180 protein-coding genes, 2 tRNA genes, 1 other RNA gene and 1 pseudogene (1 of these 184 cut by a window edge) are annotated in these 187,587 nt (G+C 64.1%); 72 read left to right on the top strand and 112 right to left on the bottom strand.

The features are described from left to right. Positions 1-176 precede the first annotated feature (176 nt). Positions 177-416, top strand: a complete 240-nt coding sequence (locus OEW28_RS18360) for a hypothetical protein (protein WP_263736252.1) — start codon at positions 177-179, stop codon at positions 414-416. A 96-nt stretch (positions 417-512) separates the two neighbouring features. After that, entirely contained in the window at positions 513-866 is a 354-nt protein-coding gene (locus OEW28_RS18355; RefSeq protein ID WP_263736251.1) for a RidA family protein, read from the top strand. 20 nt (positions 867-886) lie between these two features. Here the strand turns inward: OEW28_RS18355 and OEW28_RS18350 are convergent, their stop codons facing one another. The 4 genes from OEW28_RS18350 to OEW28_RS18335 all read right to left on the bottom strand — a co-directional run bounded on the left by OEW28_RS18350 (position 887) and on the right by OEW28_RS18335 (position 4,332). After that, positions 887-1,843 (bottom strand): agmatinase, encoded by a 957-nt coding sequence (locus OEW28_RS18350; protein WP_263736250.1) that lies wholly within the window; start codon positions 1,841-1,843, stop codon positions 887-889. 151 nt (positions 1,844-1,994) lie between these two features. Then, the gene (locus tag OEW28_RS18345; RefSeq protein ID WP_263736249.1) at positions 1,995-3,284 is read right to left on the bottom strand and encodes an NAD(P)H-dependent oxidoreductase; all 1,290 of its coding nucleotides are present in this window, start codon (positions 3,282-3,284) and stop codon (positions 1,995-1,997) included. Between the two features lie 90 nt (positions 3,285-3,374). Beyond that, a complete protein-coding gene (locus OEW28_RS18340; protein ID WP_318527582.1) occupies positions 3,375-3,698 on the bottom strand; it encodes a hypothetical protein in 324 nt (107 codons plus the stop codon). Between the two features lie 34 nt (positions 3,699-3,732). Further along, positions 3,733-4,332, bottom strand: a complete 600-nt coding sequence (locus OEW28_RS18335; protein ID WP_263736248.1) for an HNH endonuclease — start codon at positions 4,330-4,332, stop codon at positions 3,733-3,735. Positions 4,333-4,489: 157 nt separating this feature from the next. Here OEW28_RS18335 and OEW28_RS18330 point away from each other — a divergent pair, with 157 nt between their 5' ends. Further along, positions 4,490-4,906 carry a VOC family protein gene (locus OEW28_RS18330; protein ID WP_263736247.1) on the top strand — a complete coding sequence of 139 codons (417 nt, stop codon included), beginning with the start codon at positions 4,490-4,492 and terminating at the stop codon, positions 4,904-4,906. Positions 4,907-5,069: 163 nt separating this feature from the next. Here OEW28_RS18330 and OEW28_RS18325 read toward each other — a convergent pair whose 3' ends face one another. Further along, positions 5,070-5,735, bottom strand: coding sequence for an alpha/beta hydrolase (locus OEW28_RS18325; RefSeq protein ID WP_263736246.1), 666 nt, complete (start codon positions 5,733-5,735; stop codon positions 5,070-5,072). Further along, positions 5,732-6,361, bottom strand: coding sequence for a DNA-3-methyladenine glycosylase family protein (locus tag OEW28_RS18320; protein WP_263736245.1), 630 nt, complete (start codon positions 6,359-6,361; stop codon positions 5,732-5,734). Before OEW28_RS18320 ends, OEW28_RS18325 begins: the two co-directional genes overlap by 4 nt. Before the next feature lie 73 nt (positions 6,362-6,434). Between OEW28_RS18320 and OEW28_RS18315 the strand changes: the two genes are divergently transcribed. Further along, positions 6,435-7,664, top strand: coding sequence for an MFS transporter (locus tag OEW28_RS18315; protein WP_263736244.1), 1,230 nt, complete (start codon positions 6,435-6,437; stop codon positions 7,662-7,664). A gap of 11 nt (positions 7,665-7,675) precedes the next feature. Here OEW28_RS18315 and OEW28_RS18310 read toward each other — a convergent pair whose 3' ends face one another. From OEW28_RS18310 to cysS, 4 genes are read right to left on the bottom strand one after another with little or no spacing between them, the layout of a single operon-like run. Then, on the bottom strand, positions 7,676-8,446 hold the full coding sequence (locus tag OEW28_RS18310; protein WP_263736243.1) for a squalene/phytoene synthase family protein: 771 nt from the start codon (positions 8,444-8,446) through the stop codon (positions 7,676-7,678). Further along, positions 8,443-9,153 carry a class I SAM-dependent methyltransferase gene (locus tag OEW28_RS18305; RefSeq protein ID WP_263736242.1) on the bottom strand — a complete coding sequence of 237 codons (711 nt, stop codon included), beginning with the start codon at positions 9,151-9,153 and terminating at the stop codon, positions 8,443-8,445. Before OEW28_RS18305 ends, OEW28_RS18310 begins: the two co-directional genes overlap by 4 nt. Further along, positions 9,150-10,772 carry a citramalate synthase gene (gene cimA / locus OEW28_RS18300; protein WP_263736241.1) on the bottom strand — a complete coding sequence of 541 codons (1,623 nt, stop codon included), beginning with the start codon at positions 10,770-10,772 and terminating at the stop codon, positions 9,150-9,152. The genes OEW28_RS18305 and cimA overlap by 4 nt, the downstream gene beginning before the upstream one ends. After that, the gene (gene cysS / locus OEW28_RS18295; protein ID WP_263736240.1) at positions 10,772-12,226 is read right to left on the bottom strand and encodes a cysteine--tRNA ligase; all 1,455 of its coding nucleotides are present in this window, start codon (positions 12,224-12,226) and stop codon (positions 10,772-10,774) included. Before cysS ends, cimA begins: the two co-directional genes overlap by 1 nt. Before the next feature lie 241 nt (positions 12,227-12,467). On the opposite strand from cysS, the gene OEW28_RS18290 reads away from it, so the two are divergent. Next, positions 12,468-13,646 (top strand): pyridoxal phosphate-dependent aminotransferase, encoded by a 1,179-nt coding sequence (locus OEW28_RS18290; protein ID WP_263736239.1) that lies wholly within the window; start codon positions 12,468-12,470, stop codon positions 13,644-13,646. A gap of 71 nt (positions 13,647-13,717) precedes the next feature. On the opposite strand, the gene OEW28_RS18285 is transcribed toward OEW28_RS18290, so the two are convergent. Next, positions 13,718-14,338 carry a DUF6778 family protein gene (locus OEW28_RS18285; protein WP_263736238.1) on the bottom strand — a complete coding sequence of 207 codons (621 nt, stop codon included), beginning with the start codon at positions 14,336-14,338 and terminating at the stop codon, positions 13,718-13,720. Positions 14,339-14,529: 191 nt separating this feature from the next. On the opposite strand from OEW28_RS18285, the gene OEW28_RS18280 reads away from it, so the two are divergent. Further along, entirely contained in the window at positions 14,530-15,375 is an 846-nt protein-coding gene (locus tag OEW28_RS18280; RefSeq protein WP_263736237.1) for a TPM domain-containing protein, read from the top strand. Positions 15,376-15,417: 42 nt separating this feature from the next. On the opposite strand, the gene OEW28_RS18275 is transcribed toward OEW28_RS18280, so the two are convergent. Beyond that, positions 15,418-16,005 (bottom strand): outer membrane protein, encoded by a 588-nt coding sequence (locus tag OEW28_RS18275; protein WP_263736236.1) that lies wholly within the window; start codon positions 16,003-16,005, stop codon positions 15,418-15,420. Positions 16,006-16,269: 264 nt separating this feature from the next. Between OEW28_RS18275 and OEW28_RS18270 the strand changes: the two genes are divergently transcribed. From OEW28_RS18270 to OEW28_RS18255, 4 genes are read left to right on the top strand one after another with little or no spacing between them, the layout of a single operon-like run. Then, a complete protein-coding gene (locus OEW28_RS18270) occupies positions 16,270-17,019 on the top strand; it encodes an SDR family NAD(P)-dependent oxidoreductase (RefSeq protein WP_263736235.1) in 750 nt (249 codons plus the stop codon). After that, on the top strand, positions 17,019-17,651 hold the full coding sequence (locus OEW28_RS18265; protein WP_263736234.1) for a hypothetical protein: 633 nt from the start codon (positions 17,019-17,021) through the stop codon (positions 17,649-17,651). Before OEW28_RS18270 ends, OEW28_RS18265 begins: the two co-directional genes overlap by 1 nt. Before the next feature lie 46 nt (positions 17,652-17,697). Next, positions 17,698-18,639, top strand: coding sequence for an alpha/beta hydrolase (locus tag OEW28_RS18260; protein ID WP_263736233.1), 942 nt, complete (start codon positions 17,698-17,700; stop codon positions 18,637-18,639). Further along, positions 18,636-19,592 carry a DMT family transporter gene (locus OEW28_RS18255; RefSeq protein WP_263736232.1) on the top strand — a complete coding sequence of 319 codons (957 nt, stop codon included), beginning with the start codon at positions 18,636-18,638 and terminating at the stop codon, positions 19,590-19,592. The genes OEW28_RS18260 and OEW28_RS18255 overlap by 4 nt, the downstream gene beginning before the upstream one ends. A gap of 5 nt (positions 19,593-19,597) precedes the next feature. Here the strand turns inward: OEW28_RS18255 and OEW28_RS18250 are convergent, their stop codons facing one another. The 8 genes from OEW28_RS18250 to OEW28_RS18215 form a co-directional block, all read right to left on the bottom strand. Further along, positions 19,598-20,434 carry an alkaline phosphatase family protein gene (locus OEW28_RS18250; RefSeq protein WP_263736231.1) on the bottom strand — a complete coding sequence of 279 codons (837 nt, stop codon included), beginning with the start codon at positions 20,432-20,434 and terminating at the stop codon, positions 19,598-19,600. Continuing rightward, complete coding sequence (locus tag OEW28_RS18245; RefSeq protein WP_263736230.1) at positions 20,431-22,068, bottom strand: ABC transporter ATP-binding protein; 1,638 nt, start codon at positions 22,066-22,068, stop codon at positions 20,431-20,433. The genes OEW28_RS18250 and OEW28_RS18245 overlap by 4 nt, the downstream gene beginning before the upstream one ends. Further along, the gene (locus tag OEW28_RS18240) at positions 22,061-22,894 is read right to left on the bottom strand and encodes an ABC transporter permease (protein WP_263736229.1); all 834 of its coding nucleotides are present in this window, start codon (positions 22,892-22,894) and stop codon (positions 22,061-22,063) included. Before OEW28_RS18240 ends, OEW28_RS18245 begins: the two co-directional genes overlap by 8 nt. Next, positions 22,891-23,847 (bottom strand): ABC transporter permease, encoded by a 957-nt coding sequence (locus OEW28_RS18235; RefSeq protein ID WP_263736228.1) that lies wholly within the window; start codon positions 23,845-23,847, stop codon positions 22,891-22,893. Before OEW28_RS18235 ends, OEW28_RS18240 begins: the two co-directional genes overlap by 4 nt. Before the next feature lie 10 nt (positions 23,848-23,857). Continuing rightward, positions 23,858-25,444: an ABC transporter substrate-binding protein gene (locus tag OEW28_RS18230; RefSeq protein ID WP_263736227.1), complete on the bottom strand. Its 1,587-nt coding sequence runs from the start codon at positions 25,442-25,444 to the stop codon at positions 23,858-23,860. Positions 25,445-25,599: 155 nt separating this feature from the next. Next, complete coding sequence (locus OEW28_RS18225) at positions 25,600-27,186, bottom strand: ABC transporter substrate-binding protein (protein ID WP_263736226.1); 1,587 nt, start codon at positions 27,184-27,186, stop codon at positions 25,600-25,602. 99 nt (positions 27,187-27,285) lie between these two features. After that, positions 27,286-29,292, bottom strand: a complete 2,007-nt coding sequence (locus tag OEW28_RS18220) for a CocE/NonD family hydrolase (protein ID WP_263736225.1) — start codon at positions 29,290-29,292, stop codon at positions 27,286-27,288. Next, positions 29,289-30,203, bottom strand: coding sequence for a LysR substrate-binding domain-containing protein (locus tag OEW28_RS18215; protein ID WP_263736224.1), 915 nt, complete (start codon positions 30,201-30,203; stop codon positions 29,289-29,291). The genes OEW28_RS18220 and OEW28_RS18215 overlap by 4 nt, the downstream gene beginning before the upstream one ends. Positions 30,204-30,301: 98 nt before the next feature. On the opposite strand from OEW28_RS18215, the gene betC reads away from it, so the two are divergent. Further along, positions 30,302-31,810, top strand: a complete 1,509-nt coding sequence (gene betC, locus OEW28_RS18210; RefSeq protein ID WP_263736223.1) for a choline-sulfatase — start codon at positions 30,302-30,304, stop codon at positions 31,808-31,810. A gap of 44 nt (positions 31,811-31,854) precedes the next feature. Here betC and OEW28_RS18205 read toward each other — a convergent pair whose 3' ends face one another. The 3 genes from OEW28_RS18205 to OEW28_RS18195 all read right to left on the bottom strand — a co-directional run bounded on the left by OEW28_RS18205 (position 31,855) and on the right by OEW28_RS18195 (position 35,143). Then, entirely contained in the window at positions 31,855-32,565 is a 711-nt protein-coding gene (locus OEW28_RS18205) for an SDR family oxidoreductase (RefSeq protein ID WP_412174815.1), read from the bottom strand. Between the two features lie 47 nt (positions 32,566-32,612). Then, positions 32,613-34,073 (bottom strand): carnitine 3-dehydrogenase, encoded by a 1,461-nt coding sequence (locus OEW28_RS18200; RefSeq protein WP_263736221.1) that lies wholly within the window; start codon positions 34,071-34,073, stop codon positions 32,613-32,615. Positions 34,074-34,228: 155 nt separating this feature from the next. Next, positions 34,229-35,143: a beta-keto acid cleavage family enzyme gene (locus OEW28_RS18195; protein WP_263736220.1), complete on the bottom strand. Its 915-nt coding sequence runs from the start codon at positions 35,141-35,143 to the stop codon at positions 34,229-34,231. A 105-nt stretch (positions 35,144-35,248) separates the two neighbouring features. Between OEW28_RS18195 and ssrA the strand changes: the two genes are divergently transcribed. The 4 genes from ssrA (at position 35,249) to typA (ending at position 38,699) form a co-directional block, all read left to right on the top strand. Next, positions 35,249-35,604, top strand: a transfer-messenger RNA (tmRNA) gene (ssrA, locus tag OEW28_RS18190). Positions 35,605-35,668: 64 nt separating this feature from the next. Then, positions 35,669-36,094 carry an ester cyclase gene (locus tag OEW28_RS18185; RefSeq protein ID WP_263736219.1) on the top strand — a complete coding sequence of 142 codons (426 nt, stop codon included), beginning with the start codon at positions 35,669-35,671 and terminating at the stop codon, positions 36,092-36,094. Positions 36,095-36,135: 41 nt separating this feature from the next. Continuing rightward, entirely contained in the window at positions 36,136-36,792 is a 657-nt protein-coding gene (locus tag OEW28_RS18180; protein ID WP_263736218.1) for a DUF1194 domain-containing protein, read from the top strand. Between the two features lie 89 nt (positions 36,793-36,881). Then, complete coding sequence (typA, locus tag OEW28_RS18175; protein ID WP_263736217.1) at positions 36,882-38,699, top strand: translational GTPase TypA; 1,818 nt, start codon at positions 36,882-36,884, stop codon at positions 38,697-38,699. A 94-nt stretch (positions 38,700-38,793) separates the two neighbouring features. Here the strand turns inward: typA and OEW28_RS18170 are convergent, their stop codons facing one another. From OEW28_RS18170 to recA, 6 genes are all read right to left on the bottom strand, one after another. Continuing rightward, entirely contained in the window at positions 38,794-39,573 is a 780-nt protein-coding gene (locus tag OEW28_RS18170) for a class II glutamine amidotransferase (protein ID WP_263736216.1), read from the bottom strand. A gap of 53 nt (positions 39,574-39,626) precedes the next feature. Then, positions 39,627-39,923 (bottom strand): DUF1330 domain-containing protein, encoded by a 297-nt coding sequence (locus OEW28_RS18165; RefSeq protein WP_263736215.1) that lies wholly within the window; start codon positions 39,921-39,923, stop codon positions 39,627-39,629. Beyond that, positions 39,920-42,583 (bottom strand): alanine--tRNA ligase, encoded by a 2,664-nt coding sequence (alaS, locus tag OEW28_RS18160; RefSeq protein WP_263736214.1) that lies wholly within the window; start codon positions 42,581-42,583, stop codon positions 39,920-39,922. Before alaS ends, OEW28_RS18165 begins: the two co-directional genes overlap by 4 nt. A gap of 171 nt (positions 42,584-42,754) precedes the next feature. Continuing rightward, a complete protein-coding gene (locus tag OEW28_RS18155; protein WP_263736213.1) occupies positions 42,755-42,973 on the bottom strand; it encodes a nuclear transport factor 2 family protein in 219 nt (72 codons plus the stop codon). A gap of 5 nt (positions 42,974-42,978) precedes the next feature. Continuing rightward, a complete protein-coding gene (locus tag OEW28_RS18150; RefSeq protein ID WP_263736212.1) occupies positions 42,979-43,116 on the bottom strand; it encodes a nuclear transport factor 2 family protein in 138 nt (45 codons plus the stop codon). Between the two features lie 83 nt (positions 43,117-43,199). Further along, positions 43,200-44,270 (bottom strand): recombinase RecA, encoded by a 1,071-nt coding sequence (recA, locus tag OEW28_RS18145; protein WP_263736211.1) that lies wholly within the window; start codon positions 44,268-44,270, stop codon positions 43,200-43,202. A 195-nt stretch (positions 44,271-44,465) separates the two neighbouring features. Between recA and OEW28_RS18140 the strand changes: the two genes are divergently transcribed. Then, complete coding sequence (locus OEW28_RS18140) at positions 44,466-45,059, top strand: hypothetical protein (RefSeq protein ID WP_263736210.1); 594 nt, start codon at positions 44,466-44,468, stop codon at positions 45,057-45,059. Here the strand turns inward: OEW28_RS18140 and OEW28_RS18135 are convergent. From OEW28_RS18135 to guaB, 3 genes are all read right to left on the bottom strand, one after another. After that, positions 45,041-47,392, bottom strand: a complete 2,352-nt coding sequence (locus OEW28_RS18135; protein WP_263736209.1) for a hybrid sensor histidine kinase/response regulator — start codon at positions 47,390-47,392, stop codon at positions 45,041-45,043. The genes OEW28_RS18140 and OEW28_RS18135 overlap by 19 nt on opposite strands. 128 nt (positions 47,393-47,520) lie before the next feature. Further along, positions 47,521-48,726 carry an RsmB/NOP family class I SAM-dependent RNA methyltransferase gene (locus tag OEW28_RS18130; RefSeq protein WP_263736208.1) on the bottom strand — a complete coding sequence of 402 codons (1,206 nt, stop codon included), beginning with the start codon at positions 48,724-48,726 and terminating at the stop codon, positions 47,521-47,523. Between the two features lie 73 nt (positions 48,727-48,799). Then, entirely contained in the window at positions 48,800-50,248 is a 1,449-nt protein-coding gene (guaB, locus tag OEW28_RS18125) for an IMP dehydrogenase (RefSeq protein ID WP_263736207.1), read from the bottom strand. 58 nt (positions 50,249-50,306) lie between these two features. Between guaB and OEW28_RS18120 the strand changes: the two genes are divergently transcribed. Next, positions 50,307-51,077 carry a type 1 glutamine amidotransferase gene (locus OEW28_RS18120; protein WP_263736206.1) on the top strand — a complete coding sequence of 257 codons (771 nt, stop codon included), beginning with the start codon at positions 50,307-50,309 and terminating at the stop codon, positions 51,075-51,077. 9 nt (positions 51,078-51,086) lie between these two features. Here the strand turns inward: OEW28_RS18120 and OEW28_RS18115 are convergent, their stop codons facing one another. Next, a complete protein-coding gene (locus OEW28_RS18115) occupies positions 51,087-52,052 on the bottom strand; it encodes a TDT family transporter (protein ID WP_263736205.1) in 966 nt (321 codons plus the stop codon). 175 nt (positions 52,053-52,227) lie between these two features. Between OEW28_RS18115 and speB (OEW28_RS18110) the strand changes: the two genes are divergently transcribed. From speB (OEW28_RS18110) to OEW28_RS18085, 6 genes are all read left to right on the top strand, one after another. Beyond that, positions 52,228-53,217 carry an agmatinase gene (gene speB / locus OEW28_RS18110; protein WP_263736204.1) on the top strand — a complete coding sequence of 330 codons (990 nt, stop codon included), beginning with the start codon at positions 52,228-52,230 and terminating at the stop codon, positions 53,215-53,217. A gap of 37 nt (positions 53,218-53,254) precedes the next feature. Further along, the gene (locus OEW28_RS18105) at positions 53,255-54,145 is read left to right on the top strand and encodes a DMT family transporter (protein WP_263736203.1); all 891 of its coding nucleotides are present in this window, start codon (positions 53,255-53,257) and stop codon (positions 54,143-54,145) included. A 159-nt stretch (positions 54,146-54,304) separates the two neighbouring features. Then, positions 54,305-55,168: an ATPase gene (locus OEW28_RS18100; RefSeq protein WP_263736202.1), complete on the top strand. Its 864-nt coding sequence runs from the start codon at positions 54,305-54,307 to the stop codon at positions 55,166-55,168. Positions 55,169-55,204: 36 nt separating this feature from the next. Further along, on the top strand, positions 55,205-56,143 hold the full coding sequence (metA, locus tag OEW28_RS18095) for a homoserine O-acetyltransferase MetA (protein ID WP_263736201.1): 939 nt from the start codon (positions 55,205-55,207) through the stop codon (positions 56,141-56,143). Between the two features lie 59 nt (positions 56,144-56,202). Continuing rightward, a complete protein-coding gene (gene ppk2 / locus OEW28_RS18090) occupies positions 56,203-57,099 on the top strand; it encodes a polyphosphate kinase 2 (protein WP_263736200.1) in 897 nt (298 codons plus the stop codon). Continuing rightward, positions 57,092-57,709 (top strand): TetR/AcrR family transcriptional regulator, encoded by a 618-nt coding sequence (locus OEW28_RS18085; RefSeq protein WP_263736199.1) that lies wholly within the window; start codon positions 57,092-57,094, stop codon positions 57,707-57,709. The genes ppk2 and OEW28_RS18085 overlap by 8 nt, the downstream gene beginning before the upstream one ends. Positions 57,710-57,712: 3 nt before the next feature. On the opposite strand, the gene OEW28_RS18080 is transcribed toward OEW28_RS18085, so the two are convergent. Next, complete coding sequence (locus OEW28_RS18080; RefSeq protein WP_263736198.1) at positions 57,713-59,116, bottom strand: aminotransferase-like domain-containing protein; 1,404 nt, start codon at positions 59,114-59,116, stop codon at positions 57,713-57,715. A 108-nt stretch (positions 59,117-59,224) separates the two neighbouring features. On the opposite strand from OEW28_RS18080, the gene OEW28_RS18075 reads away from it, so the two are divergent. Next, on the top strand, positions 59,225-59,440 hold the full coding sequence (locus tag OEW28_RS18075) for a DUF1127 domain-containing protein (RefSeq protein ID WP_263736197.1): 216 nt from the start codon (positions 59,225-59,227) through the stop codon (positions 59,438-59,440). Positions 59,441-59,502: 62 nt separating this feature from the next. Here OEW28_RS18075 and OEW28_RS18070 read toward each other — a convergent pair whose 3' ends face one another. Beyond that, positions 59,503-59,760: a hypothetical protein gene (locus OEW28_RS18070; RefSeq protein WP_263736196.1), complete on the bottom strand. Its 258-nt coding sequence runs from the start codon at positions 59,758-59,760 to the stop codon at positions 59,503-59,505. A 167-nt stretch (positions 59,761-59,927) separates the two neighbouring features. Between OEW28_RS18070 and OEW28_RS18065 the strand changes: the two genes are divergently transcribed. The 3 genes from OEW28_RS18065 (at position 59,928) to OEW28_RS18055 (ending at position 61,310) form a co-directional block, all read left to right on the top strand. Next, positions 59,928-60,491, top strand: coding sequence for a DUF4202 domain-containing protein (locus OEW28_RS18065; RefSeq protein ID WP_263736195.1), 564 nt, complete (start codon positions 59,928-59,930; stop codon positions 60,489-60,491). Positions 60,492-60,604: 113 nt separating this feature from the next. Beyond that, complete coding sequence (locus OEW28_RS18060; protein ID WP_263736194.1) at positions 60,605-60,886, top strand: hypothetical protein; 282 nt, start codon at positions 60,605-60,607, stop codon at positions 60,884-60,886. A 79-nt stretch (positions 60,887-60,965) separates the two neighbouring features. After that, on the top strand, positions 60,966-61,310 hold the full coding sequence (locus OEW28_RS18055) for a TfoX/Sxy family protein (protein WP_263736193.1): 345 nt from the start codon (positions 60,966-60,968) through the stop codon (positions 61,308-61,310). A gap of 106 nt (positions 61,311-61,416) precedes the next feature. Here OEW28_RS18055 and ndk read toward each other — a convergent pair whose 3' ends face one another. Next, positions 61,417-61,839: a nucleoside-diphosphate kinase gene (ndk, locus tag OEW28_RS18050; RefSeq protein WP_263736192.1), complete on the bottom strand. Its 423-nt coding sequence runs from the start codon at positions 61,837-61,839 to the stop codon at positions 61,417-61,419. 184 nt (positions 61,840-62,023) lie between these two features. Here ndk and OEW28_RS18045 point away from each other — a divergent pair, with 184 nt between their 5' ends. Genes OEW28_RS18045 through OEW28_RS18035 form a run of 3 tightly spaced genes read left to right on the top strand, consistent with a single transcriptional unit; the run spans position 62,024 to position 65,074 of the window. Continuing rightward, the gene (locus OEW28_RS18045; protein ID WP_263736191.1) at positions 62,024-63,868 is read left to right on the top strand and encodes an ABC-F family ATP-binding cassette domain-containing protein; all 1,845 of its coding nucleotides are present in this window, start codon (positions 62,024-62,026) and stop codon (positions 63,866-63,868) included. A 3-nt stretch (positions 63,869-63,871) separates the two neighbouring features. Further along, the gene (locus OEW28_RS18040) at positions 63,872-64,489 is read left to right on the top strand and encodes a MarC family protein (protein WP_263736190.1); all 618 of its coding nucleotides are present in this window, start codon (positions 63,872-63,874) and stop codon (positions 64,487-64,489) included. 9 nt (positions 64,490-64,498) lie between these two features. Then, on the top strand, positions 64,499-65,074 hold the full coding sequence (locus OEW28_RS18035; RefSeq protein ID WP_263736189.1) for a retropepsin-like aspartic protease family protein: 576 nt from the start codon (positions 64,499-64,501) through the stop codon (positions 65,072-65,074). Here OEW28_RS18035 and OEW28_RS18030 read toward each other — a convergent pair. Further along, entirely contained in the window at positions 65,071-65,544 is a 474-nt protein-coding gene (locus OEW28_RS18030) for a DNA polymerase III subunit chi (RefSeq protein ID WP_263736188.1), read from the bottom strand. The two genes, OEW28_RS18035 and OEW28_RS18030, sit on opposite strands and share 4 nt — an antisense overlap. Then, positions 65,544-67,013 carry a leucyl aminopeptidase gene (locus OEW28_RS18025; protein ID WP_263736187.1) on the bottom strand — a complete coding sequence of 490 codons (1,470 nt, stop codon included), beginning with the start codon at positions 67,011-67,013 and terminating at the stop codon, positions 65,544-65,546. The genes OEW28_RS18030 and OEW28_RS18025 overlap by 1 nt, the downstream gene beginning before the upstream one ends. Before the next feature lie 125 nt (positions 67,014-67,138). Here OEW28_RS18025 and lptF point away from each other — a divergent pair, with 125 nt between their 5' ends. Genes lptF through rsmA form a run of 6 tightly spaced genes read left to right on the top strand, consistent with a single transcriptional unit; the run spans position 67,139 to position 74,669 of the window. After that, on the top strand, positions 67,139-68,284 hold the full coding sequence (lptF, locus tag OEW28_RS18020; RefSeq protein WP_263736186.1) for an LPS export ABC transporter permease LptF: 1,146 nt from the start codon (positions 67,139-67,141) through the stop codon (positions 68,282-68,284). Then, on the top strand, positions 68,281-69,369 hold the full coding sequence (lptG, locus tag OEW28_RS18015; protein WP_263736185.1) for an LPS export ABC transporter permease LptG: 1,089 nt from the start codon (positions 68,281-68,283) through the stop codon (positions 69,367-69,369). Before lptF ends, lptG begins: the two co-directional genes overlap by 4 nt. Next, entirely contained in the window at positions 69,366-71,507 is a 2,142-nt protein-coding gene (locus OEW28_RS18010) for an LPS-assembly protein LptD (protein WP_263736184.1), read from the top strand. Before lptG ends, OEW28_RS18010 begins: the two co-directional genes overlap by 4 nt. A 53-nt stretch (positions 71,508-71,560) precedes the next feature. Continuing rightward, positions 71,561-72,847 (top strand): peptidylprolyl isomerase, encoded by a 1,287-nt coding sequence (locus OEW28_RS18005; protein WP_263736183.1) that lies wholly within the window; start codon positions 71,561-71,563, stop codon positions 72,845-72,847. Further along, positions 72,844-73,827 carry a 4-hydroxythreonine-4-phosphate dehydrogenase PdxA gene (pdxA, locus tag OEW28_RS18000; RefSeq protein ID WP_263736182.1) on the top strand — a complete coding sequence of 328 codons (984 nt, stop codon included), beginning with the start codon at positions 72,844-72,846 and terminating at the stop codon, positions 73,825-73,827. The genes OEW28_RS18005 and pdxA overlap by 4 nt, the downstream gene beginning before the upstream one ends. Further along, positions 73,827-74,669 carry a 16S rRNA (adenine(1518)-N(6)/adenine(1519)-N(6))-dimethyltransferase RsmA gene (rsmA, locus tag OEW28_RS17995; protein ID WP_263736181.1) on the top strand — a complete coding sequence of 281 codons (843 nt, stop codon included), beginning with the start codon at positions 73,827-73,829 and terminating at the stop codon, positions 74,667-74,669. Before pdxA ends, rsmA begins: the two co-directional genes overlap by 1 nt. 48 nt (positions 74,670-74,717) lie before the next feature. Here rsmA and OEW28_RS17990 read toward each other — a convergent pair whose 3' ends face one another. From OEW28_RS17990 to speB (OEW28_RS17970), 5 genes are all read right to left on the bottom strand, one after another. Next, positions 74,718-75,377 (bottom strand): DUF4167 domain-containing protein, encoded by a 660-nt coding sequence (locus tag OEW28_RS17990; protein ID WP_263736180.1) that lies wholly within the window; start codon positions 75,375-75,377, stop codon positions 74,718-74,720. A gap of 270 nt (positions 75,378-75,647) precedes the next feature. Continuing rightward, complete coding sequence (gene prmC, locus OEW28_RS17985; RefSeq protein ID WP_263736179.1) at positions 75,648-76,478, bottom strand: peptide chain release factor N(5)-glutamine methyltransferase; 831 nt, start codon at positions 76,476-76,478, stop codon at positions 75,648-75,650. Beyond that, positions 76,475-77,530 carry a peptide chain release factor 1 gene (gene prfA, locus OEW28_RS17980; RefSeq protein ID WP_263736178.1) on the bottom strand — a complete coding sequence of 352 codons (1,056 nt, stop codon included), beginning with the start codon at positions 77,528-77,530 and terminating at the stop codon, positions 76,475-76,477. The genes prmC and prfA overlap by 4 nt, the downstream gene beginning before the upstream one ends. Before the next feature lie 97 nt (positions 77,531-77,627). Beyond that, a complete protein-coding gene (locus OEW28_RS17975) occupies positions 77,628-78,089 on the bottom strand; it encodes a DUF1499 domain-containing protein (RefSeq protein WP_263736177.1) in 462 nt (153 codons plus the stop codon). Continuing rightward, positions 78,086-79,051 (bottom strand): agmatinase, encoded by a 966-nt coding sequence (gene speB / locus OEW28_RS17970; protein WP_263736176.1) that lies wholly within the window; start codon positions 79,049-79,051, stop codon positions 78,086-78,088. The genes OEW28_RS17975 and speB (OEW28_RS17970) overlap by 4 nt, the downstream gene beginning before the upstream one ends. Positions 79,052-79,234: 183 nt before the next feature. Here speB (OEW28_RS17970) and OEW28_RS17965 point away from each other — a divergent pair, with 183 nt between their 5' ends. Beyond that, on the top strand, positions 79,235-80,581 hold the full coding sequence (locus OEW28_RS17965; RefSeq protein WP_263736175.1) for an NAD(P)/FAD-dependent oxidoreductase: 1,347 nt from the start codon (positions 79,235-79,237) through the stop codon (positions 80,579-80,581). Here the strand turns inward: OEW28_RS17965 and OEW28_RS17960 are convergent. The 3 genes from OEW28_RS17960 to OEW28_RS17950 all read right to left on the bottom strand — a co-directional run bounded on the left by OEW28_RS17960 (position 80,578) and on the right by OEW28_RS17950 (position 84,624). Continuing rightward, complete coding sequence (locus OEW28_RS17960) at positions 80,578-81,978, bottom strand: aminotransferase (protein WP_263736174.1); 1,401 nt, start codon at positions 81,976-81,978, stop codon at positions 80,578-80,580. The genes OEW28_RS17965 and OEW28_RS17960 overlap by 4 nt on opposite strands. Positions 81,979-82,219: 241 nt before the next feature. Further along, on the bottom strand, positions 82,220-83,380 hold the full coding sequence (locus OEW28_RS17955; protein WP_263736173.1) for a M20 aminoacylase family protein: 1,161 nt from the start codon (positions 83,378-83,380) through the stop codon (positions 82,220-82,222). 80 nt (positions 83,381-83,460) lie between these two features. Further along, the gene (locus tag OEW28_RS17950) at positions 83,461-84,624 is read right to left on the bottom strand and encodes a M20 aminoacylase family protein (RefSeq protein ID WP_263736172.1); all 1,164 of its coding nucleotides are present in this window, start codon (positions 84,622-84,624) and stop codon (positions 83,461-83,463) included. 59 nt (positions 84,625-84,683) lie between these two features. Between OEW28_RS17950 and mazG the strand changes: the two genes are divergently transcribed. Continuing rightward, positions 84,684-85,517: a nucleoside triphosphate pyrophosphohydrolase gene (gene mazG, locus OEW28_RS17945; RefSeq protein ID WP_263736171.1), complete on the top strand. Its 834-nt coding sequence runs from the start codon at positions 84,684-84,686 to the stop codon at positions 85,515-85,517. Here the strand turns inward: mazG and OEW28_RS17940 are convergent. From OEW28_RS17940 to OEW28_RS17900, 9 genes are all read right to left on the bottom strand, one after another. Next, positions 85,514-86,095 (bottom strand): hypothetical protein, encoded by a 582-nt coding sequence (locus OEW28_RS17940; protein WP_263736170.1) that lies wholly within the window; start codon positions 86,093-86,095, stop codon positions 85,514-85,516. The genes mazG and OEW28_RS17940 overlap by 4 nt on opposite strands. A 42-nt stretch (positions 86,096-86,137) precedes the next feature. Beyond that, entirely contained in the window at positions 86,138-86,641 is a 504-nt protein-coding gene (locus OEW28_RS17935) for a holin family protein (RefSeq protein WP_263736169.1), read from the bottom strand. Continuing rightward, positions 86,632-87,243: a holin-associated N-acetylmuramidase gene (locus tag OEW28_RS17930; protein WP_263736168.1), complete on the bottom strand. Its 612-nt coding sequence runs from the start codon at positions 87,241-87,243 to the stop codon at positions 86,632-86,634. The genes OEW28_RS17935 and OEW28_RS17930 overlap by 10 nt, the downstream gene beginning before the upstream one ends. A 47-nt stretch (positions 87,244-87,290) precedes the next feature. Then, on the bottom strand, positions 87,291-87,749 hold the full coding sequence (gene ccmE, locus OEW28_RS17925; RefSeq protein ID WP_263736167.1) for a cytochrome c maturation protein CcmE: 459 nt from the start codon (positions 87,747-87,749) through the stop codon (positions 87,291-87,293). A gap of 67 nt (positions 87,750-87,816) precedes the next feature. Next, on the bottom strand, positions 87,817-88,386 hold the full coding sequence (gene thpR / locus OEW28_RS17920) for an RNA 2',3'-cyclic phosphodiesterase (protein ID WP_263736166.1): 570 nt from the start codon (positions 88,384-88,386) through the stop codon (positions 87,817-87,819). A gap of 41 nt (positions 88,387-88,427) precedes the next feature. After that, complete coding sequence (locus OEW28_RS17915; protein ID WP_263736165.1) at positions 88,428-89,306, bottom strand: DMT family transporter; 879 nt, start codon at positions 89,304-89,306, stop codon at positions 88,428-88,430. A 126-nt stretch (positions 89,307-89,432) separates the two neighbouring features. Next, a complete protein-coding gene (locus tag OEW28_RS17910; protein WP_263736164.1) occupies positions 89,433-90,245 on the bottom strand; it encodes a glutamate racemase in 813 nt (270 codons plus the stop codon). A gap of 29 nt (positions 90,246-90,274) precedes the next feature. Continuing rightward, positions 90,275-91,147 carry a lysophospholipid acyltransferase family protein gene (locus tag OEW28_RS17905; protein ID WP_263736163.1) on the bottom strand — a complete coding sequence of 291 codons (873 nt, stop codon included), beginning with the start codon at positions 91,145-91,147 and terminating at the stop codon, positions 90,275-90,277. Between the two features lie 75 nt (positions 91,148-91,222). Continuing rightward, on the bottom strand, positions 91,223-94,636 hold the full coding sequence (locus OEW28_RS17900; protein WP_263736162.1) for an indolepyruvate ferredoxin oxidoreductase family protein: 3,414 nt from the start codon (positions 94,634-94,636) through the stop codon (positions 91,223-91,225). Between the two features lie 146 nt (positions 94,637-94,782). Between OEW28_RS17900 and OEW28_RS17895 the strand changes: the two genes are divergently transcribed. From OEW28_RS17895 to grxD, 4 genes are all read left to right on the top strand, one after another. Then, positions 94,783-95,703 (top strand): LysR family transcriptional regulator, encoded by a 921-nt coding sequence (locus OEW28_RS17895; RefSeq protein ID WP_263736161.1) that lies wholly within the window; start codon positions 94,783-94,785, stop codon positions 95,701-95,703. Between the two features lie 468 nt (positions 95,704-96,171). Beyond that, complete coding sequence (gene purL, locus OEW28_RS17890) at positions 96,172-98,331, top strand: phosphoribosylformylglycinamidine synthase subunit PurL (protein WP_263736160.1); 2,160 nt, start codon at positions 96,172-96,174, stop codon at positions 98,329-98,331. Positions 98,332-98,458: 127 nt separating this feature from the next. Continuing rightward, positions 98,459-98,701, top strand: coding sequence for a BolA family transcriptional regulator (locus OEW28_RS17885; RefSeq protein ID WP_263736159.1), 243 nt, complete (start codon positions 98,459-98,461; stop codon positions 98,699-98,701). 6 nt (positions 98,702-98,707) lie between these two features. After that, entirely contained in the window at positions 98,708-99,076 is a 369-nt protein-coding gene (gene grxD, locus OEW28_RS17880; RefSeq protein WP_263736158.1) for a Grx4 family monothiol glutaredoxin, read from the top strand. A 3-nt stretch (positions 99,077-99,079) separates the two neighbouring features. On the opposite strand, the pseudogene OEW28_RS18920 reads toward grxD, so the two are convergent. The 3 genes and pseudogenes from OEW28_RS18920 to OEW28_RS17870 form a co-directional block, all read right to left on the bottom strand. Next, positions 99,080-99,277, bottom strand: a pseudogene (locus tag OEW28_RS18920) (MliC family protein); the annotation flags it as partial. Between the two features lie 131 nt (positions 99,278-99,408). Continuing rightward, on the bottom strand, positions 99,409-99,789 hold the full coding sequence (locus OEW28_RS17875; RefSeq protein ID WP_263736157.1) for a cell division protein ZapA: 381 nt from the start codon (positions 99,787-99,789) through the stop codon (positions 99,409-99,411). Next, positions 99,789-100,250 carry a hypothetical protein gene (locus OEW28_RS17870; RefSeq protein WP_263736156.1) on the bottom strand — a complete coding sequence of 154 codons (462 nt, stop codon included), beginning with the start codon at positions 100,248-100,250 and terminating at the stop codon, positions 99,789-99,791. The genes OEW28_RS17875 and OEW28_RS17870 overlap by 1 nt, the downstream gene beginning before the upstream one ends. Positions 100,251-100,470: 220 nt before the next feature. Between OEW28_RS17870 and tkt the strand changes: the two genes are divergently transcribed. Continuing rightward, on the top strand, positions 100,471-102,489 hold the full coding sequence (gene tkt, locus OEW28_RS17865; RefSeq protein ID WP_263736155.1) for a transketolase: 2,019 nt from the start codon (positions 100,471-100,473) through the stop codon (positions 102,487-102,489). A gap of 76 nt (positions 102,490-102,565) precedes the next feature. On the opposite strand, the gene OEW28_RS17860 is transcribed toward tkt, so the two are convergent. Beyond that, positions 102,566-103,540, bottom strand: a complete 975-nt coding sequence (locus tag OEW28_RS17860; RefSeq protein ID WP_263736154.1) for a DUF808 domain-containing protein — start codon at positions 103,538-103,540, stop codon at positions 102,566-102,568. A 223-nt stretch (positions 103,541-103,763) separates the two neighbouring features. On the opposite strand from OEW28_RS17860, the gene gap (OEW28_RS17855) reads away from it, so the two are divergent. The 3 genes from gap (OEW28_RS17855) to gap (OEW28_RS17845) all read left to right on the top strand — a co-directional run bounded on the left by gap (OEW28_RS17855) (position 103,764) and on the right by gap (OEW28_RS17845) (position 106,039). After that, complete coding sequence (gene gap / locus OEW28_RS17855) at positions 103,764-104,768, top strand: type I glyceraldehyde-3-phosphate dehydrogenase (protein ID WP_263736153.1); 1,005 nt, start codon at positions 103,764-103,766, stop codon at positions 104,766-104,768. A gap of 30 nt (positions 104,769-104,798) precedes the next feature. Next, entirely contained in the window at positions 104,799-104,942 is a 144-nt protein-coding gene (locus tag OEW28_RS17850; protein WP_263736152.1) for a hypothetical protein, read from the top strand. Positions 104,943-105,037: 95 nt separating this feature from the next. Beyond that, positions 105,038-106,039: a type I glyceraldehyde-3-phosphate dehydrogenase gene (gene gap, locus OEW28_RS17845; RefSeq protein ID WP_263736151.1), complete on the top strand. Its 1,002-nt coding sequence runs from the start codon at positions 105,038-105,040 to the stop codon at positions 106,037-106,039. Between the two features lie 18 nt (positions 106,040-106,057). Here the strand turns inward: gap (OEW28_RS17845) and coaD are convergent, their stop codons facing one another. The 3 genes from coaD to OEW28_RS17830 all read right to left on the bottom strand — a co-directional run bounded on the left by coaD (position 106,058) and on the right by OEW28_RS17830 (position 108,017). Continuing rightward, positions 106,058-106,555: a pantetheine-phosphate adenylyltransferase gene (coaD, locus tag OEW28_RS17840; protein ID WP_263736150.1), complete on the bottom strand. Its 498-nt coding sequence runs from the start codon at positions 106,553-106,555 to the stop codon at positions 106,058-106,060. Between the two features lie 77 nt (positions 106,556-106,632). Further along, complete coding sequence (locus OEW28_RS17835; RefSeq protein ID WP_263736149.1) at positions 106,633-107,067, bottom strand: CBS domain-containing protein; 435 nt, start codon at positions 107,065-107,067, stop codon at positions 106,633-106,635. A 56-nt stretch (positions 107,068-107,123) separates the two neighbouring features. After that, positions 107,124-108,017, bottom strand: coding sequence for a LysR family transcriptional regulator (locus OEW28_RS17830; RefSeq protein WP_263736148.1), 894 nt, complete (start codon positions 108,015-108,017; stop codon positions 107,124-107,126). Positions 108,018-108,119: 102 nt separating this feature from the next. On the opposite strand from OEW28_RS17830, the gene OEW28_RS17825 reads away from it, so the two are divergent. From OEW28_RS17825 to OEW28_RS17800, 6 genes are all read left to right on the top strand, one after another. Beyond that, positions 108,120-109,619, top strand: coding sequence for a CoA-acylating methylmalonate-semialdehyde dehydrogenase (locus OEW28_RS17825; RefSeq protein WP_263736147.1), 1,500 nt, complete (start codon positions 108,120-108,122; stop codon positions 109,617-109,619). A 162-nt stretch (positions 109,620-109,781) separates the two neighbouring features. Then, positions 109,782-110,927, top strand: a complete 1,146-nt coding sequence (locus OEW28_RS17820; protein ID WP_263736146.1) for an acyl-CoA dehydrogenase family protein — start codon at positions 109,782-109,784, stop codon at positions 110,925-110,927. Then, on the top strand, positions 110,927-111,967 hold the full coding sequence (locus OEW28_RS17815) for an enoyl-CoA hydratase/isomerase family protein (RefSeq protein ID WP_263736145.1): 1,041 nt from the start codon (positions 110,927-110,929) through the stop codon (positions 111,965-111,967). Before OEW28_RS17820 ends, OEW28_RS17815 begins: the two co-directional genes overlap by 1 nt. A gap of 3 nt (positions 111,968-111,970) precedes the next feature. After that, a complete protein-coding gene (mmsB, locus tag OEW28_RS17810) occupies positions 111,971-112,843 on the top strand; it encodes a 3-hydroxyisobutyrate dehydrogenase (protein ID WP_263736144.1) in 873 nt (290 codons plus the stop codon). 77 nt (positions 112,844-112,920) lie between these two features. Continuing rightward, the gene (locus tag OEW28_RS17805) at positions 112,921-113,244 is read left to right on the top strand and encodes an excinuclease ABC subunit A (protein WP_263736143.1); all 324 of its coding nucleotides are present in this window, start codon (positions 112,921-112,923) and stop codon (positions 113,242-113,244) included. 84 nt (positions 113,245-113,328) lie between these two features. Further along, positions 113,329-113,538 (top strand): YgaP family membrane protein, encoded by a 210-nt coding sequence (locus tag OEW28_RS17800; RefSeq protein ID WP_263736142.1) that lies wholly within the window; start codon positions 113,329-113,331, stop codon positions 113,536-113,538. Between the two features lie 128 nt (positions 113,539-113,666). Here OEW28_RS17800 and uvrA read toward each other — a convergent pair whose 3' ends face one another. Continuing rightward, positions 113,667-116,528, bottom strand: coding sequence for an excinuclease ABC subunit UvrA (gene uvrA, locus OEW28_RS17795; RefSeq protein WP_263736141.1), 2,862 nt, complete (start codon positions 116,526-116,528; stop codon positions 113,667-113,669). 197 nt (positions 116,529-116,725) lie between these two features. Here uvrA and OEW28_RS17790 point away from each other — a divergent pair, with 197 nt between their 5' ends. Next, positions 116,726-117,088: a rhodanese-like domain-containing protein gene (locus OEW28_RS17790; protein WP_263736140.1), complete on the top strand. Its 363-nt coding sequence runs from the start codon at positions 116,726-116,728 to the stop codon at positions 117,086-117,088. A gap of 27 nt (positions 117,089-117,115) precedes the next feature. Here OEW28_RS17790 and lpdA read toward each other — a convergent pair whose 3' ends face one another. The 5 genes from lpdA to OEW28_RS17765 form a co-directional block, all read right to left on the bottom strand. After that, positions 117,116-118,492, bottom strand: coding sequence for a dihydrolipoyl dehydrogenase (gene lpdA, locus OEW28_RS17785; RefSeq protein ID WP_263736257.1), 1,377 nt, complete (start codon positions 118,490-118,492; stop codon positions 117,116-117,118). Positions 118,493-118,607: 115 nt separating this feature from the next. Continuing rightward, positions 118,608-119,180, bottom strand: coding sequence for a DUF924 family protein (locus tag OEW28_RS17780; RefSeq protein WP_263736139.1), 573 nt, complete (start codon positions 119,178-119,180; stop codon positions 118,608-118,610). Positions 119,181-119,236: 56 nt separating this feature from the next. After that, entirely contained in the window at positions 119,237-120,490 is a 1,254-nt protein-coding gene (locus OEW28_RS17775) for an MFS transporter (RefSeq protein WP_263736138.1), read from the bottom strand. Positions 120,491-120,774: 284 nt separating this feature from the next. After that, positions 120,775-121,821, bottom strand: coding sequence for a tRNA preQ1(34) S-adenosylmethionine ribosyltransferase-isomerase QueA (queA, locus tag OEW28_RS17770; RefSeq protein WP_263736137.1), 1,047 nt, complete (start codon positions 121,819-121,821; stop codon positions 120,775-120,777). Beyond that, complete coding sequence (locus tag OEW28_RS17765) at positions 121,818-125,108, bottom strand: YhdP family protein (protein ID WP_263736136.1); 3,291 nt, start codon at positions 125,106-125,108, stop codon at positions 121,818-121,820. Before OEW28_RS17765 ends, queA begins: the two co-directional genes overlap by 4 nt. 92 nt (positions 125,109-125,200) lie before the next feature. Here OEW28_RS17765 and OEW28_RS17760 point away from each other — a divergent pair, with 92 nt between their 5' ends. The 4 genes from OEW28_RS17760 (at position 125,201) to OEW28_RS17745 (ending at position 128,522) form a co-directional block, all read left to right on the top strand. Further along, the gene (locus OEW28_RS17760; protein ID WP_263736135.1) at positions 125,201-125,662 is read left to right on the top strand and encodes a peroxiredoxin; all 462 of its coding nucleotides are present in this window, start codon (positions 125,201-125,203) and stop codon (positions 125,660-125,662) included. A 67-nt stretch (positions 125,663-125,729) separates the two neighbouring features. Further along, positions 125,730-126,569, top strand: coding sequence for a ferritin-like domain-containing protein (locus OEW28_RS17755; protein ID WP_263736134.1), 840 nt, complete (start codon positions 125,730-125,732; stop codon positions 126,567-126,569). A 143-nt stretch (positions 126,570-126,712) separates the two neighbouring features. Further along, complete coding sequence (locus tag OEW28_RS17750) at positions 126,713-128,038, top strand: M23 family metallopeptidase (protein ID WP_263736133.1); 1,326 nt, start codon at positions 126,713-126,715, stop codon at positions 128,036-128,038. Continuing rightward, entirely contained in the window at positions 128,028-128,522 is a 495-nt protein-coding gene (locus tag OEW28_RS17745) for a bactofilin family protein (protein WP_263736132.1), read from the top strand. Before OEW28_RS17750 ends, OEW28_RS17745 begins: the two co-directional genes overlap by 11 nt. A gap of 52 nt (positions 128,523-128,574) precedes the next feature. On the opposite strand, the gene OEW28_RS17740 is transcribed toward OEW28_RS17745, so the two are convergent. The 5 genes from OEW28_RS17740 to OEW28_RS17720 all read right to left on the bottom strand — a co-directional run bounded on the left by OEW28_RS17740 (position 128,575) and on the right by OEW28_RS17720 (position 135,707). Further along, positions 128,575-129,354 (bottom strand): DUF2189 domain-containing protein, encoded by a 780-nt coding sequence (locus tag OEW28_RS17740; RefSeq protein ID WP_263736131.1) that lies wholly within the window; start codon positions 129,352-129,354, stop codon positions 128,575-128,577. A gap of 77 nt (positions 129,355-129,431) precedes the next feature. Then, a complete protein-coding gene (gene prfB / locus OEW28_RS17735; protein WP_263736130.1) occupies positions 129,432-130,559 on the bottom strand; it encodes a peptide chain release factor 2 in 1,128 nt (375 codons plus the stop codon). A 92-nt stretch (positions 130,560-130,651) separates the two neighbouring features. After that, a complete protein-coding gene (locus tag OEW28_RS17730; RefSeq protein WP_263736129.1) occupies positions 130,652-133,204 on the bottom strand; it encodes a penicillin-binding protein 1A in 2,553 nt (850 codons plus the stop codon). A gap of 88 nt (positions 133,205-133,292) precedes the next feature. Next, entirely contained in the window at positions 133,293-134,513 is a 1,221-nt protein-coding gene (locus tag OEW28_RS17725) for an N-acetylmuramoyl-L-alanine amidase (RefSeq protein ID WP_263736128.1), read from the bottom strand. Positions 134,514-134,564: 51 nt separating this feature from the next. Continuing rightward, entirely contained in the window at positions 134,565-135,707 is a 1,143-nt protein-coding gene (locus OEW28_RS17720) for a pyridoxal phosphate-dependent aminotransferase (protein WP_263736127.1), read from the bottom strand. A gap of 173 nt (positions 135,708-135,880) precedes the next feature. On the opposite strand from OEW28_RS17720, the gene OEW28_RS17715 reads away from it, so the two are divergent. The 3 genes from OEW28_RS17715 (at position 135,881) to OEW28_RS17705 (ending at position 140,016) form a co-directional block, all read left to right on the top strand. Then, entirely contained in the window at positions 135,881-136,621 is a 741-nt protein-coding gene (locus OEW28_RS17715) for a DsbA family protein (protein ID WP_263736126.1), read from the top strand. Positions 136,622-136,712: 91 nt separating this feature from the next. Continuing rightward, on the top strand, positions 136,713-137,888 hold the full coding sequence (locus tag OEW28_RS17710; protein ID WP_263736125.1) for a CaiB/BaiF CoA transferase family protein: 1,176 nt from the start codon (positions 136,713-136,715) through the stop codon (positions 137,886-137,888). 85 nt (positions 137,889-137,973) lie between these two features. Further along, the gene (locus tag OEW28_RS17705) at positions 137,974-140,016 is read left to right on the top strand and encodes an ASKHA domain-containing protein (protein WP_263736124.1); all 2,043 of its coding nucleotides are present in this window, start codon (positions 137,974-137,976) and stop codon (positions 140,014-140,016) included. Between the two features lie 10 nt (positions 140,017-140,026). Here OEW28_RS17705 and OEW28_RS17700 read toward each other — a convergent pair whose 3' ends face one another. The 7 genes from OEW28_RS17700 to hemA all read right to left on the bottom strand — a co-directional run bounded on the left by OEW28_RS17700 (position 140,027) and on the right by hemA (position 148,902). Continuing rightward, positions 140,027-141,112: a CaiB/BaiF CoA transferase family protein gene (locus tag OEW28_RS17700; RefSeq protein WP_263736123.1), complete on the bottom strand. Its 1,086-nt coding sequence runs from the start codon at positions 141,110-141,112 to the stop codon at positions 140,027-140,029. 86 nt (positions 141,113-141,198) lie between these two features. Further along, a complete protein-coding gene (locus OEW28_RS17695) occupies positions 141,199-142,242 on the bottom strand; it encodes a rhamnan synthesis F family protein (protein WP_263736122.1) in 1,044 nt (347 codons plus the stop codon). Next, positions 142,239-143,189 carry a polysaccharide deacetylase family protein gene (locus tag OEW28_RS17690; protein ID WP_263736121.1) on the bottom strand — a complete coding sequence of 317 codons (951 nt, stop codon included), beginning with the start codon at positions 143,187-143,189 and terminating at the stop codon, positions 142,239-142,241. Before OEW28_RS17690 ends, OEW28_RS17695 begins: the two co-directional genes overlap by 4 nt. A 61-nt stretch (positions 143,190-143,250) precedes the next feature. Next, on the bottom strand, positions 143,251-145,065 hold the full coding sequence (locus OEW28_RS17685; RefSeq protein WP_263736120.1) for an ABC-F family ATP-binding cassette domain-containing protein: 1,815 nt from the start codon (positions 145,063-145,065) through the stop codon (positions 143,251-143,253). Positions 145,066-145,144: 79 nt separating this feature from the next. Beyond that, positions 145,145-146,275, bottom strand: coding sequence for a flavodoxin-dependent (E)-4-hydroxy-3-methylbut-2-enyl-diphosphate synthase (ispG, locus tag OEW28_RS17680; protein WP_263736119.1), 1,131 nt, complete (start codon positions 146,273-146,275; stop codon positions 145,145-145,147). 67 nt (positions 146,276-146,342) lie between these two features. Next, positions 146,343-147,566: a helix-turn-helix domain-containing protein gene (locus OEW28_RS17675; RefSeq protein ID WP_263736118.1), complete on the bottom strand. Its 1,224-nt coding sequence runs from the start codon at positions 147,564-147,566 to the stop codon at positions 146,343-146,345. Between the two features lie 112 nt (positions 147,567-147,678). Next, positions 147,679-148,902, bottom strand: coding sequence for a 5-aminolevulinate synthase (gene hemA / locus OEW28_RS17670; protein ID WP_263736117.1), 1,224 nt, complete (start codon positions 148,900-148,902; stop codon positions 147,679-147,681). A gap of 206 nt (positions 148,903-149,108) precedes the next feature. Between hemA and OEW28_RS17665 the strand changes: the two genes are divergently transcribed. Further along, a complete protein-coding gene (locus tag OEW28_RS17665; RefSeq protein ID WP_263736116.1) occupies positions 149,109-150,482 on the top strand; it encodes a M20/M25/M40 family metallo-hydrolase in 1,374 nt (457 codons plus the stop codon). Continuing rightward, positions 150,479-150,946, top strand: coding sequence for a GNAT family N-acetyltransferase (locus OEW28_RS17660; RefSeq protein ID WP_263736115.1), 468 nt, complete (start codon positions 150,479-150,481; stop codon positions 150,944-150,946). The genes OEW28_RS17665 and OEW28_RS17660 overlap by 4 nt, the downstream gene beginning before the upstream one ends. Here the strand turns inward: OEW28_RS17660 and OEW28_RS17655 are convergent. From OEW28_RS17655 to OEW28_RS17645, 3 genes are all read right to left on the bottom strand, one after another. Beyond that, a complete protein-coding gene (locus OEW28_RS17655) occupies positions 150,943-151,164 on the bottom strand; it encodes an RND transporter (RefSeq protein WP_263736114.1) in 222 nt (73 codons plus the stop codon). The genes OEW28_RS17660 and OEW28_RS17655 overlap by 4 nt on opposite strands. A 104-nt stretch (positions 151,165-151,268) precedes the next feature. Then, a tRNA-Asp gene (locus OEW28_RS17650) sits at positions 151,269-151,345 on the bottom strand. Positions 151,346-151,374: 29 nt separating this feature from the next. After that, positions 151,375-151,451, bottom strand: a tRNA-Asp gene (locus tag OEW28_RS17645). A gap of 196 nt (positions 151,452-151,647) precedes the next feature. Between OEW28_RS17645 and OEW28_RS17640 the strand changes: the two genes are divergently transcribed. Then, the gene (locus OEW28_RS17640; RefSeq protein WP_263736113.1) at positions 151,648-152,898 is read left to right on the top strand and encodes an aminotransferase class V-fold PLP-dependent enzyme; all 1,251 of its coding nucleotides are present in this window, start codon (positions 151,648-151,650) and stop codon (positions 152,896-152,898) included. 66 nt (positions 152,899-152,964) lie between these two features. On the opposite strand, the gene rpsI is transcribed toward OEW28_RS17640, so the two are convergent. The 3 genes from rpsI to OEW28_RS17625 all read right to left on the bottom strand — a co-directional run bounded on the left by rpsI (position 152,965) and on the right by OEW28_RS17625 (position 154,521). Beyond that, on the bottom strand, positions 152,965-153,459 hold the full coding sequence (gene rpsI, locus OEW28_RS17635; protein ID WP_263736112.1) for a 30S ribosomal protein S9: 495 nt from the start codon (positions 153,457-153,459) through the stop codon (positions 152,965-152,967). 1 nt (position 153,460) lies between these two features. Beyond that, positions 153,461-153,925: a 50S ribosomal protein L13 gene (gene rplM, locus OEW28_RS17630; RefSeq protein ID WP_263736111.1), complete on the bottom strand. Its 465-nt coding sequence runs from the start codon at positions 153,923-153,925 to the stop codon at positions 153,461-153,463. 173 nt (positions 153,926-154,098) lie between these two features. After that, the gene (locus OEW28_RS17625) at positions 154,099-154,521 is read right to left on the bottom strand and encodes a PaaI family thioesterase (protein ID WP_263736110.1); all 423 of its coding nucleotides are present in this window, start codon (positions 154,519-154,521) and stop codon (positions 154,099-154,101) included. Between the two features lie 55 nt (positions 154,522-154,576). Between OEW28_RS17625 and OEW28_RS17620 the strand changes: the two genes are divergently transcribed. Then, positions 154,577-155,365: an enoyl-CoA hydratase gene (locus OEW28_RS17620; protein WP_263736109.1), complete on the top strand. Its 789-nt coding sequence runs from the start codon at positions 154,577-154,579 to the stop codon at positions 155,363-155,365. A 3-nt stretch (positions 155,366-155,368) separates the two neighbouring features. Here OEW28_RS17620 and OEW28_RS17615 read toward each other — a convergent pair whose 3' ends face one another. The 4 genes from OEW28_RS17615 to OEW28_RS17600 form a co-directional block, all read right to left on the bottom strand. Then, entirely contained in the window at positions 155,369-156,547 is a 1,179-nt protein-coding gene (locus OEW28_RS17615; RefSeq protein ID WP_263736108.1) for an MFS transporter, read from the bottom strand. 3 nt (positions 156,548-156,550) lie between these two features. Beyond that, positions 156,551-158,035: a carboxypeptidase M32 gene (locus OEW28_RS17610; protein ID WP_263736107.1), complete on the bottom strand. Its 1,485-nt coding sequence runs from the start codon at positions 158,033-158,035 to the stop codon at positions 156,551-156,553. Then, positions 158,032-159,186, bottom strand: coding sequence for a heme A synthase (gene ctaA / locus OEW28_RS17605; protein ID WP_263736106.1), 1,155 nt, complete (start codon positions 159,184-159,186; stop codon positions 158,032-158,034). The genes OEW28_RS17610 and ctaA overlap by 4 nt, the downstream gene beginning before the upstream one ends. 65 nt (positions 159,187-159,251) lie before the next feature. Next, entirely contained in the window at positions 159,252-159,989 is a 738-nt protein-coding gene (locus OEW28_RS17600) for an RNA methyltransferase (protein ID WP_263736105.1), read from the bottom strand. Positions 159,990-160,123: 134 nt separating this feature from the next. Between OEW28_RS17600 and OEW28_RS17595 the strand changes: the two genes are divergently transcribed. Further along, complete coding sequence (locus OEW28_RS17595) at positions 160,124-160,744, top strand: thiamine phosphate synthase (protein ID WP_263736104.1); 621 nt, start codon at positions 160,124-160,126, stop codon at positions 160,742-160,744. Here OEW28_RS17595 and olsA read toward each other — a convergent pair. The 3 genes from olsA to OEW28_RS17580 all read right to left on the bottom strand — a co-directional run bounded on the left by olsA (position 160,741) and on the right by OEW28_RS17580 (position 162,698). Beyond that, positions 160,741-161,592, bottom strand: a complete 852-nt coding sequence (gene olsA / locus OEW28_RS17590) for a lyso-ornithine lipid O-acyltransferase (RefSeq protein WP_263736103.1) — start codon at positions 161,590-161,592, stop codon at positions 160,741-160,743. The two genes, OEW28_RS17595 and olsA, sit on opposite strands and share 4 nt — an antisense overlap. Then, complete coding sequence (olsB, locus tag OEW28_RS17585) at positions 161,589-162,374, bottom strand: L-ornithine N(alpha)-acyltransferase (protein ID WP_263736102.1); 786 nt, start codon at positions 162,372-162,374, stop codon at positions 161,589-161,591. The genes olsA and olsB overlap by 4 nt, the downstream gene beginning before the upstream one ends. A 135-nt stretch (positions 162,375-162,509) precedes the next feature. Next, on the bottom strand, positions 162,510-162,698 hold the full coding sequence (locus tag OEW28_RS17580; protein ID WP_263736101.1) for a DUF3553 domain-containing protein: 189 nt from the start codon (positions 162,696-162,698) through the stop codon (positions 162,510-162,512). 20 nt (positions 162,699-162,718) lie between these two features. Here OEW28_RS17580 and OEW28_RS17575 point away from each other — a divergent pair, with 20 nt between their 5' ends. Continuing rightward, on the top strand, positions 162,719-163,309 hold the full coding sequence (locus OEW28_RS17575) for a histidine phosphotransferase family protein (RefSeq protein WP_263736100.1): 591 nt from the start codon (positions 162,719-162,721) through the stop codon (positions 163,307-163,309). 14 nt (positions 163,310-163,323) lie between these two features. On the opposite strand, the gene OEW28_RS17570 is transcribed toward OEW28_RS17575, so the two are convergent. The 16 genes from OEW28_RS17570 to purC all read right to left on the bottom strand — a co-directional run bounded on the left by OEW28_RS17570 (position 163,324) and on the right by purC (position 180,766). Next, positions 163,324-164,547, bottom strand: a complete 1,224-nt coding sequence (locus OEW28_RS17570; protein WP_263736256.1) for a glutamate-5-semialdehyde dehydrogenase — start codon at positions 164,545-164,547, stop codon at positions 163,324-163,326. 89 nt (positions 164,548-164,636) lie between these two features. Further along, the gene (gene proB / locus OEW28_RS17565; protein ID WP_263736099.1) at positions 164,637-165,752 is read right to left on the bottom strand and encodes a glutamate 5-kinase; all 1,116 of its coding nucleotides are present in this window, start codon (positions 165,750-165,752) and stop codon (positions 164,637-164,639) included. Continuing rightward, positions 165,740-166,765, bottom strand: coding sequence for a GTPase ObgE (gene obgE / locus OEW28_RS17560; RefSeq protein ID WP_263736098.1), 1,026 nt, complete (start codon positions 166,763-166,765; stop codon positions 165,740-165,742). Before obgE ends, proB begins: the two co-directional genes overlap by 13 nt. Positions 166,766-166,859: 94 nt before the next feature. Beyond that, the gene (locus tag OEW28_RS17555; RefSeq protein WP_263736097.1) at positions 166,860-167,654 is read right to left on the bottom strand and encodes a class I SAM-dependent methyltransferase; all 795 of its coding nucleotides are present in this window, start codon (positions 167,652-167,654) and stop codon (positions 166,860-166,862) included. Continuing rightward, the gene (locus OEW28_RS17550; protein ID WP_263736096.1) at positions 167,651-168,721 is read right to left on the bottom strand and encodes an ATP-grasp domain-containing protein; all 1,071 of its coding nucleotides are present in this window, start codon (positions 168,719-168,721) and stop codon (positions 167,651-167,653) included. The genes OEW28_RS17555 and OEW28_RS17550 overlap by 4 nt, the downstream gene beginning before the upstream one ends. A gap of 188 nt (positions 168,722-168,909) precedes the next feature. Next, entirely contained in the window at positions 168,910-169,449 is a 540-nt protein-coding gene (locus OEW28_RS17545) for a GNAT family N-acetyltransferase (protein WP_263736095.1), read from the bottom strand. Between the two features lie 287 nt (positions 169,450-169,736). Continuing rightward, entirely contained in the window at positions 169,737-170,006 is a 270-nt protein-coding gene (gene rpmA / locus OEW28_RS17540) for a 50S ribosomal protein L27 (RefSeq protein WP_263736094.1), read from the bottom strand. A 13-nt stretch (positions 170,007-170,019) separates the two neighbouring features. Further along, positions 170,020-170,460, bottom strand: coding sequence for a 50S ribosomal protein L21 (rplU, locus tag OEW28_RS17535; protein WP_263736093.1), 441 nt, complete (start codon positions 170,458-170,460; stop codon positions 170,020-170,022). A gap of 192 nt (positions 170,461-170,652) precedes the next feature. Beyond that, positions 170,653-171,405: a cytochrome c biogenesis CcdA family protein gene (locus tag OEW28_RS17530; RefSeq protein WP_263736255.1), complete on the bottom strand. Its 753-nt coding sequence runs from the start codon at positions 171,403-171,405 to the stop codon at positions 170,653-170,655. A 118-nt stretch (positions 171,406-171,523) separates the two neighbouring features. Continuing rightward, positions 171,524-174,292 carry an Rne/Rng family ribonuclease gene (locus OEW28_RS17525; RefSeq protein WP_263736092.1) on the bottom strand — a complete coding sequence of 923 codons (2,769 nt, stop codon included), beginning with the start codon at positions 174,290-174,292 and terminating at the stop codon, positions 171,524-171,526. Positions 174,293-174,760: 468 nt separating this feature from the next. Then, a complete protein-coding gene (locus OEW28_RS17520; protein ID WP_263736091.1) occupies positions 174,761-176,092 on the bottom strand; it encodes a sigma-54-dependent transcriptional regulator in 1,332 nt (443 codons plus the stop codon). A gap of 7 nt (positions 176,093-176,099) precedes the next feature. Then, the gene (locus OEW28_RS17515) at positions 176,100-177,827 is read right to left on the bottom strand and encodes a sensor histidine kinase (protein WP_263736090.1); all 1,728 of its coding nucleotides are present in this window, start codon (positions 177,825-177,827) and stop codon (positions 176,100-176,102) included. A gap of 94 nt (positions 177,828-177,921) precedes the next feature. Beyond that, on the bottom strand, positions 177,922-178,590 hold the full coding sequence (purQ, locus tag OEW28_RS17510) for a phosphoribosylformylglycinamidine synthase subunit PurQ (protein WP_263736089.1): 669 nt from the start codon (positions 178,588-178,590) through the stop codon (positions 177,922-177,924). Between the two features lie 117 nt (positions 178,591-178,707). Beyond that, entirely contained in the window at positions 178,708-179,751 is a 1,044-nt protein-coding gene (locus OEW28_RS17505; protein ID WP_263736088.1) for a zinc-dependent alcohol dehydrogenase family protein, read from the bottom strand. Then, positions 179,751-179,990: a phosphoribosylformylglycinamidine synthase subunit PurS gene (gene purS, locus OEW28_RS17500; RefSeq protein WP_263736087.1), complete on the bottom strand. Its 240-nt coding sequence runs from the start codon at positions 179,988-179,990 to the stop codon at positions 179,751-179,753. Before purS ends, OEW28_RS17505 begins: the two co-directional genes overlap by 1 nt. Positions 179,991-180,004: 14 nt before the next feature. Then, complete coding sequence (gene purC / locus OEW28_RS17495; protein WP_263736086.1) at positions 180,005-180,766, bottom strand: phosphoribosylaminoimidazolesuccinocarboxamide synthase; 762 nt, start codon at positions 180,764-180,766, stop codon at positions 180,005-180,007. A gap of 159 nt (positions 180,767-180,925) precedes the next feature. Between purC and OEW28_RS17490 the strand changes: the two genes are divergently transcribed. Both OEW28_RS17490 and bmt read left to right on the top strand, forming a co-directional pair. After that, positions 180,926-181,240, top strand: a complete 315-nt coding sequence (locus tag OEW28_RS17490) for a DUF1476 domain-containing protein (RefSeq protein ID WP_263736085.1) — start codon at positions 180,926-180,928, stop codon at positions 181,238-181,240. Positions 181,241-181,474: 234 nt separating this feature from the next. Beyond that, positions 181,475-182,488, top strand: coding sequence for a betaine--homocysteine S-methyltransferase (gene bmt / locus OEW28_RS17485; protein WP_263736254.1), 1,014 nt, complete (start codon positions 181,475-181,477; stop codon positions 182,486-182,488). A gap of 51 nt (positions 182,489-182,539) precedes the next feature. On the opposite strand, the gene OEW28_RS17480 is transcribed toward bmt, so the two are convergent. Beyond that, entirely contained in the window at positions 182,540-183,622 is a 1,083-nt protein-coding gene (locus tag OEW28_RS17480; RefSeq protein ID WP_263736084.1) for a PA0069 family radical SAM protein, read from the bottom strand. A 162-nt stretch (positions 183,623-183,784) separates the two neighbouring features. Here OEW28_RS17480 and OEW28_RS17475 point away from each other — a divergent pair, with 162 nt between their 5' ends. The 3 genes from OEW28_RS17475 (at position 183,785) to OEW28_RS17465 (ending at position 185,375) form a co-directional block, all read left to right on the top strand. Then, on the top strand, positions 183,785-184,477 hold the full coding sequence (locus OEW28_RS17475; protein ID WP_263736083.1) for a corrinoid protein: 693 nt from the start codon (positions 183,785-183,787) through the stop codon (positions 184,475-184,477). A 110-nt stretch (positions 184,478-184,587) separates the two neighbouring features. Beyond that, entirely contained in the window at positions 184,588-184,752 is a 165-nt protein-coding gene (locus tag OEW28_RS17470; protein WP_263736082.1) for a hypothetical protein, read from the top strand. After that, entirely contained in the window at positions 184,749-185,375 is a 627-nt protein-coding gene (locus OEW28_RS17465) for a DUF1638 domain-containing protein (protein ID WP_263736081.1), read from the top strand. The genes OEW28_RS17470 and OEW28_RS17465 overlap by 4 nt, the downstream gene beginning before the upstream one ends. Positions 185,376-185,387: 12 nt before the next feature. On the opposite strand, the gene OEW28_RS17460 is transcribed toward OEW28_RS17465, so the two are convergent. Beyond that, positions 185,388-185,813 (bottom strand): SufE family protein, encoded by a 426-nt coding sequence (locus tag OEW28_RS17460; protein WP_263736080.1) that lies wholly within the window; start codon positions 185,811-185,813, stop codon positions 185,388-185,390. A 122-nt stretch (positions 185,814-185,935) separates the two neighbouring features. Here OEW28_RS17460 and OEW28_RS17455 point away from each other — a divergent pair, with 122 nt between their 5' ends. After that, positions 185,936-186,412 carry a hypothetical protein gene (locus OEW28_RS17455; RefSeq protein WP_263736079.1) on the top strand — a complete coding sequence of 159 codons (477 nt, stop codon included), beginning with the start codon at positions 185,936-185,938 and terminating at the stop codon, positions 186,410-186,412. Between the two features lie 210 nt (positions 186,413-186,622). Here the strand turns inward: OEW28_RS17455 and rnd are convergent, their stop codons facing one another. Continuing rightward, positions 186,623-187,587, bottom strand: partial view of a ribonuclease D gene (gene rnd / locus OEW28_RS17450; protein ID WP_263736078.1) — the 3' portion only. 190 nt of this gene lie beyond the right edge of the window; only the last 965 of its 1,155 coding nucleotides appear in the window; its start codon lies off the right edge, out of view; the stop codon is at positions 186,623-186,625.

Raw genomic sequence — 187,587 nt, 5'->3', positions numbered from 1 at the left:
CACGCACCCGAGTCCCGGAGAAAGTCCCGGACCTCTGGTAAGTAACGAGTGAAATCAAGTAGTTAAGATGGCGGGTTTGGAGCTTCCCAAGCTTACGACGAGGGTTCGATTCCCTTCACCCGCTCCACACCTGTGAAGACCAGCACGGCTGCAACAACCACGGGGAGATTGTTACCATGAAAAAGACCCTTCTGACTGCCGCGTTCCTGACTGCGATGGCGGCGCCTGCCTTTGCGACCCAATGCCCTTCGCTTATGGCCGAAATCGACGAGGCGATGCAGACCACCACCGTCGATGACGCGACCAAGGCGCAGGTCATGGAACTTTACGAGAAAGGCAAGGCAGAGCATGAAAGCGGCGACCACGCCGCGTCCGAAGCGACGCTTGCCGAAGCGAAGGCTCTACTGGGGATCTGAACGCACGGGATCCGGATGCTTGCCCACCTGCGAGCGCTTTCCTTCCGTGAGGAGAAACCGTAGTCATGCCTGGAATCCCACGCAAAGGAGCAAGGCATGGCCGGGACCATCGAACGGATTGAAACCGAAACGCGGATGTCGAGCGCTGTCATCCATGGCGGCGTGATCTATCTTGCCGGCGTTGTCGGCGAGAATGGAGGTGACGTGGCGCAGCAGACCAAGGACGCCCTCGCCGAAGTGGATCGGCTTCTTGCGCTTGCCGGATCGGACAAGACCCGCATTCTGCGCGCCCAGATCTGGCTGGCCGAGATGGCCGACTTCCCGGCCATGAACGCGGTCTGGGATGCCTGGGTCGCACCCGGTCATGCGCCTGCACGCGCCACCGGTGAATCCAAGCTGGCCGCACCGGAATACGGTGTGGAGATCATCATCACCGCCGCGCAGAGCTGAACCCTGCGCGGCGGCAGGGTTTAAAGCGCCTCTGCCATCAGGCACAGGATCTCGAACATGAGAGAGGCGCCAAGCCATGCCGTGTTGCCCGAAGGATCGAAGGGCGGCGAGACCTCGACAAGGTCCGCCCCCACGATCCTGAGGCCGCGCGCCCCGCGCAGGACCTCGATCGCCTGAAAGGCGCTTGGCCCGCCCCACTCTGGCGTGCCGGTTCCCGGCGCGATCGAGGGATCGACGAAGTCGATGTCATAGGACAGATAGGCCGGCTGCGTCCCTACGATTTCCCGAGCCTCGGCCATGACATCGGCCACGCCGCGGGCATGAAACTCTTCGATACGGACGATGCGGATGCCATTTGCCTTTGCGAAATCGGTGTCGACGTTGTCATAGGTCGTGCCGCGAATGCCGATCTGGATCATCCGCTTGGGGTCCAGAAGACCCTCTTCCACCCCATTTCGGAACGGGTTCCCGTGCGTCAGCGTCTTGCCGCCGAAATAGGCAGGGTAAAGGTCCGTATGGCTGTCGAAGTGCAAAAGACCCAAGGGCGTGTCGCGGGCGATACCCCTCAGCACCGGCAGCGTGCAAAGATGGTCTCCCCCACCGGACAGCGGCCGAATGTTGCGCGCCTTCAGCCCTGCAAAGAAGTTTTCGAACCGCTGAAGCGTATCGGGACCGTCCACCGGGTTCGGGCCAACGTCCCCCAGGTCGGCGCAGCGCGCAAGTTCGAAGGGACGCACCCCTGTCGCCCCGTTCTGTGCCCGGATCATGGTCGAGGCATCGCGCAGCGCACGCGGTCCATGGCGTGCGCCCGGTCGGTTCGACACACTGCCATCCCAAGGCAAACCGACAAGACCGATCTGCACCTCGTCCGCGCGCGGGTGATCAAGCGGAACATGCGGCAGGCGCATGAATGTGGGAATACCGGCAAACCGCGGCAGTTCCATGCCGGAAACGGGTCTGAAGAACGTGTCGGACATCTGATACTCCTTATTTCGCCCGCGAGACTAGCGGCTTGTTGCCATAAATACAGAGGCGATGTTCATGCGCGACGCCGCGCGAGCGGCCTCGTCCAAGGGCCGACACAATCGATTGAGCACGATGACCCCATCTGGCGGCGCAACCAGGCCGTCACGCTTTTACACAAGAACGATAGAGGTCCAGCACCGCGTCGGTTTCGAGTGCCACGTCGCTCATCCTCACAACCTCTCCCCGAGGGACGTCACGTTTCAACGCGACCCTGTGGGCTAGACCTATCGGCAGGACGTCGGCGGCTTTTTCGATCGGCAGGGCCTTGCCCCAGACCGTGTAACCGCCCTCGCCGTCCAGGACCTCCCCCGCCTTCAGATCGCGCTTTGCGACGGCGGCCACGGTGCCGCGCATCTCGCGCGATGCGCCGGTCGCCTCGTGGCGCAGGGCGGCGCTGAGGACCGAGATCGACAGTTCCAGGCCGATCAGGTGAAACGGCTTGTACATCGCGGCAAAGCGCCCGGTCGCGTCCGTGGGCAGGCCATACTGGCGGAAACAGGCGGCCGCGTAGTCGTTCGGCGCTTCCAGCACCACGTAGACTCCCCATCGCAGGTCCCGGTAGACCGGCCGCCCGTCGCGTTCCAGGGACGAGACCGTCTCGACCATACCGCGGCCCTCAAGCTGTCCACCAAGCGCCCGAGGGCGCATCACATGGGCAAGATCGTCCACTCCGCAGGGCGGAAAGCCAAGCCCGCCCGACGGCACCGTCAGGCCGCAGGCGTTGGCGATGGCGACCATCTCGATCGCGCTCTTGGTGCCATCGAGGAAGGAGTTGAACATCTGCGGGTTCATCCCCGCCTTCGCCGCCTCCTCGGGGCTTAAGCCGTAGTGGGCCCAGACCTCCCTGGGCGTAACCTCGTGATACGACGGAAGATACTTCGTGCCCTTGCCCGCCGCCGCGACGTGAAAGCCCGCGGCGCGCGCCCAATCGACCATCTCGGCGACAAGCGCGGGCTGATCGCCATAGGCCATGGAATAGACGACCTCTGCCCGCGCGGCCTCTCGGGCCAGCGCCGGGCCGACAAGGACATCGGCCTCGACATTGACCATGACGACGTGCTTGCCCGCCGCGATCGCGGCACGGGCATGGGCGATGCCCGCCCGGGGGTTGCCCGTGGCCTCGATGACCACATCGACATCGTCGCGGCCCGCGAGCGCCGCACCATCCTCAAGGAACGCGGTCCCCGCGATGCGATCGCCATCCCAGCCAACAGCCCTGCAGGCAGTCCGCGCCCGTTCCAGGTCCAGATCGGCGATTGCCGTGACGGCGAGGCCCCGGATCGTCGGCACCTGGCTGAGAAACATCGAACCGAATTTCCCCGCGCCGATCAGTCCGGCCCGCACGGGCCTTCCACGATCAACCGCCTCGCTTGCCAGCCTCGCAAGGTTCATCCCATCCCCCCTCTTGCGTCCCACTCAATTTGAAGGCGATCTTTGTGCATTGTGGCTGATCACGCCAGTAAATCGTGCCTATGCATCCTTTCAGCGCCCTGCATGGGACTGCCGCATCCAGGATGCCGTGAGGACCACCCACATTGAGCCGGCGATGACGAGGCCCATCATCGTGACCGCCAGAAGCCCGCTTTCGCTAAGCGCGTGATCAGAAAGCGCGAAGGCCGCAAGAAGAACCGCAACCAGCACTGGCACCTTCATGTAGTCCGGAACGTGACCGCGTCGAAACAACCTGGCGACACCGCCCCCGCACCCCTGCCGGGCGAGGACGACATGGAACGCAGCGACTGCCGCCACGGCGCCGATCGGGACGTTGATGATGGCTTCCCATTGCAGCGGGGCGATTGAACCCAATGGCTGTCTCGGCAGGCGAAAGGTAAAGCCACGCTCAAGCGTCCAGCTCTGCATCCCAGTAAAGGAAGTCCATCCAGCTCTGATGCAGGTAGTTTGGCGGAAAGCGCCGACCGACCTGCTGCATCTCTTCCGCTGTCGGCTGAAGCGGGGGACGACGCAGCGAAAGCCCGGATTGGCGCAGAAGCTTGTTGGCCTTCTTCAGGTTGCACGGCGAACAGGCCGCCACCACGTTTTCCCAACTGGTGATGCCGCCGCGCGACCTCGGCAGGACGTGATCGAAGGTCAGTTCCCCTTTCGAGCCACAGTACTGGCAGCAGAACTCATCCCGCAGAAAAAGATTGAAGCGCGTGAAGGCCACGCGCTTCTGAGGTTTCACGTATTCCTTCAACACCACGACCGACGGTATTCGAAAGGCGGCCCGCTGTGACCGAACCACCTCTTCGTACTCCGCGAGGATCGTCACACGGTCCAGGAACACCGCCTTGATCGCTTCTTGCCAGGGCCAGAGGGACAAGGGGTAGTAGGATAGTGGCCTGTAGTCGGCATTCAGAACCAGCGCGGGATAATGTTTCAGCGCAGCTGGTTCGCGGACGAAGCTCGTCCTGAATTCTTCCTGATGCAGCTTGTCGAGCATTCCGGACTCCGTTTCCGCCCTGCCTGCCGTTCGGCCAACCGGGGCGGGAGCGCCCGCCCCTGCTTATCCACAACTATATATGGCGTTCAACGCCTTGCAAGCCCCGTCATATACGCCGCTTGCGACCAGAGGCTTATCGGGCAAGAATGACACCATCATGACACCGCCAGAAATCCTCGGAACACTTGAATCCGCGCTATATGCCGGCGATCTGGCCGCGGCAGAGTCATTTTACGCCGATATTCTGGGCTTGCCCGTCATCGCGCGCCAAAAGGGACGGCACATCTTCTTTGCGGCGGGTGAGTCGCTGTTGCTGGTGTTCGACCCCGCTGCAACCGCGGACGGTGCGCCAGCGGGCGCGCGGCTTCCCGTGCCGGGCCACGGGGCCAAGGGGCCGGGACATTACTGCTTCAAGGTATCCGCACAGGCGCTGGACGCTTGGCGGACATATCTTGAAGAAAGCGGGGTGGAGATCGAGGCAGATTTCGCGTGGCCAAATGGCGCACGGTCGATCTACGTCCGCGATCCTGCCGGGAACTCGGTTGAATTCGCGCCCGCCGCTCTCTGGTTCTGACCGATCAGCGCCGCGCGCGCACCTTCACACGCACAGGTTCAGGTCTGACGGCAGGGATCGCCAGCGCGGCAAGAAGAACGGCGGCGGCGATCAGTGCGGCAAAGGCCATCAAGGCAACTCCCAAAGATTCGTTAAGCACAACGTAAGCCTTGCCACGGCAGCTTCAAGCCCCGGCAAGACGGTCCTTGAGAAAGGCAAGTGCGACCGACAAACCGTCGGGTGCGATGCCGTGGCCCGTCCCCTTCATCACATGGCCGTAGGTGTCGAACCCGGCTTCGCCAAGCGCACGGCCCGCCAGGCCCATCTCCTCGAACGGGACCATCGGGTCCTGGTCGCCGTGCACCAGAAGGACCGGCGGCTTCGACACCGCTTCCGGGCCGAGCCTCTCGGGCTCCAGCAACCGGCCCGAAAAGGCGACGATCCCCGCGACGGGATCCGCGCGGCGCGGCAGCACGTGCAGCGCCATCATCGAGCCCTGCGAGAATCCCACGATCGCCATCTGATCGGGGCGCATACCTTCGTCGTCGAGACGCGCATCCAGAAAGGCGTTCAGATCGTCGACCGAACGGGTCATGCCGGTCCTTGCCTCGGCCTCGGAAGAGCCATCAAGCCACGGAATCGGAAACCACTGGCGTCCGAAGGGGTTGTTGCGGCATGCCTCGGGCGCATCCGGCGCAACGAAGACTGTGTTCGGCATGTGCGGCGCAAGCGGGTCGGCCAGCCCCAGAAGATCCGCGCCGTCGGCCCCGTAGCCGTGCAGAAAGATCACGAGCGCCCCCGGCTGTCCCGACTCGGCGGCCTTGCGGCCGAATTTCATTTCGCGCGTCACCTCGTGCCCTCCCGGCTTTTGACATGACGGTAGTAGGCCCAGAGTGCGCGCGCTGCAACCGCCCGCCACGGCGACCACGCCTGGGCCATGGCGCGAAGCACCTTTTCGTCCGGCCGTTCGGGCAGGTTGTACAAATGCCGGGCGGCCTCTTGCAGCGCAAGGTCGCCGGATGCGAAGACATCCGCGCGTCCCAACGAAAACATGACATAGATCTCGGCCGTCCAGCGGCCAATGCCCGGCAAGGCGATCAGCCTGGCGATCACCTCATCCGAGGGAAGGTGGCGCAGGGCGGCATAATCGACGCGCGCACGGGCCAGGCTGCCCGCGTAGCGCGCCTTTGGCCGCGACAGTCCGCAGGCGCGCAAATCATCGTCGGCGGCAAGCGCGACCGCGGTTTCCTCGGTCAGGCCTGCGCGTTCAAGTCGTCCCCAGATCGCGTTTGCGGACGCGACGGAAACCTGCTGGGACACGATGGCGTCGAGTAGCGCCGCAAAGCCGTCGGGTTTCAGACGCAGGGGCAGCGCGCCGGCGACCCGCAGCGCATCAGCCAGGACCGGATCGCGCCTGGCGAGCCAGGCTGCGCCTTCGTCCAGGCAGGCAGGCCCGATGATGATGCGTTCGTCCATGCACACGACCTTTCGCCCTTGCAGGGAAATGATTCCGCTTGCGGGATGCAAGGCCCCACACTACGCATTCAGCATGACCGATGTGACCGATATGACCGTTCCAGCGGTGTCCGATCTCCGCGTCCGGCGGAATCTTGTGGTTCTGATCCTGGCCCAGGCACTTTTGGGCGCGCAGATGCCGATGATCTTTACCATCGCGGGTCTGGCCGGTCAGGCGCTTAGTCCCAATCCCTGCTGGGCGACATTGCCGATCACGATGATCGTCCTTGGCTCCATGCTAAGCTCGACGCCGGTGTCGGCATTGATGCAGCGGCACGGACGTCGCGCAGGGTTCTGGCTGGGTACCGCCGGCGGCGCGACCGGCGCGATCGTCTCGGCGGCGGGGCTTTACACCTCGTCCTTCCTGCTTTTCCTGGCCGGATCGCTTCTGACCGGGCTCTACATGTCCGCGCAGGGTTTTTATCGCTTTGCCGCGGCCGACACCGCCAGTGCAGACTTTCGGCCCAAGGCGATTTCGTGGGTCATGGCGGGCGGGCTTGCCTCCGCGCTGATCGGCCCCCAGCTGGTCAAGTACACCGCCGACGCGCTGGTGGTCGGCTACCTTGGCACATATGTCGCCGTGGTTGCGCTGAACCTGCTTGGCGCCTTCCTTTTCCTGGGGCTGGATATCCCCAAGCCCCCCAAGCCCATCGAGGGCGTCGCCAACGGTCGGTCGCGCAGGGAAATGCTGCGTGACCCGGTCATCGTCGTGGCGATCATCTGCGCCATGGTCAGTTACGCGCTGATGAACCTTGTGATGACGTCCACGCCGCTGGCTGTTGTCGGCTGTGGTTACGGGACCGACAGAGCGGCCGACGTGGTCAGCGCCCATGTGCTTGCGATGTTCGTCCCCTCGTTCTTCACTGGCCATCTGATCGCCCGCTTCGGCGTGAAGCCGATCATCGGGACGGGGCTGTTCATCCTTGCCGCCGCCGGGGCCATCGCGCTGTCCGGGGTCGAGATCTCGCAGTTCTTCCTGGCGCTCATTCTTCTGGGCATCGGCTGGAACTTCGGCTTCATCGGGGCGACCACGCTTTTGACGACGGCGCACTCGGTCGAGGAAAAGGGCCGCCTTCAGGGATTGAACGACCTTCTGGTCTTTGGCGGTGTCACGGTCGCTTCGCTGTCGTCGGGCGCCCTGATGAACTGTTCCGGCGCGGGCGTGATCGCGGGCTGGCAGGCGGTCAACATCGCCATGGTGCCCTTCCTGGTCCTTGCAGGCGGTTCACTGATCTGGCTTGCGATGCGCCCGCGACTGATCTGATACGCGACCCTTTACCAACGCCCCGAAATCGCCCGAAGCGCAAGGGTCGCGCGCCGGAGCGCCTCAGACGTGGCAAGACGCCCTTCGGCAACACGGGCCGGTTCACGAATGGCCAGCGAGAGCAACGCGTCCGCCTGCCATCCGGGCAAAAGCGCGGGGGCGACGGCTGCGGGAACAAGCCGGCGGGCGGCGCGTGCCCGGCCTATGCGCGCCCTGCCCTCGCGCGCCAACGCAACCACTGCCGAGGCTCGGCCGTCCGGTAGCGGCTGGCGTCCAGCGGCCTCAAGCGCGGGAATGGCCCGGAACCAGCTTGCAAGCCCGGCACCCCACGCAAAATCGCGCACGACCCGCTCTGCCCGGTCATCGGCGCCGAGGATCCGTGCGGCTGCCCACATAATGTTGCCCGACGTGGCATCCAGGTAGGCTGCGAGGTCTTCACCGTCTTCGAACGGGTCCGGCCAAGCGTCCCGTCGTCGCGCCTCCGCCGCACCCAACATTAGCATCCTGAGATCGGGCACATCCGACAGAAGCGGAGAGAGTTCAGACAGCGCCAGCGAAGCGCCACGTTCGGACCAGGCGCCTTCGATCGCATCGACCCACCACTGCAGGCGCATCTCGGACACCATCGGTTCAGCCGATGCCCAGGGCGCGCGGGCAATTTCGAGGTTCAGCGCATAAAGCGGCCACAGCCGCGCACGCACTGCGGGCGGTGCGGCCATCGTGGCGGCAAAACGGTCCGGGTCCCCCCGTTCCACAGTCGCCGCAAGGGTCGACACGCTCATTCCGGCGACACCACGCAAAGCAGATAGGCGATCTGGTCTGGGGCGACACGCCAGCGGGCGAACTCTGCCTCGGCCTCGTCCAGAACCTCGGCGAGATCGGGACCCGCGCCGGTCCGAAGCCTCGCCGCGCGCCCCATCAAGGGCATGTAGTAGTCCAACCATGCCCTGCCGGTTACCTGGCGCGTCCCCAGAACCCGGTAGCCGGTCGCCTCGATCCGCTTGACCAGCGCCGCCTCGGTTCCGACACCGGGGTAGTCGCGCCAGAACGCCTTTGCGGCGGGCGACGGCGGGTCGGACAGGAACACGGGTTCGGAAAAGGCGATCGCGCCCCCGGCGGACAGCGCGCCGCGCCAGCCATTCAGCGCAGCCTCGACCCCCAGGAAATAGATCGCGCCCGCGCACCAGATCAGGTCGACAGGTCCCGGCAAGGACCGCATATCCCCGACCCGCACGGTGACGCGCGGTCCAAAGCAGGCAAGCCGTTCGCGCGCCTCATCAACCAGATGCGGCGTCACGTCGATCGCATCGATCCGGGAATTCGGCAGGCTTTCGGCAAGGGTTTCGCTGTCGGCACCGGGACCGCAACCTGCGTCCACGATACGCGCGGGTTGCTGGATCAGGGACAGCGCCCAGGCCACATCCTCTGCCGTTCCCGGCCCCTGTCTGGGGATATCGCGGTGAAGCTCGAAGAACGCGTCCTCGGTCATGCCGCCTCCGCGCCGTCGCGCACGAGTTTCCAAGTGATCGCATCCAAGAGCGCCTCGAAGCTCGCATCCACGATGTTTGGGCTGACACCCACGGTGGACCAGCGGCGGCCGGCGCTGTCTTCGCTGTCGATGATCACACGGGTAACCGCCTCGGTTCCCCCTTGCGTGATGCGCACCTTGAAGTCGACAAGCCGCATGTCGTCGATGCAGGCCTGATAGGGGCCCAGGTCCTTGGCAAGCGCCTTGGCCAGGGCGTTGACGGGGCCGCGGTCGCTTCCGGTTTCGTCCATGCTTTCACTCACCGAAAGCATCTTCGCACCGCCGATCTTCACGACAACCACCGCCTCGGACAGGGTGATCATGCGGTCGTACTTGTTCTTGCGACGCTCGACCGTGACACGATATCGCTTCACCTCGAAATACCGGGGCAGGATGTCCAGTTCACGACGGGCAAGCAGTTCGAACGAAGCCTGCGCCCCGTCGTAGGAATACCCCTGATCCTCGCGCGTCTTCACGACGTCCAGAATACGGGCCAGCGCAGGGTCCTTGGGCGCGACCTCGATCCCGGCCGCGGACAGTCGCGCGCGCAGATTCGATTGGCCAGCCTGGTTGGACATCGGAATGACGCGGCTGTTTCCCACGGCCGCGGGATCAATATGTTCGTAGGTCGAGGGGTCCTTCAGGATGGCGCTTGCGTGCAGGCCCGCCTTGTGGGCAAAGGCCGAGGCGCCGACATAAGGGGCCGACCGCAGCGGCACGCGGTTGAGGATGTCGTCCAGAAGGCGTGAGGCCTTGGTCAGCCCCAGCAGCGCGTTCTCGCTCACCCCGGTGTCAAAGCGGCTGCGATACGGCTCCTTCAGGATCAGCGTCGGGATCAGCGACGTCAGGTTGGCGTTTCCGCAGCGTTCGCCCAGACCGTTCAGCGTTCCCTGAATCTGCCGCGCGCCGGCGTCCACGGCTGCCAGGCTGGCAGCGACCGCATTGCCGGTGTCGTCGTGGCAGTGAATGCCAAGGCGGTCGCCGGGAATGCCCGCTGCAATCACCTCGGCCGTGATGCGCCCGACCTCGGCGGGCAAGGTGCCGCCGTTCGTGTCGCAAAGAACAATCCAGCGCGCGCCGGCATCCGCCGCGGCTTTCAGGCAGGCGATGGCGTATCCGGGGTTGGACTTGTAGCCGTCAAAGAAGTGTTCGGCGTCGAAAAGAGACTCTCGACCCTTGGCCGCGCAATGCGCGACCGAGGCACCGATGCTTTCCAGGTTTTCCTCAAGCGTGATGCCAAGCGCGGTCGTGACGTGGAAGTCGTGGGTCTTGCCGACAAGGCAGACAGCCGAGGTGCCTGCGTTCAGGACCGCCGCCAGCACGTCGTCGTTTTCAGCCGAGCGGCCCGCGCGCTTGGTCATGCCGAAGGCGGTGAAGGCCGCGCGGGTCTGCGGGCGGCTTTCGAAGAAATCGCTGTCGGTGGGGTTCGCGCCGGGCCAGCCGCCCTCAATGTAATCGACCCCCATGGCGTCGAGCGCCTGCGCGATCTGCCGCTTCTCTGCGACCGAGAACTGCACGCCCTGCGTCTGCTGCCCATCGCGCAGCGTGGTGTCGTAGAGGTAAAGGCGCTCGCGGGTCATTACAAACCCCACAGACGCGCTTCATCAAAGTCAGGCATCAACTCCCAAGTCGCCCCATCCGGAGTGTCCTTCACGATAACCCCCACCGCCAAAAGATCGTCTCTTATCGAGTCTGCCTTCCTGAAATCCTTGTCCTTGCGCGCGTCAGCACGAACCTGAAGAAGAGTGGAAATTCGCTCTTCCACTGTCTCGACATGTCCTTGGGCTCGCATGACGTATCCGCGTGCCAGTTCTGCGTTCATCCGGCCTGTAACGGCCCGCCAAGCCCAGTCTTCCAGTTGCGGTGTCAGCAAGCCAAGCAATTCCGCCGAAGCCTTCAACCCTGCCAGATCTCCCTCACCGGCCAACTTGTGCATTTCCGCGATTCCACCGGCAGTATTCAGATCATCGGCAAGCGCGGCAAGAACCGACGGCGCGGGAGTCGTCGCGGGCTCGACGTCCTCGACCAGACCGCGCCATTTGCGCAGAGTCGCTTCTGCCTGCTTGGCCTTCTCCTCCGTCCAATCCATCGGCTTCGAATAATGGGTGGAAAGGAACACGAAGCGGATCACCTCTCCGGGGATGCCCTTGTCCAGCAGATCCCGCACGGTGAAGAAGTTGCCCAGGGACTTGGACATCTTCTTGCCCTCGACCTGCAGCATCTCGTTGTGCATCCAGACGCGGGCGAAGCTGCCCTCGGGGTGGGCGCAGGCCGACTGGGCGATCTCGTTTTCATGGTGGGGGAATTGCAGGTCGATCCCGCCGCCGTGGATGTCGAAACTGTCGCCCAGCAGTTCGTGGCTCATGGCCGAGCATTCGATGTGCCAGCCCGGCCGCCCGCGGCCCCAGGGACTGTCCCAGCCCGGCAGGTCGTCGGTCGACGGCTTCCACAGGACGAAGTCCATCGGGTCTTCCTTGAACGGCGCGACCTCGACCCGCGCGCCCGCGATCATGTCGTCAACCGACCGGCCCGACAGCTTGCCGTATCCTTCGTAGGACCGGACGCGGAACAGCACATGGCCGTCCTTGGCATAGGCGTGGCCCTTGGCGATCAGGTCCTCGATCATCGCGATCATGGCGCCGATCCACTCGGTCGCGCGCGGCTCCCTGGTTGGGCGCAGCGCACCGAGCGCGTCCATGTCGTCGTGATACCAGCGGATCGTTTCCTCGGTCCGCTCGCGGATCAGGTCTTCAAGGCTGCGCGGATCGCCCAGCGACTTGCGGCGCTGCGCCTCGGCGTTGATCTTGTCGTCGACGTCGGTGAAGTTGCGCACATAGGTGACATGATCCGCGCCGTAGACCTGCCGAAGAAGTCGGAACAGCACGTCGAAGACGATGACAGGCCGCGCATTGCCCAGGTGCGCGCGGTCATAGACCGTGGGTCCGCAGACATACATGCGCACGTTCTGCGGGTCGATTGGGTCGAAGACCTCTTTCGCGCGGGTTTTCGTGTTCGTAAGCCTGATGGTCGTCATGCCAGTTCCTTCGCGCGCAGGCGTCCCGCGGCGGGCATAACGTGTTCTCTTTGAGTTGAAAACAGGGAACCGCCCGCCTGACGATGTCAGCCGGTAATGCAGGTGGTGCAGTGAATTGGGGGGCGTTCCATGCCGACTGAGTAACGCATTTCACAAAGCCTGCCAAGCGCGCATCTTTGCGCCGGGACTTGCGCTTTGCCGGGTTCCGTGATCGGCTGCGCCCGGTTTCAAGGAGGCGCCCATGAAGCTTGCACAACGCGTGACACACATGGCCGGGCACGGGTCCGACGGCTGGGAGATCTATTACGCCGCGCGCGACCTCAGAGCCGCCGGCGTTCAGGTGATCAACCTGACCATCGGCGAGCACGATGTCAGCACCGATCCCGCCATCCTTGGCGCCATGTACGAAAGCGCGCGGGCGGGCAACACCGGTTACACGATCGGCGCGGGCAAACCCGTGCTTCGCCGCGCCATCGCCGAAAGGGTCGAGGCGCGGACGGGCGTGCGGACCCGGCCCGAAAATGTGATCGTTACGCCTGGCGGTCAGGCCGCCCTGTTCGCGGCGCATATGGTCACGCTGGATGCCGGATGCCGCGGGCTTTACTGCGACCCCTACTACGCCACCTACCCCGCGACGATCCGCGCGACCGGCGCGACGGATGTCGCCGTGCCCACCTTGCCGGAAAACGGCTTTCAGCCGGAACCGGATGCGATTGCATCCCTTGCGGACAATGCGCGCACCCTTTTGATCAACACGCCGAACAATCCGACGGGCGTGGTCTATTCCCGCGCGACGCTGGAGGGCATCGCCCGGGTTGTACTGGATCGTGACCTTTGGCTGATATCGGACGAGGTCTACGACACCCAGATCTGGTCGGGCGAGCATCTGAGTCCTCGTACCCTGCCTGGCATGGCCGACCGGACGATCGTCATCGGGTCGCTGTCGAAAAGCCATGCAATGACGGGGTCGCGCATCGGCTGGCTTGTCGCCCCGGAAGAGATCGTGTCGGCCGTCGCAGACCTGGCGACGAACACGACCTACGGTATTCCGGGCTTCATCATGGACGCCGGCCTGTTCGCCCTGGGCCTCGGCTCCGACTTCGAAGTAAGGATCGGCGCGCCGTTCCGCCGCCGCCGCCAGATCGCACTGGACGCGTTTGCGGGTTCGAACAAGTTTCGCCTGGTTCCTTCGGGTGGGGCGATGTTCGTCATGCTCGATGTGCGTGCGACCGGGCTTTCGGGCTTTGACTTCGCCTCACGCCTGCTTGAGGCCGAACGGATCGCCGTCATGCCCGGCGAAAGCTTCGGGTCGGCCGCGGCGGGACATGTCCGGATTGCAATGACGGTTTCCGACGACGCCTTCAGGGACGCGCTGACGCGCCTGCTGGCATTTGCCGAAACGCTGACTGTGACCGCGTGAGCGCTGACCATCAGTTCCAAAAGAAAAAGCCCGGTGGTTGAACCGGGCTTTTCATCACCACTTGGGCCGTTTCATCCGCCCAGACGCTGGAATTCGCTCCGGGGATCCGAGCCGATGTTCAGCCAGCCGCGGAAGGTCTCGACCAGGTGCGCGGTGATCTGGGATCTCTGCGTCTCCCCCCGGGCACGAGCATCCTTCATCTGCTGCCCAGCCAGCGCGGGAAGCGCGGCTTCGATAAACTTGGGGCCGAACAGAACGGCGCCAGTCCGGGCGTCGACCACCTGGGCCGTGAATTCGATGTTGTGAACCCCGGCGTTTGAAAGCCGGGTCTCAGCCTCGAACGTCAGCGCGTGGAAGCGGGCAAGCGAAATGTCGATGATGACGGGTTGGCCGCCCTTCAGACCGCGACCTGCGATGGTGGCCGCGTTCTTGACGATTGCCGCCACCTGGGCCTTGCGATCACCCTCGGGATCTTCGCGCCACACGATATCAGCATGGGGGAAAAGCGATTTCGCCTCGGATACGACAAGTTCGTCCGGCACGGTCACGCGCACATCGGCCAGGCGCCAGTTCCTGGACACCTCTGCCGCGACAGGGGCATCGTAGCGCGTGTAAAATGAGGCTGCACACCCGGCGAGAAGGAAGGCTGCGGCGACCATCGCGCCACGCATGAAAGTACTCTTGAGGCTCACTGTACGCTCCAAAGCAAGTCGAAAATCAGTTTCGTTATACGGCCAAACCCGGCAAAAGTTCGACCAACCGAGCAAAAACTTGGACACTTGATCAAAATGCAACATTTTGCGCGACCCGCCACCGATGTGCGCAGACCTTTGAATTCCTTTCATTCGGTGTGAAGGTAAGGGCCCCTCCCCGGAGTTTCCCGATGTCGCGCCTGTTTCTCATCTTCTCTTTCGTCTTCGCTGCCACCATCGGACCTTTGCGGTCCGAGGTTTATCCCGCATATTCCGACCTTTTCGTTAACGACCTTGCCGAAGTCATCAATCCCGTTGTCGAACAACGGATCCGCGACGAACTTGCGCGCCTGAAGGCCGAAACCAGCGTGGAGGCAACGGTTCTGACGCTGGCGTCCCGTGGCCCATATGCACCAGACATGCCGCTAGAGACCTTCGCGACCGGCCTGTTCAACAGCTGGGGAATAGGATCGGCCGAGCGCAATGACGGCATCTTGATCCTTGTTGTGATCGATGACAGGGAAATGAGGGTGGAGCTGGGATCAGCCTACAGCCAGGATTTCGACACCATCGCGCAGGACATCGTCACCCGCTCGTTCCTGCCCTCGTTTCGCGCCGGAGACTACGGCGCGGGCATGGAACGCGGCGTGGCAGAGATCGACAAACGGATCGCGCGCCGACGGGCCGCCAATCTTGGCCCGCTTCCGGAAACGCCGTTTCCAACGCCGAAGCTGGTGCCTTTGGTCGCAGTGTTCCTTGTTGCGCTTTACCTGCTGCGCCGTCGCCTCTTCGATTTCGGCCAGAGGCTGCGCGCCTGCCCCAACTGCGGACGGCGAGGACTGCTCCGGCACCGTCATACGTTGCGACACGCCACGGAACAGCAAGGCGGGATCGAAAGGATAAGAACCACTTGCCCGTCCTGTGACTGGAGCGACGAAACCGAAAGATCGATTTCCCGCATCACACGCAAGAAAGAGTCGGCCGCAAAATTTGGCGGCGGCCGGTCCTCGGGCGGCGGCTCAAGTGGAAAATGGTGACAGGGGGCCTGAGCCCCCCGCCGATTTACGGACTTGCCGGCCCTAGAACCTGAAGCCCAGGTTCACGGCTGCCGTGGTGGCCCGCAGGTCCGATCCCGTACCGTCGAAATCATTGAAGCGGTTGGTCAGGATTTCGCCGCCAACCGTCATGCGGTCGGTCAGCGCGTAGTCCATGCCGATGCCGGCGTACCAGCCGTTGTCGCTCAGATCGGCGCCACCGATGGTCGCGTCGGCCCGGGCTGCACCCGCGGTCGCATAAACCAGGGTGTTGCCAAAGTCACGGCCCGCACGAACGCCAAGCCGGGCGATGGAATCCACCGAATCCCCGGTGGCATCAAGGTCGATGTCGGTAGCGTCGTAGTTCCCGGCAACACCAACGACCCAGTCGCCAAGGTCCCAATCGTAGCCACCGCCGATACCGTAGGTCATGCCGTTTCCGTCAGACGGATCGCTGACATCGCCATATCCGAGCCGGCCGGTGACGTAGGCACCCGTCCAGTCAGCGCCGGTCGCCATGGGAACGACAGGCTGAATTACGGGCTCGGAAACAGGCTCTGAAAGTCCGCCGGCAAAGGCGGGTGCCGCAGCCGCAACAGAGGCGGCAAGGGCAACGTAAGCGAGCTTTCTCATTTCGTTCTCCTGTCTGCTCATTGTGTCGCAACGCCAGAAACTCACGTCCTGCCGCTGCGATACACTCTCACCTAGATCACTTGGCGCGATTGCCAACGGCCGTCCGAAGACGCGCCGGATCGCAAGCCAGAGACCGCCCCCGGCAGGCCAGTTCGTGCCGATCACGATCACGTGTCGGCCGAAAGCCGCCGCTATGGACAGACAGCGCCGGCGGTATTAGTCTCATTTTTTGAACGCCTGTTCATTTAAGGAGCGAAAGCGCGGATGCAGCTTGAAGGGAAATCGGCAATCGTAACGGGTGCGGCATCGGGGCTGGGCGCGGCGACCGCACGCGCATTCGCGGTCGCGGGCGCGCGGGTCACGCTTTTCGACCGCGACGAAGAACGCGGTTCCCAGCTAGCCCGCGAAATCGGAGGCTGCTTTGCCCAGGTCGACGTTACAGACGAAAGCTCGGTCGCAGGCGGCATCGCGGCGGCAAGGAACTTTGGCGCGGGCGCTCTTCATGTGCTGGTGAATTGCGCCGGCATCGCGACGGGTGAACGCATCGCCGGACGCGATGGTCCGCACGCGCTAGAGACCTTCCGCCGCACCATCGACATAAACCTGACGGGAAGCTTCAACACGATGCGACTGGCATCGGCAGAAATGGCGCAGAACCCTGGAGAGGAACGGGGGGTAATCGTCAACACCGCCTCGATCGCCGCGTTCGACGGACAAAAGGGACAGGCCGCCTACGCCGCGTCCAAGGGCGGGATCGTCGGATTGACCCTGCCAGCCGCCCGTGACCTGGCATCGCTTGGCATTCGCGTCTGCGCCATCGCGCCCGGTATCTTCGCAACGCCCATGATGAAAGGGTTGCCGGAGGACGTGCAGGACAGCCTTGCCGCCGAGGTGACCTTTCCCAAGCGGTTGGGCGATCCGGCCGAGTACGCGGCGCTTGCCCGCTTCATCGTCGAGTGCGGATACCTGAACGGCGAGGTCATCCGCCTGGATGGTGCGCTGCGGATGCGCTGATGGCCCGACAGAACCGCGTCACGCCCGAGGGTCAGATCATCGCCGTCCCCACGCGCGGGATGTTCATGGGCAACAGGGGCATCCTGCACGACGCGGAGGGCCGGATCGTCACGCCATTCCGGCTGCGCGCCTGGATCTGCTGCCTGACCTCTTTCAAGGGACGTCAGCGCAAGGTCATGAGCCCCGGCCACTACACCGAGCTTTTCTTTCTGGACGAGGCGACGGCGCTTGCCGCAGGGCACCGACCTTGCGCCGAATGCCGCCGGGCCGATTACAACAGGTTTCGGGCGGCCTGGGCCCGTGCCAGACTTGGCGATGACCCGCGCGCACCAGAGATCGACCGGATGCTGCACACCGCGCGGATCCGACCGCGCACTCACGAGAAACTCGTGCATCGTGCACCGTGGCAGGGCCTGCCCGACGGCGCCATGGTGCGCCTGACCAACGGGCCTGCGCTTGTGCTTGGCCCGCATCTGCTGCCCTGGACCGCCGGAGGGTATGCCGCCGCCCTGCCCCGCCCAGGCACAGGCGACGCCGCCGTTCTTACGCCTGCCCCCATCGTCGCGACACTTTCCGCGGGATACGCGCCGGAACTGCATTCTTCCGCCGGTGCGATGTCGCAATCGCGCTAGAAACCAGCGCGAACGCTACCGAAACTCACCTGTATATGGGGTGCCGATGACCGACTACGCGAAGCTGATATCCGACGAGATCTGGGCCTTCATCCGCAAGACCCAGGCCAGCTATCCCGACGACACCGCCAGCTTCTCGATCGAGGATCAGCGCAGAGTCTACGATGCCATGTGCGCGAGCTTCCGCGTGCCCCACCCGCCGGGCGTCACGACGACCGACCGCAGCCATGCGGGCGTACCCTGCCGGGAATACCTTTGCGGTGATGCCGATGTCACGGTCGTCTACTTTCACGGCGGCGGATATGTCGTCGGCGGGCTGGAAAGCCACGACGATGTCTGCGCCGAGATATGCGCCAGGACCGGCTACCGCGTCGTCTCCGTCGATTACCGTCTTGCACCCGAACACCGCCATCCCGCCGCTTTCGAGGATTGCCGCAACGCCACCCGCGCGATCCACCAGGCGCATGGCGGCTCGATCATCCTTGCCGGCGACAGCGCAGGTGCAAACCTTGCCGCCGCGACAGCCCACGCACTGCGCGGAAGCGGGGTCCCCCTGATCGGGAAGGTTCTGATCTACGGCGCGTTTGCAGATACGATCGGCACTACCGGAAGCTACGCGACCCATGCGCAGGCCCCCTTGCTGACCCGCGATGACATGGTCTTCTACCGCGATATCCGCATGCCAGAGGGGCAGTCCACGAAGGGCGACCCGACCGCGGCGCCCTTGGCGGATACCGACTTCGCCGGCCTTCCGCCTGCATTCCTGCTGGCGGCCGAGTGTGATCCGCTTTGCGATGACAGCCCAGACTACGCATCCCGCATCGCAGCGGCGGGCGGGCGCGCTCACTGCGAAATCGCACCTGGCCTTGTCCATGGCTTCCTGCGCGCGCGGCACATGTCGCCGCAAGCCGCAGCCGCCTTCGACCGGATCACCGGCGCAATTGCCGCATTCGGCCGCGGCGAGTTCCCCTTGCCCGAAATCCGATGAGCGAAGCGCCCGCTCCTCGGATCGGCTGGACCGACATTCCGATGGTGGGCATCGTCGCCGTAGGCATCTCCACGATCTTTTTCGGCTGCGTGCCATTCTTTGCCCGCAGCCTGACCGAAGCGGGAATAGCGCCACCCGCCATCGCGTTCTTCCGCTACATGTTTCCCGCCATAGCGTTTCTGCCTTTTCTCAAGCTGAAAGGCGAGCAGGGCAAGGCGAGCCTTTGGGGCTATTTTTCGGGACTGGCCGTGGGGCTTGGATGGGTCGGCTATGTCAAGGCGCTGACGCTGATGCCGGTGTCGGCGGCGGGTGTCCTTTACATGACCTATCCGCTGTTCACGCTGGTCGTGGGCTGGCTTCTGTTTTCCGACCGGCCCAGCCTGAGGGCCGCGGCCGGCGGCGCCCTGATCCTTCTGGCTGCCGGGCTTGCGGCCCGCTCTACCGGCTCCGCCGCGCCGGTGGCGCTGCTCGCGATCGTATTCGCGCTGGCGGCGCCCTTGGCATTCGGCATTTCGATCAACGTTCTGGCGCGCAAGCTTCATGTGTTGCCACCCGTGTCGCGCATCGGCATCTTTGCCATCGGCTCGGCCTCAGGTCTGGTGCCGCTGATCCTGACCTATCCGACCGAGGCGGTGCTGCCCTCAACCTCTGACCAGTGGATGCTGGCGCTGTCGCTGGGCCTGTTTTCGGCGCTGATCCCCCAGATTCTGTACACCGTCTTCGTGCCGAAGATCGGCGGCGCGAAGGCCGCCGCGCTCGGCAGCATCGAACTTCCCACGATGTTTGCGGTGGGTTGGCTGGCCTTCGGCGAAGCGGTCGGCCTGCGTGAGGTGCTGGCCGGCGCGCTTGTGCTGACCGCGATACTGATCACGCCCTCACGCAGGCCGCTGCCATCGCTCACCGCGACCATGGCGGCCCCCCGGCGGCGGCGCTGGTTCGGTCCCAGGTTCTAGCCCCCTCAGGCCAGGAAGGGCGCGGCCCTCATCGTCTCGGGGATCGGCACGCCCAGCCGGTTGAGCACCGTCGGCGCAAGCGCAAGCTGGTCCAGCACGACGTCCGGTGACGGCCCCTCGGCCGAACCGAAGTAGTACAAGGCAAAATCGCGCTGATCAGGCCCCGTTCCACCGTGATGGCCACGCGCGTCCTGCCCGTGGTCGGCGGTCACGATCACCTCGTACCCGGCGCTGCGCCAGCGGTCGACAAAGGGCGCGAGCGTCCCGTCCATCTTGGCGCAGGCGTTGTCCATCTCTTCGCAGTCGTGGTAGAAACGGTGCCCCATGCTATCCAGCGTGCATGTATGCAGGAGGCCGTAGTCGATGCCTTTGAACTCGCACAGCCGCGTCAGCGTGCCGAACAGGTCATAGTCGGCGGGTGTCATCTGGTTGATGTTGCCGTAGCCATGCATCGTGTGAAAGCGGCCGTGCGTGATCGGTCCGTCGGGCTCGTCGTACTCGATGTCGCGGACCACATCGAAGGGGGCACGGTTGAAGAACTCCGACCAGTAGCTGTGGGTCACGGCCCCGGTTTTCAGGCCGGCCTTGGTCGCCTCTGAAAAGATGTCGGGAAACTCAAGCCGCCGTATGTCGGCGTTGTCCCAGATCCGGTGGACCTGGGGCACAAGCCCGGTGTGGATCGAGGCATAGCAGCAGGCCGAGGTCGACGGCAGAACCGACCGCATCCGCCAGACGCGCGCCTCCCCTGCCTCCACCCAGCCCTCAAGGTTGCCGAAAAGCCTGCGCCAGTTGGCGTAGGGAACCCCATCAAGGATGATGAGCAGCAGTTTGTTGTGGCTCAATTTCCCGCACTCTCCATTCGGCGGTGGGCCAACACATGCTCCAGCCAGCCGAGCTTCATCTCTGGAACCGACGACAGCAACAGGTCGGTATAGTCGTCGAAGGGCGGCGTCAGCACGTCGGTCTTGCCGCCGTAGCGCTGGACCGCGCCCTGGTACATGACCGCAATGGAATCCGCGATGGACTTTACCGTCGCAAGATCGTGGGTGATGAACAGGTAGGCGACGCCCTCGATCCTTTGCAGTTCCAGCAAGAGCCGCAGGATCCCCGCGGCAACCAGCGGGTCAAGGGCCGATGTCACCTCGTCGCAGATGATCAACTTGGGCTTGGCCGCCAGCGCGCGCGCGATGCAGACGCGCTGCTTCTGCCCGCCCGAAAGCTCTGCCGGATAACGATCGATGAAACCCTTGCCCATCTCGATCTCGTCCAGCAACTCCTGGACGCGCTTGCGCTTTGCCTCGCCTTTCAGGCCAAAGTAGAACTCAAGCGGGCGGCCAATGATCGTTCCGACGGTGTGGCGCGGGTTCATCGCAACGTCGGCCATCTGGTAGATCATCTGCAACTCGCGCAGATCCTCACGCTTGCGGTCCTTGAGTTCCGCCGACAGTTCCCGACCGGCAAAGCTGATGCGCCCCTTGGAAGGCGGAAGCAGGCCGGTGATCGCGCGCGCAAGCGTCGATTTTCCCGATCCGCTTTCGCCCACCACGGCCAGAGTCTGACCGGGGTAAAGCTCGACGCTGACATTCTTGAGAACGTCGAACTTGGTGCCCTTGTAGCGCGCGGTGACGTTTTCGACCTTCAGCAGAGGTTCGCCCGCAGGTTTCTTTTCCTCGTGCAATATGGCGTGAACCGAAACAAGCGCTTGTGTATACTCTTCCTTCGGGGTCTCGATGATCTGGCTCACCGTCCCGTATTCAACGGTCTTTCCGTGGCGCAGAACCATGATGTCGTCCGACACCTGCGCAACGACAGCCAGATCGTGCGTGATGTACAGCGCGGCGACTCCGGTCGCGTGAATCGCCTCCTTGATCGCAGCAAGGACGTCAATCTGGGTGGTCACGTCCAGCGCCGTGGTCGGCTCGTCGAAGACGACCAGATCAGGCTCGGGACATAGCGCCATCGCGGTCATCGCCCGTTGCAGCTGCCCGCCGGAAACCTGGTGCGGATAGCGGTTGCCGAAGGTTTCGGGGTTCGGCAGTCCAAGCTTCTTGAACAGTGTCACCGCGCGCTTTTCGGCCTCCGCCCGGCTGGCCAGGCCGTGCATCAGCGTGGTCTCGATCACCTGGTCCATGATCTTCTTGGCCGGGTTGAAGGCGGCCGCCGCGGACTGGGCGACGTAGGTGACTTCATGCCCGCGCAGCGCGCGCAGTCCAGCTGCGCGCATCCTCAGAATATCGCGGCCATTCACGAATACCTCGCCACCGGTGATGCGCACCCCGCCGCGGCCATAGGCCATCGAGGAAAGCCCAATGGTCGACTTGCCGGCGCCGGACTCCCCGATCAGGCCAAGGACCTTGCCCTTTTCCAGCGTGAAGGACACGCCATGCACGATCTCGATATCCTGCGGTGCTTCGCCGGGCGGATAGACCGTCGCCCCGATCTTCAGGTTGCGGACGTCCAGGAGAATGTCAGGCACCGCGGCCTCCTTTCAGCGAGGTGGTGCGGTTCAGGATCCAGTCCGCCACCAGGTTGACCGAGATCGCCAGCGCCGCGATGGCTATCGCCGGGACCAGCGCAGCAGAGATGCCGTAGACCAGTCCTTCCTTGTTTTCCTTGACCATCCCGCCCCAGTCGGCCAGCGGCGGCTGCACACCAAGCCCCAGGAACGACAGGGTCGAGATGAACAGCACCGCGAAGATGAAGCGAAGCCCCAGTTCCGCGACAAGCGGCGACAGCGCATTGGGCAGGATTTCCCGCAGCACGATCCAGCGCGTGCCTTCGCCCCGAAGGCGCGCGGCCTCGACATAGTCCATGACCACGATGTCGACCGCGACGGCGCGCGACAGACGGTAGACACGGGTAGAATCCAGAAGCCCGATCACGATCACCAGAACCGGAAGCGTGACCTGCATCACCGACAGGATGACCAGCGCCAGGATCAGCGAAGGCAGGGACATGAACAGATCGACGATGCGCGACATCACCTGATCGACCCATCCGCCAAGCACCGCGGCCGTGAAGCCGAGGATCGATCCCGTGGCGAAGCTGACGATGGTTGCGGCGGTGGCCAGAAAGATCGTGATCTGGCAGCCGTAGATCATGCGGCTTAGCAGATCGCGGCCGATGTTGTCGGTGCCCAGCAGGTACTGCGAGGGCTCAGCTGACCAGAAGGGGGTTTCCCAAACGTCGCCCACGGTCTGGTTCAGGCCGTAGGGGGCGATGACATTGGCGAAGATCGCCGTGAGGAAGAAGGCCGCGGTCAGGATAAGACCGATCATGGCCGAAACGGGAATGCGGCTCATTTCGGGTGCCTCAGTCGCGGGTTGGCAAGGATGGAGATCACATCGGCCATGATGTTAAGGCCGATGTAGACCGCCGCGAAGATAAGCCCGCAGGCCTGCACAACCGGCAGGTCGCGCTTGGTCACGTGATCGACCAGGTACTGCCCCATGCCGGGATAGACGAAGACGACCTCGACCACGACGACGCCCACGACCAGATAGGCAAGGTTCAGCATGACCACGTTCACCACCGGCGCGACCGCATTGGGGAATGCATGGCGCGCGATGATCACGAAGGGGCGCAGCCCCTTGAGTTCTGCCGTCTCGATATAGGCGGACTGCATGACGTTAAGGATCGCAGCGCGCGTCATGCGCATCATGTGGGCAAGAACCACCAACACCAGCACCATCACCGGCAGCGCGATCGCAGACAGCTTTTCACCCAGGCTCATGCCGGCATAGATCGTCGAGATCGGCGAAAAGACCCGAAACTGAACGGTCAACAGATACATCAGCAGATAGCCCGCCACGAACTCTGGAAGAGAGATCGTGGAAAGCGTGATCCCCGAGATCAGCTTGTCCGGCCAGCGATTGCGGTAGCGTACGGCGATCAGGCCAAGAATGATGGCCAAAGGCACCGAGATGATCGCCGCCCAGAATGCCAGGAACAGCGTGTTGCCCAGCCGTTCGCCAACCGCCTTCGAAATGCTCTGTCCGTTCGTCAGCGCGGTGCCAAGATCCCCCTGGAGGGCAGCGAACAGCCAGTTGAAGTAGCGTGTCAGTGCCGGTTCGTTCAACCCCAGCTCTTCGCGCAGGTTGCGAAGCGAGGTTTCGGTGGCGGACTGGCCCAGGATGGATTGCGCCACGTCGCCAGGCAGAAGCTCCACCCCGATGAAGATCAAGGCCGACGCGGCAAGGAGCAGAACCAGGCCCAGCGATACTCGCTGAGCCACCAGTTTCAAGATGGGATGCATTCCATACGCCTCAGGCCAGCCAGCACTTGACGTGCGCGCGACCGTTCATCAGTTCGCCATTGGGGTCGGAACGCCACCCCGCGATCGTTTCGCTGACACCCTCGACGAAGTCGTTGAACATCGGGCAGATCAGCCCGCCCTCGTCGCGAAGGATGTGGGCCATCTCAGAGTACATGGCCTTGCGCTTGGCGTTGTCCAGTTCCGCCCGCGCCGCGATCAGAAGGCTGTCGAACTTCTCGTTGCTGAACTTGGTGTCGTTCCATTCGGCGGTCGACAGGTAGGCCGTCGAATACATCTGATCCTGGACCGGACGCCCACCCCAATAAGAGGCGCAGAACGGCTGAACGTTCCAGACATCGGACCAGTAGCCGTCATCCGGCTCGCGCTTGATTTCCAGCGGGATCCCTGCCGCAGAGGCCGTCTGCTGATATAGTTGCGCGGCCTCGACCGCTCCGGGGAAGGCCCCGGAGGCCGTGCGCAGAATGATCGGGCTGCCGTCATGTCCCGACTTCTTGTAATAGAACGCCGCCTGCTCGGGATCGTATTCCCGCTGCGGGATCGTGTCGTCGAACAGCGGATAGGCCGAGTTGATCGGGAAGTCGTTTCCGACCGAACCGAGACCACCCAGAACCTTGTCCACCAGCTCTTGACGGTTGATCGCCAGCTTCAGCGCCATCCGCAGGTCATTGTTATCAAACGGCGCCGCGGTGCAGTGCATGATGAAGACATAGTGTCCCCTGCCTGGTGTCGCGTGCACGAGGATGCCTGGCGCCTTTTTCAGCAGGCCATAGACCTTGGGGTCCACACGGTTGATCATGTGCACCTGACCGGCCTGAAGGGCGGCCACGCGCGCGGTCGTATCGTTGATGACCAGGATCTCGGTCTGGTCCGCGTGACCAATCCTGTCGTCCCAATAGTTGGCGTGCTTTTCGAAGCCGTGGCGAACGCCCGGCTCGTTGACCACCACCTTGTAGGGGCCCGCACCGATGCCGGCGGCCGGATCGTCTTTGCCGCCGTTCGGCTGGATGATCAGGTGATAGTCGCCCATCAGGTAGGGAAGGTCGGCGTTCGGCGACTCGAGCGTGACAGTGAACATGTCACCCTCGGCCTTCATCGATTCGATGCCCTGCACGATGCCGAGCGCGCCGGACTGCGAGTTTTCGTCCGAATGGCGCTGCATGGTGGCCAGCACATCTTCGGCCGTGACGGTCTTGCCGTTGTGGAATTCGACACCCTTGCGGATCTTGAACATCCACGTCTTGGCATCCGGGCTGGAAGAGACCTCTTCCGCGATGCGCAAGTCCAAATTGCCGTCGGCATCGACGTCCGTCAGCATCTCGCCCCAGGTCATGTTCACGGCAAAGGGAACCTCTGAAGCCGCGAGCGCCGGGTCAAGCGTGTTCGTGCTTTCGCCGCCCTGCATGCCCATGCGGATCATGCCACCCTTTTTGGGCTCCTGCGCCTGGGCGGCACCGGCCAGCAGCGTGTTGGCCATGGCCGCGGACATCCCAAGCGCCCCGGCCCGCCCTAGAAACGCGCGGCGGCTGTGCTTGCCCTGCGCAGTTCGATGAAGCAGGTACCTCAGTTCGTCGTTCATGCGGACCTCCCCTGGTCAGGTTCTTGTTCTGGTTCGTATTGGGTAACGAGCGACTTGCAACAATCAAACAAAATGCGCAGCCCGGGCGAAACAAAAAATACACCCAGGGCGTCGCCCGGCCCCGCAAGGCCGGGCGACAAGATCACGTCGCGCTATCAGGCAAACCAGGTCTTCTGCGAAGCCCAACCACCCATCATCTCGTAGTTCGGATCTTCCTGCCAACCCGCGATGGCATCGCCATGCGCGTCGATGAAGTCGTTGAACATCGGACAGATCAGGCCGCCTTCTTCCCACAGGATCTGCGCCATCTTGGAGTAGATCTCCTTGCGCTTGGCGGTATCTGTCTCGGCGCGTGCCTCAAGCAGCAGTGCGTCGAACTCCGGGTTGTTGAACTTGGTGTCGTTCCAGTCTGCGGTCGACAGGTAGGCCGTCGAATACATCTGGTCCTGCACCGGACGCCCACCCCAATACGATGCGCAGAAGGGCTTGACGTTCCAGACGTCCGACCAGTAGCCGTCGTCCGGCACGCGCTTCACCTCAAGCGGGATGCCCGCGGCCTGGGCTGTCTGCTGGAACAGCTGCGCGGCGTCGACCGCGCCGGGGAAGGCGCCATCGGCCACCAGAAGCTCGATCGGGCTGCCGTCATGTCCCGACGACTTGTAAAGTGCTGCCGCCTTCTCGGGGTTGTACTCGCGCTGCTCAAGGCTGTCGTCGAACAGCGGATAGGCCGCGTTGATCGGGATGTCGTTACCGACGCCGCCGAACCCGTCAAGGATCTTGTCGACCAGTTCCTGACGGTTGATCGCCCATTTCAGAGCATTGCGCAGGTCCTTGTTGTCGAAGGGCGCGGTGTTCGTGTGCATGATGAACACATAGTGCCCGCGGCCCGAGACGTTGGTGACATTCACGCCCGGCGCGCGCGACAGCAGCTTCGCCACCTTCGGGTCGATCCGGTTGATCATGTGGACCTGGCCGGACTGAAGCGCCGCCGTCCGTGCCGTCGAATCGTTGATCACGATGATCTCGACGCCGTCATAGTAGCCGCGGTCCTGGTTCCAGTCGTCTGCGTTCCGCTCGAACACGTAGCGGACGCCCGGCTCCGCCGACACGACCTTGTAGGGGCCCGTCCCGATGGCTGCGGTCGGGTTGTCGACGCCGCCGCCGGGCTGGATCAGCAGGTGGTAGTCGGACAGGAGGTAGGGAAGGTCGGCGTTGCCCGTGTCCATCGTCAGCACGACATTCTGGCCGTCGACCTCGATGCTGGCGATGCCCTGCATGATGCCAAGCGCGCCGGACTTGGAGTTTTCATCGGAGTGGCGGCGGAAGGTGGCCGCAACATCCTCGGCCGTCATGTCTGAGCCGTCGTGGAACTTGACGCCCTGACGGATCGCGAAGGTCCAGACCTTGCCATCGTCGCTGACGGAATAGCTTTCGGCCAGGGCGGGTTCGATCTGCCCGTCGGCGGTCACGTTCACGACCGTGTCGCCCCACTGGCGGTTGATCGAGAACGGCACCGGGCTGTCGGCCAGACCCGGATCAAGCGTATCGGTGGTCTCACCGCCGTATAGGCCCATCTTGAGGATGCCGCCGCGCTTGGGTTCCTGCGCGAAGGCAGCGCCGCCCATGGCTGTCGTGCCCAGAGCGGTCGCGACGCCGAAGGCCGCAGCGCGACCCATGAAGCCGCGACGGGTGATCCCCATTGCGTCCAAGCGGTCGAGCAGGATGGCGAGTTCGTCTTTCATTCTCTTCTCCCTAGAGGTTTTGTTGATTGTTGAGTCAATAATGTCGGCTCAGGCGTTCGGGTCAAACAAAAAATTCCGATCCTGCACCGCGCCACTCGTTCATACATGATCACGCGGGATCTCGGCGTTGAAATCCCGGTGAAACACTTCCTGGGTCCCCTCCCAGGCGCGCAGCGTGGCGCTTAGATGAAACACCTCATGCCCGGCGGTCATTCGGGCGCTGATTTCGGTTCGCGCCGACCAATCCGCGCCACGCGCAAGTCTTTGTTCCCATTCTATTTCCAGGCGCGCCGACAGCGGATCCACGGGATCTATGCTCCACCGCTCTCGCACGGTGTCGCCGAAGGTCCAGCCGTGATCGAGGTTCTCGCAATCGCCTCCGTCGGCTTCCATCACAAGGGTGCGGCGGCCGGTGATGATGTCATGCTCAACCCTGCGGACGTATGCTTCGGGGCGGATCACCCGGTGGGCCCAACCCGGGGCCGCCTCCGCTTCCGGGAACGCCCATTCGTCGCCAGTGCTACCCATGTGAACCGGCAGATCCAGCGACCCGCCCGTCAATGTCAGCGTCGCGGACTCCGCGCTTGGCCAGACGAAGGGCCAGTAGGTCGTGGACAGAGCCAGCCGCAGACGGTGACCCTCGGACAGCCGATAACCCATCTGGTCCAGCGCGAATGCGACGTCCACCTCTTGCCCGACCGGAAGGTCGCCGGGAAACTCCATGCTGTCACGATGGCACAGGTTCAGCATCCCGTGGCAGATCCGGACCGCACTTCCGTCCGGCGCGACGTCGCACAACCGGGCCACGACAAAGGCGCGGGGTTTGTCGGATGACACACGAAGTCTAAGGACCGCAGCCCCCAGAAGGTCAAGCGGCGCTTCCAGCGGCGCGCTGTCGAAGCAGATCGACAGCGCATCCTCGGTCGCCTGATCGCCCGGCATCTCGCCGTTGCCACCCATCGGAAAGAACTCACCCGCGTGAAGTCCCAGGTGCTGCGGTGTCCGCACGGGCACCGACAGCGCCCCCGCCTGCCCGCCCAGCACGCCGCCCGCCGACAGCGGCATCATTCGCCGTGTCACGCGGTCGGTCGGCCACGACGACTCGGCCACCCAGTGGCCGGAGCGGAATGCCGAATTTGCATCGGGCGGCGCGGAATGCAGCATGTAGGCGCGATAGGCAGGATCGTCCTCCGCCCCGTTCGGTACATCCTTCAGCCAGCGGTCCCACCAGCGCAGCGCCTCTTGCAGGAAGCCGATCGCGGGACCGGGCAGCGCGGTGTGCGGGTACTGGTGGACCCAGGGACCGACGATTCCCTTGACCGGGACCTTCAGGTGTTCGAGCAGGTGCGAAACCGTGTTCATGTAGTTGTCGGCCCACCCGCCAAAGGACAGGACCGGCGCCGTGACCGATCCGTAATCCTCGCACAGCGAGCCGTGCTTCCAGTAATCGTCGCGGCGCTGATGCCGGAACCAGCGTTCCGCGAGGAACGGCTGGGCCTCAAGCCGTTCAAGCCAGGTGTCGCGCCACGAGTTTCCCGCCAGCATCGGATCGGGCGGACGCGAGGCATAGGACATCATCTGCGCCGTCCAGCCGAAGTTTTCGCCCAGAAGGCATCCACCCTTGTAGTGGATGTCGTCGGCGAAGCGATCCACGGTCGAACAGACCGTCACAACGGCCTTCAGCGCGGGAGGCCGCCGCATCGCGGTCTGCAGACAGTTAAAACCGCCCCAGCTTTTTCCCATCATGGCGACCGCGCCGCTGCACCAGGGTTGAGCGGCAAGCCAGGCGATCACCTCGCAGGCGTCCGACAGTTCCTGTTCGGTGTATTCGTCCTCGATCAGCCCTTCGCTGTCGCCACAACCGCGCATGTCGACCCGCACGGCGGCGTAGCCGTGGCCCGCGAAATAGGGGTGCATCAGTTCGTCGCGCGGAAGGGTCATGTCGCGCTTGCGATACGGGATGTACTCCAGCACCGCCGGAACCGGATGTTCGGTCGCATCGACCGGCATCCACACCCGCGCAGATAACCGGCAGCCGTCGGCCAGCACGATCCCCATGTCCGGGGTTTCGAATATCTCGCGCGGAAACTTCTCAAGCGTCTTCATTTGCCCCCCATCGCGGCGCTGTTCCCGGATCTCGGACCGGCAAGGGATGCGTCGTCCGAGCGGCGCAGCACCTTGGAAAGCCAGCCCGCGAAATCCTGAACCGATTGTCCAGGCCCCTCGACCAGCCAGTAACCCCTGTCGCCAAGATCGACGGCCTTTCCTGCCGGCACCAATGTCCCTTCAGCCATCTGTGACGCGATCAGCGGCAGCCACCCAAGCGCCACGCCCTGACCATGGACTGCCGCCTGAATGACGAAATCGTACGTGTTGAGTCGAATGTCGCCCGGCCCCGCGCGATAGGTCTGCCCCGTCGCAGCGAACCACTTGCCCCAGGTCATCCACTGCGCGCCTTCATGCGCCTCAAGGTGGATCAGCGTGGCCCCTTGCGGCCCGTTCACAGCGGCGGGGTGGCCGGGCGCACAGACAGGCATCACGCGTTCCGGCATCAGCAGGCGCGCCGTCGCGGGCATCGCCGCCGCCGTACCGAACCGAATGGCCACCTCATCCTTTCGGGGCATGCCGGGTGACTGCGTGGCGACGATCTGCACCTGCAAGTCGGGTTGGGAAAGCCGGAACTCCCCCAGGCGCGGCATCAGCCAGAACCCGGCGAAGGCGAAATCGGTGACGATGCGCAGCGCACGCGCACCACCCAGTGCGCCGATTTCATCAACGGCCGCCTCGATCTCGGCCAGGGCGGGATCCAGCGCGCGCCAGAGAATCGTACCGGCCTGTGTCAGGGTGCACCCATCGGATGACCTGTCGAACAGCGTGCACTTCAAGCCATCTTCGATCTTGCGCAACTGATAGCTGACAGCGGGCTGGCTCATGCCCAATGCCGCCGCTGCCCGCGTCAGCGACCCATTCCGGACCACCGCGGCAACGACATCAAGGGCTCCCAGGTCAAACTTCATCATAAATGCCCTTTATGACACTTACAGAAAATCATTGACTTTTCTAACCGCACTATATCCTGCTTTAATGGGAAAGCTAGATACTTCCGAGGAAAACCATGGCCAAGCCAAACATCCTGATCCTGATGGTCGACCAGCTGAACGGGACGCTGTTTCCCGATGGCCCGGCGGACTGGCTGCACGCGCCGACGCTGAAGGCACTGGCGGCGCGTTCGGTCCGCTTCGCCAACACCTACACCGGCTCGCCCCTTTGCGCACCGGGGCGTGCATCCTTCATGTCGGGCCAGCTGCCCTCGCGCACGCGCGTGTACGACAACGCGGCAGAATTCGCCTCGGACATCCCGACCTTCGCCCATCACCTGCGCCGCGCGGGCTATCAGACCTGCCTGTCGGGCAAGATGCACTTCGTCGGACCCGACCAGCTTCACGGATTCGAAGAACGCCTGACAACCGACATCTACCCCGCCGACTTCGGCTGGACGCCCGACTACCGCAAGCCGGGCGAGCGTATCGACTGGTGGTATCACAACATGGGTTCGGTCACCGGGGCGGGCGTTGCCGAGATCACCAACCAGATGGAGTATGATGACGAGGTCGCCTACAACGCCACCCGCAAGGTCTATGACCTCGCGCGCGGGGGCGATGACCGGCCCTGGTGCCTGACCGTCAGCTTCACCCACCCGCACGATCCCTACGTCGCACGCAAGAAATACTGGGATCTGTACGAGGACTGCGAACACCTTCTGCCCGAGGTCCCGGCGATGCCCTACGAGGCGCACGATGCCCACTCCAAGCGCATCTTCGACGCCAATGACTGGAAGAACTTCACCATCACCGAGGACGACATCCGCCGGTCGCGCCGTGCTTATTTCGCCAACATCTCGTACCTCGACGACAAGATCGCGGGCATCCTCGAGGCGCTCGAGACCACGCGACAGGAGGCGGTCATCCTCTTCGTGTCCGATCATGGCGACATGCTTGGCGAACGCGGGCTGTGGTTCAAGATGAACTTCTTCGAGGGGTCCGCCCGCGTGCCGCTGATGATCGCTGGCACCAACGCCGAAGCGCGTCGCGTCGACACGCCCATTTCCACGATCGACGTGACGCCCACGCTTTGCGATCTGGCCGGCGTCAGCATGGACGAGGTCAAGCCATGGACCGACGGAGAAAGCCTGCTGCCGCTGATGGGCGGGGCGGAACGCACCGCGCCGGTCCTGATGGAATACGCGGCCGAGGCGTCCTATGCGCCGCTGGTTTCGCTGCGCGACGGGCGCTGGAAGTACAACCGCTGCGCTTTGGACCCCGACCAGCTCTTCGATCTTGTGGCCGACCCGCAGGAGCTTGTGAACCTTGCCGGGGACCCGGCCCATGCTGACACGCTGGCCAGGCTTCGCGCCCGGTCCGAAGACCGCTGGGACCTTGCCCGCTTCGACGCAGAGGTGCGTCAAAGCCAGGCCCGCCGCTGGGTCGTGTACGAGGCGCTGCGCAACGGCAACTACTTCCCCTGGGACTACCAGCCTCTCCAGAAGGCGTCGGAGCGCTACATGCGCAACCACATGGACCTCAACATCCTTGAGGACTCCAAGCGCTTCCCCCGCGGGGAATAGGCAGGCACCCCCGCCCGGCTGGAACAGTTGGGCGGGGGAACCATTCATACCTTGGGGTCCGGGTTGATGGTGAAGCCGTCGACCGTCATCACCTGCCCCGACACCATCCGCGCCGCGTCCGAGGCAAGAAAGACCGCCATGTTGGCGATATCCTCGGCATCTGACAGCCGGCCAAGCGCGGTGCCGGCTGCATAGCCAGCGCGAACCTCCTCGGGCGTCATGCCCTTGGCTGCTGCCTCCGCCTCGAACACCCGGTCGATGCGCGGGCCGTTGACTGATCCCGGGCAGATGGCGTTGGCGCGGATACCGAAGGGGCCAAGCTCCATTGCCACGGTCTTCATTAGCCCGATCACCGCCCATTTTGCCGCTGCATAGGGCGCGCGGTAGGGAAATCCGTAAAGACCCGCCGTGGACGACGTGAAGGTCATCACCCCTGCCCCCTGGGCCTTCATCATGCGGGCCGCGTGCTTGGCCGCGAGCATGGCCCCGTCAAGGTTCACAGCCAGGCAGTCGCGCCACTCGGCCAGATCCATATCCTCGATCGCGGCAGTCGGCCCCTTGATCCCGGCATTGGCACAAAGAACATCAATACCGCCCCAGACGTCACTGATTTCCTTGAAAAACCCAGACATCTCCCCATCGTCCGCGGCATCCACGCGCGACGCGAGAATCCCTTGGGGCACCACGGACAAGGCAGACGCGTCGACGTCGGTTACCCAAACCCGGTCACCACGCGCCCGAAATGCCTTTGCCATGGCCAGGCCGATGCCCGAGGCACCGGCCGTGATCACGACACGCGCGCTCACTTGCGCTGGCCGACGAAACGACCGGCGGCCTCGGGACGTGGCAGCGCCTCATGCGCCTTGGCAATGGGTCTCAGCTTTTCCAGAACCTCGGGCGCGGCGGGGCAGGCCTTGCCCGCCTTCATGTCCACATGCAGGAACATCTGTTCCAGCGTGGCCACGACCGTATCGCCGCGCTGGACGCGGATCATGGCGTGCAGGCGCTTTTCGTCCATGGACAGAACCTGGAAGGATCCAGTCAGCCGGTCGCCGAGCTTCGCTTCGCCCAAATGCATGATATGGGTCTCGGCGGTGTAGTAGCTGTGTCCGCCTGCGACATAGTCCATGCCCGCCCCAATCAACCGCAGGAATGCGTCCGAAGTCTCTGTTGCGGCGTGCAAATACTTCGCCTCGGTCATGTGGCCGTTATAGTCGATCCAGCCCGGAAGAACCTGCATGTTGGCCACGACCAGCGGCGCGTCCGAAACCGCCGCCACCTCATCGTGAAACGCCGCCCGCCTGCGCGCGTCATGCTCGAGCAGCACCTTGCCCGCGCCCCAGTTGCGCTCCTTCAGGGCACGCATGAAGCCGATCAGGTTCTGGTCGCGGATGCGTTCCAGTTCCCGGATGGAATACTTGCCCGACTGCGCGTCGGACTGACCTGCTATCAGGTCCACGAGCTCGTCGTTGAACTCCGGCACGTCCATCAGCTTGGTCCAGGGCCAGCTCAGGCAGGGGCCGAACTGCGCAAGGAAGTGCTTCATTCCCGCCTCGCCCCCCGCGATGCGGTAGGTTTCGAACAGGCCCATCTGCCCCCAACGCAGGCCGAAGCCCATGCGGATCGCCTCGTCGATCTCCTCGGTCGTGGCGATGCCGTCCTTGACAAGCCACAGCGCCTCGCGCCAGACGGCCTCAAGAAAGCGGTCGGCGATGTGGGCGTCGATCTCCTTGCGGACATGCAGCGGGAACATCCCGATTTCGCGCAGGATTTCCTTTGCGTTTTCAATTACCTTTGCGTCGGACTTCGCGCTTGGCACAACCTCGGCCAAAGGCAGCAGGTAGACCGGGTTGAACGGGTGCGCGACGAAGATGACCGAGGGGTCGGCCGCGTTTTCCTGCAGTTCCGACGGCTTGAACCCCGAGGTCGATGATCCGATGGGCACGCCGTGGCTGGCTTGTTGGATCTGGGCGAAGACTCGGTGCTTCAACTCCAACCGTTCCGAGACGGATTCCTGAATATATTCAGCGCCTTCCACGGCCTCGGTAATGCTGCCCGCAAAGCTGAGCTTGCCTTCGGCAGGCATCGGCACATCCGACAGCGCCGGCAGCGCGGCGCGGGCGTTGGCCAGCACTTCGCCGATCTTGCGCTCCGCTTCAGGGTCCGGGTCAAAGACCGAAACGCTCCAACCATTGAGCAGGAACCGTGCGGCCCAACCGCCTCCGATAACCCCACCTCCGATAATCGCTGCCTTGCGCGCCATGTGCGCCGTCCTTTCCAGGTTCGCCCATCACGGGGCGTATGAGTTCCAAAGACCCGAGAAAATTTTCCTCTTCGGTGCGCGGATCACGATGTCGATCCGTTCGACGACGCGGCCTGCATCAAGGCCCCGTCGTCGAGCAGTTCAGGCAGCCTGGGTCAACGCGCCTTCGGCGCCCGTTTCGTCAGGCCCAGTTTCGCGCGGACCTCTTCGGGGCTGATCACGCGGGCACCCAGGTTTTCCACAATGGTCACTGCACGTTCGACAAGCTGGGCGTTGGTCGCAAGCTGCCCCTTGCCCAGCCAGAGATTGTCCTCAAGCCCAACGCGGACGTTGCCGCCGGCAAGAACCGAGGCCGCGACATAGGCCATCTGGTTGCGGCCAAGCGAGAAGGCCGAGAATGTCCAGTCCTTCGGCACGTTGTTGACCATCGCCATGAAGGTGTTCAGGTCGTCCGGGGCGCCCCAGGGAACGCCCATGCAAAGCTGCACCAGCGCGGGGCTGGTCAGCACGCCATCCTCGACAAGCTGCTTGGCATACCAGAGGTGGCCGGTATCGAAGGCTTCGATCTCGGGCTTCACGCCAAGCTCGGTCATCATGCGGCCCATCGCCTGCAGCATGCCGGGCGTGTTGGTCATGACGTAGTCGGCCTCGGCGAAGTTCATCGTGCCGCAGTCGAGCGTGCAGATTTCTGGCAGGCACTCCGCCACGTGCGCCACCCGTTCGGTCGCACCGACCATGTCGGTTCCGGCAACCGGCGGCAGCGGATTTTCGACCCCTCCGAAAACGATGTCGCCGCCCATGCCTGCGGTCAGGTTCAGCACCACGTCCACGTTGGCGTCGCGGATTCGTTCGGTCACTTCGCGGTAAAGCTCGACCTTGCGCGACGGCTTTCCGGTTTCGGGGTCGCGCACGTGGCAATGGACGATGGCGGCGCCGGCCTTGGCCGCGTCGATCGCCGAATTCGCGATCTGTTCGGGGCTGCGCGGCACGTGGGGGCTGCGGTCCTGCGTCGAGCCAGAGCCGGTCACGGCACAGGTGATGAAGACCTCTCGGTTCATGGAAAGCGGCATGGGAATCCTCCGTATCTGCACGAAGTATAGCCGCACCCAAGGGGCCAAATTAACGCATAGCGAAAGCAGTTTTGCATTTTGCGAAATACGTCGTCACGCGACCTGCGACTTGCAGGGGCCCTGCGCGCGCCCTATATTCGGGCCGTTCGGGTTCTCCCGGACTATGGACATAAACGCGCTCGTAATAAGCGGATCGGACCCGGGGGCGGTACCCGGCGGCTCCACCAAATACCCTTGTTGGGGGAAACTGGGGCCGAAATAGGATCGACGAACGTCTAAAGGGGTTTGCTTTGTCCCGGTGAGGTACCACCGTTATCGGTCCGAAATGTACAGTTGCCAACAACAACCGTGCTCCGGCAATGGCTCTGGCTGCGTAAGCAGTTCGGGTCGCCGAAACTAAGTCCTTGCGCTTAGCCGCGTAAGGCGGGGTCCGCAGGCACCTGGCAACAGAAGCCTGCACCTCTTCACATTCCGTCAACCTTGTAACCCTAGGCTCGGGTCACGCGCGCCAAGGGAAGACGCAAGATGACGAAGGTCGAGTTCCTGCGAAACTGGTACCGACAGGTTTGGATCGAAGCCGATCCCGATGCGGTCGATCGCTATTTCGCGCCGCGCACAGGGGCCGACGGCTTGATGCCCGACGGGCAGGTCGGGCCCGAGGACTTCAAGGCGCTCGTGCCCGCGCTTCTGGCCCTTGTCCGCAACCTCGAAATCTCCATCGACCGGACGATGGAGATGGGGGACTGGCTTTGGGCGCAGATATCGGTGCATGCCGTCGCGGCGGAAGGCACGCAGCCGATCTGCGCGGCGGGCCAGGTGATGATGCGGATCGAGGGCGACAAGATCACCGAGGCCTACAACTGCTTCGACTTCCTTACCTTCTTCGCTCAGACGGGGCTTTTGCCGGAAGACGCGCTCTTGCTGCTGCTCTCGGGCGAAAGGATGGGCTGACAACCGCTTGCCGCGCGGGCGCGGTAGAGCCATGATCGGGTATGGCGACCTCTTGTGCTCTCTTCGCGTCGCTTCTGATCCTGACCGCGCCCGCGGCCCGGGCCTGTGAAGTGGCGCTGATGCTGGCGATCGATGTTTCCGGGTCGATCGACGCGGGCGAATACCGCATCCAGATCGACGGCACCGCCGACGCCCTGAGCGATCCGGCCGTGGTAGACGCCCTGGTGCTGTCGCGGGCGCGGGTCGCGATGGTCCAATGGTCCGCCGGCGGCATGCAGGCGCTGTCGCTGGGCTGGCGCAATATCGAAGGCGTGGCCGATGCGCGGGCGCTGGCAGACGAAATACGCACCCTGCCCCGCGCGTTTTCGGGCGCCGATACGGCGGTGGGCGAAGCCATCGGGTTCGCAGCCGAACAATTCGCATCGGTGGCCGACTGCAGGCGGCATGTCATCGACATCTCTGGCGACGGAGCCCAGAACGCGGGGCGCCCGCTTGAACCCCATCGCGCAAGGGCCCTGAAGGCGGGGATCGAGATCAACGCCATCGCGATCGAAAGCATTGGCCTGTCGATCACCGTCTATTACAGGAGCTTCGTGATCAGTCCCGGCGGGTTCGTAGTGACCGCACGCGGGTTTTCGGACTATCCCCAGGCGATCCGAATGAAGCTGCTGCGAGAGATCGGCCAACCACTCGGTTGATCGATGCAACCCTGCTTTTTGCCCAAGGCCCTAGCCTTCGGCCGGGATTTCCTCTATCCGGGCGCCAACCTCAGGATCAAGGCAGACTTATGGACCTCCGCAATATCGCGATCATCGCGCACGTCGACCACGGCAAGACGACGCTTGTCGACGAGCTTCTCAAGCAGTCCGGTGCATTCCGGGAAAACCAGGCCGTGGCCGAACGCGCCATGGATTCCAACGACATCGAACGCGAACGCGGGATCACGATCCTGGCAAAGTGCACCTCGGTCGAATGGAAGGGCACCCGGATCAACATCGTCGACACGCCCGGCCACGCCGACTTCGGCGGCGAGGTCGAGCGGATCCTGAACATGGTCGATGGCGTCGTCCTCTTGGTGGACGCGGCCGAAGGGCCGATGCCGCAGACGAAATTCGTGACCTCCAAGGCGCTGGCGCTGGGGCTCCGGCCCATCGTCGTTCTGAACAAGGTGGACAAGCCCGATGCCGAACCCGACCGCGCGCTGAACGAGGTGTTCGACCTCTTTGCCAACCTCGGCGCGGATGATCAGCAACTGGACTTTCCCCACCTCTACGCCTCGGGCCGCGCAGGCTGGGCCGACGACAGTCTTGAAGGGCCGCGCAAGGACCTTTCGGCGCTGTTCGACATGGTGGTGCGCCACGTGCCCGCACCGGCGCAGATCGCGCGCACGGACGAACCGTTCCGGATGCTGGCGACGACCCTTTCGGCCGACCCGTTCATCGGCCGCATCCTGACCGGCCGCGTCGAAAGCGGCACGCTCAAGGTCGGCGAGACGCTGAAGGCGCTGTCGCGCACGAACGAGCGGATCGAGCAGTTCCGCGTGACCAAGATCCTGGCGTTCCGGGGCCTTGCCCAGCAGGCCGTGGACGAGGCGCAGGCCGGTGACATCGTGACGCTGGCCGGCATGACCAAGGCGACCGTCGCCGACACGCTCTGCGCGACCGAGGTTGACGCGGCACTTCCCGCCCAGCCGATCGATCCGCCGACCATCTCCGTCACCTTCGGGATCAATGACAGCCCGCTGGCCGGCAAGGACGGCAACAAGGTGCAGTCGCGCGTCATCCGCGAACGGCTGATGAAGGAAGCCGAGATGAACGTCGCCATCCGCGTCGAGGATACGCCGGGCGGCGAGGCCTTCATTGTGTCCGGCCGTGGCGAACTTCAGATGGGTGTGCTTATCGAAAACATGCGTCGCGAAGGGTTCGAGCTTTCGATCTCCCGCCCCCGCGTCATCATGCGCGAGGAGAACGGCGAACGGCTGGAGCCGATCGAGGAAGCCATCATCGACGTCGATGACGAATACACCGGCGCCGTGATCGACAAGCTGACCGGCGAGCGCAAGGGCGACCTGGTCGAGATGCGCCCGGCTGGCGCGGGCAAGACCCGGATCGTCGCGCATGTGCCCTCGCGCGGGCTGATCGGCTACCACGGCCAGTTCCTGACCGACACGCGCGGCACCGGCGTCCTGAACCGCATCTTCCACGGCTGGGCCCCCTACAAGGGTCAGATCCAGGGCCGCCGCGAAGGCGTCCTGATCTCGATGGAAAACGGGGTTTCGGTCGCCTATGCGCTGTGGAACCTCGAAGAGCGCGGGCGGCTCTTCATCGGCGCGCAGGAACAGATCTACGAGGGCATGATCATCGGCGAGCATAGCCGCGACAACGACCTTGAGGTCAACCCGCTGAAGGGCAAGAAGCTGACCAACGTCCGCGCCTCGGGGACGGACGAGGCGGTGCGCCTGACGCCCCCGGTGCGGTTGAGCCTGGAACAGGCCATTGCCTATGTCCAGGACGACGAACTGGTGGAGGTCACGCCGAAGATCGTGCGCCTTCGCAAGCGCTTCCTTGATCCGCATGAGCGCAAGCGGCAGGCCAAGGTGGCGTGACAATCAACACGGGGGCCTAGCGGGCCCCCGTTCTTCTTTCCGCGCCAACGTCATCTGAAACGGGAATGCCGCTTTGGCGCCCCCGTCCCCGGTTTCAGTGTGCGACGGGATTGAAGGGCAAGGTCTGAACACTCTTCTGATCAAAGGTGCAGAAGCTGCCGGGCGCGACCTCGTCCCAGCACTGGCCCAGTTCGAGCGGCTCGGACACCACGGCGCGGCCCCCGAAACGGTCCGACCAGCGATGATAAAGGGTCGGCGCGAATTCATCCGTCGCGTAGCGGCAGGCATAGAGTGTCCGGCCATCGCTGAAGGCCGCCGAAAGCCGGATGTGCGGCGCGGCGCCTCGTTCGCGTGACAGCCGCTCCATCCGGCCGACGGCCCGTTCAAGCGCGCCTTTCGGGTCCTCATCAAGACCCTCGCTCAGCGCGACAAGGAACAGGGCCTCGCTGTCGGTTGCGCCCTTGCGATGCGGATAAAGCCCGTCGGGGATCATCATGTCGACCTCCCGGCGAAGCTGTTCGAAGCCGCCGATCTGTCCATTGTGCATGAACGACCATCGCCCAACGGCGAAGGGGTGGCAGTTGTTTCGGCTGGTCGCGGTGCCGGTGGATGCACGCACATGCGCCAGGAACATTCGCGATCTAACCTGCGCGGTGATGGACCTGAGGTTGGGATCGGACCATGCCGGCAGAATGTCGCGAAACAGTCCCGGTTCGGGACGCTCGCCATACCAGGCGATGCCGAAGCCATCTGCGTTGATCGCCGTCTTGCTCTGCGTCGCGCCGTGGCTTTGTTCGATCAACGAATGCCCGGGCCGGCAGACGACCTCTTCAAGCAGGATCGGTTCGCCCGTGTAGGCAGCCCAGCGGCACATGGCGCTAAACCTCGGCCCGTGGGTCTGCGATCATTCCCGATGCCCTGCCTCGTTCAGCCTTCCTCGACCACCATGAGGTCGCGTTCAGACGCGCCCTTGGCATGTGAGAGGGCCTCTTGATATTCGGGGCTGTGGTAACACGCGACGGCTGCGTCAAGCGACGGGAAACGCGCGACCACGTTGCGCGGCCGGTCGTTTCCTTCAAGCTGGACATAACGGCCGCCCCGCGCAAGGAAGGTTCCGCCGTGCTTTGCGATCGCGGGCCCTGCCAGCGCCGCGTACTTGCCGTACCGCTCTGCGTCCAGAACCTTAACATGGGCGATCCACAGCGCGCTCTTCGTCTCGGTCATCTTGACACTCCGATCACCGCTTCCGCCGCCTTCACGGCTTCCCCAGCCTTCGACACATCCGCGCCGCCCGCCTGGGCCATGTCAGGCCGCCCGCCGCCGCCCTTTCCACCAAGCGCCTCTGCCGCGGCCTTGACGATCTCGACCGCGGATAGCCGCGCGGTCAGATCCTCAGTCACGCCCGCCGCGACCGCAGCCTTGCCACCGGTATCGGCGACGACCAGGACGGCACCCGAGCCCACGCGCGCCTTCAGCTCGTCGACGAGCGCGGGAAGATCCTTGCCCGAAACGCCGGAGACCACCTGAGGAATGAACTTTACGCCGTTGATTTCCTTGATCTCCGGTCCGCCCGATGCGCCACCGCCCATCGCCAGTTCGCGACGCAGCTGGGCGACCTCGTTCTGAAGCGCCTTGCGTTCATCCAGCAATGCCCGGACCCGAGCCGGAACATCGGCAGCCTGCGCCTTCAACGCAAGCGCCGTCTCGCCAAGCCGCGTGTCCTGGGCACGCAGGAAGTCAAGCGCCGCCTGTCCCGTAAGCGCCTCAATCCTGCGCACCCCAGCCGACGATGCGCTGTCGCCGAGCAGGACAAAGGCACCGATGTCTCCCGTGCGCCGCACATGCGTACCGCCGCAAAGCTCAAGCGAGTAGACGTCGCCTTCCTGTCCCTTGCCCGAACCGGACAAGCGGCCCATGGAGACCACTCGGACCTCGTCACCATACTTTTCGCCGAACAGAGCTTGCGCCCCCAGCCCGCGGGCGTCGTCGGGCGTCATGATCCGCGTTTCCACCGGCGTGTTCTGGCGGATGAAGTTGTTGACCTCTTCCTCCACCCCGGACAACTCCTGAGAGCTGAGCGCCTTGGAATGGCTGAAATCGAACCGCAGGCGATCCTCGGCGTTCAGAGAGCCGCGCTGCGCGACGTGATCGCCAAGCGAACGCCGCAGCGCCTCGTGCAGAAGGTGGGTGGCTGAGTGGTTCGAGCGGATCGCGGCCCGACGACCATGGCTGACCTCAAGTTTCGCAGGCTGGCCGCGCGCGATCTCGCCCTCGGACACTTCGGCGATGTGGATGAAGACCCCGGCCGACTTCCTGGTGTCGGTGACGGTCGCCATGCCCGTTTCGGTGCGGATCAGACCGGTGTCGCCGACCTGACCGCCACTTTCGGCGTAAAACGGCGTCTGGTTGACCACGATCTGGATCTTGGCCCCGGATGCGGCGGCGCCGGTTTCCTTGCCATCAGCCACAAGTGCTACGATCTGGCCCTCGGCGGTTTCGGTATCGTAGCCCAGGAACTCGGTCGGCCCGTGCTTTTCCGCCAGGTCGAACCAGATCGCGGCATCCCTGGTTTCGCCGGACCCCGCCCAGGCGGCCCGCGCCTTGGCCTTCTGCTCCTCCATCGCGTGGTCGAAGCCTGCGACATCGACCGTCCGCCCCATCTCGCGCAGGGCATCCTGCGTCAGGTCCAAGGGGAAACCGTAGGTGTCATAAAGCTTGAAAGCCGCGGCGCCGGGTAACGGCTGGCCTTCACCGAGCCTTGAAAGCTCGTCGTCCAGCAGCCGCAGGCCACGGTCCAGCGTTTGCTTGAACCGTGTCTCCTCAAGCTTGAGCGTTTCCTCGATCAACGCCTGCGCGCGCTGAAGCTCCGGGTAGGCCGTGCCCATCTGTCGGACCAGTGCGGGAACCAGCCGGTGCATCAGCGGATCCTGGGCACCAAGCAGGTGTGCGTGGCGCATGGCGCGGCGCATGATCCGCCGCAGCACGTAGCCGCGCCCTTCGTTCGACGGCATGACGCCATCCGCGATAAGGAACGAGGTCGAGCGGAGGTGGTCCGCGATCACGCGATGATGGATCTTGCCTTTGCCGTCCGGGTCGGTCGAAGTCGCATGCGCCGACGCCTCGATCAGGCTGCGCATCAGGTCGGTGTCGTAGTTGTCATGCTTGCCCTGCAGAAGGGCGCCGATCCGTTCCAGCCCCATGCCGGTGTCGATCGACTGATTTTCAAGGTCGCGGCGGCTGCCGTCCTCGAACTGCTCAAACTGCATGAAGACCAGGTTCCAGATCTCGATGAACCGGTCCCCGTCCTCTTCCGCGGAACCCGGAGGGCCGCCCCAGATGTGGTCGCCATGATCATAGAAGATCTCGGTGCACGGACCACAGGGGCCGGTCGGTCCCATCATCCAGAAGTTGTCGTTGGTCGGAATGCGGATGATCCGGTCATCCGTCAGCCCTGCGACCTTCTTCCAGATGTTCGCGGCCTCATCGTCGGTATGGTAGACCGTGACCAGAAGCTTGTCCTTGTTCAGACCGAAGTCCTTGGTCAGCAGATCCCAGGCATAGGGAATCGCCTGTTCCTTGAAATAGTCGCCGAAAGAAAAATTCCCCAGCATTTCAAAGAAGGTGTGGTGACGCGCGGTGTATCCTACATTGTCCAGGTCGTTGTGTTTGCCACCCGCGCGGACACATTTCTGCGCCGTCGACGCGCGGTTGTAATCGCGCGTCTCGACCCCGGTGAAAAGGTTCTTGAACTGCACCATGCCAGAGTTCGTGAACATCAGCGTGGGGTCGTTGCGCGGAACAAGCGGGGAGCTCGCCACGATCCGATGGTCATTGCGCCGGAAGAAGTCGAGGAAGGTCGAGCGGATGTCGTTCAGGCTGGCCATGTGCAGGCGGCTCCCGGGGTCTTTCGAAGGAAAATTGGCCCGCAACCTTTAGCCCCGCCTCGCGACCCTGTCCAGCAAGGGTTTCGAAGTCGCCTCACTCCTGCCGCGCCGGCGAAGGTCAGCGTATCACCCTGTTTCACAGGTGGCGATCGTGTCCGGCCTCCTCAGGGCTCACTCCCCCAGATGGTAGAACACCCTTGCAACGATCCGCCACTTTCCGTCATGGTGAAGCAGCGTCAGGCTGTCCCGAAAACTTTCGCCAGCCCGTTGGTTCACGACGCGAGCACATGCCGTATCTCCGGCAAGCGATATCTCCTCGATGGTCCAGGACGGACTCTCGGAACCGGCGGGAGCCGCGGAACTGTCGCAGGATTCGACGAATCCGGGCACCCCAACTACGCAAGCGCTCCGTCGCAATGACCGACCGAACTTGCGTCGGGATGAAACGCGCCCTTCAGCAAAGCTCGGTCTCCGCGCACCATCCCCTTGACGTAGGCTTCGACGGTGGCGGCGCCCCTCTCGATGACATGCACGGCAACTCCTCCAGCGAAAAAGGCCGCCCGATCGGGCGGCCGCATCACAGGTTACCATATCCGTCGGAGGTGTCGCAGGCCCGTCAGGCCTCCATGACGTCCTCGCCGCCGTCTTCCGAGGCCCCGAAATCCAACCCGTGGCTCGCGCGGATCTTGTCCTCGATCGAGAGGGCGACATCGGAATTTTCACGCAGGAACTGCTTGGCGTTTTCCCGACCCTGCCCGATGCGCTCGTCTCCGTAAGAGTACCAGGCGCCCGATTTTTCGACGACTCCGGCCTTGACGCCCAGGTCGATCAACTCGCCCGTCTTCGAAATGCCCTCGCCGTACATGATGTCAAACTCAACCTGCTTGAATGGCGGCGCCACCTTGTTCTTGACAACCTTCACTCGGGTCGAGTTGCCGACGACCTCATCCCGGTCCTTGATCGAACCGATGCGGCGGATGTCGAGCCGGACGGAGGCATAGAACTTCAGCGCGTTGCCGCCCGTCGTGGTTTCCGGGTTGCCGAACATCACGCCAATCTTCATCCGGATCTGGTTGATGAAGATCACCATGCAGTTCGATCGGCTGATCGAGGCGGTGAGCTTGCGCATTGCCTGGCTCATCAGTCGCGCCTGGGCGCCGACGGTGGCGTCGCCCATATCGCCCTCGATCTCGGCCTTCGGCGTAAGCGCCGCTACAGAGTCAACGACGACAAGGCTGACCGCGCCGGAACGTACGAGCGTATCCACGATCTCAAGCGCCTGCTCGCCTGTGTCGGGCTGGGAGATCAGAAGCTCATCCAGATTGACGCCCAGCTTCTTGGCGTACTGCGGGTCAAGCGCATGTTCGGCATCGACAAAGGCGCAGACGCCGCCCTTCTTCTGCTCCTCGGCGACGACGTGAAGCGTCAGCGTCGTCTTGCCCGAGCTTTCGGGGCCATAAATTTCGATGACACGACCTTTCGGCAGGCCGCCGATCCCCAACGCGATGTCGAGCCCGAGGGAACCCGTTGAGGTCGCCTCGATCTCCATCACCGGGTTGTCGGCGCCCAGCTTCATGATCGAGCCCTTGCCGAACTGGCGCTCGATCTGGGCCAGCGCCGAATCGAGCGCCTTCTGCTTGTCCGCACTGCGTTTGTCGTTCATGTCGAAAAGGGTCGCTGCTGCCATGGGTCGCTTCCTTATTCCATAGCCCGCTTCAAGGGGCAATGCTGCCGTTTGTTCGCGTCTTGTTCCCACATCTATGAGCACAAAAGGGGAACATTTCAATCCAAATCTTCCTGAACCCGACTTTTTCTTTTCTCGGTTAAAGTTTAGTTAAGAGACGACGGGCAGAACCGTCCGAAAAACGAAAAAGGGACGGGAATGCTCGTATTCTGGAAGGAACGGCTGGTCTTTCTGGCCACGCCGAAGACCGGCACGACGGCGATCGAGGCCGCGCTTCAGCCCCTTGCCAACGTCTCCATCCAGAACCCGCCCGCGCTGAAGCACACGCCTGTGCGCCGGTATCAGCGCTTTCTCGCGCCCTATCTGCGATCGGCAGCGGGAGGAGAGGATTTCACTGTCGTCGCATTGATGCGGGAACCAATCGACTGGCTGGGCAGCTGGTATCGCTACCGGCAGCGCGATGCGATTCCGATCAAGGAACGCTCGACCGCCGGCATGGATTTCGACAGTTTCGTCACCGCCTACCTGTCGGACGAACGACCGCCCTACGCGGACGTCGGTAGTCAGGCGCGCTTTCTCGACCCCGGCAATGGCCCGGGAATCGATCGCGTGTTTCGTTACGAAAACATCCGTGCCTTCATCGATTTTCTTGAAGAGCGGCTGGATTTCGAGATCATTCTGCCACGGCTTAACGTATCCCCCGAAGGTTCGACTCAGCTTTCCCAGGAGACAGAGGCGCGGCTCCGGCGCGAACGGGCCGAAGACTTCGCGCTTTACGCGACGCTCGACTGATCGGCTGGCAGGGCCTGCGTCTTGTCCGCGGCATCCGACAATGTCACCTGGCCTCTGCCCTGCCCGGATACCGAGCCCAACTGTTCCTCGACCGTGCGAATGAGTTCGCTGAGGGAAAAGGGCTTGGGCAGGAAGGTGGAATTCGGCACCCGGTCGCGCGTCTGGGCTATGCTTTCCTCGGCGTAGCCGGAAATGAACACGACCCGGGTGGCGGGCCGATCGGTCAATGCCTCCCGCACCCAGGTCGGGCCATCCATGCCCGGCATGATGACATCCGTCACGAACACATCGATTGACAGGGACCTGTCCTCAAGCATGGTTAGCGCGGTTTCTGCGCTCTCCGCCTCGAACACCGAAAACCCGCGCATCTTGAGCGCCCGGGCCGCGAAGGCGCGAACCGGCGCCTCATCCTCGACCAGCAGCACGGTCCCGCTCCCCCGGCGCATTGGCGGTGGCGCCGGGGTGTGGACCTTTGACGTTTCGGGCTCGGCGATTTCCACAGCGGTATGAGCGGGAAAATACAGACGGAAAGTCGTGCCTGCCCCAAGGCGGCTGTGGCAGAATATGAAGCCGCCGGTCTGCTTCACGATCCCGTAGGCCATGGACAAGCCGAGGCCCGTCCCCTCTCCCTGTCGCTTGGTGGTGAAGAAGGGCTCGAATATCTTGCCCACCTTGTCAGGCGCGATACCCGTGCCTTCGTCCGCGACCGACACAAGCACGTAGTACCCCGGCGGAACGGTCGCGCGATCGCGGCGAAGTTCCTCGGTCAGATGCAGGTTTTCGGTGGTGATGCTGATCGTGCCGCCCTTGGCCATGGCGTCCCTAGCGTTGACGACAAGGTTCATAATCACCTGTTCCAACTGACGGCGATCGGCCCGGATCGGGTAAAGTTCCGGATCGTTGCGCAGGACCAGGCGGATGTTCTCTCCCACCAGGCGGTTCAGGAGATGCGCTAGATCAGCCAGCGCTTCCCTCAGGTCGAGAACACACGACTTGAGCGTCTGCTTTCTCGAGAACGCCAGAAGCTGACCCACCAGGCTTGCGGCGCGATTGGCGTTCTGGTTGATCTGCATCAGATCTGCATAGTCGGGGTCGCTTTGCCTGTGGCGCAAGAGCAGAAGATCACAGTGGCCCGTGATCGCTGTCAGCAGGTTGTTGAAGTCATGTGCGATCCCGCCGGCAAGCTGACCGATCGCCTGCATCTTCTGACTTTGCACAAACTGGGCCTCAAGCGTCTTGAGTTGGGTCGCGTCCGACAGGATGGCGATAAGTCCAGTCCCCTCGGGCGTCAGGGCCCGTGAGAGCGTCACCTGCAGATAGGCATCCGCCTCGGGGTGGCGCAGACGCAGCACCTCGGGCCTGCCTTCGGCCCGGCCCGACATCGCGTCGGCAATCCAGTCTTCGACAGGTTGCCCCAAGCCCTCGAGTATCTCGCTCAGCGGGGTTCTGTCCGGGACGTCGCCAATCAGCATGCGCGCGGCCGCGTTCGCCTCTACCAGCGCGCCGCTGCGCGACAGAAGCAGCAGCGCGACCGGCAGCGTCGCGGCGGCGCCAAGCCCGCCCTGCTCAGGCCCGCCGATCGTCGCCGGGACGGGAACAAGGTAAAGCTGCCGCGGCTGGCCCGGATGTCCGAGTTCAGATATCAGGAAACGGCGGCGCCCGCCCGTGGTCTGAACCTCCCTGATTTCGCCGCCGTGCACCGGAAGATGGCCGAAGATCGCCTCAAGGGTTGCGGCCTGCCCGCCGAGAATCTCGCGCAGCGCATCGTTCAGGGCAAGCACAGCGCCAGTAGCGGAAAGCGTCATCATCGGCAGACCGACCGCGTTGCCCTGCACGGTTGTTTGTCGCCCGCCGCCCCATTCCTCCAAGCGCCAGACAAGCAGATCCCGCGATGCGCGTTGCGCGGTCAGCCGGACATTTCCGCGCTTTGTCACGACCACCTCTTGCGCCGATCCGGCATCCTCTACGGACCTTGCAAGACGCCGCAGGACTGGCTCGGGCTCGGCCAGAACCGCGTTCAGGACCTGGGACAGCCGGCACACTTCGGGCCCAAAACGGACGAGGGCGGCCGCGTTGCGCGCCACGACATTGCACTCTGCCGTCGTGGTGAAGGTGGGGGTTTCGTCATCCGCGACCATGGTCGCGATCGCAGCACTCAGACGGCGGTGACCGATATGCCTGATGGCTTCAAGGACAAGGATCAGGATACCCAGCAAGATCAGCGCCACGGATGACGTCAGCATGACGATTCCCTTCAGCGACCCTGCCCAGATGTAGGCCGGAAACAGAAGCAGGGCGCCGCCGATGGCCGGAACCGCAGCGCGCAAGAACATCCACGCATTCCGTCTGTCTGCCGGATCGGGTTCCGGCGGCTTTCGCGTCACAAGGGGATCCTCCCGACTGCAATAGGATGCATACGACCGTGAAACTCTTAAAGGCCGCTTAACGCGTGAAATCACTTCTACGGGAAACTTGCCGCCTGGTTTCGTCTCAGGCAAGCGAGATAGAAGCCGTCACCACCATCGAGCGGGCTGAAGCGACGCTCCGTTTCAAGTTCAAATGACGGATGCGCCATCAGAAACGCGGCGATCCGGTCGCCATTTTCCTGTTCGAGCAGCGAACAGGTCATGTAGGCCAGCGCACCTCCGGGCCGAACCAACGCCTGTGCATCGGAAAGGATGTCGTCCTGCGTTCTGGTCAACTCCTCAAGCCGCTCTGGCCGAAGGGTCCACTTTGCCTCTGGCGTGCGCCGCCACGTGCCTGACCCGGTACAGGGAACATCCGTCAGAACAAGATCGAATGGCGCTTCCACCGCCACGCGTTCCGTGGGGATGCGGCGAACCGCGACACCCGCCCGTTCTGCGCGCGTTGGCAGATCCGCCATCCGGCGCGGATCGGCGTCATGGGCGAACCATGTGCCTTGAGCGCGGGCTGCCATCGCAAGTACCTTGCCCCCTCCGCCGGCGCAGTAATCGAGCACGCGCATTCCGGACGTCAGCGGCAATGACTCGACCGCGGCCTGCGAGGCCGCATCCTGCAACTCGACAAGGCCCGTAAGGTAGCTTTGCGACGACTTGATCCGACCCGCACCGTCGATGACCTCAAGCGCGTGGACGGCAAGCGGTGAGTGCCGGGTGGAGATCCCTTCCGCCGCCAAGGCCTCCGCCGCGCGCTCCCTGTCGCTTCGGGCGGCATTGACACGCAAGAAGACCGGGGCGCGGTGCCGCATTGCCTCCATCGCTGCTCCAAAGTCGTCTCCCAGCCGGGCGCGCAGGGGCGCAACCAGCCAATCGGGCAGATCGAGCGATATCGCCTCAGGCAGATCGCCGCGAACGGGCGCCGACGAAAGCGCCTCGGCCTCTTGCGCGCTTAGCGGCGCGGGCGCGTACCCCTGGCCGGAAAAGACGGTGCCCGGATCGCCACCGTCTTCGCGCAAGAGCCCGATCATCAGGGCCCGACCAGAAGACGTCGACTGCCCCGACAGCGCTAGCGCCGAGCGGCGCCGACGCAACGCGTCGTAGACATGATCGCGGATCGCGGCACGGTCCCGCGATCCGGCAAACCGGTTCCCTCGCGCCCAGGTGGTAAGCGAGCGCTCCGCGGGTTCACCCGCAAGGACGCGATCCAGGATATCGACCGCCGCGGCGATACGTGCCTCTGGGGTCATGCGCACCTCCGATTGCGGCGGGTCCGGACGCGGGCGTCAAAGACGGTCCGACATGCCTTGGAAGCAGCCAGCCCTAGATCGCCCGGTAGTTCGGGCTTTCGCGGGTGATCTGCACATCGTGGACATGGCTTTCCTTCAGCCCTGCGCCGGTGATGCGCACGAACTGGCAGTTCTGCCGCATCTCGGCCACGGTGCGGTTGCCGGTATAGCCCATCGCAGCCCGCAGGCCGCCCACGAGCTGGTGGATGACCGCACCAGCCGAGCCCTTGTAGGGAACCTGACCCTCGATCCCCTCGGGCACCAGCTTGTCCGAGGCCGCGTCCTTCTGGAAGTAGCGGTCGGCCGATCCGCGCGCCATCGCGCCAAGGCTGCCCATGCCGCGGTAGGCCTTGAAGCTGCGGCCTTGCCACAGGATGACCTCGCCGGGGCTTTCATCGGTTCCGGCGATGGCAGAGCCCACCATGGCGCAGGACGCACCCGCAGCGATCGCCTTGGCGAAATCGCCCGAGAACTTGATGCCACCGTCGGCGATGACGGGAATGTCCCCTGCCGCGCGGGCCGCGTCCATGATCGCAGTCAGTTGCGGCACACCCACGCCCGCGACGATCCGCGTGGTGCAGATCGAGCCTGGCCCGATCCCCACCTTGACGGCATCCGCCCCCGCGCCGATCAGCGCCCGAGTGGCTTCGGCCGTCGCCACGTTGCCGGCGACGACCTGTACCGCGTTGGTCAGCTTCTTGATCCGCTCGACGGCCTTGGCGACGCCCTCGGAGTGACCATGGGCGGTGTCGATCACCACCATGTCCACGCCCGCGTCGATCAGCGCCTGGCTACGTTCGAACCCCGCATCGCCCACGGTCGACGCCGCCGCGACCCGCAGCCGGCCCAGATCGTCCTTGCAGGCGTGAGGGTTCAGAACGCTTTTCTCGGTGTCCTTCAGCGTCAGGAGACCGGTCAGCTTGCCCTGCCCGTCCGTCACCAGCAGTTTTTCGATCCGCCGCGCCTTCATGAGGCTGATTGCTTCTTCCCGGTCGACGGGTTCCTTCAGCACCGCAAGGTTATCAGAGGTCATCATCACCCGGACCGGCGTCTTGTCGTCCGAGGCGAAGCGCATGTCGCGGTTCGTCACGATGCCTACGACTCGGCCGGCGTCGTCCACGACCGGGAAACCGGTGATGTTGTAGCGATCCATCAGCGCCTTGGCGTCGGCAAGCGTCTGATCCGGCGTCAGGGTGATCGGCGCGTAGACGACACCGCTTTCGAACCGCTTCACCCGGCTGACTTCGCGCGCCTGTGTCTCGGGGTCGAGGTTACGGTGGATCACGCCGATGCCGCCCGCCTGCGCCATGGCGATCGCCATGCGCGCTTCGGTGACCGTGTCCATCGCAGAGGACAAAAGCGGGATGTTCATCCGGATGGACCGGGTGACAAATGTCGACGTATCGGCATCCGACGGAAGTACGCTGGATGCGGCCGGCACAAGAAGCACGTCGTCAAATGTGAGCGCCTCGCGAATCTCCATGGGGGCCTCCTCGGGGAGTCTTCGTTTGGCGCTTCCCCATTTCACGGGGAGGGGGGGAGTGCAAGACCAAAAACCGCCCCTTGCGCTTCTCGCGGTCGGCATGGTCAATCGCACGCAGCGGAGGTTGGTCATGCGCGTCGCGATCGTCGAGAACACCGAGGTTACCCATCTGGGCCAGGTTGGCGTCGCGTTGGCCGAGGCCGGTGCGCTGATCGACATCTGGCGTCCCTGGAAAGACGGGGGGCTGCCGGACCAGATGGGGCGATACGCGGGGCTTGTGGTTCTGGGCGGCGAGCAAAGCGCGCTGGATGACCACACGCATCCTTACCTGCCGCGTCTTGCAACGCTAATGCGCAGCTATGCAGATCAGGGCGGGCCGCTTCTGGGCATCTGCCTTGGCAGCCAGATGCTGGCGCGCGCCTACGGCGCCCGGAACCGGCTGGGCTCTGCGCGCGAGTTCGGCTGGCACCATGTCACGCCCACGGAGGAGGGCCGGGCCGACCCGTTGCTGGAGGGGCTTGATGCCGGGTTCCCGATCTTCCAGTGGCATTCCGATACCTTCGATCTTCCGACGGGCGGGACGCGGCTTGCGGCCAGCGGCGCGGTCGCAAACCAGGCCTTCCGCGTCGGTCGGGCGGCTTACGGAACCCAGTTCCATTTCGAGGCGAACCGTGCGGTGGTCCAGGCCTGGAACCGCGATTTTCCTGATGCGGTCGAAGCGCGGCATCCCGGCTGGCTGGACGCGTTCAGCGACATTTCGGCACGGCACGCCCCTGCCGCCGATGCCACGGGACTGGCCATCGCCCGGGCTTGGACACGGTTGCTTTAACGCGATGCCTCAGGCAATCGCCGCGTTGGTCACGGTGGCAAGCTGGCCCCTCGCCCACAGGCGAAGCACCCGCCATGCAATCAGCGGGATGATCGCCGAGGCAGCGGCCAGCGCGATTACGCCCGGCACCGACCAGATGCCGCCCAACGTCAGCCAAAGCGATGCCGTCGCGGCCAGCGGGAAGGTGAAGGCGCCCCAGAACGGGGTAAAGCCCGCGGCCGTCAGCCAGCGAACGCGGATCACCATCAGGATGACGATCGCAGCGGCAAGCCCGGCAAAGCCCATCGCCAGCGACTGAAGGTCGAAGCCGGCGGCGACAAGGCCGAACAGTGCCGCGGGCGAGAGGTGGATCGCCAAAAGCGGCCGAAGTGGCGCGGGAACCGTTTCGCGCCGGAACTGCTCAAGGCTGATCCCCCAGATCACCAACGCAAGGAAGAAGGTCAGGATGAAGATCGCCTCGGCCAGTTCCGCGAGTTGCATGGGCTGCGCCGCCATTGCGGCGACGATGAAGCCCACGAAGCTCAGATGCCAGACCGGCGTGACCCGGCGCTGCTCTGCCGGCCCACGGAGGAAGCTGACGATCATCACGGCCGCAACGAGGGCGTGCCACCCAAGGCCAAGATAAAGCAGCCCCCACGCAAGGCTCGGCGCGTAGGGCCAGAGCGCGGCGGAAGCAAGGTAGACCGACAGGCACTGGGCGGACAGGCCCGCCCTCCCCGGCAGGATGGCAAGATCCTCGGAAATGACCGCGGGGCGCCGCGCCAGCTTGACGCCGTAGGCCAGCATGGCAAACGCCAGAAGTCCGGTGACCGAGCCCAGGACGATCTCTCCGATCACCGGGGGCCAGTCCAGAAGCATGCTTCCGCGACGCCAGGCAAGGCCAAGACCGAAAAGCCCGAGGATCGACGGAAATATCGCGGGCGGCGTACGCCGCCACAGCCCGGGCGGCACGGGTTTCGGGGGGTGGAAGGCCATTGTTTTTTTGCCTCATCTGCTCGTGCGCGAAGTCTGCCCCCTTCGCCCCCGCAATGCGAGCGTTAAATGCCTTGGCCCGCGTGATTTCCGGCCGCAGGGCGGCGCGAGGGCCACGGTTTTCACATGGACGGAGGGCCTGACAGTCCCTAGGCTGCGCGAAAACGCGGGGGATGAAATGGCCGGCCACGGATACGAAAGCGGACGTTTGAACCTTCCGTTCGTGGGGATCGCCACCTTCGGCAAGAAACCTTATGTCGCCGATTGGGATGCGATCGAGGCCGACGCGGCAATCCTTGGCGCGCCCTTTGACATGGGCACCCAGTTTCGTGCGGGCGCGCGCTTTGGCCCTCGCGGCGTGCGCGAGGCTTCGACACTCTTTTCCTTTGGCCACGCAGGCGCTTACGACCACGAGGACGATGCCACCTACCTGGGCCCCGAAGTTCGCATCGTCGACATCGGCGACGCCGACATCGTCCACACCGATACCGAGAAAAGCCACGCGAATATCGAGGCCGGGGTGCGCGCGATTCTTAGGGCGCGCGCTTTGCCGGTGGTGATCGGTGGCGACCACTCGGTCAACATCCCTTGCGTGCGCGCCTTTGACGAGGTCTGTGAACGGGATGGCCCGATCCACATCCTTCAGATCGACGCGCATCTGGATTTCGTGGACGAACGCCACGGCGTGCGCCACGGCCACGGCAACCCGATGCGCCGCGCCGCCGAACGGGGATTCGTCACCGGGCTGACGCAGCTCGGCATCCGCAATGTCTCTTCAACAGCAAAGGAAGGGTACGAAGCGGCCCGCGCGATGGGGGCCGACATCCTTTCGGTGCGCCAGGTCCGCACATTGGGTCGCGAGGGCGTGCTGGCGCGCATTCCCAAGGGGGCACGGCTTTACGTCACGATCGACATAGATGGATTTTGCCCCTCGATCGCGCCGGGCACGGGAACGCCCAGCCATGGCGGCTTTCTTTACTACGAGGTCCTGGAAATCCTGCAGGGCGCTGCACAGGCGCATGACATCGTGGGCATCGACCTGGTCGAGGTCGCGCCGGACTATGACCCGACCGGGTCGACCTCGATCCTGGCGGCGCAGCTTTTGCTGAACTTTCTGGGCTTCATCTTCCATGCGCGCGCAACCCGTTCTGGACAATCCCCGGCTTAAGCGCCAAGAGACGTGACGAACCGGTTACGGAGCGCATATGACCGACGTCCACCGCCCTTTCCTGGCCGCGCTGTGGATGATGGGCTCGGTCTCCGGGTTTTCGCTTATTGCCGTATCGGGGCGCGAGATCGGCGGGGCGCTGAATCCCCCGGAGATGATGCTTTACCGTTCGCTGATCGGCGTGGCGATCATCATCGCCTACGCGACCCTTTCGGGGCGGCGGCATGAGATCACGGGCGATCGGCTGGGCATCCATGTGCTCCGCAACCTGATCCATTTCGCGGGTCAGAACCTTTGGCTTTACGCGCTGGCGCTGATCCCGCTCGCGCAGCTCTTCGCGGTTGAATTCTCCTCGCCGCTGATGGTTGCGCTGGCCGCGCCGTTGCTCTTGGGGGAGCGGATGACCGCGACCAAGTTGGTCTCGGCGGTCATCGGATTTGGCGGGATCCTTCTGGTCGCGCGGCCGTTTGCCCACGGCGGGATGGGTCCTGGCATCCTGCTGGCGCTGGCGGCGGCAGTCGCCTTCGCGGGAACGGCCATCGTGACCAAGCGGCTGACGCGGCGGGTGACGGTGGTTTGCATCCTGTTCTGGCTGACGCTCATGCAAAGCGCCTTTTCCGCCGCGCTGGCCGGGTGGGATGGGGTGATCGCCCTGCCCGGAACGCCGCAGCTTCCATGGGTCCTGGCCATGGGTGTCGGAGGGATCGTCGCGCACCTGGGATTGACCAAGGCGCTGGCACTGGCGCCCGCGACGGTCGTGGTGCCCGTGGATTTCCTGCGCCTGCCGGTGATCGCCATCATCGGCATGCTGGCCTATGGCGAACCCATCGACCTTTGGGTCTTTCTGGGCGGCGCGGTCATCTTCTTCGCGAACTGGCTCAATCTGGCGGGGGTCAGAATGCGCGCCTTGGTATCAGGCAAGGCCTGATCGAGCCGATCTGACGCATAGCATGGGACAGATTTCGGACCGGCGACCGAGCCGTCGACACCTACGACGCTCCCCGTTGCCGCGCCCGGTGAAATTTCCGCGTGAAAATTCCTTTGCCCACCGCTAGGAACGATCGAAACCAACCGGGCAGGCGGCGTGATGATCTATCGGACGGCAGAAGAGTGGCTGGGTGCAGAACAGAAGCGTGTGCTTCTCTTCGGCATGTCCGGACTTGGCAAGACCCATGTGTCCAACATGCTGCGCGCCAGTGGCGACTGGTTCCACTATTCGATCGATTATCGCATCGGAACGCGCTACATGGGCGAACACATCGCCGACAACTTCAAGCGCGAGGCGATGAAGGTGCCGCTGCTGCGCGACCTGCTGATGACGGACAGCGTCCACATCACCTCGAACATCACATTCAACAACCTGTCGCCACTTTCGACCTACCTCGGCAAGCCCGGCGACGCGGCGCGCGGGGGGCTGCCCTTCGCCGAATATCAGCGCCGGCAGGACCAGCACCGCACCGCAGAGATCGCAGCCCTGCACGACACCGGCCATTTCGCAAACCGCGCGCACGACTTGTATGGCTATGCGAACTTCGTCTGCGATTCCGGTGGCTCGATCTGCGAAGTCGTGGACCCGGAGGACGCCAGCGACCCGGTCCTGACCGATCTTTCACAAACCGTGCTGATGATCTGGATCCGGGGCGACGAGTCGCACCGGGCCGAACTGATACGCCGCTTCGACCGAGACCCCAAACCGATCTATTACCAGCCTGAGTTCCTGCTTAATGCGTGGGCCGATTATCTGAATCAGGAAGACCAGCCCGCCGACCGCGTTGACCCTGACGGGTTCCTTCGCTTCGCCTATGCGCGCCTGCTGGATCACCGCCAGCCGCGTTACGACGCGATGGCCCGGAACTGGGGCCTTACCGTCCCCGCCGAAAGCGTCGCCAGCCTGCGCACCGCCGCGGACTTCGCCTCGCTTGTCGCCGACGCCCTTGAGAAGACCCGCTGATCGGCCTATCTACGGCGGTCCCGAAGGAGAAACCCGATGCCCATAACCCTGCCCCGCACCTTGCCCGCCTTTGACGTCCTGTCGAAGGAAGGCGTGATGGTGATGACGCCGGACCGTGCCGCGCATCAGGACATCCGACCGATCCGCATCGGGTTGCTGAACCTGATGCCCAAGAAGATCCAGACCGAAAACCAGTTTGCCCGACTGATCGGCGCGACGCCGCTTCAGATCGACTTCCGGCTGATCCGCATGTCGGAACATCAGACACGCAACACCGCGTCCGAACACATGGAGGAGTTCTACCGCCCCTTCCAGGAGGTGAAGGACGAAAAGTTTGACGGTCTGATCATCACCGGCGCCCCCATCGAACACCTTCCGTTCGAAGAGGTGACCTACTGGGACGAGATGGAGGAGATTTTCGACTGGACCCAGACCAACGTCCATTCCACCTTCGGCGTCTGCTGGGGCGGCATGGCGATGATTCACCATTTCCACGGCGTCGGCAAACACATGCTGAACCACAAGGCGTTCGGCTGCTTCCGCCAGCAGAACCTCGCGCCCAACTCTCCCTACCTGCGCGGCTTCTCCGATGACTTCGTCATCCCGGTCAGCCGCTGGACAGAGATGAGGCAGGATGAAATCAACGCCGCGCCGGGGCTGCGGACCCTTCTGGGGTCCGATGAGGTCGGCCCCTGCCTGGTGGAGGATCCGTCACACCGCGCGCTCTACATCTTCAACCACTTCGAGTACGACAGCGACACGCTCAAGCAGGAATATGATCGAGACGTCGCCAACGGCACGCCCATCAACGTGCCGTTGAACTACTATCCCGACGATGACCCCAGCCTGCCCCCCCTGAACCGGTGGCGCGGCCATGCGCATCTGCTTTACGGCAACTGGGTAAGCGAAATTTATCTGACCACGCCCTTCGACATGGACCGGATCGGCCAGGAAAGCACCGACTGGCGCGGCTAGGCGTGATTGCAACCGGACCTGCAATCGCCATACTGGCCGCACTGGAACGGAGATCGCGCATGGCAAAACCCGAAAAGGCCGCCCCCCAGGCCATTCCCTTCGTCGGCGACATCACGCGGTATCTTGAGACCGAAGCCCCCGCCGAGGTGCGCCGCGCGATCGAGACCGCTGACAAGAAGGACATTCTTTCGGAAAGCTATCCCTACGACCGGGTGATGAAGGGCAAGGATTACGACGCGCGGATGGACCTGCTGCAAATAGAGCTGGTCAAGATGCTGTTCGACCTGCGCGCGACCGGCAAGCGGCTGTGCGTTCTGTTCGAGGGGCGCGACGCGGCCGGAAAGGGCGGCGCGATCGAGCGGATGCGCGAAAACCTGAACCCACGCAACGCCTACATCGTCGCCTTGCCGAAACCGACCGAACGGGAAGCGACGCAGTGGTTTTTCCAGCGCTACATCGACTGGCTGCCCGCTGCAGGCGAAATCGCGTTGTTCGACCGATCCTGGTACAACCGCGGCGTGGTGGAGCATGTCTTCGGCTTCTGCACCCCGGGCCAGCGCAAGCTTTTCTTCCGCCAGCTTCCCGGGTTCGAGCAGATGCTCATCGACGAAGGGATCACGCTGGTAAAACTGTGGCTGAACGTGGACAGGGCAGAACAGCTGCGGCGCTTCCTGGCGCGTGAAAGCGATCCGCTTAAGCAGTGGAAGCTCAGCTGGATCGACGTCGAAGGGCTTAAGAAGTGGGACGAATATACCTCCGCGATCCGCGAAACGCTTGAGAAGTCGCATTCAAGGATTGCGCCCTGGACGGTCATCCGCGCGGATGACAAGGCCCGCGCGCGCATCGCCGCGATCCAATCGGCGCTTCACGCCGTCGATTACGCGGGCAAGGACACAAACGCGATCGGCAAGGTGGACAGCAAGATTTGCGGCGGGCCCGAAATTCTGAATGGCTAAGCAGGGCTATCACCACGGCAATCTGAAACAGGCGCTGATCGAGGCCGCGCTGAAGCTTATCGAACAGCAAGGGCCCCAAGGGTTCACGCTGTCCGACGCCGCGAAGTCGGCGGGCGTCACTCCCGCCGCCGTTTACCGTCACTTTGCGGGCCGCGACGACCTGATCGCCGAGTGTGCCCGCCAGGGCTTCGAGATCTTCGGCGATCTGATGGAACATGCCTACAATGACGGCAAGCCCTCGGCCCTGCGCGCGTTCGAGGCGACGGGACGCGCCTACCTGGCCTTCGCGCGCAAGTTTCCGGGCCACTACATGGCGATGTTCGAAAGCGGCATTTCACTGAACGCGGACCCTGCGCTGGCGCGCACCGCCGAACGTTCGCGTGCGGTTCTGACCCGCGCGGCCGAGGAATTGACCAAGCAGCTTCCTGCACACCGCCGACCGCCCGCTGCCATGTTCGCCGCCCATATCTGGGCGCTGAGCCATGGTGTCGTCGAACTGTTCGCCCGAGGCGCGCCCGGCGCACGGTCCCTTTTCCCGCCGGAAGAGCTGCTTGAGGCCGGGATGGGCATCTACCTTCGCGGGCTTGGGCTTGTGCCGCCCGACAGCTGAGCGTCAGACCGGGATAGCGGCGGGCGGATTATCCAGAAGCCGCGCCAGCGTCGCGATGGCCGAGGTGAAGCGCGGCTCATCGGCCTCGGCATCCAGCGCGATGCGAACCGCATTCGGGGCGTGACCGTCGACAAGCGCGTATTCGTCGGCAGACCTGACCAGCACGCCCGCCGCCTCTGCCTCCCGCGCGAATGTCGAGCCGCGCCAGCCGCGCGGCAGCGGCAACCAGACGAAGCTCAGCCCCTTCTGCCAGCGCATTTCGTGCCGACCCAGGATGTTGAGCAGCAGCTCCAGCCGTTGCGCAAAGACCGCCTGCCCCGCATCGCGCAGCCGTACCGCCTCACCGGTCGTAAAAAGCTTCAGCGCAATCTGCGCAAGCGGCAGCGCCAGACCGAAGTAGGAATGCTGTGCGGCTATCCGGCCGGATTCGCCATGCCCGGTCGGACAGACGATCGCCCCCACCCTGAGTCCCGCCGACACCGATTTGGACAGCGAAGTGACATACCACGTGCGGTCGGGCGCCAGCGCCCTTATGGCTGGGGCCGAGGGTTCGGCCACCGAATAGCAGTCGTCCTCGATGATCTGAACGTCATGGATCGCAGCAATTTCGGCGATGCGCCGGCGGCGTTCCAGGCTCATCCGCCCGGCGGTGGGGTTCTGCGCTTCGGGCGTCACGCACAGCAGCCGCGCCCCGGTGCGGCGGCAAGCGGCATCGAACGCCTCTGGCACGATGCCTTCGGCATCCAGCGGCACCGCGACGACGTCGGCGCGATTCATGCGTGCCGCGCGGCGGAACCCGGGAAAGGCCAGCTCTTCGCACAAGACCGACGGGCGCTCTCCGCGCAGGCAGCATTGCATGACAAGCCCGACCGCATTCTGCCCACCATGGGTCAGCACCAGGTCATCGGCGTCGAACGTTCCCAGCGATCGGTCCGACAGCCAATCCGCGAAGGCGCGCCGAAGAGGCAGATCGCGGCGGTTGGTCGGATAGCTGCGCCAGTCGCACCCCTCACGCACCATTTCGGACAAGATGCGGGCGAAAGCCTGCGAATGGCCTGCGTCCGGCAGCTGCGGCGCACGCAGGTCGACCGGCCCATCGGCCCTGTCGGGCAGGGCCGGTGCGTCAGAGAAAAGCGGCTGCGTCGGTCCCAGGCGCGGGTTGCGGGCGGCGACGAACGTTCCGCGCCCCACCACGGCCTCAAGCAGGCCATCCTGTGTCCCGATCTGGTAGGCACGCGCCACCGTGCCGGGCGTGATGCCAAGCTGCCAGGCCAATTCGCGGACCGGCGGCAGCTTGGCCCCTTCGGGAAGTTCGCCGGAACGAACCGCCGCCCGCAGTGCATGACTTAGCGCCAGATATTTCGGACCCGCGAATTGTGCCAGTTCCGGTCGCCAAACCTCGGCCATGCGCCCCTCTTTGTATCCATGACAATGTTTCTATGGACGATATTGTGCCCACATTGTAGCCATATGTCCAGCAGTAATCCTGCATTGTATCAATACAAAGGTGATCCGATGACACAACTCGCCAAGACAGCACACGCTTTGCCCCGCGCAATCGGCCTTGTTGCGCGCGCCGTGACCAGGATCGTGAAATTTGTCGTGACCGCAAGCCAGCGCGCAAAGGCACGCCGAGATCTTGCCCGGCTTGACGATCACCTGCTGCGCGACATCGGAATTGACCAGATGACCGCGCAGGCGGAATGCTCCCGCCGTTTCTGGCAGGGCTGAAGTCTCCACAACCATCCCCTGTGGAGCTTCTTCCAACTGGCCGGGCGATCGCCCGGCCTTTTTCAACCGATCACGGCCTCTATCGCGATTGAGCGCTTCTTGAGCTCGGCGTAGAGCGCGGGCACGACGCGGCTTTGATTGACCGCGTGGCGCAGGGCGTCACCGATCACGCCATCACCGACCGCCGAACGAACGCGCCATACCATGCGGCGCGCCACCCCGTCGTCGTAGATGATCTCCACATCGCCACCCCGGATCTGCCTGAGACCAAGGAAATCAAATCCCCCGGAGGAGTTATGGTAGGTTTTGTGCAAGGGCATTTTCTGCTCGTTATGCTGCCTCTACCAAGCAGGATGTGCTTGCACCGGGGTTTCGTCAATCGGATGCCGAACAAATCCCGGTGAGCGAGTCGGCAAGGCAACACGGCGGCCCCACTTGACCCTGTTCCGCGCGGGTGCAAGGGTCGCGGAAAATCCATAGGAACGCCATGTCCCGCCTAGAAGCTGTCCATGCCCAGATCGATGAAGCCAACGCGAACGACCCCGACCGGAGCGAGGGCCGTCCTGCGGCCCTGCTTTACGGCGAACGGATGAGCGCGGAACTGGCAAGGCTATTCCCGGACGCCTCTGACATCCTGAGGATCGCCGCGCGCGGGCAGCACATCGAGCGCTGGACATCGCCACGCGCCTCCTATCCCGAAGGTCGGGCGGGCTACCTGGCCTGGCGCCGCGATCTGGCGGCCTTCCATGCCCGCCGCGTCGGCGACATCATGCGCGCGGCCGGATACGATGAGACTGACGCCGAGCGCGTGGGGACACTCCTGCGAAAGGAAGGGATCAAGCGCGACGAAGAGGTGCAGGCGCTTGAGGATGTGATCTGCTTCGTCTTCCTTCGCTGGTATTTCTTCCCCTTTGCCGAGGGCCGCGACCCCGAAGACCTGCTCAGGATAGTCGAAAAGACCGCGCGCAAGATGTCGGAGGGCGCCAGGGCTCGGGCTTTGAAGGAGTTCTCGCTTCCGGAACCCTTCGCCGCGGCCTTCCGAAGCCAGTAACCGTTCCCAAATTGCCACCAATACGACCGAAGCGCAGGCGTTGTTGTGGATAAGTCGCACAATTGCGGCGGATCCATGCCTTTTGCAGCCCTTCGTTTTGCGCGTTCGCGGAGATGCCGCAAACTCTCTTGACGATGCCGCTTTTCGGCCCTATCTGCGCCGCGCCCGGATCCCAGGATCGGGGCGTCACAGGCAAGACCAAGGATGGAACAGCCATTATGGACAATACCCCGCAAATGACCTCGGGCGAGGTCGAGGGCTCTCAGCAAGGCGAGGCCGCGGACAAGAAACGCCAGATGGCGCAGGAAAGCCAGCGCCGCACGACCCAGCCGGGCGAGGCGCAGCAGAGCCCGCGGATGGGCGAGCAGACCATCACCGACTGGGCCTCGATCTGAGGCCACCAAACAAGGCATTGTCCTTGGCCCCATCGCGGCTAGTCTGGGGGCTCAAGCGCCCCCTACCCGACCAAAGGCCATGCCCCGCCCCGTTTCCAGCATCCCCAATCTAGGCCCCGCATCCGAGGCAGCCTTTGCCCGCGCCGGCATCCACTCGGCCGAAGAGATCGAGGCGATGGGGCCGGACGCGGCGTATGAACGCTTCCTGCTGGCAGGCAACCCGCCCCACTTCATAGGCTACTACGCCATGCTGATGGGATTGCAGGGCAGGCCCTGGAACGATTGCCGGGGCGAAGAAAAGGCAAGACTGCGCGCGCGGTTCGATGCGATCAAGGCGCGGGTTTCCGCGCAGGCAACGCCAATCCAAGGCGATGGCAAGCTGGAATCGGTGTTTGACGAATTGGGCCTCAGGCCAAAGCGGTAAGGCTGCGCCATATCGCGGGGCTTTCTGCCCGACGGCGCGATCCCGAAAAGCAAAGGCCCGCGCCGGTTTCCCCGCGCGGGCCTTCGTGATCTTGAACCGTTTCGGCTTAGCCGACCAGTTCGAGGCCCGAGAAGAAGTAGGCGATTTCCACGGCCGCGGTGTCTTCGCCGTCGGAACCGTGGATCGAGTTCTCACCGATCGAAAGCGCGAATTCCTTGCGGATGGTGCCTTCGGCGGCCTGAGCGGGGTTGGTCGCGCCCATCACTTCGCGGTTCTTCGCGATCGCATCTTCGCCTTCCAGAACCTGGACGACGATCGGCTCGGACGACATGAATTCGCACAGTTCGTCATAGAAGGGACGCTCGCTGTGGACCGCATAGAACACGCCGGCCTGCGCCTTGGTCAGGTGGATGCGCTTCTGGGCAATGATGCGCAGGCCAGCGGCTTCCAGCTTGGCGTTGATCGCGCCGGTCAGGTTGCGGCGGGTCGCGTCGGGCTTGATGATCGAGAAGGTGCGTTGCACAGCCATGTCGGAACCTATGATTGGGGGCGCGCATCACGCGCCGGATTTGGATCGCGCGCCTGCTAACACGCGCGCGCGTGTTTGAAAAGGTCGTGCAAACAGGTGACTTCGGACGACTAGCGGACGGAATTGGCGCGCGAACGGAAGGCGGGCGCTTTTCGTCGTCCGCGGCCTCTGCTAAGGCCCGCGCATGCTGAGGATTTCCGACATCACCTATTCGGTCGAGGGGCGCCCGTTGTTCGACGGCGCTTCGGCAACGATTCCAACCGGCCACAAGGTCGGACTCGTGGGGCAGAACGGCACGGGCAAGACCACGCTCTTTCGCCTGATCCGGGGCGAACTTGCCCTTGAAGGGGGCGAGATCACCCTGCCCTCCCGCTCTCGCGTGGGCGGCGTGGCGCAAGAGGTGCCGTCGTCCTCGGCCTCACTCATCGACACGGTGCTGGCCGCGGACACCGAACGCGCAAGCCTGATGGCCGAGGCGGAGACCGCGGAAGACCCCCACCGCATCGCGGATATCCAGGCGCGCCTGGCCGATATCGACGCCTGGTCGGCAGAGGGCCGCGCCTCGGCGATCCTCAAGGGGTTGGGCTTCGACGCCGAGAACCAGCGCCGCCCGTGTTCGGACTTTTCGGGCGGATGGCGGATGCGCGTGGCGCTGGCGGGCGTCCTGTTCGCCCAGCCCGACCTGCTGCTGCTGGACGAACCGACCAACTACCTGGACCTTGAAGGGGCGCTGTGGCTGGAAAGCTACCTGGCGAAATACCCGCACACGGTCATCGTCATCAGCCACGACCGCGGGCTTCTGAACCGCGCCGTGAACTCGATCCTGCACCTGGAAAACCGCAGGCTGACGCTTTGGTCAGGGGGCTACGACACTTTCGCCCGCTCGCGCGCCGAACAGCGCGCGGTTCAGGCCGCCGAGGCCAAGAAGCAAGAGGCCCGGCGCGCCCATCTGCAAAGCTTCGTCGACCGGTTCAAGGCCAAGGCATCCAAGGCCGTACAGGCGCAAAGCCGGGTCAAGATGCTTGAAAAAATGACGCCGATCCTTGCGCCCGAAGAGGCGAAGAAGGTCGTCTTCACCTTCCCCGCGCCCGAACAGCTTTCGCCACCCATCATCACCCTAGACGGCGCGGCGGTGGGCTATGGCGGCGCGCCGGTGCTCAAGCGGTTGGAGCTTCGCATCGACCAGGACGACCGGATCGCACTTCTGGGTCGTAACGGCGAGGGCAAATCGACGCTTTCCAAACTTTTAGCCGCGAAACTTGAAGTCTGTGAGGGCAAGATCACGCGGTCCTCCAAGCTCAGGATCGGCTATTTCGCGCAGCATCAGGTGGATGAACTGCACCTGGACGAAACGCCCTTGCAACACATCCAGCGGCTGCGGCCGATGGAACACCAGGCCAAGCTGCGCGCGCGGCTCGCAGGCTTCGGCCTTGGGGCGGATCAGGCGGAAACCGCGGTCGGGCGGCTGTCGGGCGGGCAGAAGGCGCGGCTGTCGCTGGCTTTGGCGACGCTGGATGCGCCGCATCTGCTGATCCTTGACGAACCGACCAACCACCTTGACATCGAAAGCCGCGAGGCGCTGGTCGAAGCCTTGACCGAGTATTCCGGCGCGGTCATCCTGGTGTCGCACGACATGCACCTGCTTGGCCTTGTCGCGGACCGTCTGTGGCTGGTCAAAGGCGGGGCGGTCGCGCCCTATTCGCAGGATCTGGACGCATACCGCCGGGAACTGCTGGCAGGGGACGAATCCGATAAGCCGGTGACCAAACCCAAGGAAAAGCCCGCCCGTCCCTCGCGCGAGGCGATGCTGGCGCTGAAGGCCGAAGTGCGCAAATGCGACGAAAGGCTAGCCAAGCTGAACGATATGCGCGACAAGTTGTCAGTGAAGCTGGCCGATCCGGAGCTCTACGCCCGCCCTGACGAAGCCGCCGTCTGGCAGAAGAAGTATGCCGAGGTGATGCAGGCACTTGACCGGGCAGAGGCCCTTTGGATGAAGGCGGCCGAAAAGCTTGAAGCTGCAGAGGTTTGACCCTTGGACCCACAGCTCTACCTGACTGCCTTCGTCACGCTGTTCGTGATCGTTGACCCGATTGCGCTTGCCCCCCTGTTCATCGCGCTGACGCAGGGCATTAGTTCCGCACACCGCCGCGCGGTCGCGCTGCGCGCCTGCGTCATTGCCGCAGTGCTGATGACGCTCTTCGGGCTTCTGGGCGACAAGATCCTGAGCGTCATCGGGATCTCGATGCCGGCATTTCGCATCTCGGGCGGGATCCTGCTGTTCATCACGGCGCTCGACATGCTTTTCGAACGGCGCACCCAAAGGCGCGAGGGTCAGCACGCGGATCCCGAACACGACCCTTCGGTCTTTCCGCTGGCAACGCCCCTGATCGCCGGGCCAGGCGCTTTCACGACGATGATCCTGCTGGTCAACAACTCACCCGCGACGGGTGTCGCCCATACGCTTGCCATCCATGCGGTCATGATCACGGTCGTCGGAATCGCCTTCCTCTTGTTCCTTGCCGCGCCGTTTGTCGAACGCCTATTGGGCCGCACCGGGATCGTCGTGATCACCCGGCTTCTGGGGATGCTTCTGGCCGCGCTTTCAGTCCAGTTCGTGCTGGATGGCGTCCGCGGCACGGGCCTGATGTGAGGCCTGAGAATGGGCGGGGACGAAATCGGACGCCTGACCTACCTGGTGCTGCTTCTCTTGGTGGTGGGGGGCTATTTCCTTGCCCAGGGGCGCAGGAACCTGGGCCGCACCGCGCAGCAGGCCGCCATCTGGGCCTTCATCTTCCTTGGCGTCATCATAGCCTATGGTCTTTGGGGCGATCTGCGCCGCACCGTCCTGCCCGAAGAAATGCGGATCAGCGGCAACTCGCTTGAGGTCGATGTTTCAGGCGACGGCCACTTCTACCTGACGGCAGAGATCAACGGGGCAAACGTGCTGTTCGTCGTTGATACGGGGGCAAGCCAGATCGTCCTTACCGAGCGCGACGCCCGACGCGCCGGTTTTGCACCAGACACGCTGAATTACTTCGGCAGCGCCCGGACGGCGAACGGGATCGTTCAGACCGCACCCGTCAGGCTGGAGAGCTTCGCCCTTGGACCCTTTTCGGACCGGGGCGTTCCGGCCGTGGTCAATTCGGGCGATCTTGACACATCGCTTTTGGGGATGAGCTACCTGGGCCAGTTCGAGATGACCCTGACGCGGGATCGGATGATCCTGCGCCGCTAGTCCATGCGGGTGCCGCTTTCGGCCTTTTTCTGCCAGCGCCCGCTATCCTCGCTCCAGTACTGCGCGGCGATACCGGCGGCGGTCAGCGACCGCCACTGTCCACGCGCCTTGTCACGAGCCGCGTCATCGTTGCCATCAAAGATCACGCAGACCCGTGACAGATCGGCGGCCTCGCCCGGCTCCACATCGGCCCCGTCGACCACGATAAGGCATTGCGCGCCATTCGGCCGATCGCCCCCGGTCGTCAGCAGGATGGGCTGCAACGCATCGTGCGGACCGCCGGCTGTGCCGTGAGGCAGAAAGCTTTCGTCCGCTCCACGCCACAGCTGCTGGTCCAGCCAGTCCAGTCGTGCCGCGTCTTGCCCCCGAACGACGACGCGCCAGCCATTCTGGAGCGATCGCGACAAAAGCATCGGCAGCGTCACCTCAAGTGGCGAACGCGTCAGGTGATAGAAAAGCGCGTCCCCCATCAGCGTTCCAGCATGTCCCGCACAAGCCGGTTCAGCGTCATGACCCCCCAACCCGTCGCGCCCTTGGGCGCCAGCGTGGTTTCCGAAGGCGGCAGCGTCACGCCCGCAATGTCGATATGACACCAGGGCGTGTCGTCGTGGACGAAGCGGCGAAGGAACTGGGCCGCGGTGATCGACCCCGCGGGGCGGCCGCCGGTGTTCTTCATGTCGGCCAGCCGCGACTTGATCAGCTTGTCGTAGGCGCCGCCCATCGGCATGCGCCAGGCGCCCTCTCCTTCCGCCGCCGCCGCGGCAAGAAGCGCGCCGGCCAGCTTGTCGTCATTGGCAAACACGCCGGCGTTTTCGTGGCCAAGCGCAATGATGATGGCCCCGGTCAGCGTGGCAAGGTTGATCATCCCGGTCGGTTTGAAGCGGTCCTGAGCGTACCAGAGGATATCGGCCAGAACCAGGCGCCCCTCGGCGTCGGTGTTGATGACCTCGATGGTGTCGCCCTTCATCGATTTCACGATGTCGCCGGGCCGCTGGGCCTTGCCGTCGGGCATGTTCTCGACCAGCCCCACGATGCCGACGACGTTGGCCTTGGCGCGGCGCAGCGCCAGCGTGCGCATGACCCCCGCCACGACGCCCGCGCCGCCCATGTCCATCGTCATCTCCTCCATGCCGCCCGCGGGCTTGATCGAGATGCCGCCGGTGTCGAAGACGACCCCCTTGCCAACCAGCGCGAAGGGGGCGTCCCCCTTCTTGCCGCCATTCCACTGCATGACGACGACCTTCGACGGGGTTTCAGAGCCCTGCCCCACGCCCAGAAGCGCGCGCATGCCAAGCCTTGCAAGGTCCTCTTCTTCCAGGATCTCGACCTCAAGCCCCAACTCCTGCATCGCGGCAAGCCGCGCGGCAAAATCGATCGTCGTCAGGACGTTCGCAGGTTCGTTGACCAGGTCGCGGGTAAAGAACACGCCCTCGGCAAGCGCCATCAGGGGCTGGGCGGCCGCCGCGACCGCCTCTGGCTTTGCCACCGAAAACGTGACGCCGCCTTTGTGCGACTTATCGGCCGAATGATAGATGTCGAACTCATAAGCCCTGAGCGCGAGGCCGAAGGAGATCTCCGCCGCCTGCGCATGAGCGCCCGCCAGCACAAGCGCCCCCGCTTCCGACAGCGCCTTGCCGATCGCCGCTCCGGCCTTGCGCGCCTCATCCACGCTGCATTTGCGGGGCAGCTTGACCAGTTGCAGCGCCTCGGCCGCGATCCCGGCGGGATAGCCCAGTTCCATCGCCTCGCCCGCCTTGAGCTTGCCCCAGGCCTTACCGCCGATCGCGCGCGAAATCGCGCCCCGAGCTGCCCGGTCAAGGCGCCGCGCGTCGCTTCCGAGCTTGGCCTCCGGATCGAGAATCAGGACGATCCGCCCCTCGAACGCCGCGGTTTCCTCGGGCGTCGCGGTGACAAAGCGGATATCTACGGGGCTGGTCATGGCATTCTCCGGCTTGGTTTTGCCGGACCCTAACCAAGGCCCCTGCTCTTGGCTAGATATTGGTTCCCCCCGTCCCCGCTTTGGGCTAGGGAAAGGGGCGGAAGAACGTGTTGGGGATAGTTGGGGTGTCCAGATTCGACAGGTACATGCTGTCGCAGCTGATGATGCTATTCGGCTTCTTCGCGCTCGTCCTGGTAGCGGTCTACTGGGTCAACCGCGCGGTTCGGCTGTTTGACAGGCTTATCGCGGACGGGCAGTCCGCATGGACCTTCCTTGAATTCACAGCACTCACTCTACCCTACGTCATCCGCATCGTGCTGCCGATCGCAGCCTTCATCGCGGCGGTCTACGCCACCAACCGCCTGACCAGCGAAAGCGAACTGGTGGTGATGCGCGCCACGGGCTTTTCGCCGTTTCGGATGGCGAGGCCGGTGTTCTACTTCGGCTTTTCCGTCGCGCTGTTGATGGCCATCCTTGTGCATGTCCTGGTCCCGGCCAGCCGTACGCAACTTGCGAACCGCAACGACGACATCGCGGCCAATGTCTCGGCGCGCCTGCTGTCCGAGGGGACCTTCGTCCATCCGGGCGCCGGCGTCACGTTTTACGTGCGCGAGATCACGCCACAGGGCGAACTGCGCCAGATATTCCTGTCCGACTCGCGTCAGGCCAAAAGCGGTGCGGCAGCGCGCGGCACCTCGACGACATACACGGCGCAGCGCGCGCTGATCGTGCGCAGCGACACGGGACCGAAGCTTGTGATGTTCGACGGCATGGCGCAGCTTTACGAAGCCGACAGCGGGCGCCTGACCGTGACGCGATTTTCCGATTTTTCCTTCGACATCGGCGCGCTGGTGTCCCGGTCCCGCGGGCGCGCGATTCAGATCGAGGAACTTTCGACGCCGGCGCTTCTTGCGGCAAGCGAGCAAACACAGGCGCAGGTCGGCGAAAGCCGCGCCGTCCTGCTATTCGAAGGGCACGAACGGCTTGCGCAGCCCCTTCTTGCGCTGGTCGCGGCGATTCTGGGGTTTTCGGCGCTGATGATGGGTGAGTTCAGCCGCTTGGGCCTTTGGCGCCAGATCATCGCTGCAACGGTTTGCCTTATCGGCGTGCAGCTTCTGGTCAACGTGGCGACGGGATTTGGCCGGTCAAACGCCGCGCTCTGGCCTCTGGCCTACCTTCCGGCGCTTGCGGGTTTGGGCGTGGCGCTGGCGATGCTGGCCTACGCTGGAAAAACACGCAGGGTGCGGCAAGAAACGGGGGCAGCGGCATGACACTGACCCTTTACATCGCGCGGCGCTTTCTGACCTTCTTCCTCATGGTCTTCGGCGGGTTCCTGCTGCTGATGACCTTGGTTGAGATGGTTGAGCAGGTGCGGCGCTTTTCCGGGATCGGAATGGCGGACGCCGCCGGGCTGGCGGTTCTTAATGTGCCATCCTCGATCTACCGCATCCTGCCTCTGATCGTGATCCTGAGCACCGTCGGGCTTTTCCTGTCACTTGCGCGCAGCTCCGAACTGGTCATCACGCGGGCCGCGGGACGTTCCGCGCTGGTCACGCTGATGGCACCGGTCGTCACCGCCCTGCTGATCGGCGCGCTGGCCGTCGCCGTTCTGAATCCGATCGCGGCGGGAACGACGCGGGCGTACGAACTGCGCTCTGGCCAGCAGGGTGGCGCTGCCAGCACGCTGTCCGTAAGCGGCGAAGGCTTCTGGCTTCGCCAGGGCGGCACCGAGGGCCAGACTGTCATCCATGCCGAAAGGTCGAACCCCGACGGCACCGTGCTGTCGAACGTGACCTTCCTGACCTTGACGCAAGAAGGCCATCCCGCCCGCCGCATCAGCGCCGCACGCGCGGTGCTGGAGACCGGCGGCTGGAGACTTTCGGACACCAAGGAATGGCCGCTGCAGGCAAACCTTAACGCCGAGGCCCGCTCGACACTTGCCGACGTCCTCGTTCTGCCCTCGGACCTGACGGCGGACCGTATCCGCGACAGTTTCGGACAGCCGTCGACCATTCCGGTCTGGGACTTGCCGGACTTCATCGCCGGGCTGCAAAGCGCGGGCTTTTCGGCACGGGCGCATATGGTCTGGTTCCAGATGGAACTTGCCCTGCCGCTGCTTCTGGCGGCCATGGTGATGATCGGTGCGGGCTTCACCATGCGCCACGTCCGCTTCGGACACACCGGTCTATTGGTGCTTCTGGCGATCGTTTCAGGGTATGCGATATTCTTCCTGCGCAACTTCGCGCAGGTCTTGGGTGAAAACGGCCAGATCCCGGTTATGCTTGCGGCCTGGAGCCCACCGGTCGCCGCGACGTTCCTTGCGCTTGGCCTGCTTCTGCATCTGGAGGAAGGATGAAACGGAAGTCCCTTCTTCTGGCTGTTTGGCTGTTCGCGGCGGGGCCGGCATTGGCGCCCGCGTCAGCGCAGGATGCCGCGACCCTGATCGCGGACCGGATTTTTCTGACCGGCACGGGAACCCTGACCGCCGAGGGCCATGTCGAGGTCTTCTTCGAAGGGGCGCACCTGTCGGCCCAGTCGATCGTCTACGATCCCGCGACCGACAACCTGACGATTACGGGTCCTGTCCGGCTGGATGACGGTCACGGCTTCCTGCTGCTTGCGGACGGTGCAAAGCTGTCGCGCGACATGACCGACGGCATTCTGGAAAGCGCCCGGCTCATGATCGACCAGCAGATGCAGATTGCGGCGAATTCGATCACGCGCGAGGCGGGCCGCTACACGAGGATGGAGCGGATCGTCGCCTCAGCCTGCGAGGTCTGCCCCGCAAATCCCGTGCCGCTGTGGGAGATCCGGGCCAACAAGGTGGTCCACGACCAGGAGGAGCGGCAGCTTTACTTCGACCAGGCCCAGTTCCGGATCATGGGCGTGCCGGTCTTCTATACGCCCTGGCTTCGAATGCCGGACCCGACGCTCGACCGGGCGACCGGCTTCCTGCTGCCGCGCGTACGGTCGACCTCGACCCTCGGAACGGGGGTGAAACTACCCTACTTCATCGCCATCGGCGAAAGCCGGGATCTGACGCTCACGCCCTACCTGTCATCTGGCACGACAACGCTTGAACTTCGGTACCGCCAAGCCTTCGTGAACGGCCAGGTCACGGTTGAAGGCGCCGTGTCGCGCGACGACATACTGCCTGACGAGGATCGGGGTTATCTGTTCGGGACGGGCCGTTTCCGCCTGCAGGATGACTTCATCCTGACGGGCGAACTGAGGGTCGTCTCGGACCCGGCCTATCTGCTGGACTACGGGATTTCGGACGAAGACCGGCTCCGAACAGGCGTGGACATCACCCGGACACGTCGCAACGAGTACATCCACGGGTCGATCGCGAACTACCACTCGATCCGGGAGGGCGAGAGCAACAGCACCACCCCCACCATGCTGGGCGCGCTTGAGTACGAGCGCCGCTTTTCCCCCTTCGGCGGCGAAGGCGGATTCCGGTTCCAGACGCGCGGCTTCTACCGGCCATCGGACATCGACACCGACGCAAACGGCGACGGCGTGACCGACGGCCGAGACGTGGCGCGCGCATCGCTGGGTGTCGACTGGCGGCGCAACTGGGTGCTGGGCAACGGGATCTTGGCTTCGGGCATGTTCGACCTGTCGGTCGATTTCTACTCGATCGCGCAGGATGAAAGCTTCCCCGGAACCGTGACCCGCGCGACGCCGACCCTGGGGGCGGAACTACGCTGGCCACTGCTGAAATCCGGGGCTGGCGGGGCGGTTCACGTCCTTGAACCGGTCGCTCAGATGGTCTGGACCCCCGAAAGCAGCGATGCCGTGCCTAACGAGGACAGCGCGCTTGTCGAGTTTGACGAAGGCAACCTTTTTTCTCTGGACCGCTTTGCCGGAATTGACCTTCGCGAACGCGGTTTGCGCACGAACCTGGGCCTGAGCTGGACGCGTTATGACCCGGACGGCTGGAGCATGACGCTGACGGGCGGGCGCGTCTGGCGCGACGAGGACCTGGGACAGTTCACCGAAAGCTCGGGCCTCAGCGGAACCTTGTCCGACTGGCTTATCTCAGGACAGGTTCAGTTGCCCCAGGGGCTGACCTTCGTCGGACGCGCGCTTTTCGACGACGATCTAAGCCTGACGCGCAACAGCCTGTCGCTGTCCTGGCAGCGCCCGGACTTCGGCGTGTCCACATCCTATCTCATGCTCGAGGCGGATCCGGCGGAAGACAGGGGGACGGACACCTCCGAGCTTTGGCTTGCAGGATCGTGGCAGGTGAGCGATGGCTGGCGGGCACGGGTCGAGGGGCGGCACGATTTTACGGCAAGCCGAACAGGCTACGCGGGGCTTGGCCTTGAGTACCGGACCGAATGCGCGCTGATTGATCTTTCCCTCTCGCGTCGGTTCACGTCCTCGACTAGTGTGACGCCGACGACGGACTTCAACCTGTCGGTGACACTGGGCGGGATAGGCTCGGGCTACGACGGACGGTCATACAGGCGCAGTTGCGCCCGCTGAACCCGGGGCGGTGGCCCCGTGAACATGAAAAGAAGAGCAGACGGACTGTGACGATGCGCGTTATCCCCCTTCTGGTTGGCCTTGCCCTTTCCCTTGTCGCGCCGATGGCGCAGGCGCAGGGTGATTTCGCTCCGGCCATCACGGTCAACGACAGGGTCATCACCGGCTACGAGCTGGACCAGCGCATCAAGTTCCTGGAGATCCTGCGCATCCCGGGTGATCACGCCGCCGATGCCGAACGCGGCCTGATCGAGGACCGGCTGCGCATGGAAGCGGCCGAACGCGAAGGCATCACCGTCACGCCCGAACAGTTGACTGCCGGGATGGAAGAGTTTGCGGGCCGTGCGAACCTGGAGCTTCCGCAATTCCTGGAAGCCATCGGCCAGGGCGGCATCGCGCCCGAAACCTACCGCGACTTCGTAAAGGCAGGGCTGCTGTGGCGCGAACTCGTCCGCGCCAAGTTCGCCAGCCGCGTGGTTGTCACGGACGCGGACATCGCCCGCGCGACTTCGATCGAACGCGGCCGCGGTGAAGGACCCAGGGTCCTGATTTCGGAAATACTGATACCGACCACCTCTGCGACCTTCCTTGATCAGCGCGACATGGCGATGGAACTGTCCCAGACGCTGACCACCGAAGGCGCGTTCGCCGCCGCAGCGCGCGAGTTTTCCGCAGCGCCGTCCAGGGAAAACGGGGGCCAGATCGGCTGGATCCCACTCACGAACCTTCCGGTGCCCCTGCGCGCCGCTCTGATGCAGATGCAGCCGGGTCAGGTAAGCCCCCCCGTCCCGGTCACGGATGCGATCGCCATCGTGCGGCTGCGCGCGGTCGATCAGGGCGGATCGATCGACGCGGCCAACATAACCGTCGAATATGCGCAGTTCGCCATCCCCGGCGCCGGCAGCGCCGAAGCGATGGCCGAGGTCAACCGGTTGCGCGCCGAAGTGCAGACCTGTGGCGAGCTCTACGAATACGCCCGGAACCACTCGGCCGGCCAGCTTCAGCAGGATGTGCGGCCCCTGTCGCAGGTGCCCGGCGATATCGCAGGCGTCCTGTCCGGCCTTGATGAGAACGAGATGGACGCGACACTCAGCCGCGGGGGCGCACAGGTGGTTTTGATGCTGTGCGACCGTAATGCCGTGACCGCACTGGGCTCGGCCGAAGTCCCCGTTACCGCCGTCGACACCGATGAGCGGCCCAGGATCGACGACAAGCTTGGTTTCGCCCGGGGCCCTTCGACCGATGTTGTGCGTTCGGAGCTTGTTGACCAGCGCCTGAGCGCATTGGCGGGCACCTATCTGGCCGAACTTCGCGCGAACGCCATCATCACGCGGCCATGACCCGCTCTGATCCGGCGCTACCCGTCGCGCTGACCTGCGGCGAGCCGGCGGGAATCGGGCCAGAAACCGCCGTAAAGGCCCGCCACCTTCTGGGGGCCGACCTGCCTTTTTTCTGGATTGGCGATCCGCGTCACTTGCCCGCCGGGACATCCTGGCGCGAAATTGCGACGACCGAGGAAGCGACGCGGGTGCCCCACGATGTGCTGCCGGTCCTGCACCACGATTTTCCGAACCCCGCCGTTGCTGGTCAGCCCGACCCCGACAATGCTGCCGAGGTGGTCGCGGTGATCGCGCGCGCCGTCGATTTGGTGCGTTCGGGCCAGGCCTCGGCCGTCACGACCGCACCGATCAGCAAGAAGGCCCTGAAGGACGGGGCGGGCTTTGCGTTTCCCGGCCATACCGAATACCTGGCTTCGCTGGCCGGCGTGCGGCGCGTGGTCATGATGCTGGCCTGCCCCGCCCTTCGCGTCGTACCCGCAACGATCCATGTTCCCTTGGCCGAGGTTCCGTCCGCCCTTAGCGCCGACCTGCTGGAGGATACCATCCGCATAACGCGCAACGGGTTGGAAACAAGCTTCGGACTTGAGGCGCCGCGGATCGCCGTCGCCGGGCTGAACCCCCACGCCGGCGAAGGCGGCGCCATGGGACGGGAAGAGATCGATTTGATCGCGCCCACCCTGGACAGACTGCGGTCCGAGGGCATGACGATCATCGGCCCACTGCCTGCCGACACGATGTTCCACCCGGCGGCGCGCGCAGGATACGACGCGGCGGTCTGCATGTACCACGACCAGGCGCTGATCCCGATCAAGACGCTGGATTTCGCGGGGGGCGTCAATGTGACCCTTGGGCTTCCATTCGTCCGGACCTCGCCCGATCACGGGACGGCTTTCGACATCGCCGGCAAAGGCGTCGCTGACCCGACAAGCCTGGTTGCAGCGCTGCGCCTTGCGGCGGAAATGTCGAAAGGGCGAACATGATGGCTACCATCGACGGTCTTCCCCCGCTGCGCGACGTGATTGCGCGGCACGGCCTTTCGGCGCGCAAGAGCCTTGGCCAGAACTTTCTTCTGGACCTGAACCTGACGGCCAAGATCGCGCGCATGGCGGGCGACCTGACCCATTCGGACGTGCTGGAAATCGGACCGGGGCCAGGCGGTCTGACACGTGGCTTGCTTGCGGAAGGGGCGCGCCGCGTCCTGGCCGTTGAAAAGGATGACCGCTGCCTGCCCGCATTGGCCGAGGTCGCCGCCGCCTACCCCGGACGGCTTGAGGTTCTGAACGCTGACGCACTGGCCATAGACCCGCTTGCCCACCTGAGGCCTCCAATCCGCATCGTCGCGAACCTGCCCTACAACGTGGGGACAGAGCTTCTGGTGCGCTGGCTGACACCGGCGGTCTGGCCGCCAGTGTGGTCCAGCCTGACCCTGATGTTCCAGAAGGAAGTAGCCGAACGCATCGTGGCGAGGCCCGGATCAAAAGCCTATGGCAGGCTTGCGCTTCTGGCCCAATGGCGGACAGACGCACGCATCGTCCTGACGCTGCCGCCCGAGGCGTTCACTCCTCCGCCCAAGATCCACTCAGCAGTCGTTCATCTGACCGCCTTACCCGAACCACGATTTCCCGCCGACGCGGCCACGCTGTCGCGCCTGGTTGCGGCGGCGTTCAACCAGCGGCGCAAGATGCTGCGCGCCAGCCTGAAAGGCGCTGCTCCGGATATCGAGGATCGGTTGCTTGCTGCCGGCATCCCACCCACGGCACGTGCGGAAGAGATTTCGCTTGAGGCGTTCTGCGCACTGGCCCGCATCGTGAAGGCAGGCTGACCAAGCTACATTGAAACGAAAACCCCGCCGGCAAGGGCGGGGTTTTTCTTATTCTGCAGCCGATGCGTTGTCTTCGGAATTACCCGGAGCATCTGCCTGCTTCTGCTCCCGCTTCTCGCGGGGGCGGCGCGGACTGCGCGGCGCGCCCTCGCCGCGGGGCTTGCGTTCCTTGCGGGGCTCTCTCGGAGCGCGGGTTTCGCCCTCCGTCTGGGCCGCTTCGGCGCCGGCATCCTCGGCAGAGGCCGCCTTGTCTTCGCCGACGGCGGCGCGCGCCTCGGGCGTCTCTACCAGGCCAGAGCTGTCATCGGAGTCGGTTTCCGCGCCAAGCCCATGCGCCTCGGACGAGTCGTCGCTACGCTCACCCCTGCTTTCGAACCGGTCACGTCCACCATGGTTACGCTCGCCATTGTGGCCGCCCTGCTGCTGGTTCTGCTGCTGGCGCTGTTCCTGCTCGCGCTGAAGCTCTTTCTGAGCCTCGCCAAGAAGGCGGGTGTAATGTTCCGCATGCTGCAGGAAGTTCTGCTCGGCAACACGGTCATTCGAAAGCTGCGCGTCGCGCGCCAGCATCAGATACTTGTCGATTATCTGCTGCGGCGTCCCACGCACCTTGCCCTCCGGGCCGGAACTGTCGAACACCCGGTTGATGATGTTGCCGAGCGAACGCTGACGGTTCGACTTCGAACGCGAACGGGATTTGGAAGATCTCATGTGCTTTCTTGGTCTGATCCAGAGGGCAGTCTCGGACCTCACCCGGTATGCGCCCCAGGCCCATTACGGACCCCTCGGGCGGCTACACCTTGCTGTCGGGCGAGACACGACGGTCGGACCCAAGTCCTTCCGTCACGGTTTCTGTATGCATGATGCGGAACCCATGACAAGCGGATTCTGCATCTTGGCCCAAATGCAACGCAAAAAAGCAGGGTTTGTTCCCTTGCTAAGGCACTTTTTCGCCTAGAGGCGGCTGATCCTGTTAGCCCGTCAGGATTTCACGCCGATCACGATACGGTACCTGCCGTCGAAATCCCGGCGGACCTCGATACCTTCAAAGTCCTGCACGCGCAGCAGTTGCGAGACGGCTGCCGCCTGCGTTGGGCCGATTTCAAGAATGATCCGGCCACCGGGCGACAACCGCCCGCCCGCCCCGTGGGCGAGCGCACGATAGGCGTCAAGCCCGTCTCCACCCGGGCTGAGCGCGCCATGGGGTTCCCAATCGCGGACCTCGGGCGAGAGCTCCGCCATTTCGTCCGCGGCGATGTAGGGCGGGTTCGACACAATCAGATCGAAGCTGCCATCGATCGCTGAGAACCAGTCCGATTCAATGAAACGCGCGCGATCCGCAAAGCCAAGGGCGTTGGCGTTGTCCTGCGCCACGGCCAGGGCGGCAGGCGAAATATCGGCCCCGACCCCGGTCGCCTCGGGCATTCCGGCAAGACAGGACAGCAAGATGCAACCCGTCCCGGTGCCCAGATCCAGAACGTTTGAAAAACGACGTTCCAGCGCGGCGGCAACCACAAGCTCCGTCTCGGGTCGTGGGTCAAGCGTGTCGCGCGTGACCTTGAAGCTGTGCCCCCAGAACAGCCGCCGCCCCGTGATCTGGCTGACCGGTTGCCGTCCTTCCCGTGCCGCGATCGCTTTGCCGAAGCGTGCGGCGGCGTCTTCATCAAGGTCTTCGGGCAACACCAGCGACAGGCGGCCAGGGCTGATCCGCAAGGCATGGGCCAGAAGCGCACGGGCGTCACGCTGCGGTTCCGGCACGCCGGCCCGCGCCAGCCGAGGAATGGCCGCGCGCAAAGCCTCGGCGGCGGTCATCCCTCCATCTCGGCCAGTTTGGCGGCTTGATCGTGGGCGACAAGCGCATCGATGACCTCGGTCAGGTCACCCTCCATGATTTGATCCAGCCGATAAAGCGTCAGGTTGATCCTGTGATCGGTCATCCGCCCCTGCGGGAAGTTGTAGGTGCGGATGCGTTCGGAACGGTCTCCGGACCCGACCTGCGCCTTGCGATCGGCAGCGCGCGCAGCGTCCGCGCGGGTGCGCTCCATGTCGTAAAGCCGCGCACGGAGAACCGCCATCGCGTTGGCGCGGTTCTGGTGTTGCGACTTTTCCGAAGATGTCACCACGATACCGGTCGGAATGTGGGTTATCCGGACCGCGCTGTCGGTGGTGTTCACATGCTGGCCGCCCGCGCCCGAGGCGCGCATGGTGTCGATACGGATGTCGGCGGCAGGGATGTCGATCTCCACATCCTCGGCCTCGGGCAGCACCGCCACCGTCGCGGCAGAGGTGTGGATGCGCCCCCCGGCCTCGGTTGCGGGCACGCGCTGCACGCGGTGGACGCCACTTTCGTACTTCAGGCGGGCAAAGACGCCCTCACCCTCGATCCGGGCCATCGCCTCCTTCACGCCGCCCAGCTCGGTCTGGGTCAATTCCAGCAGCTCAAATCGCCAACCCTGCGCTTCGGCGTGCTTCTGGTACATGCGCAGAAGATCGCCCGCGAACAGCGCCGCCTCTTCGCCGCCCGTGCCTGGGCGGATTTCCAGGATCGCGGGGCGCGCATCCGCAGCGTCCTTGGGTAGAAGGGCAATGCGCAGCCTTCCCTCCATCTCTGGGATGCGGGCCTTCAGTTTGGGCAACTCATCCTCGGCCAATGCCCGCATCTCGGGGTCGGCCAGCATCACCTCGGCCTCATCAAGATCGGCAAGCGCCTGACGGTAGGCGGCAATCTCTGCCACCACGGGCTTGAGTTCGGAGTACTCGCGGCTCAAGGCTGCGATTTCGGCCGGAGCCGCGCCGGACGACAGCTTCGCCTCGAGAAATCCGAAGCGGCGCGCGATCTGGTCGAGTTTGTCCATAGGTACCATGGCGGCGATGTGCCCTTAGTCCCGGCGGCGGTCAAGGGGCAGAGACCGGACGCCCCCGCCCGTGGGTCCCATTTGGGGGTTGCGCTGTGGCAAGCATTCAGGGTTCAAGACGGGATATCCAGTCTTCCAGCCGCGCGGCGTTGACACCCAGATCGCGGCTGCCAAAGCGCTGGCGGGCAAAGATACCCAGGCGCGTGGCCTCTCCCTCAGGGCGCGCTGCTGCCGTCGTGTAATCCGGGAAACCGAAGGCAGCCGTCCGCGTGACCCAGGTGATCATGCCCTCTGACGGGCTTCCGGCCAGGCGCCGGGTTCGAGGAGTGCTGACGGCAATCGCGTCGAGCTGGGCGAGGACGCTTTCGGGGGCCGCATCCTCCAGCAGGATTTCGACACGCGCACCGCCTGGAACCGCGTGCACACTGTCCAGACCCCGCACGTCAACTGTTTGCTGGCCGCCAACCAGCGGGCTTACATGCCATCGCGACGGATCAGCGGGGGCAAGGCGGATATAGGCCATGCCCCCGATAACCGCCAGGACAGCGAGGTACAGCAACACCCTCACCGCCGCGTTCTGGCCCAATGATACAGGCAGATCAGCTCATAAGCGATATGAGCACCCGCGATGGCCGTCGCACCCGTCGTGTCATAGGGCGGGGAAACCTCGACGATGTCGCCGCCGACCATGTTGATGCCCGCCAGGTCGCGCAGCATCGCCGCCGCCTGCCAGGAAGCAAGCCCGCCCCAGACCGGCGTTCCGGTCCCCGGCGCAAAGGCAGGATCAAGCGCATCGATGTCGAAAGTGACGTAGACCGGCCTGTCGCCAACGACCTCTTTTGCCCGGGCAACCACGGCGGCCACGCCCTTTTCGTGAGCCTCGCGCGCGGTGACGACGTTCACGCCCAGGTAGTCTTCGGTCGTGGTGCGGATTCCGATTTGGATGGACGACGCCGCGTCGACGTAACCACCCTTCACCGCCTTGTAGAGCATGGTTCCATGATCGATCCGGGCCTCGTTGTCGTCCGGCCAAAGGTCCGAATGCGCGTCGAAGTGTATGACGCTGATCGGTCCGAACTTTTCCGCATAGGCCTTGAGAATCGGATAGGTGATGTAGTGATCACCGCCAAGTGTCACCGTTCCCGCCCCGGCGGCAAGAATGGTCCGGATATGCCGGGTCAGCGTTTCGGGAAACTCCGCAACGTTGGCGTAGTCGAATGCGACATCGCCGTAGTCGATGACATTCATCTCCTCAAGTGGGCTCGTGGGCCAGCCATGCGGCGGATCGTAGGGTTGAAGGCTAGACGCCTCGCGGATGGCTCGGGGGCCAAAGCGGGTGCCGGTGCGGTGGCTGACCGCCTGGTCAAAGGGCACACCGGTGATGGCAAGGTCCACGCCCGTCAGGTCCTTGGTATAGGTGCGGCGCAGAAAGCTTGTCGCCCCGGCGAAGGCATTTTCATAGGCAAGGCCGCGCTGGCCCCTGCGGGTAAAGGCGGAATCGATCTCGTTCTTTGCGTCTTCGAGTGCCATGAGTCTCACTTGGGAAAAGTCGCGTCGTCGTTCATGGCCGGAGACGCCGCGGATCCGGATGGCTGAAGAAGGCCCACGCCGCGCACAGATGTCAAGTTTAATTTGATCAAAATTCCCTTCCTGCGCTAGATGTAGAGAGGTCGCGCCCCGCGCGCTGCCCGAATCCGTTACGCAGGAACGTTCATGCGCCGCCTTTACGAAGCCCCCGCCTATGACCCCTCCTGGCCCAGGAGCCACTGGCGCGCCAGCCATCCGGCGCCGTTGGACCTGCCCCCGCTGGACGGGGAGACCAAGGCAGACATCGCCGTGATCGGATCGGGATTTGCGGGACTTAATGCCGCGCTTGAGGCCGCGGCTTCAGGCGCGAACGTCATCGTTCTGGAGGCCGTGCAACCCGGCTGGGGCGCTTCGGGGCGCAACGGCGGTTTCTGCGGCTACGGCGGCACCAAGCTGTCCGACAAGGCGATCGTTTCCCGCGTCGGATTGGAAGGCGCCCGTGATTTTCGCGATTTTCAGTGCGCGGCCATCGCCCATGTGGGCCAGTTGATCGACGCCAACGGCTGGAATGCGCGCCAGGGGCCGGATGGGGAAGCGGTGCTTGCGCAATCACCCAGGGTTTGGGCCGGTTTCGCAGCAGAGGCGCAAGACCTGCACGACCTTTACGGCGAACGCGTTGACCTGATCCCGCCACAGGCGCTTCGCGAACGCGGGATGGCAGGTCCCGGATTCCACGGCGCGCTGATGCTGGATCAGGGCTTCCCTGTCGATCCCATGGCCTATGTCGAAGGGCTGGCCCGACTTGCCATCGCAAAGGGCGTCCGGATCTGCGGCAATACCCATGTAACAGGCATGACCCAAGCTGATCGCGGATGGCGGCTGACCACGGCGGCGGGAGCCGTCCTGGCGCGCAAGATTCTGGTCGCCACGAACGGTTATTCCTCGGACAATCTGCCGAACTGGATCGGCGGGCGCAACCTGCCGGCCTTTTCGGCGGTGCTGGTGACGCGGCCCCTTACGGAGGCAGAGCGGCAGGATCAGGGCTACACCGATCCCCACATGGCCTTTGACGCACGCAAGCTGTTGCACTATTTCCGCCACCTGCCGGACGGGCGTTTCCTGTTCGGGATGCGTGGTGGCACCTCGGGAACCGCTGAAGCCCATGAAAGGATGAAGATAGCGGTGCGCGCCCATTTCGAGGCGCTTTTTCCCGCCTGGGCCGCAGCCGAAACCGAACACAGCTGGTCGGGCTTCGTCTGTCTGACCGGCAGCCTTGCCCCGTTCGTCGGAGAGGTGCCTGGCGCGTCAGGCCTATACGCAGCCTTCGGCTGGCACGGATCGGGGGTGGCTGCTGCGTCCTACTCGGGCCAGCAGGTCGGCCGGCTCATGACCGGACGCACGGCGCACCTTCCAGCGCTGGTGCGCGTGGTCCCACGACGCTTTCCCCTGCCCGCCTTCCGTCGCCTGTGGCTGCGGCTTGCCTATGCCGGTTACGGGCTGACCGATGGCGCCCTGCCGCGGCCCGAGCGCTAGCCGATCCGGATTCCCTCGCGCACGAGCTGATCGGTCACCTCGCGGATCGCCTTGCCCAGCGTTTCCACCACGAAATCGACCTGACCTTCGGTGATGACCAAAGGCGGGGACATGACGTTCAGATGCCCCATGGGCCGCACCATCAGGCCCATGGCTTCGCACGCGTCCGAAATGCGCTTGCTTTCGCCCACCTCGTCGGGCAGCGGGGCTTTCGTCGCGCGATCGGCCACGCTTTCGACGCAGGCCATGAGCTTCCGGCCCCTCACGTTGCCCACCAGCGGCAGATCGGCCAGTGACGCCAGCCGGTTCTCGAAGTAGGCGCCCACCTTGGACGCATGGAAAAGAAGACCCTCGCGCTCCATGATCTCGATGTTCTTCAGCGCCGCACGGCAGGCGACCGGATGGCCGGAATAGGTGAACCCGGTAGAAAACCAGCGATGCCCGCCCTCGGCCATCGTGTTCCATATCCGGTCAGAGAAGATGACGGCCCCAAGCGGCACATAGCCCGACGTCAGCCCCTTGGCTGTGGTGATCATGTCGGGGACGATGCCGAACTCATCTTCGGATGCGAACCAGTGACCGATCCGACCGAAGGCCGTCACCACCTCATCCGCGATGAAGAGGATGTCGTTGCGTTGGCAGACCTCCCACATGCGCTTCAGATAGCCCTTGGGCGGGATGACGATACCGCCGGAGGCCTGGATGGGCTCGGCTATGAACCCGCCGATCCGATCTGCACTCACGCGGGCAATCAGATCCTCGAATTCCGAGATCAATTCGTCGCAGAACGCCTCTTCGGTCATCCCGTCGGGGCGGCGGTAAAGGTTCGGGCTCGACAGGTGATGAATCCCATCCTCCTTGTAGCGGAACTCCTCGATCCGGTCCCCCGCCCGCTTGCCAACCGAGATCGTGAGGTAGGTGGATCCGTGATAGGACGCATCACGCGATACGATCTGGGTCTTGTCGGGGTTGCCCCGAACATGATGGTAATAGGACACCATGCGCACCGCCGTATCGACGGCGGTCGACCCGCCGGTCGTGAAATGCACGCGGTTCAGGTCACCGGGCGCAAGCTCGGCCAGGCGAGCAGACAGCAGCGCCGCCGCGTCGTTTCCAGTGTCGACGAAGAAATTCGAATAGCCAAGGCGCATCGCCTGATCGGCGATAGCATCTGCCATCTCGCGCCGGCCAAGACCGATGTTGGTGCACCACATGCCCCCGATCGCATCGAAATAGCGCCGGCCTTCCGCATCCCAAAGATAGCAGCCCTCGCCCTTGGTGAAGATCAGGGATCCCTGTTGCTCGAACGGCCCGAAGTTTGTCCAGGGGTGGACCGCGTGGGCCCGATCCTTCTCCCAGAGGGCTTCGTTGGCAAGGTTGTGCATGGCGTGGGTCATTTTGAATCTCCAGTCAATATGCGCAGAATACCGACCGGAACGAAAATCTCAAGTCTTTTGATCAAAATGGCCCTCACCGCGTCCAGCCTGCAAAGGAGCGGCATCGTCAGGCCGCGCGGAAACGCCCATAAGTGTCAGGGATCCTTGGGCCCCAGCCGATCCGCCAGGAACGGGAAAGCCGCTACCCTTGTTCAGGGCGGCGGCTCGGGCTGGTCTGGCGCTCCGGCAGGGCGCCCTTGGTTCAAAGCGGTTGGGCGCGCTCGACAACTCGGGCAAAGAAGCTTGCGCCGAAAGGCGCGGCTTCGTCGTTGAAGTCGTAGCGGGGATGATGCAGACCCGCGCCATCGCCCTGCCCAAGGAAGAGATAGCAGCCTGGCCGCTTCTCAAGCAGATAGGAAAAGTCCTCTGCCCCCATCTCGCGCCCCGCATCGGCGACAACGCCCGCAGCGCCCGAGATCTCTTCGGCCACGCGAACGGCAAAGGCGGTGCTGTCGGCGTCGTTGACGGTGGCCGGATAGCCCCAGTCGTACTCGATCCTGGCTTGCACCTCGTAGGCGGCGGCGTGGCCGGCAACGATCTGTTCGATCCGGGCCTTGGTCGCCTTGCGCACCTCAGGGTCGAAAGTGCGGATCGTCGCACCGAACCAGGCGTCTTCGGGAATGATGTTCGACGCGGTTCCAGCGTGGATCTGCGTGACCGAGATCACGATTTCGGACAGCGGGTTGGTGTTTCGGCTGACGATGGTCTGAAGGGCCGAGATCATGCCAACCGCCGCGGCGATCGGGTCGATGCAGTCATGCGGATAGGCTCCGTGCCCGCCCTTGCCCGTCAGGTCGACGCGCAGAGTGTCGACCGCCGCCATGATCGGGCCGGGCGTCGTGACGAACCGCCCGAGAGGCACCTGCGGCGTATTGTGCAGCGCATAGACCTGGCCGATGTGAAAGCGGTCCAGGATGCCTTCGCGCACCATCACGTCGCCGCCGCCACCCTCTTCCTCGGCCGGCTGAAAGATCAAGGCGACGCGTCCGCGGAAATTGCGGGTTTCGGCAAGGTAGCGTGCCGCCCCCAGAAGCATCGTGGTGTGGCCGTCATGCCCGCAGGCATGCATGCGCCCCGGCACTGTTGATGCGTGTTCGGCCCCGGTTGCCTCCTCGATCGGCAGCGCGTCCATGTCGGCGCGCAGACCGATGGTCGGACCTTCGCCCTGCCCGTTGATGATCGCGACGATGCCTGTTCGCGCGATCCCCTCATGGATCTCGTCAACGCCGAATTCACGCAGGCGTTCGGCCACGAAAGCCGCCGTCTGGTGGCAATCGAATTCAAGCTCGGGGTGCTGGTGCAGCCAGCGGCGCCATTCGCGCATCTGGGGCGCGAAATCAGCGATACGGTTCAGAACCGGCATGGAAACCTCATGGAGTGACTGACGCGACCATTCCACCGCCGGGTCGCGTGCGCAATGGGGATGCGCATGTTGCCCCGACGTCAGCCGATGGGCAGCGCCTTTTCCACCAGCCTTGAAAAGTAGCTTGCGCCGATCGGGGCGGCCGCGTCGTTGAAATCGAAATCGGTTTCATGCACACCGGGTCCGACGCCCTGCCCCAGGAACACCATGGCGCCGGGACGCTCTGCCAGCATCGCGCCGAAGTCTTCGGACCCCATCAGCGGCGGATGGTTCCCGATCACGCGGCCTTCGCCAGACACCTCGCGCGCGACGGACAGGGCGAAGCGTGTCGCAGCTTCGTCATTCACTGTGGGCGCAAGGTCGATCTGGCCGCCAATTTCGACCGACACGCCCATTGCGGCGGCGCAGCCCTCGCAGATTTCGCGCAGCCGGCGCTTGGCCAGGTCCTGCATCTCGGGCCGGTAGCTGCGGATGGTCCCGCCGATATAGGCCTCGGCGGGAATGACATTGTGCGCGCTGCCCGCGTGGATCTGGGTGATCGAGAAGACCAGTTGATCCCGCGCCGCCGCGTTGCGTGCAACGATTGTCTGAAGCCCGCTTCCGATCATCAGTGCTGCCGCTACCGGATCACGGGATTCCTCTGGCCTGGAGGCATGTCCGCCGCGGCCGCGGATCCGGATGTCAAAATCCGAAACCGCCGCCATGAACGGCCCCGGAGCGGTGACAAAGGTGCCAAGTTCATGCTTCGGAGAGATATGAAGCGCGTAGATCTCGTCAATCCCGAAGCGGTCCATCAATCCGTCGCTCAACATCGCCGGGCCGCCCTCGCCGGTTTCTTCGCCCGGCTGGAAGACAAGCGCGACGGTGCCCGCGAAGTTGCGCGTTTCAGCCAGATACTTCGCCGCGCCAAGCAACATCGTCGTGTGGCCGTCATGTCCGCAAGCGTGCATCCGCCCCGCCACGGTCGAGGCATGGTCAGCCCCTGTTGTCTCTGGCATCGGCAGCGCGTCCATGTCGGCGCGCAGCCCGATGGTGCGTCCCTTGCCGCGTCCCCTGATAAGCCCGACGACCCCGGTCTTGCCCACGCCCTCGTGGATCTCGTCGACACCAAAGTCCTTCAGCCGCGCGGCCACGAAGGCCGCGGTTTCGTGGCAGTCCAGTCCAAGCTCGGGATGCGCGTGCAGATGCCGCCGCCATCCCTTCATCTCTGCTTCCATTTCCGCGATACTGTTCAGAACGGGCATGTTCACCTCCGACCGGGCTTGCCCGAGCCTAACCTCGACCGACCCGCGAAAGGAAGACCATGAACCTTGAAGACAGCCAGCGCCTGTGCCTGGACCCACAAGGCGGATTGCCGCGGCTGCTTGAGATCATGCGCCGCCTGCGCGACCCCGAAACCGGCTGCCCCTGGGACATCGAGCAGAACTTCGCCACCATCGCCCCCTACACGATCGAAGAGGCCTACGAGGTCGCCGACGCGATCGAGCGTCAGGCCTGGGGCGAGTTGAAGGGAGAGTTGGGCGACCTCCTGTTGCAGACCGTCTACCACGCGCAGATGGCGGACGAGGCGGGGCGTTTCACTTTCCAGGATGTCGTCCGGTCTATTTCGGACAAGATGATCGCGCGCCACCCGCATGTCTTCGGCGACGAAAGCCGCGACAAGACGGCAGAGCAGCAGACGCGCGACTGGGAACGGGTGAAGGCGGCCGAACGGGCGGCCGAAGGGGCCACGCGTGGCACGCTGGACGGGGTGGCTTTGGGGCTGCCAGCGCTTTTGCGCGCACTTAAGCTGCAGAACCGCGCGGCGCGGGTGGGGTTCGACTGGCCCTCCACCGACGAGGTTCTGGACAAGATCGTGGAGGAGGCGCGCGAATTGGTCGAAGCGCGCGAGACGATGACCGAGGCAGAGACGTTTGAGGAGTTTGGCGACCTGCTGTTCGTCGTGGCGAACCTGGCCCGTCACCTCAAGATCGACCCGGAGGCGGCGCTGAGGGCCGCCAACGCCAAGTTCACCCGCCGCTTCCGCTCGATCGAAGCGGCGCTGGCCGAACGCGGCAAGCGCCCCGAGGACAGCGATCTGGCCGAGATGGACGCGCTTTGGGACGCGGCAAAGGCGCTGGAAAAAGCCGGGGCCTAGGCGCTGACACGCGCGGCCTGGGTCCCGACCGGAGTGAGGATCGCCTTGCCGTCGCGGATCTGGCCGCGCACCAGAACCTCCGGAAGGCCGAGCGCGGGAAACGCGTCGGACCAGTCACGGTATCGATCATTCGTCACGACCCGGGCGGAGAGAGCCTGCGCACCCTCAAGAATCAAAGGGTCGGCCGGAGTGCCCTTCGGCGCCACGAAGACCTGCGCGGCGGGAATGCCAAGCTGCCGCGCAAGCGCCCCCGGCCCAAGGTAGCGCCCGGCGACCAGATAGCCCGCATTCGCGTCGAACCAGACGACCGGCGTCAGATCCCGGCGCAGCAGCTCGCTCACCACCAGCCGCACGGTGGCGAGATCGGGCGTGTCATTGCGCCAGTAAAGCACGTTTGACCCGTCGACCAGGATCCAGTCCCGCCGTGGTGCTAAGACGCCGGCGATCACCCAGATCAGGGCAACAAGGACCAGACCCATCGGAACGAGCGTCGCGGTCGCCACGACCGGTCCGACCCAAAACACGGAACCGGCGAACGCGGCGACGGAGAAGAAGAGAATCAACAATCTGAAATACATGGCCAGAAGCTACTGCGATAATCCGGCGCCATGCAGCCGGGGCTAGCGGTCGCGCCCCCGCGCGTGCCGCCATTCCTCAAGCGCGGGATTGCGGGCAGGGACGGGCGTGGCCGCAACGGGCTGGCCCTCGCTGGCGGGCAGTGCGTCTGCACGGGTGCGGAAATAATGCGCCTCGCGCGCACCAAAGTAGAACCCGACGATGGCCGCCAGAAGCCACCAAAGCGGTTCCGGGACATAGTTCAACCCCACCATCCGCTGTGCGAAATGTGCCGGATCGACCATGGCATAGATGAAAAGGCCCAACGTCCCGAAGGCCAGCATCGGGCGCGGCAAGCGGTTCAGGCCATTTACGAAACGGTCGAACGGGCCGGGCCGCACAAACTGAAACTCTGCCCCGAACTCGTCAAGCGCCGCGATGTAGGCCGCCTGAGCCGCCTCAAGCTTGCGGGTGGCATTGGGCGTGAACGCCCCTGCCACGTCGACAACCGCCTGTCCCAACGCCGACGTTGCCGGACCAGCGCCCAGAATCCGCGAAATCAGGCCCATGACGCAGTCCTCTCCCGATGCTCGGTCTCGCTCAGGTGAAAGCGCGGAGAGATGAATTCCTCGGCGCGGAGTATCCAGCCGCCCTTGCCTCCATCCCTGCGGCGGGCGAACTTTCGGCTTGCCGGTCGTCGATCGCCCAAGGCGTAGTAGTAGTCGCGCCGAGCGATGCCGTAGGCGTCGGCAAGAAGCCCCGGCGATGGATCCGCCGCGGCGACTGCCGCCGCAGAGGTCTGCGGTCCGATCGCCGCATCCACCGTGACTTCAAAGCCCATGTCATTCAGAAGAAGCTGAAGGATGCGGACCGCCTCGGCGCCCGCATTCACATACATGTCAAAGACGCTGGCCTGCACCACTTGGGGCAGCAGGTCGATACGCGGTTTTCGAAAATACTGCTCGACAAAGATCTGTTCGGCACGAGCGCGCGTGAGCTGCTTGACGTCAGAGGTGGTCACGCGCCCGTCCCCGTCCAGATCGATCCCTAACCTGCGCATGGCGCCAAGCGTGACGCCGTGGTTGGTGGCGCCCCCCGGATCGTCGGGGTCGTTCACATAGCCGCCCTCGCGGGCCGTGATTTCTCGGGCGATCTCTTCGACGCTGGGCATGGAACCTCTCCGGGGCTTGCATGTCCCGGAAGGCTCCTCGGATATCGTTAATTCATGGCTGCAGAAGCGCCCGGTTCGACGTAGACACCCTGTTCCTTCAGCGCGTCTATGACCTCCTTTGGCATGTAGGTCTCATCGTGCCTGGCCAGGATCTCGCTTGCCTGGAAGGTTCCTTCAACCAGCTTCCCGGTCGCGACGACGCCTTCGCCCTCACCGAAGAGGTCGGGCAGCAGGCCGGTGTAGCTAATCGGCACGACGCCGTTGCCATCCGTCACGCGGAAGGTGATTTCGGCCCCCTCGCCCCGGACAAGGCTTCCTTCCTCGACAAGGCCGCCGATGCGGAAGGTTTCATTGGGCTCCGGAGGGGACGCCACAACCTCGGTCGGAGAGCGGAAGTATTGCAGCGCGTCGGGCATCGCGAACTTGAACGCCGCCATCGCACCCACCATGGCCAGCACCGCCAGAACGATGATCTGGATGCGGCGCTGTTTCTTCAAACCCTTCATGATATTTCCTCGACCCGCGGCCGGTCCCGTTCCGGCCATCGCTAGATGGCTGTCCCGCGCCGCTGTTTCAACGAGAAAAAACGTCGCGGAGGTCCGCGGGATCGAAGGAGTAGCGCGCCAGTTCCTCGTGCCGGGCGGAATCTCCACCCAGGTAGGACCGGAACAGCGACAGCCCGGTGACCGGAATGGGCCCTGCCCGGAAATCCGCGTGCCGCCCGAGGATCCGGGCCAGCGTGGCATCGTCGGCATCGTCCTGACGCAGACGGATCAGCGTCACATGCGGACGAAACCTTTCGCGCGGCAACTGGATGCCGGTTCCGGCAAGCCGCGATCGCAGCGATTTCGCCAGCCCATCCAGACGCGGCTCGGGCACCACGCCCGAAGCGATCACGCCACCGGGCTGACGCCCCAGATGAACAAGTCCCCTGAGTTCCAGCGCAAAAGGAGGTGGCGCCAAGGTTTCCGCGGCCTCATGCGCGGCTTCCAGCGTCTCTGGCGAAACCTCGCCCAGAAACGCGAGCGTCAGATGAAGGTTCTCGGCCGGGGCCGCGCGCCCGAAGGGGATGGCGGCCTGAAGACGCTCGATCTGGTCGAGCGCCGTGTCGGGAAGCGTGAGGGCGAAAAATGCGCGGATCATGCCTGATCCCTCTCATGGAATGGGGCCGGGGGCAATCCGGCTCAGGCCGGGACGACCGCCCTGCCGCGCATTCCGCTGAGCGCGTTCAGAACCACCGCGCTGACAAGGATCGTGCCCCCAAGAACCGTTCCGCCCGAGGCGGTTTCCCCCAGGAACAGCCACACCCAGACCGGTGCCAGCAAAACCTCGACGATCGACAGAAGCGGCAGTTCCGCCGCAGGGATAACGCGGCTGCCGATCGTGTAAAGCGCCATTCCCGTTGCCAGAAGGCAGGCGCCCATGGCCATGGACAGGATGATGTCATGGGTCGAAACCCAAAGCGTCTCGCCCATCGCCGGCGCGACGAACGCGGCGGCGATCATGGTGAACACGCCGCCAAGAACCACCGTCGGCATCATGTCGCCTTGCCGGCCAGAGCGGATCGCAACCGTGAAACCCGCGAAGCCCAGGGCAGAGCCAAGGGCGGCGAGGTTTCCGTCTAGCGCGCCAAGCGCCAACCCTTCGCGCACCATGATGAAAATCCCCACCGCGGCAAGCGCGATCGAGGCCCAGGTCGCCCCGCGCACCCGCTCTCCCAGAAGTGCCCAGCCAAGAACCGCGGTCAGGAACGGCGCGGCTGCGAAGAGAAACACAGCATTGGCGACCGTCGTTGCCTGGATCGAATAGATCCCGCCAAGCGAAGCGGCGATCAGGCACAGTCCGCCCACGACGCCCGACCAACCCGTTGCCAACACCCGGCGCATCGCCTGCCCGCGAGAGCGCCACGAAACGAACAGCATCAGCGCCGGAACAAGCGCGACCGAGCGCCAGAAGACCACGGCCCACGCCCCTGCCCCGTCAAGATGACGCACGGCAAGGCCAAATCCGGACCACAGCAGCCCTGCGACCACCACCAAAACGACACCGGTCCCGTAACGCATCCTGTCCTCCCGTCCATCGGGAACAAGACTTCACTGCGGCGGGCAGAATCGCTGTTCCGCGCGCGACCTCGTTTCCGATGGATGGTGCGTTTGCGACAGGAAAATGACCGGATGGTGAGAGCGGGATCAGGCGGCTTCGAAGCGGATGGGCCGGCGCAAGAACTGCGTCGCCTTGTCGGACACGCGCTGCGGGTCGCCGGTCGTCAGGAACTTGGAAACGCGGCCCGATCCCAGGAACTCGGGCCGGCGGTTCAGGTAATCCTTCAGGCTTTCGGCGACGAGGTTCGCTTGGGAGAACACGGCAACCTCCGGCCCAAGGGCCGCACGGAACGCATGCTCCATCAGGGGGTAGTGCGTGCACCCGAGGATTGCAGCCTCGGGCATCGGCATCCGGCGCTTCAAAGCCTCCACATGAGAGCGGACAAGCGCCTCGGCAAGAATCTCGTCGCCTTGCTCGATCGCGTCGACCACGCCCCCGCAAGGCTGCGCTTCGACGTCGACACCGATCGCGCGATAGGCCAGTTCCCTCTGGAAAGCACGGCTCGCGACCGTCGCGGGCGTTGCGAACAGGGCGACATGCTTTACGGCAACCTCCCGCGGCGGGGAATTATCACCCCACTGGCGTTCCGTCAGCGCCTCGATCAGCGGGACGAACACGCCCAGAACGCGCTTGTCGTCAGGAACCCAGGTTTCCTGCATGCGCCGCAGCGCCGCTGCCGAGGCCGTGTTGCAGGCCAGGATCACAAGGTCGCAGCCTTCGAGCCAAAGCCTTTCGACCGCGGCGCAGGTCAGATTGAAGATGTCGTCCGCATCCCTCACGCCATAGGGGGCGTGGGCGTTGTCGCCGAAATAGACGAAGGGAACTTCGGGCAGCGCGCGCGCAACAGCATCCAGAACCGTCAGCCCGCCCAGTCCCGAATCGAAAATGCCCACCGCCATTTTTGCCTCCGCGCGACCCCGCGCGGCTTTCAGGCGCGGTACTTTTCTTCGAACTCGTAGCCGTAGCCGATGGACGGCAGGGGCCTTGGCGACAACTCATACGTCGCCTTCCGAAGGAAATCCATCATCGCTTTGCCATCCCCGCGTCGCGCACGCAATTCCTGGGGATCGATGGGCTTGCCCACCGCGATCCTTACCGGCCGGTCGATCCGCTGGCGGAATTCCCGGATCAGAAGGCCCATGCGCAACGTGCAGTGCAGATGGCTCGCCATCTGGAACAGCCGGGAATTCGCGCCGTCGAAGAAGATCGGGACGACCGTGGCATCCGACTTTGCGATCATCCGCGCCGTGAAGTTGCGCCACATCGGGTCCAGCGGGCGTCCGAACGGCCGCGGCGCGGTCGAGACTGTGCCGCCAGGGAAGATGCCGATCGCTCCGCCGCCCGCCAGGTAGTCAAGCGCCTGGGCACGGACGGCCAGATTTTCACGCAGCGCGGCGGGTGTCTCATCGAAGTTGACGGGGAGGATCACCCGTTCAAGCTCTGCCGCCCGGCGGAAGATCCGATGGGCAAGAACGCGGAAATCGCCGCGCAGGGCCGACAGGAGGTATCCCATGACCAGCCCGTCAAGAATTCCGTAGGGGTGATTGGCGACCAGGATAAGCGGCCCGCGCGCAGGGATGTCCTCAAGGCTGCCGGCGATCACGTCCAGGCTGATGCCGTAGCGATCCACCATGACGCGCCAGAAATCTTCGCCCGCCGCGACGTCGTCATGATACCCGGCGGCCCGTCGGATAAGGGACAGTCGGCCGGTCACGTTTTCCATCAGTCGTATCACGGTCCGTCCCGTGCGGCTCCGCGCCGAGGAGGAGTAGGAAATATCGCGCGCAAGCTTGCCGTTCATGACCGCCCCCAAAGGTTTCAGTCAGTACTGAGCCTGTTTTCTGCGTCACTTCCGTGACGCCTGCGTGAACCTTTTTTATTCCGCCGCCTGCGCCGCCGGCGACCCGCCTGCGCGGATGAGCGTCAAAAGTTCCTCGCGCCGCTTGGCCGCTTTCGCCACGGCATCGTGCTTGATCGGGCCGAAACCACGGATATCAAGCGGCAGTTCGGCCAGCGCGCGCGCCTGGTCCTCGGTCGAGGAGGAAACAAGCGGTAGGACTTCGGTCATGTCCGCCTCGTACTGAGCAATCAGCATGCGTTCCATCCGGCGCTCGGGTAGCCAGCCGAACGGATCGAGCGTGGTTCCGCGCAGCCGCTTCATCCCGGCCAGAACGCGGAAAAGCGGCAGCACCCATGAACCGAAGGCGCGCTTTATCGGGCGCCCGCCCGCGTCCTTGCCAGCCAGGATCGGAGGGGCGAGGTGGAAGGTCATTCGAAAGTCTCCCTCGAACTCTTCCCGCGCCTTCGCGGCGCTTTCCAGGTGCAGCCGCGCGACCTCATACTCGTCCTTGTAGGCCAAGAGCTGATAATACCCCTTGGCAACGGCCTCTTTCAGGGGGGCCGGGGCGCTATCCACCAGCCTTCTGAAGCGAGCGGCATAGGCCCGATCCTGATAGGCTTCCAACCGCGCCGCCCGATAATCAATCTTTTCTTGCAAAGACAATGTCTTATCGCCGCCTTCAGAAGTAACATCTTCGACGCCCTCGGGGTCCACGACCGCCCAGCGTCCAATCTCGAACGCGCGAAGGTTACCCTTGACGGCAGCCCCGTTCATCTCGATCGCCTTGCGGATCGCTTCCACAGAGATCGGCACCAGACCCTGCTGCCAGGCCGCACCAAGAACCAGCATGTTGGAATAGATCGCATCGCCAAGCAGTTTCGCGGCAAGGTCGGTCGCGTCGAAGAAGGTCACGCGATCGTTCAGCCGCGCTTCAAGTGCAAGCCGCATCTGCCCGGTAGGTAGTCGGAATTCCCGATTGCGCGTGAACTCTCCCGTGATGATTTCGTGATTGTTCACCACCGCCCCGGTGCGACCGCGCCGCATCAGCCCAAGCGTCTTTGCACCGGCGGTAACGACAAGATCGCCACCTATCACGCAGTCGGCCTCACCCACCGCGACGCGGATCGCGTTGATGTCCTGGGGCTTTTCCGCCAGGCGCAGGTGGATGTGAACCGCGCCGCCCTTCTGCGCGAGGCCCGCCATCTCCATCATTCCGGCCGCCTTGCCGTCAAGGTGCGCCGCCATTGCCATGACCGCGCCGATGGTGACGACACCGGTCCCGCCCACACCGGTGACGACCACGTTGTGCGTACCCGAAATCCCGGGCAGCTTGGGGTCCGGCAATTCCGGCAGATGAAATTCGGTCGCCGCCGCCTTCTTCACTCTGGCGCCTTCAAGGGTCACGAAAGACGGGCAAAACCCCTTCAGGCAGGAATAGTCCTTGTTGCACGAAGACTGATCTATCGCCCGCTTGCGGCCAAGTTCCGTTTCCACCGGCACGATTGAAACGCAGTTCGACTGGACTCCGCAGTCGCCGCAACCCTCGCACACGTCGGTGTTGATGAAGACGCGCTTGTCGGGATCGGGGAAAGTCCCACGCTTGCGACGGCGGCGCTTTTCGGCGGCGCAGGTCTGAACGTAAACGATTACGGACACGCCTTTGTTCTTGCTAAGTTTTTCCTGAACTGCCATCAGCTCGTCGCGCAGATGGAAGTCCACTCCCGATGGGAACAGGCTCCGGTCGACCTCTTCCTTGTCGTCCATGACGACCGCGACGTGACGGACGCCCATGGCCAGAACTTCGCGCGCGATGCGGTCTGCCGTCAGACCGCCTTCGTTCGCCTGCCCACCCGTCATCGCAACTGCATCGTTGAAAAGGATCTTGTAGGTGATGTTCGTCCCGGCCGCGAGCGCAGCTCGGATGGCCAGCAGTCCCGAGTGATTGTAGGTCCCGTCGCCAAGGTTCTGAAACACGTGATCGCGCGTCGAAAACGGCGCCTCGCCGACCCAGTTCGCGCCCTCTCCGCCCATGTGCGTGAAGCCGGTGGTGGCGCGATCCATCCACTGGACCATGAAGTGACATCCGATCCCGGCATAGGCCCGACTTCCCTCGGGAAGCTTGGTCGACGTGTTATGAGGGCAGCCCGAACAGAAATAGGGAAGCCGCGCGGCCAGGTCCTGAGTGTTTGCTTCTTTCTGAGATTCTTCAATGACTTGAAGTGCCGCCTTTACGCGATCCGTACCGCGCCCCTCCTCTTTCAGGATCTCGCCGATCCGCGCGGCCACCATCACCGGATCCAGGGCCATCCTGGTTGGGAACAGCTCCTGTTCATGCATGTTGCCCGCGCCGCCCTTGTACCAGCCATAGACGCGCCGCCCGCGGCGGTCGTCGAATATCGCCTCCTTGATCTGGACCTCGATCAGCTTGCGCTTTTCCTCGACCACCACGATCAGGTCGAGCCCTTCGGCCCAGTCGTGGAAAGAGGTCATGTCAAGCGGGAAGGTCTGCCCCACCTTGTAGGTCGTAATGCCAAGCCGCTCCGCTTCGGCCGCGTCGATGCCGAGAAGGGCAAGCGCGTGCGTCAGGTCCAGCCAGTTCTTGCCCGCTGCCACGAAACCTATCTTCGCCCCCGACTTGCCCCACACGCGACGGTCGATGCGGTTGGCGCGGGCAAAAGCCTCGGCCGCGAAGCGCTTGTGGTCGATCATGCGCGCTTCTTGCGGTATCCAGTGATCCTTCAAGCGGATGTTCAGCCCGCCCTCCGGCATCGGGAAGTCGGGCGTGACAAAGCTCATCCGGTCAAGGCTGCCATCGACGACCGAGGTCACCTCGATCGTGTCCTTCATGGTCTTCAGCCCGACCCAGAGGCCGGAAAAGCGCGACAGGGCAAACCCGTAAAGGCCAAAGTCCAGGATTTCCTGCACACCCGCCGGCGAGACGATCGGCATGTAGGCATCGACAAGCGCCCAGTCGGACTGGTGGCACACGGTCGAACTCTCGCCGGTGTGGTCATCCCCCATTGCCATCAACACACCGCCGTGCCTGGATGTCCCGGCCATGTTCGCGTGACGCATCACGTCGCCCGAACGATCTACGCCGGGGCCCTTGCCGTACCACAACGAAAAGACGCCGTCGTACTTTCCCTCCCCCCGCAGTTCCGCCTGCTGGGTGCCCCAGATGGCGGTCGCGGCCAGATCTTCGTTAAGGCCCGGCCGAAACAGGATGTCATTGGCCTTCAGCAGCTTGTCCTCACGCGCCATCTGCTGGTCCACCCCACCCAGCGGCGATCCGCGATAGCCCGAGACATAGCCCGCCGTGTGCAAACCTAAGATGCGATCACGTTCCTTCTGCATAAGCATTAGGCGAACCAGTGCCTGCGTGCCGTTCAGCAGCACGGATGACTTGGTAAGGTCGAAGCGGTCCGCTAGGGTAACGTCGTGTCGCATCATGGTTCTCCTGCCCTGCGGTGGCATTATAGGTCAAAATTGCTGACCTACAAAATAATTTGTGCGCGCCACACCTTTTTGTCACTGGTTTGCGCATTATGTAGGGCAGCTTGCGGAGCAAGGCAGAAAGACGACAGGAAATTACGCTCATGGATTGGGACAAGCTCAGAATCTTTCACGCGGTCGCTGACGCCGGCTCTCTCACCCATGCAGGCGATACGTTGCATCTGTCGCAATCCGCCATCAGCCGCCAAATCCGCGCGCTTGAGGAAAGCCTTGATACGACGCTTTTCCACCGCCACGCGCGGGGCCTGATTCTTACCGAGCAAGGGGAGCTTCTGTTCGAAGCCACGCGCTCGATGAACAAGCGGCTGGAGGCAACCGCCGCGCGCATCCGCGACAGCGAGGATGAGGTCTATGGCGAAATCCGGGTGACCACGACGACGGGCTTTGGAACGCTCTGGCTGGCCCCGCGTCTGCCCGCGCTTTATGAAAAGTATCCGGACCTGAAGATCGACTTGATGCTTGAGGAGCGTGTGCTTGATCTTGCAATGCGCGAAGCCGATGTGGCGATCAGGATGAAGGAACCCAGCCAGGCCGATCTTATCCGCCGGCGGTTGATAAACATCAGGATGCGCCTTTATGCATCGCCCGAGTATCTGGCAGAACGCGGTATGCCCGACACGCTGGAAGGTCTGTCGAACCACAGGCTCATCTGCCAGAGCGCCAATGCTGCGCAGGTGCAGGCCGGCGGCGTTCTGGTGCAACACCTGATGACATACGACATTCGATCCACTCTGACCGTCAACAACTACTATGGCGTCCTGCAGGCGGTGCGAAGCCACCTGGGCATAGGCGTCCTGCCGGACTACCTGACCGAGGATTTTCCGCATCTTGTTCGAGTGTTTCCCGACGTGGAGTCGGGCGAGGTTCCGGTGTTCCTGGCCTACCCGGAGGAACTGAGACACTCGAAGCGCGTGGCGGTCTTCAGGGACTTCGTGACCGAAGAAATCATCGCCTACCGCAAGCGTCAGGCCATCGAACATCAGGCCATTGCGCATGAGGCATGACTGCAACGCATAGCGGCATTGTGCTTTGCGGCATTTGTTTTTTCTTGATCCACAGCCGGCATGTCCCTAGATGGACCTCAGAAGGCAGCGGTTGAGTATTCCCGCAGCTTTCTACCTCCCTGTTGGACTTCGGCCGAGCTTTGTCTCGGCCTTTTTTTTTGCCTATAGCGATCCCTGCACAGTCGGCGACGGCTGTCCATGGCGCAAGCTGCTGTTTAACGAAGATTTTTCGGATTTCCTTGGTAATTGCACATGCGGCGAACAGATTTGCTGCGGGCGCACAAAATCTCCGCAACATGAGGACGGCTGCCGGGCTGTGCCCGAACGACGCCGCCCAATCCTCCGCCTGCAAGGGAATACGCGGGCAATCGCGACACAAATGCCGTCGTGCGGATTTTCGGGCCTTTTCTCTTACTGTCTTCCCCCCTAAAAGGCGCGAAATCGCCAGCGCGCCTTGGGGGAAACGACATGCAGGAACCGCAGATCACCAACGACCTGATCGCCGCGCACGGGCTCAAGCCGGACGAATACCAGCGAATCCTGGAGATCATCGGCCGCGAACCGACCTTTACCGAGCTCGGGATCTTCTCGGCCATGTGGAACGAGCATTGTTCCTACAAGTCCTCGAAGAAGTGGCTGCGCACGTTGCACACCACCGGCGCGCAAGTCATCTGCGGACCGGGCGAGAACGCGGGCGTCGTCGATATCGGCGACGGCCAGGCGGTGGTCTTCAAGATGGAAAGCCACAACCACCCCTCGTACATCGAGCCCCATCAGGGGGCCGCGACGGGCGTGGGCGGCATCCTGCGCGACGTATTCACCATGGGCGCACGCCCGATCGCCGCGATGGACGCACTTTCCTTCGGACTGCCCTCCCACCCCAAGACCGCGCATCTGGTCAAGGGCGTGGTCGAAGGCGTCGGCTCCTACGGTAACTGCTTTGGCGTGCCGAACGTGGGTGGCGAGGTTCGCTTCCACGCCAGCTACAACGGAAACTGCCTTGTGAACGCTTTCGCGGCGGGACTCGCCGATGCGGACAAGATCTTCTATTCCGCGGCCTCGGGCGTCGGCATGCCGGTTGTCTACCTTGGTGCGAAGACCGGTCGGGATGGCGTCGGCGGCGCGACCATGGCGAGCGCGGAATTCGACGACACGATCGAGGAAAAGCGCCCGACGGTGCAGGTGGGCGACCCCTTCACCGAGAAGCGCCTGCTGGAGGCCTGCCTTGAACTCATGGCCTCGGACTCGGTCATCTCTATTCAGGACATGGGGGCCGCGGGCCTGACCTGTTCGGCGGTCGAGATGGGCGACAAGGGCGGCCTTGGCATCAAGCTACAGCTCGACAACGTGCCGCAGCGCGAAAAAAACATGACCGCGTACGAGATGATGCTGTCGGAAAGCCAGGAGCGGATGCTCATGGTGCTGAAGCCGGAGCGTGAATCCGTTGCGCGCGCAATCTTCGAAAAATGGGACCTGGATTTCGCCATCGTCGGCGAAACCATCGCCGAGGACCGGTTCCTGATCCTCCACGGAAACGAGATCAAGGCCGACCTGCCGCTGTCCAAGCTGTCGTCCAGCGCCCCTGAATACGACCGCCCCTGGGTTGAAACCCCGACCCGCGCGGCCTTCGAAGACGCGCTCGACATCGACCCGATCGAGGGATTGAAGGCGCTGATCTCCTCCCCGAACCATGCCAACAAGGCCTGGGTCTGGGAACAGTACGACACTTCGGTCATGGCGGATACGGTGCGCGCACCGGGCTTGGGCGCAGGCGTCGTGCGTGTGCACGGAACCGAAAAGGCCCTGGCCTTCACCTCGGACGTGACCCCGCGCTACGTCAAGGCGAACCCTTACGAGGGCGGCAAGCAGGCCGTTGCCGAAGCCTGGCGCAACCTGACCGCGGTGGGCGCGACCCCGCTGGCCGCGACCGACAACCTGAACTTCGGCAACCCCGAAAAGCCCGAGATCATGGGCCAGTTCGTCGGCGCGATCAAAGGCATCGGGGAAGCCTGCCGCACGCTGGACTTCCCGATCGTTTCGGGGAACGTATCGCTTTACAACGAAACGGACGGCAAGGGCATCCTGCCGACGCCGACCATCGGTGCCGTCGGGCTTCTGGCGACGCTGGATGATCTGATCGCAGGCCTGCCCGGCGAAGGCGATCATGCGATCGTCATCGGTGAAACCGCGGGACACCTTGGCCAGTCGGCGCTTCTTTACGAGGCCTTCGGCCGTGAAGAGGGCGACGCGCCCCATGTCGATCTGGCGCTTGAGCGCAAGAACGGCAACTTCCTTCGCGCCAACCGCAAGCTTGTCCGGGCAGCGACCGACCTTTCCGAAGGCGGACTGGCGCTTGCCGCGTTCGAGATGGCCGAGGCCGCGGGACTGGGCGTGACTCTGGACACCGGCGATGTCGGCCAGCTTTTCGGTGAAGACCAGGCGCGCTACCTCGTGGCCGTCGAAGCGGACTCCGTCGACGCTCTGCTTGCGGCAGCCCGCGACGCCGGGGTTACCGTCTCAAAGGTCGGTCTTTTCGGCGGCGCCCAGGTTCGCTTCGGCACGTCCGAAGCGCCGGTTGCGCAGCTTTCCGACATCTACCGCAGCGCGTTTGCCGCGGCGGTCGCTTAACTGCGATTGGGTTTCCTGGGCGCTGACGCGGTCCTGCGCGAGGCTTTGACCCAGCCCCGCGCAGAACCTTGCGGCGTACCGCGCGCAGGCTTAAGTATTGGCCAAGGACTGAACGAAAGGACGCCCCATGGCGATGGAAGCGCAGGACATCGAGAACCTTATCAGGGCCTCGTTCCCGCAGGCGAAGATCACGATTACCGACCTGGCGGGCGACGGGAACCACTACGCCGCAGAGGTGATCGATGAAAGCTTCCGCGGCATGAACCGCGTACAGCAGCAGCGCGCGGTCTACGCCGCGCTCAAGGGCAAGATGGACGGCGCGAACGGAGAGCTTCACGCACTTGCCCTGACCACCAAAGCACCGGAGTAACACGAGATGACCACGACCACCGCACAGGACAAGATCCGGGAAACCGTGACGACAAATGATGTCGTGCTGTACATGAAGGGCACGAAAGCCATGCCGCAATGCGGGTTTTCGTCCCGCGTGGCGGGCGTGCTGAACTACATGGGCGTGGACTATGTCGACGTAAACGTTCTGGCCGATGCCGACATCCGTCAGGGCATCAAGGATTTCTCCGACTGGCCGACCATCCCGCAGCTTTACGTCAAGGGCGAATTCGTCGGCGGCTGCGACATCATCACCGAGATGACCCTTTCTGGCGAGCTCGACCAGCTGTTCGAGGCCAACGGCATCAGTTATTCCAAGGAAGCCGCGGACAAGATCCGCGAGGCGAACGCCTGACCGTCAACCGGTCCGGCATTCCTTCCAAAGCGTCGTCTCATCGCCGGAAGCGGCGTCATGCCAAAGCAGCATGGCGCCGTTATCCTTTGTCCACCAGACATATCCCGACCCGTCGCCTGGCCAGGCACAACGCGCGCCGGACCCTGTCGGCATCGATGACAGCGCGATCTGCCGTCCCGCGACGTTCAGAACGACGGCCGACCCTTCGGCTGAGTTGAATTAGGTAACAGGCACCTCGACACCACGTTCGCAATGGTATCGGGACGACAGGATCTCGACCTCGGCGCAGGCGGGCATTGCCGCAAGTGCCATCGCCAGGGCCGCCGGGGATTTCATCCCGCGCGTTCCTCGAGACGGGCGGCCAGGGATTCGGCCCGTGCCGCAATCTCGGCCAGCGTGTCGGTCACCACGTCGGGAATCACGGGAACCTCGACCCTTTCGGGATTCGCGCGGGCGTTCGCGGCGACGCGTTCCGCCAGCATGGCGCGCTCTTCCACCTCGCGCAGCTTGTCCTCAAGTCCCGCCGCCTTGTCCGCGATCATCAGCCCGGCCATCAGAAGCATCCTGGCCTCTGGCATCCTGCCCGACTGGGAAATCACCGCGCTGGCCTCGCTGTCCAGAAGCTGGGCGGCCGAACGCAGAAACTGTTCCTCGCCTTCCTGGCACGCAACTTCGAATTCGCGACCGCCTATCGTGATCCTCATCTCAGGCATCAGGCCACCTCTCCGATCAGGGGTTTGAGCTCGGCCAGGATTTCATCGATCTCGGCCACTTCCGCTTCGCGTTCAGCGCGAAGAGCGACAAGCTCGCTCTCCATCGCCGCATTCACAAGCTCGACCGATGCCAATCCGTCTCTCGCCGCGTCGTTCAGGCGGCGGTTCGTCGCCACAAGATCTGCGTTGACGGCCCTTTGCCTGGCCAGTTCGCGCGACGAGGTATCAAGCTGTCGCGTCAACTGCGCCACCTTGCGCTCAAGCGAAGAGGCGATCGTTTCCTGCTTTTCCTTGATGGCGCGGACGCGCTCTGTCAGTTGCGCATTGGCGGCACGCTCGGTTTCCAGCGCCTCGCGCAGGGCCGGATCATCGGCCGAAGGTCGCGACATCCCGTCCAAGGCCCTGTCGATCCGCGTCAGCGCGGCGGTTACGCGGCGTTCAAGTTCGGTGATATCACTCATGACGGCAGGCCCCTTCTGTCGATCTGCGCACGCGGGTCTTTGCCCGCTATCCGCCCGCGCCCGGCCGAATCGCCGGAACGCACCATGCGGGGTCAGTTTACCGGAACCCAAAGTGCTTTTCTGCCCCTTCCCGGCCAATGCCTTAGGCGCTGAGCTTGATCTTGCCCGGATGGCTGCTATCAAGCGCGCAAGTCAATGCTGCTTCATAAGGACCGGGCCCTTGGATATTGCCACGCTTCGCGAGAAACACGCCGATCACTGGATGAAAGCCTGCGCCATTCGCGCGCTGGCCATGGATGCCGTTCAGGCGGCCAATTCCGGTCACCCTGGCATGCCGATGGGCATGGCCGACGTGGCGACGGTGCTGTTCGAAAAACACCTCAAGTTCGACGCCTCCGCGCCAAAATGGGCCGATCGGGACCGCTTCATCCTGTCCGCCGGCCATGGCTCCATGCTGATCTACGCGCTTCTCTACCTCACGGGATACGAGGATGTGACGCTGGACCAGATCAAGAACTTCCGCCAATGGGGCGCGATCACCGCGGGTCATCCGGAATATGGTCATGTGTCTGGCGTTGAAACGACGACCGGTCCGCTGGGCCAGGGCATTTCCAACTCTGTCGGCTTCGCCATGGCCGAGGAATCCATGCGCGCGCGCTTTGGCGCCAAGATCGTGGACCACACCACCTGGGTCATCGCGGGCGACGGCTGCCTCATGGAAGGCATCAGCCAAGAGGCCATCGGCCTTGCCGGGATGCAGAAGCTTGGCAAGCTGATCGTGCTTTGGGACAACAACAACATCTCGATCGACGGTCCGATCTCGATGTCCGACGTGACCGACCAGCGCGCGCGCTTCGCGGCATCGGGATGGAAGGTGATTTCTTGCGACGGCCATGACCCGGTCGACATCGACCGCGCTCTGACCGAGGCAAAGGGATCGGATCGTCCGGTGCTGGTCGACTGCAAGACCCACATCGGCTTCGGCAGCCCGAAGAAGCAGGACACCGCGGGCGCCCACGGTTCCCCCCTTGGCCCCGATGAGATCAAGGTGACCAAGGCGATCTATGGCTGGGACTACGACGCATTTGTGATCCCGGACAACATCCTGTCGGCGTGGCGCGCGATTGGATCGCGCGGGGCGTCCGCAAGGGCAGAATGGGAAGCCCGCCTTGCCGCGCTGTCCCCCGCAAAGCGCGCCGAGTTCGAACGCCAGATGACACTGGACGCGCCCAGGAAGCTTGCCGCGGCGATCCGCGGCGTCAAGAAGGAAGCCTCGGAAAAGCTGACCAAGGTCGCCACCCGCAAGGCGTCAGAGATGGTTCTTGCCGCGGTGAACCCGGTCATGCCGGAAACGATCGGCGGCTCGGCCGACCTGACCGGGTCGAACCTGACCAAGACTGCGGAACTCGGCGTCTTCACCCCCGAGAACCGCAAGGGTCGCCACGTCCATTACGGCATCCGTGAACACGGCATGGCGGCGGCGATGAACGGCATGGTGCTGCATGGCGGCGTCCGCCCGTACGGCGGCACCTTCCTGTGCTTCACCGACTATGCGCGCGGCGCGATGCGGCTTTCGGCGCTGATGGGCGTCCCCACGGTTTACGTGATGACGCATGACTCCATCGGCCTGGGCGAAGACGGCCCGACGCACCAGCCGGTCGAACATCTGGCGATTTGCCGGGCCACGCCGAACACCTGGACCTTCCGTCCCGCCGATCTGGTGGAAACGGCCGAGGCCTGGGAACTTGCGCTGACCACGACCAGGACGCCCTCGGTGCTGGCGCTGTCACGGCAGAACCTTCCGACCGTCCGCACCACCCACACCGCCAAGAACCTGACCGCCCAGGGCGGCTACGTGCTGGCCGAGGCGACGGGCAAGCGCCGCGTGATCCTGATGGCTACGGGGTCCGAGGTAGAGATCGCCCTGAAGGCACGCGACCTTCTGGAAGCCGAGGGCATCGGCACACGCGTCGTTTCCATGCCCTGCTTGGAACTTTTCGCCGAGCAGCCCGAAGCCTACCGCAAGCGCATTCTGCCCGCCGGCCCCGTCCGAGTCGCGGTCGAAGCCGCTGTGCGCCAGCCCTGGGACCGCTTCCTGCTGGGCGAACGCGGGAACGAGAAGAAGGCCGCCTTCGTGGGCATGGAGGGCTTCGGCGCTTCTGCCCCCGCCGAGCGGCTTTACGCCGAATTCGGCATCACCGCCGAGTCGGTCGCGGAAAAGGCCAAGGCGCTGCTCTGATCAGGCGCATCAACTGATGAATGTGAGTACGGCGGCCAGTTGGCCGCCGTATTCGTTTCCCGAGCGCATCACGGGATCAGGCTCGCTTGCGGCTGAACAGACGCGACAGGCGGTTCCACATGGGAACAATGGCCCGTGTCGCGATGGGGATCAGGACGAAGCCGAGCGCGAGACCAAACACGCCGTCCAGCGTCGCCTTGGTCAACCATTCGACTGCGCCGGGCAGCACGGGCGTCGCATGCCCGACGGCGGCAGCCCAGTCGTGGATGGCATGGCCGATCGCCGTGACGCCCGCGTATTCCAGCCCGTGAATGACGATCGAACCGCCAACCCACAGCATCGCCGCCGTTCCGACGGTCGACAGAAAACTCATGAACCTTGGCATAGCCACGACCAATCCGCGGCCAAAGGTGCGCGTCGCCCCAAGTCGCCCGTGCTTGGCCAGGAACAGCCCGACGTCGTCCATCTTCACGATCAGCGCCACGCTTCCGTAGACTGCTGCGGTGATACCAGCCCCGGCAATTGCCAAGGCCGCCGCCTCCATGATGAACCCGCTTTCGGGAATCGCGGAAAGCGCGATGGTCATGATTTCGGCGGACAGGATGAAATCCGTCTTGATGGCGCCAGCGATCTTCGCGCGTTCCAGATGTCCGGGGTCCTTCACGTCGAAATCCGCCTCGACCACGTGATCGCCGTGCGGAAACAGGACATGGAAGATCTTCTCGGCCCCTTCGAAACACAGGTAGGCCCCGCCCAAGGCCAGTATCGGGGTGATCGCGGCCGGAAGGAACGCCGACAGCAAGAGTGCTGCGGGCAAGAGGATCAGGATCTTGTTCTTGAGCGAGCCAAGTGCGATCTGGCCGATGATCGGAAGCTCTCGGTTCGCCTCGAATCCATGAACGTACTTGGGGGTCACCGCCGCATCGTCGATCACGACGCCCGCGGCCTTGGTTCCCGCTTTTGCCGCCGCGCCGGCCACATCATCGATCGACGCGGCGGCCACCTTTGCAATCGCTGCAACATCATCAAGAAGCGCAAGCAGGCCGCTCATTTCCATCTCCTTCGAATCCGCGCCACCCTAGCCTATTGCGGGCAGCGCACAAGCCGGTGGCGGAAACGAAAACAGAAGTGTCGTGTGTCGCACATTGCCGCCGGTGTTTTCGCTAACAGGTCCCTGTTTTCGCTAACATCTTGAAAAATCGGGTTTTACTGACCATCCTTCACTGTTATTCCGGTAAGGGACTCGCGTCCGCGACAGGATCAGGAGAGCAGCCATGACGGTCACCATCGGGATCAACGGATTTGGCCGGATCGGCCGTTGCACGCTAGCCCACATCGCGGAAGCGGCCCGCAACGACGTTCAGGTTGTCAAGATCAACGCAACCGGCCCGATCGAGACCAACGCCCACCTGCTGAAGTATGACAGCGTCCACGGCCGCTTTTCGGGGCCTGTGAAGGTCGCCGGCACCACGCTTGATCTTGGCCGCGGCCCGATCGAGGTGATGTCGACCTACAACCCGGACGAGCTGGACTGGGAAGGCGTGGATGTCGTGCTGGAATGCACGGGCAACTTCAACGATCGCGACAAGGCTGCGGTCCACCTGACCCGCGGCGCCAAGCGTGTGCTGGTTTCCGCGCCAGCGAAGAAGGCGGACAAGACCGTCGTTTACGGCGTGAACCACCGCGAACTGAAGGCCGAACACCTTGTCGTCTCGAACGGCTCCTGCACCACGAACTGCCTGGCCCCGCTGGCCAAGGTGCTGAACGACGCCATCGGCATCGAGTCGGGCATCATGACGACGATCCACAGCTACACCGGCGACCAGCCGACACTGGACCGCCGCCACAAGGACCTGTACCGCGCCCGCGCCGCCGCGATGGCGATGATCCCTACCTCGACCGGGGCTGCGAAGGCCCTTGGCGAAGTGCTGCCCGAGCTTGCCGGCAAACTTGACGGAACCGCGATCCGCGTGCCGACGCCCAACGTCTCGGCTGTCGATCTGACGTTCCAGGCCGGCAAAGACGTGACGGTCGCCGATGTGAACGAAATCGTAAGGGAAGCGGCCGCAGGCTACATGGGCATGGTCCTGTCCTACGACCCCGAACCCAAGGTTTCGATTGACTTCAACCACACGCCCTTCTCCTCTATCTTCGCGCCTGACCAGACGAAGGTCGTTGGCAATCGCACCGTCCGGGTTCTTGCCTGGTATGACAATGAGTGGGGCTTCTCCTGCCGCATGGCCGATGTTGCGGGTGCGATGGGTCGGCTCCTGCAGTAAGGAGCACTCGGGGACGATGGCCCCGCGCCCATGACGAACAGGATCGCCGCTGCACTGGGTCTGATCGTGATTGCCGCGCTTCTTGCCGACTTGATGTTGGCAGGGGGGGCGGCTTCACTCTTTCTGGCGAAAAAACTTGCCGATCTGATCGAGTATCTGGCCTTCTGGAGGTGAGGACGGCACTCTGCTGTTGACTTTCGCATGCAAATTGATGTTAGCGGTAACGCAACTTCATGGGGCCCTCGCCCTGCACTGCGGAGGACAAGGCAATGACGGTCAAGGTAGCGATCAACGGATTCGGCCGTATCGGGCGGAACGTGCTGCGGGCAATCATCGAGTCGGGGCGCACAGACATCGAGGTTGTGGCCATAAACGATCTGGGTCCCGTCGAAACCAATGCGCACCTTCTTCGCTTCGACAGTGTCCATGGCCGTTTCCCGGCCGAGGTGACGACGACCGAAACCACCATCGACGTCGGCCGCGGACCGATCGAGGTCACCGCAATCCGAAACCCCGCCGACCTGCCTTGGGGTAATGTGGATGTTGTGCTGGAATGTACGGGCATCTTCACTTCAAAGGAAAAGTGCCTGCCCCACCTGGAGAACGGATCGAAACGCGTACTGATCTCGGCCCCCGGCGAAGGCGCGGACAAGACCATCGTCTACGGCGTCAACCACCAGACGCTGACCAGGGATGACATCGTCGTCTCGAATGCATCGTGCACGACCAACTGTCTTTCGCCGGTCGCAAAGGTCCTGAACGAGGCCATCGGCATCGAAAAGGGCATGATGACCACGATCCACTCCTACACCGGCGACCAGCCGACGCTGGACACGATGCACAGGGACCTTTACCGGGCACGCGCCGCCGCGCTGTCGATGATCCCGACGTCGACCGGTGCTGCCAAGGCGGTCGGACTGGTCCTGCCGGAACTGAAGGGCAAGCTGGACGGCTTCGCGATCCGCGTGCCCACGCCCAACGTTTCAGTCGTAGATCTGAAGTTCATCGCAAGGCGCGAGACGTCCGTCGAAGAGATCAACGCCGCGATCAAGGCGGCAGCCGATGGTCCGCTCAAAGGCATCCTGGGCTACACGCCGTTCAAGAACGTGTCCTCGGACTTCAACCACGACCCGCACTCAAGCGTCTTTCACCTGGATCAGACCAAGGTCATGGACGGTACGCTGTGTTCCGTTCTTAGCTGGTACGACAACGAATGGGGCTTTTCCAACCGCATGGCCGATACTGCGGTCGCGATGGGCAAGCTGATCTGACATTTCGCGCCAGAATTATCAGCTGCGACCGAACTTGGCATAAAGCGCAGAGCGCACGTCCGCCGTCACGAACTTGGTGACATCGCCGTCAAGACGGGCGATTTCCTTGACCAGCTTCGAGGCGATGGCCTGACGCCGCGCATCAGCCATGAGGAACACCGTTTCGACGGAGTCATCCATCGCGCGGTTCATCCCGACCATCTGGAACTCGTACTCGAAGTCGGCCACGGCCCTCAGCCCCCGAACGATCACGCTGGCGCCAACGTCGCGCGCGCAATTGATCAGCAGGTTCTCGAACGGGTGGACCACGATCTCGCCCCCGGTCTTGGCCGCGATTCCCTTGCACTCGGCCTCGACCATGGCCACACGTTCATCCAGGTCGAACAGCGGCGCCTTGTCCCGGTTGATCGCAACGCCGATCACCAGACGATCGACCAGCGCCATCGCGCGCTGGATGATGTCGATATGGCCCAGCGTGATCGGATCGAAAGTGCCGGGATACAGGCCGATGCGCATGGGGTCTGTCCTTTCCTGACGCGCCTCTCACGCACGGACGCAACAATATTGCGTGCCAGAATGCAAGCCCGTCAGACTCAGTTGCCCATGATCATGCCAGCCAGCGCGTCCTTCTCCATCGCCAGTTCTGAGATGCGCGCCGCAACCACGTCGCCGATCGAGATGATGCCAACCATGACGCCCTTGTCCATGACCGGCATGTGGCGGAACCGGCCCGCGGTCATGCGCTCAAGCACACTGTCGGCCGAATCATCAGGTGCGCAGGAAACGAGGTTGCGCGTCATCAGCGCATCGACCCGATCCGCCATACAGGACGCGCCGCGGCGGCCAAGATCGCGCACAATGTCGCGCTCTGACAGAATACCCATCGGTTCCTTGCCATCCACCGACACGATCACGGCGCCGATCCGGCGTTCGGACAGAAGCCTGGCCGCATCGGCAACCGAACTGTCAGGCGTCACGGTCACGATGTTTCCCTGGGGCTTGGCGCGAAGCATCTGGTGAACCTGCATGATAACCTCCTGGCAAAACGATCTTTCCCTCAGCGTCACCGCATCGTAACTTTCTGTCAAGACAGGGATTCCAGCCGGGCGACTTCCCGTCGCACCCCCTGGGCAAGCAGCTCTGCGAAGCGGTTCAGGCGCTCGACGCGGCGATCTTCCGGGTGACGGATCAGGTAGAAGGATCGCGTCAGCGACAGCTTGTCGGGCAGAACCTTGACCAGCTCCGGAAGCGCGGGCAGCGCGAAGTCGTGGACGACCGCGATCCCGGCACCAATCCGCACCCAGTTAAGTTGCACCGACACGGAGTTCGAGCTGAGCGTCACCGTATCCATCCCCGCTTCGGACTGATAGTCCAGCTCCTTGTCGAAGATCAGGTCAGGAATGTAGCCGATGGTCCGGTGGTTCCTCAGATCCGACAGGTCGCGTATCGGGGGGTGAAGGTCCAGATAGTCGCGCGCGGCGGCAAGATGTAGCTTGTAGTCGGTTAGGCGTTGAACGGTCAGATGGCCGGAAACAGGCGGGCTTACGGCAATCGCAAGGTCGGCCTCGCGCTTGGAAAGGTTGAATACGCGGGGCTGCGCCACAATCTGCACCTCAAGCCCCGGATGGTCGGCGCAGATCTGCGCCACGATCTGCGGCAGCAGGTAGTTCGCGCTACCGTCCGGTGCCCCGATGCGGATCTGGCCCGTCAATCCCGGCCCTTCCGCGCCCACCTCCTCGATCGCTTCGGTTACTGCCTGCTCGACGCGGGTCGCATGCGCCACAAGCCGCTGGCCCTCGCCGGTCAGCGCGTAGCCCTGCGCAGAGCGGACGAAAAGCCGCGCGGCCATCCGTTCCTCGAACCGCGCGACACGGCGCCCGACGGTTGCGGGATCAAGCTTCAGAACCTTGCCCGCCCCCGAAAGGCTCTGCGCGCGCGCAACCGCCAGAAATATCCGCAGGTCATCCCAGTCCGCCACGTCGCCACCCTTTGCGTTATTGCAAAACACATTTGGGAAACTGCCTCTTTTCCAAGCAATTCTGCAAGACTATTCTGCGCCCAGCAAATTCGGGAGGCTTGAATGCAGGAACTGACCCACTGGATCAACGGCAAGCACGTGAAGGGCACCACCGGGCGCTTCACCGATGTCTTCAACCCGGCCACCGGCGAAGTGCAAGCGAAGGTGCCGCTGGCCTCCGTCGCGGAGCTAGGCGCAGCGGTCGAGGACGCCGCGAAGGCACAGATCGCCTGGGGCGCGACCAACCCGCAGCGCCGCGCGCGGGTGATGATGAAATTTGCAGCGCTCATCAACGAAAACATGGACAAGCTGGCCGAGGCGGTTAGCCGCGAACACGGCAAGACGCTGCCCGACGCGCGTGGCGACGTGCAGCGTGGCCTTGAAGTGGTCGAGGTCTGCATGGGCGCGCCCACCCTTCTCAAGGGCGAGTACATGAACGATGGCGGCCCGGGCATCGACCTGTTTTCCATGCGGCAGCCGCTTGGCGTCGTTGCCGGCATCACGCCCTTCAACTTCCCCGCGATGATCCCCTTGTGGAAGATGGCGCCTGCCCTGGCCAGCGGCAACGCGATGATCCTCAAGCCGTCGGAACGCTGCCCCTCGACCTCGCTCCTGCTGGCAGAGCTTCTGCAGGAAGCGGGACTGCCCGATGGCGTGCTGCAGGTCGTCAACGGCGACAAGGAAGTGGTTGACGCGATCCTCGACCACGAGACGATCCAGGCCGTGGGCTTCGTCGGCTCGACCCCGATCGCGCAGTACATCTACGGACGCGCGGCATCGAACGGCAAGCGCGCCCAATGCTTCGGCGGTGCCAAGAACCACATGATCATCATGCCGGACGCCGACCTGGACAAGGCGGCCGACGCACTGGTCGGCGCGGGCTTCGGCGCGGCAGGCGAACGCTGCATGGCGATCTCCGTCGCTGTGCCGGTCGGTGACAAGACCGCGGACGCGCTGATCGAGCGGCTCGTGCCACGCATCGAGAAGCTGAAGGTCGGCCCCTACACCGCGGGCGAGGATGTGGACTACGGCCCGCTGATCACCCGCGCCTCGCAAGAGCGGGTCAAGGGGCTGATCGCCTCCGGCGTGGAACAGGGGGCCACTCTGGTCACCGACGGGCGCGACTTCTCGCTTCAGGGGTATGAAAACGGCTTTTTCGTGGGCCCGACGCTGTTTGACAACGTCACGGCCGAGATGGACATCTACAAGGAAGAGATCTTCGGCCCCGTCCTCAGCCAGGTCCGCGCCAAGACCTATGAGGACGCGCTGAAGCTGACGATGGACAACCCCTACGGCAACGGCACGGCGATCTTCACCGCCGATGGCGACACCGCGCGCGACTTCGCGTCCCGCGTCAACGTGGGCATGGTTGGCATCAACTTCCCGATCCCGGTGCCGCTGTCCTACTTCTCGTTCGGGGGCTGGAAGAAGTCGGCGTTCGGCGACCTGAACCAGTATGGCCCGGATGCGTTCCGCTTCTACACCAAGACCAAGACGGTCACGGCGCGCTGGTTCTCGGGCATCAAGGAAGGCGGGGAGTTCGCGTTCAAGGCGATGGACTGATTGCCATCGCAGGGTTGAAAATGCAGGGGCGCGGCACGCTGCCGCGCCCCGTTCTAATTTCGCTCGCGGGAAGCGCGCAAAGGTCCCCACTTCCGCGCTTGCAAAATTCCTGCAACAGTTGGAATTTAACACCCGTTCAATTCATCGCTGCGGGAGGCTTTCATGGACTTTGCCCTGACCGAGGAACAGCAGGCGATCTTCGACATGGCCCGTGCCTTCGGGCAGGAAAACATTGCCCCCAACGCCCGCCAGTGGGAGTCCGAGGGCACGATCCCCAAGGCACTTTGGCCGGAATTGGGCGCCTTGGGGCTTGGCGGCATCTATGTCAGCGAAGACTACGGCGGTTCGGGTCTGACCCGTCTGGACGGCACGCTGGTGTTCGAAGCGCTTGCGATGGCCTGCCCCGCGGTCGGATCGTTCCTGTCGATCCACAACATGTGCGCCGGCATGATCGACAGGTTCGGCAGCCATGAGACGAAGTCGCGTTGGCTGCCCGCCATGTGCACGATGGAGACGGTGTTTTCCTACTGCCTGACCGAACCCGGATCGGGGTCGGATGCTGCGGCGCTCCGCACGAGGGCCGAGCGCACGAACGAGGGACTGATCCTGAACGGCACCAAGGCCTTCATTTCGGGCGGGGGATACTCGGACGCCTACCTGACCATGGTGCGTACGGGAGAGGACGGGCCCAAGGGAATTTCCGCCGTGATCGTCGAGGCAGGACGCCCGGGGCTGTCCTTCGGGGCGTTCGAGGACAAGATGGGCTGGCGCGCGCAACCGACCGCGCAGGTGCAGTTCGATGACTGCATCGTACCTGCCGACAACCTGCTGGGCGAAGAGGGGCGCGGCTTCACCTACGCCATGGCCGGGCTTGACGGAGGCCGGCTGAACATTGCCGCTTCGGCCCTTGGTGCCGCGCAGGCGGCGTTGGACGCGACCCTGATCTACATGGGCGAACGCAAGGCCTTCGGCAAATCCATCGACCAATTCCAGGCGCTGCAGTTCCGCCTGGCGGAGATGGAGGTCAAGCTGCAATCGGCGCGCACATTCCTGCGACAGGCGGCTTGGAAGCTGGACAACAAGGCGCCGGACGCCACCAAGTTCTGCGCCATGGCCAAGCTCCTGGTGACAGACAACGCCTTCGATGTGGCCAACCAATGCCTGCAGCTGCACGGAGGCTACGGCTACTTGGCCGACTACGGGATCGAAAAGATCGTGCGCGACCTGCGCGTCCACCAGATCCTGGAAGGCACGAACGAGATCATGCGGCTCATCACCGCGCGTGCGATGCTGGCCGAGAGGGCATGATGGCCGACATTCTGATCCGCAAGGAAGGCCGCGCGGGGCGTATCACGCTGAACAGGCCCCAAGCGTTGAACGCGCTGACCTATGCGATGTGCCTTGAGCTGGATGCCGCATTGATCGCGTGGGAGTCGGACGCCGACGTATCCCTCGTCCTTATCGACGCCGAGGGCGATCGCGCTTTCTGTGCAGGTGGCGACATCGCAGAGATGTACGCAACGGGCAAGGCGGGCGACTACGCCTACGGCCGCAGGTTCTGGGCCGACGAATACCGCATGAACGCCCGGATTGCTGACTATCCCAAGCCTGTCGTCAGCTTCCTTCAGGGCTTTACCATGGGCGGCGGCGTGGGTGTGGGCTGTCACGGCAGCCACCGGATCGTGGGCGAAAGCGCGCAGGTCGCGATGCCCGAATGCGGCATCGGACTTGTGCCGGATGTTGGCGGCAGTTTCATCCTGGCGACCGCGCCGGGCCGGCTGGGCGAATACCTGGGCACCACGGGGACGCGCATGGGTCCGGCGGATGCAATCCTGGCCGGCTTCGCGAATTATTTCGTGCCCGAGGCGGACTGGAACGACCTCAAGTCACGCCTGATGGCAACCGGCGACGCTTCTTCGATTTCAGCCGCCGTTAAATCCCCGTCGGATGGCCGCCTCGCGGCCTTGCGCCCGGCCATCGACCGGTTGTTCGCGGGCGATACACTTGCCGATATCACGGGCGACCTTGCGTCGGACGGGACGGACTTCGCGAAGGAAGCCGCCAAGGCGCTTGGCCGCGCCGCGCCTCTGTCCGCTGCCTGCGCGATCGAAATGGTCCGGCGCCTGCGCGGCGCTTCCACCGTACGCCAGGCGCTGGAGATGGAATACCGTTTCACCTATCGTTCGATGGAGCACGCAGACTTCATCGAAGGCATCCGCGCGGCGATCATCGACAAGGACCGCAACCCGCGCTGGCGCCATGCTGGACCAAAGGCGGTTCAGGCCGCGGATGTGGAAAAGATGCTGATGCCGCTTGGGGCCGAAGCCCTGACGTTCGAAAAGGAGTAGGACATGAAGATCGGATTCATCGGCCTGGGCAACATGGGTGCGCCGATGGCGGCGAACCTGGTGAAGGCGGGACATGAGGTCACGGGCTTCGACACCGCGGCCCCAATGCCCGAGGGCGTTGCAAAAGCCGGCAGCGCCGCCGAAGCCGCCACCGGTGCGGAGGTCGTGATCACCATGCTGCCAAACGGTTCGATCCTGCGCGCGGTCGCGGCCGAGGTGATCCCCGCGATGACCAGTGGGGCGGTCCTTTGCGACTGTTCCACCGTGGATGTGGAAAGCGCCCGGGCCGTGGCGGCGGATGCAAGAGCCGCAGGTATGGGCGCGCTCGATGCGCCCGTCTCGGGCGGTGTGGGCGGTGCCAGTGCCGGGACGCTGACCTTCATGGCGGGCGGCGATGCCGCATCGTTCGAGACGGTGAGGCCCCTTTTCGAGATCATGGGCCAGAAGGCCGTGCACTGTGGCGATGCCGGCGCGGGACAAGCGGCCAAGATCTGCAACAACATGATTCTGGGCGTCACCATGATCGCCACCTGCGAAGCCTTTGCCCTTGCTGACAAGCTGGGCCTTGACCGGCAAAAGATGTTCGACGTCGTATCTACCTCGTCGGGCTATTCTTGGACGATGAACGCCTATTGTCCGGCCCCGGGCGTCGGCCCCAAGTCGCCCGCAGACAACGGCTACAAGCCGGGCTTTGCGGCCGAGCTGATGTTGAAGGATCTGCGCCTGTCGCAGCAGGCCGCCGGCGGCGCTGACGCCGACACGCCGATGGGCCAGCTTGCCACCCGGCTGTATGAATCCTTCGTCGAAAGCGAAGGTGGCCGCGGCATGGATTTTTCAGCCATTCTTCCCCGTTTCGAAAAACGGCACCGAGGCTGAAATCCGCCGTCCGACATGCACAACCCCTGCCCTCCGGCTGCGAAAACGAATATGGTCGTGGCTGGAAGGAGTCACAGATGAAGCTGCTTACTACCCTCATCCTTTCGCTGATCGCGTTTTCGGCGGTTCCTGCGGTCGCCGGTCCCAAGGGCTGTCCGCCGGGCTTGGCGAAGAAGGATCCCGCCTGCGTGCCCCCGGGCCTTGCGCGCAAGGACTGGCACAGGGGCGATTACGTCGGTGACTACGACTACCATCGCATCCGCTATCCGGATCGCTACGGGCTTCCCCCGCTTCGGTCCGGCCAGCGGTACCTGATCGTCGATGACCAGATCCTTGTCGTGAACGAAGATACCTACACGATCGTGACCGTGCTCAGGGCAGTCAGCGCCATCCTGGACTGAGATCGATTGATCTGCGTCAATGCGTGCCACCCGCCCCGATGATACTCAATCAGACGTGCTGATGATTGCCTTCGGGAGGCATGGATGTTCAAGACGAATGTCGGAAACGTGGATCGCGCAATCCGTATCGTGGTCGGTGTGGCGCTTTTGGTGTGGTGGTACATGGCGCCGGATATGTCCTTGCGTTGGGTGCCACTGGTTCTGGGTCTGATCGCGCTTGTCACGGGCGTGCTATCGACCTGCCCACTTTATTCGATTTTGGGCGTCAATACCTGTCCGGCAAAGAAAGCCTGATCAAAAACACAAGTTTTGGGCCCAGGTGGGGGGTAACGAGTGCGCGCGGCCAAATGGCCCGTTGGGACGTTCTGGCACGCCGAGATGCCATCAAGGTGGCTCGGCGATGAGATGTCCGTAAACCGGACTTACTCTGCCGCGACCCGGCCGCGCGCCTTCAACATCGGCCCGAGATAGCGGCCGGTGTGGCTGCGCGGCTCTTTTGCAACATCTTCCGGCGTTCCCTGCGACACGATCTCGCCTCCGCCATCGCCACCTTCGGGGCCGATGTCGATGATCCAGTCAGCGGTCTTGATCACGTCGAGATTGTGTTCGATCACCACGACCGTGTTGCCCTGCTCAACCAGTTCGTGCAGCACTTCCAGCAGTTTTCGCACATCCTCGAAATGCAGGCCGGTCGTCGGTTCGTCGAGAATGTATAGCGTGCGCCCGGTTGCCCGGCGGCTCAGTTCCTTCGACAGTTTCACGCGCTGCGCCTCGCCGCCCGACAGCGTGGTCGCCTGCTGGCCGACCTTGATGTAGCCCAGGCCCACCTGGCACAGCGCTTCCATCTTGTCGCGGATCGCCGGGATCGCCTGGAAGAACTCGCGCGCGTCCTCGCAGGTCATTTCCAGCACATCGGCGATGGACTTGCCCTTGAACTTGATCTCCAGCGTTTCGCGGTTGTAGCGATGGCCCTTGCAGGTTTCGCAGGTGACGTAGACGTCGGGCAGGAAGTGCATCTCGATCTTGATGACGCCGTCGCCCTGGCAGGCTTCGCACCGCCCGCCCTTGACGTTGAAGCTGAAGCGCCCCGGCTGGTAGCCGCGCGCCTTGGCCTCCGGCAGGCCCGCGAACCAGTCTCGGATGGGCGTGAAGGCGCCCGTGTAGGTCGCGGGGTTCGACCGTGGCGTGCGACCGATCGGGCGCTGGTCGATGTCGATGACCTTGTCCAGGTGCTCGAACCCCTTGATTGTTTCGCAGGGCGCTGGCGTTTCGCGTGCCCCGTTCAGCCGCAACGCCGCGTTCTTGTAAAGCGTTTCGACCGTCAGCGTCGACTTGCCGCCACCTGAAACGCCCGTAACGCAGACGAACTTGCCCAGCGGGAAATCGACCGTCACGTCCTTGAGGTTGTTGCCGGTTGCGCCGACGACGGTCAGCTTCTTGCCGCTGCCCTTGCGCCGGACCTTGGGCACCGCGATCTCCCGCTGCCCCGAAAGGTATTGCCCCGTAAGAGAGGCCACATCGGCCGTGATTTCCGCCGGCGTTCCGCGCGAAACCACCTGCCCGCCATGGACGCCCGCGCCGGGGCCGATGTCCAGGACATAGTCTGCCTCGCGGATCGCCTCTTCGTCGTGTTCGACGACCAGCACCGTGTTGCCCTGATCGCGCAGGTTCTTCAGCGTCGATAGAAGCCGGTCGTTGTCGCGCTGGTGCAGCCCGATCGAGGGTTCATCCAGAACGTAAAGCACGCCCGTCAGCCCCGATCCAATCTGGCTTGCCAAGCGGATGCGCTGGCTTTCCCCGCCCGACAAGGTCCCGGCATTGCGCGACAGTGTCAGGTATTCCAGCCCCACGTTATTGAGGAAGCCCAACCTTTCGCGGATCTCCTTCAGGATCGCGCGCGCGATCTCGTTCCTCTGTGCAGTCAGGGCGGCGGGCACCGTGTCGATCCAGTCATAGGCCTCCCTGATCGACATCTGCACCACCTGACCGACATGAAGCCCCGCGATCTTGACGGCCAGCGCCTCAGGCCGCAGGCGGTGGCCGCCGCAAGCCCCGCAGGGGCGGTTGTTCTGATAGCGCTCGAACTCCTCGCGCACCCAGGCGCTGTCAGTTTCGCGGTAGCGACGTTCCATGTTCGGGATCACGCCCTCGAAGGTGCGCGTGACCTCGTAGACACGGCCGCCCTCGTCGAAGCGGAACGGGATCTCTTCTTCGCCAGAACCGTAGAGGAATAACTGCTGCACATGCGCCGGCAAGTCCTTCCAGGGCTTCTTTGGATCGAAACCATAGTGCCGGGCCAAGGCGTCGATCGTCTGTGTGAAATAGGGCGACTTGCCCTTGTTCCAGGGTGCGAGTGCTCCGTCCTTGAGCTTCAGCGTGGTGTCGGGCACAACAAGCCGTTCGTCGAAGAACAGCTCGACCCCCAGGCCGTCGCAGGTCGGGCACGCGCCGAAGGGCGCGTTGAACGAAAACAGGCGCGGCTCGATTTCCGGGATCGTGAATCCCGAAACCGGGCAGGCGAACTTTTCGGAAAAGACGATCCGCTCGCCCTCCCCTTCGGTCGGCGCGGTTTCAAGGACCGCGATGCCGTCGGCCAGGTTCAGCGCGGTGCGGAAACTGTCGGCCAGCCGCGTTTCCAACCCTTCGCGCACGACGATCCGATCCACGACCACGTCGATATCGTGGCGGAACTTCTTGTCCAGCGTGGGGGGCTCTTCAAGGTCATGGAACTGACCATCGACCTTGACGCGCTGGAAGCCCTGCTTGCGCCACTCAAGAAACTCCTTGCGGTACTCGCCCTTCCGGTCGCGCACCACGGGCGCCAGCAGGTAGCCCCGTGTGCCCTCCTCCATGGCCATGACCGCATCGACCATGTCCTGAACCTGCTGGGCCGCAATGGGCTTGCCTGTCGCCGGCGAATAGGGCGTGCCCACCCGTGCAAACAAAAGACGCAGGTAGTCGTAGATTTCGGTGACGGTGCCGACGGTCGAACGCGGGTTCTTAGAGGTTGTCTTCTGCTCGATCGAAATCGCCGGGCTCAACCCCGATATGTGGTCGACATCCGGCTTGCCCATCATGTCCAGGAACTGCCGGGCATAGGCGCTTAGGCTTTCGACATAGCGCCGCTGGCCTTCCGCATAGATCGTGTCGAACGCCAGAGAGGATTTACCGGAGCCCGAAAGCCCCGTGATCACCGTCAGCCTGTCGCGCGGAATGTCGACATCCACGGACTTGAGGTTGTGCTCCCGCGCACCCCGCACCTCGATGAATTTCTGTTCGGCCATACCCGCCTCCGCGTTCCAGTCACAGACATAGTTCACGGAGCGCGAGTCTCCAACCGGAAAAAGTGAACATATGATGAACATTTGATGCAGGCTATTTTCGAAGCCGCGGATCAGCGACGCTCTTTAATATTCGCGATATTGAATTTATATTGACGCCAACCATCGCGCCTGACGCGCGGCAAAGGAGATTGACCAGGATGCTATCATTTCCAAGACCTGATCGTGGCGCCGACCGCATCAGCACGCAGGACGCCGTCGCCCGAGCGGGCAATGGGACCCTTGTCCTTATTGACGTTCGTGAGGCCGGCGAAGTCGCGGCGTCCGGCAAGGCGCAGGGCGCGCTTCACATCCCGCTGGCCCTTGTCAGGCTGCGCTGCGATCCGAACGCGCCGGACTGCCCTGACTTGCTTTCCCGTGATGGCGCGGTGGCGCTTTACTGCGCCTCGGGCGGGCGCAGCCAAATGGCCGCGCAGATGCTTCGCGACCTGGGCTATGCCGAGGTCTACAACATCGGCGGCCTTGGTGATTGGATCGCCGCGGGCGGCAAACTTGAGCGATGAAAGCGGGGGCATTTGCCCCCGTTTCGTTCAGATGTGCAGCGCCCGACCATAGGCGTCCAGAACCGCCTCGTGCATCATTTCGGATAGTGTCGGGTGCGGGAATACGGTTTCCATCAACTCGCCCTCGGTCGTCTCAAGGGTGCGGCCGACGACATATCCCTGGATCAGTTCGGTGACTTCGGCTCCGACCATGTGGGCCCCCAGAAGCTCTCCGGTCTTGGCATCGAAGACGGTCTTGATCAGCCCTTCCGGTTCGCCAAGCGCGATGGCCTTGCCGTTGCCGATGAAGGGAAAGCGGCCGACCTTGACCTCGAATCCCGCATCTTTCGCCTTCGCCTCGGTCAGGCCGACGCTCGCGACCTGCGGGTGGCAGTAGGTGCAGCCGGCGATCGAATTCGGCTTGATCGGATGGGGGTGCTGCCCGGCGATCAGCTCCGCGACCATCACGCCCTCGTGGCTGGCCTTGTGGGCAAGCCACGGCGCGCCGGCGATATCGCCGATGGCGAAAAGCCCCTCGACCTGAGTGCGGCAGTATTCGTCCGTCACGACGTGGGTGCGGTCGACCTTCACGCCAAGCGCCTCAAGCCCAAGGTTCTCGACGTTTCCGACGATCCCCACGGCCGAGATGACGGTGTCGAACTCTTGCGTCTCGGTCTTGCCGTCCTTTTCGATGTGCGCGGTGACGCCCACGCCCGGCTTCCGGTCAAGTTTCTTGACCATCGCCTTCTCGATGATCTTCATGCCTTGCTTGACGAACTGCTTCTTGGCGAAGGCAGAGATTTCCGCGTCCTCGACCGGCAGCACGCGGTCCATCACCTCGACGACGGTGGTGTCCGCTCCAAGCGTGTTGAAGAACGAGGCGAACTCGATCCCGATCGCGCCCGAGCCGATCACCAAGAGCTTCTTGGGCATCCGCTTGGGCATCAGCGCGTGCTTGTAGGTCCAGACCAGGTCCCCGTCAGCCTCAAGCCCCGGCAGTTCGCGGGCGCGTGCGCCGGTTGCCAGCACGATCGCCTTGGCGGTGAGGTCTTCGGTGCCCTTGTCCGTCTTGACGCTCACGACACCCTTCTTGGGCAGCGTGGCAGCCCCCATGAAGACCGTCACCTTGTTCTTCTTCATCAGGTGGCCAATGCCGCCGGAAAGCTGCTTGGCAACACCGCGCGACCGCTGGACCACCGCGTCCAGATCATAACCGATGCCGTCGGCCTTGAGCCCGAATTCCTTGGCGCGATGCATCAAGTGAAAGACCTCGGCGGAACGCAGCAGCGCCTTCGTCGGGATACAGCCCCAGTTGAGGCAGATGCCGCCGAGGTGTTCGCGTTCCACGATCGCGACCTTGAGTCCCAGCTGAGCGCCCCGGATCGCAGCCACATAGCCGCCCGGCCCCGCCCCGATCACGATCATGTCGAACGTTTGCGCCACGGTCTTTCCTCCCTCAGAAAAAGTAGTTTGCCATTAAACTATCTTTCGGACGAGAGCAATCGCCAGAAAGGATGGGTGCCTTGCGGCACGCGCATGACTAGGATTCCAGTGCACGCACGATGGCACCGTAGCCGCCCGATTCCAGAAACGCCCGCTCATCAGGCGACGACACGCGCCCCAATGCCTCGTTCCTGAACGGGAAACGCCCGAAGCGGAGTATCACCTCCCGATGCGCGCGGGCGTGAAGCGCAAAGCCTTCGCCAGTACGGGGAAGGTTGCGCGAGATCAGATCGACCGCGAAGTCCTGATCCTCCATCTGCTCGGAATGCTCGAAAGGCATGTAGAAAAAGACGCGCTGCGGTTCGTCTATCATCAGGTCCTGACCGCGGCCCACGGCCGTCCGCGCGACCGCACGCGCGGCCGCGTCCGTGTCGAATGCTCTGGGGTCGCCACGGAACATGTTGCGCGGGAACTGGTCGGTCAGGATCAGATAGCCAAGCGTGCCTTCCGGCGTCTCGCACCAATCCAGCAGGGCGCCGTCCCGTGCCCGTTCCCACAACGATCCGAAGTTCGATCGGATCTTTTCGTCGACGTCCTCGTTCGCGGTGTACCAGCCATCGCGTCCGACCTCTTCCAACCAGAAGCGGACGACTTCCTGCGCCTCGTTCATGCACGCTCTCCCTTCCTTTCGGGAAGGTTGGCAGGCAAATCCACGCTTGACCAGTGCTATTCCGCCTGCTCGGCGTGATGGGGCTCGGCGCGCGCCTCGATCGCCGCCTCGATGGCCACGGCGGATGCTGTCGGCGCCAGCGGAGTGAATGCGCCCGTCTGATCGGCCGCAGGCGCTGCACGGCGCGTCATGCGCCACGCTGCGTAGGCCGCCATGGCGCCGAACAGGACCGAGATGAACAGGAAGAACGCGTCCGGGCCCAGTTGCGCCATGATCCAGCCAGTCAGGATCGGACCGCCGATCGCGCCCACGCCGTTGATGAAGATCAGCCCGGCAGAAGCCGCGGCCATGTCCGACGGATCCAGGAAGTCATTCGTGTAGGCTACAAGCAAAGAGTAAAGTGGGTTGGACACGCCGCCCATGAGCGCGCCTATCAGCACAAGGACGATGTAGCTGGCGTCGATCACGAAGGGGATCCCGGTTGCGACGGCGCCGAAGGCCGACAACGCGAAGACCAGCTTTCTCCGGTCCATTCGGTCCGACATCCATCCGATCGGATACTGCGCGACCAGCCCGCCGATGTAGATGCTGGCGACAAAGATCGACAGGTCCCGAACGCTCAAGCCGACTGCGGAGCCCCAGACCGACGCCATCCCGAACTGTGCGGAAAAGACCCCGCCCAGTATGAAGATGCCGACGCAGCCCAGCGGAGAGGTTCGATAAAGACCGACAAAGCTCAGCGGCTTCGTCAGTTCGAACGCCGGCGCCTTGCTTGCGGACAGCAGGATCGGGGTGAAGGCGACCGAGACGAGGATCGAGGGGATGACGAACAGGAAATAACCCGAAGGATCGCCAACGTTCAAAAGCGCCTGCGACGCGATGATTCCGAGCATCTGCATGATCATGTATAGCGATAGCGCCTGCCCGCGCGTCTCGTTGGAAGAGGCGTTGTTCAGCCAGCTTTCGGCGGTGATGTACACGCCCGAGAAGGAAAACCCGATCAGCACGCGGAGAACCACCCAGATCATCCAGTCCGGCGCGGCCGCGAACGCCACCAGCACAGCCGAGATCATCGACCCCAGAGCGGCAAAGACCCTGACATGGCCGACCCGCCTGATCATGTCGGGGGTCATGCGCGACCCGAACAGGAAGCCCAGGAAGTAGGCCGACATCACGTAGGACATCTGTGTGGTGCTGAATCCCTCGATCGAGCCGCGGATACCCAGCAAGGTGCCCTGCACACCGTTTCCGATCATCAGGAGCATCATACCCAACAGCAGGGCCCAGGAATTGCGAAGCACGGTCAGCATGTTATCTCCGGTATTCTTCTTTCGCCGCGGACGGCCCCAGGACCGCTTCTTGTTCAGAGGGGCGGCGACACCGTCCGCCCGCAATTGCAGCGGCTAATGGGATGGATTTGACCGCGACGCAAGCCGGGCCGGAACAGGATCGAACGCTAGCGGAGTTAAGCGACCGAGGCGGCACGCGACAGGGCGCAAGCCACGATTGCGCGCCGACGTGGAAATGACTTCGGCAATAGGCCCCGCCAAGGCGGGCTCGAGCGGAAGATCGGTCATGGCGGCACCCCCGGCTCTTACGGAATCAGAAGGGACGCATCCCCGTATGAAAAGAAACGATAACCCGAAGCGACGGCATGGGCATAGACCCTGCGCATCCGCTCCATGCCCATCAACGCCGAGACAAGCATCAGAAGCGTGGACTTGGGCAGGTGGAAGTTCGTCATCAGCGCGTCCGTCACATGGAACCGGAAACCGGGATAGATGAAGATATCCGTGGGGCCGCGCCAAGGCTCCACCCGCCCGGAACGCGCGGCCGTCTCGATCAGGCGCAGCGCCGTGGTGCCGACAGGGATCACCCTGCCCCCGGCAGCCTTGGTGGCGTTGATCTCCTCCGCCGCCTTCGCGGTTACTTCGCCCCACTCCGCGTGCATCCGGTGGGTCGTCACGTCCTCGACCTTAACCGGAAGGAAGGTGCCCGCGCCCACATGCAGCGTCACATGGGTAAAGTTGATGCCTTTGGCCGCAAGCGCCTGCAGAAGCGCCTCGTCGAAGTGCAGCGATGCGGTGGGTGCCGCCACCGCGCCCGAATGGCGCGCCCAGACCGTCTGATAGTCGGTCTTGTCGCGGGCGTCGGGTGCCCTCAGCGAAGCGATGTAGGGTGGCAGGGGCATATCCCCAGCCTCTGCCAGAGCCGCGTCGAAGTCCTCCCCTTGCAGGTTGAAGGCCAATTCGGCCTGACCTTCGGCGATGCTTGCGACGCGCGCCGACAGGCGATCGGAAAAGCGGATCTCCTCCCCTTCCTTCAGCTTTCGAAGAGGTTTGACAAGCGCGACCCAGGTGCCCCCCGCCTTCGGCTCAAGTAGTGTCGCCTCTATCCTCGCGACCGCGGTGCCCTGCCCCGTTTCGCGGGACCGCGTGCCGGAAAGTCGCGCGGGGATCACGCGCGTATCGTTCAGAACCAGCCGGTCCCCTGTGCGCAGCAGATCGACCAGGTCACAGACATGCCTGTCCGCGATCGCGTCGTCCTCTGCCACAAGAAGTCGCGCAGACGTTCGCGGATTTGCGGGGCGGGTCGCTATCAGCGCCTCGGGAAGGTCGAAATCGAAGTCTGTCAGTTTCATTCTTCTATCGTCGGCGGATCTGAACGGAAAAGTTCCCTGAACATGCCCGGGGTCAGGATGGAAAGCGGATTGACCCGGATGCGCGGCGCGGATGTGGGTCCCCTCATCGTGTAGTTGAAGCCGAAAAGCCCCTCGCCCTTCTTCGAAACGATCCGCCCGATTCCGTTCAGCAGGTAAACCGGCGATATGGTTCCCTGCAAGTCCATCTCCTTGGTGTCGGAGCGGTATACGCCGGCAACAGATATGCCCATCGAAGCGCCGGTCGCCGCGCCTTCGACGATCTCGACCGCGTCCGGGGTCATGCGGAAGCGCCCCGACGCCTTGTTGAACATGATACCCGGCCCATTGAGCTGGTCGATCAGGCCGACGACAGACACGGCATCCAGAAGCCCGGCCAGCACCGGGGCGTCCACGACCCTTATCCCCGACATCTCGACCGTACCGGAGAAGTATCCCTTTTCGCCCGTCGGCTGCAGCACGAGGTCAAGCGTGCCACCCCGCGCCTTGGTGAATACACCAGCGGCGCGCATGGTGCTGCCCGCATCGTCGGACCTGACGCGAAAGCCAGAGCGCCCCCCGAACGGCACCATGGCGCCCGTAACAGGCGCCTCCCCGTTCACAAGGCCGGTGAAGCGACCCGAAAGGCCGCCCTCATCCGTGAAGTCACCGCGAAAACGGGTCAGCCGGATCCCCTCGGTCACCTGCAACTGATCGAGGGATACCGACACCGGTCCCGATGCTCCGCCGCCCCTTCCGTCACCCTCCGTTCCGTTGCCACCAAGCTCGGCCCGCGTCAGGTCAGCCGTCCCCGAGGTGACCACGATCGCCGGCGCCAGGCCCTTGCCGCGCCCCAGCAACTCAAGCGAGCCGTCGAACCAGCCACCCAGGGAAACTTTCTGGAAGCGCGCGCTTTCCATGCCGCCATCCTGCGCCATCGTTACATCGCCCGTCAGCGCAAGGCCCGATGCCTCAAGCTCCAGCGCTTCGACCGTCGTTGGGCTGCCCAGTACACCGGACACGTCCAGACGTCCCTGTGCGTCGGGCGACTTTGACCATCCCACCGAAGGCAGGGACATGGATATTCCGGCCAATCCCGAAGTCAGTCGATAGCGGGTCGGTGCCCCCTTGTTCAGGTCCAGCGCGATCTCACCGCTGCCTCGCCCCGCGAAGGCATCCTGCGGCAGATTCAGCCCGAAGGCCTTCAGGAACGTGGGCGAAAGCTCGACCGTCCCGGAGACGGAACTCTGGCCATTTTCCTCGGCTGATGATCTCTGGCGCCAGGTCACGTCGAACCGTGCGCCCGACAGGGTTCCCGCACCCGAAACAGCGACGCCGGCCTTGTTGGCAGTGACGTAGAGCCGATCAGCCGACAGTTCCTTTCCCGCCACAACCCGGTCAGACCGAACGTCCCGAAGTTGGGCGCGCGCATCATACGTGATGTCGGAAATCGACAGATGCTTGAGAAAGGGAATCTCCATGCGCAGTTCCGCCTGCGCCTGCGCCGAAGCCAGGTCGACCCCGCGCTCGGCCTTCTTCATCACTTCAAGCGGCTTCTGGTCCAGAAGCGAAAGCACCGCCGTCAGGCTGGATTGGGTCTTCAGATCGAATATCCCGGTCGCGGGCTTCACCCGGATATCGTCGACGCGCATGACCGATCCGGCGATCGATATGTCTCCACCCTCGGGCGGGCGAACGCTGCCCTTTTCGACCACAAGCGAAAATCGCGTGTTGTCCAGCGTGCCATATCCCGCGCCCCCGGCGATCGGCGGCATGGTTTTCAGGAACCGCGCCTGGGCTTCGCGGAACTCGAACCCCAGGTTGAACACGGGCTCCTGATCGGGCTTGATCCGCAGCGCGGCATGCGCGTTGAAGGCCTCGCCCGCAAGCAGGTTGTCCGACAACCAGGATCGAGTCTTGTTGGCGAAGGCTATCGGCCAAAGCTCTACCAGCCGTCGCGCGCCAAGCTGCGCCATCTCGGCGTCCACCGCGACGTTCCAGCCTTCGGCAGCCGCTTCGGCCGTTCCTGTCGCGGTGATCCGTTGGCCCTGGTCGAACAGAGTCAGCTGACCCAGCGTCACGCGGAACGGATCAAGCAACAACTTGAAATCCATCAGCCCGTTTTCAAACACCAGGGGCGCGGCGAAGATGCCCTCGGGGTTTCCGGCCAAGCGGCTCATGTGAACCTGCACCGCCAGGGATCGGGGGAAGCCGCGCTCCATCCCCTCAAGCCAGGCTTTGGCGTCGCCGGTCGCGGTAAGCGAGGGGCTTTCGATGGCGATATCTGTAAAATCAAGCTGCGCGTGCGCGGGCGTGTAGGACATTGCCACGCGTGCCTTGTCGAAGGGAAGCGGCGCGACATCCGGGCGCGGCTTCACGGCGCCGGCACCTATGTCAAGCTCTGCCTGCATGACCTGAACCACGCCGTTGCGGTCGATCCCCGTACGCAGAGCGCCCGAGATCGGGGCTTCAAGCGCGGAAAGCCACGACAGCGCGGGCGACTGCGCGGCAAGGTCCTGCGCCGAAACGCCGGTGATGCGCGCGATGATACCGGCTTCGGAATTGGCCTTTTCGGTCGAAAGCGACAGCTCCACCTGCGCCGGCCTTCCACCCGGCCCCTCGACCGAGAAATTCACGTCATACGCCAGTCGCGCGGCATGCTGGGTCAGCGACATGCGCCCGTCCGCGATGGTCCAGGACTGACCTGCGCGCTGGTCATCGAAGTTGATCGACAGGTCCTTGACCTCGACCCTCTCGATCCCGCGCAGCGCGGGCAGGCCAAAGGCGCGATCGACCTCGTCCAGGATCTGCGCAGGGCTAAGCGCATTGCCCGACGCCACATCCGCCTCTGGCAATGAAATGTCGAAACTGCCCTCGGCCGTGCGCCTGAGCGCCAGCCGCGCGCCGGTCAGGCGCAGGCTGCGCGGCTGGATGACGCCCTCAAGAAGCGGGCGCGGCCAGAAGCTTGCGCCGACGCTCCTCAAGGTGGCCAGCTGCCGCCCGCGAGAGGAAAACAGCTCGACATCGACGACACGGATGCGCGGCACGAAGCCCGCCTCGACCACGGCCTCGACCGATCCGAGCCGGACCGAAGCACGGCCGGCAAGGCCGGTGTTCGCGCGATCCTCGATCGCCGCGACCACCCAGCCGGGCGCGGCGATGCGCTGGCCGGACAGACCAAGCGCGAGGATCGCACCGCCGAAGACCATGACGGTTACAAGCAGAAACAGCAGCGCACGCGCAGACCAGCGCAGATGCCGTCTGACCGGTTTGCTTTTTGCTTTGCTCATTTCCGCCTGGCAGCCCCCTTGCTGCCCCCCTTTAACTTCGCCGGGCAGCGATTAAAACATATAGTGGTATCCACCGGCAAAGGATTGCAAAAATGCTTGAAACCGGCGACGTCGCCCCCGCTTTTGACCTGCCACGCGATGGTGGCGGCAAGATTTCACTTGCCGACCATGCGGGCAAGCCTGTCGTCCTCTACTTCTATCCGAAGGACGACACCGCTGGCTGCACCACCGAAGCGATGGATTTTACCCGTCTGTCCCCTGATTTCGAAGCTGCGGGCGTGACCGTGATCGGCGTTTCCAAGGACAGTGTCGCAGCCCACGACAAGTTCTGTCGCAAGCACGGTCTGGGGATCATCCTTGCCTCGGACGCCGAAGGCGATACCTGCGAACGCTACGGCGTCTGGGTTCAGAAGACCATGTACGGGCGCAGTTACATGGGCATCGAGCGCGCGACGTTCCTGATCGGAGCGGATGGGCGCATCGCCAAGGTCTGGCCCAAGGTGAAAGTCGCCGGACACGCCGAGGACGTTCTGGCGGCGGCCAGGGCACTTTGACGCAGGGCACCTTGCGGGCGCCGATCCGCTCTGGCATCCCCTCGGCATCGGAACCGCGGGGGATGTGATGACGAAAAGCCTGGCCGAGCGCGCCGATGAGGTGTTGCGCACCGCCGACGGGCGGACCAAGACCGCGCTGTCGCACGCACATGCCGCGGACTGGTTCGCCGCGCGCAAGGCGGGCCAGGCGTTTCCGATCGGCCGGGCGACGCCGCCCGACAGGCCCGCGCGCCCGGACCGGCCAGAGCTTTTGCCGCCGCGCGAGGTGCCGCGCCGCCGGCCCGGATCGCCGCATGGGAGGATCGCGCTTCTTCACGCCCTTGCGCATATCGAACTCAACGCCGTCGATCTGCACTGGGACATAATCGCGCGCTTCGCTCATGTGTCGATGCCAATGGGGTTCTACGACGACTGGGTAAAGGCGGCGGACGAAGAATCCAAACATTTCAATCTTCTGTGCGACTGTCTTGAAGACATGGGCAGTCACTATGGCGCGCTTCCCGCCCATGCCGGCATGTGGCGCGCCGCCGAGGACACCGCCGACGACCTGCTGGGGCGTCTTGCGGTGGTTCCAATGGTGCTTGAGGCACGCGGGCTTGACGTCACGCCCGGCATGATCGACATCTTCCGCAAGGCACAGGACCCTGCGGCCACCGCCGCGCTCGAAACCATCTATGCAGAAGAGGTGGGCCACGTCGCCTACGGCGCCAAGTGGTTCAACTTCCTGTGCGGGCGCGACAATCTTGATCCCAAGGACACGTTCCACGCGCTGGTCCGGCGCTTTTTCCACGGCGCTCTGAAACCTCCGTTCAACGAAGAGAAACGGGCCGAAGCCGGCTTGCCACCCGACTTCTACTGGCCACTCGCAGAGGACTATCCTCCTGCGTTCCGGCCCGATGCGCCCTGAGCCGTCGGCGTCTTCCTGCCACCGTCATATATCAGTCGCGCAAAAGTGTTGCGGCATCGGGAACGGATTGCTAATCCCTCACTCGCTTCCAGACCCTGAAGGGGCGGAACACTGGGGATGCTGCTGAACTGAGGACGAACCGCTTGCCGGCACGACTTGCACATCGCGTTCACGCGTTTCTTGAACGCCGCCTACCGGAACAGCGCCTGTTCCTGAAATCCGACACCGAAACGCGGTTCATTCGGCTGAAGCCGGTGACGCAGGCCGTCGTCCTTTCGGGCATAGCCTTGCTGCTGGCCTGGACCGTGGTGGCCACCTCGATCGTCGTGATGGAGTCGATCGGTGCGGGCGGCAGTCGCGAACAGGCGCAGCAGAAGCAGGCGACCTATGAACGCCGGCTGGACGAGATGTCGCGCGAGCGTGACCTACGGGCCGCCGAAGCCGCGGCGGCGCAGGAACGCTTCGCCATCGCCCTTGGGCAGGTTTCGCAGATGCAGGCTGCCCTTCTGACCTCGGAAGAGCGCCGCAACGAGTTGGAAACCGGGATCGGCGTGATCCAGTCCACGCTCAAGTCCACGATGAAGGAACGCGACGCGGCCCGGATGCAGGTCGCGCAACTGACAAAGACGGGCGAAGCCAAGACGGCAAGCGAAACGCCTGACATCGAGGACGTTTCCGGCGCGCTTTCCTTCCTGACCGCCGCTCTGGACCAAACCGCCAAGGAGCGCGACAGCATGGCGGACGTCGCCGACAGCGCCCGGCAGGAAACCCAGACCGTGGCCTACGAGATGCGCTTGCTGGAAGAGCGTCATGCCGAAATCTTCTCGCGACTTGAGGATGCGGTCACCGTTTCGATGGAGCCGCTTGACAAGATGTTCACGGCCGCTGGGATGGATCCGGACGACCTTATCGATCAGATCCGGCAAGGCTATTCCGGCCAGGGCGGCCCCATCGGCCCGCTCCTGCCTCCGCTGCCCGAAGACGAGACAAACGCTGGCGCCATCGCTGACCATGCGCGGGCCAACGCGATCCTGGACGGCCTGGACAGGATGAACATGTACCGGATCGCAGCCGAGAAACTTCCCTTCGCGATGCCGCTCAACACCTCCTTCCGCTTCACTTCACCCTTCGGGCGCAGGTGGGGACGGATGCACGAGGGCGCCGATCTTGCAGGGGCTCATGGCAGCCCGATCTACTCCACTGCGGATGGCGTTGTCGTGCACGCCGGACCTGAAAGCGGATACGGCAACCTGGTCACGATCCGCCACAGCTTCGGGCTTGAAACCCGGTACGGGCACCTTTCGGCCATCAACGTAAAGAAGGGCCAAAAAGTCTCGCGCGGGGAAAAGATCGGTGCTATGGGGAATACTGGTCGCTCGACCGGGACGCATTTGCACTACGAAGTGCGCGTGAACGGTAAGGCGGTAAATCCGATGACCTACATCAAGGCAGGAAAAAATGTTTTCTAAAAGCAGGATCAATGAGCCTGGCACGAAAACCGGCCCGGATAGCGAAGCCCCGCGGCCGAGCGAGCCAGCGGCTGCCACAAAGCCGGCCTACGAATTCACAACCTCCGCGCCCAAGGCGAAACCCCCGGCAAGCATCCTGTCCGCGGATCTGACCGTGGTCGGAAACCTCAAGACCACGGGCGACATCCAGGTCGAGGGCACGGTCGAAGGCGACATCCGCGCGCACCTGCTCACCGTGGGCGAAAGCGCGACCATCAAGGGCGAGATCGTCGCGGATGACATCGTGGTCAACGGCCGCGTCGTCGGTCGCGTGCGCGGGCTGAAGGTGCGCCTGACCGCCACGGCCCGGGTCGAAGGCGACATCATCCACAAGACCATCGCCATCGAAAGCGGCGCGCATTTCGAAGGCTCTGTCCAGCGGCAGGACGACCCGATCTCGGGCGGCTCCGGCGCAGCCAAGGCGGCGCCCGTCGCGGCGAAGTAAGCCGCAAGCGGTCGGTTAGGTTCCGGGGCGCCATCAGGCGCCCCTTTTCTTTTCACTGCGTCTGCACAAGGCGGCGGTACATGTGCCAGCTTGAATGACCCAGCACGGGCAGAACGATCAGCAGCCCCAGGAACATCGGAAGCATTCCAAGGAACAGCGCTCCCGCGATGACAGCGCCCCAGGCGGCCATCACGCGAAGGTTGGCAAGGGTCGCCTGAACCGAGTGGATCATCGCGGTCACGAAATCGACCTCGCGCTCCAGCAATAGCGGCAGACCGACGACCGAGATAGAAAAGAGCACGGTGGAAAACGCCGCCCCGACCACCGTCCCGATCAGAAGCATGATCGGCCCGCTTCCTTGCAGGAACACCTCGAACAGGCTCATGGAGCCGCTGAAGGCGCGCAGCCCCACGAAAAGCGCAAACAACGCATGCGCGACGAAGACCCAAAACAGGAAAAAGACGATGATGACCGCCGCCATCGCCGGGATCTGTCGGTCCTTCTGGGCAAAGACGACCCCCAGGACCGCTTTCCACGTCGGTTTCGCTCCCGCCTCAAGCTGGCGGCTGATCTCGTAAAGGCCGACCGCCGCGAAAGGACCGATCAGGGGAAACCCGACCGCAAGCGGGGCGATCCACCATTCCTGTCCTGCGGCTGAGTAGATGCGCCAGAGCATCATTCCCCCGGCGACGTAGACCGCGCTGAAGAACAGCCCGAACAGCGGCGTGCGCAGGAAATCGCGCCATCCCGCCTTCAACACATCGGCGATATCATCCATCTTCGCGGAACGGATCTCGGGCAATGGATCGGGACCCGCGGTAACGTCCATCATGTGCACTCCTCCCTCGCACGCGAAGGGAAGGCTAAGACAGACCCGGCCCATCTGACAAGCGCCGGATTTGGGGGCGATCAGCCGTCGGCCTGCGCCTCCGCCCGGCTCTTGCCCGCGACGTCCATGGCAAGGGTCGCGGCCATGAAGGCATCCAGATCGCCATCCAGAACACCTTGGGTGTCAGATGTCTCGCAGCTCGTACGCAGGTCCTTCACCATCTGGTAGGGCTGAAGCACATAGCTGCGGATCTGGTTGCCCCAGCCCGCCTCGCCCTTGGCGGCATGCTGGGCGTTGATCTCGGCGTTCCGCTTGTCCAGCTCCAGCTGGTAGAGCCGCGATTTCAGCGCGGCCATGGCGTTGGCGCGGTTCTGGTGCTGGGACTTTTCGGACGAGGTCACGACAATGCCGGTCGGCAGGTGTGTGATCCGGACGGCCGAGTCCGTGGTGTTGACGTGCTGACCACCCGCGCCCGACGACCGGTAAGTGTCGATACGGATTTCATTGTCGGGGATCGTGATCTCGATGTTGTCGTCGACAACGGGATAGACCCAGACCGAGGAAAAAGACGTGTGTCGGCGCGCCGCGCTGTCATAGGGCGAAATGCGAACCAGCCGGTGCACGCCGGATTCCGACTTGAGCCAGCCATAGGCGTTGGGGCCGGAAATCTTGTAGGCGGCGGAACGGATACCAGCTTCTTCGCCCGGATTTTCCGAGATCAGTTCAACCTTGTAGCCCTTCTTCTCGGCCCAGCGGACATACATCCGCGCAAGCATCGACGCCCAGTCGCAGCTTTCCGTGCCGCCCGCGCCTGCGTTGATTTCAAGGAAGGTGTCGTTGCCGTCCGCCTCTCCGTCCAGCAGCGCTTCAAGCTCCTTGGCGGCGGCGAATTCCCGCAGCGACTTCAGGCTGGCTTCCGCCTCGGAGACGATCTCGGCGTCGTCCTCCATCTCGCCCAGTTCGATCAGATCGACGTTGTCTGTAAGGTCGCGATCGATCTTGCGGTAGGTTTCCACCGCATCCATCAGCATCTGCCGATCGCGCATCAGCTTCTGGGCGCGCGCAGGGTCCGACCAGAGGTCGCCGTCCTCGATCATCGCATTGAATTCTTCCAGGCGGTGTGGGGCGGTTTCCCAATCCATCCGCTGGCCCAGAAGCTTCAACGACTTCTTGATCGCTTCGACAGTATTCTGCGTTTCGGCGCGCATCGGCCGTTCCTTCCTTCACGTATCGGCACGGGTGATAGCCGAGGCGCCTCGCCCGGGCAAGGGCGGCCGGCGCCGGCTTGTTCCCCTCATTGTCAGTACAGTCCGCCCGAATTCAAGGTTCCGAAGTCTGCCTTGTTGGGAATGACCACGGTTTCACCCGTGGATGTCGTGACCGCGGTGCCGGTTTCGTCTTCGGTTTCACCGCGCGCAAACAGCGGCAGGTTCTGCGTCACACCGAAGCCGCCGTCGACCAATGCACCAAGACCGAAGATCGGTACGACCCCGTCGCGGAAGTATTCGGCCTGCACGAAGTCCCCCGAAACATCCGGTGGCAATTGTTCGCCGGTATAGCGGTCGATGTTCATGAAGTGGCCGCCGGGCGGAACCTTGAACTGCGATCCGCCGAACTTTTCGACGGCTTTCTTCATGAAGGCGTTGAACACCGGAACGCAAAGCGTGCCGCCATAGGCCCCCGCCCCCAGCGTACGGGGCTGGTCATAGCCCATGTAGCAGCCCGCCACGATGTTCGAGGTGAAACCGATGAACCAGACATCCTTGGCGTCGTTCGTCGTACCGGTCTTGCCGGCGACCGGAACCGGAAGCCGCACGCCCGAGCCCGAGCCGCGCGTCACCACGCCCTGCAGCATCGAGGTCAACTGATAGGCGGTGATCGCGTCCATCACCCTTTCGCGGTCCGACCGGATCGCGGGCGCCCGCCCCGCAGGCAGGCTTTGCTTGTCGCAATCGAGGCAGCTGCGCTGATCGTGGCGGTAAACCGTGCGCCCCCAGCGATCCTGGACTCGATCGACAAGCGTCGGCTCCACGCGTTCGCCGCCATTGGCGAACATCGCATAGGCGGCAACCATCTTGTAAAGCGTGGTTTCCTGCGACCCAAGCGCGTTGGCCAGGAAGGGCTGCAGGTGATCGTAGACGCCGAAGCGTTCCGCGTAGCCTGCCACGGTCTCCATCCCGATCTCCTGGGCCACGCGAACCGTCATCAGGTTGCGCGACTGTTCGATACCGGTGCGCAGAGGCGTCAGGCCATAGTACTTGTTCGACGCGTTCTTGGGACGCCAAAGACCCTGCGGTGTGTCGACCTCGATCGGCGCATCGACAACGATCGTGGCGGGCGTGAAGCCGGAATCCAGAGCGGCGGCATAAACGAAGGGCTTGAAGGACGAACCCGGCTGCCGCTGCGCCTGCGTCGCGCGGTTGAAGACCGATGACTGATAGGAAAAGCCGCCCTGCATGGCGATGACGCGACCCGTGTTGACGTCCATCGCCATGAAGCCGCCCTGAACCACCGGAACCTGGCGCAGCGACCAGCGCGCAAAGCTGCCGTCCTCGTTCAGAAGCTCTTGTACCATGACGACGTCGCCCGTCGAAACCAGGTCACCGGCGACCTTGGCCTTCGCGCCCAGCTTTCCGTCCGACTGGCGCTTGCGCGCCCAGGTCACGTCCTCGGCCGGGATCCAATGGCCGTCCGCGTCGTCCTTGACGCCCTCGATGCCGATCCGCGCGGCGTTGTCGCCAACCGAAAGCACCACCGCCGGATGCCATCCCGGAATGTCGCGCGGCACATCAACCAGGGCGAGTGCAGTGCGCCAGCTGTCCTCGTCCTCGATTTCCTGGGTCGTCAGCGTCCTGCCTGTTCCGCGCCAGATGCCCTGCTTGCGGTCGAAGCTTTCCAGCGCCTCCTGCAATGCAGCGGCGGCTTCCTTCTGCATGGCGGGATCAACAGTCGCGCGAATCGAAAGGCCGCCGGAAAAGAACTCTTCCTCTCCGAAGCTTTTCGAGAGCTGTCGGCGGATCTCGTCGGTGAAATAGTCGCGCGGCGGCAAAGCCTCGCGGAATGCCGGGAAATCCCCGTTCTGGACGGATCTGAGCGGTTGGTCCTTCTCGGCCCGATAGGTGGATTCATCAAGGTAGCCGTTTTGCCACATCTCTCTGAGCACATAGTTGCGCCGCTCGAGAAGCCGGTCACGATTTCGCACCGGGTGGAAATTCGACGGTTCCTTGGGCATCGCGGCGAGGGTCGCGGCCTCGTGCGGGGCAAGTTCGCTCAGTGTCTTGTTGAAGTAGGTCTGAGCCGCGGCCGAAACGCCGTAGCTGTTCTGGCCAAGGAAGATCTCATTCAGGTAAAGCTCCAGGATCTTGTCGCGTGACAGGGTCTCGACCAGCCGCGTGGACAGGATCAGTTCCTTGATCTTTCGCTCGACCGTCTTGTCGCCCGACAGAAGGAAGTTCTTGGCAACCTGCTGCGGAATGGTCGAGGCGCCGCGCACGTTCTTGCCACGGGATCTGACAGCCTCCCACACGGCAGCGGCGATGCCGCGCGTATCAAAGCCCTGATGCGTATAGAAATTCTTGTCTTCGGCCGAGATGAAGGCGCGTTTGACAAGATCAGGAACCTCTTCGATCGAAACGTAGATGCGCCGTTCATCGGCGAATTCGTCGATGATGCGTCCTTCGCCGGAATAGATGCGGCTGATGGTCTTGGGCGTGTACTGCGTCAGCTGTTCGTGGTTGGGCAGATCGCGCCCATAGAACCAGAACACGGCGCCCAGGGTCAGGGCGCCAAAGAACAAGCCGGTGATGATCCAGCTGAACAGACCCCCGACAGTGGAAAACAGAAATCGGATCACGCGTAGCCCTTCGAAAAACTCGCCATTCTATACATCCTCGCAGGTACGGGGTCAAAACAACTTCCCGAGGTGGCGGAATGCTGCCGGGTCACTTTCGGACCAGGCGCGCCTCTGCAGCGTCCTGGGCGGCCCACTCGGCGATGGCGGCACGGATCGCCTCGGCCATGGCGGCGCGCCACACGGGATCCACCAGACGCTCGCGGTCCGCGGGAGAGGACATGAAGCCCAACTCGAGCAGGACCGAAGGAATGTCCGGGGCCTTCAGCACGGAAAACGCGGCCTCCTGGACGGGGTGGCGATGCAGCCGGATGCCTGCCCCGGCGATCGCCTCGGCAAGTCTTGCGGCGAGGCGGTCGGTCCGCGGCGTCGTTTCAAGGCGGGTCATGTCCATCAGGACCGTCGCCAGCACGTCGTCCTGGTTCACAAGGTCGACCCCTGCCAGAAGATCGGCACGGTCGTGGCGTTCGGCCAAAAGACCGGCCGCGCGCTCGCTGGCGTCAAGGGCCAGCTTGTAGATCGTGGCACCGGTTGCGATCCCTTCCTCAAGCGCGTCGGCATGAAGCGACAGGAACAGATCCGCCCCCGCAGCCCTTGCGATCGAGATCCGGGATTCAAGCGGAACGAAACTGTCGTCGCCCCGCGTCAATTCGACGATCATGCCGTCACGGCGCAACACCTCGGCCAGTTCCCGCGCGAACGACAACGTCAGATGCGCCTCTCGCAGATTGCCGGCCTCGGCCCCCGGATCCAGCCCGCCGTGGCCGGGATCAAGCACCACGACCAGCGGCCGGGAACCGTCCTGCCGCCGCTTGGGCAGTTCGACCGGCGCGGCTTCCGGCACCGCCCAGTCGGGATCTTCCGGCGCGCCCGCGCTGGCGGCGAAATCCTCAGCCGAGGTTGGAACAAGCCTGAGTGATATGCGCGCGCCGCCGCCCACTCTGGGTTCTGCCGCACTTTGCAGTCTGTAGGGTCCGTCAAGTTCTGCCACCAGCCGCGACCAGCCTTCGCGGTAGGGCCCGAAGCCAAGCCAGCGCACGCGCGCGCTGCGGTCAAGCGCCGCTGGGCTGGCGGCGGCGAATTCGACTTCGCGGAAGTCGACGACGACGCGCGGCGGATCAGCAAGGAAGAAGACACGGTATGGCACGGGCTGGTCGATCGTCAGATCGATGCCCAGCCCCTCTGCACTGTCTGCGACCGATGATGCCGTCGGATCCAGCCGGGCAAGAGCCGTCAGCTCGCCCGCAACAAGGCCGCCGGTCATCGGCGCCAGCATCAGCGCCGCAAATAGCATTCCCAGAAGTCGACGCATCCTGCCCGCCGTTTTCGCTTGATCATAGCGCTCCGGCGGCGCCACGCAATCTCAGCCGCGACGGGCCATGAACCGTTCGAGTCGGTCCAGCCCCTCGCGGATGTCCGCGGTGGCGCCTGCATAGGAAAAGCGCAAGGTATGCGCGCCCCGAACCGGATCAAAATCGAGCCCCGGAGTGACGGCGACCCCCGCCCCCTCAAGGATCTCGGCCGCCAGCACTCGACTGTCCCGGGTCAGGTCCGACACATCGGCATAGATGTAGAAGGCGCCGTCGGGTGGCGCGATCCGGGTGAAACCGACCTTCGGCAACCCTTCAAGCATCAGCCTTCGGTTCTTGGCGTAGGCTGCGCGATTGGCCTCAAGCTCATCGATGCAATCCAGCGCGGCAAGGGCCGCGACCTGGCTCGCATGAGGAGGGCAGATGAACATGTTCTGCGCCAGACGCTCGACCAGGCGGATATGGTCCTGCGGCACGACCATCCAGCCGACACGCCAACCGGTCATGGAAAAGTACTTTGAGAAGGAATTGACCACATAGACGTCGTCGCTGACTTCCAGCGCCGACACCGCGCGGCCCTCGTACTGCAGTCCGTGGTAGATCTCGTCCGACACGAAGGCGATGCCACGCGAATGCGCGGCGGCTATCAGGCGTTCCAGCGCGGGCTTGGAAAGCATCGTGCCCGACGGGTTCGCGGGAGACGCGACGATCAGCCCGGCGACATCATCGGGAAGATCCTCGGCGCGGGGTTGGTAGCGGTCCTCAAGCCGCGTCGGAATCCCGACGGGTTGCAGCGACAGCGCCTTCAGGATCTGCCGGTATGAGGGATAGCCGGGCTCACCCATGGCGACCTTCTCGCTCGCGTCGAACAGCGCCGTGAAGGCCAGAAGGAATGCCCCGGACGACCCCGACGTTACAACCACCCGCGCCGGGTCCAGATCGACGCCGTACCAGTCCCGATAGAGCCGCGCGATGCGCGCGCGCAATGCAGGCACGCCTAGCGCTACGGTGTATCCCAACGCATCGGCCTCCATCGCATCGGCCAGCGCGCGCCGCGCTGCCAATGGCGCGGGCGTCGAAGGCTGCCCGATTTCCATGTGGATGATGTGACGTCCGCCAGCTTCCGCCGCGCGTGCGGCCTCAAGAACATCCATCACAATGAAGGGATCGACCGATCCCCGTCTTGAAGCCCGCATGAAAACGTCCCTATTGTGGCCGCCAAGTTTATAATGCCCGTACATTCCAGCCCGGGCAGTCAAGGTCAATGGCCCGGTCCCGTCCGCGGCGTAAAGTCCCCTTGCGCGTCGGCTGGCTTGTGTCATGCGTGGCATCCACAACCGGCCAGATGGCCCGACGACAGGAAGACCCGATGAAACGCCTTGCCTTCGCCTGCGCCCTCTTGGCCGCCCAACCTGCCCTTGCCTTCGACATCTCGGCCATGTCGGATGCCGAACGCGAGGCTTTCGGCGCCGAGGTGCGCAGCTACCTGCTGGCCAATCCCGAAGTTCTGGTCGAGGTCATCAACGAACTGGAACAGCGCAACGCCCAGGCCCAGGCCGAGGGCGACAAGGCGCTTGTCGCGGCGAATGCGGATGACATCTTCAACGACGGCTACAGCTTTGTCGGCGGCAATCCCGAGGGCGACATCACGGTGGTCGAGTTTCTTGACTACCGCTGCGGTTATTGCCGCAAGGCGCACGGCGCGGTGGCCGAGCTGATCGCGTCGGACGGCAACATCCGTTTCATCATCAAGGAGTTCCCGATCCTGGGGGAACAGTCGACGCTTGCGTCGCGTTTTGCGATCGCGGCGCGCCTTGTCGCGGGCGACGAGGCCTATGCCAAGATCAGCGCCGGCTTTTACGAAAGTTTCCGTGGCGACGTGACGGAGGCGTCCCTGCGCAGTTTCGCCGACGACCTCGGGCTGGATTCTGATTCCATCGTCGCCCGCATGAACGATGCCGAGGTCACGAAGATCATCGAGGACAACCACCTTCTTGCGCAAAGGCTGCAGATTGCGGGAACGCCCTCGTTCGTCATCGGGGATCAGCTTCTGCGGGGCTACGCGCCGCTAGAGGCAATGCAGGGAATTGTCTCCGAGGAGCGTGGCTAATCACGTTGGCCCGGTCGCCGCGCGACTGATCTGGATCATGGCGTAACAGCTGGCCGGGGCTAGGTTCGAGCCAGCCGATACGGAGGATTTCATGCACGCGCCGCTTGACGGAATCGTCGTCATCGACCTGACGCATGTGCTTGCCGGGCCCTACGCATCAACCCAGCTTGCCGATTTCGGCGCGACGGTGATCAAGGTCGAACGCCCCGGAAGCGGCGACGACACGCGCGCCTTCCCCCCGTTCAAGGACGGGGAAAGCGCCTATTTCGCCGCGCTCAACCACGGCAAGAAGTCGATCGCGCTGGATCTCAAATCCCAAGCCGACCGGGCCGTCTTCGAACGCCTGCTGGGTCAGGCCGACGTGATCCTGGAGAATTTTCGTCCCGGCGCGATGGAGGGGCTGGGATATGGCTGGGCCGAGCTGTCCGCACGCTTCCCATCGCTGATCTACGGGGCGGTCTCGGGCTTCGGCCACACGGGCCCCGAGGCGGGCAAGCCAGCCTATGACATGGTTGTGCAGGCGCGCGGCGGCGTCATGTCCATCACCGGCGAGGAAGGCGGCAGTCCGGTCCGGGTCGGCGCTTCCATCGGCGACATCGTGGCCGGGATGTACCTGGTGCAGGGCGTCCTGGCCGCGCTGTTGGCACGCGACCGCACAGGCAAGGGCGCCAAGGTGGATATCTCGATGCTGGATGCGCAGATCGTGATCCAGGAACACGCGATTGCCATAACCACCGCCACGGGCAAACCGCCCGGCCCGACAGGTGCACGACATCCCACGATCACACCTTTTTCGACCTATCGCGCTTCGGACGGATTCTTCGTGATCGCCGCAGGGAACGACGCGATCTTCGCGCGGCTGTGCGCGGCACTGGGCCAGCCCGAGCTTGCCGCCGACCCGCGCTTTGCCACCAACGCGGATCGTTGCGAAAACGTCCATCTTCTCAAGCGTCTGATCGAGATGGTCACACTGACGCTGCCCCGGTCACACTGGATCGAGACGCTTGAGGCACACGGTGTGCCGACGGGCCGCGTCCAGAACATGGCCGAGGCATTGGCCGATCCGCAGGTCTTGGCGCGCAACATGGTCTTGCCGGTTAGCGCGCCAGAGGGACGGCCCACCTTCGTTGCGGCGGGTAATCCCGTCAAGATGACGGGCATTGCCGAACCCTCGGCGCGCAAGCCCTCGCCCAGCCTTGACGGGGACCGCGACGCCATCCTGCGATGGCTGTCAGAGCGGGAATTCCGCGCGCCTGACGCACGCTGACCTTGACGCGCCGCGAACGGACCTTGCCGCCGCCGGTTCCTTGCCTATGGTAGCACCGCGCATCAGGAACACCCGGAGTTTCCCTATGACCGACCAGCCGCTTGTGATCTTCACCCCATCGGGCAAGCGTGGTCGCTTCCCCGTAGGCACGCCCGTCCTGACGGCTGCGCGTCAGCTGGGGGTCGACCTCGATTCGGTTTGCGGCGGGCGCGGCATCTGCTCCAAGTGCCAGATCACGCCGGGATATGGCGAATTCCCCAAGCACGGCGTCACCGTGAGCCAGGGCGCGCTTTCCGAATGGAACGAGGTCGAGGCGCGCTACGACCGCATCCGCGGGCTAAAGGAAGGTCGGCGCCTGGGATGTCAGGCCAAGATCATGGAAGACATCGTCATCGACGTGCCCCCGGAAAGCCAGGTTCACCGCCAGGTCATCCGCAAGTCCGCGACACAGCGCGACATCACGATGGATCCGGCCACCCACGCCTATTACGTCGAGGTTTCAGAGCCCGACATGCACGAACCTTCGGGCGACTTTCAGCGCCTGTCCGACGCGCTGCGCGAACAGTGGCAGATCGAGGGGCTTGAGGCCGACGCCGTCCTTCTGGGCCGGCTGCAACCGATCCTGCGCAAGGGCGAATGGAAGGTCACCGTCGCCATTCACAAGGACCATCGCGGCAGGCCCCGCATCATCGACATCTGGCCGGGCTACTGGGAAGGCCGGCTGTACGGCCTGGCGATCGATCTTGGCTCGACCACAATCGCCGCGCATCTGTGCGACCTGCGCAACGGCAATGTTCTTGCCTCCTCGGGCCTCATGAACCCGCAGATCCGCTTCGGCGAGGATCTGATGAGCCGGGTCAGCTACGCGATGATGAACCCGGGCGGCGACAGGGAGATGACCTCGGCCGTGCGCCATGCGCTGAACGGCCTTGCCCAGGCCATCGCAACCGAAGCCAGCATCGACCCGCGCCAGATCGTCGAGGCGGTCTTTGTGTGCAACCCGGTCATGCACCACCTTCTTCTGGGCATCGACCCGGTCGAACTTGGCCAGGCGCCCTTCGCGCTGGCCACGTCGGAAAGCCTGTCCCTGTCCGCCAGCGAACTTGAGTTGGGCGCGATCCACGATCATGCGCGCGTCTACATACTGCCCTGCATCGCCGGGCACGTCGGCGCGGACTGCGCCGCCGTCGCGCTGTCGGAAGAGCCGAACAAGTCCGAGGACATGGTGCTGATCGTGGACGTCGGCACGAACGCGGAAATCCTTTGCGGCAACAAGGACCGGGTTCTGGCCTGCTCGTCGCCCACCGGTCCCGCGTTCGAGGGCGCGCAGATCAGTGCCGGCCAGCGGGCCGCGCCGGGCGCAATCGAACGGGTCGAGATCGATCCCGTCACCAAGGAACCGCGGTTCCGCGTGATCGGCAGCGACCTGTGGTCGGACGATCCGGGCTTTTCCGCCGCCACCACCGGCACCGGGATCACGGGGATCTGCGGCTCCGGCATCATCGAGGTCGTCGCCGAAATGCGCATGGCGGGCATCGTCGATGCTGGCGGGCTGATCGGTTCGGCCGAACAGACGGGCACGCCGCGTTGCGTGGCCACCGGGCGCACCAACGCCTACGTCCTGCATGACGGGACCGCCACTGGCGGCCCCCTGATCAGCGTCACCCAGGGCGACATCCGCGCGATCCAGCTTGCGAAGTCCGCGCTTTACGCCGGCGCGCGCCTGCTGATGGACGAACTGCGGATCGACAAGGTCGACCGCGTCGTCCTTGCCGGCGCGTTCGGGGCGCATATCAGCCCCAAGCACGCGATGGTTCTGGGGATGATCCCCGACGTGCCGCTGGACAAGGTAACCTCGGCCGGGAACGCGGCCGGAACGGGCGCGCGCATCGCGCTGTGCAACGTCGGCTCCCGCGCCGCGATCGAGGACGAGGTCAAGCGCATCCACAAGGTCGAAACCGCGATCGAGCCGCGCTTCCAGGAACACTTCGTCGCCGCGAACGCGATGCCGCACGCAGTCGACACCTTCCCGGAGCTTTCGAAGGTGGTCACCCTGCCCGATGTCAGCTTCAACACCGGCGGATCGGGCGGCGGGACCGAGGGCGGGCGCAGGCGGCGGCGTGGCTGACGCCCGACCGTCACGCCCCCCACTTTGCCAGGACCTGTTCGGGATCGAGGGATCGTTTTTGCGATCCCTCGGCAATCTCACCCGGCGTCCGCGAAAGTCGGGGAGCGGGCGCGGGCTGTGTCACACCTTCGTGGCTTACGAAGGTCTCGCGTGAAACGTTGTGTGGGTGGCCGGGCGCCTCTGCCAGATCAAGTACTGGGGTCAGGCAGGCATCGCTGCCCTCTGCAAGCGCCGCCCATTCGTCGCGCGTGCGCGAGATGAAACGCGCCTCAAGCAAGGCGCGCAGGTCGGACCACTTCTCCGGATCGTGGCGATCGGGCAGCGAAGCCGGATCAAGCCCGGCGATGGTCAGGAACGACATCCAGAACTTTTCCTCGATGGCGCCAAGCGCGACGAAGCCCCCGCATTTGCATCGATACGTACCGTAGTAGGGCGCTCCGCCGTCCAGCAGGTTCCGCCCGCGCCCACCGGCCCAGGCATCGCCCGCCAGCAGCGTTCGGATCATTGCCGACAGATGCGCCACTCCGTCCGTGATCGCGGCATCGACGACCTGCCCCCGACCCGAGCGTGCAGCCTCGAACAGCGCGCACACCATGCCGAACGCAAGGTAGATCCCACCACCGCCGAAATCGCCCAGCAGGTTCAGAGGCGGCACAGGCCGTTCCTCCGTTCCAATCGCATGCAGCGCCCCGGTCAGCGCGATGTAGTTGATATCGTGGCCGGCGGTCTGCGAAAGCGGCCCCGCCTGTCCCCACCCGGTCATGCGGCCATAGACAAGACGCGGGTTGTCCGGAAAGTCGTCCGGGCCAAGCCCCAGCCGCTCCATCACGCCCGGGCGCAGTCCTTCGACAAGCCCATCCGCGCGATGGATCAGCCGCCGCGCCATGGCCCGACCGTCCGCGTCCTTAAGATCAAGGGTTACAAATCCCCGCCCCCGGTTTAGCACCTCGTAGTTCAGGCCGAAGATGTGCGCGCTTCCGGGTCGTTCGATCCTCAGGACCTCTGCCCCCATGTCTGCCAGCGTCATCGCGGCAAAGGGCGTGGGGCCCAGACCGGCTATCTCGATGATCCTTAGTCCTCTCAGCGGCCCTGACACAAGGTCCTCCTGTCCTGCGGCACCTGTGACGCGCAAACTAGCGACATTCGAGACAGCGATTCCAGTCCAGCTTTCGACGCCGCCGCTCAGCCGTCCCAGTCCCGTACGGCGGCCAGAACCTCTGGCTCCATCATGTCGCGCAGATCGGATGCTGCGGGGCCCAGAAGGGCCGCGCGCTGCGCGCGGTAGATTGCAGTGCGATCCTTCTTGAGGATCGGGAAACCAAGAAAACCAAAGGTCATTCGGGGGTGCTGCGACAAGAGGTATGTGGACCCCCCGTTCCGATCCTCGCCCCCGTCGGACCACCGGCCGGGATCAAACCCTGCCTCGGACGCCAATTCGGTGGCCTGCGCCAACCTCGGCAGATCCGTCCGATCGCCGCAGGACAATCGGCGCAAGTCAGGGTCCACATGGGCTTCATGGACCGCGCCTATGCCTAGCCCCGCCTCGCGAAGGGCGTGGGTCAGGCGCATCTCTCCGTTGCGGATCGTGCGGACCTTGTTGTTGGACATCGCGTACCCGGTCCAGAAGTCCCGGAATGCCTCGCTTTGAAACGCGCGCGCAGAAAAATTCACCATGTATGACTGGAGGTGCGAACGCCGTGCCGTGCGGTGTCGATAATGAACCGGCCCCGTGACGTCCGCCTCCAATTGGCGCAGCCGATCAAGAAGATCGCAGCCCTTCAGCGCCGGAAACCAGACAGAGTCGTTCAGCAGCAGCAGGTTTTCCGGTGTCGTTCCCTCCTCCAGCAGCCGAAGGATCGCGGCCCTGTATCCGCCAAAGTCGTAGCCGTGGTTTGGGCGTTCGATGATGCGGCTGCATAGGGGCCGTAGGCGTTGAACAGAGTGCGGTTCAAGGCGCGCGTTCGATACCAGATGCACGGCATATCCACTTGCGCCCAGATGACGACAGGTGGCGATCACCGTTTCCTGCAGTCCCCGCGGCTGGTGGATCAGAAAGACCGCGATGTCCTTCGCCGGCCGCTGGTCGCCTTGGTGAACCCTGCACACGCCCGGAAACAACATGGGATGCAGCCGAAACCATGCCTGTTCGACCGGGTGCATCGGCAGAAACACCAGTTGACGCCAGATCCGCGTCAACTCTCGCCGGATCTTCCAGAGAGGCGTCATGCGGAAACGACCATCGCCTCCTGCTCGAGCCGGTCGCAGAAGGACTCGAGGCGCATGAACTCCAGATCGCCTTCGCGGGCTAGGCTTTCATAGTGATCAAGCGCCCACAGGAAACGTTCCCGCGTCTTGGGATGGGTCAGGACATCGGTGCGGCACTCTGCAAACAGGTAGGGCGATGGCCTTGACAGCGCCTGCCTTGTGATACCACCTACCCAGTCCGGATTGGTGCCCCACAGCAGCTTCACCCAGCGGTCACTGCCGTCCTTGTCCTTGCCGACGATGCCAGAGGTGACGGGCACCTCCCAGAACGCGTTGTTGGTCTTGCCGGGAACGCGAAAGTCGGCCGACGAGGGCTTGAACGGGTGCCGCGGCGTGGACTGGTAGTCGGGCAGCATGCCGGCGCTCAGCTCGCCCTTTCCCAACGCCTTGCGTGGCTTCATGCCCGGGTTCATCGAGAAATCCGCCCTGATGCCGCACTCGTTCATGACTTGCAGGGCGCTTTCGTGCATGAAATTGTCGCCGAAGGACATCGTCGCGGGAAACGCCCCCGTGCGTTTGCGGAACGTTTCGAGCCCTAGCGTAAGGCAATGCCGGATCCACTCGGCATCTTCAAAGTCGGCAAGCCAGGTGTTGCGAAAGAACCGACGAACAGGCCGCCAAGTGTGCACATGCAGTCCGAGGCTGTCGCCGGCCGAACAGACGCGGTCGATCAGTTCGCCATAGCGGTCGAAGACCCAACCGGCGTCACCGAAGGCGATCTCGATCTGCGGGTCGAGCCGCAGATACCAGTTGAAGAAAACCGGCCTTCCTGTTGCATCCTGAAGCCGGGCGCGACGGTCCATCAACAACTCGACCAGCATCGGAAAGCCGGGCCAGCCTTCGCGCGTCTTGCGCACGACGCGCTCATCAGGTTCGACATCGATCGCAAGAATGACGGGAACGGACATCAAGGCTCCTTCCTGATTGAGATCAAGCGCCGACCAGCACCGGCGCAGGGCGAGCGCCGTTTCACGCGCCTGCTTTTTCTTCCAGCAACAACCATTCCTCCTCGGCCGCCGTCAAGGCGGCCTGTCGTTCAGCCAGGCCTTGGGATGCCTTGCGGAACTTATCGGGTGATTTCTGGAACAGATCGGGGTCCGACAGGAAATCCGTCAGCTTGCGAATTTCGGCTTCCAGCTTTTCAATTACGTCCGGAAGCGACTCAAGCCGATGTTTTTCAGTGAACGTAAGGCCTTGCGCGGCTTTCCTGACCTTTTCCTCAGCAGCCGGAACCGACTTTGGCGATGCCTTGGGCGCGGCGCGCTCCGGCGCCTGTTCCGCCCGTTGGGCCTGATAGTCGGTCCATCCACCGGCATAGACCACAGCCCGCCCGCCGCCTTCCATCGCGACGGTCGTGGTCGCAACCCGGTCGATGAAGTCGCGGTCGTGGCTGACCAGCAGAACAGTCCCGTCATATTCGCCAAGGATATCCTGCAGAAGATCCAGCGTCTCGACATCAAGATCGTTCGTCGGCTCGTCGAGTATCAGCAGGTTCGACGGCTTGGCCATGATGCGCGCCAGAAGCAGCCGCGCGCGCTCTCCGCCCGACAGTGACCCGATGGGGGCACGCGCCTGCGCTTCGTCGAACAGGAAGTCCTTGAGGTAGGCAACGACGTGCTTGGGCGTCCCGCGCACCATCACCTGGTCGGACCGGCCGGACACCGACATCTCGGGATCGTTCACCAGCCCGTCCCAAAGCGACATATTGAAATCAAGCGCAGCGCGGGCTTGGTCGAAAACGGCGATCTGGAGGTTGGTGCCGTGACGGACCGTGCCCGTGTCGGGCGCAATCTCTCCGGTCAGCATCTTGAGCAGGGTGGTCTTGCCGACCCCGTTCGGCCCGACGAAGGCCACCCGGTCGCCCCGCAGCACCGTCAGGTCGAACGGACGCAGGATCAGCTTTTCACCGTACTGCTTTGAAATTCCTTTTGCCTCGATGACCAGGCGCCCGGAAACCTGACCGGTCTCCAACGCCATGTCGGCGGTGCCCTGACGCCGGATCATCGCCGCGCGCTCTGCCCGCAGCGCCTGCAGCGCGCGGACGCGACCCTGGTTTCGCTTTCGGCGCGCCGAAATCCCCTCGACCGCCCACTTTGCCTCGGACTTGATCTTGCGCTCAAGCTTGTGCCGCGCAACATCCTCTTCCGCCCACACAGTTTCGCGCCAGTCCTCGAACGCCTCGAAGCCCTTTTCGTTGCGCCGCACCGCGCCCCGGTCGATCCACAAGGTGGCCTTCGTCAGCGCGCGCAAAAAGGCGCGATCGTGGCTGATGATAACATAGGCCGCGCGGGTTTCGCGCAACTGGTCCTCAAGCCACCGGATCGCCTGAATATCCAGGTGGTTGGTCGGTTCGTCCAGAAGCATGAGCTCCGGCGCTTCGGCCAGCAGCTTGGCCAGCGCAGCACGGCGCCGCTCTCCTCCCGAGGCCGCCGCGATCGGTGTCTGGGGATCGAAACGCAACCCCTCGGCCACGACGGAAACACGGTAGTCTTCCCCCTCCGGCAGTCCCGAGGCCGCGAATTCGCCAAGCGTGGCGAACGCCGACAGGTCGGGTTCCTGCTCCATGTAGCCCACGCTGACGCCGGGCGGCACGGTCCGCACGCCCTGGTCGGGTTCGACCAGTCCCGCCATGACCTTCATCAGCGTCGACTTGCCCGAGCCGTTGCGCCCCACCAAGGCCACTCGGTCGCCCGCCTGGACCACGAGGTCCAGACCGTCGAAAACGGGGTTTCCACCAAAGGTGAGAGAGATGCCGGAAAGCTGAAGAAGAGGTGCGCGTGCCATGGCGCTCAGCTAACCGGTGGCCCGCAGGGCGTCAACGGCCCCGCAACGCCACCGCTGCAAATACTTGAGCGTAGGGCAGCTACTCGGCCGCAGCCTTTGCCGCCTCAAGCTCCTCGGCGCGCTTTTCGACAAGCTCGACGATATGGTCGATCATCTGCTCGTTCGACAGCTTGTGGCTTTGCTTGCCCGCCAGATAGACCATGCCGGAACCTGCGCCGCCGCCGGTGAAACCGATATCGGTCATCAGCGCCTCGCCCGGGCCATTCACGACGCAGCCGATGATCGATAGGCTCATCGAGGTCGTCACATGCGCCAGACGGTCCTCAAGCGCGGACACCGTCTTGATGACGTCGAAGCCCTGCCGCGCGCAGGACGGACACGAGATGATCGTGACCCCACGATGGCGCAGGCCCAGCGATTTCAGGATCTCGTATCCGACCTTCACCTCTTCCACCGGGTCCGCCGACAAAGAGACGCGGATCGTGTCGCCGATACCCATCCAAAGCAGGTTTCCAAGCCCGATCGCGGATTTGACGGTCCCCGAAACAAGCCCACCGGCTTCGGTTATGCCCAGATGGATCGGCGCGTCCGTAACCTCCGCCAACTGCTGATAGGCTGCGGCGGACAGGAAGACATCGGACGCTTTCACGCTGATCTTGAATTCGTGGAAATCGTTGTCCTGCAGCAGCTTGATATGGTCCAGGCCACTTTCGACCATCGCCTCGGGGCACGGTTCCCCGTATTTTTCCAGCAGATGCCGCTCAAGCGAGCCCGCGTTCACTCCGATCCGGATCGAACAGCCATGATCGCGTGCAGCCTTCACGACCTCTTTCACGCGCGCGGCAGAGCCGATGTTGCCGGGATTGATGCGCAGACAGGCTGCGCCCGCCTCGGCTGCCTCGATCGCGCGGCGATAGTGGAAATGGATGTCGGCGACGATGGGGACCGGGCTTTCCGCCACGATTTCACGCAGGGCGCGGGTCGATGCTTCGTCCGGGGTCGACACGCGCACGATATCCGCCCCCGCGGCCGCGGCGCGTTGAACCTGCTCGACCGTGGCCCGCACGTCCGAGGTGAGGGTGTTCGTCATCGTCTGAACGGATATCGGCGCATCGCCACCAACGGCGACATTGCCAACCATGATCTGTCGCGACTTCCGGCGGTAGATGTTTCGCCAGGGGCGAACGTGGTTCAGGTGATCGGAAGACATGTGCGGCCTCGCATCCCTTCGGGGTCAGCGCCTAGATAGTGCGTTGACCGCCAGAGGGCAATGCGGGCTACTGATCCGCGACCGGAACTTCCACCACGCTGGCCGAGGCGACGGCAACGAACCGCGCAAGATCGGCATCCTGCGACAGGTCTGCCACGGCAAAGGCCCCGGTCAACGATTCCGGGGTCAGCGCCAGGTTCTTGACCACCTGCGCGCCCTCCGCTGCCGGTCCGTAGGTCTGGCCCGCGACGGCGAAGTAGACAGAACCGGAGTTGCCGGCCCTCAGCAACGGCGCTTCCTCCATCATCGGGACCGCGTAACGCTCACCCGCATCGAGGATCTTTTCGAACAGGACCGTGCCATCCGCGGCGGATACCCGCACCCAAGACGGGCGCACGGCTAGGATCTCGACCCCCGGCGCGACATCGGCGACGACCTGAACAGGGGTCTCACCCAGTGCAGGAATGGAGCCGGTGGGTGCGAGTTCCGCCCCCGTGGCAACCTCGGCCAAGGCGCCGGAGGTTCGCGGGTCTATCGCTGCGATCGGGCCGTCGCGTGCCACCAGGACGGGCATTTCGAGCGCCTGGGGTCGGTAAAGGCGGTCATAGATTTCCGGCGATGTCGGCCCATCGTTGGCGGACAGCCCCGCGACATCCATGTCGGACATCATCGACTGATCTGAACCCGCCGCACCTGCCGTCGCCAGCGGGTCAAGCTCTGCCACGATGCCGGGCGCCTGTTCGACAGGTGCCAGCTGCACGCGCTGCACCTCCTGTAGAAGCGACCAGCCGCCATAGCCGATGCCGGCGATGAGGGCGAGCAGCACGGTTATCGAACCAAGCGCGCCCGGCTGGATGTTGGAAAGGATCGCTTCCCCTCTCGGGGCAAACGGGACCGAGGGCGCGGCGATTGCATCGGATCCTTCAAGGCGCTCGCGCTGCGGGCGCACCTTGGGGCCCGAAGCCGCGGGCGACATGCCGTGATGAACGGCAAAATTCGCCTCGACGCAAAACTTCGCGTAGGCCCATTCCGGGTCGATCCCAAGATAGCGCGCGTAGGAACGGACGTAGCCCGCGACAAAGCCCGGCGTTTCGAACGCCGAAGCGTCGGCGTTTTCGATCGCCGCGATATAGCTGGCCTTGATCTTGAGTTCGCGCTGAACGTCCAGAAGAGATTTGGCAAGCGTCGCGCGCTCTCCGCGCATCACGTCGCCAAGGCGCAGATCATAGTCGTCAAACCCTTTGGGTTTGTCCGCGCCCTGCGTCGAAGGATGAAACCTCCGCCCGATCATGCCCCTGCCCCTGGACCTTTATCCCCATCATGCCCGACGATTCGGGTCATAGCTTTCAGCCGTATTCAGGATTTCATAACACAGAGCAAGGCGGATTGCGACCGCCGAAGCCTTATGCGCTGAGTTGTTGGCGGTTCAACGCGCAATGCGACCACAGCGCATCCATCGCCTTGACCAGTCTGTCGATGTCCTCGGGCGCATGGACCGGAGAGGGCGTGAAGCGCAGACGCTCGGTCCCGCGCGGAACGGTCGGGAAATTGATCGGCTGCACATAGATTCCGTAGTGTTCCAGCAGCATGTCGGAGATCTTCTTGCAGTGCACCGGATCGCCCACATGGACCGGCACGATATGGGTTCCGTGGTCGATGATCGGCAGGCCAAGCGCCTTGAGCCGCGATTTCAGGACGCGGGCGTTTTCCTGCTGCTGGTCGCGCAACTCCTGTCCGGTCTTCAGGTAATGGACCGAAGCCGCCGCCCCCGCCGCAACCGCCGGCGGAAGCGAGGTCGTGAAGATGAAGCCCGGGGCATAGGAACGGATCGCATCGACCATCTTGGCCGACGCCGCGATATATCCGCCCATGACGCCATAGGCCTTTGCCAGCGTGGCGTTGATGATGTCGATCCGGCCCATAAGCCCCAGCTTCTCGGCGACACCAGCGCCCCGCGGGCCATACATGCCGACGGCGTGAACCTCATCCAGGTAGGTCAGCGCGCCGAATTCCAGGGCGATGTCGCAGATCGCCTTCATCGGGCTGATGTCACCGTCCATCGAGTAGATGGACTCGAAGGCGATCAGCTTCGGGGCAGCCGGATCGTCAGCCTCAAGCAACGCCCGAAGATGGGCAAGGTCGTTGTGGCGGAAGATTCGCTTCGCGCCGCCGTTGCGCCTGATCCCCTCGATCATCGAGGCGTGGTTCAATTCGTCCGAATAGATGATCAGGCCGGGGAAAAGTTTCGGCAGCGTCGACAGCGTCGCATCGTTGGCGATATAGGCTGATGTGAACAGCAGCGCCGCTTCCTTGCGGTGCAGATCCGCGATCTCGGCCTCAAGCCGCTTGTGGTACACGGTTGTGCCAGAGATGTTGCGCGTGCCGCCCGACCCCGCGCCTGTCGCGTCGATCGCCTCGTGCATGGCATTCAGAACGACGGGATGCTGCCCCATTCCAAGATAGTCGTTGCCGCACCAGACGGTGATCTCCCGCTGCGACCCGTCGGCCTTGTTCCACAGCGCCTTGGGAAAATGGCCCCGACGACGTTCGATGTCGATGAAGGTGCGATAGCGGCCTTCATCGTGCAGCCGCTTGAGCGCCGCGTCGAGCTGTGCGTTGAAATCCATTTCCGTCTCCTCAGGCGCCGTCCCGTTCCCAGCCTTATTATGGCCGGTGTTCGCGTGCGGCATTGATAAAGGTCAAAGCGCCCCGTGGCGAGTGTACAATTTGCCGCGCAGGGCGTTTTCATCCGAACACGCCCAAGTGCCGCGGAATCTGGACAAGGCACGGGCGCCTGATACCCTGCCCGCGCCGATGTTCCCAGGAGCCGACCATGAGCCTTGACGCCGTCCTGTCCCGGATTGACGAGACCCTTCCCGAAGCACTCGACCGGCTTTTCAGCCTTTTGAGGATCCCGTCCATATCAACCGATCCGGCTTTCCGGGGCGATTGCGCCAAGGCCGCCGACTGGTTGGTGGAAGACCTGAAGTCGCTGGGCTTCGAGGCATCCGCCCGCGCCACGCCCGGCCATCCTATGGTCGTGGCACATGGCGGTGAAGGCGGCCCGCATCTGCTTTTCTACGGTCACTATGACGTGCAACCCGTCGATCCGCTGGACCTGTGGCACCGCGATCCTTTTGATCCGGCGATCGAAGATACCCCCAAGGGCAAGGTCATCCGTGCGCGCGGATCGTCCGACGACAAGGGGCAGCTGATGACCTTCATCGAGGCCTGCCGCGCCTGGAAGACGGTTCATGGCACCCTGCCCTGCCGCCTGACCATCCTGCTTGAGGGGGAGGAAGAATCGGGTTCCCCCTCGCTTGTCCCGTTCCTCAAGGACAACAGCGATGAACTTTCGGCGGGGTTGGCCCTGATCTGCGACACCGGCCTGTTCGAATCCGCGCGCCCCGCGATCACGACCATGTTGCGGGGACTGGCCAGGATCGAGTTCACCATCCGCGCCGCCAGCCGCGACCTGCATTCGGGAATGTATGGCGGTCTGGCCCGCAACCCGATCCATGTTCTGACACGGATCCTGGGGGGATTGCACGACGACCACGGACGCGTCCAGGTGCCGGGCTTCTACGACGATGTGGACGAGTTGCCAGAGGTGATCCGGTCGCAGTGGCAGTCTCTGGCGTTCGATCACGGGACGTTCCTTGGCGACGTGGGCCTGTCCGTTCCCGCAGGAGAGGACGGAAGAACACCGCTGGAGATGATCTGGTCACGCCCGACAGCAGAGGTGAACGGGATCTGGGGGGGCTATACCGGGGCGGGCTTCAAGACCGTTCTGCCTGCCGAAGCCCATGCGAAGGTCTCGTTCCGGCTTGTGTCACGGCAGGACCCGGACAAGATCCTGCCCGCATTCCGCGGCTGGATCGAGACGCAGCTGCCCGCCGATTGCGAACTGGTCTGGACCGACCCCGACGGCAGCCCCGCCTCTGTCATGGAAATCGACAATCCCGCGTTCGAAGCGGCCCGCGCCGCCTTGAGCGAGGAATGGGGCAGCCCCGCCGCCTTCGTCGGCGCGGGTGGATCGATCCCGATCGCGGGCTATTTCAAATCCATCCTTGGCATGGACGCGATGCTGATCGGGTTCGGAAAGGACGATGACCAGATCCACTCTCCGAACGAGAAATACGACCTGTCGAGCTTCCATCACGGGATTCGCAGCTGGGCCCGCATTCTGGACCGGATCGCGAAATGAAACCCGACCTGCCCGAAGGGCTAGTGATTCGAGACGCAGTCGCCGCGGACGAGGCAGGCTGGCGGCGGCTCTGGTCAGAGTTTCTGACATTCTACGACAAGGACCTTCCTGACTCCGTGACATCACGCACATGGGCGCGGATCATGGACCCCGCACACCCCATGTCGCTCAGGCTGGCGGAACTGGACGGGGCGCCGACGGGGTTCACGCTGTGGCAGGTCCATGATTCCAGTTGGGTGGCCACCGGCGACCTTTACCTGGAGGATCTGTTCGTCACCCCCGCTGCCCGCGGCGGGGGGATCGGGCGTGCGCTGATCGGGGATCTTGTGGATATCGGCCGCGCGAGGGGCTGCACCCGCATCTACTGGATGACCGAGGAAACGAATGTCACGGCACGCAAGCTCTACGACAGATTCGCAAGCCCCGATGGCCACATTCGCTATCGTGCCGATCTGACGGGTTAGCTGCGCGCCAGGGCCACCCGCACAAGCTTGGCGATCAGCACCAGCCAGGGCGCCGCGTGAAGCAGCAGGTCGAAAATGTCGATCGGCCGCGTCAGCGTTCCCGCCGCCAACATCTTCAGCTTTTCCCAGATGTGCGGCTCGGGCACGAAGGGGGCAAGGCCCAGCGTCAGCGCCGCCAGAATCGCGATGTTCACAGGGATCTTGTCCAGCAATTCCATGCATCGCTCCGTCGCTTTGCGACCTGATAGCCGAACGGCACGCTTCCCGCACTGAGGCGAAAGCGCGCGCCTTGCGGCGACAACATCCGACAAGGAAGGAAAAGTGGCGCGGTTGACGGGGCTCGAACCCGCGACCCCCGGCGTGACAGGCCGGTACTCTAACCGACTGAGCTACAACCGCGCTGGTCAGCTCTCGGGCGATCCGGATGGTGGCGCGGTTGACGGGGCTCGAACCCGCGACCCCCGGCGTGACAGGCCGGTACTCTAACCGACTGAGCTACAACCGCGTGTCCACCCGCCCGGATCGCCGCCCGAGCGTGGGATGCGTAATATGCATCCCGCGCCCCCCCGTCAAGCGGCCCTGGCACGATTTCACAAAGGAATTTCCAGACGCTCGTGGACGCGCGCTTGACCTTGCCGTTCGCGCCCCATGTTATCGGCCCGTCCGACGGGACGACTCGACACCACCGGAGACTCAGCACGATGCAAAGCCCGCTTATGCCGCACCTGGACGCGATCCGCGCCCGCTTCGCGCATGTCGAAACCTGCCCGTTCGAGGGGCCTCGCGTCTTCTTCGAAAACGCGGGCGGTGCGCTTCGGCTGAAGTCGGTGATCGAGACCTCGGCCGCCTATGCGGGCTATCCCGACAACCAGGGGCGCGACAATGCCGCGTCGCGCGCGCTGATGGCGGCGATCGCCAAGGGTAAGGCCGACGCCCGCTTGTTCCTGAATGCCCCCGAGGGCGAGATCTTCGTCGGCGAAAGCGGCACGGAGGTTCTTTTCCGCCTGATCCGTACCGCCGCGCTTGGGGCCGAAGACGATGGCGCCATGCTTGGATCGACGCTTGAGCACCCCGCCTCGCGCAGCGCCATGGCGCGATGGGCCGAGGTCACTGGACGCCCGCACATCCTTGTCGCGCATGACGACGCGACGGGAACCGTCACGCCAGAGGCCTACGCCGAAAAGCTGACGCCGGACCTTCGCGTGGCCACCATCGTCCAGACCTCGCCCGTGACTGGCATGGCGGTCGACGTCGCCCGCATCGCCGCGATGATCCGCAAGGCCGCGCCGGACTGCCTGATCATCGTCGATGGCATCCAGCATGCAAGCCATGGCAACATCGACATCGCCGGCTACGGAATCGACGGCTATGCCATATCGCCCTACAAGGTATTTTCGCGCCACGGCTACGGTCTTGGTTGGGCGTCGGATCGCCTGACCGGCTTCACCAAGGAAAGCGTGGTCGGAGGCTCACCCCGCAACTGGGAACAGGGCACGCGCGATGCGGGCGCCTATGCGACCTTCTCGGATGTCGTGGCCTATTTCGACTGGCTGGGCGGCATCACGGGCGGCGGCGACACACCCCGCGCGCGGATCGAGTCGGCGGCGGCCGCCATCCACGATCACGAATCCGCGCTGATGGGCGCGATCCTCAAGGGCGAGGGCAACCGGCGCGGGTTGGCCGACATGCCGGGCGTGACGCTTATCGGCGGGCAGGGCGAAGGACGCGAAGGCGTGGTGTCCTTCACCCTGGACGCCGTTCCGGCGCGCGATCTGGTCGCCCACCTGAACGCGCGCGGCATCCGCACGCATATTCGACTTAACGATCACTACTGCGGCAACATCCTTGCCCCGCTAGGCATGGAGTCCTGCGTGCGCGCATCGATCTGCCACTACAACAGCCCCGCAGAGGTGGCCCGCTTTCTGGATGCGGTGGAAGAGGTCGCGGGCTGAGACCCGGCCAAAGGAAAACGGCCGCGGAAACCCGCGGCCGTTTTGCATTTCTGCTGTCCCGAAAGCTTAGCGCTTGGAGAACTGGAACGAGCGACGGGCCTTCGCCTTGCCGTACTTCTTCCGTTCGACCACGCGCGAGTCGCGGGTCAGGAAGCCGGCGGCCTTGAGCGCGCCACGGAGCGAGGGTTCGTACAGCTGCAGCGCCTTCGAGATGCCGTGCTTGACCGCACCGGCCTGACCCGAAAGGCCGCCACCAGCCACGGTCGCCATCACGTCGAACTGGCCTTCGACATTCGCGACCTGGAACGGCTGTTTCAGGATCATCTGAAGCACCGGACGGGCGAAGTACTGGGCCATTTCCTTGCCGTTCACGGTGACCTTGCCGGAGCCCGGCTTGATCCAGACGCGGGCAACCGCGTCCTTGCGCTTGCCGGTCGCGTAGGAACGGCCAAGCGCGTCACGAACGGGCTCACGCGGGGCTTCTTCGGCAGCGGCCGTCGCGGCCGGCTTGCCGGCAACCGCGGACTTCAGGTCGTCGAGGGATTTGATTTCGTCGGCCATCTTACGCGCTCCGGGTGTTCTTCGGGCTCATCGACTTGACGTCGAGAACTTCAGGCTGCTGGGCTTCATGCGGATGCGCGGCGCCTGCGTAGACGCGCAGGTTCGACATCTGCTGACGGCCAAGGCGGTTGCGCGAGATCATGCGCTCGACGGCCTTGATCACCACGCGTTCGGGGTGGGCGCCGTCAAGCACCTGCTCGGCGGTTCGGAACTTGATCCCGCCCGGGTGGCCTGTGTGCCAGTAGTAGCGCTTGTCGGCACGCTTGTTGCCGGTCATCTGCACCTTGTCGGCGTTGATGACGATCACGTTGTCGCCCATGTCCATGTGCGGCGTGAAGGTGGCCTTGTGCTTGCCACGCAGACGGTTGGCGACGATCACGGCAAGACGGCCCAGAACGACGCCTTCAGCGTCGATCAGGATCCACTTCTTCTCGATCTCCGCCGGTTTCGCGGTATAGGTTTTCATTGTCAGCCCTTTGGTTCGGGATCATTCGGAACGCCCGAGCGGACCTTCCAGAATTCGATGCGGGCTTTTCCGTCAAAGCTCGCGCCACGTCAAGGGTCACACTTCTGGAAAATGTGTTCTATTTCAATGTGTTAAAAAATAGGTATAAAAATACCCCACAATTTCGATCCGTTCTACCGACTGGGCGGAATGGAATAGGTCATGTTAGCGCGCGCGACCAGGTCTGACAGCCCGTCCGAGCGGATCAGGACATCCCCCACCGCAAGCACGCGGCCCAGTTTCAGCAGGCGCGCTTCGCAGATCAGGTCGCGGCCAGCCTCGGGCTTGCGCAGGAAGTCGATGCCGCCGCTGGTCGTGACGGCAAGCGCCACGGGCCCGATCCGGGACAGGATGGCCAGATAGACCGCCACATCGGCCAGCGCGAAGATGTTCGGCCCCGACACCGTGCCGCCCGGCCGCAGATGCCGCTCGGCGACCTTCAGGCGCATGACGATCCCGTCTTCAGTCAGTTGCTCGATCGCGAAGTCGCCGCTCACCTGGGGAAACTCCCGCATCATGAAGCTGGACAGCTCCTCCGCATTCATCACCGCCTGCATCTTCCCTCCTGCCAAATCGCGGCCTAAGGTTGCGCGAACAAAAGGGAATGACAAGATGACCGACGCCATCCTTCTGCGCGATGACCGGGACGGGATCGCCACGCTGACGCTGAACAATCCCGGCAGCCTGAACGCACTTTCCGACGCGATGCTGGCGGCACTCAAGGATGCGTTCGCGACTTTGGCGCAAGATCGTGGAACGCGCGTCGTGATCCTGAAGGGCGCCGGCAAGGCGTTTTGCGCGGGCCACGACCTGAAGGAGATGCAGGCCGGACGCCAGGCCGAGGACAAGGGCCGCGCCTACTTTGCCGACCTGTTCGCCCGTTGTTCTGACGTGATGCAGATGATCCCCGTTCTGCCTCAGCCCGTCATTGCCGAAGTCCATGGCATCGCGACCGCCGCGGGATGCCAGCTGGTCGCCTCATGCGACATGGCGGTGGCAGCCGAAGGCACGCGGTTTGGCGTGAACGGCGTCAACATCGGGCTGTTCTGCTCGACCCCGATGGTGGCGCTTTCGCGCAACGTGCCGCGCAAGGTCGCGTTCGAGATGCTGACGACCGGCCAGTTCATCGACGCCGCCCGCGCGGCCGAGGTCGGGCTTGTGAACCGCGTCGTCTCGCACGAAGCGCTGGCCCAGGAAACATGGGCTCTGGCCAAAACCGTGGCCGGCAAACTGTCGGCGGCGGTCAAGATCGGCAAGCGCGCCTTCTACGACCAGATCGAGATGACGCGCGCCGATGCCTACGATCACGCCGCCGCGGTCATGGTCGAAAACATGCTCTGGCGCGACACCGAGGAAGGGATCAGCGCCTTCATCGAAAAGCGCAAGCCGGACTGGTCATAGGGTTCAGATCCCGCGCGTTCTGAGCCAAAACGCGATCGCGAAGGCCAGAAGCGCCAAGCTCAGCGTGACCGCCAGCAGCAGCGAAACACCCCCCGCGCCGATCAGAAGCGCGCCCAGAAACGGCGCGACAGCCCCCGCCGCCAGCGGCGCCATGGCCAGGGCCCCGCTGATTGCGCCGAAGTTTTCCTGCCCCAACGCCTCGGCCGTGATCAGCGGACGCAGGATCGACTGCACCCCGATCGAGGCGCCCTGCCCCACCGCGTAGATCGCGAAAAGCCATGGATTACCCGTGGCCACCAGCAAGGCGAGGCTTGCGGCGCTCATCCCCAGTGCGATGGCGCGTGCGATGGTTCCAGTTCCCGCGCGCAGCCCCGGCAGTGTCAGGATCAGGCGGCCCGCCACCTGCATCGGCCCGACGGCGGACGCGACAAGAACGGCCAGAGCATGGGCCGCACCGCGATCGGTCAGGATCGGCAGGGCATAGGTCGTCAGCATCATGTGGTTTCCCATCATGAGCCCGAAATAGGTCGCAAGTGCCCAGAACTCTGGCCGGCGCAGCGCAGCGCGCACTCTGCCTGCATGCACTTCGGTCCGGTTTACCCCGCGCCTTTCGCCACGCCGAAGCAACCGGACGCCAAGCAGGTTGGCGGGCAAGGTGATCAGAAGCTGCACGCCCGCGAACAGCAGGATGGCGCCGCGCCAACCCAGAACCTCGCCGGCCCATGCTCCGATCGGGAATGCGAAGCTTGAGGCCAGACCCGCCACCAGAGTGACACGGATGATCCCGCGTCGCGCTTCCGGCCCCAAGCGGCGCAGCAGGAAGGAAAAACAGGTTTCGTACAGGCTTGCCGCCTGCGCCGCGCCGATCACGATCCAGAGCGCGTACCACGCCGACAGATGCCCCACCTGCGACAGCAGCGCCAGGCAAACCGCCCCCAGAAGCGCCGCGCCACCCAGAAGCCGGCCGCCATGCCCGCCATCCACCAGCCGCCCCGAAAACGGCGCAAGCGCGGCCTGCGTCAGCAGTGCGAGCGTCGGGCCAAGCGCAAGCTGGGCCCGGCTCCACCCGCTGCCGTCCTCAAGCGCGAGGATGATCGCCCCGAACATGTAGATCAGCGACGCGAAGCCCGCGGTCTGGCCTATCGCAAGGATCCAGACACCGCGGCTTTCATCGCGCGACATCGGTCAAAGCCCGTAAAGGGCCTGGAACTTCGCTTCCAGATAGTCCAGCAGCGGCCCCTCGTCCGGCGCAAAGCCACAGGCACGCGCAACGACCTCGGCGGGTTCATACAGGCCCCCGTGGCGCTGCAGATTTTCCCGCAGCCAGTCGGTGGCGGGCGCGGCATCGCCCTGGGCAAGCGCCGCGTCAAGATCGGGAACGTTCGCCCGCAGGGCCTTGTTCAAGCATCCGGCATAGACGTTCCCAAGGGCATAGGTCGGGAAGTAGCCGAAAAGGCCGACCGACCAATGCACGTCCTGCAGCATGCCATGCGCCGGCTTGTCGACCTTGACGCCGAAGTCGGCATGGAAACGCGCGTTCCAGGCCTCTTGCAGATCACTGACGGCAAGCGCGCCCGACATCAGCTGCCTCTCAAGGTCGAAGCGCATCATGATGTGCAGGTTGTAGTGCACCTCATCCGCCTCGGTCCGGACAAAGCCGGGCTGCACGCGGTTGACGGTGCGGTAGAACGTATCGGCGTCATGCACGCCGAAATCGCCAAAGGTTTCCCTCATCCGCTCGAACAGCCAGCCGGTGAACGCGCGAGAACGGCCCAGCTGGTTTTCATAGATCCGGCTTTGGCTCTCGTGGACACCCATCGACACGCCTGCTCCAAGCGGGGTCAGCAGGTAAGCCTGGTCGATCCCAAGCTCGTAGGCCGCGTGCCCGACCTCGTGGATCGTCGAATAGAAGCAGTTGAAGGGATCGGTTTCGGAAACGCGCGTGGTGATGCGCGCGTCGTTGCCCGAACCCGAGGAAAACGGGTGCACGGCCGTGTCCAGCCGGCCACGGTTCCAGTCATAGCCGAAGGCCGATGCAAGCTCTCGCGCCAGCGCAAGCTGTCCGGCCTTGTCGAACTTGTGGGACAGGGGTTCGGGCACATGACGCGCGCCCAGAAGCGCCTCGCGCAGCGCAACAAGCCGGGGGCGCATCCGGCCGAAGATCGCGGCGATTCCCGCGCCCGTCGCGCCGGGTTCGTAATCGTCCAGAAGCGCGTCGTAGACATCCCCCCCGCCGAAGCCACCGGCCGCCAGCGCCTGCCCGGCTTCCCGCTTCAGGCTTACCACCCTTTCAAGGGTCGGCAGGAAATGGGCGACATCGTTTCTTGCCCGCGCCTCGGCCCAGATGCCCTGAGCCATGCTGGTCACCCGCGCGATTTCCGCGGCAAGCCTGCCCGGAATGCAGGCGTTCCGCCCGTAGGCGCGCGATATCAGCGCAAGCGAACGCTGTCCCGCGGCGTCCGGGGCCTGCGCGCCGGCCAGCCAATCACCCACCCGAGGGTCGGTGCGGCGCGCGTGCAAGACACCCTCGATCGCCGCCATTTCCTCGCTGCGCTGTTCGGCAGCCCCAAGCGGCATCATGGTTTCCTGATCCCAGCCCAGCCGGCCGGCGATCTGCCCCAACGCCTCGGTTTCGCGCTGATAGGCCATGAGTTCGGCAAATGCGGTCATTTCGTTCCCCGGACCGATTGGACGATGGGATACTGCGCACGATGGCGGGCACGGATCACCGCGACCCAAAGCGCTACCGCGCCCAACTGGTGCGCAAGGCCAAGGCCCAGCGGGGCCGAGTGAAGGACGGTCACGATACCCAAGACGACCTGAGCAACAAGGACCGCGCCGACAAGATCGAACGCGCCCTTGGTCAGCGGATGGGCAGACCCCCTGCCCCGCCACCAGACGACCGCACCGAAGATCAGCGCAAGATAGGCCACCATGCGATGCACGAACTGCACAAGCCCCGGGTTTTCGAAGAAGGCGCGCCAGGCGCCACCGCCACCAGGAACGTAGAAGGCGTCGGCGGGAAAGAAGCTCTCGCCCATCAGCGGCCAGGTCGGGAAGGCGCGGCCTGCGTCGATCCCCGCCACCAGCGCACCAAGGAGGATCTGCACGAAGGCTAGATGCATCAGGCCCGTCGACATCGAGAAGAGCTTCGGCTCGCGTGAACGGCGCGCCTGCATCAATTGCGCCTCGGGTCGCGACAGCGAAAGGACATACCAGGCGATCAGGCCGAGGATCGCGAACGCAAGGCCCAGGTGCGTGGCAAGCCGGTAGGACGCGACGTCGACCACACTTCCTGTCAGGCCCGACGCCACCATCCACCAGCCGATCGCACCCTGCAGCCCGCCAAGGGCGCCCAGCCCAAGCAGGCGGCCCGTCCAACCGGCCGGAATGCGACTGGTCGCCCAGAACAGGACGAAGCCCAGCCCCCAGACCAGTCCGATCACGCGGCCAAGCTGTCTGTGGCCCCATTCCCACCAGAAAATCGTCTTGAAGGCCGCCAGGTCCATATGGCTGTTCTGAAGCTGGTATTCGGGGCTTTGCTGATACTTTGCGAACTCATCCTGCCAGTCGGCTTCGGTCATCGGGGGCAGCGCGCCGGTCACCGGGCGCCACTCGGTGATCGACAGCCCGCTGTCGGTCAGCCGCGTCAGCCCGCCCACCGCGATCATCGCGACGACCAGCGCGAAAAGGATCAAGAGCCACGCCCTGACCGCGCCGCGCGAGCCGCGCTTGCCCGCGTCGATCATGCCGCCCTTCGGCGTTGCCGCGGCCTTGGTTTCCGATGCGACTTCTTCGAATAGCTTTCTTTGACCGGCCATGTCCTGCTCCTTGATCGGCGGGACACTAGGCGCGCCGGCGGGCGGCTTCAAGAGGTGCGGCCCGTCTAGCCATCGCGCTTGCGCACGATCTGCCGCAGCGCGCCGTGAAGCGTCTGGACGTCGGCGCGCGTCAGGGGCATTCGGCTCCACAGGTTCCTGAGGTTCAGCCTCATCCCCTCCGCCTTGGTGGCGGGAAAGAAGAAGCCCGCATGCTCCAGCCGTTCTTCGAAATGATCGCCAAGGCGTTCGATCTCGATCACGGGCGCAAGCTCGGTCCCGGCAAGCTCAAGCACCTCGGCGGGGCGGGTGTCGCCCTGGCGCAGCCATTCGTAGGCGCACAGCAGCACCGCCTGCCCCAGGTTCAGCGAGGCGAAGTCGGGATTGACCGGGATCGATATGATCGCGTTCGCCCGCACGATGTCGGGATTCTCCAGACCCGTGCGTTCGGGGCCGAACAAAACTGCGACCTTCTGGCCCGACGCGATCAGCGCGCGGGCGTGCTCCATCGCGCGCTCAGGGGTCATCACGGGCTTGGTCAGGTCACGCGACCGCGCGGTCGTGGCAAAGACATAGGCGCAGTCGGAAATCGCTTCGGGCAGGGTCGCGAAGACCCCGGCGTTGTCCAGCACCTTGCCCGCCGCACCCGAGGCCATCGCGACCGCACGCGGATTGGGCCAGCCATCCCGCGGATCGACCAGACGCATCCGGTTCAGCCCGAAGTTCAGCATGGCGCGCGCGGCCGCGCCGATGTTTTCCCCCATCTGGGGTCGGACAAGAACGAAGGCGGGTTGGGCTTCTGTCATCTGCGGATCCTGCGGGTTTCGGGCCTGATACGATCTTGGCCCGCCCGTGACAAGAACGCCCGCCAAACGGGTCCTTGGACTTCGCCCGCGATCTGGGCTAATGCCCAACGGAAACCAACCCTTCGGAGCCCGGCATGTCGGACAATGACCGCCCGCAACTTTGCCTGATCACCCCGGCAGAGATCGACCTCGAAACCTTCTCGGACGCGCTGTCCTCGGTGCTTGACGCGGTCGAGACGGCCTGCCTGAGGATTTCGCTGTCCACCCGCGACGAAGACCGGATCGCGCGGGCCGCCGATGCGGTCCGTCTTGTCGCCCACGAACGCGATATCCCGGCCGTGATCGAGACCCATGTCCAGATCGCCGAACGTCATGGCCTGGACGGTGTTCACCTGAACGATGGCGCGCGCTCGATCCGCACGGCACGCAAGGCGCTTGGCCCGGACGCCATCGTCGGGTCCTACTGCGGCAATACCCGCCACGAAGGCATCAACGCGGGCGAGGCCGGTGCAGACTATGTGGCCTTTGGTCCTGTCGGCTCGGTCACGCTTGGCACGGATGGCGCCGCGGAACACGAGCTGTTCGAATGGTGGTCCGCGATGATCGAAGTACCGGTGATCGCCGAGGGCGGCCTGACGCTGGGGCTTGTGGAAAGCCTGGCGCCTGTCACCGATTTCTTCGCCTTCGGCGACGAGATCTGGAACTCCGAGGACCCGGCACAGGCGGCGCGCGCCCTGTTCGCCCCGATCCTTTAGGCCCGATCCGTTCGATTGGCGGTCGGACCCAGACGGGACTCCAGCCCCTGGCGGACGACCTCTTCGCAGTACTGCGCCAGCTCTTTGCGGGACGGAAAGGCGTCAACCGCGACGGGATCGTGAAAGATCACCTCGACCCTGCCCTGACGCAGGGGGGCCAGCGCCTTGATGAAATGGGGGCCGAACTCCATGTCGCCCCACCACCCGTAGAACCGTGGCTTCTGACCAACCGGGGCGTGATAGACGACCGACACCGGCTGGATGTGCATGGTGTGATCCAGGCCGTGCGTGTAGAACGCCTGGAACAGGGTCGGCTTGAAGGGCAGCACCCGCAGGCCGTCGGTGGACGTGCCTTCGGGAAAGAACACAAGCCTGTGGCCGGCACGCAGGCGTTCTTCGAAGACGCGCTGCTGGTCCTTCGCCTGCCGGGGATCGCGCGCGATGAAGACAGTGCCCGTCGCGCGCGCAAGCCACCCGATCGCAGGCCACTTCGCGACCTCGGACTTGGACACGAAGTAGATCCGCTGGCAAGCGTTCAGGGTAAAGATATCAAGCCACGATGCGTGGTTCGACACGACAGCACCCTTTTTTCGCATGGGCTGTCCGTGAATCCTGTAGCGGATTCCCATGATGACAAAGGCAGACCGGCAGACGAACTGCGTGACGTAAGGGGTGAACGGCCGCCGGTCACGAAAGACCGGCACCTCGACAAGGCGCAAGGCAAGCAGCAGCATGAGGGACCCGTAGGTCACCACGCCAAGCGTCACCCCGCGAAGACCCGCCACCGCCCAGCCCAAGGGGCCTATGCGGACGCGGTCATGCGGTTCGTCCGCATTCCAAGTGGTCAAACCTTCGCCTCGAACTTGCGGACGTAGAAGCCTTTGTGCTTGGCGCTCATCGCCGCGGTGTCCATCAGAAGCATGACGTCGGTGGTATTGAAGGCGTGGTCGACGAAAGCCCCCTCGCCCACGAAGCCGCCTAGCCGCAGATAGGCCTTCATCAGCGCGGGCATGGCCGCAAGGGCGGCGCGCTTGTCCAGGGCTTCGGCGGGAAGAAGATCCATGGGCTGGAAATGCTCCTCGATCGCACGAACGCGCAGGGGCTCGGGTGCAAGGTGATGATGGTGCAGCCAGGAAAGTGGCGTTTTCAGCGGCTCGATATCCGTACCGTGAAAGCTTGCGACACCGAACATGACGTCGATTCCGCGCTCCAGAACGTATTCGGACAGCCCGTTCCAAAGCAGGAACATCGCCGATCCGGTGCGGTAGTCGGGGTGAACGCAAGACCGCCCAAGTTCCAGAAGGCGGCGCCCGCAGTTCCTCAGCTTCGTCAGATCGTATTCGGCGTCGCAGTAGAAACGCCCGAAATCCGAGGCGCGCTCGCCGGGAAACAGCCGGTAGACAGCAACGACGTGGTCCAAGGCTGCGGCGTCGCGGCGATTGTCGACCAGGATCAGGTGATCGTTCACAGGGTCGAACTCGTCCCGTTCGAACCTGCCGACGTGGTCCACCAACGGGCCATCACCGCCCAGTTCCCTGACGAAGACGGAATAGCGCAGGCGCTGCGCAGCAAGACAGTCCTGCTCGCTTTCGGCAAGGCGGATGCAGAAAGGCGAATTGTCAGGGATCATCGGCCGGTCCAGCACAGTTGCTCCTTCGGGTGTTCGCGATCTAGGCACTGTGCACAACTTTTGCAACGAAATCATGTAGGGCAGGATGTCTCACTGCAAGCACTGACTGCTAAATCTTGCGGGTTTAACCTTTCCTCAACTATGTTCTCCGAAAACCGGCTCCAGTGCCACCTGCAGCCCATCGATGACCACTTTGCCGGCATGTTCGAAGTTCACGGTGATCCGGTTTCCGATCCGCGACTGCACCTGCCCAAGGCCCCAGTCGGGCGCCGCGGGGTTTTTCACCATCATCCCCGGCTCAAGCATCGCGTTCAGTCCCTTCATGCCACCTCCGAGGTTCCCATATGCCGAATGACACGGCCGAACTTGCAGCTCTGATCGGCTCGCGCATCTGCCACGACCTTATCAGCCCGATCGGCGCGATCGGCAATGGTGTCGAACTTTTGTCGATGTCCGGCGCCGCGGGACCAGAAGTCGCGCTGATCGCGGAAAGTGTGAGTGCGGCCAACGCGCGCATCCGCTTCTTCCGCATCGCATTCGGCGCCACATCATCAAGCCAACCCGTGTCACATTCCGAAATTCTTGCGATACTGGCCGACCTTGGACGCGGTGGGCGGCTTTTCTTCGACTGGCAGCCAGTCGGCGATCAGCCGCGCGACCTGGTCAAGCTTGCGTTCCTTCTGCTGCAATGCTGCGAAACCGCGATGCCGTTTGGCGGCGACGTAACAATCACGCGGGACGGGCAAGACTGGCGCATCACCGCACAGACTGCCCGTCTCAGGTTCGACGCGGGCCTCTGGGAGCGCATGGAGGGCGGGACCGCGCCCGTATCTCCGTCCCAGGTCCAGTTCGCATTGGCCCCCACCGAGGCAAGTGCGATGGGCCGTCAGCTGAGGTTCACGCGCGATGAAAACCGGATCGACATCCGCTTCTGAGCAACGCTTGGCGATCAGGAACGAACCGTTCCCTGCCCCTCGACAAGGTATTTGAAGCTTGTCAATTGCTCGGCGCCGACAGGCCCGCGGGCGTGCATCTTGCCCGTCGCGATCCCGATCTCTGCACCCATTCCGAATTCGCCGCCGTCGGCGAACTGGGTCGAGGCGTTGCGCATGAGGATCGCGCTGTCGAGCCGGGCAAAAAAGCGTTCGGCCGTGGCATCGTCCTCGGTCAGGATCGCTTCAGTGTGCGACGACCCGTAGTGCCGAATGTGCGCAATCGCTGCGTCAACGTCGTCAACGACGCGGGCCGCGATGATCATGTCCAGGAACTCGCGCCCGAAATCGTCCGAGTTCGCTGCACTTGAACCGCGAAGCCCCTCGGCACGCACTTCGACGCCCGCCGCAATCAGGTCATCGACGATCTGCTGCCCAAGGGTCTCTGCCACGTCGCGGTGGACCAGCAGGCACTCCGCAGCGCCGCAGATGCCCGTGCGCCGGGTCTTGGCGTTCAGCACGACCCTGCGCGCCTTTTCGGGATCGGCGGCCTTGTCGACATAGACATGGCAAATCCCCTCGAGGTGCGCGAACACGGGAACCCGCGCCTCGGTCTGGACAAGCCCGACCAAACCCTTGCCGCCACGCGGCACGATCACGTCGATCGTTCCGACCGCACGCAGCATCTGGGTCACGGCCGCGCGGTCACGCGTCGGGACAAGCTGGATGGCCGCTTCCGGCAGTCCAGCCGACCGCAATCCCTGGACCAGACAGCCATGAATCGCGCGGCTTGAGTGAAAGCTTTCAGAGCCACCCCGCAAGATGACCGCGTTGCCGGATTTCAGGCACAGCGCGCCCGCGTCAGCCGTCACATTGGGCCGACTTTCATAGATGACGCCGATCACGCCCAAGGGCGTGCGCACCCTGCGGATGTGCAGGCCCGAGGGCATGTCCCATTCGGCGATGACCTCACCCACCGGGTCCTTCTGCGCGGCGACGGCTCTAAGGCCATTGACGATGGCCGCGATGCGTGCGCCATCCAGCAAGAGCCGGTCCATCATCGCGGGGCTCAGCCCTTTTTCCCGGCCGTAAGCCAGGTCTTCGGCGTTGGCTGCCATGATCCGGGCCTCCGAGGCCGCGACCGCATCCGCGGCAGCTTCCAGCGCCGCCTTGCGCGCACTGGCCGAAGCGAAGGCAAGCTCTGCCGCCGCTGCCCTGGCCTTCGCGCCAATATCGTCCATCAGCGCCACGATGTCGTCCGCGTCCCTCACAGGATACCCTTTCTACTCGGTCAGATCGTCGCCGCCGGAACCTGGCCCGGTTGAGCGCCTCACAGAACCATGTCGTCGCGATGAACCATCGGCCCGCGGCCGGCATAGCCCAGAATAGCTTCGATGTCACCCGACCGGCGCCCTGCAATCGCCTGCGCCTCGGCAACCGAATAGCGCACCAGGCCCTTGGCCAGAACCTCTCCGCCCGGGCCAAGGATCGCGACCGGATCGCCGCGCCCGAAGCGGCCAGCCACTGAGGTGACGCCAGCCGCCAGAAGAGACTTGCCGCCGCCAAGCGCAGCCACCGCGCCCGCGTCAAGCCAAAGTTCCCCCCGAGGCTTCATCGCGGCGATCCAGCGCTTGCGTGCCGCCTGGGGGTCGCCGTCGGGCAGGAACCAAGTCCGGTTCGCGCCCTCCGAAAGCGCCGTCAGTGGGCGCAGAACAGAGCCTTCCATGATCGCCATTGCGCAACCGCCCGCGACCGCGGTCTTGGCGGCAAGCAGCTTGGTCTTCATGCCCCCCTTTGAGAGGCCGGACACAGGATCGCCCGCCATGGCCTCGATCGCCGGCGTGATGCGATCCACGATGTCGAACCTTGTCGCCGTTGGATCTTCCTTCGGGTTGGCTGAATAGAAGCCGTCGACGTCAGACAGCAGAACCAGCTGGTCCGCCCCGACCGTCACCGCGATCTGCGCCGCAAGGCGGTCATTGTCCCCGAAGCGGATCTCATCCGTCGCGACGGTGTCGTTTTCGTTGACGATCGGAACGACACCCAGCGACAGAAGTGTTTCCATCGTGGCCCGCGAATTCAGGTAACGGCGCCGGTCTTCGGTATCTTCAAGCGTCACAAGCACCTGGCCCGTCGGGATGCCATGGGGCGCCAGAACCTCTTCGTAGGCGCGGGCCAAGCGGATCTGGCCCACCGCCGCGGCGGCCTGGCTTTGATCCAGCGTCAGCGCACCCCAAGGCAGCCCCAGCACCCCGCGCCCAAGCGCGATGGAACCGGATGAAACCAGGATCACCTGCGTGCCACGCGCACGCGCGGCCGACACATCTTCGGCGAGGCCGCGAAGCCAATCGGTCTTCAGCCCGCGCTCCCGGTCTACCAGAAGCGCCGAACCGATCTTGACCACAAGCCGCCGCGCACCGGCGACATCAGGGCTCAGGGCTGCCATGCCTTCACCTCGGGGGCGCCGGCGCGGTCGGCCATGATCTCTGCCCAGATCGCGCGCAGAACTTCGGTCAGGCCCATGTTGGCAGCACCGGAAATCAGGAAGACCGGGCCGCCCACGGCTTTCTCAAGCGAACGCTTGCGCCCCGACAGCGTCTTGGCGTCGAGCGCATCGATCTTGTTCAGCGCGGTGATCCGCGGCTTTGCGGCAAGTTCGGGTGAATAAGCCTCAAGCTCCTTCAGGATCGTCCGGTAATCCTTTGTGATCGTTGAGGATGTTCCATCTACCAGATGCAGAAGCACCGAGCAGCGTTCGACATGGCCAAGGAACATGTCGCCCAGGCCCCGTCCTTCGGAGGCACCCTCGATCAGGCCGGGGATATCGGCCATGACGAATTCCTTGCCGTCAACGCCGACCACGCCCAGGTTCGGATGGAGCGTCGTGAAGGGATAGTCCGCGATCTTGGGGCGTGCGTTCGACACCGCGGAAAGGAAGGTGGATTTGCCCGCGTTCGGCAGACCCAGAAGCCCCGCGTCCGCGATCAGCTTGAGCCGCAGCCAGATGGTGCGCTCGATCCCTTCTTGCCCCGGATTGGCCCGGCTTGGCGCGCGATTGGTCGAAGATTTGAAGTGCAGGTTGCCGAATCCGCCGTTGCCGCCCTTCGCAAGGCAGACGCGCTGACCGACCTCGGTCAGGTCGGCGATCAGCGTTTCTTCGTCCTCGTCGATGATCTCGGTCCCCACGGGCACCTTCAGGACGATATCGTCGCCGTCCTTGCCGGTGCGCTGGCGGCCCATGCCAGGTTGTCCGTTCTTCGCGAAGAAATGTTGCTGGTACCGGAAGTCGATCAGCGTGTTCAGACCGTCGACGGCCTCGGCCCAGACAGAGCCGCCCTTGCCGCCGTCCCCTCCGTCGGGGCCGCCAAACTCCACGAATTTCTCGCGCCGAAACGACACGCACCCCCCGCCACCGCCGCCAGAGCGGATGTAGACCTTGGCAAGATCGAGAAATTTCATAGTATGCGCCCTTTCGCGGATCGGACAGGCGATAGTCTCTCGGGCGGGGAATCGCAAGGTCTGAGGGTGATCGAGCGGCGCAAGCCCGAGTCGATCAGGCCTCCAGCACCAGAATCGGCAGGTGTTCCGCCGCTTGATAGCGCCCGGAAGGTTCCAGTCTGGCGCGCAGCCCGGTTCCCTCGGCCAGCGTGCAAAGACCGGCGGCGTCTGGAACCAGCCAGACAAGCGAAGATCCCGCGTAGTGATCGACCAGCGCAAGTGCTTCGGGTTCAAGCCCGGTCCGCGCTAGAAAGTCGCCGCGGTCCGGGAACAGGCTGGTGAAAACCGCGTGGATCGCGTGCACGGGAAACCCCGGCCCGACAGTCTGGGACAGGTGCAAACCGATCAGCAGGCGAAGCACATGCCAGTTGAAACCCGGCGCATCGGCATAGGCAATGATCGCATCTGCCGTCACTTCGGGTTCGGGACTGCACATGGAGCGCATCACGAAGCGGCCGCCCGGCCGGAGCGCCCGCGCCGCCGCCCCGACAACCTGCCTTGCGGCGGCGGCCCCCAGTTGGCTGAGCGACAGATCCCCCACGCACAGATCGAAATGGCCAAGTCCGGGGATGTCGGTCGTCCAGTCCCCCAGAACCGCGCGCTTCCTTTCCGTATTGCCGGGCCAGACGCGTTCGATCATGCCGGCGTTGGCATCCAGCGCGGTCACATCGTCGAAGGCCCCGTGAAGTTCGGGCGTCACGCCCAGGACCAGCGTTCGTCCCCTTGCCGCATCGCCCGCGGCCGCCGCCATTCGCGCCACGGCCTCGGCCGGGGGGCGCAGCGGTGCACCCAACAGGGACCAGTGACGGTGCATCGCCGCCCAATGCGACGTGGTGGCGGGATCGGTCATGGCGCCCTGTCAAAGGTTTCGGCAACGCTTGGCAAGGTCGCTGATGGTCCGCGTTCGCCCTTCGCGACCTGCGCAAGAAAGTCGTCCACGGCAGCGTTGACGGCTTCCCTGACCGGGCCGTGCAACCGGCGAAAGCGGTCCTTGGCGATCGTCGTCTTGAAGTAGGACAGGGGCTGAATCATGGTCATCGCGGCATTCGCCTCGAACAGGACCAGCCGGCCATCGGGCAAGATGCCCAGGTCCGCGCCGATCAGATCCATCCCGCTCAGCGACCCGATCTGCTCCATCACGCTGGCCAGCACACCCTCGGCCAGAAGCTTGTCCACCAGCTCGGCCTCGCGGGGAGCGAAGATGTCGGGCGGTGTCTCTCCGGTTTCGTGATTGACGCGCCAATGCTGCGATTGCTTGATCGAGTGGATCTGCATCCGGCCGCCGAACCATCCCGCGCGCAGCTTGAGGAAGCCTTCCGGCCCATAGGTATCGTGAAACTGGGTCATGAAGTGAGGTTTGCCATACCAGTGCGTCTGGTAGACCTTCGGCCAGTCGAAAGGCGTATCGATGCGGACCAGGTCCCGGCCGGTCTGCGACGCGGCAGGGCGAACCAGAACCGGGTAGCGGAACTCGCCCTCCTTGAAGGCCTTCTGAAAGCTGTCGGTTTCATCTGCCATGAAGCGTCTGCACCGGGGCACGATCAGCCCCTCGATCCCATCAAGACGCGCGGCGGACAGGTCGCGCCGGGTCATTGCCACCGCGCGCGGATGGTTGAAAATGGGCAACGCCGTTCCGAAGGCCGCGTCCAGGCCCAGAAGCCCGCCGCGGTATTCATCCGCATCGGCGCAGATGTTCACGATCCAGGAAAGGCCGCGCTGTTCGACCGGCCGGGGCGGCGGATAAAAGAAGAACGTGCCACGTTTGCGCAGCTTGTCCAGCGCCTCGTCGCTGAGAAGCGTTCGGTTGGGCCAAAGGTACTTGGGCTTGCCCGACTCGTCGATGCGGACGCGGACATGGCCGTTCTCCGGCACGGATTCAAAGACAAGGCCCCTGCCCTTGCCACCCTGAATGGTCACCCAGCCCTCCGTGACTTCGACCGCGCCGGCGGGCATAATCCGACCCTTGTTCAGCCGGCACCCGGTAATGCAAACGGATCAAACCCCGCGCCGCGGGCAAGGTCAACCAACTCTTTTCCTTGCCAGTTTCTCAAGGGCTGCCGCTGGCGCGATGGCAATGAGGAAAGGTGACGCCACACCGTGGCGCCTCAGGACATCTTACGGACATAAGTCCACGTCGGGACCATGCTGTTACGCGCGACGCAGAACGTCTCGGCATCGCCCAGGTATTCGAAACCGCTGTTGGTAAGCACGCGGGCAGAGCCTGGATTGTCCTGGAACACTTCTGCGAACAGTGTCCGCGCCTGATGAGGATTGGCCGCGACAATCGCGTTGACGGCCTCGGATGCCAGTCCCGTATTCCAGAACGCCGGGGCGACCCAATAGACGATCTCGCTCTGGCTGCGATCCATGGGGGTCAGGCTGACAATGCCCAGAACTTCGTCCAGACCCTGTTCCGACCCATCCATGACCCAGATGTCCTCGCCGCAGCCATCGGTCAGGCACCGCGTCACATAGGCTTCGGTGGCCCCGTCCGGCAGAGGATGCGGGATCACGCGCGTGGCCTCGGCGACCCGCTTGTCGGACGTGTAGAAGGCGATCAGTCCCACATCGGAAAGCCGCAGCGGACGCAGCACGAATCGTTCCGCTCGGATCACCGGCAGAAGCCCGATCTGTTCCTGAATCATGCTTTCCCTCCTCCACTGCCAACAACAAGGCGTGGTATCAACCCGATGGCTTCCCTGCATCCGAAGATGTGCCTTGACCGCCCCTCAACTATGCTTTCCTGCCCTGACGGTATCTTCAAAATGGGGCGTATGCATGGCGGGAACAATCCCCTGCCTTGCTCAGAACGCATTTTGCGGTCCGGAAATCTGTCACATACGCTGCCCAAGATGGACACCCCCAGCAAAACGAGAAAGGGACCGGCCTTACGGCCGATCCCCCATTTACAAACCGATTGTAAATGTTCGGCTTACTCGGCAGCCTCCGACACGGGAAGAACCGAAATAAACGTGCGGCCCTTGAGGCCTTGCTTGAACGTCACGCGGCCATCGACGGTCGCATAGATCGTGTGGTCACGGCCCATGCCGACGCCTTCGCCCGGCCACCAGGTGGTGCCGCGCTGACGCACGATGATGGCGCCCGGTTGGGCCGACTGGCCGCCGAACAGTTTCACGCCAAGACGACGACCCGCGGAGTCGCGGCCGTTGCGGGAGGAACCGCCTGCTTTCTTGTGTGCCATGGGGTGTTACTCCTTACGCTTCGGCTTTTTTCGACGCGCGCTTGGCCTTGGGGGCTTCGGCGGGCTTGGCTTCGGCATTGTGTGCCGCGACGCGGGCGGCGTAGGTGCCGGTCGCTGCTGCAACGCCCGACTTTTCCGCGCCCGAGGCGAGGATGTCGGTCACGCGAACCAGCGTCAGCTTCTGACGATGGCCACGGGTGCGCTGCGACGAATGCTTGCGGCGGCGCTTCCAGAAGGTGATGACCTTGTCGGCCTTGATCTGGTCGATGACTTCGGCCTGCACGGCCGCACCCTCAACCAGCGGGCTGCCCAGAACGGGCGCGTCGCCGCCGATCATCAGCACTTCGTTGAATTGGATCTTGTCACCGGCGTTGGCGGCCAGAAGTTCCACGCGCAGGACGTCGCCCGCCTGGACCTTGTACTGTTTGCCACCGGTCTTGAGGACCGCGAACATGGGTCTTTCCTTTTCGTTTCCGCGCCCTGTGGCCCCCTTTCGGGTGTTGCCGGCCCTATGCCGCCTCGGACAGCGCGCCTCCTCTCGGAAGCGTCATTGCATCAATATGGAACCCGACCGGGCGTTTTACCCGGCGGGATGCGGGCTTATCGACAATCGGACCACGAATGTCAAGCGGAAGGGCCAGTGTCCCTAGCCCACCCCGCCGAGCGCCGGGAAGGTTTCCAGAAGCCAGTAGGAAAACGCGCTGAAGCTGCCGGTCGCCATCAGCAGGCCAATCGTCCACAGCAACAGGCCCATGATCTTCTCGATTCGATCCAGATGCCGCTTCAGAAAGGCCATGAACCCCTTGAGGCGCGGGAAGAAGGCGGCGACCAGAATAAAGGGGATGCCAAGGCCCAACGCATAGACTGCAAGCAGGGCCGCACCGCGCGTCAGGCTGGCGTCCTCTGCCGCAAGGGTCAGGATCATGCCCAGCTGGGGCCCGATGCAAGGGGTCCAGCCGAAGGCGAAGGCCAGGCCCAGCACATAGGCTCCGAAGGCGCTGCCACCCCGGTCGCCCACGTCGATCCGCGCATCCCGGTCCAGGAAGGGGATGCGGAAGATGCCGATGAAGTGCGCCCCGAAGACCATAACCACGATGCCCGCCACCGTTGCGAACCAGTCCTGGTTCTGTAGCAGGAAGCGCCCCAACGCCGAGGCCGCCACGCCGAGCAGCAAAAAGACGGTCGACAGCCCGAGGACAAAGAACACCGCCGCCAGCAGGGCGGACCGCCGCGCCCGTGACTCGCCCGCCATGTCGCCCATGCCGATTCCGGCCATATAGGCTAGGTAGGACGGCACGATCGGCAGCACGCAGGGGCTGACAAAGGAAAACACGCCCGCGATCAGCGCGACAAGGGCGGCCAGTGGAAACCCGCCGGTGAGGAAACTTGGGTCGAACATGGTCTTTCCATAGCGCAGCCCGCAGCCAAGGTCACGAGCGCGAAAGAGCACCGATTGTCACATGCGCGTGGCCTGAAGTGCAAAGCGCCGGGCGATCAGCCCGGCGCTTGTCTTGTCATCAGCGGCCCAGTGACCACCAGCCACGCCGTTTGGGCTTGTCCGGGTCAGAGGTCACGGCCTCGGCCTCTTCCGGGTCAGGCTGAAGGCCCGCATCCACGGTGGCCGGCTCCATTGCGGGCTGCGAATGCGGAGATACATGTTCGGCCGGTTCCGGCTGTTCGGCGGCTTGCGGTTCCGGTTGGGCCAAGGTTTCGGGCTGCGCCGGGGCCTCGGGTTCCGCTGCCGGCTGAGCCTCGGCTTCGGCGGCAGGTTCCGGTTGCGCGGGCGCCTTGGCTTTGGCGCGCGGCTTGCGTGTGCGGGCGGGCTTGGGCTCCTCTTCGGCAGCTGCGGCTTCTTCGGCCACTTCGCCTGGCGCCGCGGCTTTCGCTCCGCGGGTACGCTTGCGCTTGGCCGGCGCTTTCTCGGCCTCTTCCGCAGGCGCGTCAGCGGAAGCTTCGGCCACTTCCTCGGTCGCCACCGGGGCTTCGGGCGCCACTGGCGCGGCCTTGGCCGCCTTCTTTCCGCGTCCGCGCCGGGACTTGGGCTTTTCGGCCACCGCGGGCTCCTCGGCAGGCGCTTCAGCCTCTGCGGACCCGGCGGCTTCCGTCACATCACCCGGCTCTGCTTCACCATCACTGTCACCGGCATCCGCCGCTTCCGCCTCGACCGCACGCGCCTCGCCGTTGCCGCCCTTGCGGCGACGCCGACGGCGGCGCTTTTTCTTGCGGCCCGGCTCACCCTCTGCAGCCTGAGGAGCGGCGGCCGAGGTCTCTTCCTCTTCGCTTTCTTCAACGGCGAGTTCGAGTTCTTCTTCCTCGTCCTCGATCTCGGGCATCAGGGACGCATCGGCCGAAACCACCGGCGTTTGAACCTCGGGCACGAACCGGGTCGCGGTTTTGAATTTCTCGATCACGTAATCCGGGCTGACCAGCGACGGATCGGCCTCGACGCGAACGGAAAGCCCGTAGCGCGCCTCGATCTGGGCGATGTGTTCCCGCTTCTGGTTCATCAGGAAGTTGACAACAGCGACTGGCGCCTTCAGCAGCACCTCTCGCGAACGCTTGCGCGTGCCCTCTTCCTCAAGCTGCCGCAGGATCTGAAGCGCAAGGCTGTCGTCGGACCGGATGATCCCGGTGCCGTGGCAGTGCGCGCAGGGCTGGGTCGTCGATTCCAGCATGCCGGGACGCAGGCGCTGACGGCTCATTTCCAGCAGGCCGAAGCCCGAAATCCGACCCACCTGGATGCGGGCACGATCGGTTTTCAGACGTTCCTTCAGGCGCTTCTCGACGGCGGCGTTGTTCTTGCGCTCTTCCATGTCGATGAAGTCGATCACGATCAGGCCGGCAAGGTCGCGGAGGCGCAGCTGGCGGGCCACCTCGTCCGCCGCCTCGAGGTTGGTCTTTAGCGCGGTGTCCTCGATCGAGCCTTCCTTGGTCGCACGGCCGGAGTTCACGTCGACCGCGACCAGCGCCTCGGTCACGCCGATGACAATGTAGCCGCCCGACTTCAGCTGCACGACCGGGTTGAACATCCCCGCGAGGTAGCTTTCGACCTGGTAGCGCGCGAAAAGCGGCATCGCCTCGGCGTAGTGCTTCACGTTCTTGGCGTGGGACGGCATGATCATCTTCATGAAGTCCTTGGCCGCGCGATAGCCCTTGTCACCCTCGACCAGAACCTCGTCGATGTCCTTGTTGTAAAGGTCACGGATCGAGCGCTTGATCAGGTCGCCTTCCTCATAGATCGGCGCGGGTGCGATCGACTTCAGCGTCAGGTCGCGGATCTGCTCCCACAGGCGCATCAGGTATTCGTAGTCGCGCTTGATCTCGGTCTTGGTGCGCTGGCTGCCAGCCGTCCGGATGATCAGCCCCATGCCCTCCGGCACGTCGATCTCGGTCGCGATCTCCTTGAGCTTCTTGCGGTCCGCGGCGTTGGTGATCTTGCGGGAAATGCCGCCACCGCGCGCGGTGTTGGGCATCAGCACGCAGTAGCGGCCGGCAAGGCTCAGGTAGGTCGTCAGGGCCGCGCCCTTGTTGCCGCGCTCTTCCTTGACGACCTGAACCAGCATGATCTGCCGGACCTTGATCACTTCCTGGATCTTGTACTTGCGCGGACGAGGCTTGCGCGGTTGCCGGATTTCCTCGGCCACGTCTTCTTCGGCGACCGATTCAATTTCCGGGTCGGCGTCGGCAGCATGATCCGCCGCGACATAGGGTTCTTCCTGCGCGTCGCTGTCCGGCGTGTCGTGGCTCTCAGCATCCGATTGCTCCGATGCCTCAAGCTCCTCTGCCGGTGTGGCCTCTGGCATCTCGGTGCCGCTGTCCTGTTCCGCGGACACTTCGACCACTTCGACCGGGGCTTCCTCATCGGACAGGTCGACGATCGACATGCCCGGGATGTCCTCGCTGGTCACGACCGGGTCGGACTGACGCGCGGCTTCGGCCTTGCGGTCCGAGCGGCGGCGGCGCGAACGGCCGTTCTCCTCGGCGTCCATCGCCTCGGCGTAAGCCTTTTCCTCGGCCAGCAGGGCCTGACGGTCCGCCACCGGGATCTGGTAGTAGTCGGGGTGGATTTCCGAGAACGCCAGGAAACCATGACGGTTTCCGCCGTAGTCAACGAATGCCGCCTGAAGCGACGGTTCGACGCGCGTTACCTTCGCGAGATAGATGTTCCCGGCTAGCTGGCGTTTGTTGACTGTTTCAAAGTCGAATTCCTCGACCTTGTTTCCGTCCACCACCACGACGCGGGTCTCTTCCGCGTGGGTGGCATCGATGAGCATTTTCTTGGCCATGAATGGGTTCCGCATGCACCTGACCGCGCCCGTCCAGGCGGGCGGGAACGGTTGGGGGCATGTTGTGCTGTGGCGGTGCCGGACGGCGAAAGAACGGCGCTGGCTGGCGATCCTTCGCCTGCCATCTCGTTTCTTCTTACGTCTCGCAGCATCGCGTTTCTGTCCTGACTGCCCCGAGGGGCACCCTTTGCTTACCCCCGCGCCTTGTCGGCCTGCGGGGTGTTTGATCGGCCTTTCGGCCAATGTCACCTGCCGGGGTCCCAAGCGGAACCGGGCAGAGAATTCGTCACGCCGACGGGCGCAAGGCGCGCACCGTACCGGCTGTGGACAACATTAGCGGGGTTGGAGGCGCAAACACAATGGCGAAAATGCGCGGCCCTGCGGCACCCGACCGCGACGCGATCGCATGACGCATCGGAGCGGTGTCCCCGCCCCCACACAAGCGACACGCGCGTTTTGGAGGGCGTCTTAGAGGTAGTCCTGACGCTGAAGCCCGTACTTGGCCATCTTTTCGTTCAAGGTCCGGCGCGGCAGGCACAGCTCTTCCATGACCGCGGTGATCGATCCGCGGTGGCGTCGCATCGTGTTGTCGATCAGCATCTTCTCAAAGCTTTCGACGTATTCCTTCAGCGGCTTGCCCTCGGTCGTCATGGTCTGGCCCGCGTCCTCGTTCTCGGACATCAGGAGCGATGCGATCGAGCCGGTTCCACGACGGTTTTGCAGAACGGCGCGTTCGGCAACGTTGATCAGCTGGCGAACATTGCCCGGCCACGGCGCCTGCAACAGCTGCGCGGCCTCTTGCGCGGTCACCTGAGGCGCATCGCAGCCGTACTCTTCCGAGAACTGCTCCGACAGCCGCGTGAACAGCACGAGGATGTCCTCGCCCCGCGACCGCAACGGCGGCAGCATGATCTTGAGCGCGGCCAGCCGGTAGTAAAGGTCGGGGCGCAGGGCGTCCTCGACCGTGCGGCCCTGCTCGTGGTCGTTGCAGATCGCGATGATGCGCGTTTCGGCGGGCGTCCCCTGGTCGTTGATGAAGGTCAGCAACCGCGATTGCAGCGGATGGCTGAGCGCCTCGACGTCCTCCAGGACCAGCGTACCGCCGCGGGCCTCTTCAACCAGCGGGATCTGTCCGCCTTCGTCCATCGGACCGAACAGGCGCTTGCCCAGCATGTCCTCGGCATAGGCGGCGCAGCTGACGACCACGAACTTCTTGCCGGCGCGCGGCCCGACGGCGTGCAGCGCGTGCGCCACCAGCGTCTTGCCCGTGCCGGTTTCCCCGTCGATCAGCACATGGCCGTCCGCCTGCCCAAGGTCCAGTATGTCCTCGCGCAGGCGCTCCATCGCCGGGGAATTTCCGATGAGCTTCTTCATCAGCGTCGAGCCGTCCGCCAGTTCCCGCCTGAGCGCCCGGTTGTCCAGCGTCATGCGACGCGCCTGGGTAGCGCGCTTGGCAAGCTCGGTCATGCGGTCGGGGTTGAAGGGCTTTTCCAGAAAATCGTAGGCGCCGACGCGCATCGCCTCGACCGCCATGGGCACGTCGCCGTGGCCGGTGATCATGATCACGGGAAGACCGCTGTCGACACTCATCAGCCGCTTCAGGAACGCCATGCCGTCCATGCCGGGCATCTTGATGTCCGACACGACGACGCCAGGCCAGTCGGGCCCGATCGCCTTCAACGCCTCTTCGGCAGACGGATAGGTTTCGGTGTCGAATCCCGACAGTGCCAGCCACTGGCTGATCGACTGGCGCATGTCCTGTTCATCATCGACGATCGCGATCTTCATCATGCGGGCCATGTTCACCTCACTCCGCAGCGCGGGTCCTATCCTGCAATATGGGGAGTTGAACCTCGAATACAGCCCCCCCGCCCGGCGCGTTCCGCGCCGTCAGCCGTCCGCCAAGGTCGTTCACGATCCCGGAAGAAATGGCAAGACCCAGCCCGACACCGTCTCCGGGCTTCTTCGTCGTGTAGAAAGGCTCGAAGAGATTGTCCAACTCGGTGATGCCATGACCGTTGTCGCGCACCGAAAGAGTCGCCGTTTCCCCGGCGGTCAGAAGGATCTCGACCTGAGGCTCCGCCACGTCCTTCGTCGCGTCGACGGCGTTGCGCAGGAGATTGATCAGCACCTGTTCCAGACGGATGCGATCGGCCATCACCATAACCGGCCCGCGCGGCAAGGTATGGGTGATGCGGACCTTGCCCGAGCGCAGGGTCGGCTCCATCATCGAAAGCGCCGAGGACACCGAAGCACGAACGTCTATTGGCTCAAACGCCTCTCCGCCCTTGCGAGCGTAGCTTTTCAGCTGCCGGGTGATCGCCCCCATCCTTTCGATCAGATCGTCGATGCGCTGGAACGATGACAGCGCCTCTTCCGCGCGCCTGCGCTGCAAAAGCAGCCGGGCGCCCGCCAGATAGGTCTTCATCGCGGCAAGCGGCTGGTTCAACTCGTGGCTTACCGCTGCCGACATCTCGCCAAGGGCGGCCAGCTTGGAGGACTGGGCAAGCGTCTGTTCGGCCACGGCCAGGTCCTTCTGGACCTTTTCGCGCTCGGCGATTTCCCGCTGCAGCCTCGCGTTGAGCTGGCGCAATTCCGCTGATTCCCGCCGGAAGACCGCGGTTTCGTTGCGCGCCTGACGCGACAGGAACCAGAACGCGGCGGCCAGAAGCAGGGCAAATCCCATGATTTCGAGCGACAGGACGGCATTTACCCGCTCCCGGATCGAATCGAAGGTGGTGAAGCTGACGATGCGCCAGCCGCGAAAGGGCACCCGCGCCTCGTTGCGCATCACGGCCTCACCCTTGACATAGGCATCCGGGGGGGAGTTCGCCCAGTCGAAGGTTGCCCTGACCGCGCGGCCGATTGCGGTTTGGGCGGGGCGCAGCGCCAGCGCCTCCTCAAGTGGCTTGCCCCGCCACCGAGGCTCGGTCGCAAGGATCACGATGCCGGAACTGTCGGTCACGGCGACCGCGTCTGCGAAACCGCCCCAACCGCGCTCGAACTTCGACAGTTCGGCGGACACGAGGATCACGCCGACGGTCTTGCCATCGACCTGCACCGCGCGGGAATAGGTGAAGTCATAGCCGCCGGATTCACGTGCTGCGACGGTGAAAATCGTGTCCTTGGCCCGAAGCGCATCCACGAACTGCGGCTTCTGGCCCAGGTTGATGCCGATCTTGTTGCGGTCGGTCGCAGCGACCGTCCGCCCGTCGATATCCAGCAACTGGATCGAAGCCGCGCCGATTTCGGCCTGGGCCGAGATCAGCTTCTGCGAGGTCATTGAGAAGTCGCCCGCCATAAGCGACCCCGAAAGCGACGGGTCGCGCGCCAGCAGCAGCGGCACAACCGAGGTTCGCTGAAGCTCGGTAAGAATGTTCCCCGTATAGAGAGCCAGCCGCACCTCGGCCCTGCCGCGTGTCGACTCCGTGAAACTCTCGGTCAGGAAGGCGTTGGTGTACCAGATGACGGCCGAAGCGATCAGGATGACGGACAGCGCAACGACGCGCAGGATCCAACGCCCACGCGCAGCCATCCTGCGCGGTTTGGCGCGCGGTTTTTCATCTTGGTCAAAGGCACTCATGGCGCAACTCTAGCCCTCGGCCGGTTGCGCCTCAAGCAGGCCAAATTCAGGCAAGCGCCATCGTGCTCATAAGAGCGCGGAAAAGCACCGACCCGCCGGTCGTTCCGTGCGCCTCTTCGACCGCACGCTCGGGGTGCGGCATCATGCCCAGTACCCGGCGATTGTCCGAAAGGACCCCGGCGATGTCGGCTGTCGCGCCATTGGGGTTTTCGACGTAGGTGAACGCGACGCGGTCCTCGCCACGAAGACGCGCGAGCCCCTCTGCGTCGATCGTGTAGTTGCCGTCATGGTGCGCGATCGGCACCCGCACGGTGTCGCCCTTTGACCAGCCGGAGGTGAAGGCACTGTCGGCAGTCTCGACCCGAAGATCGACCGGCTTGCACACGAACTTCAGACCGGAATTTCGCATCAGTGCGCCGGGCAGAAGCCCGGTTTCGGTCAGCACCTGGAAGCCGTTGCAGATCCCCAGGGCGTACCCGCCGCCATGCACGAAGTCCGCGACACCGCGCATGATCGGTGACTGGGCCGCGATCGCGCCGCACCGCAGGTAGTCGCCGAACGAAAAGCCGCCGGGGATGCCGACGATGTCAATGCCCTTGGGCAGATCCGCGTCCTTGTGCCAGACGCGCAGAACCTCTGCCCCGGCCTTTTCGAAGGCCATGGCAAGGTCCCGGTCACAGTTCGATCCGGGAAAGGTGATGACGGCGGCTTTCATGGGCGTTCCTCGGGCTTGCGGGGTTGATGTGGCTGTTACCTCAAAGCGGGCGCGGGTTCCAGCGGCGGATTGGCGCTTTACCCAAAACCGCGGGACGTGTGGCGCCGTATTGACGCACTAGCGCGAAAAATCCGTGATCACGGCCACGCCAGGCGCTGTTGGCCCGTCAAAGGCCGCGAGCTCTTCGGACGCGTCCGACAACGCCACCCGCCGCGCGATAAGCGGGGACAGGTCGACGCCGCCGCCCGCGATCAGGTTCAGAAGGCTGGGATAGCGCCAAGAGGGCATGCCCCGCGTGCCGAAAAGCGCAAGCTGGCCGGAATAGACCGCGTCCATCGGCAGGCTCATCTGGGTATGCTTGCCGGCGGGCATTCCGATCTGCACCATGCGGCCAAGTTTACGAAGCGATTTCAGAGCGCTTACAGTCGTCTGTTCAATCCCGAGCGCCTCAACCGCGACATGCGCGCCCCCACCGGTGATGTCGCGGATCGCCTGCGGCGCATCACTTGATGCCGCGTTCACCACGGCGTCCGCGCCATGGGCAATCGCGTGATCAAGTTTTTCGGCGACGACATCCACCATGACGACACGCGCGCCGATGGCCTTTGCCAGCAACAGCGCCGAAAGCCCTATTCCACCGGTTCCGAACACGGCGAGCCATTCGCCGGGCTGCAGCGCCGCGCGGCCGGTCAGCCCGTGCCATGCCGTCGTCACACGGCACCCCAAGGCCGCGGCAAGCGCGGGTTCCATCGTCTCGGGAAGTCGGGTCAGGTTGTGATCGGCGCGCGCAACCGCGATCCGTTCCGCGAACGCGCCCGGATGGGTGAAGCCCGGTATGATCTGTGTCGGGCATGTCGTCTGGTTTCCCGCCGCGCAGGCAGGGCATGTTCCGCAGGCCAGGATGAAGGGCGCGATCACGCGGTCGCCGCGTTTCCAGCGGCTCACGCGGGCGCCGACCTCTTCGACCACGCCGCAATATTCGTGACCGGGAACGTGCGGCAACATCACGTCCGGATCGGACCCGGTCCAGCTGTGCCAGTCGGACCGGCACACGCCGCAGGCAAGTACGGAGAGTACGACGCCGTCCTCCGGACATTCCGGATCGGACAGGTGCTGGATGTCGAGAGGCGCGCGGAACCCGGTCAGTACCGCAGCGCGCATCAGGCGATCTCGACCGTGTATTTTTCGATCACGGTGTTGGCGAGCAGCTTTTCGCACATCGCCTTGACCTCGGCCTCGGCCGCGGCCTTGTCGGTCGAGGCCAGGTCAAGCTCGATCACCTTTCCCTGCCGCACGGCCTCCACGCCGGAAAAACCGAGCGTGCCAAGCGCGTGCCTGACCGCTTCGCCCTGCGGGTCTAGAACGCCATCCTTGAGCATGACATGGACACGGGCTTTCATGGCGATCGGGCCTTTCAGTTGATCAGCGTCGGTTTGGTCAGGTGGGTCGTCTGCGCGGGCAAAACGCCCAGACGACGTGCAACCTCGGAGTAGGCGTCGGTCAGATTGCCCAAATCGCGGCGGAACACATCCTTGTCGAGCTTCTCGCCCGTCTTGATGTCCCAAAGCCGGCAGCTGTCTGGGCTGATCTCATCCGCGACGATCAGCCGCATGAAATCGCCGTCCCAGATGCGCCCGATCTCGATCTTGAAGTCGATCAGCTTGATGCCCACGCCGTAGAAGACTCCCGACAGGAAATCGTTCACCCGGAGCGCGAGCGATACGATGTCGTCCAGGTCCTGCTGGGTGGCCCAGCCGAATGCGATGATGTATTCCTCGCTCACCATCGGGTCGCCAAGGGCGTCGTTCTTGTAGCTGTATTCGACGATGGGACGCGGAAGCGGGGTGCCCTCTTCCATTCCAAGGCGCTTGGCGATCGAACCGGCGGCGAAATTGCGCACAATCACTTCCAGCGGAACAATCTCGACCTGGCGGATCAGCTGTTCGCGCATGTTCACGCGGCGGATAAAGTGATTGGGCACACCGATGTTGGTCAGTCCGGTCATGAAGTACTCGGACAGGCGATTGTTCAGAACGCCCTTGCCCTCGATCGTCGCCTTCTTCTGCGCGTTGAAGGCAGTGGCATCGTCCTTGAAGTACTGGATGAAGGTTCCCGGTTCGGGGCCTTCGTACAGGATCTTGGCCTTGCCTTCGTAGATTTTCTTGCGACGTGCCATGGCAGCTCCGTTCGTCGGGACGACTAGCCCCGTGTTGCGGCCCCTATAGGACATGGCGTGCCGCCCCGCAAGGCAAAGGCTCACCTTTCGCCGGGGCTTGCGGCGCGGGCGCGCGGCGGGCATATGAAAAGAGACATTACCACACAGGGGACGGCGTCCATGACCACCTTCGACGATCGCGAAAACGCCTTCGAGAACAAATTCGCCCATGATGAGGAACTGCGGTTCAAGGCCGAAGCCCGCCGCAACAAGCTTTTGGGCCTCTGGGCCGCGGGCCTTCTGGGCAAGACCGGCGACGATGCCGCGGCCTACGCCAAGGAAGTCGTCATGGCCGATTTCGAGGAAGCCGGTGACGAGGACGTGTTCCGCAAGGTCGCGGGCGATCTGGGCGACCGCGCCGAAGAGCCGATGATCCGCGCGAAGATGTTCGAGCTTATGGAAGAAGCCAAACGCCAGATCATGAACGAAGTCTGATCGCGCACGACACTCGGCCTGCAATCGGAGCCGCGGCCGTTGCCGCGGCTCTTTGCGTTTCGCGAAAAGCGAAATGTTCGGCTGTGCTGCCCTGCCACCTGTCCCCCTTGGATCGCCGATTGCACCGTTTTCAAGACCTTTCTGAAAACGATGAATTTGCAACTCGCGCGCCTTCGTGGCACATCCTTTTCCAAACCGCTTCGCATGGGGCGGCGAATGCAGAAAGGCATCCTGATGAGCGATCTCCTCTCCCGCCTGCTTGAAACGCGCGATTGGCTGATGGCGGACGGCGCGACCGGCACAAACCTCTTCAACATGGGGCTCGCCTCGGGCGAAGCGCCCGAGATGTGGAACGTCGAGCAGCCCGACAACATCCGCAAACTCTACAAAAGCGCAGTGGACGCCGGGTCCGACATTTTCCTGACCAACACCTTCGGCGGGAACGCAAGCCGGCTGAAACTGCACGGCGCCGCCGGACGTGTGCGCGAAATCAACCGCGCCGGCGTCGAGCTTGCGGGCGAAGTGGCGGCCAACGCGGGACGGCCCGTTGTCGTCGCCGCCTCGATGGGTCCGACCGGAGAGATCATGGCGCCGATGGGAACCCTGACCCATGAGCTTGCGGTGGAGATCTTCCACGAGCAGGCCGAGGCGCTGAAGGATGCCGGCGCGGACGTGCTTTGGGTAGAGACGATCTCGGCGCCAGAGGAGTTCAAGGCAGCCGCCGAAGCCTTTGAAAAGGTTGGCATGCCTTGGTGCGGCACCATGAGCTTTGACACGGCTGGCCGCACCATGATGGGCGTGACCTCGGCGCAGATGGTGGCGATGGTCGACAAGCTGGCCCATCCCCCGCTGGCCTTCGGCGCCAACTGCGGCGTGGGTGCTGCAGACCTGATGCGCACGATCCTCGGGTTCGTCGCGGCGGGCCCCGAGCGGCCGGTCATCGCCAAGGGCAACGCAGGCATCCCGAAGTATCACGACGGGCATATCCACTACGACGGCACGCCCGAACTGATGGCCGAATACGCCGTTCTGGCCCGCGATGCGGGCGCAACCATCATCGGCGGGTGCTGCGGCACCATGCCCGCCCATCTGGCGGCGATGCGTCAGGCGCTGGAAACCCGGCCTCGCGGACCCCGCCCGACCTTGGATGAGATCGCGGACAAGCTTGGCGGCTTCTCGTCGGCCTCGGACGGCACCGGGGACGATGCCGCCCCCGGCCGCGAGCGGCGCGGGCGCCGGCGCGGCTAGCAGAGTGCGCGCCGGGACGTCTTCCTGACCGGCCGATCGGTCACGTGGCGTTCAGAACAAGGACAGCTGGTCGCCCGCCTTGGGCGGCCGGCGGAACAGGTCGGTCCTTGGCGCGGGCAAGGGCGCGTCGAGCCCAAGCCTTTTGGCGGCGAGCTCGAATCGCCGCGCAATCAGCTGGGCCGTAACACCCTGCCCGCGCATCCGCTTGCCCCATTCCGCATCGTAATCCGCACCGCCGCGCATGTCGCGCAGACGGTTCATGACATGCGCCGCCCTCCCCGGCTCATGCCTTTCAAGCCAATCGCGGAACAGGGGCGCGACCTCCAGCGGCAGGCGCAGAAGTATCCACGAAGCCGCCTTGGCCCCGCAATCGCGTGCGGCGGTCAGAATTCGCTCGATTTCCGGTTCCGTCAGCACGGGGATCACCGGTGCGATCATGACCCGCACCGGAATTCCCGCGTCTGCAAGTCGCGCCATCGCGGCCAGACGCCGGTCCGGGACGGGTGCGCGCGGCTCAAGCCTGCGGGACAGTCCTGCATCCAGGCTCGTGACCGAAACGCCGACATGCACCAGACCGCGCTCTGCCATCGGCGCCAGGATGTCGATGTCGCGTTCGATCAATGCCCCTTTCGTCACGATCGCGACCGGATGGTTCCGGTCGGAAAGGACCTGAAGCACGCTGCGCATGATCCGATAGCGCGCCTCAATCGGTTGGTAGGGATCGGTGTTGGTTCCGATGGCGAGCGGCGCGGGACGGTAGGATTTGCGCCCCAATTCCCGCTCAAGCACACGCGCGGCATCGGGACGGGCGATTAGCCGCGTTTCGAAATCCAGCCCCGGAGACAGCCCCAGCCAGGCGTGAGTCGGCCGGGCAAAGCAATAGCTGCAGCCGTGTTCGCACCCCCTGTAGGGATTAAGCGAACGGTCGAAAGGCAAGTCCGGCGAGTCGACAGGATTGATCATCGACCTTGGCCGTTCCTCGCTGACCTCGGTCCGCAAGAGCCGCTCTTCCTCGGGCATGTCCCAGCCGTCATTTTCGGCGACGCGGTCATAGGTCTCAAACCGGCCCGAGCCATTGGTTGCGGAACCGCGCGCCTTAAGGCGCAGGAAGGGATCGGGGGGCGGCAGGGGCATGAACAAACGTGAACATATAGTGAACACGAAGACAAGCACTTTGACAGGCCAGCATAAAGGAAGTTTGCTCAGGTCGGTCCACGCCCTGCCTATGTCGCAAACCGCCAAGTTGCGGAAAGGGTTTGGTCGCATTAACGGGCCAAAGGCGCCGAGGAGACAAACATGGCCGACGACGAAATCATTCTTTCGGAGCTCGATGACGAAGAGCTCGTGCTTCAGATGCATGACGACCTTTACGACGGTCTCAAGGAAGAGATCGAAGAAGGCGTGCGCATCCTTCTCGACCGTGGCTGGACCCCCTACGACGTGCTGACCAAGGCGCTGGTGGCGGGCATGACCATCGTCGGCGCCGACTTCCGCGACGGCATCCTGTTCGTTCCCGAAGTTCTGCTTGCAGCGAACGCGATGAAGGCCGGCATGGCCATCCTGAAGCCGCTGCTGGCCGAAACCGGCGCGCCCAAGGTTGGCAAGATGGTCATCGGCACCGTCAAGGGCGACATCCACGACATCGGCAAGAACCTTGTCGGCATGATGATGGAAGGCGCGGGCTTCGAGGTCGTCGACATCGGCATCAACAACCCGGTCGAAAAGTACCTGGAAGCGCTTGAGCGCGAGCAGGCCGACATCCTTGGCATGTCCGCCCTGCTGACGACCACCATGCCCTACATGAAGGTCGTGATCGACACCCTGAAGGAAAAGGGTATGCGCGATGACTACATCGTGCTGGTCGGCGGCGCGCCGCTGAACGAAGAATTCGGCAAGGCCATCGGCGCCGACGCCTACTGTCGCGACGCGGCCGTCGCAGTGCAGACCGCCAAGGACTTCGTGTCGCGCAAGCACAACTCGATGGCCTGATGCGGGTCTGAGACCTGGCTTCAAGGGCCCCGCGGCGCAGGCTGCGGGGCCTTTTTGTTGGGGCCTTTCACCCCGCGTTCCGGCACCCTAAATAGGAATCGGAGGCTTTGATGCACTGGCGTTACCTGACCATCATACTTTCGGTTTTCCTGGCGGCGGCGTTGACAGTCGCGGTCGCCGCAACGATCGTCGAACGGTTCGACGCCGCCCTGCCCGCCTGGGCGATTGTGGTGCCGCTGGCGCTTGTGCTCTTGCTCCGCAGGTTCGCGCGATGATCCCGGCCGATCGAGAACTGACCGAAGCAGGTCTGGCGCCACAGGGACGTGGACGCATCCTGCTGATCGCCTGTGGCGCGCTCGCGCGCGAGATTCTGGACCTGAAGGCCGCGAACGGCTGGGCCCACCTGGACCTGACCTGCCTGCCGGCAAAGCTCCATCTTTACCCAGAAAAGATTACCGAGGCCGTCACCGAGGCCGTTGCCAAGCATCGCGCCGACTACGACGGCATCTTCGTCGTCTATGCCGATTGCGGCACCGGCGGGCTTCTGGAACAGCGCTGCCGGGACCTGGATGTCGAGATGGTGGCCGGACCGCACTGCTACTCCTTCTTCGAAGGCAACGAAACCTTCGCCGCGCGCGAAGAGTTCACCGCATTCTACCTAACGGACTTCCTGGTCCGGCAGTTCGATGCCTTTGTGTGGAAGCCGATGGGTCTGGACCGGCATCCGGAGCTTCGGGACATGTACTTCGGCAACTACGACAAGCTGGTCTACCAGGCGCAGACCGACGATCCAGCGCTGGACGCCAAGGCGAAAGACTGCGCGGAACGCCTTGGACTGGCGTATGAGCGGCGTTTCACCGGATACGGCGACCTGGCCACCGCGCTAAGCGCACTTTGACGGGCCAGGCGTTCAGGCGGCGGCTTCCGCCGCCAGCTTCTGAATGCGTTCGACCATCGCGCGCAGCCCGTTGGAGCGCTGAGAGGACAGATGTTCGTGCAGCCCAAGGCGCCCAAGCTCGTCGGCGGCGTCGACAGAAAGCACCTGCGTCACGCTCAGACCAGAATAAAGCGCATGCAGGATGGCGATCAGACCGCGGACGATCATCGCATCGCTATCGCCCCGGAAGTCGAACCTGGCATCCGCGCCCTGCCCTTCGATGCGCGGCAAGAACCAGACCTGGCTCGCACAGCCCTCGACCTTGGTGGCGGGAACCCGGAAGGCATCGTCCAACGGCGGCATCGCCTTGCCCAATTCGATGACATGGCGATAGCGATCCTCCCAGTCGTCCAGGAACTCGAAGGTTTCGGCGATCTCCTCGAAGGCGGCGCTGGCCATGGTCAACTCCAAACGTGTCGTTTCTTCACGTAGTCGCTCCTGCCGCCAAGGTCCAGCCGCCGGGCCTCTTTTCACGCCACGGAAGATCGGCTACCCAAGGACAACGAACGAGGGAGCCCCAGATGCGTAAGCCCGCCACCATTATCATGGCTGTTGCCGTTGCCCTGTCGCTGGCGGGCTGTGCGACGATCCGCGACAGCAGGCTCAACCCGTTCAATTGGTTCGGCCGTTCCGAGGAAACGTCTGTCCAGGTCCCGGAAACGGCAAGCGGCATCCCCAACGACCCGCGCCTGCTGGTCGCGCAGGTCACGGCGCTTGAGGTCGCGCGCATGCCCGGCGGCGCGATCGTCCGCGCGACCGGCCTACCGCCGACTCAGGGGTGGTGGAAGGCGGAACTGGTCGCCGAAAACGGCGGCGACCCCGTTGATGGCGTCATGACCTACCGCTTCGTGCTGGCCCCGCCGGTCGAAGCTCAACCCGCATCGACCACGCAATCGCGCGAGGTGACGGCAGCCGCCTATCTTTCCAACGTAAAGCTGGAACAGATCCGCACTGTGGTCGTCATAGGCGAAACCAACAGCCGCAGTTCAAGGCGCTAAAGTCAGCGCCCAAAGGGCTCTGGCGCTTGGCACAGTGGCCGCAGCGGATCGCGTGAAAGCCTGCAGCGCTGCCAACAAACTGCGACCGGCCAATGTGCGGACAATCCGTCCAATCGGACCCATCGCGCCGCACGCCGTCATGCTCGCCTTCCCCACGCGTCAAATCTGAAAAAAGCGGAACCGCGTTTGGGGGGCGGCCCGTGCTGGATCTCACACCTGCAACACACGGACCGCGCCGCCGCGCGCCGACAAGGCGATCTCTCCCCGGCACAAGCGCAGGGCGTCCTCACCGAAGACCTCGTGCCGCCAGCCGCGCATGGCCGCGACCTCGCGCCCGCCCGCCGCGATCACGTCAAGATCGGAGGAGCTGGCGATCAGTTTCTGGGCGACGCCGGCTTCTTCGGATTTCGCCTTGAGAAGAACCCGCAAAAGGTCGGCAAGCGCCGAGTCCACCTGCAGGTTCTCGCGCCCGTTTTCGACCTTGGGATAATCCTCGGGCTTGACGGCCATTCCGGCCTTGATCGCGCCAAGGATCCCTTCCGCGATGTCGGCCTTGCGACCTTCGCGTAAGAGTAGCCGGGAACGCCCCAGCTCTTCGACATTCGTGGGACGCGTGGATGCAAGCTCAAGAAGCGCGTCATCCTTGAAAACCCTTGCGCGCGGCACGTTGCGTGTCTGCGCGTAATCTTCGCGGAAGCGGGCAAGTTCCTTCACGACTGCCAGAAAGCGACCGGACTGCGTGCGGGTCTTGACCCGCGTCCAGGCATCCTCGGGGCGCGTGGTGTAGGTTTCGGGATCCGTCAGAATCGCCAGCTCTTCCTCGACCCACTTGTGGCGCCCGGTGCGGGTCAACTCCTTGTTCAGGAACTCGTAAATCACGCGCAGATGGGTCACGTCGGCAAGCGCGTAGGTCTTTTGCGCCTCGCTCAGCGGTCGGTGGGACCAGTCGGTGAACCGCGATGTCTTGTCTAGGCCTTCGCGCGCGATCTTGCGCACCAGCGTCTCATATCCCACCTGCTCGCCGAAGCCGCAGACCATTGCCGCGACCTGGGTGTCGAATAGCGGCTGCGGAAAGACGTTGCCCTCGACGAAGAATATCTCAAGATCCTGACGCGCTGCGTGGAAGACCTTGACCGTGTCGCGATGCCGGAAAAGGTCGTAAAGCGGTTCAAGCG

Source organism: Albidovulum marisflavi, from assembly GCF_025751435.1.
Lineage (GTDB): Bacteria > Pseudomonadota > Alphaproteobacteria > Rhodobacterales > Rhodobacteraceae > Albidovulum > Albidovulum marisflavi.
This window is presented reverse-complemented; position numbering and strand designations above follow the sequence as displayed.

Excerpts from the sequence above, each read along its gene's own strand:
- OEW28_RS17575 (WP_263736100.1), top strand. The coding sequence starts at position 162,719 with ATGCCGAATGACACGGCCGAACTTGCAGCTCTGATCGGCTCGCGCATC.
- OEW28_RS17720 (WP_263736127.1), bottom strand. The coding sequence starts at position 135,707 with ATGCGGGCTTCAAGACGGGGATCGGTCGATCCCTTCATTGTGATGGAT.
- OEW28_RS18320 (WP_263736245.1), bottom strand. The coding sequence starts at position 6,361 with ATGGACGAACGCATCATCATCGGGCCTGCCTGCCTGGACGAAGGCGCA.
- OEW28_RS18270 (WP_263736235.1), top strand. The coding sequence starts at position 16,270 with ATGCAGCTTGAAGGGAAATCGGCAATCGTAACGGGTGCGGCATCGGGG.
- olsB (WP_263736102.1), bottom strand. The coding sequence starts at position 162,374 with ATGATCCCTGACAATTCGCCTTTCTGCATCCGCCTTGCCGAAAGCGAG.
- OEW28_RS17760 (WP_263736135.1), top strand. The coding sequence starts at position 125,201 with ATGCTTGAAACCGGCGACGTCGCCCCCGCTTTTGACCTGCCACGCGAT.
- ctaA (WP_263736106.1), bottom strand. The coding sequence starts at position 159,186 with ATGGCCGGTCAAAGAAAGCTATTCGAAGAAGTCGCATCGGAAACCAAG.
- OEW28_RS17955 (WP_263736173.1), bottom strand. The coding sequence starts at position 83,380 with ATGCCGGTTCTGAACCGTATCGCTGATTTCGCGCCCCAGATGCGCGAA.
- OEW28_RS18315 (WP_263736244.1), top strand. The coding sequence starts at position 6,435 with ATGACCGATGTGACCGATATGACCGTTCCAGCGGTGTCCGATCTCCGC.
- OEW28_RS17930 (WP_263736168.1), bottom strand. The coding sequence starts at position 87,243 with ATGCCCAGCGTCGAAGAGATCGCCCGAGAAATCACGGCCCGCGAGGGC.
- OEW28_RS18335 (WP_263736248.1), bottom strand. The coding sequence starts at position 4,332 with ATGCTCGACAAGCTGCATCAGGAAGAATTCAGGACGAGCTTCGTCCGC.
- OEW28_RS17905 (WP_263736163.1), bottom strand. The coding sequence starts at position 91,147 with ATGAACGGCAAGCTTGCGCGCGATATTTCCTACTCCTCCTCGGCGCGG.
- OEW28_RS18075 (WP_263736197.1), top strand. The coding sequence starts at position 59,225 with ATGACACAACTCGCCAAGACAGCACACGCTTTGCCCCGCGCAATCGGC.
- OEW28_RS18255 (WP_263736232.1), top strand. The coding sequence starts at position 18,636 with ATGAGCGAAGCGCCCGCTCCTCGGATCGGCTGGACCGACATTCCGATG.
- mazG (WP_263736171.1), top strand. The coding sequence starts at position 84,684 with ATGAACCTTGAAGACAGCCAGCGCCTGTGCCTGGACCCACAAGGCGGA.
- OEW28_RS17875 (WP_263736157.1), bottom strand. The coding sequence starts at position 99,789 with ATGCCTGAGATGAGGATCACGATAGGCGGTCGCGAATTCGAAGTTGCG.
- OEW28_RS18055 (WP_263736193.1), top strand. The coding sequence starts at position 60,966 with ATGCCCCGCCCCGTTTCCAGCATCCCCAATCTAGGCCCCGCATCCGAG.
- purQ (WP_263736089.1), bottom strand. The coding sequence starts at position 178,590 with ATGAAAGCCGCCGTCATCACCTTTCCCGGATCGAACTGTGACCGGGAC.
- OEW28_RS18100 (WP_263736202.1), top strand. The coding sequence starts at position 54,305 with ATGATCTATCGGACGGCAGAAGAGTGGCTGGGTGCAGAACAGAAGCGT.
- OEW28_RS18225 (WP_263736226.1), bottom strand. The coding sequence starts at position 27,186 with ATGAAAGACGAACTCGCCATCCTGCTCGACCGCTTGGACGCAATGGGG.
- OEW28_RS17935 (WP_263736169.1), bottom strand. The coding sequence starts at position 86,641 with ATGGGCCTGATTTCGCGGATTCTGGGCGCTGGTCCGGCAACGTCGGCG.
- OEW28_RS18345 (WP_263736249.1), bottom strand. The coding sequence starts at position 3,284 with ATGAACCTTGCGAGGCTGGCAAGCGAGGCGGTTGATCGTGGAAGGCCC.
- OEW28_RS17910 (WP_263736164.1), bottom strand. The coding sequence starts at position 90,245 with ATGGCGGTGGGCATTTTCGATTCGGGACTGGGCGGGCTGACGGTTCTG.
- lpdA (WP_263736257.1), bottom strand. The coding sequence starts at position 118,492 with ATGATCGTGATCGGGGCGGGGCCGGGCGGCTATGTGGCTGCGATCCGG.
- OEW28_RS17965 (WP_263736175.1), top strand. The coding sequence starts at position 79,235 with ATGCGCCGCCTTTACGAAGCCCCCGCCTATGACCCCTCCTGGCCCAGG.
- prfA (WP_263736178.1), bottom strand. The coding sequence starts at position 77,530 with ATGGTACCTATGGACAAACTCGACCAGATCGCGCGCCGCTTCGGATTT.
- OEW28_RS18080 (WP_263736198.1), bottom strand. The coding sequence starts at position 59,116 with ATGGCCGAGGTTTGGCGACCGGAACTGGCACAATTCGCGGGTCCGAAA.
- OEW28_RS17990 (WP_263736180.1), bottom strand. The coding sequence starts at position 75,377 with ATGAGATCTTCCAAATCCCGTTCGCGTTCGAAGTCGAACCGTCAGCGT.
- bmt (WP_263736254.1), top strand. The coding sequence starts at position 181,475 with ATGAGCGATCTCCTCTCCCGCCTGCTTGAAACGCGCGATTGGCTGATG.
- OEW28_RS18065 (WP_263736195.1), top strand. The coding sequence starts at position 59,928 with ATGTCCCGCCTAGAAGCTGTCCATGCCCAGATCGATGAAGCCAACGCG.
- OEW28_RS18170 (WP_263736216.1), bottom strand. The coding sequence starts at position 39,573 with ATGTGCCGCTGGGCTGCCTACACGGGCGAACCGATCCTGCTTGAAGAG.
- rpmA (WP_263736094.1), bottom strand. The coding sequence starts at position 170,006 with ATGGCACACAAGAAAGCAGGCGGTTCCTCCCGCAACGGCCGCGACTCC.
- gap (WP_263736153.1), top strand. The coding sequence starts at position 103,764 with ATGACGGTCACCATCGGGATCAACGGATTTGGCCGGATCGGCCGTTGC.
- OEW28_RS17900 (WP_263736162.1), bottom strand. The coding sequence starts at position 94,636 with ATGATGCGACACGACGTTACCCTAGCGGACCGCTTCGACCTTACCAAG.
- OEW28_RS17835 (WP_263736149.1), bottom strand. The coding sequence starts at position 107,067 with ATGCAGGTTCACCAGATGCTTCGCGCCAAGCCCCAGGGAAACATCGTG.
- OEW28_RS18115 (WP_263736205.1), bottom strand. The coding sequence starts at position 52,052 with ATGGCCTTCCACCCCCCGAAACCCGTGCCGCCCGGGCTGTGGCGGCGT.
- OEW28_RS17580 (WP_263736101.1), bottom strand. The coding sequence starts at position 162,698 with ATGAAGGGACTGAACGCGATGCTTGAGCCGGGGATGATGGTGAAAAAC.
- prmC (WP_263736179.1), bottom strand. The coding sequence starts at position 76,478 with ATGACCGCCGCCGAGGCTTTGCGCGCGGCCATTCCTCGGCTGGCGCGG.
- OEW28_RS17745 (WP_263736132.1), top strand. The coding sequence starts at position 128,028 with ATGTTTTCTAAAAGCAGGATCAATGAGCCTGGCACGAAAACCGGCCCG.
- OEW28_RS17465 (WP_263736081.1), top strand. The coding sequence starts at position 184,749 with ATGATCCCGGCCGATCGAGAACTGACCGAAGCAGGTCTGGCGCCACAG.
- OEW28_RS17455 (WP_263736079.1), top strand. The coding sequence starts at position 185,936 with ATGCGTAAGCCCGCCACCATTATCATGGCTGTTGCCGTTGCCCTGTCG.
- OEW28_RS18230 (WP_263736227.1), bottom strand. The coding sequence starts at position 25,444 with ATGAACGACGAACTGAGGTACCTGCTTCATCGAACTGCGCAGGGCAAG.
- OEW28_RS17870 (WP_263736156.1), bottom strand. The coding sequence starts at position 100,250 with ATGAGTGATATCACCGAACTTGAACGCCGCGTAACCGCCGCGCTGACG.
- rplM (WP_263736111.1), bottom strand. The coding sequence starts at position 153,925 with ATGAAAACCTATACCGCGAAACCGGCGGAGATCGAGAAGAAGTGGATC.
- OEW28_RS18240 (WP_263736229.1), bottom strand. The coding sequence starts at position 22,894 with ATGAGCCGCATTCCCGTTTCGGCCATGATCGGTCTTATCCTGACCGCG.
- OEW28_RS17620 (WP_263736109.1), top strand. The coding sequence starts at position 154,577 with ATGACCGACGCCATCCTTCTGCGCGATGACCGGGACGGGATCGCCACG.
- OEW28_RS17595 (WP_263736104.1), top strand. The coding sequence starts at position 160,124 with ATGTCGGACAATGACCGCCCGCAACTTTGCCTGATCACCCCGGCAGAG.
- OEW28_RS17695 (WP_263736122.1), bottom strand. The coding sequence starts at position 142,242 with ATGACGCCTCTCTGGAAGATCCGGCGAGAGTTGACGCGGATCTGGCGT.
- OEW28_RS18025 (WP_263736187.1), bottom strand. The coding sequence starts at position 67,013 with ATGACCAGCCCCGTAGATATCCGCTTTGTCACCGCGACGCCCGAGGAA.
- guaB (WP_263736207.1), bottom strand. The coding sequence starts at position 50,248 with ATGGAGATTCGCGAGGCGCTCACATTTGACGACGTGCTTCTTGTGCCG.
- OEW28_RS17895 (WP_263736161.1), top strand. The coding sequence starts at position 94,783 with ATGGATTGGGACAAGCTCAGAATCTTTCACGCGGTCGCTGACGCCGGC.
- OEW28_RS18275 (WP_263736236.1), bottom strand. The coding sequence starts at position 16,005 with ATGAGAAAGCTCGCTTACGTTGCCCTTGCCGCCTCTGTTGCGGCTGCG.
- rplU (WP_263736093.1), bottom strand. The coding sequence starts at position 170,460 with ATGTTCGCGGTCCTCAAGACCGGTGGCAAACAGTACAAGGTCCAGGCG.
- OEW28_RS17715 (WP_263736126.1), top strand. The coding sequence starts at position 135,881 with ATGAAACGCCTTGCCTTCGCCTGCGCCCTCTTGGCCGCCCAACCTGCC.
- gap (WP_263736151.1), top strand. The coding sequence starts at position 105,038 with ATGACGGTCAAGGTAGCGATCAACGGATTCGGCCGTATCGGGCGGAAC.
- OEW28_RS17665 (WP_263736116.1), top strand. The coding sequence starts at position 149,109 with ATGAGCCTTGACGCCGTCCTGTCCCGGATTGACGAGACCCTTCCCGAA.
- OEW28_RS18280 (WP_263736237.1), top strand. The coding sequence starts at position 14,530 with ATGTCGCGCCTGTTTCTCATCTTCTCTTTCGTCTTCGCTGCCACCATC.
- OEW28_RS17530 (WP_263736255.1), bottom strand. The coding sequence starts at position 171,405 with ATGTTCGACCCAAGTTTCCTCACCGGCGGGTTTCCACTGGCCGCCCTT.
- OEW28_RS18200 (WP_263736221.1), bottom strand. The coding sequence starts at position 34,073 with ATGGCGCGCAAGGCAGCGATTATCGGAGGTGGGGTTATCGGAGGCGGT.
- OEW28_RS17475 (WP_263736083.1), top strand. The coding sequence starts at position 183,785 with ATGGCCGACGACGAAATCATTCTTTCGGAGCTCGATGACGAAGAGCTC.
- OEW28_RS17765 (WP_263736136.1), bottom strand. The coding sequence starts at position 125,108 with ATGAGCAAAGCAAAAAGCAAACCGGTCAGACGGCATCTGCGCTGGTCT.
- OEW28_RS18165 (WP_263736215.1), bottom strand. The coding sequence starts at position 39,923 with ATGACCGAGACGAAGAGCGCGCTGTGGATCGCCCATGTTAAGGTTCTG.
- OEW28_RS17825 (WP_263736147.1), top strand. The coding sequence starts at position 108,120 with ATGCAGGAACTGACCCACTGGATCAACGGCAAGCACGTGAAGGGCACC.
- OEW28_RS17850 (WP_263736152.1), top strand. The coding sequence starts at position 104,799 with ATGACGAACAGGATCGCCGCTGCACTGGGTCTGATCGTGATTGCCGCG.
- OEW28_RS17525 (WP_263736092.1), bottom strand. The coding sequence starts at position 174,292 with ATGGCCAAGAAAATGCTCATCGATGCCACCCACGCGGAAGAGACCCGC.
- purL (WP_263736160.1), top strand. The coding sequence starts at position 96,172 with ATGCAGGAACCGCAGATCACCAACGACCTGATCGCCGCGCACGGGCTC.
- OEW28_RS18330 (WP_263736247.1), top strand. The coding sequence starts at position 4,490 with ATGACACCGCCAGAAATCCTCGGAACACTTGAATCCGCGCTATATGCC.
- OEW28_RS17725 (WP_263736128.1), bottom strand. The coding sequence starts at position 134,513 with ATGCGTCGACTTCTGGGAATGCTATTTGCGGCGCTGATGCTGGCGCCG.
- OEW28_RS17520 (WP_263736091.1), bottom strand. The coding sequence starts at position 176,092 with ATGGCCCGCATGATGAAGATCGCGATCGTCGATGATGAACAGGACATG.
- OEW28_RS17815 (WP_263736145.1), top strand. The coding sequence starts at position 110,927 with ATGGCCGACATTCTGATCCGCAAGGAAGGCCGCGCGGGGCGTATCACG.
- OEW28_RS17775 (WP_263736138.1), bottom strand. The coding sequence starts at position 120,490 with ATGCTGACCGTGCTTCGCAATTCCTGGGCCCTGCTGTTGGGTATGATG.
- prfB (WP_263736130.1), bottom strand. The coding sequence starts at position 130,559 with ATGCGCGCCGAAACGCAGAATACTGTCGAAGCGATCAAGAAGTCGTTG.
- OEW28_RS18265 (WP_263736234.1), top strand. The coding sequence starts at position 17,019 with ATGGCCCGACAGAACCGCGTCACGCCCGAGGGTCAGATCATCGCCGTC.
- OEW28_RS18130 (WP_263736208.1), bottom strand. The coding sequence starts at position 48,726 with ATGACCCCAGAGGCACGTATCGCCGCGGCGGTCGATATCCTGGATCGC.
- OEW28_RS17805 (WP_263736143.1), top strand. The coding sequence starts at position 112,921 with ATGAAGCTGCTTACTACCCTCATCCTTTCGCTGATCGCGTTTTCGGCG.
- OEW28_RS17610 (WP_263736107.1), bottom strand. The coding sequence starts at position 158,035 with ATGACCGCATTTGCCGAACTCATGGCCTATCAGCGCGAAACCGAGGCG.
- OEW28_RS17740 (WP_263736131.1), bottom strand. The coding sequence starts at position 129,354 with ATGATGGACGTTACCGCGGGTCCCGATCCATTGCCCGAGATCCGTTCC.
- speB (WP_263736204.1), top strand. The coding sequence starts at position 52,228 with ATGGCCGGCCACGGATACGAAAGCGGACGTTTGAACCTTCCGTTCGTG.
- OEW28_RS18045 (WP_263736191.1), top strand. The coding sequence starts at position 62,024 with ATGCTGAGGATTTCCGACATCACCTATTCGGTCGAGGGGCGCCCGTTG.
- alaS (WP_263736214.1), bottom strand. The coding sequence starts at position 42,583 with ATGGCCAGCCTGAACGACATCCGCTCGACCTTCCTCGACTTCTTCCGG.
- OEW28_RS18350 (WP_263736250.1), bottom strand. The coding sequence starts at position 1,843 with ATGTCCGACACGTTCTTCAGACCCGTTTCCGGCATGGAACTGCCGCGG.
- OEW28_RS18030 (WP_263736188.1), bottom strand. The coding sequence starts at position 65,544 with ATGGGGGACGCGCTTTTCTATCACCTGACGCGTTCGCCACTTGAGGTG.
- purS (WP_263736087.1), bottom strand. The coding sequence starts at position 179,990 with ATGAAAGCCCGTGTCCATGTCATGCTCAAGGATGGCGTTCTAGACCCG.
- betC (WP_263736223.1), top strand. The coding sequence starts at position 30,302 with ATGGCCAAGCCAAACATCCTGATCCTGATGGTCGACCAGCTGAACGGG.
- obgE (WP_263736098.1), bottom strand. The coding sequence starts at position 166,765 with ATGAAATTTCTCGATCTTGCCAAGGTCTACATCCGCTCTGGCGGCGGT.
- OEW28_RS18005 (WP_263736183.1), top strand. The coding sequence starts at position 71,561 with ATGCGCGTTATCCCCCTTCTGGTTGGCCTTGCCCTTTCCCTTGTCGCG.
- OEW28_RS17655 (WP_263736114.1), bottom strand. The coding sequence starts at position 151,164 with ATGGAATTGCTGGACAAGATCCCTGTGAACATCGCGATTCTGGCGGCG.
- OEW28_RS17570 (WP_263736256.1), bottom strand. The coding sequence starts at position 164,547 with ATGGACGATATTGGCGCGAAGGCCAGGGCAGCGGCGGCAGAGCTTGCC.
- OEW28_RS18215 (WP_263736224.1), bottom strand. The coding sequence starts at position 30,203 with ATGAAGTTTGACCTGGGAGCCCTTGATGTCGTTGCCGCGGTGGTCCGG.
- OEW28_RS17710 (WP_263736125.1), top strand. The coding sequence starts at position 136,713 with ATGCACGCGCCGCTTGACGGAATCGTCGTCATCGACCTGACGCATGTG.
- hemA (WP_263736117.1), bottom strand. The coding sequence starts at position 148,902 with ATGGATTTCAACGCACAGCTCGACGCGGCGCTCAAGCGGCTGCACGAT.
- speB (WP_263736176.1), bottom strand. The coding sequence starts at position 79,051 with ATGGCACTCGAAGACGCAAAGAACGAGATCGATTCCGCCTTTACCCGC.
- ndk (WP_263736192.1), bottom strand. The coding sequence starts at position 61,839 with ATGGCTGTGCAACGCACCTTCTCGATCATCAAGCCCGACGCGACCCGC.
- metA (WP_263736201.1), top strand. The coding sequence starts at position 55,205 with ATGCCCATAACCCTGCCCCGCACCTTGCCCGCCTTTGACGTCCTGTCG.
- OEW28_RS18290 (WP_263736239.1), top strand. The coding sequence starts at position 12,468 with ATGAAGCTTGCACAACGCGTGACACACATGGCCGGGCACGGGTCCGAC.
- OEW28_RS17790 (WP_263736140.1), top strand. The coding sequence starts at position 116,726 with ATGCTATCATTTCCAAGACCTGATCGTGGCGCCGACCGCATCAGCACG.
- OEW28_RS18260 (WP_263736233.1), top strand. The coding sequence starts at position 17,698 with ATGACCGACTACGCGAAGCTGATATCCGACGAGATCTGGGCCTTCATC.
- OEW28_RS17625 (WP_263736110.1), bottom strand. The coding sequence starts at position 154,521 with ATGCAGGCGGTGATGAATGCGGAGGAGCTGTCCAGCTTCATGATGCGG.
- OEW28_RS17640 (WP_263736113.1), top strand. The coding sequence starts at position 151,648 with ATGCAAAGCCCGCTTATGCCGCACCTGGACGCGATCCGCGCCCGCTTC.
- proB (WP_263736099.1), bottom strand. The coding sequence starts at position 165,752 with ATGGCAGCCCTGAGCCCTGATGTCGCCGGTGCGCGGCGGCTTGTGGTC.
- OEW28_RS18235 (WP_263736228.1), bottom strand. The coding sequence starts at position 23,847 with ATGCATCCCATCTTGAAACTGGTGGCTCAGCGAGTATCGCTGGGCCTG.
- OEW28_RS18355 (WP_263736251.1), top strand. The coding sequence starts at position 513 with ATGGCCGGGACCATCGAACGGATTGAAACCGAAACGCGGATGTCGAGC.
- OEW28_RS17860 (WP_263736154.1), bottom strand. The coding sequence starts at position 103,540 with ATGAGCGGCCTGCTTGCGCTTCTTGATGATGTTGCAGCGATTGCAAAG.
- OEW28_RS17460 (WP_263736080.1), bottom strand. The coding sequence starts at position 185,813 with ATGGCCAGCGCCGCCTTCGAGGAGATCGCCGAAACCTTCGAGTTCCTG.
- OEW28_RS18205 (WP_412174815.1), bottom strand. The coding sequence starts at position 32,565 with ATGGCAAAGGCATTTCGGGCGCGTGGTGACCGGGTTTGGGTAACCGAC.
- OEW28_RS18035 (WP_263736189.1), top strand. The coding sequence starts at position 64,499 with ATGGGCGGGGACGAAATCGGACGCCTGACCTACCTGGTGCTGCTTCTC.
- coaD (WP_263736150.1), bottom strand. The coding sequence starts at position 106,555 with ATGCGCATCGGCCTGTATCCCGGCACTTTCGATCCGATCACGCTGGGC.
- OEW28_RS17515 (WP_263736090.1), bottom strand. The coding sequence starts at position 177,827 with ATGGCTGCGCGTGGGCGTTGGATCCTGCGCGTCGTTGCGCTGTCCGTC.
- ispG (WP_263736119.1), bottom strand. The coding sequence starts at position 146,275 with ATGTCTTCCGATCACCTGAACCACGTTCGCCCCTGGCGAAACATCTAC.
- OEW28_RS17600 (WP_263736105.1), bottom strand. The coding sequence starts at position 159,989 with ATGACAGAAGCCCAACCCGCCTTCGTTCTTGTCCGACCCCAGATGGGG.
- OEW28_RS18010 (WP_263736184.1), top strand. The coding sequence starts at position 69,366 with ATGAAACGGAAGTCCCTTCTTCTGGCTGTTTGGCTGTTCGCGGCGGGG.
- OEW28_RS17615 (WP_263736108.1), bottom strand. The coding sequence starts at position 156,547 with ATGTCGCGCGATGAAAGCCGCGGTGTCTGGATCCTTGCGATAGGCCAG.
- OEW28_RS18310 (WP_263736243.1), bottom strand. The coding sequence starts at position 8,446 with ATGAGCGTGTCGACCCTTGCGGCGACTGTGGAACGGGGGGACCCGGAC.
- OEW28_RS17755 (WP_263736134.1), top strand. The coding sequence starts at position 125,730 with ATGACGAAAAGCCTGGCCGAGCGCGCCGATGAGGTGTTGCGCACCGCC.
- OEW28_RS18360 (WP_263736252.1), top strand. The coding sequence starts at position 177 with ATGAAAAAGACCCTTCTGACTGCCGCGTTCCTGACTGCGATGGCGGCG.
- OEW28_RS18195 (WP_263736220.1), bottom strand. The coding sequence starts at position 35,143 with ATGCCGCTTTCCATGAACCGAGAGGTCTTCATCACCTGTGCCGTGACC.
- uvrA (WP_263736141.1), bottom strand. The coding sequence starts at position 116,528 with ATGGCCGAACAGAAATTCATCGAGGTGCGGGGTGCGCGGGAGCACAAC.
- OEW28_RS18220 (WP_263736225.1), bottom strand. The coding sequence starts at position 29,292 with ATGAAGACGCTTGAGAAGTTTCCGCGCGAGATATTCGAAACCCCGGAC.
- OEW28_RS18305 (WP_263736242.1), bottom strand. The coding sequence starts at position 9,153 with ATGACCGAGGACGCGTTCTTCGAGCTTCACCGCGATATCCCCAGACAG.
- OEW28_RS17490 (WP_263736085.1), top strand. The coding sequence starts at position 180,926 with ATGACCACCTTCGACGATCGCGAAAACGCCTTCGAGAACAAATTCGCC.
- OEW28_RS18105 (WP_263736203.1), top strand. The coding sequence starts at position 53,255 with ATGACCGACGTCCACCGCCCTTTCCTGGCCGCGCTGTGGATGATGGGC.
- thpR (WP_263736166.1), bottom strand. The coding sequence starts at position 88,386 with ATGATCCGCGCATTTTTCGCCCTCACGCTTCCCGACACGGCGCTCGAC.
- OEW28_RS17660 (WP_263736115.1), top strand. The coding sequence starts at position 150,479 with ATGAAACCCGACCTGCCCGAAGGGCTAGTGATTCGAGACGCAGTCGCC.
- queA (WP_263736137.1), bottom strand. The coding sequence starts at position 121,821 with ATGAAACTGACAGACTTCGATTTCGACCTTCCCGAGGCGCTGATAGCG.
- OEW28_RS17480 (WP_263736084.1), bottom strand. The coding sequence starts at position 183,622 with ATGCCCCTGCCGCCCCCCGATCCCTTCCTGCGCCTTAAGGCGCGCGGT.
- rpsI (WP_263736112.1), bottom strand. The coding sequence starts at position 153,459 with ATGGCCGACGAAATCAAATCCCTCGACGACCTGAAGTCCGCGGTTGCC.
- OEW28_RS17705 (WP_263736124.1), top strand. The coding sequence starts at position 137,974 with ATGACCGACCAGCCGCTTGTGATCTTCACCCCATCGGGCAAGCGTGGT.
- cysS (WP_263736240.1), bottom strand. The coding sequence starts at position 12,226 with ATGACGACCATCAGGCTTACGAACACGAAAACCCGCGCGAAAGAGGTC.
- OEW28_RS18185 (WP_263736219.1), top strand. The coding sequence starts at position 35,669 with ATGACGAAGGTCGAGTTCCTGCGAAACTGGTACCGACAGGTTTGGATC.
- pdxA (WP_263736182.1), top strand. The coding sequence starts at position 72,844 with ATGACCCGCTCTGATCCGGCGCTACCCGTCGCGCTGACCTGCGGCGAG.
- OEW28_RS18140 (WP_263736210.1), top strand. The coding sequence starts at position 44,466 with ATGCTCGTATTCTGGAAGGAACGGCTGGTCTTTCTGGCCACGCCGAAG.
- OEW28_RS17675 (WP_263736118.1), bottom strand. The coding sequence starts at position 147,566 with ATGATCGGGCGGAGGTTTCATCCTTCGACGCAGGGCGCGGACAAACCC.
- OEW28_RS17780 (WP_263736139.1), bottom strand. The coding sequence starts at position 119,180 with ATGAACGAGGCGCAGGAAGTCGTCCGCTTCTGGTTGGAAGAGGTCGGA.
- grxD (WP_263736158.1), top strand. The coding sequence starts at position 98,708 with ATGACCACGACCACCGCACAGGACAAGATCCGGGAAACCGTGACGACA.
- lptG (WP_263736185.1), top strand. The coding sequence starts at position 68,281 with ATGACACTGACCCTTTACATCGCGCGGCGCTTTCTGACCTTCTTCCTC.
- OEW28_RS17885 (WP_263736159.1), top strand. The coding sequence starts at position 98,459 with ATGGCGATGGAAGCGCAGGACATCGAGAACCTTATCAGGGCCTCGTTC.
- OEW28_RS17940 (WP_263736170.1), bottom strand. The coding sequence starts at position 86,095 with ATGTATTTCAGATTGTTGATTCTCTTCTTCTCCGTCGCCGCGTTCGCC.
- OEW28_RS17950 (WP_263736172.1), bottom strand. The coding sequence starts at position 84,624 with ATGCCCGTTCTGAACAGTATCGCGGAAATGGAAGCAGAGATGAAGGGA.
- OEW28_RS17820 (WP_263736146.1), top strand. The coding sequence starts at position 109,782 with ATGGACTTTGCCCTGACCGAGGAACAGCAGGCGATCTTCGACATGGCC.
- OEW28_RS17505 (WP_263736088.1), bottom strand. The coding sequence starts at position 179,751 with ATGCGCGCTGCGGTACTGACCGGGTTCCGCGCGCCTCTCGACATCCAG.
- recA (WP_263736211.1), bottom strand. The coding sequence starts at position 44,270 with ATGGCAGCAGCGACCCTTTTCGACATGAACGACAAACGCAGTGCGGAC.
- ccmE (WP_263736167.1), bottom strand. The coding sequence starts at position 87,749 with ATGAAGGGTTTGAAGAAACAGCGCCGCATCCAGATCATCGTTCTGGCG.
- typA (WP_263736217.1), top strand. The coding sequence starts at position 36,882 with ATGGACCTCCGCAATATCGCGATCATCGCGCACGTCGACCACGGCAAG.
- OEW28_RS18135 (WP_263736209.1), bottom strand. The coding sequence starts at position 47,392 with ATGTTCTTGCGCGCTGCGGTTCCGGCCATCGGCGGCGCCCTGCTTCTG.
- rsmA (WP_263736181.1), top strand. The coding sequence starts at position 73,827 with ATGGCTACCATCGACGGTCTTCCCCCGCTGCGCGACGTGATTGCGCGG.
- OEW28_RS17470 (WP_263736082.1), top strand. The coding sequence starts at position 184,588 with ATGCACTGGCGTTACCTGACCATCATACTTTCGGTTTTCCTGGCGGCG.
- OEW28_RS17545 (WP_263736095.1), bottom strand. The coding sequence starts at position 169,449 with ATGATTCAGGAACAGATCGGGCTTCTGCCGGTGATCCGAGCGGAACGA.
- OEW28_RS18070 (WP_263736196.1), bottom strand. The coding sequence starts at position 59,760 with ATGCCCTTGCACAAAACCTACCATAACTCCTCCGGGGGATTTGATTTC.
- OEW28_RS18180 (WP_263736218.1), top strand. The coding sequence starts at position 36,136 with ATGGCGACCTCTTGTGCTCTCTTCGCGTCGCTTCTGATCCTGACCGCG.
- mmsB (WP_263736144.1), top strand. The coding sequence starts at position 111,971 with ATGAAGATCGGATTCATCGGCCTGGGCAACATGGGTGCGCCGATGGCG.
- ppk2 (WP_263736200.1), top strand. The coding sequence starts at position 56,203 with ATGGCAAAACCCGAAAAGGCCGCCCCCCAGGCCATTCCCTTCGTCGGC.
- OEW28_RS17960 (WP_263736174.1), bottom strand. The coding sequence starts at position 81,978 with ATGACCCACGCCATGCACAACCTTGCCAACGAAGCCCTCTGGGAGAAG.
- OEW28_RS17915 (WP_263736165.1), bottom strand. The coding sequence starts at position 89,306 with ATGCGTTACGGGACCGGTGTCGTTTTGGTGGTGGTCGCAGGGCTGCTG.
- OEW28_RS18085 (WP_263736199.1), top strand. The coding sequence starts at position 57,092 with ATGGCTAAGCAGGGCTATCACCACGGCAATCTGAAACAGGCGCTGATC.
- purC (WP_263736086.1), bottom strand. The coding sequence starts at position 180,766 with ATGGCACGTCGCAAGAAAATCTACGAAGGCAAGGCCAAGATCCTGTAC.
- OEW28_RS18060 (WP_263736194.1), top strand. The coding sequence starts at position 60,605 with ATGCCGCAAACTCTCTTGACGATGCCGCTTTTCGGCCCTATCTGCGCC.
- OEW28_RS17685 (WP_263736120.1), bottom strand. The coding sequence starts at position 145,065 with ATGGCACGCGCACCTCTTCTTCAGCTTTCCGGCATCTCTCTCACCTTT.
- cimA (WP_263736241.1), bottom strand. The coding sequence starts at position 10,772 with ATGACCCGCGAGCGCCTTTACCTCTACGACACCACGCTGCGCGATGGG.
- OEW28_RS17555 (WP_263736097.1), bottom strand. The coding sequence starts at position 167,654 with ATGACCGATCCCGCCACCACGTCGCATTGGGCGGCGATGCACCGTCAC.
- OEW28_RS17690 (WP_263736121.1), bottom strand. The coding sequence starts at position 143,189 with ATGTCCGTTCCCGTCATTCTTGCGATCGATGTCGAACCTGATGAGCGC.
- OEW28_RS17800 (WP_263736142.1), top strand. The coding sequence starts at position 113,329 with ATGTTCAAGACGAATGTCGGAAACGTGGATCGCGCAATCCGTATCGTG.